At 55.5% G+C, this 230,686-nt stretch carries 216 protein-coding genes, 12 tRNA genes and 1 pseudogene (2 of these 229 only partly in view); 65 read left to right on the plus strand and 164 right to left on the minus strand.

Annotation, left to right across the window (positions count from 1 at the left end; all coding sequences use genetic code 11):
* Together CKX93_RS01145 and aceE are read right to left on the minus strand one after the other, a co-directional pair.
* Positions 1-1,004, minus strand: the 5' portion of a protein-coding gene (locus CKX93_RS01145) for a dihydrolipoyllysine-residue acetyltransferase (protein WP_076754492.1). 388 nt of this gene lie to the left of the window's left edge; the window shows 1,004 of its 1,392 coding nt (coding positions 1-1,004); it begins with the start codon at positions 1,002-1,004; its stop codon lies off the left edge, out of view.
* Between the two features lie 30 nt (positions 1,005-1,034).
* Entirely contained in the window at positions 1,035-3,698 is a 2,664-nt protein-coding gene (gene aceE, locus CKX93_RS01150) for a pyruvate dehydrogenase (acetyl-transferring), homodimeric type (RefSeq protein WP_076754493.1), read from the minus strand.
* Between the two features lie 191 nt (positions 3,699-3,889).
* Between aceE and pyrC the strand changes: the two genes are divergently transcribed.
* Together pyrC and rnt are read left to right on the plus strand one after the other, a co-directional pair.
* Positions 3,890-4,927 carry a dihydroorotase gene (gene pyrC, locus CKX93_RS01155; RefSeq protein WP_076755196.1) on the plus strand — a complete coding sequence of 346 codons (1,038 nt, stop codon included), beginning with the start codon at positions 3,890-3,892 and terminating at the stop codon, positions 4,925-4,927.
* Entirely contained in the window at positions 4,920-5,561 is a 642-nt protein-coding gene (gene rnt, locus CKX93_RS01160; RefSeq protein WP_076754495.1) for a ribonuclease T, read from the plus strand. Before pyrC ends, rnt begins: the two co-directional genes overlap by 8 nt.
* Before the next feature lie 3 nt (positions 5,562-5,564).
* On the opposite strand, the gene grxD is transcribed toward rnt, so the two are convergent.
* On the minus strand, positions 5,565-5,882 hold the full coding sequence (grxD, locus tag CKX93_RS01165; RefSeq protein ID WP_076754496.1) for a Grx4 family monothiol glutaredoxin: 318 nt from the start codon (positions 5,880-5,882) through the stop codon (positions 5,565-5,567).
* Positions 5,883-5,998: 116 nt separating this feature from the next.
* On the minus strand, positions 5,999-7,774 hold the full coding sequence (locus CKX93_RS01170; protein WP_076754498.1) for an N-acetylglutaminylglutamine amidotransferase: 1,776 nt from the start codon (positions 7,772-7,774) through the stop codon (positions 5,999-6,001).
* Positions 7,775-7,904: 130 nt separating this feature from the next.
* Here CKX93_RS01170 and CKX93_RS01175 point away from each other — a divergent pair, with 130 nt between their 5' ends.
* The 4 genes from CKX93_RS01175 to ppk1 all read left to right on the plus strand — a co-directional run bounded on the left by CKX93_RS01175 (position 7,905) and on the right by ppk1 (position 12,747).
* On the plus strand, positions 7,905-8,492 hold the full coding sequence (locus tag CKX93_RS01175; protein WP_076754500.1) for a superoxide dismutase: 588 nt from the start codon (positions 7,905-7,907) through the stop codon (positions 8,490-8,492).
* 95 nt (positions 8,493-8,587) lie between these two features.
* Positions 8,588-9,766: an aspartate aminotransferase family protein gene (locus CKX93_RS01180; protein WP_076754502.1), complete on the plus strand. Its 1,179-nt coding sequence runs from the start codon at positions 8,588-8,590 to the stop codon at positions 9,764-9,766.
* 12 nt (positions 9,767-9,778) lie between these two features.
* Positions 9,779-10,678: an ornithine carbamoyltransferase gene (argF, locus tag CKX93_RS01185; protein WP_076754503.1), complete on the plus strand. Its 900-nt coding sequence runs from the start codon at positions 9,779-9,781 to the stop codon at positions 10,676-10,678.
* Positions 10,678-12,747, plus strand: a complete 2,070-nt coding sequence (ppk1, locus tag CKX93_RS01190; protein WP_076754505.1) for a polyphosphate kinase 1 — start codon at positions 10,678-10,680, stop codon at positions 12,745-12,747. Before argF ends, ppk1 begins: the two co-directional genes overlap by 1 nt.
* Positions 12,748-12,792: 45 nt before the next feature.
* Here the strand turns inward: ppk1 and ppx are convergent, their stop codons facing one another.
* From ppx to CKX93_RS01210, 4 genes are read right to left on the minus strand one after another with little or no spacing between them, the layout of a single operon-like run.
* Positions 12,793-14,295, minus strand: a complete 1,503-nt coding sequence (ppx, locus tag CKX93_RS01195; RefSeq protein WP_076755198.1) for an exopolyphosphatase — start codon at positions 14,293-14,295, stop codon at positions 12,793-12,795.
* 30 nt (positions 14,296-14,325) lie between these two features.
* On the minus strand, positions 14,326-14,532 hold the full coding sequence (locus CKX93_RS01200; protein WP_076754507.1) for a hypothetical protein: 207 nt from the start codon (positions 14,530-14,532) through the stop codon (positions 14,326-14,328).
* Between the two features lie 7 nt (positions 14,533-14,539).
* A complete protein-coding gene (locus tag CKX93_RS01205; RefSeq protein ID WP_076754509.1) occupies positions 14,540-14,743 on the minus strand; it encodes a 2-hydroxymuconate tautomerase family protein in 204 nt (67 codons plus the stop codon).
* Between the two features lie 36 nt (positions 14,744-14,779).
* Positions 14,780-16,279: a D-alanyl-D-alanine carboxypeptidase/D-alanyl-D-alanine-endopeptidase gene (locus CKX93_RS01210; protein ID WP_159435510.1), complete on the minus strand. Its 1,500-nt coding sequence runs from the start codon at positions 16,277-16,279 to the stop codon at positions 14,780-14,782.
* A 197-nt stretch (positions 16,280-16,476) separates the two neighbouring features.
* On the opposite strand from CKX93_RS01210, the gene CKX93_RS01215 reads away from it, so the two are divergent.
* Together CKX93_RS01215 and CKX93_RS01220 are read left to right on the plus strand one after the other, a co-directional pair.
* Positions 16,477-17,988, plus strand: a complete 1,512-nt coding sequence (locus CKX93_RS01215) for a fumarate hydratase (protein ID WP_076754510.1) — start codon at positions 16,477-16,479, stop codon at positions 17,986-17,988.
* 48 nt (positions 17,989-18,036) lie between these two features.
* Positions 18,037-19,107 carry a lipoate--protein ligase gene (locus CKX93_RS01220; RefSeq protein WP_076754512.1) on the plus strand — a complete coding sequence of 357 codons (1,071 nt, stop codon included), beginning with the start codon at positions 18,037-18,039 and terminating at the stop codon, positions 19,105-19,107.
* 60 nt (positions 19,108-19,167) lie between these two features.
* Here CKX93_RS01220 and CKX93_RS01225 read toward each other — a convergent pair whose 3' ends face one another.
* Genes CKX93_RS01225 through CKX93_RS01255 form a run of 7 tightly spaced genes read right to left on the minus strand, consistent with a single transcriptional unit; the run spans position 19,168 to position 24,553 of the window.
* A complete protein-coding gene (locus tag CKX93_RS01225; protein ID WP_076754514.1) occupies positions 19,168-19,641 on the minus strand; it encodes a hypothetical protein in 474 nt (157 codons plus the stop codon).
* Positions 19,638-20,543, minus strand: a complete 906-nt coding sequence (locus tag CKX93_RS01230) for a TIGR01777 family oxidoreductase (RefSeq protein WP_076754517.1) — start codon at positions 20,541-20,543, stop codon at positions 19,638-19,640. Before CKX93_RS01230 ends, CKX93_RS01225 begins: the two co-directional genes overlap by 4 nt.
* Positions 20,540-20,683 (minus strand): hypothetical protein, encoded by a 144-nt coding sequence (locus CKX93_RS01235; protein WP_159435511.1) that lies wholly within the window; start codon positions 20,681-20,683, stop codon positions 20,540-20,542. The genes CKX93_RS01230 and CKX93_RS01235 overlap by 4 nt, the downstream gene beginning before the upstream one ends.
* 19 nt (positions 20,684-20,702) lie before the next feature.
* Positions 20,703-21,413 (minus strand): DUF3581 family protein, encoded by a 711-nt coding sequence (locus tag CKX93_RS01240; RefSeq protein WP_420828606.1) that lies wholly within the window; start codon positions 21,411-21,413, stop codon positions 20,703-20,705.
* Between the two features lie 47 nt (positions 21,414-21,460).
* Entirely contained in the window at positions 21,461-22,789 is a 1,329-nt protein-coding gene (locus CKX93_RS01245; RefSeq protein ID WP_076754521.1) for a M48 family metalloprotease, read from the minus strand.
* A gap of 46 nt (positions 22,790-22,835) precedes the next feature.
* Positions 22,836-23,033: a hypothetical protein gene (locus tag CKX93_RS01250; protein WP_076754523.1), complete on the minus strand. Its 198-nt coding sequence runs from the start codon at positions 23,031-23,033 to the stop codon at positions 22,836-22,838.
* Entirely contained in the window at positions 23,027-24,553 is a 1,527-nt protein-coding gene (locus CKX93_RS01255; protein WP_076754525.1) for a cryptochrome/photolyase family protein, read from the minus strand. Before CKX93_RS01255 ends, CKX93_RS01250 begins: the two co-directional genes overlap by 7 nt.
* Before the next feature lie 35 nt (positions 24,554-24,588).
* On the opposite strand from CKX93_RS01255, the gene CKX93_RS01260 reads away from it, so the two are divergent.
* Positions 24,589-24,927, plus strand: a complete 339-nt coding sequence (locus CKX93_RS01260) for a hypothetical protein (RefSeq protein WP_076754527.1) — start codon at positions 24,589-24,591, stop codon at positions 24,925-24,927.
* 7 nt (positions 24,928-24,934) lie between these two features.
* Here CKX93_RS01260 and CKX93_RS01265 read toward each other — a convergent pair whose 3' ends face one another.
* Together CKX93_RS01265 and serS are read right to left on the minus strand one after the other, a co-directional pair.
* On the minus strand, positions 24,935-25,948 hold the full coding sequence (locus CKX93_RS01265) for a thioredoxin family protein (RefSeq protein WP_076754529.1): 1,014 nt from the start codon (positions 25,946-25,948) through the stop codon (positions 24,935-24,937).
* A 3-nt stretch (positions 25,949-25,951) separates the two neighbouring features.
* Positions 25,952-27,238, minus strand: coding sequence for a serine--tRNA ligase (gene serS, locus CKX93_RS01270; protein WP_076754531.1), 1,287 nt, complete (start codon positions 27,236-27,238; stop codon positions 25,952-25,954).
* Positions 27,239-27,369: 131 nt separating this feature from the next.
* Here serS and CKX93_RS01275 point away from each other — a divergent pair, with 131 nt between their 5' ends.
* From CKX93_RS01275 to CKX93_RS01315, 9 genes are all read left to right on the plus strand, one after another.
* Positions 27,370-29,271, plus strand: a complete 1,902-nt coding sequence (locus CKX93_RS01275) for a propionyl-CoA synthetase (protein WP_076754532.1) — start codon at positions 27,370-27,372, stop codon at positions 29,269-29,271.
* A gap of 90 nt (positions 29,272-29,361) precedes the next feature.
* Positions 29,362-30,081 (plus strand): GntR family transcriptional regulator, encoded by a 720-nt coding sequence (locus CKX93_RS01280; RefSeq protein ID WP_084178592.1) that lies wholly within the window; start codon positions 29,362-29,364, stop codon positions 30,079-30,081.
* A gap of 23 nt (positions 30,082-30,104) precedes the next feature.
* Positions 30,105-31,013 carry a methylisocitrate lyase gene (prpB, locus tag CKX93_RS01285; RefSeq protein ID WP_076754534.1) on the plus strand — a complete coding sequence of 303 codons (909 nt, stop codon included), beginning with the start codon at positions 30,105-30,107 and terminating at the stop codon, positions 31,011-31,013.
* Positions 31,006-32,157 carry a bifunctional 2-methylcitrate synthase/citrate synthase gene (gene prpC, locus CKX93_RS01290; RefSeq protein ID WP_076754536.1) on the plus strand — a complete coding sequence of 384 codons (1,152 nt, stop codon included), beginning with the start codon at positions 31,006-31,008 and terminating at the stop codon, positions 32,155-32,157. The genes prpB and prpC overlap by 8 nt, the downstream gene beginning before the upstream one ends.
* 21 nt (positions 32,158-32,178) lie before the next feature.
* A complete protein-coding gene (acnD, locus tag CKX93_RS01295; RefSeq protein ID WP_076754538.1) occupies positions 32,179-34,773 on the plus strand; it encodes a Fe/S-dependent 2-methylisocitrate dehydratase AcnD in 2,595 nt (864 codons plus the stop codon).
* Entirely contained in the window at positions 34,770-35,966 is a 1,197-nt protein-coding gene (gene prpF / locus CKX93_RS01300) for a 2-methylaconitate cis-trans isomerase PrpF (protein WP_076754539.1), read from the plus strand. The genes acnD and prpF overlap by 4 nt, the downstream gene beginning before the upstream one ends.
* A gap of 30 nt (positions 35,967-35,996) precedes the next feature.
* A complete protein-coding gene (locus CKX93_RS01305; RefSeq protein ID WP_076754542.1) occupies positions 35,997-36,932 on the plus strand; it encodes an MBL fold metallo-hydrolase in 936 nt (311 codons plus the stop codon).
* 124 nt (positions 36,933-37,056) lie between these two features.
* Complete coding sequence (locus tag CKX93_RS01310; RefSeq protein ID WP_076755203.1) at positions 37,057-37,350, plus strand: type II toxin-antitoxin system Phd/YefM family antitoxin; 294 nt, start codon at positions 37,057-37,059, stop codon at positions 37,348-37,350.
* Complete coding sequence (locus CKX93_RS01315; protein ID WP_076754544.1) at positions 37,350-37,778, plus strand: putative toxin-antitoxin system toxin component, PIN family; 429 nt, start codon at positions 37,350-37,352, stop codon at positions 37,776-37,778. The genes CKX93_RS01310 and CKX93_RS01315 overlap by 1 nt, the downstream gene beginning before the upstream one ends.
* Before the next feature lie 72 nt (positions 37,779-37,850).
* Here the strand turns inward: CKX93_RS01315 and CKX93_RS01320 are convergent, their stop codons facing one another.
* The 11 genes from CKX93_RS01320 to CKX93_RS01370 form a co-directional block, all read right to left on the minus strand.
* Positions 37,851-40,016 carry a malate synthase G gene (locus CKX93_RS01320; RefSeq protein WP_076754546.1) on the minus strand — a complete coding sequence of 722 codons (2,166 nt, stop codon included), beginning with the start codon at positions 40,014-40,016 and terminating at the stop codon, positions 37,851-37,853.
* Positions 40,017-40,037: 21 nt separating this feature from the next.
* Positions 40,038-40,541, minus strand: a complete 504-nt coding sequence (locus tag CKX93_RS01325; RefSeq protein ID WP_076754548.1) for a L,D-transpeptidase — start codon at positions 40,539-40,541, stop codon at positions 40,038-40,040.
* Entirely contained in the window at positions 40,534-42,042 is a 1,509-nt protein-coding gene (gene purF, locus CKX93_RS01330; protein WP_076754550.1) for an amidophosphoribosyltransferase, read from the minus strand. Before purF ends, CKX93_RS01325 begins: the two co-directional genes overlap by 8 nt.
* A 9-nt stretch (positions 42,043-42,051) precedes the next feature.
* Positions 42,052-42,576 carry a CvpA family protein gene (locus CKX93_RS01335; RefSeq protein WP_076754552.1) on the minus strand — a complete coding sequence of 175 codons (525 nt, stop codon included), beginning with the start codon at positions 42,574-42,576 and terminating at the stop codon, positions 42,052-42,054.
* 42 nt (positions 42,577-42,618) lie between these two features.
* On the minus strand, positions 42,619-43,185 hold the full coding sequence (locus CKX93_RS01340; RefSeq protein ID WP_076754554.1) for an SPOR domain-containing protein: 567 nt from the start codon (positions 43,183-43,185) through the stop codon (positions 42,619-42,621).
* 14 nt (positions 43,186-43,199) lie between these two features.
* Positions 43,200-44,579, minus strand: a complete 1,380-nt coding sequence (folC, locus tag CKX93_RS01345) for a bifunctional tetrahydrofolate synthase/dihydrofolate synthase (RefSeq protein ID WP_076754556.1) — start codon at positions 44,577-44,579, stop codon at positions 43,200-43,202.
* 11 nt (positions 44,580-44,590) lie between these two features.
* A complete protein-coding gene (gene accD / locus CKX93_RS01350; RefSeq protein WP_076754558.1) occupies positions 44,591-45,577 on the minus strand; it encodes an acetyl-CoA carboxylase, carboxyltransferase subunit beta in 987 nt (328 codons plus the stop codon).
* Positions 45,578-45,619: 42 nt separating this feature from the next.
* Positions 45,620-46,435: a tryptophan synthase subunit alpha gene (gene trpA / locus CKX93_RS01355; RefSeq protein ID WP_076754560.1), complete on the minus strand. Its 816-nt coding sequence runs from the start codon at positions 46,433-46,435 to the stop codon at positions 45,620-45,622.
* Positions 46,432-47,661, minus strand: a complete 1,230-nt coding sequence (gene trpB / locus CKX93_RS01360; protein ID WP_234982770.1) for a tryptophan synthase subunit beta — start codon at positions 47,659-47,661, stop codon at positions 46,432-46,434. Before trpB ends, trpA begins: the two co-directional genes overlap by 4 nt.
* Positions 47,645-48,271 (minus strand): phosphoribosylanthranilate isomerase, encoded by a 627-nt coding sequence (locus CKX93_RS01365; protein ID WP_076754562.1) that lies wholly within the window; start codon positions 48,269-48,271, stop codon positions 47,645-47,647. Before CKX93_RS01365 ends, trpB begins: the two co-directional genes overlap by 17 nt.
* 62 nt (positions 48,272-48,333) lie before the next feature.
* A tRNA-Ser gene (locus CKX93_RS01370) sits at positions 48,334-48,423 on the minus strand.
* 80 nt (positions 48,424-48,503) lie between these two features.
* Here CKX93_RS01370 and mltF point away from each other — a divergent pair.
* The gene (gene mltF / locus CKX93_RS01375) at positions 48,504-49,928 is read left to right on the plus strand and encodes a membrane-bound lytic murein transglycosylase MltF (protein WP_234982771.1); all 1,425 of its coding nucleotides are present in this window, start codon (positions 48,504-48,506) and stop codon (positions 49,926-49,928) included.
* 37 nt (positions 49,929-49,965) lie between these two features.
* Entirely contained in the window at positions 49,966-50,469 is a 504-nt protein-coding gene (locus CKX93_RS01380; RefSeq protein ID WP_076754565.1) for an acyloxyacyl hydrolase, read from the plus strand.
* A 6-nt stretch (positions 50,470-50,475) separates the two neighbouring features.
* Here CKX93_RS01380 and tadA read toward each other — a convergent pair whose 3' ends face one another.
* Genes tadA through guaB form a run of 3 tightly spaced genes read right to left on the minus strand, consistent with a single transcriptional unit; the run spans position 50,476 to position 54,025 of the window.
* The gene (tadA, locus tag CKX93_RS01385) at positions 50,476-50,928 is read right to left on the minus strand and encodes a tRNA adenosine(34) deaminase TadA (RefSeq protein WP_076754567.1); all 453 of its coding nucleotides are present in this window, start codon (positions 50,926-50,928) and stop codon (positions 50,476-50,478) included.
* A gap of 48 nt (positions 50,929-50,976) precedes the next feature.
* Complete coding sequence (gene guaA / locus CKX93_RS01390; protein WP_076754568.1) at positions 50,977-52,554, minus strand: glutamine-hydrolyzing GMP synthase; 1,578 nt, start codon at positions 52,552-52,554, stop codon at positions 50,977-50,979.
* Positions 52,555-52,558: 4 nt separating this feature from the next.
* On the minus strand, positions 52,559-54,025 hold the full coding sequence (gene guaB, locus CKX93_RS01395) for an IMP dehydrogenase (protein ID WP_076754570.1): 1,467 nt from the start codon (positions 54,023-54,025) through the stop codon (positions 52,559-52,561).
* Positions 54,026-54,129: 104 nt separating this feature from the next.
* Between guaB and xseA the strand changes: the two genes are divergently transcribed.
* Positions 54,130-55,323: an exodeoxyribonuclease VII large subunit gene (xseA, locus tag CKX93_RS01400; protein WP_076754571.1), complete on the plus strand. Its 1,194-nt coding sequence runs from the start codon at positions 54,130-54,132 to the stop codon at positions 55,321-55,323.
* Here the strand turns inward: xseA and CKX93_RS01405 are convergent.
* Positions 55,320-56,108, minus strand: a complete 789-nt coding sequence (locus CKX93_RS01405) for an HAD family hydrolase (RefSeq protein ID WP_076754573.1) — start codon at positions 56,106-56,108, stop codon at positions 55,320-55,322. The genes xseA and CKX93_RS01405 overlap by 4 nt on opposite strands.
* A gap of 119 nt (positions 56,109-56,227) precedes the next feature.
* Here CKX93_RS01405 and dksA point away from each other — a divergent pair, with 119 nt between their 5' ends.
* The 10 genes from dksA (at position 56,228) to acs (ending at position 69,452) form a co-directional block, all read left to right on the plus strand.
* On the plus strand, positions 56,228-56,683 hold the full coding sequence (dksA, locus tag CKX93_RS01410; RefSeq protein ID WP_076754574.1) for an RNA polymerase-binding protein DksA: 456 nt from the start codon (positions 56,228-56,230) through the stop codon (positions 56,681-56,683).
* A gap of 11 nt (positions 56,684-56,694) precedes the next feature.
* Positions 56,695-57,582 carry a tRNA glutamyl-Q(34) synthetase GluQRS gene (gluQRS, locus tag CKX93_RS01415; protein ID WP_076754576.1) on the plus strand — a complete coding sequence of 296 codons (888 nt, stop codon included), beginning with the start codon at positions 56,695-56,697 and terminating at the stop codon, positions 57,580-57,582.
* Positions 57,583-57,622: 40 nt separating this feature from the next.
* The gene (locus tag CKX93_RS01420; RefSeq protein WP_200799801.1) at positions 57,623-57,793 is read left to right on the plus strand and encodes a hypothetical protein; all 171 of its coding nucleotides are present in this window, start codon (positions 57,623-57,625) and stop codon (positions 57,791-57,793) included.
* Positions 57,783-60,737 (plus strand): ATP-binding protein, encoded by a 2,955-nt coding sequence (locus CKX93_RS01425; RefSeq protein ID WP_076754577.1) that lies wholly within the window; start codon positions 57,783-57,785, stop codon positions 60,735-60,737. The genes CKX93_RS01420 and CKX93_RS01425 overlap by 11 nt, the downstream gene beginning before the upstream one ends.
* Positions 60,734-62,056 carry a sigma-54-dependent transcriptional regulator gene (locus CKX93_RS01430; RefSeq protein WP_076754579.1) on the plus strand — a complete coding sequence of 441 codons (1,323 nt, stop codon included), beginning with the start codon at positions 60,734-60,736 and terminating at the stop codon, positions 62,054-62,056. Before CKX93_RS01425 ends, CKX93_RS01430 begins: the two co-directional genes overlap by 4 nt.
* Positions 62,057-62,200: 144 nt before the next feature.
* On the plus strand, positions 62,201-64,102 hold the full coding sequence (locus tag CKX93_RS01435; protein ID WP_234982774.1) for a putative nucleotidyltransferase substrate binding domain-containing protein: 1,902 nt from the start codon (positions 62,201-62,203) through the stop codon (positions 64,100-64,102).
* Between the two features lie 96 nt (positions 64,103-64,198).
* Positions 64,199-64,465 (plus strand): DUF4212 domain-containing protein, encoded by a 267-nt coding sequence (locus tag CKX93_RS01440; RefSeq protein ID WP_076754581.1) that lies wholly within the window; start codon positions 64,199-64,201, stop codon positions 64,463-64,465.
* A 15-nt stretch (positions 64,466-64,480) separates the two neighbouring features.
* The gene (locus CKX93_RS01445; protein ID WP_076754583.1) at positions 64,481-66,250 is read left to right on the plus strand and encodes a sodium:solute symporter family protein; all 1,770 of its coding nucleotides are present in this window, start codon (positions 64,481-64,483) and stop codon (positions 66,248-66,250) included.
* Positions 66,251-66,372: 122 nt separating this feature from the next.
* Entirely contained in the window at positions 66,373-67,404 is a 1,032-nt protein-coding gene (locus tag CKX93_RS01450) for a DUF294 nucleotidyltransferase-like domain-containing protein (RefSeq protein WP_076754585.1), read from the plus strand.
* Between the two features lie 104 nt (positions 67,405-67,508).
* Positions 67,509-69,452, plus strand: a complete 1,944-nt coding sequence (gene acs / locus CKX93_RS01455) for an acetate--CoA ligase (RefSeq protein ID WP_076754587.1) — start codon at positions 67,509-67,511, stop codon at positions 69,450-69,452.
* Positions 69,453-69,519: 67 nt separating this feature from the next.
* On the opposite strand, the gene CKX93_RS01460 is transcribed toward acs, so the two are convergent.
* Positions 69,520-70,110 (minus strand): NUDIX domain-containing protein, encoded by a 591-nt coding sequence (locus CKX93_RS01460; RefSeq protein WP_076754589.1) that lies wholly within the window; start codon positions 70,108-70,110, stop codon positions 69,520-69,522.
* A gap of 41 nt (positions 70,111-70,151) precedes the next feature.
* Between CKX93_RS01460 and CKX93_RS01465 the strand changes: the two genes are divergently transcribed.
* Complete coding sequence (locus CKX93_RS01465) at positions 70,152-70,469, plus strand: hypothetical protein (RefSeq protein ID WP_076754591.1); 318 nt, start codon at positions 70,152-70,154, stop codon at positions 70,467-70,469.
* Here the strand turns inward: CKX93_RS01465 and CKX93_RS01470 are convergent.
* From CKX93_RS01470 to CKX93_RS01500, 7 genes are read right to left on the minus strand one after another with little or no spacing between them, the layout of a single operon-like run.
* Entirely contained in the window at positions 70,429-70,626 is a 198-nt protein-coding gene (locus tag CKX93_RS01470; protein WP_076754593.1) for a Trm112 family protein, read from the minus strand. The two genes, CKX93_RS01465 and CKX93_RS01470, sit on opposite strands and share 41 nt — an antisense overlap.
* Positions 70,619-71,611 carry a tetraacyldisaccharide 4'-kinase gene (gene lpxK / locus CKX93_RS01475; RefSeq protein WP_234982775.1) on the minus strand — a complete coding sequence of 331 codons (993 nt, stop codon included), beginning with the start codon at positions 71,609-71,611 and terminating at the stop codon, positions 70,619-70,621. The genes CKX93_RS01470 and lpxK overlap by 8 nt, the downstream gene beginning before the upstream one ends.
* Positions 71,608-72,711, minus strand: a complete 1,104-nt coding sequence (locus CKX93_RS01480; RefSeq protein WP_076755208.1) for a glycosyltransferase N-terminal domain-containing protein — start codon at positions 72,709-72,711, stop codon at positions 71,608-71,610. Before CKX93_RS01480 ends, lpxK begins: the two co-directional genes overlap by 4 nt.
* Positions 72,704-74,473 (minus strand): lipid A export permease/ATP-binding protein MsbA, encoded by a 1,770-nt coding sequence (gene msbA, locus CKX93_RS01485; protein ID WP_076754596.1) that lies wholly within the window; start codon positions 74,471-74,473, stop codon positions 72,704-72,706. The genes CKX93_RS01480 and msbA overlap by 8 nt, the downstream gene beginning before the upstream one ends.
* Positions 74,470-74,889 (minus strand): ExbD/TolR family protein, encoded by a 420-nt coding sequence (locus CKX93_RS01490; RefSeq protein ID WP_076754598.1) that lies wholly within the window; start codon positions 74,887-74,889, stop codon positions 74,470-74,472. Before CKX93_RS01490 ends, msbA begins: the two co-directional genes overlap by 4 nt.
* A complete protein-coding gene (locus CKX93_RS01495; RefSeq protein WP_076754599.1) occupies positions 74,886-75,521 on the minus strand; it encodes a MotA/TolQ/ExbB proton channel family protein in 636 nt (211 codons plus the stop codon). The genes CKX93_RS01490 and CKX93_RS01495 overlap by 4 nt, the downstream gene beginning before the upstream one ends.
* A gap of 52 nt (positions 75,522-75,573) precedes the next feature.
* Positions 75,574-77,865: a DNA internalization-related competence protein ComEC/Rec2 gene (locus CKX93_RS01500; RefSeq protein WP_076754601.1), complete on the minus strand. Its 2,292-nt coding sequence runs from the start codon at positions 77,863-77,865 to the stop codon at positions 75,574-75,576.
* A 76-nt stretch (positions 77,866-77,941) separates the two neighbouring features.
* On the opposite strand from CKX93_RS01500, the gene CKX93_RS01505 reads away from it, so the two are divergent.
* From CKX93_RS01505 to CKX93_RS01530, 6 genes are read left to right on the plus strand one after another with little or no spacing between them, the layout of a single operon-like run.
* The gene (locus CKX93_RS01505) at positions 77,942-78,481 is read left to right on the plus strand and encodes a DUF2062 domain-containing protein (protein ID WP_076754603.1); all 540 of its coding nucleotides are present in this window, start codon (positions 77,942-77,944) and stop codon (positions 78,479-78,481) included.
* A gap of 19 nt (positions 78,482-78,500) precedes the next feature.
* Complete coding sequence (locus CKX93_RS01510; RefSeq protein ID WP_076754605.1) at positions 78,501-79,748, plus strand: lipoprotein-releasing ABC transporter permease subunit; 1,248 nt, start codon at positions 78,501-78,503, stop codon at positions 79,746-79,748.
* Positions 79,741-80,448, plus strand: a complete 708-nt coding sequence (lolD, locus tag CKX93_RS01515; protein ID WP_076754607.1) for a lipoprotein-releasing ABC transporter ATP-binding protein LolD — start codon at positions 79,741-79,743, stop codon at positions 80,446-80,448. The genes CKX93_RS01510 and lolD overlap by 8 nt, the downstream gene beginning before the upstream one ends.
* Positions 80,445-81,470, plus strand: coding sequence for an agmatine deiminase family protein (locus CKX93_RS01520; RefSeq protein WP_076754609.1), 1,026 nt, complete (start codon positions 80,445-80,447; stop codon positions 81,468-81,470). The genes lolD and CKX93_RS01520 overlap by 4 nt, the downstream gene beginning before the upstream one ends.
* 14 nt (positions 81,471-81,484) lie before the next feature.
* Positions 81,485-83,047, plus strand: a complete 1,563-nt coding sequence (locus CKX93_RS01525) for a bifunctional aminoglycoside phosphotransferase/ATP-binding protein (RefSeq protein ID WP_076754611.1) — start codon at positions 81,485-81,487, stop codon at positions 83,045-83,047.
* Complete coding sequence (locus CKX93_RS01530; RefSeq protein WP_076754613.1) at positions 83,044-83,532, plus strand: DUF302 domain-containing protein; 489 nt, start codon at positions 83,044-83,046, stop codon at positions 83,530-83,532. Before CKX93_RS01525 ends, CKX93_RS01530 begins: the two co-directional genes overlap by 4 nt.
* A gap of 3 nt (positions 83,533-83,535) precedes the next feature.
* Here the strand turns inward: CKX93_RS01530 and CKX93_RS01535 are convergent, their stop codons facing one another.
* Entirely contained in the window at positions 83,536-83,979 is a 444-nt protein-coding gene (locus CKX93_RS01535) for a nuclear transport factor 2 family protein (RefSeq protein ID WP_076754615.1), read from the minus strand.
* On the minus strand, positions 83,976-84,740 hold the full coding sequence (locus tag CKX93_RS01540) for an SDR family NAD(P)-dependent oxidoreductase (protein WP_076754616.1): 765 nt from the start codon (positions 84,738-84,740) through the stop codon (positions 83,976-83,978). Before CKX93_RS01540 ends, CKX93_RS01535 begins: the two co-directional genes overlap by 4 nt.
* A 73-nt stretch (positions 84,741-84,813) precedes the next feature.
* Between CKX93_RS01540 and CKX93_RS01545 the strand changes: the two genes are divergently transcribed.
* The 4 genes from CKX93_RS01545 (at position 84,814) to CKX93_RS01560 (ending at position 88,842) form a co-directional block, all read left to right on the plus strand.
* Positions 84,814-86,280, plus strand: a complete 1,467-nt coding sequence (locus CKX93_RS01545) for a cryptochrome/photolyase family protein (protein WP_076754618.1) — start codon at positions 84,814-84,816, stop codon at positions 86,278-86,280.
* A gap of 27 nt (positions 86,281-86,307) precedes the next feature.
* Positions 86,308-87,651, plus strand: a complete 1,344-nt coding sequence (locus CKX93_RS01550) for an NAD(P)/FAD-dependent oxidoreductase (protein ID WP_076754620.1) — start codon at positions 86,308-86,310, stop codon at positions 87,649-87,651.
* Complete coding sequence (locus tag CKX93_RS01555) at positions 87,648-88,412, plus strand: DUF1365 domain-containing protein (RefSeq protein WP_268753135.1); 765 nt, start codon at positions 87,648-87,650, stop codon at positions 88,410-88,412. Before CKX93_RS01550 ends, CKX93_RS01555 begins: the two co-directional genes overlap by 4 nt.
* Before the next feature lie 118 nt (positions 88,413-88,530).
* The gene (locus tag CKX93_RS01560; protein WP_338065989.1) at positions 88,531-88,842 is read left to right on the plus strand and encodes a high-potential iron-sulfur protein; all 312 of its coding nucleotides are present in this window, start codon (positions 88,531-88,533) and stop codon (positions 88,840-88,842) included.
* A gap of 103 nt (positions 88,843-88,945) precedes the next feature.
* On the opposite strand, the gene CKX93_RS01565 is transcribed toward CKX93_RS01560, so the two are convergent.
* The 5 genes from CKX93_RS01565 to CKX93_RS01585 are packed head-to-tail and all read right to left on the minus strand — an operon-like array spanning position 88,946 to position 95,467.
* Entirely contained in the window at positions 88,946-89,845 is a 900-nt protein-coding gene (locus CKX93_RS01565) for a transglutaminase family protein (RefSeq protein ID WP_076754624.1), read from the minus strand.
* Positions 89,842-92,376: a circularly permuted type 2 ATP-grasp protein gene (locus tag CKX93_RS01570; protein ID WP_076754626.1), complete on the minus strand. Its 2,535-nt coding sequence runs from the start codon at positions 92,374-92,376 to the stop codon at positions 89,842-89,844. Before CKX93_RS01570 ends, CKX93_RS01565 begins: the two co-directional genes overlap by 4 nt.
* Before the next feature lie 22 nt (positions 92,377-92,398).
* Entirely contained in the window at positions 92,399-93,349 is a 951-nt protein-coding gene (locus tag CKX93_RS01575) for an alpha-E domain-containing protein (RefSeq protein ID WP_076754628.1), read from the minus strand.
* Positions 93,350-93,351: 2 nt separating this feature from the next.
* Positions 93,352-94,806 (minus strand): circularly permuted type 2 ATP-grasp protein, encoded by a 1,455-nt coding sequence (locus CKX93_RS01580; RefSeq protein ID WP_076754630.1) that lies wholly within the window; start codon positions 94,804-94,806, stop codon positions 93,352-93,354.
* Positions 94,796-95,467 (minus strand): class I SAM-dependent methyltransferase, encoded by a 672-nt coding sequence (locus tag CKX93_RS01585; RefSeq protein ID WP_076754632.1) that lies wholly within the window; start codon positions 95,465-95,467, stop codon positions 94,796-94,798. The genes CKX93_RS01580 and CKX93_RS01585 overlap by 11 nt, the downstream gene beginning before the upstream one ends.
* 145 nt (positions 95,468-95,612) lie before the next feature.
* Here CKX93_RS01585 and CKX93_RS01590 point away from each other — a divergent pair, with 145 nt between their 5' ends.
* Positions 95,613-96,161, plus strand: a complete 549-nt coding sequence (locus CKX93_RS01590; RefSeq protein WP_084178596.1) for a glutathione peroxidase — start codon at positions 95,613-95,615, stop codon at positions 96,159-96,161.
* 59 nt (positions 96,162-96,220) lie between these two features.
* Here the strand turns inward: CKX93_RS01590 and pnp are convergent, their stop codons facing one another.
* From pnp to hrcA, 37 genes are all read right to left on the minus strand, one after another.
* A complete protein-coding gene (gene pnp / locus CKX93_RS01595; protein ID WP_076754634.1) occupies positions 96,221-98,311 on the minus strand; it encodes a polyribonucleotide nucleotidyltransferase in 2,091 nt (696 codons plus the stop codon).
* 46 nt (positions 98,312-98,357) lie between these two features.
* A complete protein-coding gene (rpsO, locus tag CKX93_RS01600; RefSeq protein ID WP_076754636.1) occupies positions 98,358-98,627 on the minus strand; it encodes a 30S ribosomal protein S15 in 270 nt (89 codons plus the stop codon).
* A gap of 83 nt (positions 98,628-98,710) precedes the next feature.
* On the minus strand, positions 98,711-99,631 hold the full coding sequence (gene truB / locus CKX93_RS01605) for a tRNA pseudouridine(55) synthase TruB (protein ID WP_076754638.1): 921 nt from the start codon (positions 99,629-99,631) through the stop codon (positions 98,711-98,713).
* The gene (gene rbfA, locus CKX93_RS01610; protein WP_076754640.1) at positions 99,628-99,993 is read right to left on the minus strand and encodes a 30S ribosome-binding factor RbfA; all 366 of its coding nucleotides are present in this window, start codon (positions 99,991-99,993) and stop codon (positions 99,628-99,630) included. Before rbfA ends, truB begins: the two co-directional genes overlap by 4 nt.
* 12 nt (positions 99,994-100,005) lie before the next feature.
* Entirely contained in the window at positions 100,006-102,615 is a 2,610-nt protein-coding gene (infB, locus tag CKX93_RS01615; RefSeq protein WP_076754641.1) for a translation initiation factor IF-2, read from the minus strand.
* A gap of 73 nt (positions 102,616-102,688) precedes the next feature.
* Positions 102,689-104,191, minus strand: a complete 1,503-nt coding sequence (nusA, locus tag CKX93_RS01620; RefSeq protein ID WP_076754643.1) for a transcription termination factor NusA — start codon at positions 104,189-104,191, stop codon at positions 102,689-102,691.
* A gap of 13 nt (positions 104,192-104,204) precedes the next feature.
* The gene (gene rimP / locus CKX93_RS01625) at positions 104,205-104,681 is read right to left on the minus strand and encodes a ribosome maturation factor RimP (protein ID WP_076754645.1); all 477 of its coding nucleotides are present in this window, start codon (positions 104,679-104,681) and stop codon (positions 104,205-104,207) included.
* Between the two features lie 101 nt (positions 104,682-104,782).
* Positions 104,783-104,859 (minus strand) — tRNA-Met (locus tag CKX93_RS01630).
* A 58-nt stretch (positions 104,860-104,917) separates the two neighbouring features.
* The gene (gene nuoN / locus CKX93_RS01635; protein WP_076754647.1) at positions 104,918-106,360 is read right to left on the minus strand and encodes an NADH-quinone oxidoreductase subunit NuoN; all 1,443 of its coding nucleotides are present in this window, start codon (positions 106,358-106,360) and stop codon (positions 104,918-104,920) included.
* 18 nt (positions 106,361-106,378) lie between these two features.
* On the minus strand, positions 106,379-107,893 hold the full coding sequence (locus CKX93_RS01640) for an NADH-quinone oxidoreductase subunit M (protein WP_076754648.1): 1,515 nt from the start codon (positions 107,891-107,893) through the stop codon (positions 106,379-106,381).
* 23 nt (positions 107,894-107,916) lie between these two features.
* The gene (gene nuoL / locus CKX93_RS01645; RefSeq protein ID WP_076754650.1) at positions 107,917-109,911 is read right to left on the minus strand and encodes an NADH-quinone oxidoreductase subunit L; all 1,995 of its coding nucleotides are present in this window, start codon (positions 109,909-109,911) and stop codon (positions 107,917-107,919) included.
* Between the two features lie 4 nt (positions 109,912-109,915).
* Positions 109,916-110,221: an NADH-quinone oxidoreductase subunit NuoK gene (nuoK, locus tag CKX93_RS01650; protein ID WP_076754652.1), complete on the minus strand. Its 306-nt coding sequence runs from the start codon at positions 110,219-110,221 to the stop codon at positions 109,916-109,918.
* Positions 110,218-110,823: an NADH-quinone oxidoreductase subunit J gene (locus tag CKX93_RS01655; RefSeq protein ID WP_076754654.1), complete on the minus strand. Its 606-nt coding sequence runs from the start codon at positions 110,821-110,823 to the stop codon at positions 110,218-110,220. Before CKX93_RS01655 ends, nuoK begins: the two co-directional genes overlap by 4 nt.
* 20 nt (positions 110,824-110,843) lie before the next feature.
* Positions 110,844-111,335, minus strand: a complete 492-nt coding sequence (gene nuoI, locus CKX93_RS01660) for an NADH-quinone oxidoreductase subunit NuoI (protein ID WP_200799802.1) — start codon at positions 111,333-111,335, stop codon at positions 110,844-110,846.
* A 9-nt stretch (positions 111,336-111,344) separates the two neighbouring features.
* On the minus strand, positions 111,345-112,409 hold the full coding sequence (gene nuoH / locus CKX93_RS01665; protein ID WP_076754656.1) for an NADH-quinone oxidoreductase subunit NuoH: 1,065 nt from the start codon (positions 112,407-112,409) through the stop codon (positions 111,345-111,347).
* Between the two features lie 8 nt (positions 112,410-112,417).
* Positions 112,418-114,793: an NADH-quinone oxidoreductase subunit NuoG gene (gene nuoG / locus CKX93_RS01670; protein WP_076754658.1), complete on the minus strand. Its 2,376-nt coding sequence runs from the start codon at positions 114,791-114,793 to the stop codon at positions 112,418-112,420.
* 27 nt (positions 114,794-114,820) lie between these two features.
* Positions 114,821-116,101 (minus strand): NADH-quinone oxidoreductase subunit NuoF, encoded by a 1,281-nt coding sequence (nuoF, locus tag CKX93_RS01675; protein WP_076754660.1) that lies wholly within the window; start codon positions 116,099-116,101, stop codon positions 114,821-114,823.
* A gap of 5 nt (positions 116,102-116,106) precedes the next feature.
* On the minus strand, positions 116,107-116,613 hold the full coding sequence (locus tag CKX93_RS01680) for an NADH-quinone oxidoreductase subunit NuoE family protein (RefSeq protein WP_076754662.1): 507 nt from the start codon (positions 116,611-116,613) through the stop codon (positions 116,107-116,109).
* A complete protein-coding gene (locus CKX93_RS01685; protein ID WP_076754664.1) occupies positions 116,613-117,866 on the minus strand; it encodes an NADH-quinone oxidoreductase subunit D in 1,254 nt (417 codons plus the stop codon). Before CKX93_RS01685 ends, CKX93_RS01680 begins: the two co-directional genes overlap by 1 nt.
* Positions 117,859-118,599 (minus strand): NADH-quinone oxidoreductase subunit C, encoded by a 741-nt coding sequence (locus CKX93_RS01690; RefSeq protein ID WP_076754667.1) that lies wholly within the window; start codon positions 118,597-118,599, stop codon positions 117,859-117,861. Before CKX93_RS01690 ends, CKX93_RS01685 begins: the two co-directional genes overlap by 8 nt.
* A gap of 26 nt (positions 118,600-118,625) precedes the next feature.
* Entirely contained in the window at positions 118,626-119,102 is a 477-nt protein-coding gene (locus CKX93_RS01695) for a NuoB/complex I 20 kDa subunit family protein (RefSeq protein ID WP_076754669.1), read from the minus strand.
* On the minus strand, positions 119,093-119,449 hold the full coding sequence (locus tag CKX93_RS01700; RefSeq protein WP_076754671.1) for an NADH-quinone oxidoreductase subunit A: 357 nt from the start codon (positions 119,447-119,449) through the stop codon (positions 119,093-119,095). The genes CKX93_RS01695 and CKX93_RS01700 overlap by 10 nt, the downstream gene beginning before the upstream one ends.
* Positions 119,450-119,608: 159 nt before the next feature.
* A tRNA-Leu gene (locus tag CKX93_RS01705) sits at positions 119,609-119,693 on the minus strand.
* A gap of 23 nt (positions 119,694-119,716) precedes the next feature.
* Positions 119,717-120,073, minus strand: a complete 357-nt coding sequence (secG, locus tag CKX93_RS01710) for a preprotein translocase subunit SecG (RefSeq protein WP_076754673.1) — start codon at positions 120,071-120,073, stop codon at positions 119,717-119,719.
* A 2-nt stretch (positions 120,074-120,075) separates the two neighbouring features.
* Complete coding sequence (tpiA, locus tag CKX93_RS01715; RefSeq protein WP_076754675.1) at positions 120,076-120,834, minus strand: triose-phosphate isomerase; 759 nt, start codon at positions 120,832-120,834, stop codon at positions 120,076-120,078.
* Positions 120,835-120,898: 64 nt separating this feature from the next.
* A complete protein-coding gene (glmM, locus tag CKX93_RS01720) occupies positions 120,899-122,263 on the minus strand; it encodes a phosphoglucosamine mutase (protein ID WP_076754677.1) in 1,365 nt (454 codons plus the stop codon).
* On the minus strand, positions 122,260-123,084 hold the full coding sequence (folP, locus tag CKX93_RS01725; RefSeq protein WP_076754678.1) for a dihydropteroate synthase: 825 nt from the start codon (positions 123,082-123,084) through the stop codon (positions 122,260-122,262). The genes glmM and folP overlap by 4 nt, the downstream gene beginning before the upstream one ends.
* 7 nt (positions 123,085-123,091) lie before the next feature.
* Positions 123,092-125,005, minus strand: a complete 1,914-nt coding sequence (ftsH, locus tag CKX93_RS01730; RefSeq protein ID WP_076754680.1) for an ATP-dependent zinc metalloprotease FtsH — start codon at positions 125,003-125,005, stop codon at positions 123,092-123,094.
* Between the two features lie 45 nt (positions 125,006-125,050).
* Positions 125,051-125,674 (minus strand): 23S rRNA (uridine(2552)-2'-O)-methyltransferase RlmE, encoded by a 624-nt coding sequence (gene rlmE / locus CKX93_RS01735; RefSeq protein ID WP_076754682.1) that lies wholly within the window; start codon positions 125,672-125,674, stop codon positions 125,051-125,053.
* 16 nt (positions 125,675-125,690) lie between these two features.
* Positions 125,691-126,167, minus strand: a complete 477-nt coding sequence (gene greA / locus CKX93_RS01740) for a transcription elongation factor GreA (protein ID WP_076754684.1) — start codon at positions 126,165-126,167, stop codon at positions 125,691-125,693.
* Positions 126,164-129,385 carry a carbamoyl-phosphate synthase large subunit gene (gene carB, locus CKX93_RS01745; protein ID WP_076754686.1) on the minus strand — a complete coding sequence of 1,074 codons (3,222 nt, stop codon included), beginning with the start codon at positions 129,383-129,385 and terminating at the stop codon, positions 126,164-126,166. Before carB ends, greA begins: the two co-directional genes overlap by 4 nt.
* A 20-nt stretch (positions 129,386-129,405) precedes the next feature.
* The gene (gene carA, locus CKX93_RS01750) at positions 129,406-130,542 is read right to left on the minus strand and encodes a glutamine-hydrolyzing carbamoyl-phosphate synthase small subunit (protein ID WP_076754687.1); all 1,137 of its coding nucleotides are present in this window, start codon (positions 130,540-130,542) and stop codon (positions 129,406-129,408) included.
* Between the two features lie 118 nt (positions 130,543-130,660).
* Positions 130,661-131,473: a 4-hydroxy-tetrahydrodipicolinate reductase gene (gene dapB, locus CKX93_RS01755; protein ID WP_076754689.1), complete on the minus strand. Its 813-nt coding sequence runs from the start codon at positions 131,471-131,473 to the stop codon at positions 130,661-130,663.
* Entirely contained in the window at positions 131,470-132,624 is a 1,155-nt protein-coding gene (dnaJ, locus tag CKX93_RS01760; RefSeq protein WP_076754691.1) for a molecular chaperone DnaJ, read from the minus strand. Before dnaJ ends, dapB begins: the two co-directional genes overlap by 4 nt.
* 5 nt (positions 132,625-132,629) lie before the next feature.
* Positions 132,630-134,552, minus strand: a complete 1,923-nt coding sequence (gene dnaK / locus CKX93_RS01765) for a molecular chaperone DnaK (protein WP_076754692.1) — start codon at positions 134,550-134,552, stop codon at positions 132,630-132,632.
* Between the two features lie 93 nt (positions 134,553-134,645).
* Positions 134,646-135,206 carry a nucleotide exchange factor GrpE gene (gene grpE, locus CKX93_RS01770; protein ID WP_076754694.1) on the minus strand — a complete coding sequence of 187 codons (561 nt, stop codon included), beginning with the start codon at positions 135,204-135,206 and terminating at the stop codon, positions 134,646-134,648.
* Between the two features lie 91 nt (positions 135,207-135,297).
* Entirely contained in the window at positions 135,298-136,356 is a 1,059-nt protein-coding gene (gene hrcA, locus CKX93_RS01775) for a heat-inducible transcriptional repressor HrcA (RefSeq protein ID WP_076754696.1), read from the minus strand.
* 120 nt (positions 136,357-136,476) lie between these two features.
* Here hrcA and CKX93_RS01780 point away from each other — a divergent pair, with 120 nt between their 5' ends.
* Both CKX93_RS01780 and recN read left to right on the plus strand, forming a co-directional pair.
* Positions 136,477-137,367, plus strand: a complete 891-nt coding sequence (locus CKX93_RS01780; RefSeq protein WP_076754698.1) for an NAD(+) kinase — start codon at positions 136,477-136,479, stop codon at positions 137,365-137,367.
* Positions 137,361-139,031, plus strand: coding sequence for a DNA repair protein RecN (recN, locus tag CKX93_RS01785; protein ID WP_076754700.1), 1,671 nt, complete (start codon positions 137,361-137,363; stop codon positions 139,029-139,031). Before CKX93_RS01780 ends, recN begins: the two co-directional genes overlap by 7 nt.
* A gap of 6 nt (positions 139,032-139,037) precedes the next feature.
* Here recN and fur read toward each other — a convergent pair whose 3' ends face one another.
* Entirely contained in the window at positions 139,038-139,469 is a 432-nt protein-coding gene (gene fur / locus CKX93_RS01790) for a ferric iron uptake transcriptional regulator (protein ID WP_076754702.1), read from the minus strand.
* 108 nt (positions 139,470-139,577) lie between these two features.
* On the opposite strand from fur, the gene CKX93_RS01795 reads away from it, so the two are divergent.
* Positions 139,578-139,892 (plus strand): outer membrane protein assembly factor BamE, encoded by a 315-nt coding sequence (locus tag CKX93_RS01795; protein WP_076754704.1) that lies wholly within the window; start codon positions 139,578-139,580, stop codon positions 139,890-139,892.
* 1 nt (position 139,893) lies between these two features.
* Here the strand turns inward: CKX93_RS01795 and CKX93_RS01800 are convergent, their stop codons facing one another.
* Genes CKX93_RS01800 through CKX93_RS01810 form a run of 3 tightly spaced genes read right to left on the minus strand, consistent with a single transcriptional unit; the run spans position 139,894 to position 142,080 of the window.
* The gene (locus CKX93_RS01800; protein WP_076754706.1) at positions 139,894-140,256 is read right to left on the minus strand and encodes an RnfH family protein; all 363 of its coding nucleotides are present in this window, start codon (positions 140,254-140,256) and stop codon (positions 139,894-139,896) included.
* Positions 140,243-140,680 carry a type II toxin-antitoxin system RatA family toxin gene (locus CKX93_RS01805; RefSeq protein WP_076754707.1) on the minus strand — a complete coding sequence of 146 codons (438 nt, stop codon included), beginning with the start codon at positions 140,678-140,680 and terminating at the stop codon, positions 140,243-140,245. The genes CKX93_RS01800 and CKX93_RS01805 overlap by 14 nt, the downstream gene beginning before the upstream one ends.
* 8 nt (positions 140,681-140,688) lie before the next feature.
* Positions 140,689-142,080, minus strand: a complete 1,392-nt coding sequence (locus CKX93_RS01810) for a sodium-dependent transporter (RefSeq protein WP_076754709.1) — start codon at positions 142,078-142,080, stop codon at positions 140,689-140,691.
* A gap of 86 nt (positions 142,081-142,166) precedes the next feature.
* Between CKX93_RS01810 and smpB the strand changes: the two genes are divergently transcribed.
* Positions 142,167-142,643 carry an SsrA-binding protein SmpB gene (smpB, locus tag CKX93_RS01815; RefSeq protein WP_076754711.1) on the plus strand — a complete coding sequence of 159 codons (477 nt, stop codon included), beginning with the start codon at positions 142,167-142,169 and terminating at the stop codon, positions 142,641-142,643.
* A 7-nt stretch (positions 142,644-142,650) separates the two neighbouring features.
* Here the strand turns inward: smpB and dnaQ are convergent, their stop codons facing one another.
* From dnaQ to CKX93_RS01830, 3 genes are read right to left on the minus strand one after another with little or no spacing between them, the layout of a single operon-like run.
* Complete coding sequence (dnaQ, locus tag CKX93_RS01820) at positions 142,651-143,364, minus strand: DNA polymerase III subunit epsilon (RefSeq protein ID WP_076754712.1); 714 nt, start codon at positions 143,362-143,364, stop codon at positions 142,651-142,653.
* Complete coding sequence (rnhA, locus tag CKX93_RS01825) at positions 143,361-143,816, minus strand: ribonuclease HI (protein WP_076754715.1); 456 nt, start codon at positions 143,814-143,816, stop codon at positions 143,361-143,363. The genes dnaQ and rnhA overlap by 4 nt, the downstream gene beginning before the upstream one ends.
* Positions 143,809-144,579, minus strand: a complete 771-nt coding sequence (locus CKX93_RS01830) for a methyltransferase domain-containing protein (protein WP_084178597.1) — start codon at positions 144,577-144,579, stop codon at positions 143,809-143,811. The genes rnhA and CKX93_RS01830 overlap by 8 nt, the downstream gene beginning before the upstream one ends.
* Before the next feature lie 58 nt (positions 144,580-144,637).
* On the opposite strand from CKX93_RS01830, the gene CKX93_RS01835 reads away from it, so the two are divergent.
* A complete protein-coding gene (locus tag CKX93_RS01835; protein ID WP_159435512.1) occupies positions 144,638-146,026 on the plus strand; it encodes a LysM peptidoglycan-binding domain-containing protein in 1,389 nt (462 codons plus the stop codon).
* Here CKX93_RS01835 and CKX93_RS01840 read toward each other — a convergent pair.
* Genes CKX93_RS01840 through CKX93_RS01855 form a run of 4 tightly spaced genes read right to left on the minus strand, consistent with a single transcriptional unit; the run spans position 146,023 to position 151,938 of the window.
* The gene (locus tag CKX93_RS01840; protein WP_076754719.1) at positions 146,023-147,672 is read right to left on the minus strand and encodes an ABC transporter ATP-binding protein; all 1,650 of its coding nucleotides are present in this window, start codon (positions 147,670-147,672) and stop codon (positions 146,023-146,025) included. The two genes, CKX93_RS01835 and CKX93_RS01840, sit on opposite strands and share 4 nt — an antisense overlap.
* The gene (locus CKX93_RS01845) at positions 147,669-148,832 is read right to left on the minus strand and encodes an ABC transporter permease (RefSeq protein ID WP_076754721.1); all 1,164 of its coding nucleotides are present in this window, start codon (positions 148,830-148,832) and stop codon (positions 147,669-147,671) included. The genes CKX93_RS01840 and CKX93_RS01845 overlap by 4 nt, the downstream gene beginning before the upstream one ends.
* Entirely contained in the window at positions 148,825-150,054 is a 1,230-nt protein-coding gene (locus CKX93_RS01850; protein ID WP_076754723.1) for an ABC transporter permease, read from the minus strand. The genes CKX93_RS01845 and CKX93_RS01850 overlap by 8 nt, the downstream gene beginning before the upstream one ends.
* Before the next feature lie 15 nt (positions 150,055-150,069).
* Complete coding sequence (locus tag CKX93_RS01855; protein ID WP_076754725.1) at positions 150,070-151,938, minus strand: peptide-binding protein; 1,869 nt, start codon at positions 151,936-151,938, stop codon at positions 150,070-150,072.
* A 109-nt stretch (positions 151,939-152,047) separates the two neighbouring features.
* On the opposite strand from CKX93_RS01855, the gene CKX93_RS01860 reads away from it, so the two are divergent.
* Complete coding sequence (locus CKX93_RS01860; protein ID WP_076754727.1) at positions 152,048-152,836, plus strand: enoyl-ACP reductase FabI; 789 nt, start codon at positions 152,048-152,050, stop codon at positions 152,834-152,836.
* A gap of 2 nt (positions 152,837-152,838) precedes the next feature.
* Here the strand turns inward: CKX93_RS01860 and CKX93_RS01865 are convergent, their stop codons facing one another.
* The 20 genes from CKX93_RS01865 to CKX93_RS01960 form a co-directional block, all read right to left on the minus strand.
* Positions 152,839-154,740: a SurA N-terminal domain-containing protein gene (locus CKX93_RS01865; protein WP_076754729.1), complete on the minus strand. Its 1,902-nt coding sequence runs from the start codon at positions 154,738-154,740 to the stop codon at positions 152,839-152,841.
* Between the two features lie 45 nt (positions 154,741-154,785).
* Positions 154,786-154,862, minus strand: a tRNA-Asp gene (locus CKX93_RS01870).
* A gap of 15 nt (positions 154,863-154,877) precedes the next feature.
* Positions 154,878-154,953, minus strand: a tRNA-Val gene (locus tag CKX93_RS01875).
* A gap of 10 nt (positions 154,954-154,963) precedes the next feature.
* Positions 154,964-155,236: an HU family DNA-binding protein gene (locus CKX93_RS01880; RefSeq protein WP_076754730.1), complete on the minus strand. Its 273-nt coding sequence runs from the start codon at positions 155,234-155,236 to the stop codon at positions 154,964-154,966.
* A gap of 202 nt (positions 155,237-155,438) precedes the next feature.
* Positions 155,439-157,877 carry an endopeptidase La gene (gene lon / locus CKX93_RS01885; protein WP_076754732.1) on the minus strand — a complete coding sequence of 813 codons (2,439 nt, stop codon included), beginning with the start codon at positions 157,875-157,877 and terminating at the stop codon, positions 155,439-155,441.
* Between the two features lie 92 nt (positions 157,878-157,969).
* Positions 157,970-159,244 (minus strand): ATP-dependent Clp protease ATP-binding subunit ClpX, encoded by a 1,275-nt coding sequence (gene clpX / locus CKX93_RS01890; protein WP_076754734.1) that lies wholly within the window; start codon positions 159,242-159,244, stop codon positions 157,970-157,972.
* 102 nt (positions 159,245-159,346) lie between these two features.
* Positions 159,347-159,988 carry an ATP-dependent Clp endopeptidase proteolytic subunit ClpP gene (gene clpP / locus CKX93_RS01895; protein WP_076754736.1) on the minus strand — a complete coding sequence of 214 codons (642 nt, stop codon included), beginning with the start codon at positions 159,986-159,988 and terminating at the stop codon, positions 159,347-159,349.
* Entirely contained in the window at positions 159,988-161,295 is a 1,308-nt protein-coding gene (tig, locus tag CKX93_RS01900) for a trigger factor (protein WP_076754738.1), read from the minus strand. Before tig ends, clpP begins: the two co-directional genes overlap by 1 nt.
* Positions 161,296-161,326: 31 nt before the next feature.
* A tRNA-Leu gene (locus tag CKX93_RS01905) sits at positions 161,327-161,411 on the minus strand.
* Positions 161,412-161,488: 77 nt separating this feature from the next.
* Positions 161,489-161,565: transfer RNA gene (locus CKX93_RS01910), tRNA-Val, on the minus strand.
* Positions 161,566-161,606: 41 nt separating this feature from the next.
* Positions 161,607-161,978 (minus strand): DUF2237 family protein, encoded by a 372-nt coding sequence (locus CKX93_RS01915; protein WP_420828611.1) that lies wholly within the window; start codon positions 161,976-161,978, stop codon positions 161,607-161,609.
* Positions 161,979-162,009: 31 nt separating this feature from the next.
* A tRNA-Lys gene (locus CKX93_RS01920) sits at positions 162,010-162,085 on the minus strand.
* A 24-nt stretch (positions 162,086-162,109) separates the two neighbouring features.
* Positions 162,110-162,185, minus strand: a tRNA-His gene (locus CKX93_RS01925).
* A gap of 22 nt (positions 162,186-162,207) precedes the next feature.
* Positions 162,208-162,284, minus strand: a tRNA-Arg gene (locus CKX93_RS01930).
* Positions 162,285-162,296: 12 nt separating this feature from the next.
* Positions 162,297-162,373 (minus strand) — tRNA-Pro (locus tag CKX93_RS01935).
* Between the two features lie 42 nt (positions 162,374-162,415).
* Positions 162,416-163,144: a CDP-diacylglycerol--serine O-phosphatidyltransferase gene (pssA, locus tag CKX93_RS01940; protein ID WP_076754741.1), complete on the minus strand. Its 729-nt coding sequence runs from the start codon at positions 163,142-163,144 to the stop codon at positions 162,416-162,418.
* Positions 163,144-164,160 (minus strand): ketol-acid reductoisomerase, encoded by a 1,017-nt coding sequence (ilvC, locus tag CKX93_RS01945; protein WP_076754743.1) that lies wholly within the window; start codon positions 164,158-164,160, stop codon positions 163,144-163,146. The genes pssA and ilvC overlap by 1 nt, the downstream gene beginning before the upstream one ends.
* A 38-nt stretch (positions 164,161-164,198) precedes the next feature.
* Positions 164,199-164,693, minus strand: a complete 495-nt coding sequence (gene ilvN, locus CKX93_RS01950; protein ID WP_076754745.1) for an acetolactate synthase small subunit — start codon at positions 164,691-164,693, stop codon at positions 164,199-164,201.
* 5 nt (positions 164,694-164,698) lie between these two features.
* The gene (locus tag CKX93_RS01955) at positions 164,699-166,393 is read right to left on the minus strand and encodes an acetolactate synthase 3 large subunit (RefSeq protein WP_076754746.1); all 1,695 of its coding nucleotides are present in this window, start codon (positions 166,391-166,393) and stop codon (positions 164,699-164,701) included.
* 148 nt (positions 166,394-166,541) lie between these two features.
* Positions 166,542-167,714 (minus strand): aldo/keto reductase, encoded by a 1,173-nt coding sequence (locus CKX93_RS01960; protein ID WP_076754748.1) that lies wholly within the window; start codon positions 167,712-167,714, stop codon positions 166,542-166,544.
* Positions 167,715-167,798: 84 nt separating this feature from the next.
* On the opposite strand from CKX93_RS01960, the gene CKX93_RS01965 reads away from it, so the two are divergent.
* Positions 167,799-168,116: a hypothetical protein gene (locus tag CKX93_RS01965; protein ID WP_076754750.1), complete on the plus strand. Its 318-nt coding sequence runs from the start codon at positions 167,799-167,801 to the stop codon at positions 168,114-168,116.
* Positions 168,117-168,133: 17 nt separating this feature from the next.
* Here the strand turns inward: CKX93_RS01965 and CKX93_RS01970 are convergent, their stop codons facing one another.
* The 4 genes from CKX93_RS01970 to CKX93_RS01985 form a co-directional block, all read right to left on the minus strand.
* The gene (locus CKX93_RS01970) at positions 168,134-168,523 is read right to left on the minus strand and encodes a hypothetical protein (RefSeq protein WP_076754751.1); all 390 of its coding nucleotides are present in this window, start codon (positions 168,521-168,523) and stop codon (positions 168,134-168,136) included.
* An 11-nt stretch (positions 168,524-168,534) separates the two neighbouring features.
* Complete coding sequence (locus CKX93_RS01975; RefSeq protein WP_076754753.1) at positions 168,535-168,903, minus strand: hypothetical protein; 369 nt, start codon at positions 168,901-168,903, stop codon at positions 168,535-168,537.
* 175 nt (positions 168,904-169,078) lie between these two features.
* Positions 169,079-169,621 (minus strand): LysM peptidoglycan-binding domain-containing protein, encoded by a 543-nt coding sequence (locus CKX93_RS01980; protein WP_234982776.1) that lies wholly within the window; start codon positions 169,619-169,621, stop codon positions 169,079-169,081.
* Positions 169,622-169,729: 108 nt separating this feature from the next.
* Positions 169,730-169,954 carry a DUF4398 domain-containing protein gene (locus tag CKX93_RS01985; protein WP_234982777.1) on the minus strand — a complete coding sequence of 75 codons (225 nt, stop codon included), beginning with the start codon at positions 169,952-169,954 and terminating at the stop codon, positions 169,730-169,732.
* Positions 169,955-170,134: 180 nt separating this feature from the next.
* On the opposite strand from CKX93_RS01985, the gene wrbA reads away from it, so the two are divergent.
* Together wrbA and CKX93_RS01995 are read left to right on the plus strand one after the other, a co-directional pair.
* Complete coding sequence (wrbA, locus tag CKX93_RS01990) at positions 170,135-170,743, plus strand: NAD(P)H:quinone oxidoreductase (RefSeq protein ID WP_076754756.1); 609 nt, start codon at positions 170,135-170,137, stop codon at positions 170,741-170,743.
* Complete coding sequence (locus CKX93_RS01995) at positions 170,740-171,114, plus strand: DUF2069 domain-containing protein (protein WP_076754758.1); 375 nt, start codon at positions 170,740-170,742, stop codon at positions 171,112-171,114. Before wrbA ends, CKX93_RS01995 begins: the two co-directional genes overlap by 4 nt.
* Here CKX93_RS01995 and hda read toward each other — a convergent pair.
* The 3 genes from hda to CKX93_RS02010 are packed head-to-tail and all read right to left on the minus strand — an operon-like array spanning position 171,077 to position 173,373.
* Entirely contained in the window at positions 171,077-171,766 is a 690-nt protein-coding gene (gene hda / locus CKX93_RS02000) for a DnaA regulatory inactivator Hda (RefSeq protein ID WP_076754760.1), read from the minus strand. The genes CKX93_RS01995 and hda overlap by 38 nt on opposite strands.
* 9 nt (positions 171,767-171,775) lie before the next feature.
* Positions 171,776-172,336: a CDP-alcohol phosphatidyltransferase family protein gene (locus CKX93_RS02005; RefSeq protein WP_076754761.1), complete on the minus strand. Its 561-nt coding sequence runs from the start codon at positions 172,334-172,336 to the stop codon at positions 171,776-171,778.
* A complete protein-coding gene (locus CKX93_RS02010; RefSeq protein WP_143339905.1) occupies positions 172,333-173,373 on the minus strand; it encodes a DUF2066 domain-containing protein in 1,041 nt (346 codons plus the stop codon). The genes CKX93_RS02005 and CKX93_RS02010 overlap by 4 nt, the downstream gene beginning before the upstream one ends.
* Before the next feature lie 91 nt (positions 173,374-173,464).
* Between CKX93_RS02010 and purM the strand changes: the two genes are divergently transcribed.
* From purM to CKX93_RS02030, 4 genes are read left to right on the plus strand one after another with little or no spacing between them, the layout of a single operon-like run.
* A complete protein-coding gene (gene purM / locus CKX93_RS02015) occupies positions 173,465-174,520 on the plus strand; it encodes a phosphoribosylformylglycinamidine cyclo-ligase (RefSeq protein WP_076754765.1) in 1,056 nt (351 codons plus the stop codon).
* Entirely contained in the window at positions 174,517-175,200 is a 684-nt protein-coding gene (purN, locus tag CKX93_RS02020) for a phosphoribosylglycinamide formyltransferase (protein ID WP_076754767.1), read from the plus strand. Before purM ends, purN begins: the two co-directional genes overlap by 4 nt.
* On the plus strand, positions 175,124-175,882 hold the full coding sequence (locus CKX93_RS02025) for a DUF3108 domain-containing protein (RefSeq protein ID WP_084178599.1): 759 nt from the start codon (positions 175,124-175,126) through the stop codon (positions 175,880-175,882). The genes purN and CKX93_RS02025 overlap by 77 nt, the downstream gene beginning before the upstream one ends.
* A gap of 17 nt (positions 175,883-175,899) precedes the next feature.
* The gene (locus CKX93_RS02030) at positions 175,900-177,309 is read left to right on the plus strand and encodes a dihydrolipoyl dehydrogenase family protein (RefSeq protein ID WP_076755218.1); all 1,410 of its coding nucleotides are present in this window, start codon (positions 175,900-175,902) and stop codon (positions 177,307-177,309) included.
* A gap of 14 nt (positions 177,310-177,323) precedes the next feature.
* Here CKX93_RS02030 and pmbA read toward each other — a convergent pair whose 3' ends face one another.
* The 20 genes from pmbA to ssb form a co-directional block, all read right to left on the minus strand.
* On the minus strand, positions 177,324-178,667 hold the full coding sequence (gene pmbA / locus CKX93_RS02035) for a metalloprotease PmbA (RefSeq protein ID WP_084178600.1): 1,344 nt from the start codon (positions 178,665-178,667) through the stop codon (positions 177,324-177,326).
* Positions 178,668-178,677: 10 nt separating this feature from the next.
* A complete protein-coding gene (gene tldD / locus CKX93_RS02040) occupies positions 178,678-180,123 on the minus strand; it encodes a metalloprotease TldD (RefSeq protein ID WP_076754770.1) in 1,446 nt (481 codons plus the stop codon).
* A gap of 9 nt (positions 180,124-180,132) precedes the next feature.
* A complete protein-coding gene (locus tag CKX93_RS02045; protein ID WP_076754772.1) occupies positions 180,133-180,969 on the minus strand; it encodes a carbon-nitrogen hydrolase family protein in 837 nt (278 codons plus the stop codon).
* The gene (locus CKX93_RS02050; RefSeq protein ID WP_076754774.1) at positions 180,966-181,337 is read right to left on the minus strand and encodes a hypothetical protein; all 372 of its coding nucleotides are present in this window, start codon (positions 181,335-181,337) and stop codon (positions 180,966-180,968) included. The genes CKX93_RS02045 and CKX93_RS02050 overlap by 4 nt, the downstream gene beginning before the upstream one ends.
* Before the next feature lie 27 nt (positions 181,338-181,364).
* Positions 181,365-184,967 (minus strand): YhdP family phospholipid transporter, encoded by a 3,603-nt coding sequence (locus tag CKX93_RS02055; RefSeq protein WP_159435513.1) that lies wholly within the window; start codon positions 184,965-184,967, stop codon positions 181,365-181,367.
* Positions 184,968-184,975: 8 nt separating this feature from the next.
* Entirely contained in the window at positions 184,976-186,454 is a 1,479-nt protein-coding gene (gene rng / locus CKX93_RS02060) for a ribonuclease G (RefSeq protein WP_076754777.1), read from the minus strand.
* A 16-nt stretch (positions 186,455-186,470) separates the two neighbouring features.
* On the minus strand, positions 186,471-187,052 hold the full coding sequence (locus CKX93_RS02065; protein WP_076754778.1) for a Maf family protein: 582 nt from the start codon (positions 187,050-187,052) through the stop codon (positions 186,471-186,473).
* A 2-nt stretch (positions 187,053-187,054) separates the two neighbouring features.
* Positions 187,055-187,528, minus strand: a complete 474-nt coding sequence (gene rlmH / locus CKX93_RS02070) for a 23S rRNA (pseudouridine(1915)-N(3))-methyltransferase RlmH (protein WP_076754780.1) — start codon at positions 187,526-187,528, stop codon at positions 187,055-187,057.
* A 7-nt stretch (positions 187,529-187,535) separates the two neighbouring features.
* Complete coding sequence (gene rsfS, locus CKX93_RS02075; RefSeq protein ID WP_076754782.1) at positions 187,536-187,931, minus strand: ribosome silencing factor; 396 nt, start codon at positions 187,929-187,931, stop codon at positions 187,536-187,538.
* Positions 187,932-187,939: 8 nt separating this feature from the next.
* A complete protein-coding gene (nadD, locus tag CKX93_RS02080; protein WP_076754784.1) occupies positions 187,940-188,593 on the minus strand; it encodes a nicotinate-nucleotide adenylyltransferase in 654 nt (217 codons plus the stop codon).
* Positions 188,594-188,611: 18 nt separating this feature from the next.
* Entirely contained in the window at positions 188,612-189,877 is a 1,266-nt protein-coding gene (locus tag CKX93_RS02085) for a glutamate-5-semialdehyde dehydrogenase (RefSeq protein WP_084178601.1), read from the minus strand.
* A 35-nt stretch (positions 189,878-189,912) separates the two neighbouring features.
* Complete coding sequence (holA, locus tag CKX93_RS02090) at positions 189,913-190,935, minus strand: DNA polymerase III subunit delta (protein WP_076754787.1); 1,023 nt, start codon at positions 190,933-190,935, stop codon at positions 189,913-189,915.
* A 9-nt stretch (positions 190,936-190,944) separates the two neighbouring features.
* Positions 190,945-191,436, minus strand: a complete 492-nt coding sequence (locus tag CKX93_RS02095; RefSeq protein WP_076754789.1) for an LPS-assembly lipoprotein LptE — start codon at positions 191,434-191,436, stop codon at positions 190,945-190,947.
* Complete coding sequence (gene leuS, locus CKX93_RS02100) at positions 191,433-193,886, minus strand: leucine--tRNA ligase (RefSeq protein WP_076754791.1); 2,454 nt, start codon at positions 193,884-193,886, stop codon at positions 191,433-191,435. The genes CKX93_RS02095 and leuS overlap by 4 nt, the downstream gene beginning before the upstream one ends.
* Positions 193,887-193,969: 83 nt before the next feature.
* The gene (gene lnt, locus CKX93_RS02105; protein WP_076754793.1) at positions 193,970-195,514 is read right to left on the minus strand and encodes an apolipoprotein N-acyltransferase; all 1,545 of its coding nucleotides are present in this window, start codon (positions 195,512-195,514) and stop codon (positions 193,970-193,972) included.
* Complete coding sequence (locus CKX93_RS02110; RefSeq protein ID WP_076754795.1) at positions 195,511-196,389, minus strand: HlyC/CorC family transporter; 879 nt, start codon at positions 196,387-196,389, stop codon at positions 195,511-195,513. Before CKX93_RS02110 ends, lnt begins: the two co-directional genes overlap by 4 nt.
* Positions 196,379-196,846 carry an rRNA maturation RNase YbeY gene (gene ybeY, locus CKX93_RS02115; protein ID WP_076754797.1) on the minus strand — a complete coding sequence of 156 codons (468 nt, stop codon included), beginning with the start codon at positions 196,844-196,846 and terminating at the stop codon, positions 196,379-196,381. Before ybeY ends, CKX93_RS02110 begins: the two co-directional genes overlap by 11 nt.
* Entirely contained in the window at positions 196,836-197,861 is a 1,026-nt protein-coding gene (locus tag CKX93_RS02120) for a PhoH family protein (protein WP_076754798.1), read from the minus strand. The genes ybeY and CKX93_RS02120 overlap by 11 nt, the downstream gene beginning before the upstream one ends.
* Before the next feature lie 9 nt (positions 197,862-197,870).
* Positions 197,871-199,205, minus strand: a complete 1,335-nt coding sequence (gene miaB / locus CKX93_RS02125) for a tRNA (N6-isopentenyl adenosine(37)-C2)-methylthiotransferase MiaB (RefSeq protein WP_076754800.1) — start codon at positions 199,203-199,205, stop codon at positions 197,871-197,873.
* On the minus strand, positions 199,206-199,697 hold the full coding sequence (gene ssb, locus CKX93_RS02130) for a single-stranded DNA-binding protein (RefSeq protein ID WP_076754802.1): 492 nt from the start codon (positions 199,695-199,697) through the stop codon (positions 199,206-199,208). It abuts the gene before it with no gap.
* A 166-nt stretch (positions 199,698-199,863) separates the two neighbouring features.
* Between ssb and uvrA the strand changes: the two genes are divergently transcribed.
* A complete protein-coding gene (gene uvrA / locus CKX93_RS02135) occupies positions 199,864-202,692 on the plus strand; it encodes an excinuclease ABC subunit UvrA (protein ID WP_076754805.1) in 2,829 nt (942 codons plus the stop codon).
* Positions 202,693-202,724: 32 nt separating this feature from the next.
* Here uvrA and gcvH read toward each other — a convergent pair whose 3' ends face one another.
* The 11 genes and pseudogenes from gcvH to CKX93_RS02185 all read right to left on the minus strand — a co-directional run bounded on the left by gcvH (position 202,725) and on the right by CKX93_RS02185 (position 210,304).
* Positions 202,725-203,165, minus strand: a complete 441-nt coding sequence (gcvH, locus tag CKX93_RS02140; RefSeq protein WP_076754807.1) for a glycine cleavage system protein GcvH — start codon at positions 203,163-203,165, stop codon at positions 202,725-202,727.
* Between the two features lie 60 nt (positions 203,166-203,225).
* Positions 203,226-203,624 (minus strand): DsrE family protein, encoded by a 399-nt coding sequence (locus CKX93_RS02145; RefSeq protein ID WP_076755221.1) that lies wholly within the window; start codon positions 203,622-203,624, stop codon positions 203,226-203,228.
* A 16-nt stretch (positions 203,625-203,640) separates the two neighbouring features.
* Positions 203,641-204,078 (minus strand): biotin/lipoyl attachment domain-containing protein, encoded by a 438-nt coding sequence (locus tag CKX93_RS02150; protein WP_076754809.1) that lies wholly within the window; start codon positions 204,076-204,078, stop codon positions 203,641-203,643.
* Between the two features lie 10 nt (positions 204,079-204,088).
* A complete protein-coding gene (locus tag CKX93_RS02155; RefSeq protein ID WP_076754811.1) occupies positions 204,089-205,000 on the minus strand; it encodes a CoB--CoM heterodisulfide reductase iron-sulfur subunit B family protein in 912 nt (303 codons plus the stop codon).
* Entirely contained in the window at positions 204,993-205,709 is a 717-nt protein-coding gene (locus CKX93_RS02160) for a 4Fe-4S dicluster domain-containing protein (protein ID WP_076754813.1), read from the minus strand. Before CKX93_RS02160 ends, CKX93_RS02155 begins: the two co-directional genes overlap by 8 nt.
* 34 nt (positions 205,710-205,743) lie before the next feature.
* A complete protein-coding gene (locus CKX93_RS02165; protein ID WP_076754814.1) occupies positions 205,744-206,550 on the minus strand; it encodes a hypothetical protein in 807 nt (268 codons plus the stop codon).
* A gap of 8 nt (positions 206,551-206,558) precedes the next feature.
* Positions 206,559-207,611, minus strand: a complete 1,053-nt coding sequence (locus CKX93_RS02170) for a CoB--CoM heterodisulfide reductase iron-sulfur subunit A family protein (protein ID WP_076754816.1) — start codon at positions 207,609-207,611, stop codon at positions 206,559-206,561.
* 3 nt (positions 207,612-207,614) lie between these two features.
* Positions 207,615-209,021, minus strand: a complete 1,407-nt coding sequence (locus tag CKX93_RS02175) for a heterodisulfide reductase-related iron-sulfur binding cluster (protein WP_076754818.1) — start codon at positions 209,019-209,021, stop codon at positions 207,615-207,617.
* 48 nt (positions 209,022-209,069) lie between these two features.
* Positions 209,070-209,735: a 4Fe-4S dicluster domain-containing protein gene (locus CKX93_RS02180; RefSeq protein ID WP_076754820.1), complete on the minus strand. Its 666-nt coding sequence runs from the start codon at positions 209,733-209,735 to the stop codon at positions 209,070-209,072.
* 154 nt (positions 209,736-209,889) lie between these two features.
* Positions 209,890-210,021 (minus strand): annotated as a pseudogene (locus tag CKX93_RS09560) (peroxiredoxin family protein); the annotation flags it as partial.
* Positions 210,022-210,073: 52 nt separating this feature from the next.
* Complete coding sequence (locus CKX93_RS02185; protein WP_076754822.1) at positions 210,074-210,304, minus strand: sulfurtransferase TusA family protein; 231 nt, start codon at positions 210,302-210,304, stop codon at positions 210,074-210,076.
* Positions 210,305-210,673: 369 nt separating this feature from the next.
* On the opposite strand from CKX93_RS02185, the gene CKX93_RS02190 reads away from it, so the two are divergent.
* The 5 genes from CKX93_RS02190 (at position 210,674) to soxB (ending at position 215,273) form a co-directional block, all read left to right on the plus strand.
* Positions 210,674-210,985, plus strand: a complete 312-nt coding sequence (locus tag CKX93_RS02190; RefSeq protein WP_076754825.1) for a hypothetical protein — start codon at positions 210,674-210,676, stop codon at positions 210,983-210,985.
* Positions 210,928-212,409, plus strand: coding sequence for a beta-barrel assembly-enhancing protease (locus CKX93_RS02195; protein WP_076754827.1), 1,482 nt, complete (start codon positions 210,928-210,930; stop codon positions 212,407-212,409). The genes CKX93_RS02190 and CKX93_RS02195 overlap by 58 nt, the downstream gene beginning before the upstream one ends.
* Positions 212,410-212,549: 140 nt before the next feature.
* A complete protein-coding gene (gene soxY / locus CKX93_RS02200) occupies positions 212,550-213,014 on the plus strand; it encodes a thiosulfate oxidation carrier protein SoxY (RefSeq protein WP_076754829.1) in 465 nt (154 codons plus the stop codon).
* A gap of 24 nt (positions 213,015-213,038) precedes the next feature.
* Entirely contained in the window at positions 213,039-213,347 is a 309-nt protein-coding gene (soxZ, locus tag CKX93_RS02205; protein ID WP_076754831.1) for a thiosulfate oxidation carrier complex protein SoxZ, read from the plus strand.
* A gap of 150 nt (positions 213,348-213,497) precedes the next feature.
* The gene (gene soxB, locus CKX93_RS02210; RefSeq protein ID WP_076754833.1) at positions 213,498-215,273 is read left to right on the plus strand and encodes a thiosulfohydrolase SoxB; all 1,776 of its coding nucleotides are present in this window, start codon (positions 213,498-213,500) and stop codon (positions 215,271-215,273) included.
* Between the two features lie 69 nt (positions 215,274-215,342).
* On the opposite strand, the gene CKX93_RS02215 is transcribed toward soxB, so the two are convergent.
* Entirely contained in the window at positions 215,343-216,275 is a 933-nt protein-coding gene (locus tag CKX93_RS02215; protein ID WP_084178602.1) for a calcium/sodium antiporter, read from the minus strand.
* 248 nt (positions 216,276-216,523) lie between these two features.
* Here CKX93_RS02215 and CKX93_RS02220 point away from each other — a divergent pair, with 248 nt between their 5' ends.
* Positions 216,524-217,825 (plus strand): DUF3422 family protein, encoded by a 1,302-nt coding sequence (locus CKX93_RS02220; RefSeq protein WP_076754837.1) that lies wholly within the window; start codon positions 216,524-216,526, stop codon positions 217,823-217,825.
* A 3-nt stretch (positions 217,826-217,828) separates the two neighbouring features.
* Positions 217,829-218,674: a carboxylating nicotinate-nucleotide diphosphorylase gene (gene nadC / locus CKX93_RS02225; RefSeq protein ID WP_076754839.1), complete on the plus strand. Its 846-nt coding sequence runs from the start codon at positions 217,829-217,831 to the stop codon at positions 218,672-218,674.
* Between the two features lie 5 nt (positions 218,675-218,679).
* Here the strand turns inward: nadC and ilvA are convergent, their stop codons facing one another.
* The 10 genes from ilvA to CKX93_RS02275 form a co-directional block, all read right to left on the minus strand.
* Positions 218,680-220,200: a threonine ammonia-lyase, biosynthetic gene (ilvA, locus tag CKX93_RS02230; RefSeq protein ID WP_076754841.1), complete on the minus strand. Its 1,521-nt coding sequence runs from the start codon at positions 220,198-220,200 to the stop codon at positions 218,680-218,682.
* Positions 220,200-220,859 (minus strand): ribose-5-phosphate isomerase RpiA, encoded by a 660-nt coding sequence (gene rpiA / locus CKX93_RS02235; protein WP_076754843.1) that lies wholly within the window; start codon positions 220,857-220,859, stop codon positions 220,200-220,202. The genes ilvA and rpiA overlap by 1 nt, the downstream gene beginning before the upstream one ends.
* Before the next feature lie 63 nt (positions 220,860-220,922).
* Positions 220,923-221,798, minus strand: coding sequence for an undecaprenyl-diphosphate phosphatase (locus CKX93_RS02240; RefSeq protein ID WP_076754846.1), 876 nt, complete (start codon positions 221,796-221,798; stop codon positions 220,923-220,925).
* The gene (locus tag CKX93_RS02245; RefSeq protein ID WP_076755223.1) at positions 221,799-225,647 is read right to left on the minus strand and encodes a DUF3683 domain-containing protein; all 3,849 of its coding nucleotides are present in this window, start codon (positions 225,645-225,647) and stop codon (positions 221,799-221,801) included.
* Positions 225,648-225,705: 58 nt separating this feature from the next.
* Positions 225,706-227,013: a sigma-54 interaction domain-containing protein gene (locus CKX93_RS02250; protein ID WP_084178603.1), complete on the minus strand. Its 1,308-nt coding sequence runs from the start codon at positions 227,011-227,013 to the stop codon at positions 225,706-225,708.
* An 87-nt stretch (positions 227,014-227,100) separates the two neighbouring features.
* Positions 227,101-227,174 (minus strand) — tRNA-Gln (locus CKX93_RS02255).
* Between the two features lie 15 nt (positions 227,175-227,189).
* On the minus strand, positions 227,190-227,582 hold the full coding sequence (gene rpsI, locus CKX93_RS02260) for a 30S ribosomal protein S9 (RefSeq protein WP_076754849.1): 393 nt from the start codon (positions 227,580-227,582) through the stop codon (positions 227,190-227,192).
* 19 nt (positions 227,583-227,601) lie between these two features.
* The gene (gene rplM, locus CKX93_RS02265; protein WP_076754851.1) at positions 227,602-228,030 is read right to left on the minus strand and encodes a 50S ribosomal protein L13; all 429 of its coding nucleotides are present in this window, start codon (positions 228,028-228,030) and stop codon (positions 227,602-227,604) included.
* 98 nt (positions 228,031-228,128) lie between these two features.
* Complete coding sequence (coq7, locus tag CKX93_RS02270; RefSeq protein WP_076754853.1) at positions 228,129-228,770, minus strand: 2-polyprenyl-3-methyl-6-methoxy-1,4-benzoquinone monooxygenase; 642 nt, start codon at positions 228,768-228,770, stop codon at positions 228,129-228,131.
* A 32-nt stretch (positions 228,771-228,802) separates the two neighbouring features.
* On the minus strand, positions 228,803-229,966 hold the full coding sequence (locus CKX93_RS02275; protein WP_076754855.1) for a (Fe-S)-binding protein: 1,164 nt from the start codon (positions 229,964-229,966) through the stop codon (positions 228,803-228,805).
* Between the two features lie 102 nt (positions 229,967-230,068).
* Here CKX93_RS02275 and CKX93_RS02280 point away from each other — a divergent pair, with 102 nt between their 5' ends.
* Positions 230,069-230,686, plus strand: partial view of a DUF481 domain-containing protein gene (locus tag CKX93_RS02280; protein WP_159435515.1) — the 5' portion only. It continues 54 nt past the right edge of the window; only the first 618 of its 672 coding nucleotides appear in the window; it begins with the start codon at positions 230,069-230,071; its stop codon lies off the right edge, out of view.

The following is a 230,686-nucleotide window of genomic DNA, read 5'->3' on the forward strand; positions in this document are numbered from 1 at the left end:
GTGTCCACAGCAATGCCCATGTTGTAGTACTGCTTGATGATTAGCTGCTCGCCGGTGGGATCCAACGAGGCGTTAAAACGCGGGTATTCTTTTAAAGCCGAGACCAGGGCCTTCATCAAAAACGCTAGGAAGGTGATTTTCACGCCCTTGTCTTTGTATTCGGCGGCCAGCTGTTTGCGGAAAGCGTCGAGCTCGGTGATATCGGCTTCATCGAACTGCGTGACATGCGGGATGGTGACCCAGTTGCGGTGCAGGTTCTGCCCCGTGAGTCGGTTGATCTTGGTCAGCGGTTGATAGTCGACGGCGCCAAAGCGAGTGAAATCAATCTCGGGCACGGGCAAGAGGCTCAAACCGCCTGTGGCCGGGCCTTGCGCGGCCAAGCGCTTCACAAAGTCTTGGATGTCTTCTTTGAGAATCCGGCCCTTGGGTCCGGTGCCACTAAGATGACCCAAATCTACGCCCAACTCGCGGGCAAAGCGGCGCACCGAAGGCGAGGCATGGGCTTTGCGGAAAGCTTCTTCGTCGATGGGGGTCGTGATCGGCGGTGGACGCAGCCCTGCCGGGGAAGCAGCGGCGGCTTGTGCGGCGGGTGCAGCGGCTGGCGCTGGCGCTTTGGCTTGTGCTGCTGCGGAAGCCGGTGCGGCGCTGCTGGGTTCGGGCGCGTCAGCGGGCGGCGGGCTGCTGGCTGGTGCGGCGCTGGAGTCTGACTCGGTGGCAGCGGCGCTATCGCTGGCACCATCGCCGGCACTCTCGCTGGCGCCATCGCTGGCCTCGAGATCAAGAATCGGCGTGCCCTCGGAGACGCGATCGCCGGCTTTAAGTTTCAGGCCCTTAATCACCCCGCCCTGTGGCGAGGGAATATCCATGGAGGCCTTATCCGACTCCAGGGTGATCAGCGAGTCCTCAGGCTGGACGGTATCGCCCTCCTTGACCAAAACCTCGATCACCTCGATGTCTTTGAAGTCGCCGATATCGGGGACTTTGATTTCTACGACACTGCTCATAGGCGCTTCTCCCGTCGCTTTTTATCAGCCTTAGGCATGCAGAGGGTCGATCTTGTCGGCATCAATCTCATAGCGCTTAATGGCATCGACCACCTTGGCGGTGGGCAGCTTGCCCTCATCGGCTAAGGCTTTTAACGCTGCTAGTGCGACATAGTGGCGGTCCACCTCGAAATGCCGCCGCAGATTCTTGCGCAAGTCACTGCGGCCAAAGCCATCGGTGCCTAAAACGGTGTAATTATCGGGCACCCAAGCACGGATTTGATCGGCAAAGGCTTTGACATGATCGGTTGAGGCCACCACCGGTCCCTCGGCCTTGGCCAGGCACTGCTCTAACCAGCTTTGTTTGGGCGTCTTATCGGGGTGCAGCATGTTAAAGCGGGTGGCGGCGCGGCCATCGCGGGCCAGCTCGTTAAAGCTAGTAGCGCTCCAAATATCGGCCTCCACACCGTAGTCTTTCTTCAGCAAGTCAGCGGCAGCGATGACCTCACGCAGAATGGTGCCCGAACCCATGAGCTGCACGCGCAACTTACCTTTGCCGCCTTTCTTGAACAGGTACAAGCCTTTGACAATCCCCTCTTCCGCGCCTTTGGGCATGGCGGGCTGATGGTAGTTCTCATTCATCGCCGTGATGTAATAAAACACGTTCTCCTGACGCACATACATGCGCTTCATGCCCTCGTTCAGAATCACCGCCATCTCATAAGCGAAGGTAGGATCGTAGCTGATGCAGTTGGGCACGTTGGCGGCCATCATGTGGCTGTGGCCGTCTTGATGCTGCAACCCCTCGCCCGAGAGTGTCGTGCGCCCGGCGGTGGCGCCAATCAAAAAGCCCCGCGACTGCATATCGCCGGCCGCCCAAATCAAATCACCGACGCGCTGGAAACCAAACATCGAGTAGAAGATGTAAAACGGAATCATCGACACGCCATGCACGCTATAGGAGGTCGCAGCCGCCATCCACGAGGACATAGCGCCAGCCTCATTAATGCCCTCTTCAAGAATCTGGCCCTTCTTCGCCTCTTTGTAAAACATCACCTCATCTTTGTCCTGCGGCTCGTACAGCTGACCCACCGAGGAATAAATCCCCAGCTGGCGGAACAGACCCTCCATACCAAACGTACGCGCCTCATCCGGGACGATGGGGACAATGTGGCTGCCGATTTTCTTATCGCGCGTGAGCTGGGTGAGCATGCGCACAAAAGCCATGGTGGTGGACATCTCGCGCTCGCCAGAGTCTTCCAGAAACCCTGAGAACAGCGATAAATCGGGGACTTCCAAAGGCGCCACTGACGATTTACGCACCGGCAGGAAGCCGCCCAGCGCCTCGCGCCGCGCCAGCATGTACTTAAGCTCAGCGGAATCCTCGGCGGGCTTCACATATTCCATCGTTTCGGCCTGGGCATCGGAGATAGGAACACTGAAACGAGTGCGGAAGGCTTTGAGGTCTTCGACGGCCATTTTCTTTTGTTGGTGGGCACGCATCTGGCCTTCGCCGGCCGCGCCCATGCCATAGCCTTTCACCGTCTGCGCGAGGATCACGGTGGGCTGACCGACGTGATTGACCGCCGCATGATAGGCAGCATAGACCTTGTAAGGGTCATGACCGCCGCGGTTGAGACGCCAGATGGCCTCGTCGGTCATCCCAGCGACCATGGCCTTGAGCTCGGGGTATTTACCAAAGAAATGCTCGCGCACATAGCCGCCATCTTTGGACTTGTAGTTTTGGTAATCGCCGTCTACCGCTTCCATCATGCGCTGTTTCAACAGGCCTTTGATGTCTCTGGCCAACAGCGGATCCCAGTAGCTGCCCCAGAGAACTTTCAACACATTCCAGCCTGCGCCGCGGAAGTTGGCTTCGAGTTCTTGAACGATTTTGCCATTGCCGCGCACCGGACCGTCGAGGCGCTGTAAGTTACAGTTCACCACAAAGATCAGGTTATCCAGCTTCTCGCGGGCCGCCAGGCTGATCGCCCCTAAGCTTTCCGGCTCATCGGTCTCGCCATCGCCCAAGAAACACCAGACCTTGCGGTCTTGGCCAGCAGCCAGGCCGCGGTCGTTCATGTATTTCATGAAGCGCGCTTGCATGATGCTGGTGATCGGCCCCAGCCCCATGCTCACGGTGGGGAACTGCCAGTATTCGGGCATCAACCAAGGGTGGGGATAAGACGATAAGCCCCTGCCGTCGACTTCTTGGCGAAACCCATCCAGCTGGGCTTCGGTAAGGCGGCCCTCGAGGTAGGAGCGCGCATACACCCCAGGGGCGGAATGGCCCTGAATGAAGATCAAATCGCCACCATGTTCATGAGTAGGGGCGCGCCAGAAATGGTTGAAACCGACGTCATAAAGCGTTGCCGCCGAGGCGAAACTGGCGATATGGCCGCCCAGCTCCGAGCTGTTTTGGTTGGCGCGCACCACCATCATCAGCGCGTTCCAGCGAATCAGCGAACGAATACGGTGCTCTAGCTCGGCATCGCCGGGATACTCGCCTTGGAGGTGCGGCGGGATGGTGTTCACATAGGCCGTATTGGCGGAATACGGCAGAAAGGTCCCGGAGCGGCGCGCCTGATCCACCAGCTGCTCGAGCAGGTAATGCGCCCGTTCCGGTCCCTCGGCTTGGATCACGGCTTCCAGCGCGTCCAACCATTCCTGCGTTTCCTGAGCGTCAATATCGTGCGGCAGGCTTTGGGCGTTCATTCATGCTCTCCATCAACACCACCGGTTGCGCGACTAGAATTCCAGCCACTGGCGGTGGTTCAATCACCTTGGATTCACGGTTATGTTCAGCGCTTTGGGCAGATGCGTCAAGAAATTACGGCTTTCATGTTATGCTTCACTGCAACAAAAATATTCATTAAATTTCAGGCCTCTAGAGCAGATTGATGACAATTTCAGAACTCGTTATTCGCCGTCCCGATGACTGGCACCTGCATGTCCGCGATGGCAAGGCCATGGCCCATGCCGTCGCACATTCGGCGCGCCAGTTTGCCCGCGCCGTGATCATGCCCAACCTGGTGCCACCGGTAGTGAATGCCGAGCAAGCCGCAGCCTATCGCCAGCGCATTCTTGAGGTGACCCCCAAGGACAGTGGCTTTACCCCATTGATGACAATCTACCTGACGAAAAATACCTCGCCCGAGGATATCGAGGCGGCGGTAGCGACGGGTTTTGTGCATGGCGTCAAGCTGTATCCGGCCGGTGCGACCACCCATTCGGATGCCGGCGTGCGCGATATTCGCGATGCCTATCCGGCGCTGCAGGCAATGCAAGACTTGGGGCTGCCGCTGATGGTGCATGGTGAGGTCACGGACCCAGAGGTCGATATTTTCGATCGCGAGAAGGTGTTTATTGAACGCATCTTGGCGCCTTTGATTGAACGCTTTGATCGGCTTAAGGTGGTCATGGAACACATTACCACCGCGCATGCCGTGGACTTTGTGTGCTCCGCCCCAGAGCGCGTTGGCGCCACGGTGACGCCGCAACACATCCTGATGAACCGCAATGCGCTATTTCAAGGTGGCTTGCGGCCGCATCATTACTGTTTGCCGGTGTTAAAACGCGAACAGCACCGCGCCGCCATTATGGAGATTTTAGCCAGCGGCCATCCGCGCTTTTTCTTGGGCACCGATAGCGCCCCGCACCCCAAAGGCGGCAAAGAGAGTGCTTGCGGATGCGCGGGGATTTTCAGTGCCCCGGCAGCCATTGAGTTTTATGCAGAGGCCTTCGAGGCGGCGGGTGCGTTGCATCAACTAGAAAGCTTCGCCAGTCTCAATGGACCGGCGTTCTACGGCTATCCAGTCAACGAGGATTTCATTCGCCTGGAACGCCAAGATTGGACCATGACCGAGTCTTTTCCTTTTGGCGATGACACAGTGATTCCCTTGCGTGCCGGTGAAACCGTGCATTGGCGGTGTGTGCATGACTGAATTTGTGCCTATGGGGCAACGTTTTCGCGGGTTTTTGCCGGTGGTGATTGATCTTGAGACCGGCGGCTTTAACGCGCAAACGGACGCCTTACTTCAGATCGCGGCGGTGATCCTGAGGATGGACAGCCGGGGGCATTTGTACCGCGACCGCACCCTCAGCCACCACGTGCGGCCTTTTGAAGGCGCTAATATGGACCCCAAATCCTTAGAGGTGACGGGTATTAATCCTTATCACCCGCTGCGCATCGATGTGCCTGAGGATGAGGCACTCGCTCAAGTGTTTGCCGAGATTCGCAGCGAAGTGAAACTCAATCACTGCACACGCGCGGTATTGGTCGGGCACAACGCCAGTTTTGATTTAGGCTTTTTGAATGCCACGGTGGAGCGTGCTGGGGTAAAGCGCAATCCGTTTCACCCATTTAGCAATCTAGACACGGTGACGCTGTGCGCTATGGCCTATGGCCAAACGGTGCTGGCGCGGGCAGCTCAAGAGGCCGGGATGGATTGGGATAATGAAGAGGCCCACAGCGCCGTTTACGACGCGGAAAAGACCGCTGATCTGTTTTGCCGGGTGATGAACCGCTGGCAGGATTTGAATGGGGGCGACGCACCTGGCCGCCCCGCTTCATCTTAGAGACTAAGCGCCGGTGGCTTCTTTGAGCAGGGGCTCAAGCTCACCACTTTCGTGCATCTCGATGGTGATGTCACAGCCGCCAATCAACTCACCTTTGACGTAGACCTGCGGGAACGTTGGCCAATTGGCGAACTGCGGCAGAGCCTGCATCACGTCCATATCGGCCATCACATTGACGTACGCAAAAGGCACGCCACAGCTTTTCAAGGCTTGCGATGCGCGACTGGAGAAACCGCACATCGGGAACTGCGGGGTACCCTTCATAAAAATGATGACGGGGTTTTCTTCTACCTGCTGACGAATACGTTCCAATGCGTCCAAATCACACCTCATGCAATCGGTTTTGTTTTTAGGGCTGAATGGCCTATTTCACGCGTTAGGATAACGAAACCCTTAGCAATGCGCTATTTCGCGGACAAACAGCATGGGATTGGTTTTTATAGGCCTTGTTGCTGACACCAAAACTCCAGCAGCGCCAGATGCCAAAGCTTACTGCCTTGGATGCGGGTGAGATGCTGTTCAGGGGCATCCAATAGCTTGTCGACATAGCTGCGGCGGTAAAGCCCGCGGTTGTGACAGGCTTGCGAATTTAAAATATCGCGCATGAAGTCCAAGAATGGGCCACGCACGTATTTTAGGGCCGGCAGCGGGAAATAACCCTTGGGACGGTCGATGACGCTATCGGGCAGCAGCCCACGAGCGATGTCCTTGAGCACGCCTTTGCCGCCCTGAGCCAGCTTCAGCTCTGGCGGCATACGCGCCGCCAGCTCCACCAGGTTCTGGTCGAGAAATGGCACGCGGGCCTCCAAACCAAAGGCCATGGTCATATTATCGACGCGCTTGACCGGATCATCGACGATCAGGGTCGTCACATCCAAACGCAGCACCGCATCGATGAAAGTATCGGCGCCGGGCTCTTCCAAGAGCTCGCTGATCAGGGCGCGGGTGTGATCTTCACCCACCCAGTCGGGACCCAGCATTTCTGAAAACTCTTCATGGTCACGGTCGAAATAATGCTGGGCAAAGCGCTCAACATAGCTGCCTTGGGTTTCGGCGTGCATACGCGGATACCAAAAATAGCCGCCAAAGACCTCGTCCGCGCCCTGCCCTGATTGCACCACTTTGACGTGTTGTGAGACTTGCTCGGCGAGCAGATAAAAGGCGACCGCGTCTTGACCCACCATGGGCTCGGCCATTTGTGACACGGCTTCGGGCAGGCGCGTGAGTACCTGATCATTGGGGATATGAAAGCGGTGATGGCGGGTGGCATAGCGCTCGGCCACGGGATCGGAAAACTCAAACTCGCTGCCCTTCTCCTCGGGCTGATCTTCAAAACCCACGGTGAAGGTTTGTAAATCGCGCACACCGGCCTCAGCCAGGAGCGCCACCAAAAGACTAGAGTCCAAGCCGCCGGAGAGCAGCACGCCGACCGGCACATCAGCAACCGTGAGGCGTTTTTCCACAGCTTGGCGCAGCGCCTGATGAATGGCTTCGGTCCATGCACCGGGGCTGAGCGTTTTTTTAGGGCGGCGAGCTTCGAGCGTCCAATAGCGACTTAATTGGGTGGCGCCATCGGCATCGATACGCAGGTGATGGCCCGGGGGCAGCTTGCGTACTTGGCGCAAGATGGTGCGCGGCGCGGGCACGACGGCATGCAAGCTAAAGTGATGGTGCAGCGCTACGGGGTCCAGTTCCGAGGGGATATCGCCGCCACTGAGCAGTGCTGGCAAGCTGGAGGCAAAGCGAATGCGCTGGTCATTGAGGCTGTAATATAGCGGCTTGATGCCCATGCGATCGCGCACCAAATGCAAGCGCTTCTCGCGTAAATCCCAGAGCGCGAAGGCGAACATGCCCTGGAAGCGCTCAACACAGGCCTCACCCCAGGCATGCCAGGCTTTGAGAATGACTTCGGTGTCGCCGCTGGAGAAAAAGCGATAGGACTGTTGTTCGAGTTCGCGGCGCAATTCGGGAAAGTTATAAATCGTGCCGTTGAACACCACGGCCAAACCCAGTTCGGGATCGAGCATGGGCTGATTGCCGCGCTCGGATAAATCCAGAATCGACAGACGACGGTGACCCATGACCAAAGGTCCATCGGAGTAGGTGCCCTCGTGATCCGGGCCACGACGCTCGAGACGATCGAGCATGCGCCGCTGCACAGACAGATCAGGCATCTGTCCTTTGAAATTCAATTCACCGCAAATTCCGCACATAAGCCATGGTTGAAAAATGGAAGGCAGCTACAAGATACAGCATCTCAGGCAGCGATTGCGTTTTGCGTTTATGCCACTTGCTGCTCTAACCTATGGTCTGTTAACCCATCGTCCTGCTAGGAGATTATCTATGAGTATCGAACTGCCCCCGCTGCCGTATGCGAAAAACGCTTTGGAGCCGCACATCTCGGCTGAGACCTTGGAATACCATCACGATAAGCACCACGCCACCTATGTGGCCAACTTGAACAAGATGATCGCCGGCACCGAGTTCGAAAACATGGGCTTGGACGACATCGTCAAGAAAGCTCCGGCAGGCGGCATGTTCAACAACGCCGCGCAGATCTGGAACCACACCTTCTACTTTGAGGGTCTGACCCCCAATGGTGGCGGTGAGCCCAGCGGCGCCCTGGCCGATGCCATCGATAAGGCGTTTGGCTCTTTCGAGGGTTTCAAAGAAAAGTTTACTGCCGCTGGCGCCGGCAACTTTGGCTCGGGCTGGACTTGGCTGGTGAAAAAGGCTGATGGCAGTGTTGAGATCGTGAACACCGATGATGCTGAAACCCCAATCACCATGGATGGCGTGACCCCGCTATTGACCATGGATGTTTGGGAGCATGCCTACTATGTGGATTACCGCAACGCGCGCCCCAAATACATTGAAAACTTCTTCAATGTGGTGAATTGGGATTTTGTCGCTAAGAACTACGGCGCCTGAGCATTTGCCCCGACCGGGGCGGCGCAGTATGATCCATTAGGTAAGCAGCCGGCAGCCGATGTGCTGCCGGTTTTTGTTTTCCTGGGAGGCTGCCCGTGTCGGATGCACTGGTACAAAATTACAAACGCCTGCCCGTGGCCTTTGCCCGCGGCGAGGGCGCGTGGCTGTGGGATACCGATGGTAAGCGTTATTTAGACGCCCTGTCGGGGATTGCGGTGTGCGGTTTGGGGCATGCGCATCCGGCGGTGGCCAAGGCCTTGTGCGATCAATCTGGCATCCTGATTCACACCTCGAATTTATATGAGATCCCACTGCAAACAACGCTGGCTGAGCGGCTAACGGCTTTATCAGGCATGCGCCGGGCTTTCTTCTGTAATTCCGGGGCTGAGGGGAATGAGGCGGCGATTAAGCTGGCGCGCTTGCATGGCCATCATAAGGGCATTGCTGAGCCGACGATTGTGGTGATGGAAGGCAGCTTTCATGGCCGCACCATGGCGACACTGACGGCCACCGGCAATGCGCGCATTCAGCAAGGCTTTGCGCCCTTGGTGCCGGGCTTTATACGCGTGCCTTATGGCGATCTGGCGGCGGTTGCAGCGCTCAAAGACCAGGCCAATATCGTCGCGGTGCTGGTCGAACCGGTGACCGGGGAAGGTGGCATTCAAGTGCCACAAAAGGAGTATTTACAGGGCCTGCGCGCACTCTGTGATGAGGCCGATTGGCTGTTGATGCTCGATGAGGTGCAGGCGGGGATTGGTCGCACCGGGACGCTGTTTGCGTTTCAGCACACCGGCATTGTCCCCGATGTCTTGAGTCTGGCTAAGGGCCTGGGTAACGGCGTGCCGATTGGCGCTTCCCTAGTGGCCGGCAAAGCCACGGATTTGTTCACGGCGGGCACCCATGGCACGACCTTTGGTGGCAATCCGCTGGTGTGCGCTGCGGCGCTGGCGGTTTTAGATACTTTGGAGCAGGAACAGCTGCCGGCGCATGCCGCGGCTATGGGTCGACGCATCTTGGCGGGATTTTGTGAGCGCATTGGAGCGCATCCGGCGGTGCGTGATATCCGCGGTCAGGGGTTGATGATTGGGGTTGAGCTTGATCGCGCCTGCGCCGAGCTGGTGCCCATGGCTTTAGCCGCCGGACTATTAATTAATGTTACCGCCGAGCGAGTGATCCGGCTATTACCGCCGCTGATTATCGATGCGCAGCAGGCAGATGAGATTGTTGCTATCGTTAGCGACTTGGTGACGCAATTTGCCGCTGAAGCGGCCTGAGGAATCGTCGGTTTGACTCGTCATTTTTTGTCTTTATTGGATGTCTCCAGCGATGAGCTGAAACAGCTGATCCAGCGGGCCATCGCCTTAAAAGCCCTGCACTACGCCAGTGAGTTGCATCAACCGCTGCGCGGCAAGACCTTGGCGATGATTTTTGAGAAGTCCTCAACGCGCACTCGTGTGTCTTTCGAGGTCGGCATGCAACAGCTGGGCGGTCAGGCACTGTTTTTGTCGCCGCGTGATACCCAGTTGGGTCGCGGTGAGCCGATTGAGGATTCGGCACGGGTGTTGTCGCGCATGGTTGATGCGGTGATGATTCGTACCTTTGAACACGAGAAGGTGCAGCGCTTTGCGGCGCACTCTCGGGTACCGGTGATCAATGGACTGACGGATTTAGAACATCCCTGCCAGCTACTGGCTGACCTACAGACTTGGGTGGAACAGCGCGGCGATATCGCCGGGCGGCGCGTGGTTTGGGTAGGCGATGGCAATAATATGTGCCACAGCTATATCCATGCTGCGCAGCGCCTGGATTTCGAATTGGTGATTGCCTGTCCCGAGGGCTATGACCCGGATCCTTTGATCTTGAATGCCGCCGGTGATCGGGCACGCATTGTCCGCGATCCCTTGCAGGCGGCGGTGGACGCCGATTTGGTGGTGACAGATGTTTGGGCGAGCATGGGCCAAGAACAGGAACAAGTCGCGCGGCGACGGGCGTTCTCTGCGTACATGGTAGACCGCGAGTTGATGTCGCGCGCCCATGCCGATGCCTTGTTTATGCATTGTTTGCCGGCGCATCGTGAAGAAGAAGTGAGCACCGAGGTCCTTGAAGGACCGCAAAGTGTGGTCTGGGATGAGGCCGAGAACCGCTTACATGCGCAAAAGGCGCTTTTGGAGTTTTTACTCGCGTAATGAATGATATCGATTTAGCCAGCCCCGAGCTTTACATCAACCGCGAGACCAGCTTGCTGGCGTTTAATCGCCGCGTTTTGGAGCTGGCCAAGCAAGAGAATATCCCGCTGTTGGAGCGGCTACGTTATCTGTGTATTTCCTCGACCAACCTCGATGAGTTTTTTGAGGTGCGCGTGGCGGGCCTGAAACAACAGGTCGTACTGGGCGTGAATACGCCGGGGCCGGATGGTTTAAGTGCGCAGGAACAGCTCAAGCGTATCAATGAACAGGCGCATGACCTGGTCGATGATCAGTACGCGACCTTGAATGAGATTTTGATCCCGGCGCTGGCCGAACAGAATATCCGCTTTGTCCGTCGCACCAAATGGTCGCAACAGCAAGCCGAGTGGGTGAAAGAGTTTTTCCTTAAGGAGTTGCTGCCGGTGTTATCGCCCTTAGGCTTGGATCCGGCACATCCCTTTCCGCGGATTCTCAATAAGAGCTTGAACTTCATTGTCACCTTGGAAGGCAAAGATGCCTTTGGCCGTGACAGCCGTATGGCGGTGGTGCAAGCGCCGCGTTCGCTGCCGCGAGTGGCGCGCCTGCCGGCAGAGATCTCCCAGGGTGAGAATGACTTTGTGTTTTTGTCGTCCATTTTGCATGCGCATGTGGGCGAGCTGTTTCAGGGCATGAAGGTCAGCGGTTGTTATCAGTTTCGTCTGACGCGTAACTCGGACTTGTTTGTTCATGAAGAGGAAATCGACGACTTGCTCATGGCCTTAGAGGGTGAGCTGCCGCAGCGTAATTATGGCCAAGCGGTGCGTTTGGAGGTGGCGGACAATTGCCCCGGGCCGGTCGCGGATTTTCTTTTGCGCCAGTTCAATCTGGCCCGCGAGGATTTGTATCAGGTCAACGGCTTGGTGAATCTCAACCGCTTAATGGCGGTGCATGAGTTGGTGGAGCGACCAGATCTGAAGTTTTGCTCGTTTGTGCCCTCGCTGCCGCCGAGTTTAAGCAGTGCGGCGGATATTTTTCATACCGTGCGCCGCGGCGATGTGCTCTTGCATCATCCCTACCAATCCTTTGTGCCGGTGATTGAGCTTTTGCGTCAGGCGGCGCGCGATCCCGATGTGCTGGCGATCAAGCAAACCGTGTATCGCACTGGCGTGCGCTCTCAGCTAGTGGATATTTTGGTGGAAGCGGCGCAGGCGGGTAAGGAAGTCACGGTGATTATCGAGCTGCGCGCGCGTTTTGATGAGGAGGCCAATATTCAGCTGGCCAACCGTTTGCAGGATGCTGGGGCGCATGTGACCTATGGCGTAGTGGGCTATAAAACCCATGCCAAGCTGTTGATGGTGGTGCGCCGCGAGAAAGGCAAGATTCGCCGCTATGTGCACCTAGGTACGGGTAACTATCATGCCGGGACAGCGCGAGCCTATACTGATCTGGGTTTCATGACCGCTGATCAGGTGATCGGCGAGGATGTGCATAAGATCTTTCAGCAGCTCACGGGGCTTGGCAAGGTCTCCAAGCTGAAAAAGCTCTTGCAGGCGCCTTTCACCTTGCATGCTTCAATGTTGGATTACATCGATCGCGAGATCGAGCATGCCCAAGCGGGGCGTCCAGCGAAGATTATGGCGCGCATGAATTCCTTGATCGAGCCTAAGCTGATTCAGGCACTTTATCGCGCCTCGCAGGCGGGGGTTCGCGTGCAACTCATTGTCCGCGGCATCTGTTGTTTGCGCCCCGGCATCCCGGGCGTTTCCGACAATATCCAGGTGCGCTCGGTGATGGGCCGGTTCTTGGAACACTCGCGCGTCTTCTACTTCCAAAATGGCAAAGAGCCGCAGGTCTTTTGTTCGAGCGCTGATTGGATGCCGCGCAATTTCTTCCGCCGCGTCGAGGTGGCCTTTCCTGTGGAGAAGCCGGCGCTGCGCAAGCGCGTCATTGACGAGTCATTGCGCGCCTACCTCAAAGACAATATGCAGACCTGGGTGCTTGATGCCAATGGCCACTACCGCCGCGTGCGCCGCCGCAGCCGCGCCCTCGCCCACAACGCCCAGCAAGCCCTCCTCGAGCACCTCACCTAAAACTGGGGTCAGACCCCATTTTTGCCAAAATGGGGTCTGACCCCTTTATTCGAATTTGAGTTTGAGGTGGGCGGCGCTGAGGTAGGCAGCTTCGCCTTCGAGGTCGGCACGGGTCAGCGGGTGTGCGTCCAGCCAGCCGGCGGCAAAGCGGATTTTCAGGCCATGCTTTTTGGGGGTGACTGCCTCGATGGGGATGGCATCGGCCGAACGGCCGCGGTTTAAGACGATTGAGAGGCGTAACAGGATCGCCAAGCGGGTCAAAAGCGTGGCCTCGCTGGGGCCGCGGGCCTCGAAGAGATCTAAGGGGAATTTACGGCGATGGCCGCGCACCAGCAACGCCAAGCGCCGCTGTTCTTCGACGGTAAAGCCCGCCAAATCGGCATTTTCCAAGATATAAGCGCCATGCTTATGGTACTGCGCATGCGCGATGTTCAGCCCCAGCTCATGCAAACGGGCTGCCCAGCTGAGAAGGTCAGCATGATCTTGATTCAGTTCCCACTCCTCGGCAACCTCGTCGATGAGCTCAGCGCAGCGCGCCTCCACCTGCCGAGCATGGGTATCATCAATTTGAAAGCGACTGACCAAGCCCTCGATACTGCGCGTGCGCACATCTTCGTGTTCAATGCGCCCCAGTAACTCGTAAATTAAGCCTTCACGCAGAGCGCCATCGGCCACTTGCATGTGCTGAATACCCAAGGATTCAAAGATACTCAGCAATACCACTGCGCCGCCCGCCAAAATCGGCCGCCGATCTTCGCTCAGACCCTTGAGTGATACGGCCTCAACATGACCGGCTCCCAGCAAATGATCGCGCAAATGCAGCAAGCCCTCGTGAGTCACACCACCATCCGCCCAGCCCTGCTCACGCAGGATCCGCTCAATGGCCAACAGCGTCCCAGAGGCGCCCAAAGCGCGCTCCCAACCCAGGCGTCGATAACGCGCACTAATGGGTTGAAGTTCTAACTGCGCAGCAATTTCAGCATGGCGCCAGGCGCGTTCGGTGATGCGGCTATCCGAAAAATACCGCCGACCCATGTTGATGCAGCCCATATATAGGCTTTCCATCGCCTGTGGTTCAAATCGCTCACCGATGATCAGCTCGGTACTGCCGCCACCGATATCCACGACTAAGCGCCGCCCGCCATCATCAGCCAAACTGTGCGCCACACCGAGATAAATCAATCGCGCCTCTTCCAGGCCGGCGATAATCTCAATCGGATGCCCTAAAGCCTTGCGCGCCCGGTCTTGGAAACCTCGGACTTTGCGCGCCTGACGCAGTGTATTGGTGCCCACTGCCCGGACACTGCCCTGAGGCAAGGATCGCACCCGCTGACCGAAACGCTCCAGACAGGCCAACGCCCGCTCTAAGGCCTCTTCACTGATACGCCCGGTTTCCTCATCCAAGCCATTAGCCAGACGCACGGTCTCGCGCAGGCGATCCACCACATGCACATGGTGATCTTTCACCCGCGCCACAATCATATGGAAACTGTTTGAGCCCAGATCCACCGCAGCGATGGTGTCAAATGGCTTACGACGACGCAGCATCATGCCCCCTTTATTGTTGTCTTTGGCTGCCTACTTGCGGGCTTCTTTGAGGAAGAATAGGCCCAGGGCGATGAAAATACCGCCAATCACCATGGCCGGCGTTCCGCCAATACCCTGACCCTCGCCGACGGTCAGCCGGCTAATCCAGATCTCACCCCCGAACAACGAGAAGCTGCCCACACCGATCAGCAGAGCCGCGATCAGCACCAAGCCCCCATCCCAACGTTTGGCGCGCATCCGTGCCTCAGTCGCCGCGCGCCCGGCGCACCGTAACGCTCTCGCCCCCGATGCCCCAATTGTCGGTGGAGACTTCGTCGATGGTGACCACCGTGGTCGCTGGGTTCTTGTTCAGCACATTCTTCAGCAAATCGGTGACGCCCTGAATCAGCTCAGCTTTTTGTTCGGCAGTAGCCCCTTCGCGGGTAATCTTAATGTTTACATAAGGCATAGAAAGTCTCCCTAACATATTGTTTAAAAATAGTTTTCAAAATCGCTCTTCATAGATCGCTTCAAGAATAGCGTCTTGGATATCGACCCCGCGACTATGATCAATGCCGGGGTGATTGATCATCAACACCACAGTATAAGCGCTTCCGGAGGCGGCATTCACATAGCCCGCCACACCAGAGACATCGCGCAAGTAACCAGTCTTTAGTCGCATGCGACCGGCGGCAGGATGCTCGACAAAACGCTCACGCAGCGTTCCATCCACCCCCGACAAAGCCAGAGAAGAGAGAAACTCCGGCGCATAGAGACTGCTTTGTGCCGAGCTCAGCACACCCGCGAGCTGCCGGGCGGTAATGCGGTTCGTGCGTGACAAACCGGCGGCATTGTCCAGCATGATCTCGCCATGGCCAGGTAGGCGCTCTGCAAAGAATTCCCGAAGTGTTTGATTGCCCTTCTCTACGGTCGCCGGCGGTCCATACTTCTCCAGCCCAATGGCCAGTTTCATCTGCCGGGTCATGACGTTATTGCTGCGCTTATTCACGCCGCCCAAAAGCTCGGCCAGCGTTGGCGAACGATGCAGCACCAGCGGCTCATAGGCTTCTTGCGCATCGCTTGTTTCGCTGTCACTGCGTCGATCTTGACGCAAGGAAGCCAAAACCTCAGGCGGCAAAGCGCCTAAACGCCACTGCCCATTGAGACTGCCGCCCCACTGCTGCCACATCTCGCGAAACAGCCCATAGGCAAAGGCCTCGGGGGATACCGCCGTGCGCAATAAGCCGTATTCGCGACAGGTGCTGGGAAAGCTCCCATCCAAACGCACGCGCTCCTCGTCTACCACCTGGAAATTCACGCCGCGCTGAAAGCCGCTGCAGGAGCGAGGCTGCAAACGCAGCTGATTGTCGACCTGCACCACCGAATTGGGCGGATCGGTGGTGACACGAACCGAGCGCCCATCGGCATCGGGGCGAAACTCAAAGCGCAGCGCATTGAAATTCATCAATAAGGCGTGCGGCGGCTGGTTGTAGGCGCGAAAGCGCTGACCGTCGAAAGCGCCGGGATCTTCGGGTTCAAGATCAAACAGGCTCAGGTCGAACACCAAATCGCCTTGAATCTCTCGAATCCCTTGGCGCCGCAGCGCGCCGGTAAGCTTCCAGACTTCTTCGCTAACCAGCCAAGGGTCGCCGCCGCCGCGGATGTACAAATCCCCCTGCAGCACATCGCCAACAATCGGTGCAAAGGTATAAACGCCCGTCTCCCAACGATACCCCGGGCCCAAAGTCTCCAGCGCGGTCCATGCCGTATGAAGTTTGATCAGCGAGGCGGGGTTGCGCGGCACATCGACATTGTGGGCGATGCGCGGGTTGCCCTGGGCATCGCTCACCCAGAGGCTGACGTTTTGCACTGAGATACGCTGACTTTCCAGCATGCGGACCATGGAGTCCGGCAAGCCCACAGGCACGACCTCTGATGCGCTTGAGGCCGATGCGCTGGCAGACAAAGGCAGCATGACTATCTGCAGGGCCAGCACTGCTGCCACTATGCGGATTCCCCAAGCTTGGCGGCAAACAAAGGACATAAGTTTGAGCATGGCGCCATTTAACCTGATTGCGCGCGCAAGGGCGAGAGGCAAACACGCGATCCACGCGCCTAGCTTGAGCGGCAAACCCATGACGAAGGCCGCCAAGGCGGGTAAACTTCGAGGCTTTGCCGTAAGTACCCGTGAGGAGCCAGCACATGGCCGTAATTCGTCAGGAAGATCTGATTCAAAGCATCGCCGATGCCTTTCAGTTCATTAGCTACTACCACCCCAAGGACTATATCCAAGCGCTGACGGCTGCCTGGGAAAAAGAACAATCACCGGCCGCCAAGGATGCCATGGCGCAAATCCTGGTGAATTCGCGCATGTGTGCCACCGGGCACCGGCCTATTTGTCAGGACACCGGCATTGCCGTGGTGTTTTTGAAGATTGGCATGAACCTGCGCTGGGATGCCGAGTTGTCCCTGCAGGAGATGGTGGATGAAGGCGTGCGCCGCGCCTACCTGCACCCAGACAATAAGCTGCGCGCCTCGGTGCTTCTCGATCCAGCAGGCGAGCGCCGCAACTCGCGCGACAACACACCGGCTGTGGTGCACGTCGAAATGGTGCCTGGCGATGAGCTGGAAGTGATTTGTGCCGCCAAAGGTGGCGGCTCAGAAAACAAGTCCAAGCTGGTGATGCTCAATCCGTCCGATTCAATTGTGGATTGGGTGGTTCGGACAATTCCTACAATGGGCGCGGGTTGGTGCCCCCCGGGGATTTTGGGTATTGGCGTCGGCGGCACGCCCGAAAAAGCCATGCTGATGGCCAAAGAATCCTTGATGCAGCCAGTTGATATGCATGAGCTGCAGACACGCGGCCCACAAAACCGCATCGAGGAGTTGCGCCTGGAGATCTTTGATAAGGTAAACGCTTTGGGCATTGGTGCCCAAGGCTTGGGCGGGCTGACGACAGTGCTGGACGTCAAGATCATGGATTATCCAACACATGCGGCTTCGTTGCCGGTAGCGATGATTCCCAACTGCGCGGCCACGCGTCACGTGCATTTTCATCTCGATGGCAGCGGCCCGGCACATTTGCAGCCGCCCAGCCTCGAGGATTGGCCAGACCTAAAATATGACGCCAGCGGTGGCAAGCGCGTGAATCTCGATACAGTGACGCCCGAAGAAGTGGCCAGCTGGCAGCCAGGGGATGTGTTGCTGCTCAACGGTAAGCTGCTCACCGGTCGTGATGCCGCGCACAAACGCCTGACGCAGATGCTCGATGCCGGTGAGCCCATGCCGGTGGACTTCACCAATCGCTTTATTTACTACGTGGGTCCTGTGGATCCGGTTGATGATGAAGCCGTCGGTCCGGCCGGCCCCACCACCGCGACGCGCATGGACAAGTTCACGCGCCAGCTGCTCGAACAAACCGGTCTTTTGGGCATGGTGGGTAAGGCTGAGCGCGGCCCTGTGGCGATTGAAGCCATTCGCGACAATAAGGCCGTATATCTCACCGCCGTGGGCGGCGCTGCTTATCTCGTGTCTAAGGCGATCAAGGCCTCGAAAGTGCTGGCCTTCGAGGATCTGGGCATGGAGGCGATTTACGAATTTGAGGTCAAAGACATGCCGGTGACCGTGGCGGTGGACAGTCAAGGTGAATCCGTCCACCAGACCGGGCCGGCCGAATGGAAAATCAAAATCGAGCAGATCAAACAATCTGCCTAATCAAAACCTAAGGCTTTCTGCCGTTCCACAGTCAAGGAGGAGTACCCCATGGAACTTCGTGTGATTGATTTTGGCCAACAGCCGGCGCTGCGCTCGCAGGCGGTGTATCACGGTATCGCCAAGACGATTAAGGCCGACGATACGCCGGTATTAACCTTGGTCAATCCCTCCTCACCCTATGTTTGCGTCGGCTTACATCAAGATGTCGGCTTAGAAGTCGATGAGGAATATTGCCGTGAAAATGATTTACCGATCACGCGGCGGCATGTGGGCGGTGGCGCTGTCTTTCTCGATCAGAATCAGATGTTTTTCCATTTTATTTATCCGCAGGCCAAGGCGCCGCGCCGGGTCACGGAGATCTACAGCTTTTTTATCGAGCCCGTAATTCAGACCTATCACGCCCTCGGCGTTGAAGCCACATTCCGACCGGTGAATGATATTCATGTGAATGGCCGCAAGATTGGCGGTACCGGTGCTGCCAGCGTTGGCGATGCCACCATCATGGTGGGCAGTTTCATGTTTGATTTTGATGTAGCGACCATGGCGCGCTGTTTGAAAGTTCCTTCGGAGAAATTCCGCGACAAGCTGCGCCAAGGAATGGCGGATTACATCACCACACTAACGCGCGAACTGGGCACGCCGCCGCAGCGTGATGTCGTCAAGCAAGCGTTTATGGAACAGATCACCAAGCACTTGGGCGTCACCCCGGTGATGAGCCAAGCCACGGCCGCTGAGCTGGAGTCTATTGATGCCTATGAGGCGACTTTGAAAGATCCCGAGTGGACCTATCAAAAGGGCCGGCGCATGGTGGAGGGCGGCGTGAAGATCGCCGAATCCACGCATCTCACCCAAGGCGCATACAAGGCGCCGGGCGGTTTGATTCGCGTACAGTTGCTGGCCAAGGATGGGGGGATTGTCGATTTGGAAATCAGCGGAGACTTCACCGTGTTTCCTGATGATGGCATGGATCGGCTGGCCGACTCGCTTAAGGGCTGTGCGCTGGACCCAGATGCATTAAACGCGGCGGCCGAAGAGGCCATTGAGCGGCTGGGCATTGATGCCCCGGGGATTTCCTCAGCGGATATCTCAGCAGCGGTGATGAGCGCGCATACCGGTTAATCGCGTGTATTCAGGCTAAGGGTTGCGCTTCGACTGGGCAGACTGTCGAACTGATGACTGTTAGCGTTTTCCCGTGATGCCGTAAAAACGCGAGACCTTGACCGCAAAGTCATAAATGGGCTCTGAGGCCAAGGCATCAGGCATGCCGTCGATAATTCGCCGGCCATCTGCCAAATGCAGGCAGACCACATGCCGGTGGCCGCGGTTAAAGGGGTACTGCTCGATGCTGATGCGCTCGACTTGGCGCAGGTTGTGCTCGATCCAAGGATTGCCACGAATCAAGCGCTTACGCTCGATGCGCACCTTCGCCGGTGAGCGCTCAAAGCGATATTCCATATACGGCGAGAGCCGCGTCACGGCGAAAAACAGCATGATCGCCAGCCCCAATAACACGCCCAGGTTAATCCAGTGCGGCGGCTGACCATCCAAGTAAAGGCGCGAAAACAAGACGGTATAGGCAACCAGGCCCAGAACTGGCATCACCTGCAAGGCGATGGCCAGCGGATCGTAGTGACGCAAAACCAGGGTATTCAAGCCGATACCACCTCAGCCAAAGCGCTGCGCATATCAGGATACTGAAATTGATATCCGGCCTCGTCACGCACTTTCGTCGCGCTGATGCTTTGCGCATCCAGGACTACATCGGCCATCTCACCCATGGCTAAGCGCAGTGCAAAGGCTGGCGCGGGAAAAAAAGCAGGACGCTTAAGGGCTTGGCCAAGCTGCTTTGAGAATTCGCGGTTGGTGACCGGCTGGGGGGCGACGGCGTTATAAATCCCGCTCATCTCCTCATGGCTGAGCGCATGCATGATGATGCCCACGAGGTCATCGACATGAATCCAGCTCATCATTTGCTGGCCATTACCCACCGGCCCACCGGCCCCAAGGCGAAATACCGGCAAGAGCTTTTGCATCATGCCGCCTTGGCGCCCCACCACCACGCCGATGCGGAGGATCACCTTGCGCACGCCTTCCGCCAGGGCATCCGTCTCGGCTTCCCAGCGTTGGCAGATCTCGGGCATAAAGCCCTCACCCGGCGCCGAGCTCTCGTCTAAGGCCTCGGGCCGATTCACCGGATAAAAGCCAATCGCCGATGCCGAAATTAGGATCGTACCCCGTTTTTTGAGGCCGGCGACCAGAGCGCGGGTGGCGTTAATACGAGAATCGATGATGCGTTGTTTTTGGGCTGGGCTCCAACGCTTGGCGGCGATGCTCTCGCCCACCAGATTGACCGCGGCATCGATGTTTTCAAACACAGCTTCAGGCAGCGGCGAGCACGCATCCCAGGCGACAAAGCGGTCCTTGCCCTGCCCCAGCTTTTTCTCAGCAGCAGCAACATCGCGGGTGAGGATGACGCACTCGTGGCCTTCGCGGCGCAGGCGGGCGACCAGTTGTGAACCGACAAAACCGGTGGCTCCGGTGATCAGGACTCTCATGATTCCTCCCGTTGTTTTTGGCGCTCGGCGCGGCGGCGTTCCAGCTCGGCGCGGTCGCGACGTATGCTGCGGAATTGCCAGATGGCGAACACAATGAAGGCGCCGAGTATCAGCAGCCCTTCGATGACTTTAAAATTCATGCCTTCCATCGCAACCTCGCTAGGATGGGGTATATGCTGCCTTCCAGCTATCATATTGCGCAATCAAATCATCTACCACCGCCTGTTCATAGGGGCGCAGCCCGGAGATGATCAGTTGTTTCTCACCGCGACCGATGATTTGGCCTTGATCGAGGAAGTCGAATTTGAGGCGCACATCGCCACGCTTACCGTCGATACTCAGCTGTGCATCGCTAAACTGCAGTTGCGGTGGCTGGGTCGGCCAACGTGAGAATTCAAAGGCCATACCCGCGTACATGACTAAGGGACGCTGCGGATTGACCATCACATTTTCCGCCTGCAACAGCGGTACCAAGATATGCGGGAAATTCTGACCCGAGAAAGCCGCATAATCACGAGTCAGCTGGTCCAAAAATGCGTTGTCTTGGGACACATCGCCTTGACGCTCCGCTTCTAAATAAATCCGTCCCGCATTATCCGATAAATAAATCTGTCCCCGTTTTGGGAAGATCAGGCCGATGTTGGCGCCGACCATGTTGGTGAAGCGAAACTGCATTTGCTGACTGATGCCGTAGTGCTGGAGTATCAGGCAAAACAGGAGGTCGCCGGGCACGCAGAAGCGGCGGTTGTCGGGGTCGTGCAGGGGGTTGAAGTCGCCGGCCACGGACTTGGCGAAATCGCTGGCCTGCTGCGGGGTGATGTGCACTAGGTCATCGCGGCGTTCGTAAAAAGCATCCAGATAGCTTGGCACCCTGCCCATCTCCCTTAAAAAGCGAGGATTGTGCGCCAGAACGGCGGCTATCGCCAGCTTTGCAGGCGCTGTGCGGCGTAGCGGCCTTGGTCGGTTTGGGTGCCCACCATCTGCAAATAGCGCTCATAGTGCTGAGCGGCAGCGCGGTGATTTTGCATGGCTTCGCTGGAGATGCCTTTGAGAAACACTGTGTTGGGATTGCCGGGCAGGACCCGCTCATAGTGCTCGAACTGCGCTAAGGCCCGATCAGGCTGATTCAGCGCAAGGGCGTTGATACCGGAGAGATGCAAAGCCTGAGCTTCGTTGGGATAAGTGCGCTTGGCCTGATCCAGATAGGCTCGGGCTTCGCTGTGGCGACCCTGAGCGGATTTGGCGCGAGCCATTAACAGCAGACCTGGGTAATCATCGGGTGCCAAATCCAACGAGCGCGCAAAATGCCCCTCGGCCTCGGCAAAACGCTCCCGGCGCATGGCGGCCTCACCCGCCTGCTGCTCCTTAATCGCCGGTTTAATGCGGCGCAGATTGGCGGTGTTGTCCATGTAGCGCTCACGCCCCTTGTCGCGGCCACGGGCATCGGCATAGCGGGTCTGGGTTTCACGCTTTGCTGTATCGTAGCGCTCCTGACTCATGGGATGGGTGGCGAACATGACTTCGATGGCATTGGGTTGACGATCGGACATACCCACCAACATATCCATGAGATCGACCATGCCTTCGGGGTTTTGGCCGGCCTCAGTCGCGTATTGCAGGCCCAGATCATCGGCTTCGCGCTCATTCTCGCGGCTGTAATGCGCCAGTAAGGCCGTAGCGCCCAGCGCCGACAACCCGTAGATCAGGCCGCTATAACCCGAGAGCTGCTCGGATTGGGCCGCTGCAATCCCTACGCCGCCGAGCACCACCGCCGCCAGAATACCGCTGGTCTGACGCCGTGCGGCATGTCGCGCATTGACATGCCCAAGCTCATGCCCCAACAGCGCCGCCAGCGTGGCTTCGTCTTCCATCTCGACCATGATGCCGCGGGTGCAAGCCATGGCCCCAGCCGGAAAGGTATAGGCATTGACGTAATTGGCGTTCACCACATTAAAGTCGTAGGGCATATGCGGGCGATGGCTGATGGCCGCCAGCGAGGAGCCCACTTCGGTGACATAGGTATTGAGCATGCGATCTTGGGTGACACCAAAATCATTGGAGAACTGATGCGGGGCATGGCGCTGATCGATGGCCTTTTCTTCGGCCTCCGACATGAGAATCAGGCGCTGTTGGCCGGTGACCGGATCCACCGCACAGCCCGTGAGCTGTGGTAGAACCACGGCCGCTGAGGATGCGGACATCAGCCACACGAATTGGCGGCGGGACAGATGCAGTTTCGCGTTCATATCGCTATGACCTCGAGGGGCATGCCATTGTTCAAATTACAAATGTTCAAATGACAAACAAATGCCACAACAAAAAGCCGCCGTAAACCGCCAACAGCACTAAAGCCAAAACACTGATGGCACGCAGGCCTTTTTCTTCGGGCACGGGTAGGCCTTGGGCGCGCAGCCGGCGCACCTGCCACCAGCGCGAGAGCCGCCACCAGGCAAAGACTCCGATCAGAATCAGCGTGAGAAACTTCAGCATGGGCCCAGTGTAGCAAGGAAGGCAGCAGCCTGATCTTGAATGGCCTGTTTTTGCGCGGAATCCATGCGCTTTAAATTGCGATATGGCATAGCCATGCGCGGATTGCCGGCCAAGCGTTTTTCATGACGCATGATGAAATCCCAATAAAGATAATTGAGCGGGCAGGCCTGATCGCCGAGTTTTTGTTTGGGGCTGTAACGGCAGTGGCGGCAATAATCCGACATGCGGTCGATGTAGGCGCCCGAAGCAGCATAGGGCTTGGAAGCCATGATACCGCCATCGGCATGCAGCACCATGCCATGGGTGTTGGGCAGCTCCACCCACTCAAAGGCATCGGCGTAGACCGCCAGATACCAGGCTTCGACCTCGCTGGGGCAAAGGCCAGCCAGCAAAGCGAAATTGCCGGTCACCATGAGGCGCTGGATGTGATGCGCATAGGCATGTTCGCGGGTATTGCGGATGGCCTCAGCCAAACAGTGCATGTCGGTTTCACCGCTCCAGTACCACTGTGGCAAGGGTCGCTGCGCATCGAGAAAATTGCTGTGGGCGTAGTCCGGCATGTGATGCCAGTAAATACCGCGCACGTACTCGCGCCAGCCCAGAATCTGGCGAATAAAACCCTCTATCGCCGCAAGCGGCACGCCACCCTGTGCATAGCGCTCAAGCGCTGCCTCGCAGACTTCGCGGGGATCCAGCAACCCGATATTCAAACACGGCGAGAGCAGCGCGTGAAACACGAAATCTTCACCATGGCGCATGGCGTCTTGATAATCGCCGAACTGGGTCAGGCCCTGCTCCAAAAAGTCATTGAGCGCCGCTTTTGCCTCACTGTGGGTCACAGGCCAGGTGAACTGCTCTGCCTCACCGATATTCTTGGCAAAACGCTGTTTTACCAAGGTGATGACTTCCTGGGTGATCGCATCCGGGGCGAAGCGGCGGCGCTGGGGTAGATCTAAATCCTTGGGCAATGCCTTGCGGTTTTCGGCATCGTAATTCCATTGCCCGCCCAGAGGCTGATCGCCCTGCATCAGCCAGCCGGTGAGGCGGCGCATCTCGCGATAAAAAAACTCCATGCGCAGCTGTTTTTTGCCGACGGCCCAGCGGCTGAAAAATCCCGGGGGCGTCAAAAAGCGCGTGTCGTCGCGAATTTCGACGGGAATATTCAGGCTTTGATGCCACGCTTTGAGCTTTTCTTGTACCCGCCATTCGCCGGCCTCGGTGACAATCAGCGCTTGGGGCTTGAGTCGTTTGATGGCGCGCATCACTTCACTATCAAAGCTGCCGGTATTCTCAGAATCATCGAGGCGCACGTAATCCACCGTAATGCCCCGGGCGCGCAGCCCCTCGGCGAAATGCCGCATGGCCGATAGGATTAAGGTGATTTTCTGCTGATGGTGCGGCACATAACTCGTCTCTTCGGCCACTTCCAGCATCAAGACCCGGTCATGCTGCGGATCGATATCGTTAAGCGTCGGCAGTGAGAAACTTAACTGGTCGCCAAGGATGAGCCTGAGTATCATGCTAAGTCCCACCCGCTGGCCCCTGCGAGGCGCCCATGTTCGACACCCTGATGGCCTATTTGCTGGCCCCCTGGCATTTGCGGCAAATGCCCTCGGCAACGCCCGAGGATAAGATCGCTCGCGCCGCTTGGTGTCGGGATCACTGCACCAGTTTCGCGGGTCGTTGGATGATCATCGCTGTGGTGATGCTGTTCGTGCAGCTCTCGCCCCTGGGGTTTTTGTTTGTTTGGGGCGGCTGGCCTATTCTTGCTTTGGGTTTTTTGAGTAGCTTTAGCATGGGGATCGCGCATCTGGTGGCGCAAATCATCAGTCAGAAGAAAGCCGGGCCGCCGCGCATTGATGAACCCGTGGAGTTCCCGCGCGACGAGGAGTGATGGGTTTTCAGCCATCCTGCTCGGCCCGCCAGCGCTGAAAGGTCGGGTGGCTGCGGTAGCCTTCGGTGAGCAGATACTCCATCACGGCATGCAGACGATGCTGACGCACAACGCTGTCGATACGAATCACCTCTTCGCCCGACGCGTCGAAGAACACTAGGGTGGGCGCATAATACAAACCCAGCTCGGACGCCCACGCTTCAGCACTTAGCGTTCGTCCATCGGGCAGCACCACGGATTCGTCTGACCACATATCCAGCTGCACCACATCGAATTGGCTGAGCAGCTGCTGCACGGCGGGATCGTTGAGTGGCTCGGTATGCAAGATATCGCAGGCGTGACACTCGCCCTGCTCAAAAAACACAATCAGTGGGCGAATGGGGTCTGACCCCCGCTGATTTAAGCGATGCGGTCCTGACTGGAAAAAAGCCTGATCATTGAGGCCCGCCACATCAAAGCGCGGCGGCGGGTCAGCGCGGGCGAGATAATCGCGAAAGCTCTCGTTTTCATAATGACCATCGGCGACGAACTCCAGCGCGGCGCGAAAGCGGTAAGGCGGATGGTAACCGCGCAGCCGGAACACAGCCTCGCCTTCCCGGTCGTAAAACAGCAGCGCTGGAGTGAAATTCAGGCCTTTTTCAATCGCGTATTGCCGTTCCGTTTTGACACGACCATCCAGATCGGTGAGCTCACGGCTGCCACGAATATCCAAACCCACGACATTAAAATGCTCGCGGGTGTAGGCGAGAATATCCGCCGCTGCAAAGTTGACGGTGAATAAGGCCTCGCAGTAGGGACAGTGATCCATGCCGACATATATCATAAGGCCGCGTTTGTCCTGCGCGCGTACGTTCGCGAGATCTTCGCGCAGATCCAACAACGAGCGTTCAAACCAGTCGGGGTGTTGCAGGCCGATATGCCGCGGGCTGTCATCAATGGGCGGCTGTTCGCGCGCAGCCGTTGGACCCACCAAAAATATCAGCAGGCTCAGGCAAACCAAGCTGATCAGCGACTGACGCATCAGTTATGGCGTATCCGGATCTAAAAGCGTCAGCCCGCCCATATAGGGCTGCAGCGCTTTGGGCAGGTGGATGCGGCCGGCTTCATCCTGGCCATTTTCCACCAAGGCCACCAAGGTGCGGCCGACCGCCAAACCCGAGCCGTTCAAGGTATGCAAATACTCGGGCTTACCGGTCTCGGGATTGCGCCAACGCGCCAGCATGCGGCGGGCCTGGAAATCCTCGAAGTTGGAGCAGGAAGAGATCTCCCGATAGCAGTTTTGGCCGGGTAACCAGACTTCGATGTCATAGGTCTTGGCCGCGGAAAAACCCATGTCGCCAGCGCACAAAGCCATGACTCGGTAGGGCAGCTCTAGGCGCTGCAAAATCGTCTCAGCATGGGCGGTCAGCGCCTCCAAGGCTTGCCAAGACTGATCCGGCGGCACCAGCTGCACCAGCTCGACTTTTTCGAACTGATGCTGGCGAATCAGACCGCGCGTGTCTTTGCCATAGGCCCCTGCCTCGGAACGAAAACACGGCGTGTGACAGACAAAGCGCGCCGGCAGCGCTTCGGCCTCAAAGATCTGCCGCTGCGCCAAATTGGTGACCGGCACTTCGGCGGTAGGAATCAAATAATAAGCGGGATCGCTGTGGGTTTTGAACAAGTCTTCCTCGAACTTGGGCAGCTGCCCTGTGCCTTTGAGGCTCTCGGCGTTCACCAAGTAAGGCACGTAGAGTTCTTGATAGCCATGCTCTTGGGTATGGATATCGAGCATGAATTGGATGAGCGCCCGATGCAGCCGCGCCATGGCACCGCGCAACACCACAAAGCGTGCCCCGCTAATGCGCGCCCCGCTCTCGAAATCCATCCACTGCTGCGGCGCGCCCAGATCAACGTGATCCTTGGCGGTGAAATCCAAAGTACGCGGCTCGCCCCAGCGGCGCACCTCTTGGTTGTCTTCCTCGCAGCGGCCGGCAGGCACGCTTTCATGCGGCAGATTGGGAATACCCAGTAACAACTCATCTAGGTCTTGTTGCAGCGCCGCCAAGCGAGTTTCGGCGGCATCCAGCTCTTCGCCCACGCGGCCCACTGCGGCCTTCAACGGCTCGATGTCTTCACCGCGGGCTTTGGCTTGACCAATGGCTTTGGCACTGGTGTTGCGCTCGTTTTGTAGCGCTTGCGTACGCATTTGTAGCTCTTTGCGCTCTGCCTCTAGCGCCGCAAAGCGCTCGGTGTCCAGCGCATAGCCGCGCGCCGCCAGCCGTTCGGCCACCGCCGGCAAATCAGCACGCAGTAACTTCGGATCCAGCATAAATGACGTATCCCATCAAAGCCGCGAAAGCCCCCAATTCTAACACGAGCCCGAGCGGTGGTATTGACCCTGATGAGTGTGCGGTAGAAACTGCGGGGTCCAAATTAAAACGATAAGTTCAGGAGGAGAGCATGGGTTACGCTGAGGTCTACCGTCAGTCTGTCGAGGATCCGCAGGGCTTTTGGGCGGAGGCTGCCAAAGCCATTGATTGGGATAAACCGTTTGACAAGGTGCTGGATGATTCTCAAGCGCCCAGCTATGCCTGGTTCCCCGGCGGCATGCTCAATACCTGTTATAACGCGGTAGATCGCCATGTGGCTGCAGGTCGCGGTGAGCAGACTGCGATTATCTATGACAGCCCGGTCACGGATAGCAAGCGGCGCATTTCATACGCTGAACTGCAGGATTTGACCGCGCGCTTTGCCGGTGCGCTCGCCAAACTGGGCGTGGTCAAAGGCGACCGGGTAATTATTTACATGCCGATGGTGCCTGAGGCATTGATTGCGATGTTGGCCTGCGCTCGCCTGGGCGCCATCCACTCGGTGGTGTTTGGCGGCTTTTCCTCTAATGAGCTGGCCACGCGTATCAACGATGCTACGCCCAAAGTCATCGTCGCCGGTTCCTGCGGCATCGAACCCGGCAGGGTCGTACCCTACAAGCCGTTGTTAGACAAGGCCGTTGAGATCGCGGAACATAAACCGGATCACTGCGTGATTCTGCAGCGGCCGCAGGCGCCGGGCGAGATGACCCCGGGGCGGGATGTGGAATGGGAGGCGGCGCAGGCTGGCATTGAACCGCATCCCTGCGTATCCGTAGCGGCCACCGATCCTTTGTATATTCTCTATACCTCTGGGACTACTGGTAAGCCTAAGGGCGTGGTGCGCCACAATGGCGGTCATGCCGTGGCCATGCAGTGGAGCATGAAGCACATCTATGGCATGGAGCCCGGCGAAGTATTTTGGGCGGCATCGGATGTTGGCTGGGTGGTAGGCCACTCTTATATCGTGTATGCGCCATTGATCTATGGCTGCACCACCGTGGTTTATGAAGGCAAACCAGTTGGCACGCCTGACCCGGGTGCTTTCTGGCGCATGATCGAGGAATACGGTATCTCGGTGATGTTCACTGCGCCCACGGCGTTTCGCGCCATTAAAAAGGAAGACCCCAAGGCCGAGCATCTCAAGCGCTATTCGATGAAAAGCCTGCGGGCCTTATTCTTGGCCGGTGAGCGCTGTGATCCCGATACCTTGAACTGGGCGCAGGAGATTTTGCAGCGCCCGGCGATTGACCATTGGTGGCAAACTGAGACTGGCTGGGCCATTGCCGGTAACTTCTTGGGTATTGAACAGCTGCCGATTAAGGCGGGTACAGCAGGTAAGCCCGTGCCCGGTTATAACGTGCAAATTCTGGATGATCAGGGTAACTTGGCGCCCGCCGGTGAGATGGGTCGCATCATGATCAAGCTGCCCCTGCCCCCGGCCTGTTTGCCCACGCTTTGGCAAAATGAGGCGCGCTATCGTGAGTCGTATTTGAGCGCGGAGCCTGGGTATTACCTGACCGGCGACTCGGGTTACATGGACGAAGAGGGTTTTCTTTATGTCATGGGCCGCATCGACGATACCATCAACGTCGCTGGCCACCGCTTATCTACGGGTGCCATGGAAGAAGTGTTGGCTTCACATCCGGATGTGGCCGAGTGCGCGGTGATTGGTGTGCAAGACCAGCTCAAGGGCGCCCTGCCCATGGGCTTGGTCGTTATCAAATCAGGGGTGAGCAAGGACGAAGACACCCTACGCAAAGAGCTGGTGGGTTTGGTGCGCGAGCAGATTGGGCCCGTGGCGGCTTTTAAGTTGGTGGCTGTGGTTGGCCGTCTGCCGAAGACGCGCTCAGGTAAGATTCTGCGAGCAGTGATGCGCAAAATCGCCGATAACGAGGCCTACCAGGCTCCGGCAACCATTGACGACCCCGCTATCCTCGAGGAAATCCGCGAAAACCTGTCACGCCTCGGCTATGCGGATCGGCGTTCGGGCTGATTCGCGTCAAGATTGGTGACAAAATTGAGGGTTTACGGCGGTATTCGACCCTGTTAGGCTTGGATTGTTAACAATCTGAGTGCACACGCCATGTCCATGGTCGAAATACTGGAACCCTCTGTCACCCTCTCGGATCGCGTATTCCTGCGCTTAAGACAGGCGATCGTCGAAGGCAAAATCGCTGCTGGCAGCAAAATCAGCGAACCGGAATTGGCGGCGGAGTTTGGCATCAGCCGCGGCCCTTTGCGTGATGCGATCGGGCGACTCGAGGCCTGTCATCTGGTGGAGCGCCGCGCTAACGTCGGTGCCCGTATCGTCTCTCTAAGCCAAGCCGATTTGTTGGAGCTATACACCCTGCGCGAAGCCTTGGAGGGCATGGCGGCGCGTCTTGCGGCTGAGTGCATGAGCGATGCAGAGATCTCTGAGTTGCGCCAGTTAGTCGCCGAGCATCAAGAGCGCGCCGAGGCCCATGACGGTATTTCCTACTTCCAAAAAGAAGGTGATCTGGATTTCCACTACCGGATTATTAAGGCCAGCGGCAATGCGCGGCTGATCAAACTACTGTGCAATGACCTCTACCATCTCATGCGCATGTATCGCTTTCAGTTTGGCATGGTCGGTGAGCGGGCTCGGCTGGCATTTCGTGAGCACGGACACATCATCGAAGCCATTGCCGATCGCGATGCCGAGATGGCAGAACTCATCATGCGTCGCCATATTCGCAGCTCCCGCGTTAATGTGGAGATGCTCTTTGAAGCCAAGTCCTCGCTGGCCCGCACGGTCAGAATTGGACTGGAACCCATGGCCTAGGGCCTGAGATTAAGGAGTTTTTTATGACCAATACCCTGCACCCCGGCACGCGGCTGCGCCGCGCTGTTGAAGAAGAACAACCGCTGCAGGTCATGGGCACCATCAACGCCTATCACGCCACCTTGGCCAGCCAAGTGGGCTATAAAGCGCTATATCTCTCCGGGGGTGGCGTAGCCGCCGGCTCTTTATCGCTGCCGGATTTGGGCATTAGCACCTTACATGACGTTTTAGAAGATGTGCGCCGCATAACCTATATCACCGATGTGCCGTTGCTGGTGGACGCCGATACCGGCTTTGGCTCTAGCGCCTTTAACATCGCACGCACCGTCAAGGAGCTGATCCGTGCTGACGCTGCCGGCTGTCACATCGAAGATCAAGTGCAGTCCAAGCGCTGCGGTCATCGCCCCGGCAAGGCCATTGTCGGCAAGCAAGAGATGGTGGATCGCATCAAGGCCGCGGCCGATGCTCGCGATCGGGATTTTGTGATCATGGCGCGCACCGATGCACTTGCCGTTGAGGGTTTTGATTCGGCGATTGAGCGGGCCGTGGCTTGCGTTGAGGCGGGTGCCGACATGATTTTCCCCGAAGCCATGACCGAGTTGGGTCAATATCAGCGCTTTGTGGAGGCGGTCAAGGTGCCGGTGCTGGCAAATATCACCGAGTTTGGCAGCACCCCGCTGTTCACCACCGACGAGCTGAAGAGCGTGGGTGTAGGCTTGGTGCTGTATCCGCTGTCGGCCTTCCGCGCCATGAACCAAGCCGCTTTGACGGTGTATGAAGCCATCCGCCGCGACGGCACGCAGAAAAACGTACTGGATTTGATGCAGAGCCGCATGGATCTGTATGAGCACCTGGGCTATCACGCCTTTGAACAAAAACTCGACGAACTCTACCGCGAACGCGGTGCATCTGGGGAGAACAGCCATGACTGATACCGAACAAAAGCCCAAGGGCAAAAAATCTGTCGCCTTGTCAGGTACCGCCGCCGGTAATACCGCGGTCTGTACCGTGGGCCGCACGGGTAATGATCTGCACTATCGCGGCTATGACATTCTGGATTTTGCCGACATTGCTGAGTTCGAGGAAATCGCCTATTTGCTGATTCATGGCAGCCTGCCGAATGCGGCTGAGCTGGCCGGCTACAAGGCTCGTCTTCAGGCTTTGCGCGGCCTGCCGGCGGCACTACAAACCGTGTTGGAACAGATTCCGCCCTCGGCGCACCCCATGGACGTGATGCGCACCGCGGTTTCCGTTATGGGTTCGTTAGAGCCGGAAAAAGAAGACATGAATGCGGCTGGGGCGCGGCATATCGCCGATCGCTTGGTAGCCTGCTTAGGCTCTGCCCTGCTCTATTGGTATCACTTTGCCCACAATGGCCGCTGCATTGATGTCGAGACCGATGATGATTCCGTGGGGGGACATTTTCTGCATCTGTTACACCGTCGCACGCCCAGTGATGAGTGGGTGCGTGCTATGCATACCTCACTCAATCTTTATGCCGAGCATGAGTTCAATGCCTCGACATTTACAGCACGCGTGGTGGCTGGCACCAATTCAGATATGTACTCCGCGATCACCGGTGCTATCGGCGCGCTGCGCGGGCCCAAACATGGCGGTGCTAATGAAGTCGCCTGTGATATTCAGCAGCGTTATCAAACTGCTGATGAGGCCGAGGCGGACATTCGCGAGCGCGTCGCCCGCAAGGAGATCGTCATTGGCTTTGGCCATCCGGTGTACACCATTTCCGATCCGCGCAATAAGGTGATCAAGGCCGTGGCGCATCGCTTATCGGAGTCGGCCGGCTCCATGCGCATGTACTCGGTGGCGGATCGTTTAGAAACCGTGATGTGGGACCTGAAAAAGATGTTCCCCAACCTCGATTGGTTTTCGGCCGTGTCCTACAACATGATGGGCATCCCTACCGCGCTGTTCACGCCGATTTTTGTGATTGCGCGTGTGACTGGCTGGGCGGCGCATGTGATTGAACAGCGTGAGGACGGCAAGATTATTCGTCCCAGCGCCAATTATGTCGGCCCGGAAAATCAATCTTGGGTTCCCCTGAACAAGCGCGGCTAAAGGCCGCAAGGCAGAAATGGCATGAATACCCGTTACCGTAAATCCCTGCCCGGCACCCAGCTGGATTATTTTGATGCCCGCGAGGCGGTCAATGAAATTCAGCCGGGCGCTTGGGATGGACTGCCCTATACCAGCCGCGTACATGCTGAGAATCTGGTGCGCCGCTGTGATCCGGAGATGCTCACCGAGAGCCTTAAGCAGCTCATCGAGCGACGCCGCGATCAGGACTTTCCTTGGTTTCCGGCGCGGGTGGTCTGTCATGACATTTTGGGCCAAACGGCATTGGTGGACTTGGCGGGCCTGCGCGATGCGATCGCGGAAAAAGGCGGCGATCCGGCCAAGGTGAATCCCGTCGTGCCCACCCAGCTAATTGTCGATCACTCGTTAGCGGTGGAACATGCTGGCTTTGAAAAAGATGCCTTTGCGGCGAATCGGGCGGTGGAAGAGCGGCGCAATGAAGATCGCTTTCATTTCATCAACTGGACCAAGAAGGCGTTCCACAACGTGGATGTGATTCCGCCGGGTAATGGCATCATGCACCAGATCAATCTGGAGCGGATGTCACCGGTGGTGCATGCCCGCGACGGGGTGGCTTTTCCCGACACTTTGGTGGGCACCGACAGCCATACCCCGCATGTGGATGCTTTGGGTGTGATTGCCATTGGCGTGGGCGGCCTGGAAGCCGAATCGGTGATGTTGGGCCGTGCCTCATGGATGCGCCTGCCGGATATTATCGGTGTGGAGCTCACCGGCAAGCCCCAGCCAGGCATTACCGCCACCGATATCGTGCTGGCGCTGACTGAATTTTTACGGCAGCAGAAAGTCGTCTCCGCGTATCTGGAGTTTTATGGCGAAGGCGCTGCCGCATTGACCGTGGGCGATCGGGCGACGATCTCGAACATGACCCCCGAATATGGCGCTTCAGCGGCGATGTTTTATATCGACCAGCAGACGCTGGATTACCTTAAGCTCACCGGCCGTGAGGATGAGCAAATCCGCTTGGTCGAGACTTATGCCAAGACCGCAGGCTTTTGGGCCGATGATTTGCGCAGCGCCGAGTATGAGCGGGTGCTGCGCTTTGATTTATCCAGCGTGGTACGCAACATCGCTGGCCCCTCGAATCCGCATAAGCGTGTGGCCACCGCCGATCTGGGCGCGGCCGGCATCAGCGGCAAGGTGGAAAACGAGCCGGGCTTGATGTCCGACGGCGCCTGCATCATCGCCGCCATCACCAGCTGTACCAATACCAGCAACCCGCGCAATGTGATTGCCGCCGGTCTCGTGGCGCGCAATGCCAATGCCCGCGGTCTGACGCGCAAACCTTGGGTAAAAACCTCGCTAGCGCCTGGCTCGAAAGCCGTGCAGCTGTACCTTGAAGAATCGGGGCTGCTGAGCGAACTGGAGAAGCTGGGTTTTGGCATTGTCGGCTTTGCCTGCACGACCTGTAATGGCATGAGCGGGGCTTTGGATCCGAAAATCCAGCAAGAAGTCATCGATCGCGACCTCTATGCCACGGCCGTGCTCTCGGGTAACCGCAATTTCGACGGGCGCATCCACCCCTACGCCAAGCAGGCCTTTTTGGCCTCGCCGCCCCTGGTGGTCGCCTATGCCATCGCCGGCACCGTGCGCTTTGATATCGAAAAAGACCCATTGGGGTACGACCCCAATGGCGAGCCGGTGACTTTGAAGGATCTTTGGCCCAGCGATGAAGAAATTGATGCCATCGTCCGCGATAGCGTCAAGCCGGAGTTTTTCCGCCAGGTTTATGAGCCGATGTTTGCTATTCAAAGCGATAACGGCGAGCGCGTCAGTCCCTTGTATGACTGGCGGCCAATGAGCACCTATATCCGTCGCCCGCCCTATTGGGAAGGGGCTTTGGCGGGTGAGCGTTCGCTGTCGGGCATGCGCGCCTTGGCGGTGTTGGGCGATAACATCACCACCGATCATCTGTCGCCGTCGAATGCGATTTTGGCCAGCAGTGCCGCCGGCGAGTATTTGGCGAAAATGGGCCTGCCTGAGGAAGACTTCAACTCCTATGCCACGCACCGCGGTGATCATCTCACGGCGCAGCGCGCGACTTTTGCCAATCCCAAGCTCATCAATGAGATGGCCGTGGTTGATGGTGCGGTCAAACAAGGCTCGCTGACCCGGCTTGAGCCGGAAGGTCAGGTCATGCGCATGTGGGAGGCGATTGAAACCTATATGCAGCGTAAGCAACCGCTGATCATCATCGCCGGTGCCGATTACGGTCAGGGTTCATCGCGCGATTGGGCTGCCAAAGGTGTGCGCTTGGCTGGTGTTGAGGCCATTGTCGCTGAAGGCTTTGAGCGCATTCACCGCACGAATCTGATTGGTATGGGCGTGCTGCCTTTGGAGTTTGAGCCGGGTACCACGCGCAAAACCCTGGGCATCGATGGCACGGAGACCTTTGATGTGCGCGGTGAGCGTAGCCCTCGGGGTCGCTTAACCCTGGTGATTCAGCGCCGCGATGACGAAACGCTGGAAGTGCCGGTCGTGTGCCGTTTGGATACCGCCGAAGAGGTCTCGATTTATGAGGCTGGCGGTGTGCTGCAGCGCTTTGCCCAAGACTTTTTGGCCTCGGAAAACGCCGCATGAGTGCCCTGCCGCAAATGCGTGTGCCAGCCGTGTATATGCGCGGCGGCACCAGCAAAGGCGTGTTTTTCGCCTTGGAGGATCTGCCGCCGGCAGCGCAGGTGCCTGGACCGGCCCGCGATCGTTTCTTGATGCGCGTGATTGGTAGTCCGGATCCGTATGGCAAGCACACTGATGGCATGGGCGGCGCCACCTCCAGTACCAGCAAGACGGTGATCTTGTCCAAGAGCCAGCAGCCCGATCATGATGTGGATTATCTGTTTGGTCAGGTATCGATTGATCAGGCGTTTGTCGACTGGAGCGGCAACTGCGGCAACTTATCCGCCGCCGTGGGGCCTTTTGCGATTCGCCGTGGGCTAATCGATCCGGCTCGCCTTCCCCAAGATGGGCTGGCGACGGTGCGTATTTGGCAGGCCAATATCGGCAAAACCATTATCGCCCAGGTGCCCATGGTCGATGGGCAGGTGCAGGAAATCGGTGATTTTGAGCTCGATGGCGTGACCTTCCCGGCCGCTGAGATTGAAGTGGCGTTTGTCGATCCGGCCGATGATGATGAGGGCGGTGCGATGTTCCCCACCGGCAATCTCGTCGATGAACTCGAGGTGCCGGGTTTTGGGCGCTTGCAGGCGACCTTAATTAATGCCGGGATTCCGACGATTTTTGTTAATGCGGCAGACATTGGGCGCAGTGGTACTGAGCTGCAAGAGGCCATTAATGGCGATCCGGCTGCTTTAGCGCAGTTTGAAACTTTACGCGCTCATGGCGCGCTGAAAATGGGGCTGATTCAGTCACTCGATGAGGCGGCGGCGCGGCAACACACGCCCAAAGTGGCCTTTGTGGCGCCCCCAGCGGCCTATACCGCTTCCAGCGGTAAGGCCATTGGCGTAGCCGATATCGATTTGTTGGTGCGGGCTTTGTCTATGGGCAAGCTGCACCATGCGATGATGGGTACAGCGGCGGTGGCGATTGCGGCGGCGGCAGTGGTGCCCGGAACCCTGGTGAACTTGGCGGCCGGCGGCGGTGAGCGGCAGAGCGTGCGCTTTGGCCATCCCTCGGGTACGCTCAGGGTGGGCGCTGAAGCGCTGCAAGTGGATGGCCAGTGGCGGGTCACTAAGGCGATCATGAGCCGCAGCGCCCGCGTGCTGATGGCCGGCGAGGTTTATGTGCCGGCGGACTGCATGGGCGACGGCTACTAAGCGGACACCATCAATAGGAAGGAGATTGGCATGATGCAAGTGCCCACTCAGGCGCTAGGACATGGTATTACCCTGATCGATGTGCAGATCGGGCGACCGAATGTGGTGGCGGCGTATTTGCTGCAACAAGGGGATCGCGCGGTGTTTATTGATACCGGGGCGACGCGCTCGGTGCCGGCGCTGCTGCAGGTCTTGGAAAACCAGGGTGTGGATCGCGGCTGCGTGGATTATGTGATTCCGACGCATGTGCATTTAGATCATGGCGGTGGTGCTGGTGCGCTGCTTGAATACTTACCGGAGGCGCAGCTCATTATTCATCCGCTGGGCGCGCGGCACATGATCGATCCGACCAAGCTCAATGCCGGGGCTACCGCGGTTTATGGCGAAGAAGTAATGCAGCGAGTCTTTGGTGACCTAGTGCCGGTGCCTGAAGAGCGCATGATCATTGCCGAGGATGGGTTCGAAGTCGACTGGAATGGGCGCCTTTTAAAGTTTTTGGATACGCCGGGCCATGCCCGTCACCATTTTAGTGTGGTTGATGCCGCCAGTGACGGCGTCTTCACCGGCGATGCGTTTGGGCTGTCGTATCGGGAGTTTGACACCGATGAGACTGGGAATTTTGGTTTACCTACCAGCTCGCCCGTGCAGTTCGATCCTGAGGCCATGCACGCTTCGGTCGATAAGATCGTTCATGCCGGGCAGCGCTATTGTTACGTCACCCACTTTGGCCGAGTGCATGACGTCAAGCGCATACAAGGCAATTTGCATGAGCTTATCGATATCTATGTAGAAACCGCTGCGGCTTATGCCGAGCAGTCGGCCGAGGGTCATCAGGCCCTGAGCGCTGCGCTGATGGACATCATCCTTGATCGCGCCGTGCAGCATGGCTGTGACATGCCACGCGACATCATGGCCGACCTCCTGCAGATGGACATGGACCTCAACGCCATGGGCCTCATTAAATAAGCAAAAAATGGGGACAGACCCCTTTTTTCATTTTGAAAAAAGGGGTCTGTCCCCATTTTTTGATTTTGCATCTTTTCACCACCATGACCATAATGGTCATAACAATCGAGTGGGAGGTGAGGTCATGATTTCTGAGACGAGCGCAGTGAATTTCCGCCATAAGCTTGGCGAAATGCTCAATCAAGTGCAGTACCGCCACGATAGCGTTGTCATCAATAAGGACGGAAAGCCCGTAGCCGTCTTGATTGATGCCCAACTATTTGAGCGCATCAGACGCATGCAAAATCGCTTCGACAGTCTGTGTCAGCGGCTGGAATCCGGGTTCGCTCATATCCCAGAGAATGAAGGACTGGCTGCGATTGACGCCGCCATTGCTGATGATCGCCGTGAGCGGGGTGAACCCTCGGGTCGTGACTAATGAGCGCCGCACTGCGTGTGGTGTTGGACACCAACATTCTGCTCTCTGGCGTGGCTTATCCGCATAGCCTACCCGGCAAAATCGTCTCTGCCTGGCGTCATGGCTCACTTGAAGTGATTCTATCGACATTCATTCTTGATGAACTGAGGCGTGTGTTACCACGATTGCATGCCCAACATGGTCTCTCAGCCGCCGAAATCGATGATCTGGTGGACATCCTCTCGATTCAAGCTGAGGTTTTGCAGCCATTGCCTGTCGATGACCCAAACCTACGTGACAAAAATGACGGCCCCATCTTGGGAACCCTTCTAGCGGCGGTGGAGCAGCAGAGCATCGATTACTTGATCACCGGCGACAAAGATTTACTGGTCTTATCCGACCAATATCCAGTGATCACCCCAGCCGCTTTCTGGGAACGGCATGGTTAGCAAAAAATGGGGACAGACCCCTTTTTTCATTTTGAAAAAAGGGGTCTGTCCCCATTTTTTATACCCCGTTTTTTAGGCTTTGTACTCGAGGCGGCGGCGGTGCAGGACCGGCTCGGTGTAGCCGTTGGGCTGCACCCGGCCCTCGAAGACGAGCTCGCATGAGGCGGCGAAAGCCACAGAGGCGTCGAAGTTATCAGCCATGGGCTTGTAAGCCGGGTCGCCAGCGTTTTGGCCATCCACCACTTTGGCCATGCGCTTCATGGTCTCCATGACCTGCTCGCGGGTGCAAATCCCATGATGCAGCCAGTTGGCAATATGCTGACTGGAGATACGCAACGTGGCGCGGTCTTCCATCAAACCGACATTATTGATGTCCGGCACCTTGGAGCAACCGATACCCTGGTCCACCCAGCGCACCACATAGCCCAGAATGCCCTGAGCATTATTATCGAGCTCCTGCTGAATCTCCTCCGCACTCCAAGCGGCATCGGGATCCACGGGAATGGCCAAAAGGTCATCGAGCTTGGCGCGGCGCTTACCGGCCAAACCGGCCTGAACCTCTGCCACGCTGACTTTGTGGTAGTGCATGGCATGCAAAGTCGCTGCTGTCGGCGACGGCACCCAGGCGGTGTTCGCGCCAGCCTTGGGATGGGCGATTTTCTGCTCCAGCATACCGGCCATCAGATCCGGCATGGCCCACATGCCCTTACCAATCTGCGCATGGCCTTTGAGGCCGCAAGCCAGACCGACATCCACGTTCCAGTCTTCATAGGCAGTCAGCCAGCGAGATGTCTTCATCGCCGCTTTGCGCATCATCGGACCCGCTTCCATGGAGGTGTGCATCTCATCACCGGTACGATCTAAGAAGCCGGTATTGATGAAGACAATGCGTTCCTTGACGGCGCGAATACAGGACTTGAGGTTGACGGTGGTGCGACGCTCTTCGTCCATCACACCCACTTTCAGTGTGTGGCGCTGCATGCCCAACACATCCTCGATGCGACCGAACAAGGTATTGGTGAAGGCGACTTCCTCGGGACCATGCATCTTCGGTTTAACGATATACATGGAGCCGGTGCGCGAGTTCTTCTTCGCGTTGTTGCCCTTGAGATCATGCAAGGCGATCAACGCGGTGCACAGACCATCGAGAATGCCCTCAGGGATTTCATTGCCCTGATCATTGAGCACGGCATTGATGGTCATCAGATGCCCCACATTACGAATAAACATCAGTGAGCGACCGGGGATGGTCAGGCTGCCGCCATTGGGCGCTTGATATTCTCGGTCTTCGTGCATGGCACGATCTAGGGTCTGACCCCCTTTCTGGAAACGCGCGGTGAGCGTGCCTTTCATCAGGCCCAACCAGTTGCGGTACACCAGTACTTTGTCGTCGGCGTCAACTGCAGCGACCGAGTCTTCGCAGTCCATAATGGTGGTCAAAGCCGCTTCCATGAGAACGTCTTTGATGCCAGCGCTGTCGGTTTTGCCGATGGCTGAAGTCGAGTCGAACTGCAGCTCCAAGCGCATACCGTTTTTCTCCAGCAGCACAGCGCTGGGATTTTGTGCATCGCCTTGATAGCCGAGGAACTGCGCGGGATTCGCCAAAGCCACGGCTTGACCATCGGCTGTGGTCACGTGCAAAGCGCCATTGACTACTGCGTAGCTAGTACTGCCCACATGGCTACCGGTGGCCAGCGGCGCAGACTCATCGAGGAACTGACGCGCATATTCCACCACCTTGGCGGCGCGCTTGGCATTGAAGCCGCTGCCACGCTCGCAACCATCGCTATCGGCAATCGCATCCGTGCCATACAAAGCATCATAAAGGCTGCCCCAACGTGCATTGACGGCGTTCAGCGCGTAACGCGCATTCATCACCGGCACCACCAACTGCGGACCGGCCTGCACGGCGATTTCGTCATCGACATTGGCGGTGCTCACAGAAAAATCATCGCCTTCAGGCTGCAGATAGCCGATGTCCTGCAAAAATGCTTTATAAGGCTCTAACTCGGTGACCGGACCGGGATTCTGGCGGTGCCAGTCATCAATTTTGGCTTGCAGGGCGTCACGCTTTTCCAGCAGCGCGCGGTTCACCGGCGCCAACTCCAGGACAATGCTTTCCATGCCCGCCCAGAAATCTTGCGGGCTAACCCCGGTGCCGGGAATGGCTTCTTCATTAATAAAGCGATACAACGCCTCGGCCACCTTCAAGCGGCCCTGCTCAACATATTGGGTCATTAATCCGTCCTTTTTGCCGTTTCATTCAATCAGAATGACGGCATTCTCGGGCAGCGCAGCATAGAGTTCAATCACTGCCGTGTTCGCAATGCGAATGCAGCCAATGGAGGCCGGTTGGCCCAATAGGTCCTCGCGGTGGGTGCCGTGAATGTAGATATATCGCTCGCGGGAGTCGATTCCCGGACCCCGATTCACGCCCTCTTCTAAGCCCTCAAGCCAAAGAATGCGCGTGGTGATGTAGTCGGCATCACCCCCCTCCTGTTCTAAGACCCGCGTCACTGGCTCAACACACTCATCGGTGGGCTTGCGAGCGCGAAACACTCGACCGATGGGTTCGCCATCGCCAAATCGAGCACATATTCGGTGCAGCCCCAATGGGGTCTGTTGGCTGCCATCTCGGTTACCGGTGCCATAGCGGGAGGTGGATACCGGAAAGCTTCGCTGCACACTGCCGTCAGCCGCAAGCAGATCCAGGCGTTGTTCAGCAATGTTAATACGCGCCGCTAGATCCGGCTGTTCAGGCATTATTGAACAAGTCGAGGTTGGCGTAGGCGCGTTCCGGCCGGTTCTTGGCCAAGTCGTTACGCCGTTGTTCCAGATGCGAGAGATAATCCGGAGTTACCTGTGAGATGTACTCGCCAGTGAACACCGAACAATCAAATTGCTCCAAGCGCGGGTTACCTTTGCGCACGGCGCCGACCAAATCCTCCAAGTCCTGATAAATCAGCCGGTCAGCGGCGATGGCCTGACAGACTTCTTCAGCGCTGCGACCATGCGCGATGAGCTCACTGGCAGCCGGCATATCGATGCCGTAGACATTGGGATAGCGCACCGGCGGCGCAGCGGAAGCAAAATACACCTTCTTCGCGCCGGACTCGCGCGCCATCATGACGATCTCACGTGAGGTAGTGCCGCGAACAATGGAATCGTCCACCAGCATGACATTCTTGCCTTTGAATTCCAGACCGATGGCATTGAGTTTCTGACGCACGGAGCGCCGCCGCTGCGTCTGGCCAGGCATAATAAAGGTGCGGCCAATGTAGCGGTTTTTAATAAAACCTTCGCGGTACTTAAGGTTCATCTCATGGGCCATCTCAATGGCCACGGTCCGACCGGTATCCGGGATGGGAATAATGACGTCGATGTCATGGTCGGGCCATTCGCGCAAAATCTTTTTCCCCAGACGCGTTCCCATGCGCATGCGGGCCCGATGCACGAATACATCATCAATTACTGAGTCGGGACGGGAGAAATAGACGTATTCAAAGATACAGGGCGAGAGCACGGGATTTTCAGCACACTGGCGGGTGTGCACGCGCCCGCTGGCCTCGATATAAATGGCTTCTCCTGGCGCCAGATCGCGCACCAACTCAAAGCCCAAGGTATCCAAAGCCACACTCTCCGAGGCCACCATAGTTTCCGTGCCTTCCGGGGTTTCGCGCTGACCGAAAATTACCGGACGAATCCCCAGCGGATCGCGGAAACCCAAAACGCCATGGCCGGTGATCATGGCGACCACGGCATACGCGCCCTGACAGCGGTGATGCACGCCACTCACCGCATTAAACACGTCCTCAGGCGTCAGATACAGACCATCTTGCGGCGACATTTCCTGCGCCAGGATGTTGAGCAGGATTTCAGAATCGGATTCGGTATTAATATGGCGGCGATCTTGTAAGAACAACTCGCGCTTGAGATCCGTAGCGTTGGTTAAATTGCCGTTGTGGCCCAGAGTGATGCCATAAGGGGAGTTGACATAAAACGGCTGGGCTTCGGCTGAGGATGAACTGCCGGCAGTCGGATAGCGCACATGGCCAATGCCCATGTGCCCGGTGAGATTACGCATGTGCTGTTCATGGAACACATCGCGCACCAGACCATTGTCTTTGCGCAAATGCAGATGGCCATCCATATCACAGGTAACAATACCTGCGGCGTCCTGACCACGATGTTGAAGCATCAACAGTGCATCATAAAGCGCCTGATTGACGGGGGTGCAACCTACAATGCCTACAATGCCACACATAGGGGCCTATTACTCCTCCGGTTGAATCACGGGTGACCCAGTGTCCCCGAATTGCACATTGGCTGCCAGTTCTTCGGGGAGGAATTCCTTGATCCAAAGCGCGGCAACGACAAAATGTGGCAATAAACGACTTTCTTGCCATGCCGATTGTTGGGGCAGTACCGTGACTCCGGCCAAAAGCACCAGCAAAGCGACCAGTACGTAGCCGCGCACCAATCCAAATACCACGCCAATGGAGCGATCGGTTCCAGAGATTCCTGTGCGTTTGATGAGCATGCCGAGAAGCATATTGATCAGCATGCCAGCAATGAGCACACCAACAAAAGTAGCCACATACGCGATCCCTAGTCCAATCTCCGGGTTCCCGACATCCCAAGGGATAAAGGTACTAACCAGTTCGCCGTAGCGAAAAGCCACCACGAAGGCGATGACCCACGTCGCCAAGGAGACCGCTTCTTTGACGAATCCGCGGAACAGGCTGATGAGTGCCGAGAGGGCAATCACCACGAGGATGACTATGTCAATCCAAAGCATGTCTGTGCCATCAAAAAAAGTGGGGGTTTAGTTTAACAAATCTCAGGGGTGAGCGACGATAATCCCGGATACACCGGCTCGTGACTGCAGCCGGGCCTGCACCCGCTCGGCGCCGCGGCGCTCGGCCTCGGGACCGACCTTGACCCGATAAACTGCATTACCATCGGCTTGGCTGCGCTCCACAAAGGCATTAAAACCGGCTTGTATTAGGCGCTCCGCCTCACTGCGGGCATTGTCCTCACGTGAAAAACTGCCGACTTGAACCACAAAGCCCTCCCCTACAGGCGCATCCAGAGGCACGGCGCGCAATTCCGCCCGCGGCGCTGGGCGAGCGGCCTCAACTGACGCGGTGGCGGCTGATTCGCTAGTGGCCGTGGAGCTGGATGCTGCGCTATCAGTTGGGGCGGGTGTTGCGGGAGTGCTCGCCGTGGCTGGCGGGTTGCTGGGCCGCACTTCTGGTCGCTCAAACACCGGTTCGGCGGGCAACATGCGCTGCATGTCTAAATGCGCCTCGCGGCCGGCGCCATCCAAAAGCACAGGCAGAAAAATCACCGCCAGCGCCACCAAAACGGCCGCTCCCAATAATCGCTGTTTTAAGGATTCATCCACGACGAAATGATCCGCTAGTTTTCGCTTGGGGTGCAAGCCCCAAGGTCACTAAAACGTTCCTGAGAGAGAATATCGGCAACGGTATGAAAGGATCCAAAAGCAACAATCAGATCCTCGGGCCTAGCCACAACACAGGCCTGGTCCATGGCCTGTGCTAACGAAGCGGCGGCATGCACCTGCTTCGCGCCCGATTGCTTGAGTTGCTCGGCCAAACTTTGGGCATCTAGAGCACGCGGCAAATCTGACTGACTGACAAACCACTGATCCATGCAAGGAAGCAGCGGCGTGACGATACCGGCTAAATCCTTATCGGCCATCACACCGAAAACCCCTAAACACCGCCCTTGAGGCGGATGCGACTGCACATAGCCCGCCAGTGCTCGGGCGGCATGGGGGTTATGGCCAACGTCGAGCAGAATCGGACACGGGCCACCAGACAACACCTGCATACGGCCCGAAACCCGAGCGCTGATCAACCCCTTTGCAAAATGCTCAGCCGTCACCGGGCGCGGCAAACGAGCCTTGAGCAGGGCCGTAATGGCCAAGCTGGCATTGTCTTTTTGGTAGGCGCCCAACAGCGCGGGAGGCGGTAGGTTCGGGATAGTCAGACCCTCACACCCGAGGTAATCCCAAGCCTCGGTGCCACTTTGGGCATCATCAGGGGTATTGGCTTGAGGATGAACCGAGGCATTGGCTGCGACATTGGACGCGGACGATCGCCAGTCAAAGTCTTGACCCAGACAAAGCCACTGACTGCCGATGGCTTGGGCATGATCTTGCAAACGCTTTGGCGGCTGGCGATCGCCACAAAGAGCCGGACGATCGGAGCGATAGATGCCGGCTTTTTCATGGGCAATGCTCTCGCGATCAGGACCCAGCCATTCCTGATGATCCAAATCCACTGAGACGACTACGGACACATTCGCATCCAGGATATTCACGGCATCCAAGCGCCCGCCCAAGCCCACTTCCAGTAAGATTAAATCCACCTCCTCACGGCGAAACAACCACAAAGCCGCCAGCGTAGCGAATTCAAAATAGCTCAGACTGGTCTCAGCACGCGCCTCATCAATCGCTGCGAAGGCAGCGATGATTGCAGCGTCGTCTATGGACTCGCCTTGGATGCGGATGCGCTCATTAAAGTGCAGCAAATGCGGCGAGGTATAGGCGCCCATACGATAGCCCGCGGCAATCGCCATGGCCTCTAGAAATGCCACCGTAGAGCCTTTGCCGTTGGTGCCACCCACGGTGATGACCGGCGCGACGGCAGGAATCAAGGACAAACGCTGCGCGACCACGGCGACGCGCTCCAGGCCCAGATCAATAGGTTTGCGGTGCGCCTGCTCTAGCCACTCCAGCCATTGTTGCAGCGTCTTGGCACGTCCTTGAGACATGGCAGAAAGCTCTATTGGCGAGTGCCTTGCTCATTCGTATCATGGGCATCGGGCGGTAGAACTTCGACCTCCAAGGTCTCAGGTTCCCTGTCCTGATCGTCATCCATCTCGGCCGGCGACATCGAATACGACGGGAGCACTGAAGCCTCTCGCCGCATCAATAGCGATAACAAACCGGCGATGCGATCGCGCAGTTCTTGACGAGGAATAATCATGTCAATCGCGCCGTGCTCCAGCAAAAACTCAGCGCGCTGAAAGCCCTCGGGCAAGGTCTCACGCACGGTTTGCTGAATCACCCGCGGACCGGCAAAACCAATCAGCGCGCCAGGCTCGGCAATATTCACATCCCCGAGCATGGCCAAACTGGCCGATACGCCCCCCATGGTCGGGTCAGTCAGCACCGAGATAAAGGGCAACCGCGCTTCGCGCAAACGCCCAAGAGCAGCACCGGTTTTGGCCATTTGCATGAGTGAGAACAAGGCCTCTTGCATGCGCGCACCACCAGAGGCAGAAAAACATACCAGCGCGCGGCGCTCAGCAATGGCTGCTTCGACGGCCAGCACAAAACGTTGGCCGACCACTGACCCCATGGAACCGCCCATGAAGTTGAAATTAAACGCACACACCACCACCGGGATATCATGCAATGTGCCGCGCATGGCGACTAAGGCATCTTTCTCACCGGTGGTTTTTTGCGCCGCGCTAAGGCGGTCTTTGTAACGCTTACTATCGCGGAATTTGAGAATGTCGACCGGCTCGACCTGAGCGCCGATTTCCTCACGCCCCGCCTCGTCTAAAAAGGTTTCTAAACGACGGCGCGCAGATAAGCGGGTATGAAATCCACATTTCGGACAAACATCCAAGCTGCGCTCCATCTCCGGCCGATACAGGGTGGCCGAGCAGCTGTCACAACGCATCCAGAGACCCTCGGGGACCGCTCTTTTGCGGGCGGCGTCTGTGCGAATGCGAGAGGGAACCAGTTTTTCAAACCAACTCATGGGCGATCATCCACAGCCATTATCCAATCCAGCAGTACCGACTCAGGCGGCTTGCAAAGCATCCATGGCACTGCGCATCTCGCGCAGGATACCACTAACGGCAGCTCTACCCTGCTCCGGGTTTTCGCTGTGCGCCGCGATTTGTTTGACCAGCGCACTTCCGACCACCACGGCATCCGCCACCGCGGCCACCGCAGCTGCGGCATCGGCATCGCCGATACCAAAGCCCACACCTAAGGGCAGGCTGGTGTGTTGGCGAATCTGTTGGAGTTTTGTGGCCACCGACTCCACGTCCAAGCTAGCAGCCCCGGTCACGCCCTTAAGCGAGACGTAATAGATAAATCCAGAAGCACGTGCCGAGATGCGCTGCATACGACCAGCATCACTTGTCGGCGCCAACAAGAAGATCATATCGATACCCTGAGGCTTGAGCAGCTCACTGAGCTCATCGCTCTCCTCTGGGGGCAGATCCACGGTCAGCAGACCATCGACACCCGCCGCACTGGCTTTTTTGGCGAATTCACCATAGCCCATGATCTCGACAGGATTGAGGTAACCCATGAGGACCACCGGCGTATGCTGATTGCTTTGGCGAAACTCTGCCACCATGTCGATCACCTGACGCAGGCTGACGTGGTGCTTCAAAGCACGTTCACAGGCTTGTTGAATCACCGGACCATCAGCCATGGGATCAGAAAATGGTATCCCCAGTTCAATGATGTCAGCGCCAGCCTCCACCATCGCATGCATCAAAGGCACGGTGTTTTCCGGCATAGGATCGCCGGCAGTAACATAAGGAATCAGAGCCTTGCGGCCTTCTTGTTTTAGGCGGGTAAAACATTGAGCAATGCGACTCACAGCGTAATCCCCTCGATACGGGCCACGGTATTGATGTCTTTGTCACCGCGTCCGGAGAGATTGATGATGATGCCCTGATCCGGGCGCATCTCGGCGGCCAGCTTCATGGCATAGGCCACGGCATGACTGGTTTCTAGGGCAGGAATAATGCCTTCGGTACGGGTCAGGTGATGGAAAGCCTTCATAGCCTCGTCATCCGTCACCGAGACATAGTGGGCTCGCCCCATATCTTTCAGCCAAGCATGCTCTGGACCGACCCCCGGGTAGTCTAAACCGGCGGACACCGAGTGGGTCTCGATGATCTGGCCATCAGCATCTTCCATTAAATACGTACGGTTGCCATGCAACACCCCGGGCTTGCCCGCGTTCAGTGGCGCGGAATGGCGGCCGGTATCGATGCCGTCGCCTGCGGCCTCGACGCCATACAAAGCCACGCTCTCATCATCGAGGAAGGGGTGAAACAGACCGATAGCATTGGAGCCACCGCCCACGCAGGCAACCAGAGCATCGGGGAGACAACCGTGGTCATCCAAATACTGCTGGCGCGCTTCACGTCCGATCACGGCCTGAAAATCGCGCACCATGGCGGGGTATGGATGGGGACCAGCCACCGTACCGATAATATAGAAGGTATTATCCACAAAGCTCACCCAGTCACGCATGGCCTCATTCAGCGCATCCTTCAGCGTTTGCGAGCCGGATTTCACGGCAACCACTTCCGCGCCCAGCAAGCGCATGCGAAACACATTCGGCGCTTGACGCTGAATATCCTCAGCGCCCATGAATACGACGCATTCCAAGCCTAAGCGCGCCGCCACCGTGGCTGTGGCCACGCCATGTTGACCGGCACCGGTTTCGGCGATGATGCGCGTCTTGCCCATGCGTTTGGCGAGCAGCGCCTGGCCAATGGTGTTGTTCACCTTGTGGGCGCCGGTGTGGTTTAGGTCTTCGCGCTTGAGATAAATCTGCGCACCGCCGATCTCGCGACTCATGCGCTCGGCATGATAAAGCGGGCTGGGACGTCCGACGTAACGGGCCAGATCCAGATCCAGTTCGCGCAGGAACTCGGGATCCTTCATGTATTTATGATAGGCCTCTTCCAGTTCGACCAAAGGCTCCATCAGCGTTTCCGAGACGAAACGCCCGCCATAGGGTCCGAAGTGCCCCCGAGTATCGGGGAAAGCACTCCAGTCGGTGACCTGTTCAGACTTAATGACTGTCGACACGGCTGACCTCGTTGAGAAATTCCTGAATACGTTTGGGATCCTTAATACCCGGCGAAGTTTCAACGCCACTACTGACATCTACCGCATAGGGCCGGGTTTGCTTGATTGCTTGTGCCACATTCGTAGCGTCAAGTCCACCCGCCAGCAGCAAAGTGCGGTCTTTAAGACCGGGCCAGCGCGACCAGTCAAAGGTCTTGCCGCTGCCGCCGGCGGCGCCGCTGGCATGGCTGTCCAATAAAAAGCCCTTGGCTTTGCCGTGCTTTTGCATTTGCTGCTCGGGACTTTGGGCATCACCCATGGCAATCGCCTTGATGTAGTCATGCTGAAAGCGGGCACAAAACTCAGCCGACTCGCGGCCATGAAACTGTAATAAGTCGATGGGCAATGCCGCCAATGCCGCCTCTACCTCAGCTTCGCTGGGATCCACGAATAACGCAACCCGCGTCACCATGGGCGGCAAGGCAGCGATAATGGCCTCAGCTTGTTGTAGGCTAACACAGCGCTGACTGCCGCCCCAGAACACTAGGCCGATGGCATCGCAGCCCGCCTCAGCAGCCACCACCCCATCGTTCGGTCGAGTGATACCACAGATTTTGACTCGGGTTCGCATATCACCAACACACCAATGGGGTCGTACCCCATCCAGAGATGGGGTACGACCCCATTTGTATTTGGCGGAGAGGGAGGGATTCGAACCCTCGAAGGAGTTGCCCCCTTAACGGTTTTCGAGACCGTCCCGTTCAACCGCTCCGGCACCTCTCCAGTTTTTTCTTGCAAGCGGTCGGGTAGTATAGACGAGTGTTCTTTCTGGTGACAGCGCTATGCGGATACCACATCCCCACTTGACGCGATTACAAAGAGCCGAGGTAATTGCCTTGGTGTTGTTGGTGGTGGTCACCCTGCTGTTTGTCACCGCCAATCCGGGCAATACCCTGCAGCAGGCTCAAAACCGCGGTGAATTAGTCGTGGCCATGCGAATCGGCAACACGACCTATTTGCCGTCGCCGGAAGGGGCCACTGGGTTTGAATATGAGATGGCCAAGGCCTTTGCTGACTGGTTGGATGTCGATCTTAAAATCGTGGTGCCAGGTCGCTTTGATGCCATCTTGAACCGCACGGCGCGCGGCAAGGTTCACCTCGCCGCTGCCGGCATCACCATCACGCCCGAGCGTGAAGCGTATCTGCGTTTTGGCCCCAGCTATCTGCAAATCACCGAACAGTTAATCCATCGCCCCAGCGAAACCGGGCGCATTAGGACCATTGAGGATCTCGCCGATCGACAGATTGTGGTGGTCTCCGGTACAGCCCATATTGAAACCTTACGCTTGCTTCAAGAGATGCATCCCTTTATCACCTGGGAAGAGATTCCTCGCGCTGATCCGGAAGAGCTTTTGCGCCGCGTCTGGGAAGGCAATATCGAAGCCACGATTGTTGATTCGATTGAACTGAGTGCGACGCAGCGCTTTTACCCCGGCCTGCGCGCAGCTTTGGATCTCACTGAGCCGAAATCATTGGCTTGGGCATTCCCCAAAACCACCGATTTGAGCCTGTTCAACGAAGCTGAGGCCTTTTTTGTGTACTTAAAATCCACCGGCTTATTGGAGCAGATGTTAGAACGCTATTTCGGTCATTTAGATGTGATCGATCAGGCGGGTATGATCCGATTTTTACGGGAGGCACGTGAGAGTTTGCCCACGTTTGAGCCTTTGTTTCGCGAAGCGGCCCGTCAATATGACTTGGATTGGCGCCTACTGGCTGCCATCAGCTATCAAGAATCTCATTGGAACCCCAATGCTGTCTCGCGCACCGGCGTTCGAGGCTTGATGATGCTGACTCTGGCAACCGCCGGTGAATTGGGGGTTGAGGATCGCCTCGATCCACGCGCCTCGGTGTTTGGTGGCACCCAATATCTCATCAACTTGCGAGACCGCCTCCCCGAGCGCATTCAGGAACCAGATCGCACTTGGATGGCTTTGGCCGCTTACAACATCGGCATGGGTCACCTGCACGATGCTCGAGCCATTACCCAAAGGCAGGGAAAAGATCCGGATCGTTGGCTGGACGTTATGGAATATCTGCCCCTTTTGTCTCGGCCGGAGTGGCACAGTCAAACCCGCTTTGGCTACGCGCGCGGCTGGGAGCCTGTGCAATATGTGCAGAACATCCGCGCTTTCTATGATGTGCTGAATTGGCTGGCAGCTGGTGGCGAGCTGGGACGAATGCCCTCCAGTCTGCAAATCATGGACATCTTCCCTCGTGGCCTATAAGAGTTTATAAAGTATCCGACAAAACAAGGGAAAACTCGTGAAAAATAAATTTCTAAGGATAGCCCTAAGCGGTCTTCTGTTCTCTTTCGTCATTTTTCCAGCCACATCATTTGCGGACATTTCTCGACTGAGTTTCGGCGTCGGCCAATATGACGTGATCAATACAGTGGATAGCGCGGCTGATTTTCGTGTGGAGTATAGACTCAGCGAGCCTATGCTATTTGACCTACTGACCCCCTGGGTGGGTCTGGAAGTGACCAGCGACGAGACGGTCTGGGGCGGTGGTGGATTATTGTTCGATTACCCCATCGGTAATCGTTGGTATTTAGTACCCAGCCTCGGAGTCGGCCTTTATGATCGGGGCCGCAGTGCACTTCGTCTCGGGCATGTTATCGAGTTTCGCTCGCAGCTTGAGCTGGCTTATCAATTTGATAACCTCAGCCGCGTGGCTTTTGCCATCAGCCACCTATCCAATGCCAGCCTGAGCAGCGACAACCCCGGCGTCGAAGTGCTCACTTTGTATTGGCAGATACCCTACTGAGGTTGCTCAGCGACGTTCGCGAAAAAAGCGGCGCAACATCTCACTGCAGTCATCGGCCACAATGCCGGATGTCACGGCTATTTTGTGGTTGTAGACCGAAAGATTCAGTAGGTCCGCCGCACCGCCTACAGCCCCTGTTTTTGGGTCGCTTGCGCCAAAAACCAAACGCGCAATCCGCGCATGCACCATGGCTGCAATACACATGGGGCATGGCTCTAGGGTGACATATAGGGCGCAGTCATTGAGGCGATAATTGCCCAGCACCTGACCAGCCGCCCGCATGGCCACGATCTCGGCATGGGCACTGGGGTCATGACAACCAATCGGCTGATTATACCCCTGAGCGATCAACTCGCCATCCCGCACGATCACCGCACCCACCGGTACTTCACCGGCCTTGGCAGCCAAATCTGCCTGCGCCAGTGCCAAGCGCATCCAATCCGTATCTCGCTCAGTCATACCGCCTCATCCAAGGGCTATACCCCACCCTATCCACCACGATTAGGGTTACTCCCACTCAATAGTGGCGGGGGGTTTTCCGGAGATGTCGTAGGTGACGCGGGAGATGCCGCGCACTTCGTTGATGATGCGCCGTGATACGTGGTCGAGAAAATCATAAGGCAGATGCGCCCAGCGCGCGGTCATAAAGTCGATGGTTTCCACCGCCCGTAAGGCCACCACATAGTCATAGCGACGACCATCGCCCATCACGCCCACTGACTTGACCGGCAAGAACACCGCAAAGGCCTGACTGGTCTTATCATAGAGATCATGCTTTCTGAGCTCTTCGATGAAGATGTGGTCAGCTTTACGCAATAAATCGGCGTACTCTTTTTTCACCTCACCGAGAATGCGCACCCCCAGACCGGGGCCCGGGAAGGGATGGCGATAAACCATTTCTCGCGGCAGACCTAGCTCAACGCCAATACGCCGAACTTCATCTTTGAACAATTCGCGCAGCGGCTCGACCAGGCCGAGCTTCATGGTTTCGGGCAGGCCGCCGACATTATGGTGCGATTTAATCACATGCGCCTTGCCGGTCTTTGAGCCGGCAGACTCAATCACGTCGGGATAAATCGTCCCTTGGGCCAACCAACGTGCGTTACTGAGTTTGCTGGCCTCCTCATCGAACACATCGATGAACAAACCGCCGATGATTTTGCGTTTTTGTTCGGGGTCATCGATCCCTTTTAGCGCCTCGAGAAAGCGCTGCTCGGCATCAATACGAATCACTCTAACGCCCATATGGCGAGCAAAAGTCGCCATCACCTGATCGCCTTCTTGATGCCGCAGCAATCCGGTATCCACAAACACACAGGTCAGTTGATCGCCAATCGCACGGTGCAGCAATGCCCCAACAACCGAGGAGTCCACACCACCTGAGAGTCCCAAAACCACATGGTCCGAGCCCACCTGCCGGCGCACGCTATCGATGAGTTCATCGATGATGTTGCCCGGCGTCCAGAGGTCGCCGCAGCCACAAATGCCATGCACAAAGCGCTCAAGAACACGCTGGCCTTGAACGGTGTGGGTCACTTCGGGATGAAACTGAACCCCATAAAAACGTCGATCCTCATCGGCCATACCGGCAATCGGCGCTGATTCGGTGGAAGCCATGAGCTTAAACCCTGATGGGAGTTCGCTGACGCGGTCCCCATGCGACATCCAAACATCCAACATGCCGTAACCCTCTGGCGTGGTGCGATCTTCGATGTCTTTGAGCAGTTGGGTATGACCGCGGGCGCGTACCTCGGCATAGCCGAATTCCTGATGGTCCGAGGTTTCGACCTGACCACCGAGCTGCGCCGCCATGGTCTGCATGCCATAACAAATCCCCAGAACCGGAACGCCCAATTGAAACACCCGATCATCGATACGCGGCGGTGTTCCGGTGGTGACGGATTCAGGACCGCCGGAGAGGATCACTCCAGACGGAGCAAACGCCTGCATGTCTGCGCCACTGATGTCCCAGGGATGGATTTCGCAAAAAACGCCGGCTTCACGCACGCGGCGGGCTATCAGCTGGGTGTATTGCGACCCAAAATCAATAATCAGGATGCGGTCAGCATGAATATCAGCAGACATAGGCTTAATCCATGCGGTAGTTGGGCGCTTCCTTGGTAATGGCCACATCATGCACATGACTCTCGCGCATGCCTGCTGCCGTTACCCGAACAAAGCCCGGTTTGGTGCGCATCTCTTCGATGGTGCGACAACCCACATAACCCATGGAAGAGCGCAGCCCACCCACGAGCTGATGAATGATAGCGACGATGGAGCCTTTATACGGCACACGCCCCTCAATGCCCTCAGGCACGAGCTTATCGACCGCACCGCTGGTCTCGATGTCTTGGAAGTAGCGGTCCGAAGAACCCTGTTGCATGGCGCCCAAAGAACCCATACCCCGGTAGGTCTTGTAGGACCGACCCTGATACAGCTCGACCTCGCCAGGGGCCTCTTCGGTACCGGCAAATAGGCTGCCGAGCATGACGCAGTGAGCTCCAGCTGCCAGCGCCTTTGCAAAGTCACCCGAGAAACGCACGCCGCCATCGGCAATCACGGGCACATCCGTTCCTTTCAAGGCCTGCGCTACATCATAAATCGCGGTTACCTGGGGGACACCCACGCCGGCAACAATCCGTGTGGTGCAAATGGAACCGGGACCAATACCTACCTTCACGGCATCGGCGCCCACTTTCACTAGGGCTTTGGCAGCTTCCGCTGTGGCGATATTACCGCCGACCACTTGCAACTCTGGAAAATGTTTTTTCACCCAGGCGACGCGATCCAATACGCCTTGAGAATGACCGTGAGCCGTATCGACGATCACCACATCCACGCCCGCTTCTACCAACGCCGCACAGCGCTCTTCAGTCCCCTCACCAACGCCAAGCGCAGCGCCAACACGCAGACGCTCACGGGAGTCTTTACAAGCATGGGGGAAGTCGGAAGACTTTTGGATGTCTTTTACAGTAATCATGCCGCGCAGATGGAATTGATCATTCACCACCAACACTTTCTCAATGCGGTGTTGATGCAATAATTGTTGCACTTCGTCGGCGCTGGCTCCCTCGCGCACAGTGACCAAGCGTTCTTTGGGCGTCATGATCTGCGATACCGGAGCCTCCATGCGGGTTTCGAAACGCAGATCGCGACTGGTGACAATGCCCACGAGATCCGCGCCCTGCACGACCGGCACGCCGGAGATATTGTTGGCGCGGGTGATGGCCAAGACTTCACGAATACTGGTCTCTGGGGGCACGGTGATGGGGTCCACAATCACCCCACTTTCGTACTTTTTCACCAATCGCACTTGTTGCGCTTGGTCTTCGATGCTCATGTTTTTGTGAATGATGCCGATGCCGCCTTCTTGAGCGATAGCAATCGCCAGAGGTGCTTCGGTGACCGTATCCATGGCAGCGGATAACAAGGGGATGTTCAGCTCAATGCCGCGCGTTAGGCGTGTGGTCAGGGCGACTTCCTTAGGCAGTACCGCGGAGTGCGCGGGAATGAGCAGGACGTCGTCGAAGGTAAGGGCTTCCTGGACGATACGCATGGCAAACTCGGAAAATAGCGGGTTAATCGATCAATTATACGGGTTCGAGGGGATAGCGGTAAACCGCTTGTCAGTTCCGGGTGAATGCGGGAGACTGCGAACCCATGCCCAAACCCGAAGAAGTATTCAGCGTCTCCGGACTGAACCAAAGCGTGCAGCGCATGATCGAGGGCGCTTTTCCGCGCATTTGGGTCGAAGGCGAGATATCCAATCTGGCGCGCCCGGCCTCGGGCCACCTGTATTTCTCATTAAAAGACGCTCAGGCGCAGGTTCGCTGTGCGTTATTTCGCAGCGCAGCGCAGCGCTTGGGTTTTCGTCCTCAAGATGGCATGCAAGTTCTGGCCCGCGCCAAGGTCAGCCTGTATTCCGCGCGCGGCGACTACCAACTCATCGTCGACCATGTGGAAGAAGCGGGCGATGGCGCATTGCGCCGGGCTTTTGATGCTCTGCGCAAACGCTTGGAGGGTGAGGGGCTTTTTGACCCAGCGCTTAAACGCCCCATCCCCCGCCTGCCGCGACGCATTGGTGTCATCACTTCACCCTCCGGGGCAGTGATTCGCGATATTGTTTCGGTGCTCAAGCGCCGCTTTCCTGCGCTGCCCATTTTGCTGTTCCCGGTGCCGGTTCAAGGCGCCGAGGCGGCACCGGCCATTGTCCGGGCGCTGGATCAGGCAGGTCGTCAAGGTGGCTGTGATGTGGTGATCGTCGCCCGCGGTGGCGGATCCTTAGAGGATTTGTGGGCTTTTAACGAAGAAAGCGTGGCCCGAGCGATTCGCGCCTGCGCGCTACCGGTCATCAGCGCTGTGGGTCATGAGACCGACGTGACCATCGCGGATTTTGCGGCAGATCTGCGCGCCCCGACCCCTTCGGCAGCCGCTGAGTTGGTCAGTCCGGATGCGGTCTCTCTTCAGGTCGTGCTAACACGTCAGAAAGGCTTGCTGTTGGAGCGCATGCGCACCCAACTCAATCAACGTCAGCAAATGCTGGATTCCCTGAACCGCCAGCTGCGCCAACAGCACCCGCAGCGGCAATTGGCTGAGCGCAGTCAGCGCTTGGATGACTGGGATCAGCGCTTGCAGCTGGCATGGCAGCGGCGTTTTGAAAAGAATCAGGATCGGGTTGCTCACCTCGCGCAGCAGCTGCAGATGGTCAGCCCACTGGCCACTCTAAGTCGTGGTTATAGCATCGTGCAAAATGCTCAAGGCGAGGCCATTCGCAGCCCATCGCAAGTGCAAACGGGTGAGATGCTCACCGCGCGCTTGGCTGAGGGCGAGATTCGCTGTGAGGTGAAATCCTAGGCTTGGGCCGATTTGGCCGATCCGATGAGACTGTGCAACCAGGCCAAATCCACACAGCCGTCGGCTGGCGCGGCGACTGGAACTTGGCTTTGCAAAATACGACACGGCGCCGCTGTCTCGCCAAACTGATCCAAAACCACCAGAGCATCGGCAAAGTCATCCCCCCGAGTGTATTGGCTCACGGTCACAACTGTCGGCAGATTCGCCCCGCGCGCCGCGCGCACACCCTGAGCCGAGTCTTCCAGGGCCAAGCATGAAGAGGCGGGCAACGCCAATTGCGCCAGAGCATAGTGATAGATATCGGGCGCCGGCTTTTTAGCAGGCACGATATCACCCGCCGCAATCACCTCGAACCAAGCCAAAGACTCAGCGCCCAAAGTCGCCTTAAGCAGCGCCTCGACATTGGCAGGCGTTGTGGTGGTGGCAATGGCTAGGCGCACGCCTTCCTGCCTTGCCTGAGCCAAAATGCGCTCTACTCCGGGGCGCAAGCCAATCTCGCCATCTTCTAAGCGGCGTACGAAATGCTCGGTTTTACGGGCATGCAGGCGCGGGATGAGTTCATTAAGCTCGGCATCGGGCTTGTTGATTGCGTGCTGGCCCACATAATGGCGCATGCGCTCTTTGCCACCGGTTACTGCCAGCAATTCGCCATACAGTTCTACCGACCAATGCCAATCCAAGCCAAACTCTTCAAAGGCGGCATTAAACGCCACGCGATGGCCATCGCGCTCGGTGTCCGCAAGCGTTCCATCGACATCCCAAATCAAGGCTTTTAACGCCGTCATCACGCGCACTCATCGAGAAAATAGGCGCATTTGACGTGAGTGCTGCAGCTGCGTCAACTTGCACCACCACCGATTCTCTGGTATCAAACGCAGCTTGTTTCATCAGGGAGTGCTCAGCAATGGCTGCAGCCAAAAAAACGTCAGGAAAATCCACTCAGTCAGTCGATGCCAAGGGAGGCATTGCGCCCTATGAGGCGGCCGCTGGCGAGGAATACATGAACAACGACCAGAAAGCCCATTTTCGCGCTATCTTGCAGGCCTGGAAACAAGAGCTGATGGAAGAAGTGGATCGCACGGTCGGTCACATGAAAGAAGATGCGGCGAATTTCGCTGACCCCGCCGATCGCGCCACTCAGGAAGAAGAGTTCAGCCTAGAGCTTCGCACTCGGGACCGCGAACGTAAGTTGATCCGCAAGATTGATGAGGCACTCTCCGATATCGACAATGGCGACTATGGCTATTGTGAAGCTTGCGGCGTGGAAATCGGCATTCGTCGCTTGGAAGCACGGCCCACAGCAACCTTGTGCATCGATTGCAAAACACTGCAGGAAATCAAAGAAAAACAGATGGCCTAGGCCAGGCCACTGTGCTTAAGCAGGGGCGTTATCGAGGTCGATTCGCCCCCTCCCCGACTGGGCCCCTGCACTTGGGTTCGCTGATCTCAGCGCTAGCCTCTTTTTTAGATGCCCGCGCCCACAAGGGCGCTTGGCTGGTACGCATCGAAGACCTCGATCCGCCGCGCGAACAAGCCGGAGCTGTTGAGGCTATTTTAGATTCACTGCACGCGCATGGTTTGCAGTGGGATGAAGGGCCACTTTATCAAAGCAGCCGCCAAGTGGCCTACCAAGAGGCCTTGCAGCAGCTGAAACAGCAAAATACTCTCTTTGCCTGCGGCTGTAGCCGCGCCGACATCGCCTCTGCCGCCAGCCGCCATGGGCCTGAAGGGCCCATCTACCCGGGCACCTGCCGCCAAGGACTAAACGGCGATGACGGGGGTCGTACCCTTCGTCTCAAGGTGGGCGATGCCTGCATCAGCTTTATCGATCGTCAGCAGGGCTTGTGTCAGCAGTCTCTGGCCGATGAGGTGGGCGATTTTGTGCTGCGCCGCGCCGATGGATTAATGGCCTACCAACTCGCGGTGGTGGTGGATGATGCTTGGCAGGGCATTACCCATGTAGTTCGCGGGCATGATCTGTTGTTGTCGACACCGCGGCAGATTTATCTGCAGCAATGCCTGGGTCTACCGACACCGCATTATCTGCACCACGCTTTGATCCGTGGGGCCGATGGCGACAAACTGTCCAAACAAACCGGGGCATCTGCCTTAGACAACAAGCAAGCCATGGACAATTTGCGCTTGGCAATGGCGTTTCTGGGCTTGAAAGAAAGCGCCGACGGTATCACACCCAACCTGACGCAAAGCTTGGAATGGGCGACTGATGAGTGGCGCCGAGTCACTCTACAGCCGTGCTAAAGTGCGCTCAACGCAAATGAAAGGCACCTAGATGTCGGGGATGGATAAAACCTTATTGGTTTTTGTGCTGGGGATAGTGCTGTTTGTCTCACCCTTGGTGAGCTGGTGGCCCGAACTCCCCTTCCCCTGGTATGCCCCCTATGTGATGTGGGCGATGATTATCGCTTTGGCCTTTTTGACGCAGCGGTCGCGGCGCCATCATGAACGCTGAAATTGGCGTTCTTTACGCTGCTGGCGTGGCCTATCTGGGCCTGCTGTTTTTTATTGCCCATGCCTCAGAGCGCGGCTGGCTGCCGGAGCGTTGGGTACGCCATCCAATGGTGTATGTGCTGTCTCTGGGTGTGTATGCCACCACCTGGACCTACTACGGCAGTGTCGGCTTTGCTGCGGAACAGGGGTATCACTTTCTCACGATTTATCTGGGCGTGACTTTGGCGTTTGTGCTCACGCCAGTGCTACTCATGCCCACACTGCGTCTGGTGCGCGAGCAGCAAATGACCTCACTGGCAGATTTATTTGCTTGGCGCTACCGCAGTCCATGGACCGGACTAATTGTCACGCTGTTCATGCTGGTGGGTGTCTTGCCCTACATCGCCTTGCAGATTCGCGCCGTCACCGAATCGGTGGCTGTGCTCACCGATCAAACCACGCCGCATTTCTTGGCATTAGGCTTTTGCGTCACCTTAGCCTTGTTCGCGGTGCTGTTTGGCGCCCGCCACATCACGCCACGCGAAAAACATGATGGCCTGGTGGTGGCCATTGCCTTTGAGTCGCTGGTCAAGCTATTGGCGCTTTTGTTGGTCGGCGCGGTCGCTTTATTCAGTGTTTTTTCCGGCCCCGCGGGACTTAGCCAGTGGTTGAGTGATCACCCAGAAGCTTTGGATGCTTTATATGCGCCGGTGACCCAAAGTTCTTGGTATAGCTTGATGCTGCTGGCTTTTGCCGCTGCTTTTTTGTTGCCACGACAGTTTCATATGCTGTTTGTTGAGAACATGGATCCCAAGGCCCTGCAAACCGCCAGCTGGGCATTCCCCTTATTTTTATTATTGCTGAACCTGCCCATCCCCCTGATTCTGTGGGGCGGCCAAGCCAGCGGCTTGACCATGGCCACCGATTATTTTTCCTTGGGGCTGGCGGCGCAACACAGCAGCAGCCTGGCCTTGCTCACCTTTATCGGCGGCGTTTCAGCCGCCAGCGCCATGATGATTGTGACTACTTTGGCGCTGGCTTCTATGTGCTTGAATCACCTCATCCTGCCGGCGCGCATCCGCAATCAAACCTTGGCACAGGGCAATCTCTATCGCTGGCTCTTATGGGGGCGGCGACTGCTTATTTTGTCGGTCATCGCTTTGGGTTATGGCTTTTATTGGTTGCTGGAATTTCGCGAGGGTTTGGTGCAGCTTGGGTTGATTTCATTTGTTGCCGTGGCACAGTTTTTGCCCGGTTATCTGGCCCTACTATTCTGGCCGCGTGCCACTCGGGCGGGATTTATTAGTGGGCTTTTGGGCGGTATTGGCATTTGGGTGATCACCTTGATCATGCCCTTACTCCAAGAATCGGGGCTGGCCATTCCGGCGATTGATTTGCCCTTATTGCTGGGCTGGGCAGGCACTGATCGCTGGACTTTTTCTACCTTCTGGACGCTGTTTGTCAACGTCAGTCTCTTTGTCACAGTCTCGCTGCTGACCCGCCCAGACTCTGAGGCCTTAGCGCGGCGGCGCGGTGGCGCTGATGAGACGCTTTATGCCTTGCAGAGCTTTAGCGATATTCGTGATTTGGATGATTTACAACGCCGCTTAGCCGAGGTTTTGGGTCCGGAAACTGCCGCCCAAGAACTCAAGCAGGCCCTGAGTGACCTGAACATGCGCGCCGATGCTCTAAAGCCCGGGGACGCACAAAAGTTGCGTGGGCGACTACAGCGCAATTTAACGGGGCTACTAGGGCCTATGCTGGCCAACATCATCATCGAAAGTCAGCTCAAACTCACACCCCAAACCCGCGTGGCCTTGGCTCACAGCCTGCGCTTTGTCGAAGAGCGATTAGAACATTCCGATGTGCGCTTGCGTGGTTTGGCAGCAGAGCTCGACACCCTGCGTCGCTATCATCGCCAAGTCCTGCATGAACTGCCTTTGGGGGTGGTGTCGCTCTCCCCTGAAGAAGACATTTTGATTTGGAACTACGCCATGGGCACGATTTCCGGGATCAATGGCCGAGACATGGTGGGCCAGTCCTTAAAAACGCTAAAGGGTCCTTGGGTGGGCGTATTGCGTGCTTTTTTACGCAGCGAGGACCGACATCTGTATAAAACCCAAATGAACATCGCTGGCCGTCAACGCTGGTTTAACTTACACAAATCCGCAGTCGATACGCCGGCCGCGGGCATTCAAAATGCCAATGAACTGCGAGGTACGGTGATCCTCATCGAAGATTTGACCGAACTGCATGACTTGGAAAATGAGGTCACGCATCGTGATCGCTTAGCCTCTATCGGTCGCCTCGCTGCGGGCGTGGCTCACGAAATTGGCAATCCGCTGACCGGCATCGCCTCGCTGGCACAAAATCTTAAAGACGAGCATCGGCCCGAGGAAATTGACAAATCCATTACCCAAATCCTGCAACAAACCCGCCGTATCAATAACATTGTTCAATCCCTGATCACCTTCAGCCATGCTGGCGAAGCGCCGCCAACCGCCCCCACAGCCGTGAATGTTCATAACTGTGTCGCCGAGGCCATACAGCTTTTGCAGCTTGGCCAATCCAGCAAGGGCTTACAGTGCCAGAACCGCAGCAGCCCTGAGTTACATGTGTTGTGCGATGCACAGCAGTTGCTACAAGTGTTTATTAATCTCATTAATAATGCCTTACAAGCTTCCACATCCGGGGATCGCGTACTGATCAATGCCGCAGTGATGGGCGATAAGATCGAAGTACGGATCGAAGATGAGGGCCCGGGTATTGCGGAAGAATTACTGGATCGAATTTTTGATCCGTTCTTCACCACCAAAGCGGCGGGAAGCGGCACAGGGCTCGGCTTGTCCGTGGTCTACAGCATCCTGCAGGACCACGGTGGTACCATCCATGCGGAAAACCGTCCGCAAGGCGGAGCCTGTTTCACGGTTCGCCTGCCGGCTGCACAGGAGCTTAACCCGGCGTGACTCATATCCTGCTTGTTGAAGATGAAGACGTCATCCGCGAAGCGCTGACTAAGTTATTAAGCAAAGCCAGCTATCAGGTCAGCAGCGCCGCCGATTTGGCTAGCGCACAGGGCCTTTTGGGGCTAGAGATGTTCGATTTGGTGATTAGCGACCTGCGCCTTCCCGATGGTGAGGGTATTGAGCTCATCAAGGTTCTCAGCGACACGCCCTTGTTAATCATGACCAGCTTCGCCAGCGTGCGCTCAGCGGTGAATGCGATGAAACAAGGCGCCGCTGACTATATCGCCAAACCCTTTGATCATGACGAGATGCTGTTGTGCGTAGCGCGTCTGCTGCGTCAGCGTCAACTCGAGCGCGAAAATCAACAACTGCATCAGGAACTGGATCAGCGCTATCCGATCGAGGGCATGGTCGGTGAATCGCCGCTCATGCATCAGATCTGCCGTACCGTTGAACGGGTAGCGGCCACCGACACCATCGTGTTAATTCGCGGCGAATCAGGCACCGGCAAGGAATTGGTGGCACGTGCCATTCACAAAAAAAGCGGCCGCGCACAAGCTCCTTTGGTCGTGGTGAACTGCGCCGCCATTCCCGAAGGTCTCTTGGAGAGTGAGTTATTCGGCCATGAAAAAGGCGCTTTCACCGGCGCGCTAACACGGCGTCAAGGCTTGGTCGAAGCCGCTCATGGTGGCACCCTGTTTTTGGATGAAATTGGTGAATTAACCCCAGCCGCGCAATCGCGGCTATTGCGCGTCTTACAGGATGGTGAAATCCGCCGGGTCGGCGCCAACGAATCTCAGCGTATCGATGTCCGTCTCTTGGCCGCGACCCATCGTGACCTCGAGGCGATGGTGGCTCAGGGTGAGTTTCGCGAGGACTTGTATTACCGGTTGCGGGTGGTGGAGATCGCCATGCCGGCGCTGCGCCAGCGCCGTGAGGATATTACGCCGCTGGCTGAATTTCTTTTGGACAAAGCCAGCCGCCGCCTGAAATCTCCCGCCCGACGGCTAGATGAGAGCGCGGTCAAGGCCTTATTGGCGCATCACTGGCCCGGGAATGTACGCGAATTGGAAAATGCGCTAGAGCGCTCTGTAATTCTCGCTGATGGTGAGGTTATCCTGCCTGAGCACCTCGCGCTGCCCAGCAGCGAGGCGCCGGATACGGCACAGAAAACCGAAAGTCTGGATGATTATTTCCGCCGCTTTGTGCAGGAAAATCAGCTCAGCATGACCGAAACTGAATTAGCGCAGCGCCTTGGCATTAGCCGCAAAGCTCTATGGGAGCGCCGCCAGCGCATGGGGATGCCACGCCCCGGATAAGTGTTACCAATGGTAACGATCGTTACCTTTAGTAACACCCATGGAACCACAAGGTTTCGTTAAGTGCTTGTTTTCACATAATCATAAGTTGGGCACGAAACTTGCTAACTAATAAGCATGTCTGTCAGCCCAGAGCTAAAATCCGTGCCTTCCTCACGTGGCGTGCTCGCCCCGGTGCTGGATTTTCTATCTCGTCATGAGCCTTTTAAGCGCATGGCAGGTGCCCATTTGGAATTTGCCGCGAAACGCATGAGCCTGATTTTTTATGCGGCGGAAGAAACTCTGTTAGAACCCTCCATGGGTCCGGTCCAAGCCCTCTACCTGGTTAAGCAAGGCCGCATCGCGCAGGAGCCCTTGGATCGTCAGGGACACGTCATGGGTGCAGCGCGCGAGCTTGATGCAGGCGCTCTTTTCTCGATAGGTGCGCTGGCATCACGTCGATCCGTTCGCTCGCGCTACCGAGCCACCGAAGACTCTTTCTGCTTGGTGTTGGGCGCACAAGATTTCAACGAACTGTCCAATCTCTCGGGCGTATTTCGTGATTTTTGTTCCCGCCGCCTCGCGGGGTTGGTGGATCAACTACTGACCGAAGCGCAGTCACGTGCTGCCATAGGGATGCCCGCAGAAACCACGCTTGGGTTGACCATCGCTGAGCGCATGCGCGAACAACCGCTTACCTGCCAGCCCGAAGCGGCTTTGCATGCCGTCCTTAGCGACATGTACGAACACAAATCCGATGCGGTGGTAGTCATTGACGGCGAGCAGCGTCCTGTGGGGATTTTCACCCTGCATGACCTCCTGTCTCGCGTCACCTTGGTGGGCAAATCCTTGCAAGAGCCGATTCGTAGCGTGATGACCACCGAGCCACTGAGTCTGCCCAGCGGCGCTTTGGCCTTGGAAGCAGCGACACTGATGGCTCGCCATGGCATGCATCATATCTGTGTTATCGAACGCGGGCGCTTGAAAGGCTTGCTGGCTGAGCAAGATCTCTTTTCTTCCAAACAATTAGATCTAGTCAAGCTGTCTTTGGCGATCGAGCAATGCCGCAGCATCGACGATCTGGCCGAGTTATCACGCTCCGTACAGCAGCTCATGGGGCAACTGCTCCTGCAGAGTTTGCGCACGGACCAAGTCATGCCCATGCTCAGCACTCTCAATGATCATATCAGCCGCCGCGCTATTGGCCTTCTGACTGAGATCCATGATGGCGATTTGCCGCAGTTCGATTGGCTGTCTTTCGGCAGCGAAGGTCGGCGTGAACAAACTCTGCTGACCGATCAGGACAATGGCATTATCTTCACCCCAGGACGCGGCAGCCTCGAGACCAGTCGACAAAGACTGGTGCGGCTGGCAACGCGTATCAATGAGGCGCTGCGGCGCTGCGGTTTTGCTTTGTGTCGCGGCCAAGTGATGGCCAGCAACCCCGAATACTGCTTGACGGCCGAGGAGTGGCGACAGAAGTTTGCGCGCTACATGGATGGCGGCAGCCCCGCGCATCTGCTTAAAGCCAACACCTTTTTTGATCTGCGTGTCCTGCATGGTCGCGAGGGTGCTACCGAGGATTTGCGTCAGTGGTTTTTGCAGAAAACCTCGATGAACAGCCGTTTTCGTCGGCAAATGGCAGAAAACGCCTTACGCCTTCGCCCGCCGCTGAACTGGCTGGGTGATTTTAAACTGGCGCAGCGCGACAGCGAACACGGCGGTGTTCTGGATTTGAAAGTCAATGGCGTCACGCCGGTGACCGATGCGGCACGCATTTATGCTTTGGCGATTAAATGTCCAGCCACGCATACCGAAGCACGACTCGAAGCTTGTGTCGCCGAGGGCATCATGAATGAGCAAGAAGTCTTGGCCTGGACTAAGGCTTATCGTTACATGCAAAGATTGCGTCTGCACCGCCAACTGCGGCGGCAGCAAGCCGGTCAACCCATGGACAATTACGTCGACCCGGCGGAGCTGGACCAGCTGCAAAAACACACGTTAAAAGAGGCCTTTCGCCAGGTGCGGCGACTGCAGTCGCGGGTGGCCTTGGATTATCAGTTGTAAGCGTTGTTTCTTGTGTTTCACATGGAGAAAGGAGGAGTTGTAAAACATGCATTACCCCATCACTAACAACAAAGATGTACTTTGGAGGAGTCTGTCATGAGTGCCAATCTACAGGAACAGAGAACAGCCTATTGGAATGCCAACTTGCGCATTCTTGGGGTCTGTCTCGCGATCTGGTTTATCGCAGGATTTCTCCTGCCGATCTTCCTGGTCGATGCATTGAACACCATATCCCTGGGCGGTTATCCCTTGGGATTCTGGGTGGCCCAGCAAGGTTCGATTTATACGTTCTTGGCGTTGATCTTTTTCTACGCCTGGCGCATGAACAAGCTGGATCGCGAATTTGACGTCGACGAAGACTAACAGGGGATCAAAATAATGGAACTTAAGACCATGATTTACCTGGTGGTCGGTGCCTCGTTCTTGCTTTATATCGGCATCGCCATCTGGGCCCGGGCTAGTACCACCGGGGAATTTTACGTTGCAGGCAAAGGGGTTAACCCGATCGCCAATGGTATGGCGACGGCGGCTGACTGGATGTCTGCAGCATCCTTCATCTCCATGGCAGGTCTGATCGCCTTCTTGGGTTACAGCGGTTCGGTGTACCTGATGGGTTGGACCGGTGGCTACGTGCTGATGGCTTTGTTGCTTGCCCCTTACTTGCGTAAGTTCGGTAAGTTCACTGTGCCTGAGTTCGTCGGTGACCGCTTCTATTCCACTGGAGCTCGCGTGGTGGCCGTTATCTGCTTGCTCATCATCTCCATCACTTACGTGGTGGGCCAGATGCGTGGTGTGGGTATCGTGTTCTCCCGCTTCCTCGAAGTGGACATTCTCATCGGCCTGATCGCCGGCATGAGTATCGTGTTCATCTACGCGGTGCTGGGCGGCATGAAAGGCATTACCTACACGCAGATTGCGCAGTATGTGGTGCTGATCTTCGCTTACACTGTGCCTGCAGTGTTCATCTCCATCCAGCTTACTGGCTGGTTCCTGCCCCAGTTCGGGTTGGGCGGCACGCTCAGCGGCAGCGACGGAGTTTACCTGCTCAATGCACTGGACAGCATGATGGTCGATCTCGGCTTCAACGAGTATTCCACCAATAGTAGCTTCAGTACGCTGAACATGTTCCTGTTGACCATGTCACTGATGATCGGTACTGCCGGTCTGCCGCACGTAATCATCCGTTTCTTCACGGTGCCGCGTGTGCGTGATGCTCGTAAGTCTGCAGGTTGGGCTTTGGTGTTCATCGCCCTGCTGTACACCACTGCTCCGGCTGTGGGTGCCATGGCTATGTACAACCTGGTCAACACCCTCTACCCCGGCGGTGTGGGTAATGTCAGTGAAGCAATGGTTTACGACGAGCGTCCAAGTTGGATGCGGACTTGGGAAAGAACCGGTCTGCTGAACTTTGACGATAAGAATGACGATGGTCGTATTCAGTACTACAACCAAAACAATCCGCCTGCTTGGGTGGCCGAAAACAATTTGCAAGGTAACGAGCTGGCACGTTTGGACCGTGACATCATGGTGCTCGCCAACCCGGAAATTGCGGCACTACCCAATTGGGTGATTGCTTTGGTGGCAGCCGGTGGTATCGCTGCTGCGTTGTCTACTGCGGCCGGTCTGCTGTTGGCGATTTCTTCCGCCATCTCGCATGACTTGCTCAAGGGGGTATGGATGCCCAACATCTCAGAGAAAAACGAGCTATTAGCGGGCCGTCTATCGATGGTCGCGGCGATTTTGCTCGCTGGTTATCTGGGACTGAATCCGCCGGGCTTTGCGGCGGAAGTGGTGGCCTTGGCCTTTGGTCTGGCAGCTGCTTCGCTGTTCCCCGTGCTGATGATGGGTATTTTCTATAAGCGGATGAACAAGGAAGGTGCGATCGCCGGTATGTTGGCCGGTCTGCTGAGCACCATGCTTTATATCTTCTTGTTCAAGGGCTGGTTCTTCTTCCCGGGTACCAATTTGCTGGTCGATAATGCCGACAATTGGATCTTCGGGATCTCGCCGCAGAGCTTTGGTACGGTCGGCGCGGTCATTAACGTGATCGTCGCAGTGACAGTAGCCAAACTCACGGCACCCCCGCCGCAGGAGATTCAGGACTTGGTGGAAAGCGTGCGCGTGCCGCGTGCTGACGCCACTTCCTAATCCCCTTTTTGTAAGGAAGTAAGAGAAGGGCCCGCACTGCGGGCCCTTCTTTTTTTGGACATCTAAGCTGCGATGGGATATCCATGGCATGATGTCTTCTCTGCCCCACTGGATCATGACTCATGGCTGCTAATGCCGCTTTGCAACGGATTCGGCAAAGTAGGAACCGAGAGACTTTATTCACGTTTGCCTCGCGACTGCCTGGCTTGCAGTCAGAGTGGTGGCAAAGCGGCCTGAACGCCTATGAGCTGGGCGTGCAATTCACCCGCATCAGTGATGCCATCACCCAACGATTGATTCAGCTGGCCATCGAAGATCTGGGGACGCCTCCTATCGCCTTTGCCTGGCTAGCCTGTGGCTCTCAAGGCAGATGTGAGCAACTGGCTCACACCGATCAAGACAATGCCTTAATCCTCAGCCAACCGCCCAACAGCATGCAAGGCGATTATTTTCAGACCCTGGCCGCTCGCGTCACCGAGGATTTACATACCTGCGGATTTACCCTGTGCCAGGGTGGCATCATGGCCAGCAATGCAGAATGGTGCCAGCCTGTCGAGGTTTGGCGGAATTACTTCAATCAGTGGATTGCCCACCCCGACAAACGCGCCCTGATGTTGGCCAATAATTTCTGTGATCTGCGCACCATTACAGGTTCAACCGGCTTATTGCAGAGCGTATTAAAACCTAGCTTCGCTAGCGCTCAAGCGCATCGACGCTTTATCACTGCCTTGGCCGCTGAAGCCCTGCGCTCTCGCCCCCCTCATCGCTTGCCATTTTGGTTAACCCTGCGTCGCGGACGACGCATCGATCTCAAACAGTCCGGATTGATGCCCATCATCGCTCTGGCGCGTGTCTTGGCCTTGGAGTGTGGGTGCCGACACACGCATACACGACATCGACTGCAAGCAGTCATCGGTGCGGGCCTCTTGAGTCGCTCGAACGGCACGGAGTTAATCCATGCCTGGGATACCCTCGCGCGCTTAAGATTGGCGCACTTTGACCAGCAGTACCAAAGACTGGGGAGGTTTAGCAACCAAGTGCGAGTGGCCCAACTGCCGCGTCAAGATCAAAAAGCATTACAAACGGCCTTTGCCAGTATTCGCCTAATGCAGCAATGGCTTGCGCATCGTTTTTCGGCGGAAATAGTGCAATGATTGACCGAGTTCGGCACACTAGGGATTGGCAAATGAGAAAATAAAACGCCATACCGAAAATAACGGTTCAGGACTCACAAAAAAGACTCAGGAGGGAAACACCGATGTCGGAGGTTAAGCTTCACGCAGTACCCCAAGATTTCGCGGCCAAAGCGCATGTCAATGCAGCCGACTATGAAGCCATGTATCAGCGGTCCATTAAAGACCCCGATGGCTTTTGGGCAGAGCAGGCAGAGGCCTATCTCAGCTGGTTTAAAAAATGGGACAGTGTCCGCAGTGGTGATTTCACCGGCGAAGCCAAAATCACCTGGTTTCAGGGCGGAAAAATTAACGTCGCGCACAATTGCTTGGATCGCCACTTAGAGACGCGCGGCGATCAAGTCGCCCTGATCTGGGAAGGCGACGATCCCAGCGAAGACCGTAAAATCACCTACCGTCAGCTGCATACCGAAGTATGCCAATTTTCCAATGTCCTCAAAGAACAAGGCGTGGGCAAAGGCGATCGGGTTTCCATTTATCTGCCGATGATTCCTGAGGCGGCGGTGGCCATGTTGGCCTGCGCTCGCATCGGCGCGGTGCACTCCATCGTCTTCGGCGGCTTTTCGCCAGACGCCTTGCGCGACCGCATTCAAGATGCTGAGGCCAAGGTCTTGATCACTTCCGATCAAAGCCTGCGCGGCGGTCGTAAGGTGCCACTGAAAACCAATGCCGATAAAGCCGTGGCACAGTGCCCCAGCATCAAAGCCTGTTTCATCGTCAAGCGCGGCGGCGAGCCCGTCGAGTGGGACGATAAACGCGATATCTGGTACCACGAAGCCATCGCTAAGGCCAGCACCGACTGCCCGGCAGAACCCATGGATGCGGAAGACCCACTGTTCATTCTCTACACCTCTGGTTCCACCGGGAAGCCCAAAGGCGTGATGCACACCACCGGCGGCTATTTGCTGCAGACAGCAATGACCCACAAGTTAGTATTCGATTATAAGGAAGGCGAAGTTTATTGGTGTACCGCAGATGTGGGCTGGGTCACGGGCCACAGCTACATCATCTATGGCCCGCTGGCCAATGGGGCCATCTCACTGATGTTTGAGGGCGTTCCCAATTATCCCGACAATGGCCGCTTCTGGCAGGTCTGTGACAAACATAACGTCTCGACCTTCTACACCGCACCCACCGCGATTCGCATGTTGATGGGCGCCGGGGATGAGTTTGTAACCAAACACAAGCGCTCCAGCCTGCGCCTTTTAGGTACGGTGGGTGAGCCCATCAATCCTGAAGCCTGGGAGTGGTATCACCGCGTCGTGGGGGATGGTCGCTGCCCCATCGTCGACACATGGTGGCAAACGGAGACCGGTGCGCACATGATCGTGAACCTGCCGGGCGCCGTCGATATGAAGCCCGGATCCGCCACCAAGCCCTTCTTCGGTGTCGAGCCTATACTGGTCAATGATAAGGGCGAAGAGCTCACCGAGACTGAAGCCGAAGGTAATTTGTGTATCCGCAACCCCTGGCCCAGCATCATGCGCAGCCTCTGGGGTGACCATAAACGCTTTGTCGAGACCTATTTCTCGATGTACCCCGGCCTGTACTTCACGGGTGATGGCGCACGTCGTGACAAAGATGGCTACTACTGGATTACCGGTCGCGTCGATGATGTGTTGAACGTCTCGGGTCATCGTTTGGGGACAGCGGAAATCGAATCCGCTCTCGTTTTGCATCCCAAAGTGGCTGAGGCCGCCGTTGTGGGTTACCCACACGACCTTACCGGCCAGGGCATTTATGCCTATGTCACTTTAATGGCCGGTGAAAAAGGCGATGATGAACTGGCTAAGGAATTGGTCACATTGGTGCGCAAAGAGATCGGGCCGATTGCGAAGATCAATCTACTGCAGTTTGCACCGAACCTGCCTAAGACCCGCTCAGGCAAGATCATGCGTCGTATTTTGCGCAAGATTGCTGCTAATGAGCTGGACAGCCTCGGCGACACTTCAACCTTGGCTGATCCCGAGGTGGTTAATGTACTGATTGACCATCGCTTAAATAAGTAACATCAGCTTGGCCTAGAGTGAGACGGCCGCCACCCCAAAAAGGTGGCGGCCGTTTTTTATGGGGCGCTCAGGTCCACTGAGCTTGGATTTGTTCTCTGTGCAGCATCAACCACTGTAAGGCAATGACGCCCATGGCATTGTCGATGCGCTGCTGTCTAAGCAATTCAAAGGCCTCTTCGGCATCCAGCACATGCGTGCGGATATCTTCACCTTCATATTCCAGCCCATGGATGCCGCCAGCATTGGTAAGATCGGCATTGGCGACATAAATCGTAATGCGCTCCGAGGTGCCGCCGGGTGATGAGTAATAATCATGCACATGAACGAGTTCTTGTAGCGGGCAGTTGGCTTCCTCCAAGGCTTCGCGGCGCACGACCTCCTGAGGGTTTTCGCCCGGGCCAATCATGCCGGCGATAATTTCTATCAGCCAAGGGCTATGCGGCGATTCCAGTGCGCCTACGCGGAACTGTTCAATCAGCAAGACTCGGTCCGCTATTGGATCATAGGGCAGAACGCCAGCAGCATGACCACGATCGAGTAGTTCTCGCTGCACCTCAATCGGCTCACCACCGGCAAAGCGGCTATGGCTAAGCTGCAAGCGTCGCAGCTTGAAGAATCCATCGTAGAGCATTTCTTGATTGAGCAACTTCCAGTTCATTGTGATGCCTCTATCCGCCTGAGCAGGCTATAATTGCGACCATGCAACCGCTACACGCTCTATTAGGCCAATTGATGGGTCGTCATGCGACGATTGACGGTATTCATTGCGAAGTCATCGATATCCTCAAAACCGATACGGTGGCTAGGGTGGTTTTGGCAGAAGTGCATGGCCAACCGATGATTCAACCCGACCAACACGGCGAACCGCATCGCCGCGTAGGACGAACTTTTACCCTGTCGGTCTTGAATGAAGAGGGTCGAGACCTGCATCCAGTCATTAGCCACATCGCTGGCGATGCTCTGGCTGGGGATCTATTCAGGACGCTTTTTTCCAACGAGCCAACTCTTCATCGCTGAGACTGCGCGCCTCATCTTCTAACATCACCGGAATATCCTCCTTGATGGGGTAGGCCAGACCTGCGCTGCAGGAAATGAGTTCCTGATTTTCTTTATCCCAAATCAGCGGCCCCTTGGTCACCGGGCAAACCAGAATTTCCAGCAGATGCTTATCCATGTTTCTTCTCCTCGACCGCAGCAATCCGCTGCGCCAGTTCAGTGAAAAATGTTGGGTCACACTCCGCCGTCACCGGCACAACCCAATGATGGGCTTGCGCCCATGTCCGACATTTTACGGCATCTTTCTCAGTCATCAGAATGGGCCACTCAGGACTGAGCGCCAAATCACCCTCGGTGTAGGCGTGATGGTCCGCAAAAGCATGTTCACGCACCTCAAGCCCGGCCTTGCGAAGCAGCGCAAAAAATCGCGGCGGATGACCGATCCCTGCCACCGCATGCACCGCCTGCCCAGAAAACTCATTAAGGGGACGGATTTGTTTTTTATCCCCCAGCGCGTACACAGGCCCGGCGGATAAAGACATCGCATAGGTCTGAGGTTCGGACATCGGCTCACCCCCATGCACCACGCGCATATCCACGGTCTTCCAGCGGGATACGGGCTCGCGCAATGGGCCCGCAGGCAAACAAAAACCATTACCCCAACGGCGATCACCATCCATGAGAGCAATCTCGATATCTCGAGATAGTGCATGATGCTGCAGTCCGTCATCGCTGACGATGATGTCGCAGTCGCTTTGTTCCAATAAACGCTGTGCGGCGCGATAACGATCAGCATCGATCATCACTGGGCATTGCGTTGCAGCAGCGATCAATACCGGCTCATCACCGCCCAATTGCGGCGACAACTCTGGGGTCACCAGCAATGGGCGCTGCCCGAGCTTAGCGCCATAACCGCGACTGATCACTCCGGGACGAAAACCTTGGGTTTTAAGCCATTGGCAAACAGCGATCACCAAAGGGGTCTTGCCGGTGCCACCGACCGTCAGATTACCCACCACGATCACAGCGCGCACTGCTAGGCGCGGCCTCGAGGCAGCCAATGCTTGCGCGCGTTGGCGCCGCCATGCGGCCAAGAGCCGGTAAAGCAGGGAGAGCGGCCATAACACCAGCGCCACGGGCCCACGTTGTTGCCAGAACCTCACCAGTCAAATACCTGTTGCAGCACGACATCAACCACTTCGCGAGCATGGCGGCGCTCCTCCCAGAAGCGGCGTCGGTTGGCATCGGCTCTTTGCTGACGTTGCATCGGCGCCTGCACGCTTTCCTGCCAGTCGGCAAGTACGGCCTCTGGTGTAGATTCATCACTCAATGCCAAAGAACCCGCCAAGGCCTGCCACATCAGCGCCTGACCAGGGTGTATCAGATGCGCAGCCCAGGCAGCACTGACGACCGCTGGCAACCAGCGAGCATGATCCATATGAATGATTTGCCCTTTGGCAAAGCTGTGCCGGTCCCAGCGCTGCAAACCATGCTCAAAGCTCTGCGCCACGGTTTCATCCAATGCCCACTCTCCCCTGCCCGATAAGGACACAAACAGTACGCTGTCATCCGAAAGGGAGGATGCTTGCCACGAACGATGAAACATCGGCCAATGCGATTGTGGCCCGTGCCACCAGAACACCGCGGTATGCGCCGGCAACATCGAGCGCAGGGTCGCTTGGGTGTGTGACTCTACCCACAGCGTCGTGGGGTCAGCTGCTGATAACAGCTGTTGGGCTTGGCCAGATTCTTGCCAGCTTGCATGTTGTGCTGCATCGCGCGGGCAAGCTGTTGTCACCTCGAAGCCCAAAGGCGGCGTATTGTAGGCAATCACGGGGATGCCGCCTAAAGCGGATTGGCGCAGCAGCTCAGGACCCTGCACAGTGTCGACCAAAATCACACCCAAGGGCTTAAGTCGATCCAAGACCCGCTGCACCACAGCCGGCTGATCGCAGGGGCCATAACCCAAGCCAAACCGCCGCAGGCCCTGAACTCGAGGCGCGATCTCCCTAGCGTACTCCTGCTCAAAGGTCATCACCAATTGAATATCCAAGCGTTTCTCACGCAAGGCGCCGGTGAGTTCCGCTGCCAGCCGCACCGAGGTCGGTGTCGCCCCGGCCTTCAGCCAGACAACACGACCTTTTTGCCCCGGTGCAGATATCCGTCCCATACGCGCTCGGGCGCGATGCGATTGCCCCTGAAGCCGATCCAAGAGGTTGGCTTTTAGCACCGGCCAGACTGCCTGGCCGTAAGCATCAGGCATTTTCTGACTCACCAAACTGAAGTTGATGGAGGTGGGCATAGATGCCGTTATGCGCCAAAAGCTCCTGATGTCGCCCAGCCTCAGCAATCACGCCGTTTTGCATGACGACGATGCGATCCGCACCCTCAACGGTGGAGAGCCGGTGCGCAATTACCAGGGTGGTGCGATCACGCATCAGATTATTCAATGCCTTCTGAATATAGCGCTCAGATTCCGTATCCAATGCCGAAGTCGCCTCATCCAAGATCAATATGGGCGCATCCTTGAGTAAAGCGCGTGCAATCGCCAAGCGCTGACGCTGACCACCTGACAACAACACGCCGTTATCGCCCACCTCGGTTTGCAGACCGTCTGGCAACTCGCGGATAAAGTCCATGGCATAGGCTGCCTCGGCGGCGGCGATGACATCCTGTTCCTGCACCACATCTGAATCTGCGCCATAAGCGATATTGTTGTAGATCGTGTCATTAAATAGCGTCACATGCTGGCTGACATAAGCGATCTGCCGCCGCAAATCTGCCAATCGATAATCAAGGATGTTTTCGCCATCCAAGAAAATCTCGCCATGACTGGGATCGTAGAAGCGCGGCAAAAGACTGGCCAGGGTAGTTTTACCGCTGCCAGAACGTCCTACTAGTGCCACGCTCTCGCCCGGCTGAATGTCGAGATCGATGTTACTCAGCACTGGCTTACCGCTCGTTTCATACGCAAAACCAATACCCACAAAGCGTAAAGCGCCTTTGGCTCGGTCTAAGTGACGCTGGCCGGTATCCATTTCTGGCTGCTCATCCAAAAGCGCAAAAATGTTCTGACCTGCGGCAATGCCACGCTGCAGCGTCGCATTCACATCCACCAATCTTTTTACCGGTGTAAGCAGAAGCAGCATGGCGGTAAAAAAAGACACGAATGTCCCGACTGAAATTTCTTCAACCACACCGGGATTAGAGGCCATCCAGACAATAACCGCCAGCGCGATTGCGACAAAGAACTGAATAATCGGCGTGTTAATCGCTTGAGTAGCAATCAGCTTCATATGCAAACGCCGATTGTTCTCGTTGATCGCCTCGAAACGCTCCCGCTCGCGCTGCTCCCCCCCGAAAATCTTCACTTCACGATGGCCATCCATGACCTCACCCGTCACATGCGTGACATCCCCCATCGAGCCCTGTAGGCGACGACTGATTTTGCGAAAACGCCGGGTGATGCGATCCACCAAAAAACCAATGACGGGGGCGACAATAAATACGGTCAGGGTCAATTTCCAATTCAGGTAAAACATCCACGCCAATAGACCAATTACCGTCAAGGTGTCGCGTACCAAGATGGTAATACTATCGGTGGCCGCTCCAGCGACCTGTTCAACATTGTAGGTAAAACGCGAAATGAGCTGTCCCGCTGAATTGCGATCATGGAAGCTGACGGGCATTTGCAACAGATGACGAAACATAGTGCCGCGCATTTCACTGATGACTTTGCGGCCCACCCAGCTCAGGGTGTAACGCGATCCGAATTCAGCAATACCACGCACTAGAAATAAGCCCAGTATGGCCAGGGGCATCCAGCGAATCACGTCGGGATCTCGCTCAACAAAACTGCCATCCATCAACGGCCGCATCAGCGCTGCAAACCCCACCTCGGTCAAAGCCACCAAAAGCATCGCCAGCACGGCCAGCACCAGCAAAGGCCAATAATTCAGCGAGTGGCTCAATAGCCGCCGGTAAACCACCCAGCCGGATAGCTCAGGAGTAACCTGGTGGTTCATGACCCCGCTCCGGGAAGCGTCGCAATGGTGACGCGCTCTAAACCTAGCTGCGCGGCGATATCCATGACAGTGACCACAGCTTGATGCGCTGTGCGGGCATCGGCGCGGATGATCACGGGCATGCTCGCTTGCCCGGTTAATGCTTCGGTCATCGCCGTTTTCAGTGCCTCAGGAGTTTGTTGTTGTAACAACAATCCTTGCACCTGATAGCTGCCATCAGCACTCACAATCACCTCTATGCGTTCTGGAAGCGCATCTTCCAGGGGGGAGTCGGCCTTGGGCAGTTCCAATTGTAGCAATCGATCTTGATCAAAAGTCGTAGAGACCATGAAGAAAATCAGCAACAAAAACACCACATCAATGAGCGGCGTGAGATTGACACCGGGGTCTTCAGCTTGCTCAGAACGAAACCTCATGAGTCGCCCGACACCTCTGGATCTTCGAGGCGCTCGCCCTTAATGACTTCGATGAGCATAATCGCCTGCTGTTCCATTTCCAGAACCAGTTCATCCACCCGGCCGCGGAAGTAGCGATGAAAGATCAACGTCGGAATCGCTACGGACAAGCCGGCAGCCGTGGTAATCAGTGCGACAGAAATACCGCCAGCTAACTCTCCCGGGCTACCCACACCCACACTGGTGATGACGGCAAACACCTCGATCATGCCAACCACCGTTCCCAAGAGGCCAAGCAAAGGGGTGATCGCCGCGATCGTGCCCAATGTATTGAGAAAGCGTTCCAAGCGATGCGCCACTTGACGCCCCACTTCTTCGATGGACTCTTTCATCACCTCACGGGAACTGCGCCGGTTAACCAGACCTGCAGCGAGAATACGCCCCAAAGGCGAGCCCTGACGTAGGGAGCTCAAATACTGCTCATCAAGACGATCCTGCTGGACCCGCTCCAGACTCGCAGCGACCAGCCCTGGGGGGACGACTTCGGTGCGCCGCAAAGTCCAAAATCGTTCGATGACAATGGCCAAGGCAATCACAGAACAGGCCATAATGGGCAGCATCAAAATGCCACCTGCTTGCATCAATTCAAACACGCGCTACCTACTTGGCTGCTGATATTTAAGGCTTTCGCATCATACTCCAGGCTCAGGGTGCCCGCCAATCAATGGGACTGGTGCGCGTCCATTGACGTCGCGATTGATGTCTAAAGCCTCCTTGGATAAGCACGCCCTGCTCGGCATCAAATTCAATTTCGATCGCCCCCATCGCTGCGGTATCCAACAGGGGGATGTGTGCGCTACGCAAGCGCTGGCGAATCTCAGGATGGGGATGCCGATGGCTGTTTTCAAATCCTCGGCTGACCAACGCCACCTGCGGCGATACTGCCTCTAGAAACGACGGGCGCAAAGTGCCTCGGGCACCATGGTGTGGCAAAAGCAGCACATCAGCGGATAATTGATCGCGAGCGTGGCGCAGCAATACCACTTCGCCCAAATCTTCGACATCACCGGCCAGTAACAAACTACCGCCCTGCCCCTGAACATGCAGCACACAAGAAGAACGATTGTCATCTCCCCAAAAAGGCGGCGGATGCAACACCTGAAAATGCACGCCATCCCAAAACCATTGCTGACCTTTCTCGCACCAGTCTTTAGCGCTGAGCGTAAAACGCTCGGGATTTCGCGATAACACTGTGTGTATCGGCCACTGACGGATGATGGCGGCAGCACCACCGATATGATCATTATCACCGTGACTGATCATTAAGACATCAATACTGGGTGCGCGGCTTTGACGAAGATAGGGCAGTACCGCCGCATCCCCCATATTAAAGCGTGGGCTGAGTTGCGCTCCGGTGTCATACACCAGTAGATGATGGCGCGTGCGCACCACCGCGGCCAATCCTTGGCCGACATCCAGCAGGCGCAAATGAAATGATCCCTCTTCTAAACGAGATTGCCCAGCGGTAAACAAGGGTATTAACAGTATCAAGCCCAGCCAGCGTCCCGGTAGGCCAGCGGGCGCCATCCACCAGATCAAACCCAACAAAGCGGGCCACAGAGTCCACAGGGGCGGACCCATCTGCCAGTAGGCACCCGGCAAGTCAGCAAACCATTGCAGCACCGGCCATAGAATGGCGGTTAGCCCATGAGCCAGCCACCACAAAAATCCCGCTATATCAGGAGCAATAGGCAGGAGAGCCGCCCCCATCAGAGTCAGCGGCACCACCAAGAAACTCACCCAGGGCACGGCGATGAGGTTGGCCAATGGCGAGATGATCGATCCATGTTGAAACATCACCCAGGTAATGGGCAGCAGGCCGACGCCAGCCACCCATTGCACGCGCCAGATCGAGACCCATTTGGGCGGCAGACTCAAACGCCCCGCCAAACTATAAATAATGACGATAACCGCGGCGAAGGACAGCCAAAAACCGGCGTCCAATGGTGCGCGAGGATCGATCAGCAAGACCAAAAATAGGGCCAGACCAATGGTGCGTGTAGGCCTGACCGCACGTTGTAGCCAAAGCGCGCCTAAAGCCACACTGAGCATGGCCAAAGCCCGTTGCGTGGGAATGGAAAATCCCGCTAAGGCGGCATAAGCGCAGGCCGCACACCAAGCGCCCATCACCGCTGCGCGCTGTGCCGGCAACCGCAAAACCAATGGCGGAATCCACTGCCAGATGTAACGAATCAAGGCAAAAACCAAGCCCGCCACCAGCCCGACATGCAAACCCGAGATCGCCATCAAATGGTTGGTTCCGGTGTGCAGTAACGCATCCCATTGCGTGCGCGTGATACCGCCCCTATCGCCAATGGCTAAAGCTCTTAGAACCCCGGTATGAGCGCCTTCGGGTAGTCTTTGTTCTATGGCTTTGGAGATTTTTGCGCGCTGGCGATCCAATGCCCGCAGCGGCTGAGTGCTCTGCCCCAAGTAACGCGCTGTTTGTGGATCTCGAACACTGGCCGTCGCCGCATAACCCCGCAAAAACAGCCAACGCTCATAGTCAAACCCCCCGGGATTACGCAGGCCATTGGGCGACCGCAAACGCAAGTTTAACTCCCAGCGATCACCCGGCATCAAATCCACCGACGGTTGATGCCAGGAAACGCGCACCCGTTTTACGGGACCGTCATCCAAGGCAAAAGAAAAACGCAGGCTTTGGCCAGCGCGCTCCGGAAGATTGTCGATGGTGCCGCTTAGCCGCAGTTCTGTGCCCGATTGCTCTGGGGGCAAAACCGCTCCCGAGACGAGATAGGCATGGAATAGCGCCCACAGGAAACCAGCGATGATAATGGCGGTCAAACGCGCCAAAGTGGAACCCGTCAGTAAGCTGGGCAGTAAAAAAGCCGCAGCTAGAAAAAAAACAGAGGGACGATCACCGAGACTTTGGAAAATCAAAATGCCAAAAAGAAAGCACAGCGCCACCCAATGCATCTTCCACTCCCTGTAGAAGCGTTCATAATGAGCGCTTCATGATTCACTGGTGCGTTCCCGCCTACTTTAATTGCCCATGGCACGCAGGCTGATCAAACGTTTGTTTCCCAACTATCACGCGGTGCGTGACTATGAATCTTTGCGCCTATTTGGCGCGGTTCTCCATGACCCCAATCTGTGGCATTTAAACCGCCGCTCGGTGGCGGGCGCTTTCGCGGTGGGTTTGTTCATCGCATTTTTACCCATCCCGGCACAAATGATCGCCGCCGCCGCCATCGCTATTATGGTGCGCGTCAATCTTCCCATTTCAGCCTTACTAGTTTGGGTCACCAACCCCCTGACCATGGCGCCTATTTATCTGACGGCCTATACCGTTGGTCGGATCATTTTGGATGAACCCAAACGCGGGTTTTCTTTTGAGCTGAGCATTGCTTGGTTTACTGGCGAGTTATTGACCATTTGGAAGCCGCTACTGTTGGGCAGTTTGATCCTGTCCTTGGTGGCCAGTCTCTTCGGGTACCTGCTGATTCGTCTGTTATGGCGACTACATATCCTGCGCCGCATTCAGGAAAAGCGTCAGCGTTTTAAGGAAAAACGGCTTAGCCGTCGAGGCTGAGCTGTGATTTAATCAGCTTATGTTTCGCCCTACGGCCCTTTTCATCGGCTTGCGCTATACCCGCGCCAAACGCCGCAATCATTTCATCTCCTTCATCTCCCTGATTTCTATGTTGGGGATTGCTTTGGGCGTGACCGCTCTCATTACCGTGTTATCGGTGATGAATGGTTTTGAGCGCGAATTACGTGAACGGATTTTGGGCATGACCTCACATGCCACCATCAGCGCCTTCGGCGGTGGCTTGGAGAATTGGCCTGCGGTGCGTGATCAGGCTAAAGACGCGCCACGCGTGCTGGCCATCGCTCCATTCGTCGAAGGCGAGGGCATGTTTATTCAAGGCCGCCAGGTCAGTGGTGCTCTGGTGCGCGGCGTTGATCCTGATCTTGAGCAGCAGGTTGCTCAGGTTCACGAACATATGCTGTTTGGCAGTCTAGATGCCCTACAGCCGCGCAGTTTTGGCGTGGTCTTAGGTCGTGAACTGGCGGTGGCCCTAGGGGTAACCATGGGCGATACCGTCAATTTCATTACGCCTCAAGCTACGGTCACGCCCATTGGCGTCATGCCGCGCATGCGGCGCCTCACCGTGGTCGGCATTTTTGAGGTCGGCATGTTTGAATATGACCGCAGCACAGCCTTTGTGAATCTGCAGGATGCGCAGCTGCTTTACCAACTCGAGGACCGGGTCACCGGCCTGCGCTTAAAACTGGATGACATGATGCAGGCGCCGTTGATCGCCCGCCAGATTGCGGCGCAGCTGGATGGACGCTTTTGGGTCAACGACTGGACCCGCCAGCATGCCAACTTCTTCCGTGCGGTGCAGATGGAAAAAACCGTGATGTTTATTATTTTGTCCCTGATTGTTGCCGTGGCGGCTTTTAATATCGTCTCGACGCTGGTGATGGTGGTGATTGATAAGCAAGCTGATATCGCTATTTTACGCACCTTAGGCTTACCCCCCTTGGCGGTCATGGCTGTGTTTATGGTTCAAGGAACACTCATCGGCTTGGTGGGTACCTTTTTGGGCGTTATCGGCGGTGTGAGTTTGGCATTGAATGTCGAGACCATCGTGCCGGCGATTGAATCTTTGCTGGGGCTACAATTTTTGGCGGCGGATGTTTACTACATCTCAGATCTGCCCTCGGACCTCAAAACCAGTGATGTCGTACGTGTTGGCTCGCTGGCGTTCTTGTTAACGGTGGTGGCCACCCTCTACCCCGCTTGGCGTGCCAGCCGCACCCAGCCGGCCGAGGCCTTGCGTTATGAATAAGTCCAGCGGCACTGACATGATTATTCAATGTCGTGATCTTGAGCGGCAGTTCGACGAGGGGCGACTCAAAGTCAGCGTTCTCAGTGGGGTGAACCTTAGCGTGCACGCCGGAGAAACTTTGGCCATTGTGGGCACTTCTGGCAGCGGCAAAAGCACTTTACTGCAATTACTGGGAGGCCTGGATATCCCCACTCGCGGCGAGGTCTGGGTGTGCGGGCAATCGATGGCCAAGCTCTCGGATGCTGCACGTGGCCGGCTGCGCAATCAGCATTTGGGCTTTGTTTATCAGTTCCATCATTTACTGCCCGAGTTCACCGCTTTGGAAAATGTCGCCATGCCGCTTTTGATCCGTGGCACCTCGCCACAACAAGCCAGCACCGCTGCCACCGAGCTACTGAGCGCCGTGGGTTTGGGCGAACGCTTGGACCATAAACCCGGTGAATTATCCGGTGGTGAGCGTCAAAGAGCCGCGATTGCACGAGCGCTGATCACACGCCCTAGCGCGGTATTGGCCGATGAACCCACAGGCAATCTCGATCAAACCCGCGCTCAAGAGGTGTTGAATCTCATGTTGGATCTCAATCAACAACGCGGCACGGCACTGATTATCGTCACACACGATCTGCGCCTGGCAGCGCGTATGGATCGGATACTGACCCTCGAGCAAGGGATCTTGCAGGAAAAGGCTTTGGCCTCATGAACACCCGTTTTTTCCCTGCAGAATGGGCGCCGCAAGAGGCGGTCATGCTAACTTGGCCGCACAGCGGCAACGACTGGTCAGCGCAGCTGGGTGAAGTCGAGCCCGTGTTTGTGGCGATCGCCACGGAAGTGTTGAAGCGTCAAGGGTTGCTGGTGACCTGCCGGGATGCAACACATGCCCAGCACATCCGCGCTCTGCTGCAGACTGTTGGTGCCAACGTAAGCCAACTGCGCCTGGGTCTAGCCGATTCCAATGATGTCTGGGCCAGAGACCATGGTCCGATTAGTGTGGTCGGCAACGGCCAGCCGACTTTGTTGGATTTTCAATTCAATGGCTGGGGCAATAAATATCGTCATGATCGAGATAATCGGATCACTGAGCAGCTGCATGCTCAGGGATTGCTTGCTCCCCGTGAGCGCATTTCCGTGCCGCTGGTGCTGGAGGGCGGCGGTATTGAAACCGACGGGCAAGGCACATTATTAACCACGCGCTCGTGTCTATTAGCCCGTAGCCGCAATCCCGATCTGAGTCAGGCGCAACTCGAAGCGCAGCTGGCTGAAACCTTGGGAATCGATCGCCTGTTGTGGTTAAGCCATGGGCATTTGGCAGGGGATGACACCGATGGCCACATCGACACACTGGCGCGTTTTTGCGATCCACAAACGATTGCCTACGTGCACTGTGATGATCCCAGCGATGCCCATTATCCCGAGCTGTTGGCGATGCAGGCCGAACTAGGGAGCTTTTGTCAAAAAAACGGCCAGCCCTATCATTTAATCCCACTGCCGTTGCCTCAGCCCCAACATGACGCCAGCGGCAAACGCTTGCCGGCAACCCATGCCAATTTTTTGATTATCAATGACGCGGTGTTAGTCCCAACCTATGCCGATGCGGCCGATGCCATTGCCCTAGATCGCTTGGCAGAAGCATTCCCAAACCGTGAAATTGTGGGCATCGACTGCCGTGCTTTGATTCAGCAATATGGCAGCCTGCATTGCGTTACCATGCAAATACCCCTTTAAGCTCAGAGATTATCGTGCACGCTCATCAAACCCTGATTACCGCTTTACATAACCCCGATTGTTATCCGCATCCCGTCGCATCGGTGGAAAAAGTTGAGACCCATATCTCCACCGTACTTTTGGCGGGTGATTTCGCCTACAAAATCAAAAAACCTTTGAATCTGGGATTTTTGGACTTCACCACTTTAGAACAGCGCAAAACCTGTTGTGACGAAGAGCTGCGCTTAAATAGCCGACTGGCACCAGATATCTATTTAGACGTCATCGCCATCACCGGCAGTCCCAATGCACCACAATTTAATGGTTCGGGCGAGGCCTTTGAATATGCCGTGCGCATGCGCCGCTTTGATACCCAACAGACCTTGGATCGATTGCAGGCGGCGAGCGGCATAGATTTAGCTCTGATGGATGCCATTGCCGATGGCATGGCAGCGTTTCATGAGACCGCCGCCAAAAGCCACCCTGAGCTACCCCATGGCCACCCGACACAAGTGATGCAGCCGATGCGGGATAACTTCACGCAAACTGCGCCTCTACTCAGAGATCCGCAACGTCTCGAGCAGCTAGAGCGTCTGCGTGTTTGGACTGAAGCCACGTACGCTGAACTTGAACCCGTGCTGGCAGCGCGGCAGGCGGCGGGTTTTGTGCGGGAATGTCATGGGGATTTGCATTTAGGCAATATCGCCCTAATTGCTGGCCAGCCCGTGCCTTTTGACGGTATCGAGTTCAATGCCGATATGCGCTGGATTGATGTCATCAGCGAGATGGGCTTTTTGACCATGGATTTGCAGGCACGCGGCATGCCACAGCATGCCTGGCGTGTATTAAATGCTTGGTTGAGTCGCAGCGGCGACTATCAAGGCTTAGTCTTGTTGAATTTTTATCAAGTCTACCGTGCCATGGTGCGAGCCAAGGTCACCGGCATCCGCCTGTCTCAAGATGATCTTGACCCGCAAACCCGTGCGACCTTAGAAGGCCAGGTGTACGCCTATCTGGATCTAGCCGAGCGGTTTACTGAGCCCCGCCAGCCCGCCCTGCTGATCATGCACGGCCTCTCTGGCAGCGGCAAAACCCACATCAGCCAACAATTACTGCAAGAGCTGGGGCTGATTCGCCTGCGTTCCGATACAGAACGCAAACGCCTAGCAGGGGTCCCAGCGGAACAATCCGCCGCCAGCGAACCGGGCACTGGGCTTTATTCAGAGTCGCAAAATGCGCGCACCTACGCTCAGCTAGAGCAGCTCACTGACTCGGTGCTGGATGCTGGCTTTGATGTGATTGTGGATGCCACCTTCTCGCGCTTTGCCGATCGGCAGCGCTTTTTTCAGCTGGCCCAAGGCAAAGCCTATGGCTTTGGGATCTTGGAGTGTCAGGCCAGTGTCGAGACTTTGCGCGCGCGCATTGAGAAGCGCCAGGCTGAGGGTCATGATGCCTCTGATGCCGATCTTCGCGTGCTGGAAAAACAGCTACAAAACGCTACGCCGTTTCAGGCCGATGAACCCATTTTAATAATCGATTCGCAGCAGCCTTTGGACCTAGAGGCGATTACGCAACTGATGGGAGGAAAGCAGCGATGAAATGCCTAGGATACGCCTTACTGGCCTTGCTGATGGCTTTCACCATGCCCTTAGCGGGTGCCGTTTCGCCGCATACCGACAATGAACACATGCGGGTTTATAGCGTTGAGGGAGATTTTGCGCTCTACCGCGAAACCTTGGAGATGGCGATTATTGATCGCGGCATCGTCATTAATAACGTCGCCTATATCGCGCCTATGCTGGAGCGGACGGCAGCAGATGTTGGGGGTGAGCCGCTTTATCTGCATGGGGAAGCCTTGGAGTTTTGTAGTGCGCAATTATCTCGGGACATGATGCAAGCAGCGATACACCACATCGTCTTTTGTCCCTATGTGGTGGCCGTGTATGAAACGCATGCCGAGCCGGGCGTGATTCACATCGGCTATCGTCGCCCGCCGCTGCTGGGTAGCACGGAGGCGCAACAAGCCTTGGCCGCGGTGGATGCCTTGCTGGATGAGATAGTACGCGAGGCCCTGAGTTTCTAGAGACTAAGCGGCGCTGATGCGCGCTCGAATGCGCGCCAATAGCCAACTGATCACCGGCAGGCGTGCATACAAATGCTCAGCCGCATCCCAATAATCGATGTGCTCTGTGACCTTGCCCTTGGCATCAAATAGAACGCGGCTCACCCCATCGACATTAAGGCCAAGACCCCCGCGATCACCGGGCCCTCGATCCACAAATTGCCAATGAAAATAGGCCGTGCGCCCCTGAACGATGATCTCATGCACCGTGAAGCGCGGCGCCGGACAATGCGCGAACATGTGCTCAAAGACTTGGCGAACAGCGGTGATGCCGCGAACGTCATTAAACGGATCTTTAAAACGCGCATCCTCGGCAAAAAAATCCGCTAACTGATGCAAATCTTCAGGCTTTAGACCTGCGAAAAAAACGCCGTAGCGCTCGGCTGCGTTGACAACATCTTTGGTCATCGACCCAGCATCCGAGCCGTAAGGCGAAAAAATAGCCAGTCGGGCAGCACGCGCAAGGTTTTCATTATCCAAGCAAACGATTTGGGAAAAGCGATTTCAAAATGGCTGCCATCCAGCTCTTTCATAATGGCTTTTACCGCTGCATCCGTCTCAATCAAAAAAGGCATTTCGAAGGTGTTTTTGGCGGTCATGGGGGTTTTAACAAAGCCGGGATTGATCACTCTTAAAGCAATACCTTCAGCCTGCAACTCAGGGCGCAATGACTCCAGCATATTAATCACGGCCGCCTTGGAGGCGCCGTAAGGCGCGGCATTGGGCAAGCCGCGGTATCCCGCCAAGCTGGCCGTGACGAAAATCCGCCCGCGCCGACGTTCACGCATGCGCGGCAGCACCGCCGCCAAACCATGAACCACGCCCATGTAATTGATCTCCATAATGCGCCGAAACAAAGCCACATCGAAGGCATCCACACCCATCGGCTCGTAATCGCCTTGATTGAAAATTGCCATCTCGATAGGCCCTAGGCCTGTCTCAATTTGTTCGGCTAAGGCTTGCATACCCTGGACGTCAGTGACATCACCCGGGAAAGCATGGATACCCGACTGCTCAGCGACCAGCTCCTGCAGCGTCTCAGCACGCCGGGAGCTCACCGCCACTTGCCAGCCTTGACGCGCCAGCTCAATCGCCAATGCGCGGCCAATGCCGGTACTGGCACCGACCAGCCAAACCAGCCCTGGGGTCTTGCCTGCATGTGCCTGCATCACAAAATGAACCTCTGCCTAGGTCAATGAGTCGGACTATACAGAAAACTCAGCCAATCGATACAATCGCTCCATGTCCTCTTCCTCGACTGCCCTTGTTTGGCTGCGCCGCGATTTGCGCTTGGCCGATAACCCCGCTTTGCAGCATGCTTTAAGCGTCGCTGAAACGGTTATTCCGGTGTACATCCATGCCCCACATGAAGAAGCACCCTGGGAACCCGGGGCGGCCAGCTTATGGTGGCTACATCATAGTTTAGGCGCTCTATCAAACGATCTACAGCGCTTAGGCAGCCGCCTTATCATCCGTTCGGGCAGCACCCCAGAATGCCTAGAAAGCTTGTTGGCTGAAACCGGGGCAACTCAGCTGTATTGGAATCGGCTATATGAACCCGCAGTCATCAAGCGGGACCAACAGATCAAGCAGCAGCTGCGGGATCAAAGCATAGAGGTACAAAGTTTTAATAGCGCCCTACTGTTTGAACCCTGGGAGATTACCAATAAAGCCGGACAGCCCTGCAAAGTATTCACACCGTTTTGGAAAACCTGCTGCGCTCAGGGTGTGCACCGCTTACCCCTGCCTACACCAGAGACACTACCCGCGGTAGATCCTGAGCTGACCAGCATACCGCTAGCGGCTTTGGGGCTGCTGCCCACGCTTGACTGGGACACCGGTTTGGCGAGTTCTTGGCAGGTTGGTGAACAGGGCGCGCATGAGGCTTTGGAAAGCTTCATCGACGGCGCCATGCATGCCTATAAGGAAGATCGCAATCGCCCTGATTTGGCTGGCACCTCCAAGCTATCGCCGCATCTGCATTTTGGGGAGATCAGCCCCCTGCAGGTCCATAGCGCCTGTATGCGCGCGGTCGCGGAGGGACGCTATCCGGGTGAAGATAGGCATTTGCTGCATTTTCTCAGTGAGATTGGCTGGCGCGAATTTTCTTATCACCTGCTGTATCACTTCCCGCAGACACCCGAGAGTCCCTTAGATACGCGGTTTGAGCGATTCCCTTGGCCCAAGACCGATCCCGAACAGCTGCGCGCTTGGCAAAAAGGACAAACGGGGATACCGATCGTCGATGCGGCCATGCGCGAGTTGTGGCACACGGGCTGGATGCATAATCGCGTGCGTATGGTGGTCGCTTCGCTGTTGAGCAAAAACCTGCAAATTCATTGGTTGGAGGGCGCGCGCTGGTTTTGGGATACCTTGGTGGATGCCGATCTGGCGAACAACACGCAGGGATGGCAATGGACCGCTGGCTGCGGTGCTGACGCGGCGCCCTACTTCCGTATTTTTAATCCCGTTTTGCAGGGTGAGCGTTTCGATCCCCAAGGCAAATATGTGCGCCAATGGGTGCCGGAAATTGCCGGCCTGCCTGATAATTATCTCCAAAAACCCTGGGAAGCTCCGGCTGAGGTATTGGCCGCAGCCAAAATTAATTTAGGACGAACCTATCCGCATCCGATACTGGATCTTGGAGAAACTCGCCAATCAGCGCTGCAAGCCTTTTCAGCGATTAAACAGCCGCCTGTGGCATCATGAAACTTGTGTCCTTATTGAGAGCTATCCATGTCGTCTAAGCGTATTGCCGTGATTGGTGGGGGAATTTCGGGTCTGGCCAGTGCGTGGCTGCTGGCCCAGAAATACGATGTCACCTTATTTGAAAAAAATGACTATATCGGCGGACATACCAACACCGTTGAGGTGGATGGTGATCAGGGCCCCATCGGCGTGGATACCGGCTTCATGGTGTTTAATCACCGCAACTATCCCAATCTTAAGGCCTTGTTTGCACATTTGGGTGTGGCTTCACAGCCCACTGATATGTCCTTCTCGGCGTCGATTAATCAAGGGCAACTTGAATACGCTGGCTCTGACTTAAATACCTTATTTGGACAGCGGCGGAACCTATTAAGACCGCGCTTTCTGCGGATGCTGCGCGATATTTTGCGCTTTAACCGCGAAGGCAAACGCTTGGTGGGTTTGGATATTGTGCCCAGCATCACCTTGGGCGGGCATTTGCTCAAAGAAGGTTATGGCGCTGGGTTTCGCGATGATTATTTGTTGCCGATGGCGGCGGCTATTTGGTCCTGCCCCACGCATCGCATGTTGGATTTTCCCTTGGGGTCGTTCTTGCGGTTCTTCACCAACCATGGACTCTTGGATCTAACTGGAAGACCACAGTGGCATACCGTCAAAGGCGGCAGTCGTGAATATGTCCGGCAAATGCTCAAAGCGCTTCCTGAGCGCGCGCACATCAACAGCCCCGTGGTACAAGTGCGCCGCGAGAATGAAGGGGTGGTAGTGCGCACCGAGTCAGGTGATGAGGCGCATTTTGATCAAGCCGTCTTGGGCTGCCATGCCGATCAATCTTTGCAGATGCTCGAGGCGCCTTCAGACCTGGAGCGCAGTATATTGGGCGCGGTGAGTTTTCAGCCCAACCGTGCCATTTTGCACACCGATGCGACGTTAATGCCTAAGCTTCGCCGCGTCTGGGCTTCATGGAATTACCTGGCGAGTCAAAGTCAGGAGAGTCAACCCGCATCGGCTGTATCCGTGACCTACTGGATGAACAGTTTGCAATCCTTAGCGCAAAGCAAAGACTACTTTGTCAGCCTAAATCCGCTTCAAGATCCAAGGGCAGAGACCGTTATTCGCGAAATCAGTTATCGCCATCCGGTGTTTGATCAACGGGCGATGGATGCACAGCAGAAATTGTCTCTGATTCAAGGCAAAAATCGCCTTTGGTTTTGTGGTGCTTGGACCGGCTATGGCTTTCATGAGGATGGCCTTAAATCCGCATTGGCGGTAGCCCGCGGCCTAGAGGTAAGCCCGCCCTGGTCACAAGAAGCCAGCCCTGTGATGGCACCACCGGTCGAACTGGGCGTATTAAAAGGAGCCCAGGCGACGTGAGCATTCTGGATATCAATGACGGTTGGCTGTATCAAAGCCAAGTCATGCACCGCCGCGTCTTCCCGGTGCAGTACCAGTTTGTCTATCGCGTGTTCAGCCTGCTGGTGGATATCGACCGAATTCCGGAGTTGACTCAACGCCTGAAGCTACTCTCGTTCAATCGCTTTAATTTGCTGAGTCTTTATACCAAGGACCATGGACCGCGCGATGGCACGCCGTGGCGGACCTGGATCGATGCCTATCTCGGTGAGCAAGGCATCGACCTTGAGGGCGGTCGCGTGTTTTTGCTGTGCTTTCCCCGCGTGCTGGGCTACACATTCAACCCCTTAAGTCTTTGGTATTGCCATCATCAGGACGGCAGCTTGCGCGCCATTATTTGTGAGGTTCGCAACACATTAGGAGATTGCCATCACTATACCCTGCACAATGACGGTAAACCCCTGCACTGGCCGGTGGTGGCCGGCGAGGACAAACGCTTTTATGTGTCACCTTTTATCGATATGGACGCCCATTATGACTTCCGTTTGGCGGAACCTTCGGAGCGCCTGAGTGTCTTAATTCGTGAATCCCAAAAGGATGAGATTATGCTGGTCGCTAGCCAAACTGGGAATCAACGCCCCTTGTGCGATAGCCAACTGGCACGTTTAAGCTTTCGCCTACCCTTGCTCGGCTTTAAGATCATCGGTGGCATTCACTGGTGGGCCCTGAAGATCTGGCTGATGGGCGGTAAGTACCACAAAAAACGGGGTACGACCCCGTGAGGGGTCGTACCCCGTTTTTTTAGACCACAAACACTAGCCGAGCAGGCTCGGATTGTGGATACTAAGCGTAGGGTCTTTGGTGTGGACTCGTTCTAAGTTCAACTAGGAGAGGATGACAATGAAAGAACAAGATGTAAGCCGCAGAAAATTTCTGAAAGCTGGCGCTGCTGGTCTGGTAGCTGTGCCGGTCGCTGGTCTGGGCTGGACCACCACTGCTGCCGCCGGCGGTCATGGTGATCGTCTGGATGAAAGCGATCCTGCCGCTCAGGCGCTGCAGTATGTGCACAACACAGCCAATCCGGCTCAGAACTGCGCCAACTGCCTGCTGTACAACGATCCCAGTCAGACCGAATGGGGTCCCTGTGCTGTATTCCCCGGCAAGCTGGTATCTGCCAATGGCTGGTGCACCGCTTGGGTTGCTCGCGGCTAAGCATCAGTTAGGATAGTGATATCCGAAGGCCCGCTTTAGCGGGCCTTTTTTATGAGGGTTGACGCACGTTAGGGCCTTAGTACCATACCGGGGGATATGCTGATCAAACCGTTTCTGGACTGTCCATAGGCAGCACATCAACAGCCACTTCCAACTCATGACAATCGCCGCCGCCAAATAACACCCCTTTGACCGGCGTGACATCGCCATAATCTCGACCCCAAGCCAGCGTGACATGGCGATACATGGGTATCAGATTATTAGTGGGATCAAAATCCACCCATCCCGTTCCCGGAAAATACACGGCAAACCACGCATGCGATGCATCTACACCTTGCAGTTTCAGCTGCCCGGGCGGTGGTTCCGTCTCCACATAACCACTCACGTAGCGCGCAAGTAAACCCTGACTACGCACACAAGCAATCGCTAAATGCGCAAAGTCTTGGCAAACGCCAACGCGCTTGTGCAGTACCTCACTCAGACTACTGTGTATATGGGTTTCTCCCGGCGCATAGCGAAAATCTTCATGAATACGCCGCGTCAAATCCACGCAAGCGTCGTACAAAGATCGACCCGGAATAAAGCTGGGGCCGGCATATTCAGCCACAACCGGCAGCAAAGGCACATGCATTGACTCCAATACAAATTGTCGATCAGTCACCACTAAACCTGACACGCCAGCAGCGATCGCATCACGCTCCTGCTCCCAACCCGGACCCGCCAAGTCCGCTGCCGTCAAGCGCGGCTGCTGAGCCAATTCAATAATGCTTTCCGCCGTGATTTGCAGGGCATCATGGGGTTTATCCAAGCTAAAGTTGATCAGCCGATTACCAAAAAAGTCATTGCGTTCATAGCGGCGCGGCGGCGCTGGATCGACAATGACCTGAGTATCCAGAACGTACTGATCCGGGGTCGAGCGGGGCAACAGCACGAGCTCATTATGAGACAGGCTGACACTGCCACTGTAAGCGTAGCGGGTCATGTGCCTAACGCGATATTTCATGAGCCCCACTCCGGGCTATCTTCCATGAGCAGGTGTCGGGTGCGTGGGAAAGCAAAATAGACCTCTGAGAGCTGGATCGCCATACGATCTAATTCTTGGCTCTGGGTCATGAGCCAATCATCCAAAACAGAGGGGTCCTGGAAGCGCTTCTGCCACACCCCACTAGGCTCTGCCGTACTGTCCTGAATGACCTTCAGGCGCTGTAAAAGACTGGCCTGTGATTCCGCAAAATCGGCCGGTAAAGCCATTACTGCGACTTGTAATGCCCGCAATTGAAAAGGCAGACCACGTGGATTGGACTCATCGCGCAATAACAGCTGCAGCGCCCGACTGGCGTCAGAACCATTGGCCTGAGCGGTACGAAACAGTGGCAGACTTTCCGCAAATGCCAGGACCGGTTCCACCCCCCGCTCGGCCAAATGACTCGGCGCTGCGCGACCAAAAGCATGACGCAACAAAGTCATCAGTAAGACCGCTCGTTCAACACGACGACCCGCCTCTAAAAATGCCCAGCCCAAATTGCGCGCAATGCTTTCTTGGGCGATACCGGATAAGGCCAGCAAATGGGTGATCACCTCATCCAACAGCGGAGCCAGCGCCTCGGGATCGGAAGACTGAATACGCTGCAGCTCCCGAGCACGCTCGCGCAGCGCCGAAACAACCCGCCAGCTATCCCCTGAGACTCGGTCGCGCAAAGCATAGCCAGCCTTGAGCAAAGCATTGAGATTAAAGCTGATACTACCGGTGCGCTCTGGATTGGCAATCACATCAACCAGCTCCGCAGAAACATCATGCGGAGGCTGGTTGGCATCCGCAAATCCAGGGAACGTGGCCGTTAATTGCGTCATCAAAGGCAGCAGTGATACCAGCAATAAAGCCTCATCAGCATCGCCGGATTCCTGGGCCAGCCGACGCCGACGCAAGACTAGCCGCATCATGCGAATCCCACCCTCAGTACGCTCAGCATAGCGCCCCATCCAAAACAGGCTTTCTGCCACCCGCGCCGGTAACGAGTGTGGCATCCCTAGGCCCGCAGGCAAGGGCAAACCCGGCGCAGCGGCTTCGGGAGGTTCCGGCTCACTGGACAATACCCAGGTATCTTTACTCACACCACCGAGCTGGTTTGAGACCATATAGGCATCCGGTGCATGCGCAACGCGGGTTAGGCCTCCGGGCATCACTTGGTAACTTCCGTCACGCGCACAGACAAAGCTGCGCAAGCTCATGCGCCGCGGCTCAAGCTGACCAGATTGGCTCACGGCTGGAATCACCGACAAATCCACCGCCTGCTGTGCCACATAGTCGCCCGGTCGCGCTCGCATCCGGCGCACCAAGTCATCGCGCTCATCTGCGGACAATCGCGCCGGAAACAATGGGGTACGACCCCGTTGCGGGTGTAGGCTGCGAATCACCCAGGCTGATAGATCCGCCAGCACTTCAGTCAGCGCTTGTGGATCACCGCACCAGCGCGTAGGCACGGTCGGCAGACGCAGCGGTCTACCCAGCAAATATTCACTCAACTGCGGCATATAAGCGCGAATACCAGGGCATTCCAGCACACCTGTCCCCAGCGGATTGGCGATGGCCACCCGTCCCTGACGCGCTGCTTCCAGCAACCCAGCCACACCCAGCCACGAGTCCTGGCGTAAAGCCAGAGGATCACAAAAAGCATCATCCACACGCCGCAAAATGACATCGACCGGCTCAGGGCCACTGAGGGATTTCAGCCATACCCGCCCCTGAGAGACCACCAGATCTTGACCTTGAACCACCGTCAGCCCCAAATATCGGGCCAAAAAGACATGCTCAAACCAAGCCTCGTTCAGCGGTCCTGGACTGAGTAATACCATGCGCGGTACGCGCTCTTCCTGTTCGGGTGCCAATGACATCAGTGCTTGGCGCATTGCTTGAAAATATCGAGTCAGCCGATGCGCCTGCGCATCACGAAACAAACTGGGCACGGCGCGCGATAACTGCAGACGATTTTCTAAGGCATAGCCGGCGCCCGAGGGCGCTTGCGTGCGATCTGCCAGCACCTGCAGCTTGCCGTCTGCACCGCGCACTAAATCAGCAGCATAGAGAGTCAGTACCTGAGGCATAACGGGCAGGCTGCCCATACATGGCCGCAAAAAACCGGAATAACCAAAGACCAACTCAGCCGGCAAAATCCCGTCATGCAAGGTCCTTTGTGGGCCATACAAATCGATCAGTAGGGCGTTGAATAACTCGGCGCGCTGTGTCAATCCGAGCTCAATATTCGCCCACTCATGGCTGTCCAGGAGCATCGGCACGGTATCCAATGGCCATGCCCGCTCTGTTCCGCGTGGATCTGAATAAACGTTATAGGTGACCCCACCCTCATGCAGCAGGTCCTGTAATACCTGATGCCGCGCTCGCAAGCCTTCGACGCCAAGTCCTTGCAGGCTAGCGATCAGGTTTTGCCAATGCGGATGTCCGCCCACGGCCAAACCGATTTCATCGAAATGACCTGGAGGCGGCGTATAGGGTGCAAAAAGGAGAGGATTGGCCATAAACAAATACCGCAGGGGCGGCTCAGGCGGCCCGATCGAGACTAAACCAGGTCTCTGAAATCAGCGAATGCAGCTCCGCCATCTCCTGCTGCATCTCATCGATAAAAGCATGCAAGGTCTTGGGCTCTAATAAGCGTTCGATATCAGACTGCAGCGCATGACGCTTGATCTCGATAGCCATGCGCAGCGGCACATCATTACGCGGCAATTGCGCCAGACTGGATTCCACCTCACCCAAGGCATGCGCCATAGCGCGTGGGAACGCCTTATCATGGAATAAAAAATGCAGTACGTCCGAGGCGTTTACCCCGCGTCGGACATGTTGACGATACATTTGTGAAGCGCTTAGGGACTTAAGAATATTCACCCACAACAAGCCTTCAAAGCCAGCGCCGTCGGCGTCTTTGTCTTCGTCCTCCTGCAGCAAGCTGACCGCGGCGACATCCAACAAACGCGAAGTCATATCAGCGCGCTCCAAGTTACGGCCTAAGCGGATAAAATGATAAGCATGGTCATGACTCATGGTGCCTGCCAGCATACCCGTTATCTGCTGACAGCGGCTGCGTATTTGTGAGAGGTAGTGATAGCGCCCCCGCTTGGTCCACCCCGAGTCCAAGTTAGAACGCGCAAAAAGATGCAACTCATTTACCGCCTCCCACACTTCACTGGGCAATAGATCTCGAGTGGTGCGGACGTTTTCTCGGGCATGAGACAAAGAATTCATAATCGAGCCAGGATTGTCTTTGTCACCCAGTAAGAACTTAATCACTTTGGCTTCGGTATATCCCGAAAAGCGCGCTTCGAACAAATCCTCACTGCCGGTAATCGATACCAAACCGGCCCAAGCCAGGCGATCGGCCACCGGCATATCCAAGGCCAAATGGTTATAAGCCGTCACCATGCGCGCCGTACCCTCAGCACGCTCTAGATAGCGCGCCAACCAGTATAGCCTCTCAGCAACCCGTGACAGCATGCTCAGCCCCCACTACCCAGATCAACGATCCAGGTGTCCTTACTGCCACCACCTTGACTGGAATTAACCACCAGCGAGCCCTTATTCAAGGCCACACGGGTCAAACCACCCGCGGTCACATTGGTGCGCACGCCTTGCAGCACAAAAGGCCGCAAATCCAGATGTCTGGGCTCAACATGACCATCACATAAGGTCGGTGCCGTGGAAATCTTCAAAGTGGGCTGGGCGATATAGTTTCGCGGATCGCGACGAATGAGCTCTGCAAATTCGCGACGCTGCGCCTTGGTGGCATGTGGTCCCACAATCATTCCATAACCACCAGACTCGTTGGCTGGCTTGACCACCAGCTGATCAAGATTGGCCAGCACATACTCGCATTGCTTGGGATCCATACACAAATACGTCGGCACATTGTCAATAATGGGTTCTTCATCCAAGTAGTAACGAATCATCTCCGGCACATAGGCATAAACGACCTTGTCATCGGCCACGCCCGCACCCGGCGCGTTCACCAATGCCACATTGCCCGCACGCCAAGCACGCATCAGCCCGGGAACGCCCAATAATGAATCGGGATCGAAGGCTTCGGGATCCATAAACCAATCATCAATGCGTCGATAAATCACATCGACACGCTCTAGCCCCTCAATGGTGCGCATATACACGCAGTCATCATCAGCCACCAATAAATCAGACCCCTCCACCAACTCCGCACCCATGCCTTGCGCTAGATAGGCATGTTCGAAATAAGCTGAGTTGTAGATTCCAGGGGTAAGCACCACGACTTCAGGATAATCCAAGGGCCGCGGGGATAGGCTCGCCAGCATGTCAAACAGTTGGGCTGGATACTCATCGACCGGTTGAATACGGTAGTTTTCAAATAGCTCTGGGAAGACTCGCTTTGTCACTTGGCGATTTTCCAGCATGTAAGACACGCCCGAGGGAACGCGCAGATTATCTTCTAACACGTAGATACGCCCATCCGCGTCACGCACCAAATCCGACCCGCAAATATGCGCCCAGACGCCGTGGACGGGATGAAAATCGCGGCATTGTTCACGGAAATTTTTCGATTGCGCCAGAACTTCGGCAGGAAAGACTTTGTCGCGCACAATGCGCTGCTCATTGTAGATATCATCAATGAACAGATTTAACGCAGTGAGGCGCTGGCGCAGACCGCGATCGACTGGGTCCCATTCCGATCGAGCGATGATTCGCGGGATAATGTCAAAAGGCCAAGCGCGGTCGATATTACCGCCCTCGGTATAGACCGTGAAACTGATACCCATCTCTATGATGGCGTGTTCGGCGGCCAACTTGCGTTCGTTAATTTCTTGGTCGGATAGCGATCCCAGATATTTCGCCAAGACAGACCCGGCAGGCCGGGGCTTTCCCCGCGCCGTAATCAGCTCATCATAGAAACCATTGGCATCGTAGCTTTTCCAGTCAATGCTCATCAGCGGTGACCCATCGCTCGAATTCGGCACCTTCTTGTGGCACCGCACCATTACGATAATGCACCAATTTCCAATAACCGAAAAGGTTTGCCTTGCAGACTTCCACCCGCTCGAGCCCCGGCAGTTTAGGTAGGTCATCCAAAGCCATGTCAGGACGAAAGCCCAGATAACGCGACAACGGGCGCAAAGCTTGCTCAAGACGCTGCAGCAGCCAATGCTGGGAAGCGAAATGATTGATGATGATGATCGTACCACCGGGGCGGCACACTCGTTGCATCTCCCGCATCAAACGCTCTGGCTCGGGCACCACAGAGGCCACATACATAGCCACCACACTATCAAAGCTACTATCGGCGAACGCTAGACGCTGAGCGTCCATCTCCAATAGCGCCCGCGGAGAATGCGCATCGGCCTGCTGTATTCGTTGCCGGGCGATCGCCAGCATGTCGCGGCTGATATCCACACCCACCACAAATGTCCCCTCACGGTATTCTGGTAAGGATAGGCCCGTGCCCACACCCACCTCGAGAACCCTTTGTCCCCGTTCATGGTTCGCTCGCTGCACAGCCATCCGCCGGCCACTCGAAAAAATCGGGCCAAACAGACGATCGTAATAGCGCGCGTAGCGCCGGTAGGCGTGTTTTATTGATTCTAAATCCATGAAGGTCAACGGCTGGGCAACAAGCCCCTTGTTTTACTGGTTGATGCGGCACAGTTCAAGCGGCTGGAGAACATTCTTGCCATAGGGAACTGAATACGGGAAGCTGTATCCAAGTATTCAAATCAGTCATTTCCCGGAGCATGCCATGCCCAAGCCCTACATCATTTATCCGTTGCTGGCCGCATTCTGGTCGAGTAGCGTTGTTGCTGCCCCCAATTTAGAGGCCCTATTCGCCCATGAGATGCGACGGCTGCATTCGCCCGAGGTGGTGAATCTCCAAGAGCGTTATGCAGGACAGCCTTTGTTGATCGTCAACACCGCGAGTCACTGCGGCTTTACCGGCCAATTCAATGGCCTGGAAGCCGTGCATCAGGCATACAAAGATCAAGGCCTAAAGGTGGTGGGTTTTCCCTCCCATGACTTCCGCCAGGAATCCGGCAGTGAGGAAGAAACCGCCCGTGTTTGTTTTGAGAATTTCGGGGTGAGCTTTGACATGTTTGCTCCGATACCCGTGCGCGGCAACGGTGCCCATCCCATCTTTCAAGAATTGGCGCGACAGTCGCATGCACCGCGCTGGAACTTCTATAAGTACTTAGTGGATCGCGAGGGTCGGGTTGTGGGTGCTTATTCCAGCATGACCTCGCCAGAATCAGCACGCTTTAAACAGGCAGTGGAGACGCTCTTACAACCCTAGCCTTAAGCCCATAGAAAAAGGCGGCCATGGCCGCCTTTTTTGTCTTTCGATGAGGCGAGTTACTCGGCCTCGGCCACCGCCTTAATACTCAAGCGGATACGGCCCTGCTTATCCACTTCCAGGACCTTGACGCGCACGGTCTCACCTTCGCTGAGCTTGTCTGACACGCTCTCAACACGCTCTTCGGAAATCTGCGAGATGTGTACCAAACCATCGCGGCCCGGGAGAATCGTCACGAACGCACCAAAATCCATGATTTTGGCAACGCGGCCATCATAGATCCGTCCGACTTCCACATCAGCAGTGATTTCCTCGATGCGGCGCCGCGCTTCTTCCCCAGCTTCTTTATCCACAGAGGCAATTTTGATGGTGCCACTGTCATCAATATCAATGGTCGCACCGGTTTCTTCGGTCAGCGCGCGGATCGTTGCCCCACCCTTGCCAATCACATCGCGGATCTTCTCCGGATTGATGCGGATGGTGATGAAACGCGGTGCATAGGCTGACATCTCGCTGCGCGGCGTTGTGATGGCTTTGGCCATCTCACCGAGAATATGCAAACGGCCGTCACGTGCTTGAGACAGGGCCTGCTGCATGATTTCCTGGGTGATGCCGTCGATTTTGATGTCCATCTGCAGGGCGGTGATTCCGGTTTCAGTACCGGCCACTTTAAAGTCCATATCACCCAAGTGATCTTCATCGCCAAGAATATCAGTCAGTACCGCGAACTGATCACCATCCTTAATCAAACCCATGGCGATACCCGCCACTGGGGATTTCAACGGCACACCTGCATCCATCAGGGCCATACTCGTGCCACACACAGAGGCCATGGAGCTAGAACCGTTGGATTCGGTGATCTCAGACACCACACGTAGCACATAGGGAAAATCGCCTTCATCAGGCATCACACCCTGAACACCACGCTTGGCTAACCGGCCATGGCCGATTTCACGACGCTTGGGTGAACCCACCATGCCGGTCTCACCGGTGCAATAAGGCGGGAAGTTGTAGTGCAGCATGAAACGCTCGCGACGCTCACCTTCGATGGCATCGATAATCTGCGAATCGCGATCCGTCCCCAAAGTCGCCACCACAATGGCCTGAGTCTCACCACGCGTGAATAAGGCAGAGCCATGGGTGCGCGGCAATATACCCACACTGGCGGCAATCGGACGCACGGTGCGGGTATCACGACCATCGATACGACGCTCACCCGACAGCACACGCTCGCGAACCACGCGTTTCTCAATACTGTGGAAAATTTCTTTGACGGTTTCAGCGTCCGGCGCGCCTTCATCACCAGTGGCGATCTGCGCCTTGATCTGGTCGCGCAAGGCATTGATTTGCGCAGTACGCTCTTGTTTTTCAACGACTTGATAGGCCTTAACCAAATCGGCTTTGCAAGCGGCTTCGATGCGCTCACGCAGCGCCAAGTCCTGCTCAGGAGCCTGCCAATTCCAAGCGGGTTTACCGGCTTCGGCCACCAATTCATTAATGGCATTAATGGCAACCTGCATCTGCTCATGACCATACATCACAGCGCCCAGCATCACTTCTTCGCTCAGCATCGCGGCCTCGGACTCGACCATGATCACGGCATTAGAGGTGCCGGCGACGACCAAGTCCAATTCAGAATCCTTGAGTACAGAAAGATCGGGGTTCAGCAGATAGCCCCCATCAAGGTAACCAACTCGGGCCGCACCAATAGGGCCACTAAACGGCAGTCCAGAGAGAGCGACAGCGGCAGAGGCACCCAATAAAGCAGGAATGTCCGGATCAACTTCGGGGTTCAATGACATCACCGTGGCCACCACCTGGACTTCGTTGGTGAAGCCTTTGGGGAAAAGCGGACGCAACGGACGATCAATCAAACGCGAGGTCAGCGTTTCTTTTTCGGTAGGACGTCCTTCACGCCTAAAAAAACCGCCGGGAATTCGACCGGCGGCATAAGTACGTTCTTGATAATTAACGGTCAGTGGGAAGAAGTCCCGACCGGGTACCGCTTCTTTGCGGCCCGTGGCGGTAACCAGAACCACGGTTCCAGCCACATCGACCATGACAGCAGCGCTGGCTTGGCGGGCGACTTCCCCGGTTTCTAAGCTGACAGTGTGTTGCCCATATTGAAAGGTTTTACTGAATTTAGGCACGATTAATCCTGTTGTGACATGAACGGTAAGACGATTTTCCCGAGGCTTAGCGGCGCAGACCTAAGCTGGCAACCAGATCCTGGTAGCGCTGTTGATCTTTGCGCTTGAGGTAATCCAGCAGCTTGCGGCGCTGGTTAACCATCTTCAGAAGACCACGACGCGAATGGTGGTCTTTTTTGTGTTCGGAAAAATGCCCCATCAAGTGTTGAATACGGGCAGACAACAGGGCTACCTGCACCTCGGGGGAACCGGTATCAGAACCGTCACGGCGATACTTTTCGACGATTTCTGCTTTGACTTCACTGTTGAGGGACATGCGTTTGAACTCCGAATTCCAAGCAATCTTTAAATGGCCCGCGATTCTAGCATGCGAAACGCGGTGTTAATAGTCTGAATAGGCTAATGCATCACCCGCATCAGCCGTTTAGGAGCCAGCCGACCATCATCTAACTGATGGCCCACACCAAGGAACTCCTCTTTAGGTCCATAGAGGCGGATGAGACCGCTTTGTAACAGGCCTGGCACAAAAACCGCCTGCCCCTGGGTAAGGTAATGTGTACTGTCCGCATCCAGGTGCACTTCTGGCAAGTCCTGCAAGGCTAAATCCATGGGTTGTAAATACACATCGAGGGCTGCCTCACCCGCTTCCGCACACCGTTCCAACTCGGTCATGGTGCACATCAATGGCTGCTCAAAAGGCCCCAGCCCGAGCCGCCGCAGGGCGCTCACATGAGCACCGCAGCCCAAAGCCTTGCCAATATCTTCCACCAAAGTGCGAATATAGGTGCCCTTACTGCAGCGCACTTCCAGACTCAGGCTTTGATCATCAAAGCCCGTTAGTGTGAGTTCGTGAATAGTGACCTGACGCGGCTGACGTTCCACCTCCGTCCCCTGACGCGCCAGCCGATACAGTCTCTGCCCCTCATGTTTGAGCGCTGAGTACATGGGTGGCACCTGATCAATCGGTCCCCGAAACTGCGCCAATACGCGCTCAATCAACGCCTCATCTAAAGTCGGAATGGGATGACGCTCAATCACTTCACCCTCGGCATCTGCGGTGCGCGTGATCTCGCCCAAGCGACAGGTGGTTTGGTAATGTTTGTTCGCCTCCAGCAGCAGACCGCTGACCTTGGTGGCCTCGCCAAAACACAGCGGTAACAGTCCGGTGGCCAAGGGATCCAAACTGCCGGTGTGGCCGGCTTTGCGGGCGCGCAACAAATATTTCACCCGTTGCAGAGCTTGGTTGGAACTGAGGCCCCGCGGCTTATCGAGCAGAATCAGGCCGTGCACATCACGACGCTGAATTTTGGGTTTACTCATTGCGATTTCTTGTCTTCTGCCAGTGCCTGATCGATCAAAGCAGATAGACGCGCACCGCGCTCTTGGGTGTCGTCGTAGTGGAAATGTAGTTCTGGCACCATACGCAGCCGCATGCGCCGACCCAGCTCGCGCCGCAAAAAACCAGCGGCGCGGCGCAGACCCTCGACACTGGAGTCAATCACGCTTTGATCCCCCAGCACTGTGAAATATACACGTGCATGCGCCAAATCACGGCTCACATCGACGCCCGCCAGCGTCACCATGCCAACGCGCGGATCTTTGAGCTGCTCGCGTATTAACTCAGCCAATTCACGCTGAATTTGATCACCAACTCGTTGGGCTCGGGAGAATTCTCTGGCCATCCGCTCAGCCCCTTAAAGGGAACGTGCCACCTCAATGCGGTGATAAACCTCAATTTGGTCGCCGGGCTTGACGTCATTGTAGTTCTTAACCGCGATACCGCACTCGGTACCGGGTTTCACTTCATTGACGTCATCCTTAAAGCGCCGCAGTGACTCCAGCTCGCCCTCGTAGATCACCACATTGTCGCGCAATACACGAATCGGGTTGCCACGTTTGACGCTACCTTCAATCACCAAACAGCCAGCCACCGCACCGAATTGCGAGGACTTAAACACATCGCGCACTTGCGCCAGACCGATGATTTCCTCGCGCATCTCCGGTGACAACAAGCCAGAAAGCGCTTGTTTCACATCGTCAATGGCCTCGTAAATGACACTGTAGTAGCGCAGGTCGACCTCTTGATCGGCAGCTGCTTTGCGGGCACCGCTGTCGGCACGTACGTTAAAGCCAATGATGATGGCTGTGGAGGCCAATGCCAGATTGACATCTGACTCGGTGATTCCGCCCACCCCGGTAGAAATGATCTTCACCTTCACTTCATCGGTAGACAGTTTTTCCAGGGCGTCACGCAAGGCTTCTGCCGAGCCCTGCACATCGGTCTTCAACAAGATATTGACGGTGGAAGCCGCACCATCCTGCATCTGAGTGAACAGGTTTTCCAACTTAGCGGCTTGTTGCGTGGCCAGCTTGGTCTCGCGGAACTTGCCCTGCCGGAACAATGCCACTTCACGTGCCTTGCGCTCATCAGCCAGTACCATCACATCATCGCCGGCATTGGGCACACCGGACAAACCCAGCACTTCCACGGGCATAGAGGGTCCTGCAGATTTCACCGACTTGCCGGTTTCATCAAACATCGCGCGCACGCGCCCAAATTCCTGTCCACTGAGCAGCACGTCACCCCGATTCAAGGTGCCGCTTTGGACCAACACGGTCGCAACCGGACCACGGCCTTTATCCAGCTTGGATTCGATCACCACACCGCGTGCATTGCCTTCGCTTGCCGCTTTCAGTTCCATCAGCTCAGCTTGTAACTGCACAGATTCCAACAACGTTTCGATGCCTTCACCGGACATCGCTGAGACATGCACAAACTGAGTATCACCACCCCAATCTTCGGGAATGACATTGTGCTGAGACAACTCGTTTTTGACGCGATCGGCATCGGCTTCGGGCTTATCGATCTTATTGACCGCCACCACCATGGGTACTTCACCTGCTTGAGCGTGCTGCACGGCCTCAAGGGTTTGCGGCATCACGCCGTCATCGGCTGCTACCACCAGAATCACGATATCGGTCACTTTTGCACCACGCGCACGCATTGCGGTAAACGCCGCATGCCCGGGGGTATCTAGGAAAGTGATGCCGCTGTGGCCTTTGAAGGGCACGTGGTAAGCACCGATATGCTGGGTAATTCCACCGGCCTCGCCAGAGGCCACTCGGGCGCGACGGATACGATCCAACAGCGAGGTTTTGCCATGGTCAACATGACCCATCACAGTCACCACCGGGGGTCTGGACAGGAGTTCACCCTGCTCCTCTTGTTCGATGATTAGCTCTTCTTCCACCTCGGTGGCTTCCATCGGTAGAGCCACATGCCCCATCTCTTCCACCACCAGCGTGGCTGTGTCCTGATCGATGGATTGGTTAATGGTGGCCATCACGCCCAAACCCATTAATACCTTAATCACCTCAGGAGCTTTGATGGCCATTTTCTGAGCCAGCTCACCAACCGTCAGCGTCTCAGGGATTTTCACCTCGCGAACCACCGGTGCTGTGGGCCGCTCAAACCCATGTTTACTGGGCATGCTTGGGCTAGCAAAGCGCGCCATCTTACCCTTGCCACGACGGCCGCGCTTGTCACTGGCCACGTGCAACTCTTCACGACGCGAGCGTCCTGAATCCTCTTTACTGTCTTTCCCTTTTCGCCGCTTACCACGTCCCGGCTCAGCCGGGGCTGGCGGCGGAGTAAGCGCCTCAGGAACCGCTGGCGCCACCTGTTTTTGCGCGGCCTCTGCCGCCAAACGCGCGGCTTCTTCCTCAGCTTCCTGCGACTGCCGGTCTGCCTCACGACGCGCCTCTTCCTCAGCCTGCGCGATCATCATGGAGTGCACTTCAGCTTCAGCAGCTTTTTGTGCTGCTTCCAGATCCAAGCCCTCTGACTCGGCGCTAGGTTGTTCTTCCGGCGCGGCCGGTTCCACAGCCTCGGGCTGCGATGCCTCAACGGCTGGCACTTCGGGGCTGGGCTCTGGCTTCACAGGAGCGCTTGGTATTGCCTCAGCCTCCACAGCCGGCTCTTGCGCCTCACTGGCCTCTTCCGACTTCACATAAGTGCGTCGCTTTCGCACTTCAACGCTGACGGTTTTAGCGCGACCCTGAGCCCCCGAGACCTTGAGTTCGGTAGTGCTGCGGCGTTTCAACGTAATACGGCGTCCTGATGAACCCGCATTATTAGCCCCCTGCGACTTGCGCAGATGATCGAGCAATTGCAGCTTTTGCTCTTCGGTGACCATTTGATCGGCATCAGCAACAGGAATGCCTGCCTCAGCGAGTTGCTCCAGCAATCGCTCCACAGGGGTTCCTACTGTTTCTGACAACTGTCTGACTGTGACTTCTGTCATAGCTTCTTACCTCCGATCTTTTGACGCTACACGCCGCTTATGGGCCTGATCCAATGGACTGCAGGATCCTGCCCTAGCTTTCCTTGGTCTCTTCTGCAAACCATGGCGCACGCGCCTCCATAATCAAACTCGCGGCTCGCTCGGGATCCAAGGAAACCTGTTCCACCAGATCATCCACAGCCTGCTCAGCCAGATCCTCCATCGTGCAGATACCACAGGTGGCCAACTGATTGGCCAGTGCTTCATCCATACCCTGCATCGACAATAAGTCTGCGGCGGGCTTACCATCACCACCCTCTCCGGTGGCAATCGCGCGGGCCAACAGCGCGTCGCGCGCGCGGGCGCGCAGCTCTTCAACGATGTCCTCATCGAATTCCTCGATGTTCACAATCTCGGCGGCGGGCACATAAGCCACTTCATCGATACTCGAGAAACCTTCCTGAACCAAGATGACGGCGACTTCCTCATCCACATCCAGGCTATCCATGAACATTTGCTGAAGTTCCGCAGCTTCCTGCTCACTTTTCTCAACAGCCTGCTCTTGACTCATCACGTTCAGCTCCCAACCCGTGAGCTGCGAAGCTAAGCGCACATTTTGACCACCACGGCCGATGGCTTGAGAGAGTTTCTCTTCGCTTACGGCGATATCCATGCTGCGACTTTCTTCGTCGACAACGATGGAGAGCACCTCCGCGGGCGACATCGCATTAATCACGAATTGTGCCGGGTTGTCATCCCAAAGAATAATATCGATGCGCTCACCAGCCAATTCGTTAGACACCGACTGTACCCGCGAGCCCCGCATACCGACGCAAGCACCAACGGGGTCCAGACGCGGATCGTTGGAGCGCACCGCAATTTTCGCGCGCATGCCCGGATCGCGAGCCGCGGCCAAAATATCAATCAGCCCCTGCCCCACTTCCGGAACCTCAAGCTTGAATAGCTCAATCAAGAACTCAGGAGCGGTACGCGTCACAAATAACTGAGGCCCACGAGCTTCGGGCCGCACCTCACGCAGGTAGCCTCGTAAGCGGTCATTGGGGCGAACGGATTCGCGGGCAACCATTTCTTCACGGGGGATAAAAGCTTCGGCGTTATTACCCAGGTCCAGATAAACGCCACTGCGTTCAGCGCGTTTCACGGTACCCATCAACAACTGACCAATGCGCCCTTCGTATTCTTCAACCACCTTGGCACGCTCGGCTTCGCGCACTTTCTGGACAATCACTTGCTTGGCTGTTTGCGCAGCAATACGTCCAAAACCCTCGGCTTCAATGGGCTCTTCGATATAGTCGCCAATTTGAATATCGGGGTGATTCTGAATGGCGTAGCTATAGAGGATTTGTCGTTCAGGGGTCTCAAACTCGGGATCTTCATCGTCCATCACCAGCCAGCGGCGAAACGCTTCATACTCACCAGTCTCGCGGTGAATACTGACGCGCACATCCATATCGCCGCCATGTTTACGGCGCGTGGCAGAAGCCAATGCAGATTCAATGGCTTCGAAAATGACGTCTTTGGTCACGCCTTTTTCGTTGGACACCACATCCACAACCATGAGGATTTCTTTACTCATTCCACTGTCTCCATCAGGACCGCGATTTGCGGACCTCCAATTCGCCCAATAAACGTGCTCTAGCCACCGCTTGCAACGGTACCTGAATCAGCTCATCGTCCACCAATAATTCCACGACATCGGGGTCGGCTTTTTGGATGACGCCGGAAAAATTCCGTCGCCCCTCAACCGGCCACTGGGTGCGCAATTTGATTTTTTCTCCCTGATAGCGAGCATAGTGGCCCGCTTCAAACAATGGCCGATTGACACCCGGCGAAGAAACCTCCAAGCGATAAGCCACGGGTATCGGATCTTCGACATCCAAAACACCGCTCACCTGGTCGCTCACCGCCGCGCAGTCATCCAGGGTGACGCCGGCATCGGCATCAATGAACACGCGCAGCAGGGCACTGTTGCCGTGCAACTGGTATTCAAGCCCCCAAAGATCAAAGCCCATGGCTTGAATCACTGGAGCAATCAACCCTTGAATTTTTGCAGAATCTTGACGCACCTGTTATTCCAAAAAAAACCAACAAAAAAGGGCCCCCAGGGCCCTGTAAACATCCAACCGGCTAACAAAAAGGCCCCAACGGGGCCTTTTTGCAAGGTACCTGGTAGCGGGGGCAGGATTCGAACCTGCGACCTTCGGGTTATGAGCCCGACGAGCTGCCAGACTGCTCCACCCCGCAACTGAGAAGCGCGACTATACGGGGTCTGATCGCTTTTTTCAAGTCAACTTTGGGCCGATTATCGAACGGCTACCGCCAGCGACATCAAAATACCCGGGAAAATACCCAAAGCCAGCATAGCCAAGCCATTGATGGACAATACAGCACCCATATCTGCTTCGCGAACAATGGGCGCATCATCGCTTGGCTTATCAAAATACAAATATTTCACCACCCGCAGATAATAGAAAGCGCCAATCACCGACATCAGCACAGCGAATACAGCCAACCAAACCAGACCGACATCAACAACCGCTTGAAGTACGGCTAACTTGGCGTAAAAGCCCACCGTTGGTGGAATACCGGCCATGGAGAACATCAACAGCAACATGATGAATGCGAACCAAGGACTGCGCTCACCCAAGCCTTTGAAGTCCTCGATGTTATCGGCCTCAAATCCCTGACGCGACAACAATAGGATCATACCGAAGCCGCCCGCTGCCATCATGGCATAGACAATCACATAGAAAATCGCCGCAGCATACCCCGGCTCGGTACCGGCCATAATCGCCATGACGATGAAGCCCACATGAGCGATGGTCGAATAGGCGAACATCCGCTTGATATTGGTTTGCGCAATGGCCACGACGTTACCCAAGGCCAGTGACAACACCGCCAGGATGAGCAGCATCCCCTGCCAATCCGCATGCAAGGGGCCCAGCCCATCGACCAAGAGGCGCATGACAATGGCGAAGCCGGCAATTTTTGGAGCGGCGCTAATAAATAAGGTCACGGGCGTGGCGGCGCCGTGATACACGTCCGGCAACCACATGTGAAAGGGCACGGCGCCCATCTTGAAGCCCAAACCCACCACCACAAAGGCCAGCGCAAAAACCAGCGCGATATCCAACTCGCCGCCCAAAATGGCGGTACTTACCCCCAGTGCGACTTCTTGGATATCCAAACTACCGGTCACCCCGTAAACCAACGACATGCCATAGAGCAACATGCCCGAGGCGATTGAGCCGAGAACGAAATACTTCATTGCCGATTCCGACGAGACCGAAGAATCGCGGTTAAATGCGACCAGGGCATAAAGACTGAGGGATAACAGCTCCAGACCCAAATACAGGGTCAACATGCTGTGTGCGGAGATCATAATCATCATCCCCAAAATACCCAGCAAGCCGAGTACAAAGAATTCGCCTTTATAAAGATCACGCACCGACAAATAGCTGCGTGAGTAACTGAACACGGCGACCGAGATAATCAGTACTGCGCCCTTAAGCAAATCCGCCATGGGATCAGCGACAAAACTATTGGAAAAACTCAGCCTGACTTGATCCGATGCCAGCACTACCACCAATAACAAAGTACCCAGCAAGGCAAACTGCGATAGGGCATAAGTCACGCCGCGGCGTGATTGCGGTAAAAATAAATCCAACACCAAAATGCCCAGCGCCATCGCCAGCAGGAACATCTCCGGAATGATGGGGACGAAATTGGGTATCTCAAAATTCATCATGAGGTCCGCTTAGTCTCACAGCTTAGATTGGGCAATATGCTGCACCAGATTATCGACGCTGGCATCCAGGACTTCCAAAAGCGGCGCCGGGTAGACACCCAACAGCAGCACAGCAAAAGCCAGCACGCCCAGTAACCAGAACTCGCGACGATTCAAATCTTGCAGCTTGGCGACATTGTCATTCGCCACTTCTCCATAAATGACCCGTTTCACCAGCCATAAAGTGTACGCCGCCGCCAGTATCAAGGTGGTGGCCGCGAGCAGCGCGATCCAGAAATTAGCGTGGAAGCTGGCGATAATCACCATGAACTCGCCAACAAAGCCCGAAGTGCCCGGTAGCCCGGTATTGGCCATAGCAAACAATACAAAAAACGCGGCAAACCAAGGCATGGTATTCGCCACCCCGCCATAATCGGCAATCTCACGGCTGTGCATGCGGTCATACAAAACGCCCACGCACAGGAACATGGCGGCTGAAATCAAACCATGCGAGATCATTTGCACCATGCCTCCGCTGATCCCTAGCGCTGCGCCCTGCCATTGCCCGGTGTTGGTGAATACCATAAAGGCAATGAAAAAGCCTAAGGTGACAAAACCCATATGGGCGATAGATGAATAGGCAATCAGCTTTTTCATATCTTTTTGCATCAACGCCACCAGCCCCACATACACCACAGCGATCAGTGACAGGGTGATCATCATCCAGTCCAGCGCCTGAGCCGCATCGGGCGCAATCGGCAGTGAAAAGCGCAAAAAGCCATAGCCGCCAATCTTCAGCATGATCGCCGCCAGAATCACCGATCCTCCGGTGGGCGCCTCGACATGCGCATCCGGCAACCACGTATGGACGGGGAACATGGGGATTTTTACTGCGAAAGCCATGAACATCGCCAAGAAAATCAATATCTGCGCCGTCATGCCAATGGGCAGGGTATGGAAGTCGAGGATGGCGAAGCTGCCCGTTTGCAGGAACAGATAAATCAGTGCGATCAGCAGGAACACCGAACCAAAAAAGGTGTAGAGAAAAAACTTCAGCGTTGCATAAACCCGGTTAGGCCCGCCCCAGATACCAATTACCAAGAACATGGGAATGAGCATCGCCTCGAAAAAAACGTAAAACAAAATGGCATCCAGCGCGGCGAACACCCCGTTCATCAGCCCCTCAAGAATCAAGAAGGCCGCCATATATTGGGCAACACGATGCTGAATCACTTCCCAGGCGGCGATGATCACCAACACCGAGGTGAATGTCGTCAACAAAATCAAGGGCATAGAGATGCCATCCACCCCGAGGTGGTAATTGATATTCAAGGCGCTAATCCACGGCAGAAACTCTTGGAACTGCATGGCCGCCGTGCCACGCTCAAAACCGGTGAACAAAGGAATACTGAACAGGAAGGTGAGCACGGCTGCGCCCAAAGCCAAGCGCCGGGCGATTTCCGGCATGCGGTCCCCGATAAACAGCACCAGCAGACCACCAACAATGGGGGTCCAAACTACCAGGGACAGCAATGGCCAATCAGAAAACATCAGTGATTCCTGTTACCCGTTCACTAACGAACAAAATAAACAATCAATACCAGCAGCCCCACAATCATGGTGAAGGCATAGTGGTAGAGATAACCGGTTTGAGAAAAACGCAGGCGACTGGAAATCCAGCCCACACTGCGGGCAGTGCCGTTCACTAAGATCCGATCAATGATCAGAGTATCGCCAAACCGCCATAACCAATTGCCAAGACGGCGACTACCGGCGGCGAACACGCGGTCATTGAACTCATCAAAGCCGTAGCTGCGCAGCATCGCTTGATACACGCGCGGGAACTTGTTGCGCACTTGGTCTGCCAGTTCCGGGCGTTGCATAAACACGTACCAAGCCGTAGCAACACCGGCAAGCGCCAACCAGAATGGCGGCATCATCATGCCATGCACAATAAAGCCCCAAATGCCGTCATAACTGGCGCCCAAACGAGCCAGCACATCACGGCTTTCGTCGACGTACAAAACGCCATCAAAGAAATCACCAAACAGCAGCGGACCAACAAAATAACCAGCCAGAACAGAGGGGATAGCCAACAGAATCAGTGGCACCGTGACCACCCACGGTGACTCTTTAGGATCACCACCAGCCTCATGATGCGATTCATCTTCATGGCCATGACCATGGCCGTGGTGTTCTACATGTCGGAAGTTCTCGGGACCGTGAAACACCATAAAGAACATGCGAAAGCTATACAGCGCGGTCACAAACACCCCGGCGAGAATCAGGATATAGGCCATACCGGCTCCAGGCGTCGTGGAGTAAGCGACCGCTTCGATAATGCCGTCTTTGGAAAAGAAACCGGAAAAACCGGGAATACCAATCAGCGCGAGCGAACCGATTAATGCCGTGGCATAGGTAATGGGCATGTACTTACGCAGCCCGCCCATCTGACGAATATCTTGATTGTGGTGCATAGCCATGATCACCGAACCCGCGGCCAAGAACAGTAAGGCTTTGAAGAACGCGTGCGTCATCAGATGGAACAGCCCCGCGGCATATGCCGAGGCACCCAACGCCACCGTCATATAACCCAACTGTGACAAAGTGGAGTAGGCGACCACGCGCTTGATATCGTTTTGCACCAAGCCCAAGAGCCCCATGAAAAAGGCGGTGATTGCGCCGATCACCAGAATAAAGCTCAGCGCCACCGTCGAGAACTCATACAACGGCGACATGCGTGCCACCATAAAAATCCCAGCTGTCACCATGGTCGCGGCATGGATTAATGCCGAAATTGGGGTCGGACCCTCCATAGAATCGGGCAACCAAACGTGCAAAGGCACTTGCGCGGACTTGGCCATGGCGCCGATGAACAAGAGGATGCAGGCTACGGTTAGCAGTGACCACTCCATACCCGGCAAGATGCTAATGGTTGCGCTCGACATGGTTTCGGCGCTGGCGAATACGTCCATGTAGTCGAGGCTGGCGGCATGGAAGACGATGGCGCCAATCCCCAAAACAAAGGCAAAGTCACCGATGCGGTTGACGATAAAGGCCTTCATATTGGCGTAAATCGCCGTGGGCCGTTTGTACCAAAAGCCGATCAGGAGGTAGGACACCAGACCCACCGCTTCCCAGCCGAAGAACAATTGCAGGAAGTTATTGGCCATCACCAAGGTGAGCATGGCGAAGGTGAACAGTGAGATCAGCGCAAAGAAGCGCTGATAACCGGGATCATCGCGCATATAGCCAATGGTGTAGATGTGCACCATCAGGGACACAAAGGTCACCACCAGCATCATCATCGCCGTGAGGTTATCCACCAAAAAGCCGATCTCAAAGCGAATCCCGTCGCTGACCAACCAGGTGTAAACGGTTTCGTTATAGACCTCAGCGCCGCGTATCGCGTGCTCCCAGAAAACAATCACCGATAAGAGAAAGGAGATCGTCACCCCGGTAATGGTGACGATATGAGCGCCCTCGCGACCCACCGCTTTACCGAACAAGCCAGCAACAATCGCACCCAACAGCGGCGCCAGGACAATCACGATGTAAAAGCCGTCCATATCCCTAGCCCCTCATCTCATCCAGATCACGGACGTTGATGGTTTGTCGGTTACGGAATACCAGCACCAAAATCGCCAAGCCGATCGCAGCCTCCGCCGCCGCCACCGTGAGGATAAAGAACACAAATATTTGCCCGGTGAGATCACCGAGGAAATAAGAGAAGGCAATGAAGTTGAGGTTGACGGACAGCAGCATCAACTCAATACACATCAACAGGATGATGAGATTTTTCCGATTGAGAAAAATCCCGGTCACACTCAGGGCAAACAAGATGGCACTGAGTACCAGATAATGGGCCAAGGTAATCATGAGCGATCCTGCTTTTTCTCAGCCTGCATTTTTACCAGACGCACTCGGTCCTCTCGCCGCACCTTGACCTGCTCACTAGGATCCACATATTTCGTGTCAGGCCGACGCCGCAGAGTCAGCACAATGGCGGCGATAATAGCCACCAGCAGAATCACGGCAGCTACCTCAAAGGCCAACACATATTCGGTGTACAACAGCTCACCCAAGGCTCTGGTGTTGCTGTAATCCGCTGCCGCCCGCTCGGGAGATGCGACTTGGAAAGCCGAGGAGCCGACAACTTTGGCCATAACCAGCATCATCCCCACCGCCACCACCAATCCGATGGGCAGCAAGGTGACAAATCCCTCGCGCAAACGCGAGATATTGATGTCCAGCATCATCACCACAAACAAAAACAACACCATCACCGCGCCGACATAGACCAGCACCAGCAAAATACCTAAAAATTCGGCCTCCAGCATGATCCAGTGCGCTGCCATCGCGACAAAAGCCACCACCAGGAATAGGGCAGCATGCACGGGATTGCGCAGCGTGATCACAGCCACCGCCGCGGTCACCAGCACCGCCGAAAAGAAATAAAACAAAACCCCCTCAAAGCCCATTTTTATTCTTGCCTCACCTTCTAGCGGTAGGGTGCATCGGCAGCACGATCTGCGGCGATTTGCGCTTCGTACTCATCACCGATGGCCAGCAGTTTTTGTTTGGTCATTATCTGCTCACCCCGATTTTCAAAATGATAATGCTGGATATGGGTCTCAACGATAGAGTCCACAGGACAGGCTTCCTCACAAAAGCCACAAAAAATACACTTAAACAGGTCAATGTCATAACGCGTGGTGCGCCGCGTACCATCAGCACGCTGTTCCGATTCGATGGTAATGGCCAGCGCTGGACACACCGCTTCGCACAGCTTACAAGCGATACAGCGTTCCTCCCCATTGGGGTAACGGCGCAGGGCATGCAAGCCACGAAAACGCGGCGAGATGGGCGTGTTTTCATCGGGATACTGAATAGTAATCTTGCGCGCGAAGAAATACTTGCCCGTCAACCTCATGCCCAGCAATAGCTCATAGAGCAAAAAGGTCTTAAAAAATTGGCGAAACATCTGAGTCATAAGCGTCCCCTATGCAAACCAGGGCCCAATATTGAAGGCAACCATCACACCCTCAACAAACAGCCAGACAATGGTGATAGGGATCAGCACCTTCCAACCCAGTCGCATGATGTGGTCATAGCGATAACGTGGGAATGTGGCGCGAAACCAAAGGAAACAGAATAAGAAGAACACGGTCTTGATCAAAAACCAGTGGATACCACTGTCGAGGAAAGCACCCAACAGAGGGATATCAAACATGGCCTGCGGCAAAATACCTTGGAAAGGGGACAACCAACCGCCCAGGAACAGCAACGCCGTCAAAGCCGAGATCAAAATCATGTTGGCGTATTCCGCCAAGAAAAACACGGCGAAGGCCATACCCGAGTATTCAACATGGAAGCCAGCAACAATTTCCGACTCGCCTTCGGCCACGTCAAAGGGTGCGCGATTGGTCTCAGCCAGCCCAGAGATGAAATACACCAAGAACAAGGGGAACAGCGGCAACAAGAACCAGTGATACACACTGCCTTCTTGGGCGGCGACAATTTGCCCCAGATTAAGGCTGCCTGAAGCCATAATCACGCCCACCAAGGCAAAGCCCATAGCGATTTCATACGAAATGATTTGCGCAGCGGAACGCATCGAACCCAGCAAAGCATAGCGGCTATTGGAGGCCCAACCGGCAATGATAATGCCGTAGACGCCCATGGAGGTGACAGCCAGCAGATACAGAAGACCAGCGTTGATATCCGCCAGCACCATGCCGTCATCAAATGGCACCACAGCCCAAGCAGCCAAGGCTGGAGCGATCGCCAAAACCGGAGCAATCAAGAATAAGTAGCGATTGGCATTGGTGGGGATGGTAACTTCTTTGAGTAACAGCTTCAGACCATCAGCAATCGGCTGCAATAAACCGCGGGGACCGACTCGATTCGGGCCGATGCGCACCTGCATATAGCCAATGACCTTTCGCTCAGCCAAGGTCGTATAAGCCACGGCCAACATCAAAGGACCGACGATCAGGGTTATCTTGGTCATGATTTGCATGATCAAGGGCAGGCCGTCCCAAAATGCCAGAAGACTTTCTTGCATGTCGCCCCCTAGACCTTGCTCACCGTCAGCGGACCACACAGCCCACCCAACGCAGCAGTTTGTCTGATACCCACCGGTACCCAAATACAGCCAAGCGCCATCCCGGGGTCAAGACTCACCGGTAGTTGCACGCTCTGACCGTCACGTTCCAGCTGAACCGTCTGCCCTGCTTCTAGGCCCAAGGGTTTAGCATCATCCGGGTGCATTCGCAGCGACCGATTGCCGACCGTCTCTTCGGTATGCTGCAAAGGTCCAGCGCGGCGCAGCAAGCCATCCACGGCATACATACCCACCGCCGACACCTGCTGAAGACCCGCATGGGAATCAATCTCGCGCGGCTGCACCGCATCAAAATTCAACGCATTATCGAAGCCATCAATGCCAGCAGCAGCCAACTCTGCTTTGATTGTATCGCGCACTTGTTCGACCGAGACCTGCTCAAAGTCCTTAAGGCCGCTCATATTGCCCAGTACGCGGAACACCTTCCAGCCTGGACGCGCTTCACCGGGTGGCGGCACAGCGCCTTTCACCGACTGCCAACGCCCCTCTAAATTCACATAAGTGCCACCGGTTTCCGCGAAACTGGCGATGGGCAGCAACACATCGGCCACAGCTTTGAGCTCATCATCAGCAAAGGTACTCGCAGCAACCACGAATGCGTCTTTAAGAGCAGCGACAGCCGCAGGTGCATTGGCATAATCCAGATGCGGCTCCACGTTGAACAGAAAACAGGCTTGCAGCCCCGGTCGCAGCCATTGATCGGGTGTGCTGCCTGGCTTTTTGTTCTCGACTCCCGCAGCAAAGCGATGCGGGATGGCGCCAGCCAACCAAGCACCCGCTGCATTGCCGCCTTCGGGCAAATACCCCAGCTGTGCCCCGGTGAGTTCCGCCAGCAGCGCTGCCAAAGCCCGCAATTCCGCAAAATGCGCTTGGGTATGGGCCTGTACGCCCAAGAAAATATGCGCAGGAGTCTGTTTCTTGAGATGCGCCACCCAGGCTTTGGCTTCGGCGTCCGCCTTGGCGTCTGTCAACAGACCGGCAAGCTGCTCTGGGGCTTTTTTGCGACCCAAAGCAGCCTTCACCAATGACGCCAGACGCTGCAGCATGCCCTGAGGCGTATTCAAACTCTGGCCCGCCAGCGGGAAATGGAAGTCATAATCGCGCACATCCAAACTCATCACCACCGCGCCTGCCAATGCGGCTTTGCGCAACCGGTGTGCCAGCATAGGCTGATCCTTACGGATATTCGAACCGATCAACAGACAGCTGCCGGCGCGCTCCACCGATTCAATACTGGCACCCAGCCAAGGGAACAGCGGTGCCAGATGTTGATCCGAAAAATCCGTTTGCCGCAGGCGATGATCGATTTGCTGGATGCCCAAACCACGCAGCCAAGACTGTGCCAGATAAAACTCCTCCAGTGTCGAACTGGGTGAGAGCAGCGCGCCCACCTGCTCGGGCGCACAGCCGCGAAGGCGTTCCACCACACGCGTCAAGGCGGTTTGCCAATCAGTCTCCAGCCACTGACCATTGTCGCGAATCATGGGTCGAGTCAGACGGTCCGCCGCGCCCAAAGCGGTGTAACTGAAACGATCTCGGTCGGCAATCCAAGTCTCATTAACGGCTTCATTGTGGCGCGGCACGACACGCATAATGTTCTTGTTATAACTGTGCAGGAAGATATTGGCACCCACACCATCGTGCGGTGCCACGGTGGCATGCTGCATCAACTCCCAAGAGCGGTAGGTGAAACGCGACGGCTTAGCGGTTAGAGCGCCCACCGGGCACAAGTCGATGACATTACCCGATAGCTCTGATACCACGGATTTGGCAATAAAAGTACCAATTTCCATATTCTCGCCGCGGCCGGTGGCGCCCAGCTCGCGCATACCGGCAACCTCCTCGCCAAAGCGCACACAACGCGTGCAGTGGATGCAACGGGTCATCTCAGTGGAGATTAAAGGACCAATGTCTTTATCCTTGACCACCCGCTTGGCTTCGCTATAGCGCGAGACATCCTCGCCATAGCCCATGGCAACATCCTGCAGTTCACATTCCCCGCCCTGATCACAAATCGGGCAATCCAGCGGGTGGTTAATGAGCAGAAATTCCATGGTTGCTTTCTGCCCAGATACAGCTTTGGGCGATTGCGTATAGACTTTCATGCCCTCAGCCACCGGCAAAGCACAAGCCGGCATAGGCTTAGGCGCATTCTCGACTTCCACCAAACACATGCGGCAATTCGCCGCCACACTCAGCTTGTCGTGATAACAAAAGCGCGGGATACGAATGCCGGCCGCGTCAGTGGCACGGATCAACATGCTACCCCGCGGCGCTTGCAGCGGAATTCCATTGACCTCGAAGCTGACCAGATCTTCACTCATTGCATCATTCCCAGCCCATCACCCGACTCATGCCGCAGCCGCCACGGCGCTGCGACCATGCTCAATGTAATATTGAAACTCATGCCGAAAATGCTTCACGAAACTGCGCACGGGCATCGCCGCTGCATCACCTAAAGCGCAAATAGTACGGCCCTCGATTTTGGCAGCCACTTCGTCGAGTCGCTCCAAATCCTCGGGACGACCGCGACCTTCGACAATACGGGTTAACACCCGATACAACCAACCCGTACCTTCCCGACAAGGCGTGCATTGGCCACAAGACTCGGCGAAATAAAAACGCGAAATGCGCTGCAAAGCTTTCACCATATCCGTGGTCTCGTCCATGACGATGACCGCGCCGGAGCCCAGCATCGAACCGCCTTTGGAGATGCTGTCGTAGTCCATATTCAGGCCCAACATGACATCACCAGGCACGACCGGGACGGATGACCCACCGGGAATGACGGCTTTGAGTTCACGCCCTTGCCAGACGCCGCCAGCCATGGCCAGCAAATCTTTAAATGGGGTACCCAAAGGCACCTCAAAATTGCCGGGCCGCTCGACATGACCAGAGACCGAGAACAATTTTTCGCCGCCTGAGCCCTGTACCCCAAGATCAGCAAACCACTGACCGCCCTGACGCAAAATCACTGGCACAGAAGCGAGGGTCTCGGTGTTATTGATGGTTGTTGGCCGACCGTAAAGCCCAAAACTCGCAGGAAACGGCGGCTTGAAACGCGGCTGCCCTTTCTTGCCTTCCAAGGACTCCAGCAGCGCCGTCTCTTCACCGCAAATGTAAGCACCGGCCCCCAAAGTGGGATGCAAGTCAAAATCCACCCCAGAACCGAGAATGTCTTTGCCCAGCCAACCCTTGTCGTAGGCCTCACACACTGCCTGACAAAAGCGCTGATAGGGCTCGTCCATGAACTCGCCGCGCATATAGTTGTAGCCCACAGTGGCGCCCATAGAATAGGCGGCAATGGCCATTCCCTCCACCAATGCGTGGGGGTTAAAGCGAAGAATATCGCGGTCCTTGCAGGTCCCAGGCTCGGATTCATCCGAATTGCACACTAGGTATTTTTGCCCTGGGGCATTGCGCGGCATAAAACTCCATTTCACTCCGGCCGGGAAACCTGCACCGCCGCGGCCACGCAGATTCGCGGTTTTCACCTCTTGAATCACGTCCTCAGGCGCCACCTTGTCTTTCAGAATGCGCTCCCATGCCTGATAGCCACCCACTTTCAGATAGCTCTCAAGAGTCCAGGGCTGATCGAATTCACGCGTGAGGAAACAGATCTGGTTGCTCATCTCAGCTACTCCAGTTCATCGAGAATCTCGTCCACCTTTTCGGGCGTGAGATGCTCATAGTAAACGTGATTGACCTGCATCATCGGCGCACCACAACAGGCCGCGAGACACTCCTCTTCCTTTTTTAAGTAGAACTTGCCGTCGGCCGTGGATTCGCCAACGCTGATGCCAAGCTTCTTCTCCACATACTCAAGAATGCTGTCACCACCGCGCAACATGCATGAGATGTTATCGCACACAGCAATCGTATGCCGCCCCACTGGCTTGAGCTCGAACATCGAATAAAAGCTACCCACTTCATAAACCGCAATCTCCGGCATGCCGATGTAGTCAGCCACGGCATCCATCATTTCGGTACTCAGATAACCCTCTTCATGCTGCACCGCGCTGAGTGCACCGAGTACAGCGGACTGGCGCTGATCATCGGGATAACGTGACAGCCAGTCATCAATCTCAGCACGCACGTGAGCGCTGAGCCGATCTGCTTTACGTTGGCCGGTTTGCTGCACCATCAGCGATCAATCTCCCCGAAAACAATATCTAGGCTACCGATGAGGGTGACAACATCGGCGAGCATGTGGCCGCGTGACATTTCATCCAACGCCGACAAATGCACGTAGCCCGGCGGACGAACCTTGACCCGGTAGGGCTTATTCGCGCCATCGGAAATCAAATACACCCCGAACTCACCCTTGGGATGCTCAACCGCGGCATAGGCCTCGCCCTCAGGCACACAATAGCCTTCGGTAAACAGTTTGAAATGATGAATCAAAGCTTCCATGTCGGCCTTCATCTCTTCACGCAAAGGGGGCATCACTTTGTAATCGCTAACGTGCACCGGACCAGGATTGGCACGCAACCACTCGATACACTGGCGAATGATGCGGTTGGACTGACGCATCTCCTCGATACGCACCAAATACCGATCATAGCTATCACCGTTGGTACCCACCGGAATATCAAAATCCAACCGATCATAGACTTCGTAGGGCTGCTTCTTGCGCAAATCCCACGCGATGCCCGAGCCGCGCAGCATGGGGCCGGTAAAGCCCAGTTGCATCGCCCGCTCCGGACCAACTACGCCGATACCCACGGTGCGTTGCCGCCAGATTCGGTTCTCGGTCAGCAAAGTTTCATATTCATCAACACGACCGGGGAAGCGATCCGTGAAGGCTTCGATGAAGTCTAGCAGCGAACCCTGACGATCTTCATTGAGGCGCGCTACTTCGGCCTCATTCTTCCACCGAGAGGGCTGGTACTGGGGCATTTTCTCCGGCAGATCACGATGCACGCCGCCGGGGCGATAGTAACTGGCATGCATGCGCGCGCCACTGACCGCCTCATAGCAATCGACCAAATCCTCACGCTCACGGAAGCAGTAGAGGAACATGGTCATCGCGCCGACATCTAAAGCGTGCGTACCCAGCCACAGCAAATGATTCAAAATGCGCGTGATTTCGTCATACATCACGCGGATGTACTGCGCCCGCAGCGGCACTTCCAGCTGCAACAAGCGTTCGATTGCCATCACATAACCGTGCTCATTACACATCATTGACATGTAATCGAGGCGGTCCATGTAACCAATGCTTTGGTTATATGGCTTACTCTCGGCGAGCTTTTCTGTGGCGCGGTGCAACAGGCCAATATGCGGATCGGCGCGTTCCACGGTCTCACCGTCTAGCTCCAAGACCAAGCGCAAAACCCCATGCGCTGCGGGATGTTGCGGACCGAAATTCAGCGTGTAATTACGGATCTCAGGCACGATCTGACGCTCCCTTGGTCAGCGCCTCGGCCGGCACATCACCCAAATAGCGATGATCCTCGCGAATAACTCGGGGCACGAGAACGCGCGGCTCTATGGTCACCGGCTGATAGATGACGCGCTGCTGCTCATCGTCGTAGCGCATTTCCACATGACCGATCAGCGGGAAATCTTTGCGAAAGGGATGGCCAACAAAACCGTAATCCGTGAGAATGCGGCGCAAATCCGGGTGGCCCTCAAAAATAATGCCGTACAGGTCGAAAGCCTCGCGTTCAAACCAGCTGGCCGAACTCCAAATATCGACTAGGGATGGCATGCTCGGCATGTCGTCGTCCACACAGAAACTGCGCAGCCGCAAGCGTTGATTGTGCGCGATCGATAGCAAGTGGCAGACCATGGCAAAGCGAGATCCCTCCCAGCTTTTTGCCGCGTCCATATCGTCATAACTGAAGCGTCCGAAAGTACTAGGCTCAACACCGCGGCCAAAGCCTTCACCGGTGGTCGACTCCGTAGCCCACTCATCTGCCCCATAGGCCATGTAGTCGACGCCGCACAAATCGATGAGCATTTCAAAGCCCAACTCGGGGTCATCGCGTAGCTGGGTGGCCACAGCCAACAAATCATCGGCAGCGACCTCGATCGTCAGCTCTCCCACAGAGCGCTTCAGGCTTTTTAACTGTTCCCCCAGCTTGGTTTGCAAGCAGGCAGCCAAATTGTCGAGAGCGTCACTCATGCTGTCTATCCAGAACCTTTTTGGAGTTAGCGGGCGATGGTGTTGGTACGACGAATTTTATTCTGTAACTGCAAAATCCCATACAGCAAAGCTTCTGCGGTTGGCGGACAGCCCGGCACATAAATATCCACGGGCACGATGCGATCACAGCCACGCACCACCGCGTAGGAATAGTGGTAATACCCGCCACCATTAGCGCAGGAGCCCATAGAAATCACCCAGCGCGGCTCGGGCATCTGGTCATAGACCTTGCGTAATGCGGGTGCCATCTTGTTCACCAAGGTACCCGCCACAATCATCACATCGGATTGTCGCGGGCTGGGGCGGAACATCACCCCCAAGCGATCCTGATCGTAGCGAGAGGCGCCCACATGCATCATCTCAATGGCACAGCAGGCCAGACCAAAGGTCATTGGCCACAATGACCCTGTGCGCGCCCAATTAATGAGCTTATCCGCTGAGGTGGTAACAAAGCCTTTTTCCAGAACGCCTTCTATTCCCATTCCAGAGCACCTTTCTTCCATTCATAGATGAAGCCAATGACAAGAATGCCGAGAAACAGCGCCATGGACAACAGGCCAAAAAGACCAATGCTGTCTAAAGCGACCGCCCAGGGAAACAGGAAAGCAATTTCCAGGTCGAAAATAATGAACAGGATGGCGACTAGATAAAAGCGTATATCGAACTTGATGCGTGAATCTTCAAAGGCCTCGAAGCCGCACTCATAAGCGGAGCCTTTTTCGGCATTTGGCTTATGTGGAGCCACCAACATGCCCAAAGCGAGTGGGATCGCCCCGACCAAGGCGCCGACCACCAGGAAAACCAGCACAGGCAAATAGCCTTCAAGCATCACTACTCCTCCTAAGCTAGCCTTTTCCGGCAGAGAATGATGATCCTGCATGCAGCGGGTCGGCCCCGCTGGGATTCTTATTATTGTTCGTCTATAAGCAAATTTTAATGCAGATCAGACGAGTCCGAGTCTAGGTCAGGGCCTTTCAGACTGTCAAGTTGGTGCAGATGGTCGGACTCGAACCGACACGGCTTGCGCCACCGCCCCCTCAAGACGGCGTGTCTACCAATTCCACCACATCTGCTACGCGGTCAAACAATCGCCCCCTTAGTTGGGAACGTCGCCGGCTCCTTGCGAGCCGGGGGGCACATCACTTTCAGGCACTTCAAACACTTCTTCAATCATCACCGGCGCCGTATCAATTAGATCCACGACGCTGGGCGCTTCCGGTCGGTTGGCCACCAAAAAAGCCAAAGCCAAGCTATTCAAGAAAAATCCAGTCGCAGTTAGCGCGGTTGCCCGACTCAAGGCGTTGCCAGAGCCCCTTGCCCCAAACACGGTGGCTGAGGCGCCACTGCCAAAGGCAGCACCCGCATCCGCACCTTTGCCATGCTGCAATAAAATCAGGGTGACCAGACCGATGGCCAACAGCACCTGTACACCCAATAAAATACTGTAGAGCATGTTTAACCTGCTTGCTGCGCCGCACGGCAAATCGCAAGAAAATCAGCGGCCTTAAGAGAAGCACCACCAATCAACCCACCATCAATATCGGCCTGCTGAAAGAGTTCGGCGGCATTATCAGGCTTGACGCTGCCGCCGTAAAGAATTTGTATCTGTGCGGCAATCTTGGCGTCATGCTTTGCCAGACGCTGACGAATATGGGCGTGCACCGCTTGGGCTTGCTCGGGACTCGCCGTACGGCCGGTACCAATGGCCCAAACCGGTTCGTACGCAATCACTGCTTGCGCAAAAGCACTGATGTCACTGCGCTCTAAAACCGCATCGAGTTGTTGGCTAATCACCGCTTCGGTGACCCCGCTCTCGCGCTGCTCCAAGGATTCGCCGACACACAGAATCGGCTTGAGTCCGGCATCCAGCGCACGCGCAAACTTCACCGCAACGCAATCATCATCTTCACCATACAACGTGCGGCGCTCAGAGTGACCGACAATCACATAAGCACAACCCAATTCCTTGAGCATCTCACCAGAGACTTCCCCGGTGAAGGCGCCGCTGACTTCAGTGGCCAGATTTTGCGCACCCAAGGCGATCTTATCACCCGAACATTGGCTTACCTGTGGCACATAAACAAAGGGCGGGCACACAGATACGTCCACCCGGTCTAGCGCAGCAACGCCATCCACCAGTTCTTGCATCAAGACGGCATTCGCCTTGAGACCGCCGTGCATTTTCCAGTTTCCCGCCACCAACGCCTGGCGCATTAGATCGCTCCACCAAAACAAGCTAAGACAAAGCGCGCCATCCTACCTGCCACGCGCGGGTAAATCAATTCACCAGCGCCTCTGCTGCGCTGCGCACAGCATCGGCCAGGTCATCCACCACCTCATTAACCAAGGCCTCATTTTGCCCCTCCACCATCACCCGTACTAAGGGTTCGGTACCGGAAGGCCGCAGGAGAACGCGACCTTTGTCTGCCAGCCTAGCGTGTGCGGTATTCAGCGCTCTAGCCACAGGCTCACTGGTGAGAATTTTGCTGGCAGGTGTGCTCGCTTCGATGGGCACGTTCACCATGCGCTGCGGATACTTCTCCATGCATCCCGACAAATCGGCCAGCGAGCGTCCGGTCGTGAAGATAATTTCCAAGACCTGCAAGGCAGCGATGATGCCATCACCCGTGCTGCTGCGATCCAAACACAATAAATGTCCCGAGGACTCACCCCCGACAGACCAGCCCCGCGCCTGCAGTGCCTCAAGAACGTAACGATCGCCAACAGCGGCGCGCTCAAAGGCAATTCCAGCCGACTGCAGCGCCTGCTCCAGACCCAGGTTACTCATTTGCGTACCCACCACCCCGCCTTGCAGCATTCCCGTGCGGTGGCGTTCTAAAGCGATGATGCCAAGGATTTGGTCACCATCCACGATGTTGCCACGGTGATCGACCATAATCAGTCGATCCCCATCGCCGTCAAGGGCAATACCCAGGTCGGCTTTTTCGGCGCGCACAATGGCTCCCAACTGGTCCGGGTGCAAAGCACCACAGCCTTCGTTGATATTGAAGCCATCCGGCTCAACCCCCACCGCAATGACCTCGGCGCCCAACTCTTCGAATACCGGCGGAGCCACAGCATACGTGGCGCCATGGGCGCAATCGACGACGATACGCATGCCATGCAGGTCAATGCCGGTAGATATCGTACTTTTACAAAATTCGATATAGCGTCCGGCAGCATCCACCACGCGTTCGACTTTACCTAATGCGCTCGAGTCTACGGTGCGCAGAGGCTTTTGCAGTTGTGCCTCGATCGCCTGTTCAACCGCGTCCGGAAGCTTATTCCCCGAGGTCGAGAAAAACTTAAAGCCATTGTCGGCAAAAGGATTGTGTGAGGCGCTGATAACAATACCCGCAGCAGCGCGAAAGGTACGCGTCAAATAGGCAATCGCAGGTGTCGGCATGGGTCCCAAAAGACGGATATCTACCCCCGCCGCAGATAGACCTGCTTCCAGCGCCGATTCAAACATATAACCCGAGACGCGCGTGTCTTTACCGATCAGCACCATAGCATCGCCTTGCGGCGCCAAGACGCGACCGGCTGCCCAGCCCAGGTGTAAAGCGAAATCGGGCGTCATTGGCGCGCGACCCACACGACCACGAATACCATCGGTACCGAAATATTGACGTTGCTGACTCATGCCTTTACCGCCTTTAGTATTTGTAACGCATCGCGGGTTTCTTGTACATCATGAACCCGCACGACTTGCGCTCCCTGTTGCACCGCCCATAACGCCGCCGCGACACTCCCCATGATGCGGCGCGCGGGTGATCGCTCATCGCCCAGTAGTTTAGCAATCATGGATTTACGAGACACACCAATCAGCAGTGGCCTGCCCTCGATCAGCAAATCTGCCAGATGCCGCAATAAGGCCAAATTGTGCTCTAGCGTCTTACCAAAACCAAAACCGGGGTCCAACATCACCCGCTCACGCGCAATGCCAGCGGCTTCACAAGCCTGCAGCCGCTCGTATAGGAAATCCCGAACTTCACTCACCACATCGGTATAACAGGGGTTTTCCTGCATCTGTCGTGGCTCTCCCTGCATGTGCATCAAACACACAGCAACCTCTCCAGAGGCCGCGACTTGCAGTGCACCGGGCGCCCGCAAAGCCCGCACATCATTAATCAGGGCCACCCCCAAATCACAGGCAGCGCGCATGACTTCGGGTTTACTGGTATCAATCGAGACAGGCACCGGCAGAGCCGGTACTAGCGACTTGAGCAGCGGCACTACCCGGCGCAGCTCCTCCTCCAAGGCCACATCAGCTGCGCCTGGGCGAGTGGATTCACCACCGATGTCGATAAAGTCTGCGCCCTGCTCGACCATCTCCCAAGCACGATCTAGCGCAAGCTCAGGGTCAAGGTATTGGCCACCATCAGAAAAAGAATCCGGCGTTACATTAAGCACCCCCATGATTCTGGGGGTGCTTAAATCCAGATCGAAACGTCCAAACCGCATGCGAGCCCTAGGTCTGGCTAGCCGGACCTCCGATCACGCCCTTGGTATCGTCGCCCTTGGGCGATGAGGGACGCGGCGCCGGCGGCTCACCACCACTGCCCCAACCCTCAGGATCGCGCGGCTCGCGACCTTCCATGATGTCATTGATTTGATCGACATCGATGGTTTCATATTTCAGCAAGGCATCGGACATAACGTGCAACTTGTCCATATTGGCTTCGAGAATTTCCTTGGCACGATCATAACTTGTATCGATGACGCGACGGATCTCTTCATCGATGGCGTGCGCCGTTTCATCCGACATCTGCTTATGCTGGGTCACTGAACGGCCGAGGAACACCTCCCCCTCGTCTTCGCCATAAGCCAGTGGCCCGAGCCGATCGGAGAGGCCCCATTTGGTGACCATGTTACGGGCAATCGTTGTAGCCCTCTCGATATCGCTAGAGGCCCCGGTGGTGACTTTGTCGGCGCCAAAGATAATTTCCTCAGCAATGCGGCCGCCAAACAACGAGCAGATCTGACTTTCCAAACGAGTTTTGCTGTGGCTGTAGCGATCTTCATCAGGCAAGAACATGGTGACGCCCAGAGCCCGGCCTCGGGGAATAATGCTGACTTTGTAGACCGGATCGTGCTCAGGCACCAAGCGCCCGACGATGGCATGTCCGGCTTCATGATAAGCGGTGAGCTTTTTCTCATCATCGCTCATCACCATCGATTTGCGCTCTGCACCCATCATGATCTTGTCTTTGGCGCGCTCAAAGTCCGACATACCCACCAGCTTTTTATCCGAGCGGGCAGCAAACAGGGCGGCCTCATTGACCAAGTTGGCCAAGTCGGCGCCAGAAAAACCCGGCGTACCGCGTGCGATCAAATCCGGGCGCACATTTTCATGCACCGGCACTTTGCGCATATGCACCTTAAGAATCTGCTCCCGACCGCGCACATCCGGCAACGGCACGACTACCTGGCGGTCAAAACGACCTGGACGCAGCAGCGCCGGATCTAAAACATCTGGGCGGTTAGTAGCGGCGATGACGATAATGCCTTCACTGCCTTCAAAGCCATCCATTTCCACCAACAGCTGATTGAGCGTTTGTTCACGCTCATCATGGCCACCGCCCATGCCGGCGCCACGCTGACGCCCCACCGCATCGATTTCGTCGATAAAGATAATGCAGGGGGCGTGTTTCTTGGCGGTTTCAAACATATCGCGTACCCGTGAGGCGCCCACACCGACAAACATTTCCACGAAATCCGAGCCAGAGATGCTAAAGAATGGCACTTTGGCTTCGCCCGCAATGGCTTTGGCCAATAAGGTTTTACCCGTACCCGGGGAGCCAACCATCAGCACACCGCGCGGAATGGTCCCGCCGAGCTTTTGAAATTTACTGGGATCACGCAAAAAATCCACCAGCTCAGAGACTTCTTCTTTGGCCTCGTCACAACCGGCGACATCATTAAAGGTCACCTTGACCTGATCTTCGCTCATCATGCGCGCACGGCTCTTACCAAACGACATGGCACCACGGCCGCCCGCACCACCCTGCATCTGACGCATGAAGTAAATCCACACACCAATCAGCAGCAGGAAGGGGAACCAGCTGATCAAGATCTCGGTAATTAAGGAACGCTGCGCCGGCTGATCGACACGGATTTCGACGTTACTGGCCAACAAGTCGCCGATCAGACCGGGATCATTGGGCGCTTGAGTGCTGAAGAACTCTCCATTAATGGTGCGCCCTTGAATGGTGCGATCTTCAATTTGCACGCTGTCAATGCGGCCACCTTTAACTTCCGAAATAAATTCAGAATAGGACCAAGATTGCGGTTGAGGCTGGGTAGGCGTGAAATTATTGAACACCGACATCAAGACGATGGCGATCACAGCCCAGATAATCAGATTTTTAACCAATTCGTTCAATGTCTTTCCCCAGATTGTCTCTTGTCCTAACGCCTTGCTTGGACATTACACCAGTTTAAAGCCTCGAGCCAATGCATAGACCTCACGCGAACGCGCTCGGGAGGCATCGGGCTTACGGATCACTACCTTGTCGTAGGACTGCCGTAATTTCCGGATAAATTCATCAAAGCCGACTCCATGAAACAGTTTGACCAGAAAATCGCCGCCGGGTTTCAAACAGCGGCCGGCCAGATCCTGCGCCAACTCCGCCAAATCCATGGCCCGTGCTTGATCAACCGCCTCCACTCCAGAGAAGTTGGGGGCCATATCTGAAATCACAAGATCCGCTCCCTCATCTCCTAAGGCCGCAAGGATGGCTGCTAACACCGCATCCTCACGAAAATCACCCTGAATAAAATCCACACCCTCAATGGCGGGCATCTCTAAGATATCCGAAGCGATAACCCGACCTTTTCGCCCAACTTGTTGCAGCGCATACTCACTCCAGCCACCGGGTGCTGCGCCCAAATCTACAACCCGCATGCCGGGTTTTAAAAGCCGATCACGCTCCTGAATTTGCGCCAGCTTAAAGACGGCCCGGGAGCGCCAACCCTCTCGCTGGGCGCGCTGCACAAAGCTATCGTTAAAGTGTTCCTTGAGCCAGCGACTGCTGCTCTTACTACGCGCCATAACCTAGCCAGACATGCTAGACATAACGCACAGCCAGCACTTCATATTGTTTCTCGCCAGCAGGTGCGGAAAAGCGTGCTTCATCACCTTCGATTTTGCCAATCAGGGCACGCGCGATGGGAGAATTCACAGAAATACGTCCGGCTTTGATATCCGCCTCATCATCACCAACGATTTGATAGGTGACTTCGACATCGGTATCCAGGTCCAGCAAATCGACCGTGGCGCCAAACACCACCTTGCCCCCGGCATTTAAGGTCGTCACATCAATAATCTGGGCGTTCGACAGCTTGGCCTCAATTTCTTTTATCCGGCCCTCGATAAAACCTTGCTGTTCGCGAGCGGCGTGGTATTCAGCATTTTCTTTGAGGTCTCCATGAGCACGCGCCTCAGAGATGGCGGCGATCACCCGTGGACGATCCTCACCTTTCAGGCGCTGCAACTCGGCCTTGAGAAGGTTAGCACCCCGTTGAGTGAGTGGCGTTTTACTCATGCCTGATTCTCCCGATGCAATTCCTGTAGGCAATAAACCGACTCACTATCAATATAGTCGAGCGCCTGAACCGTTGCTTGTGCGCCCGCCAGCGTCGTCGTGTAGGTAATTTTCTGCTGCAGGGCTTCTCGGCGGATAGTAAAGGAATCAGCAATCGCTTGTCTGCCTTCTGTGGTGTTGATGATAAAGCTGATCTCACCGTTTTTAATCATATCGACGATATGCGGACGACCTTCGGTGACCTTATTAATGCGCTGGCAGGCTATGCCATCGGCTTCCAGCGCCTTGGCCGTACCATCGGTAGCAATCAAACCAAAGCCGCGTCGCTGTAAGTCACGGGCCAAGGCCAAGACACCTGCCTTATCGGTGTCTTTGACGCTAATGAAGGCCTTACCTGCCAAGGGCAGAGTAATACCCGCACCCAACTGGCTTTTCGCAAAAGCCTCCGCAAAGCTGCGACCCACACCCATCACTTCCCCAGTGGATTTCATTTCTGGGCCGAGAATTGGGTCCACACCCGGGAACTTGATGAATGGGAACACCGCCTCTTTGACCGAGAAATACTCGGGGCGGATCACACGGGTGACCCCTTGTTGTTTGAGCGACACGCCGGCCATACACCGGGCGGCAATCTTCGCTAGCGGCATGCCAATGGCCTTAGACACAAACGGTACGGTACGAGAGGCCCGTGGGTTCACCTCCAGCACAAAAATCTTCTCGCCCTGAATAGCAAACTGCGTATTCATCAAACCAATAACGTTCAGCCCCAAGGCCATTTTGCGCACCTGCTCGGCAATTTCATCCTGCAGGGCTGAGCTAATGCTGTACGGCGGCAACGAGCAAGCAGAGTCCCCCGAGTGCACTCCGGCTTGTTCGATATGCTGCATGATGCCGCCGATAATCACCTCCTGACCGTCACAAATGGCGTCAACATCGACCTCCACTGCATCATCCAAGAAGCGATCTAAAAGCACCGGCGCGTCATTAGAGACTTTCACCGCATCACGCATATAGCGGCGCAGGTCAGTCTCGTTATAGACAATCTCCATGGCTCGGCCACCCAAGACATAGGACGGACGTACCACCACGGGGTAACCGATGGCCTCAGCATGGCCCACGGCTTCTTCAGCACTGCGCGCCGTCCGGTTGGGGGGCTGCACCAAGCCCAGCTGATCAATCAGCTGCTGGAAGCGCTCGCGATCCTCGGCCAGGTCAATACAGTCTGGCGTCGTGCCGATCACCGGCGCACCAGCAGCCTCAAGATCGCGAGCTAGCTTCAAGGGCGTCTGACCGCCAAACTGAATAATTAACCCCGCGGGTTGTTCTTTGTGCACGATCTCCAGCACATCTTCCAAGGTCAATGGCTCAAAATATAGGCGATCGGAAGTATCGTAATCTGTGGAGACAGTCTCTGGATTACAGTTGACCATGATGGTCTCATGACCATCTTCGCGCATCGCTAAGGCGGCATGGACACAACAATAATCAAATTCAATGCCCTGACCGATGCGATTAGGACCTCCGCCCAGGACCATAATTTTATTGCGCTGGCTGGGCTCGGCTTCACATTCCTCCTCATAGGTGGAATACATATAGGCCGTAGTCGAGGCAAACTCAGCCGCACAGGAATCCACGCGCTTATAAACAGGATGCACATTCAGACTGTGACGGTACTCACGAACGCTGCGCTCGGTTTCATCCAAAAGACGCGCCAAGCGCCGATCAGAAAAGCCGGACTGTTTTAAGACAAACAAGTGCTCAGCGTCCAAGTCACGAAGATTTTTGCCACGCAGGTCCCGCTCAATTTCGATCAGCTCGCCGATTTGATCCAAAAACCAAGGATCGATCGCGGTTAGCTCAAACAGTTTCTCGACACTGTAACCGCGGCGAAAAGCATCACCCACATACCAAACCCTTTCTGGACCGGGGTCGACCAGCCGACTACGTAGCGTGCTGTCGGCATCCTCATCACTCAGATCCAAAATCTCATCGAGGCCATCAGAACCGGTTTCCAAACTGCGCAGAGCTTTTTGGAAAGATTCTTGGAAGCTGCGGCCAATGGCCATAGCCTCACCCACCGATTTCATCTGGGTGGTAAGCCGTGCCTGCGCACTGGGAAACTTCTCGAAAGTGAAGCGTGGAATCTTGGTAACCACGTAATCAATAGACGGCTCGAAAGACGCAGGGGTCACCCCACCGGTGATCTCATTGCGCAGTTCATCCAGGGTATATCCCACCGCCAACTTGGCGGCCACTTTGGCGATAGGAAAGCCGGTGGCCTTTGAGGCCAACGCCGAGGAACGCGACACCCGGGGATTCATTTCGATCACCACCAAGCGCCCATCGTCGGGATTCACTGCGAACTGCACGTTGGAGCCACCGGTATCCACACCAATCTTGCGCAACACCGCGATCGAGGCATTGCGCATGATTTGATATTCCTTATCCGTCAGGGTCTGTGCAGGGGCGACGGTGATGGAATCACCCGTGTGCACTCCCATGGGATCCAGGTTTTCGATCGAGCAAATAATGATGCAGTTATCCGCGCGATCACGCACCACTTCCATCTCATATTCCTTCCAGCCCAGCACCGACTCTTCAACCTGCACCTCATTCACTGGCGAAAGATCCAAGCCGCGCTTAACAATCTCTTCATATTCCTCACGGTTGTAAGCGATGCCACCACCACTGCCGCCCATCGTGAATGAGGGACGAACGATGATCGGGTAGCCAATTTCTGGCTGCACCCGCTGAGCTTCTTCCCAGGCATTGACCATAAAGGCCTTGGGCGATGCCAAACCGATCTCATCCATAGCCTGACGGAAGCGTTCTCGATCCTCGGCCATGTCAATCGCGTCTTCGCTGGCACCAATCAGTTCGACCCCATGCTCGGTCAAAACCCCATGACGAGCTAAATCCAGCGCGCAATTCAAAGCTGTTTGCCCACCCATAGTGGGCAGCACGGCATCCGGTTTTTCACGGGCGATGATCCGCGCTATGGTCTTCCATTCCACCGGCTCGATATACACCGCATCGGCCATCTCTGGGTCGGTCATAATGGTCGCTGGATTAGAGTTCACCAAGATGACGCGGTAGCCTTCCTCGCGCAGCGCCTTGCACGCCTGAGCCCCCGAATAATCAAATTCGCAGGCCTGACCGATCACAATCGGCCCGGCGCCCAGGATGAGGATGCTCTTTAAATCAGTTCTTTTGGGCATAAAAACAAACCAGTGGTGATTTAAGCAGACTGCCGGGCGCGCATCATCTCGATGAAGCGATCGAATTGAGGACTGACATCATGTGGCCCTGGGCTGGCTTCCGGATGGCCTTGAAAGCTGATGGCAGGGTGATCGCTGAGCGAAATACCCTGCAGCGTGCCATCAAACAGGGAGCGATGAGAGGCCGTCACGTTCTTGGGCAAAGTAGAGTCATCAATAGCAAAACCGTGATTCTGGCTGGAGATCATGACTTGACCGGTGACCAAATCTTGCACCGGATGATTGGCGCCATGATGCCCAAACTTCATTTTCATGGTCTTGGCTCCCGCGGCCAAACCCAGCAGCTGATTCCCCAAGCAAATACCAAACACCGGAATATTTTTACTCAAGATCTTACGCGTGGCCTCAATGGCATAATCGCAGGGCTCTGGATCTCCAGGACCATTGGATAAGAGCACTCCATCTGGGCCAAGTTTGAGCACTTCTTCGGCCGTTGTCTGGGCCGGCACAACCGTGATCTGACAACCCCGGTCCACCAACATACGCAGCATGTTGCGCTTCACCCCGAAGTCGAATGCCACCACATGAAATGCTGGATTGGCAGGACCAGGCTGATGGCCTTGACCCAGCTCCCAAGTGCCTTCCGACCAAGGATATGCGGTTTGGGTAGTCACGGTTTGCGCTAAGTCCATGCCCTTAATCCCTGGGAAGGCTCGCGCTGCAGCCAGAGCTGCGTCGACATCGACATCACCTACCATGATGCAGCCATTGAGAGCACCCTGGGTGCGCAGCAAGCGCGTCAAGCGACGGGTATCGATGCCCGCAATGGCGATGACACCATGGTGTTTTAAATAATCCGAAAGGCTTTGCTGGGAACGCCATGAGGACAAACGGCGCGGCACATGGCGCACAATTAAACCCGCAGCTTGTGGTCCGGTGGACTCTTCATCTTCGGGGTTTACACCGGTGTTGCCGATGTGTGGATAAGTCAGAGTGACCAACTGACGCGCATAGGAAGGGTCGGTAAGGATCTCCTGATAGCCAGTCATAGCGGTATTGAAAACCACCTCACCGACGGCTTGACCTGAGGCCCCAACACCATGCCCGTAAAACAAACTGCCATCTTCCAAAGCCAGAACGGCTGGTGTGTGACTCACTGGACCTCCGGCACGCAAACTTACGTAAGTTTAGCCGATCGTGCCTTCGTCTGTCCAATGATGCGGTGCACCAAAATGACGCGAGCCAAGGCTTAAAAATGGGGCGTTGCAAACACTTCTAGCGGCCCAAACCCAGTACATCCTGCATGTCATAAACTCCGGCAGGCTGGCTTTCTAGCCAGGCAGCTGCGCGCACAGCACCCCGAGCAAATGTCATTCGACTTGAGGCTTTGTGGGTAATTTCAACACGCTCGCCATCCGCTGCAAACAACACCGTATGGTCACCGACGATATCCCCGGCACGAATGGTTTCAAAACCGATAGTTTGCCGCGAGCGTTCACCGGTGATGCCCTGGCGACCATAGACCGCGCATTCCTGCAAATCACGCCCCAAAGCCTTAGCAATAACCTCACCCATCGCCAAGGCCGTTCCTGAGGGAGCGTCGACCTTGTGGCGATGATGGGCCTCGATCACTTCAATATCGACTTCATCACCCAATACCTCTGCCGCTGTAGCCAACAGCTGCAGACACAAATTCACTCCGACACTCATATTGGGGGCAAAAACTAGGGCGATTGACTCACCGGCCTGAGCAATCTGTTGTTTTTGCAACGTATCAAAACCCGTTGTACCGATCACCACCGCTTTACCTGCAGCGCGGCAGATTTCCAGGTGTTGTAGCGAGGATTCGGGGCGAGTGAAGTCAATTAGCACATCAAAGGCCTCGATCTGCGGTATCAGCGATTCTTGAATCACCACGTCCAGGCGTCCTACTCCCGCGATTTCACCGGCATCGGCGCCCAGCAGCGAACTGCCGGAGACCTCTGTGGCCGCACTCAACTGCAAGTTCGGATGGGCAGTGATCGCCTCGATTAGGGTCCGGCCCATGCGACCGCCGGCGCCGGCTACCGCCACCCGCTGGGTATTCATGATTTTCTCCAGAACTTTAGGTCATCAAAAAAGCCACGCACCCCATCCAACCAGCCGTGATGCTGGGGGCTGTGTTTCTTACCGTCGTCTTGCATGCTCGCTTCAAACTGCGACAACAGCTGTTTCTGTTCGCGAGTGAGCTTCACCGGCGTTTCAATCTGCACTGTGCAGATCAAATCACCCTCTCCGCCCCCATGCACCGAGCGCACCCCTTTGCCGCGTAAGCGAAACGGCTGACCCGTTTGGGTTTCCGCGGGAACCTTTAAAGAAACTCGGCCTTTGAGCGTGGGGATTTCTAACTCACCGCCGAGAGCAGCGGTAGCGAAACTCACTGGAACTTCGCAATACAAATCCACGCCCTTGCGGGTGAAGATTCGATGCGGTTTAACCTGCACCTGCACATACAAATCTCCGGACGGGCCGCCATTGATACCGGCCTCCCCTTCTCCGGCTAAGCGGATTCGATCACCCGAATCTACCCCGGCAGGCACCCGTACATTCAATGTTCGCCGATCCTGCACCCGACCTTGACCACGACACTTGGGACAGGGCTTGGGAATGACTTTTCCCGTCCCGCGGCAACGTGGACAGGTTTGTTGTACTGAGAAAAAGCCCTGTTGCATGCGCACCCGTCCGGCACCGCCGCAAGTACCACAGGTCTCGACACTGGTTCCCGGGGCTGCGCCGCTGCCCTCGCAGCTGTCACAGGTGACCAAGGTGGGCACGCGGATTTTCATCTCCGAGCCAAATACCGCCTCTTCCAGGGTCATCTCGAGGTTGTATTGCAGGTCAGAACCCCGATAAACGGCGCTGCCGCCACCGCGGCCGCCGCCACCGCCGCCCCCACCAAAGATATCGCCGAAAATATCTTCGAAAATATCTTGGAAGCTGCCACCACCCGGGCCGCCCGAACCGCCGGGGCCACCATCCACCCCGGCATGACCGAACTGATCATAGGCCGATCGCTTGCGCGCATCGGAGAGCACTTCATAGGCTTCGCGAGCTTCTTTAAAACGCTCTTCGGCCGATTCATCATCCGGATTGCGGTCCGGATGATACTTCATTGCCAAACGCCGAAAGGCTTTTTTCAGTTCATCGTCGCTGGCGTTTTTCGCAACCCCGAGTACGTCGTAATAATCACGCTTGGCCATTCAAATCATTTCTTTTTGTCGTCGACTTCCTCGAACTCAGCATCGACCACATCGTCTGCCGAACCCGACCCTTGCGCCTGCGCCTCGGCATCCCCTTGGGCCGCCTCTGCTTGTTGCGCGTACATCCGCTCCGCAAGCTTACCTGAGACCTCGCCTAACTGCTGCGTCTTGGTCTCGATCTTTTCCTTATCATCGCCATTCATCGCCTCGCGCAGCTCAGCAATAGCCGTCTCAATCGAAGATTTCTCCTCAGCAGAGACCTGTTCACCCATGTCTTTTAGAGTTTTTTCACTGGCATGAATCAGGTTGTCGGCTTGGTTACGCACGCTGACCAATTCTTGGAAGCGCTTATCTTCCTCGGCATGAGCTTCGGCATCTTTCACCATACGCTCAATTTCGTCATCCGCCAGACCCGAGGAGGCCTTGATGATGATGGACTGTTCCTTGCCGGTTGCTTTGTCTTTAGCGGACACGTTGAGAATGCCGTTGGCATCGATATCAAACGTCACCTCAATTTGCGGCATGCCACGCGGTGCCGGCGGGATATCACTGAGATCAAAACGACCCAGCGACTTGTTGGCTGCGGCTTGATCGCGCTCGCCCTGCAGCACATGTACCGTCACCGCTGTCTGATTATCGTCCGCCGTTGAAAACACCTGATTGGCCTTGGTCGGGATGGTGGTGTTCTTCTCGATGAGCTTGGTCATCACGCCACCTAAAGTCTCTATTCCCAGAGACAAAGGGGTTACGTCCAACAACAACACATCTTTGACATCGCCACCCAAAACACCACCTTGGATGGAGGCGCCTACGGCAACCGCCTCATCTGGATTCACATCACGGCGCGGCTCCTTGCCAAAATAGTCTTTCACCGCGTCCCCTACCTTAGGCATCCGCGTCTGGCCACCCACCAAGATCACATCGTCGATCTGCGAAACCGATAATCCAGCATCCTTGAGTGCAGTCTTGCAGGGCTCAATGGTGCGCTTGATCAAATCTTCCACCAAGGATTCCAATTTGGCACGCGACACCTTGAGATTGAGATGCTTGGGACCACTGGCATCGGCAGTGATATAGGGCAGATTGACATCGGTTTGCTGACTGGAAGACAACTCGATCTTGGCTTTTTCTGCGGCCTCTTTGAGACGCTGCATGGCCAAGGGGTCACCCTTCAGATCAATACCCTGCTCTTTCTTGAATTCAGAGGCCAAATAATCAATCAAACGCAGGTCGAAGTCCTCTCCACCCAGGAAAGTATCGCCGTTAGTGGCCAACACTTCGAACTGATGTTCGCCGTCGACTTCAGCGATCTCAATAATAGAAATATCAAAAGTGCCACCACCCAGGTCATAGACCGCAACTTTGCTGTCCCCGGGCTTTTTGTCCAAACCATAGGCCAAAGCTGCTGCGGTGGGCTCATTGATAATGCGCTTCACTTCCAAGCCAGCAATGCGGCCGGCATCTTTGGTGGCCTGACGCTGGGAATCATTGAAGTAAGCGGGCACGGTGATCACTGCATCGGTAATCGTTTCACCGAGATAGTCTTCAGCCGTCTTCTTCATTTTTTGTAGGACCCGCGCAGAAATCTCAGGCGGCGCCATTTTCTTGCCCTGCGCTTCTACCCAGGCATCGCCATTGTCCGCCTTGACGATTTTATAGGGCACCATCTTGATGTCTTTTTGCACTTCCGGCTCTTCGAAGCGTCGACCAATCAGCCGCTTCACCGCAAACAAGGTATTAGCGGGGTTAGTGACAGCCTGACGCTTGGCGGATTGACCCACCAACACCTCACCATCATCTGCAAACGCGATAATCGAGGGCGTGGTACGCCCTCCTTCTGAGTTTTCAATCACCTTGGCCTTACCACCCTCCATGATCGCTACGCAGGAGTTGGTGGTGCCTAAGTCAATACCAATTGTTTTGCCCATGATTTGCTCCGTATTCAATGAATTTTGTGTGCGGCGTTAAGCCCAAAGTGGGGCTAAAGCCGGTGTTTTCAAGTCTTGGGGGTTGCTGGGCACTTAAGCACCGCTGGGAGCCTTGGCGACCATCACCATAGCTGGCCGCAATAAACGCTCATTCAATAGATAGCCTTTTTGCATCACCGCCATCACGGTATTGGGCTCGTATTCGCCGCTTTCTTGCATACTCATGGCCTGATGACGATCCGGGTCGAAACGCTCACCCATGGGATCTAGGGCCTCGACTCCATACTGACTCATAGTTTGGCTGAGCATCTTCAGGGTGAGCTCCGTGCCTTCGCGAATCGACTCCACATCGGTTGCCTCGCGCGCGGCCTGCACGCCCATCTCTAAGCTGTCGCGCACCGCCAATAAGTCAGCGGCAAATTTTTCCAAGGCGAACTTGTGGGCATTTTCTACATCACGTTGCATGCGCCGATGCAGGTTTTCCATTTCGGCTCGAGCCCGCAGTAGCTGATCTAGTCGCTGGGCTGATTCTTCTTCCAACTCGGCAATCCGAACCAAAAGCTCGCCGTGCGCATCTTCTACCGCTGCCTCTTCTGATTCCGCAGCAAGGCCCTCAATTTCTGCATCCGCCGGATGTTGTTTGTCATTGTGCATGAATCATCAATCCCCAAAATGAATTCTCCCACTAGCATGGGAGCAAATCCCCAAACTTCAAGAGGGCTTATTCAGAAAAAATAGGAATGGCTTAGTCGCGGGCGCTAAGCGCCGCGCCCAAAAGCTTAGCCGTGATATCCACCACCGGAATAATTCGCTCATAGGCCATGCGGGTGGGGCCAATGACACCCAACACGCCGACCACCTCACCAGCCATGCTGTAAGGTGCGGTAACGACACTGCAGTCATCCAGCACCTCATGCCCGGACTCCTGGCCAATAAAAATCTGTACGCCTTCGGCGCTAATGCAGTTATCCAACAGCAATAAGATGTCGCGTTTTTGGTTAAACGCGTCAAACAGGGCGCGCAACTTATCCACGCTGGAGAGCTCCACATAGTCCATCAAGTGGGTTTGTCCGGCCAGCACCAACTGTTCGGTCTTTTGTTCGCTGGCAAAAGCTTGTTCCCCCAGCTTGATGGCCGCCAACATCAGAGTGTTGACGTGCTCGCGCACGGCTTTCATCTCCTGCAGGATTTGCTCGCGCGCCTGACTCAGGTCTAAGCCCACCAAGTGTTCATTCAGATAATTGGCCATTTGCTGCAGTTCAGCGTGACTGTATTCGCGATCCAGCTGCAAAATGCGATTTTGCACCTCATTTTTATTCATCACCAAAATCGCTAGCACTTGATGCCCGGAGAGTTTAAGGAACTCAATCTGGCTAAGCACCGTGTGCCCATGACGGGGAACGCGCACCATACCTGCCATCTGCGTCACGGCAGAGAGTAGATCTGATGCCGATTCCACCAGGGTTTTGGTATCCATCTCCGGGCTGAGGCGAGCTTTGAGCTGCTGCACCTCTTCACTGTCTAGCGGCTTAATCTCCAACAGCGAATCGACAAACAGTCGATAGCCTTGGGCAGTCGGAATGCGGCCTGCCGAGGTATGCGGCGCACTGATCAAGCCCAAATCCTCCAGATCAGCCATCACATTGCGAATCGAGGCCGGACTCAAATCCAAACCAGCGGTGCGCGCTAACGTCCGCGAACCCACCGGCTGGCCATCGCGCACATAGCTCTCCACCAAAGCGCGCAGAAGCCTCTTGGCACGATCATTCAGGGGTTGTTTGGGTTCGTTTCGCACGCTTTTCATGGTTCCTGTTGGCAGTCCATGATGGGGTCTGCCAAAGCATGTTACTCCCTGCCCTTTGGGTGTCAAGAAAGCCCGCATACCCCCTTCGCTTTTAGAACCGCTTTAAACCATAATCGCCCTATGCAGCCAAAATTCAATCAAATCGGTGTCATTGCCAAAACGGCCGAGCCCCGCCTGCGCGAGATTCTGTCTGGATTGCTGGCGCATCTGCAGCAACAAGGCTGTCAGCTACTGCTGGATGAGTCTGTTCAACCCGCTTTGGATAAAGCCTTGGTCACTGAAGTCGTCACACGCAAAGAGATAGCAAAATCAGCAGACCTGGCTATTGTGGTCGGGGGAGATGGCACGTTTTTGAGTGCGGCGCGCAGTATGGTGGATGCCGGTGTGCCGCTGCTGGGCGTCAATGCGGGGCGGCTCGGATTTTTGGTCGACGTCTCTCCGGACACCATGCTGGAGCAACTCGATGCCATTCTCGCTGGCGCCTATGTGGTTGATGAACGTAGCCTACTGCAAGCTGAAGTTTACCGTGAAGGCGAGCAACTGGCTGCCGGTGACGCGCTCAATGATGTCGTTCTGCATATCCGCGATGTGGTGCGCATGCTGGAATTTGATACCTGGGTCGACGGGCTTTTCATTAATACGCAACGCGCCGATGGTCTGGTGGTGGCCACCCCAACTGGATCGACAGCTTATGCACTTTCCTGTAGCGGACCGATTCTCGCACCCTGTCTAGATGCCATGGTTTTGGTGCCGATTTGTCCGCATGGCCTAAACAATCGACCGTTGGTCGTCCCGGGTAATAGTCGCATCGAATTGGCGGTGAATGAACATAGCCGCTCGCGCGCTCAAATCGCTTTAGACGGACAAAATAACTTGGATCTCGAGCCGCAAGACCGGGTCGTGATCACCCAAAAGCAAGGCAAGCTGCGCCTGATTCATCCGCAGGGCTATGATTATTTACAGATCTTAAGAGCCAAACTGGGCTGGGGCGAACAACCGGCAGCATGCTAACGCACATCCATATTCGCGATTTCGCCATTATCGATGAGCTGTCATTGGATCTACATGACGGCATGACGGCGCTGACCGGTGAAACCGGTGCGGGAAAATCGATTTTGGTGGATGCATTAGGCCTGGTATTGGGAGATCGCGCGGACAGCAGCGTGGTGCGCCATGGCGCTGAGCGAGCCGAGATCAGCGTCCGACTAGAGCTCTCCGGCGAGCCTGAGGCGCGCGATTGGCTGACTGAACAGGGTTTGGATCATGAAGAATGCTTACTCAGGCGCGTCATTCAAGCCGACGGCAAAAGTCGCGCCTGGATTAATGGTAGCTCGGCGACATTACAAAATCTCAAAGCCCTGGGTGAGAGACTGGTCGATATCCATGGCCAAAATGCGCATCAGTCATTGATGCATCGCAGCGTGCAGCGCAGCCTGTTAGACCAATCCGGGGAGCATGCCCCACTGCTGGAGACGGTTGCTCGCTGCTTTGCGCAGTGGCAGGAAAAAAAAGCACGCTTAGATACTCTGGTGGCTGACCACCAAGCCTTGAGCGCACGCCGGGAACTCTTGCAATTTCAGGCCAACGAACTGGCGCGACTGCAGCCTAATGTCGATGAATGGCCACAACTGGAGCAGGAACAGGGACGCTTGGCCCATGCTGAGCGCCTGCTGGCAACAGCGCGCGCCGCTCTTGAAGGACTTTATGAACAAGACCTCAGCGTCGACAGTGTATTGGCTCGGTTCATCGCTGAGCTGGAACAAGTAATCGATTTGGACTCAAGCCTGGGCGAGCCGATGGAGTTGCTCGGCGCGGCACACATCCAGATTCGCGAAGCCGCCACCCTTTTACGACGCTATGGCGAGACGCTCGATTTAGATCCCGAGCGCTTAAAACAAGTAGATTCCCGCATGGCCGAATGGCTGAGCCTGGCGAAAAAACATCAGGTATCAGCGGAGCAATTGCCCATCCTGCATCAACAGCTTGAACAAGAACTGCAGGGCTTAGAAAAAGATATGGATGATTTGGATGGCTTGCGTGTCAGCGTCGACAGTGCGCTTGAGGCATACATGCAGGCTGCTCAAAAGCTATCAAACATTCGCCAAAAAACCTCGTCCAGCCTGAGTCTAGCCATTACCGAGGCGATGCAACAACTGGGCATGGGCGGTGGCCGTTTTGCCTGTGCAGTTCACTGGGATGATCAAGCCAAACCCAGTGCCCAGGGGATGGATCGGATCGAATTTCAGGTCAGCGCCAACCCGGGACAACCCTTGCAGCCACTGAGCAAAGTGGCCTCAGGTGGTGAACTATCCAGGATCAGTTTGGCCATTCAAATGATCGCTGCCCATGCCCTGCCGATCGCCAGCCTAATTTTCGACGAAGTGGACGTGGGCATTGGTGGCGCCGTAGCCGAAGTGGTTGGCCAACAACTGCGTCAGCTAGCGCAACATCGACAAGTTTTGTGCGTCACCCATCTGCCGCAGGTGGCGGCGCAAGCGCATCATCATCTTTGCGTGCACAAACAAAAAGCCAGCGACAGCACCCGCACCAACATCGCGAAGCTGGCGAGTGAACAACGAATTCAGGAATTGGCCCGCATGCTAGGAGGTGTAGAGATCACCCCGCAAAGTTTGGCCCATGCTGAGGATATGCTGAAGCGAGCATCCAGCGGGTAATGAAACTTACTTATTCTGCTCGTCGTGCGGGCAAGATTCCTGACTGCAATCACCATAGATGGTCAGTGCCCGCTGCTTGATATCAAAACCCATTTGGCCGGCGATGTCACGCTGGCGCTGCTCGATCATCGGATCGGCAAACTCTTCGACATGACCGCATTTCACGCACACAATATGATCGTGATGGCCACCACGCTCCAACTCAAATACTGCCTGCGTGCCCTCAAAATGCCGACGATTGACCAGACCCACCTGTTCAAACTGGGTGAGCACTCGGTATACCGTTGCCAAGCCAATCTCTTCATCCGCTTCGAGCAAACGCCGGTAGATGGTTTCCGCACTCAGGTGATGATCTTCGGCTTGCTCAAGGATCTCCATCACCTTAAGCCTTGGCGCCGTGACTTTGAGCCCCGCTTTTTTCAGGGTTTTCGCGTCCATATCCAACTACTCCGTGCAGGTTTTGCACCTCAATTGATGTAATATCCCGGCTTGTGGGATGGTTGTCAAAGCAAACACCCCTAGCCATTGATCTAAGTGGACAACTTCATGCCAAGATACTTCGTTTATTTTACCTTGATCGCACTGCTTCTGCAGGGCTGTGGATCCGGCTTGCTGTCGGTGCATAAAGTCGATGTTCAGCAAGGCAATAAGATAGACAATGCCCAGGTTGAGCAGCTGCGCGAAGGTATGACCCGCCGTCAAGTGCGGTTCCTACTGGGTGAGCCGGTGCATCGCGATCCTTTCCAGGGTGAGCGCCGCTGGGATTACGTCTACTACATAAAAGCGGGTGACCAAGCGGCCACTCAGCAGCGGCTGACAGTGTATTTTGAGGGCGACATCCTCACGCACATAGACCGGTGAATCACTCTGTCGGGGCTTCGGCCTCGCTGGAACCTTCAGTCGCTTCACCTTGAGCATCTGCTTCCGCCTGTTTTTTGGCGGCGCGTTGTTTGCGCGCCGCTTTGGGATCCGCAATCAAGCCGCGGTAGATTTCCACTCGATCACGAGTCCGCAAAGCGGTATCTGGCGAGACTAGCTTGCCGAAAATCCCAATTTTCTGTTGACTGAGATCGATTTCGGGACAGCGCTCCAGTATCCCCGATAATTCAATGGCCTGGGCCGCTGTGGTTCCAACAGAAACGGTCAAAGGAAGAACAAGCTGCACATCAGGTCGTGCGTACGCCACTTCCACATTCAAAAGCTCGCTGGCCTCAGCGCGGTCCATAAACCTGCCGCGCCCGCTTCACGAAAGAGTCCACCAGCGAATTGGCCACCTGATTAAAGATCGGCCCAATCACCGTGCCCATCAAGCGGTTAGAAAACTCAAACTCTAGGTCCAAAGAGACACGCGTGGCTTTATCTCCCATGGCATCAAAACGCCAAAAGCCCTCCAAATGTCGGAAAGGGCCATCCACCAGACGCATTTCAATCATCTTATTCGTTTGTAGTCGATTACGGGTTGTGAACGACTTATGTACCGCTCCCTTGGCCAGCTCAATCGAGGCCGTCACTTCATCCTCGTTTTCTGCAAGCACCGCCGAGGAGCGACAACCGGGCAGGAACTGAGGGTAAGCACGCACATCATTGACCAGCGCGTACATCTCTTGCGGGGAATACGGCACGAATGCCTGACGATTGACGGTCGGCATGGGGAGTCCTAGATCAGATTCACTGCCTTGAGAAACACCAGAAAAATACCCACTGGTGCGGCAAAACGCAGCACATGGTACCACGCCTTAAAGATCCAAACCGACTTCAATCCCAGCTCATCTTGAACCGACTGAAGGCTCATGCGCCAGCCCACAAATAAGGCGATAAACAGCCCGCCAAGCGGCAGCATGATATTGGATGTCAGGTAATCCAGCATGTCAAAAATAGTGCCGCCAATAAACACCGACCCACCGGGCAAGGACAGCGTCAAGCCGATTGGCGAAGACCAGAGGTTAAAGGACAGTACTGTACCCACCCCCAACAACCAACCAACCCCCCCGACGGCAAAAGCTGCCATGGGTCTGCTGAGTTTGCGATTCTCCACCAGGTAGGCAGTGGCCGGCTCCATCAGGGAAATAGAAGAGGTCCAAGCGGCCATCCCCAAGAGAATAAAAAATAATGTGCCAAACAAGACACCAGCCGGCATTTGCGCAAAAGCCAAAGGCAGGGTCACAAAAATCAGCCCCGGACCCTGACCCGCTGCCAAACCGCTGGCAAAAACGATCGGAAAAATAGCCAGGCCTGCCAAAATCGCAACCAGAGTATCTGCGGTCACCACCATTGCCGAGGTCTTAGCGATCGAGGCCTGACGATTCAAGTAAGAGCCATAAATCATGATGGCGCCCATACCGAGGCTCAAGGTGAAAAATGACTGCCCCATCGCCATCAATATGGTGTCGCCCGTCACTTGGCTAAAATCGGGACGGAATAGAAATCGGAAGCCATCACCAAAATGGCCAGAACTGATGGCGTAAGCCACCAAAACCAGCAACAACAACAGCAAACCGGGCATCAAAAAACGCACAGCCTGTTCCAAGCCGGAACGCACGCCCCGCGACACCACCCAAATATTGAGAGCCATAAATAGGGTGTGCCAGAACAGCAATCGATACGGATCAGCGAGAAGGTCACTGAACAACCGTTGCACCCCGCCAGCATCTAACCCTGAAAAACTATTGGTGCCGGCGTGGAGTATGTAAGCCAAAGCCCAGCCAGCAATTACGCTATAAAAGGACAGGATGAGAAAACCCGCCAACATGCCCAGCCACCCCAACAAACCCCAATAACGGCTCAGTCCTTCGGCGCGCGCGAGCACTAGCATCGTATTGATGGGACTGCGTCGACCGCGTCGACCCAGCATCACCTCGGCCATCATAATCGGAAGGCCAATCAAGAGGATGCAGGCAAGATAAATGAGGACGAAGGCGCCGCCGCCATTTTCACCAGCGATGTAAGGAAAGCGCCAGATATTCCCCAAGCCAACAGCCGAACCCGTTGCGGCCAGAATAAAAACCAGCTTTGAAGACCATTCGCCGTGTATCAAGTTTTGGCTGCTCATCCCCTCCTCCTTTTGGGACACCATTGTGCGGTATTTTACGGCGATCGCTCAACGCCCAAGCGCCAGCCAGTTTATAATCGCGACCCATGAGCAAAAAATCTTCCAAAAGCGCGTCCAGCAGCACCATTGCCCTGAATAAAAAGGCGCGCCACGAATACTTTATTGAAGATCGCTTCGAGGCGGGGCTGGTGCTTGAAGGCTGGGAAGTGAAAAGTCTGCGCGCGGGGCGTGTGCAGCTCACGGAAAGCTATGTGCTCATTAGAAATGCCGAAGCTTTTTTATTCGGTGCTCATATCAGCCCCTTACCCACGGCCTCAACCCATATCCACCCGGATCCGGTGCGCACCCGCAAACTATTGCTGCATAGTGCCGAGTTGGCCAAACTCATCGGCCAAGTAGAAAGACGGGGTTATACCCTGGTGCCTTTGGCCATGTACTGGAAACGCGGCCGTGCCAAACTCGAGATCGGTCTGGCTAAAGGCAAAAAAGCCCATGACAAACGCGCTACAGAAAAAGAAAGAGACTGGCAGCGCGAGAAGGAACGTGTGCTCAAAAGCCATTGAGTAGCAATCACCACGCGCTCTTCACCCCCAAGCGCTCCAGCATTTGGCTATGCGCCGCCTGCTCATCCTCACAGGCCCTAATCACCCGCAAGCGCGGCCTATCGGCAGGCAGTCTGAGTGTGGCCTCGTTGGCGACAGGACTCGCCGCAGTCACCTCAGCCTCCAAGGTCAGACTTTTTTGACCGCCTGTCATCGCTAGATAGACATCGGCCAAAATACGCGCATCGAGCAAGGCGCCATGCAGATCCCGCCCAGAATTATCCACTTGATAGCGCTTACATAGGGCATCCAAGCTATTACGCTGCCCCGGGTGCAATTTTCTGGCCATCACCAAAGAATCAGTGATGACGCAGTAGTCCCCCAGCAGTCCCGCAGGCTGGCTGAGCAGAGTCAGCTCGTGATTGATAAAACCGACATCGAACGGCGCATTGTGAATAATCAGCTCCGCATCCCGCACAAATTCAAGAAAGTCCCCGCAGACCTCGCTGAATCGCGGCTTGTCGGCCAAGAAAGCATTACTGATGCCATGCACCTCTTCCGCACCCGGATCGATCAGGCGATCCGGCTGTAGGTACTGATGATAATGTCGACCAGTGGGACGCCGCCGCACCAATTCGACACAGCCAATTTCGATGATGCGATGCCCATCTGCGGGATCCAGCCCCGTCGTTTCCGTGTCCAAAATGACCTGTCTTTGCGGACTATCTAAATCCAAACTCATGCGGTTTGCCCCTGGGCAGTCAGTGCATCCATAGCGGCATTGGCCAACTCATCGGCACGTTCATTCTCTGGATGGCCGGCATGGCCCTTGACCCAATGCCAGTGGACCTCATGGCGCTGCGCTGCCTCATCAAGACGTTGCCAGAGATCCTGATTTTTAACCGGCTTGCCTGCAGCATTACGCCAGTCACGTCTTTTCCACTGTGGCAACCATTCCGTAATGCCCTTTTTGACGTACTGAGAGTCTGTGGTGAGTTGCACGACACAAGACCGGGTCAAGGCATCCAGTGCGGCAATCGCCGCCAGCAGCTCCATACGATTATTGGTGGTTTCGGCCTCGGCACCCTGCAATTCTTTTTCCTTGCCCCGATAGCGCAGCACCGCGCCCCAACCACCAACGCCGGGATTACCGCGACATCCCCCATCGGTGAATATCTCTACTGCCTCAGTCATGCTCGCCGCGCCGACAAATCGGTCTGGCGACACCGCGACCGAGACGAGGGGAACGCAAACGCCAAGTGCGCTGCCCATGCACTGGGGTCAGGGTAGAGACGCGTTTTTTCGCCAAAAGTGCATAGGCGCCGCCCAACAAAGGCAGATGCCGTCCACTTAAGCCCTGCAATCGTGGCGTCACACTCCGCCAACCCGATCCAGGTGCCCAGCCCGCCTGAGCTTTATGTATGACCTCAAACCCCAACGGCATCAGCGCCTGCTGCAGCTTGTGGCTGCCCAAACCAGGCAGGATTTCTGGCAAACGGTTTTTCAATCCGGGGGCGACTGCGCGCAAACCCAGCAGGCTCAGCGGGTTGAAGCCGATGACGAGCAAATGACCTTCGACGCGCAGCACGCGCTCTGCCTCGCGCAGCACTTGGTGCGGATCTTCAGATTCATCAAGGCTGTGCGCCAGTAGCAGCAAGTCGAGGCTGTCGGCCTGCACCGGTAAGGCACTGCAATGCCCTTGAAGGTCACCTGATGTGCCGAGGATAAAACGATGCTGGATACGACTTTCACGCAGCCAGTCGTCTTGGGTTGGGACAAAGCCAGCCTGTAAGGCACAGCAGCCAAACAAATCTGGTACCAAGCGATCCACTTGGGCCTGCAATGCCTGACGTAAGGCCTGACCCTCTGGGCTGGCATACCAGGCGGGTAAATCCGGCTGCGCGCGCAGCGCTGGCTTAGGCATGGGGCCGGAAAACTGGAAATGGGGTGGCAGCATGTCTCTCCCGTGACTTGAGTGCCAGAGCGTTGATCGCTATCCTACCGTGCCCATGGGCATGAAGAAAATGATTGGCAGTATCATCCTTGCAATAATCGCCAGTCAATGGCTGATGGGATGCTCGACAACTGCGCAAAAAGCCGCCTACCCCGATCAACACTTAGCGCCTGCCGCGCCCGATCACCGGGCTGAGACCCGCCGCACAAGCACCCGAGAAATACCACCCGCCACGGCGGTGCACAGCGAACCCGTCGATCTTTGGGATCGCTTGCGCCGCGGCATGGATTTGCCGGCGGCAGCAGACAATGCGCTGGTGCAACAATACGTGCAGTGGCATCGGGAAAACCCAAGCTATCTGCATCGCGTCACTGAGCGTGGTGAACCCTTCTTGTATTTCATCCTTGATGCGCTGGAACAGCGCAACATGCCCAGCGAACTGCTTCTCTTGCCCATCGTTGAAAGTGCTTATCAGCCATTTGCTTATTCCCACGGCCGTGCCGCCGGGCTTTGGCAATTCATCCCCTCCACAGGCCGACATTTCGGACTGCATCAAACCTGGTGGTACGACGGCCGGCGCGATGTTTATGCCTCCACTCAAGCCGCTTTAGACTACCTGCAGCAATTGCATGCGCGTTTTGATAACGACTGGCTGCTGGCACTGGCAGCCTACAATGCCGGACAAGGAACAGTTCATCGGGCCATCACCCGCAATGCTGAGCGCGGCCTAACGACTGACTACTGGCACCTCGACCTACCCCGAGAAACTCGCCACTACGTGCCCAAGCTGCTGGCGCTCAAAATTGTTATGACCCAGCCAGAGTACTATGGCATCGAATTGGCACCGGTCAGCAACAGCCCCCAAATCACCGTTGTAGAGCTAGATTTTCAGCTGGAATTGGCAGTCGCTGCTGAATTAGCGGGATTGGAAATGGATCAGCTGCATCAGCTCAATCCGGGCTTCAACCGCTGGGCCACGCCACCGGATGGACCGCATCGCCTGTTGCTGCCGATTGAGCATGCCAATCAATTCTCACAGGCACTCACAGAACTGGATCCCAACGCGCGGGTTTCCTGGCAACGCCATCACATCCAACAGGGCGATACTCTGGGCGGCATTTCCCGGCAATACCAAATCAGTGTGGCGGATTTGCGGCGCATCAATGGGCTATCGGGAGACCGCATTCGTGCCGGAAGATATTTATTGATCCCCTCCCAGTCAGACCCCGCTATGGCAGCTCGGGTGGCGAGCGCTAATCGGCCGCTGAATATCCCCGCCAATCGCATTACGCACGTAGTGCGTACGGGAGATAACCTCTGGAATCTTGCACGCCGGCATGGTGTGACCGTGGCTGATTTGACGCGGTGGAATAATCTGCGCAGCGATAGCATCCTGCGTCCCGGGCAACGTCTGGTGCTTTACGTCGACGTAGTAGCTCAGGGGCGCTAACTTCCGGTGATACGCGGGATGGCCGCCAGCAGCTTCTGCGTATAAGCGTCCTGGGGATTGCGACAGACCTCGCGTGCAGCGCCCATCTCCACCACCCGCCCCTGATACATCACCACCAGCGTATCAGCCAAATACTCCACCACGCCCATATTGTGGGTAATAAATAATAGGGTCAGACCCCTTTTTTGGGCGAGGTCGGCGAGAATTTGTAGCACTTGGGCTTGAACCGATACATCTAGGGCGCTGGTGACCTCGTCACAGACAATAAACTCAGGATCCAAGACCAAAGCTCGGGCGATACCGATGCGTTGGCGTTGACCACCAGAGAATTCATGGGGATAACGCCACAAAGCATCCTCAGGCATTTGCACTTGCTGCAAGACCCGCGCTGCCATTGCCAGGCGCTCCGCCTTATCGCTGCCAATGCCATGCACGGCCATGGGTTCCGTCAACGTCGCTGCCACCGTCAGTCTCGGGTTCAGTGAGGACATCGGGTCTTGGAAGATGACCTGCATGCGTCGGCGATAGGCCTGCATTTTGGCCCGAGGTAAGCGAGTAATATCCTCCCCATCAAAACGAATCTCGCCGGCTGTGGGCTCAATCAGACGAATCATGGCACGTCCCAGCGTGGTCTTACCGCAACCCGACTCACCGACCACTGCCAAAACTTGTCCGCGGGGAATGGCAAAACTCACCCCATCGACCGCGCGCACATGATCGACGACTCGCCGCATCAGGCCTTTACGGATCGGGAAGTGCACCTGCAGGTCTTTGACCTCAACCAAGCTGGGGGCGCTGCTGGGTGCCTGGCGAACCGCCATGCGCGGCAAATTCTCGGGTAAGGCGGCAATCAATTGCCGCGTGTACTCATGCTGCGGTCGATCCAGAACATCGCGCACCGTGCCGCTTTCCACGAGCTGCCCCTGACGCATCACGCCGAGGCGATGCCCCATCTGCGCCACCACACCAAAATCATGGGTGATGAATAAAATCGCCATGCCATTTTTGGCTTGCAGCTCACGCATCAAGCGCAGAATTTCGGCCTGAATGGTGACATCCAAAGCGGTAGTCGGCTCATCAGCAATCAACAAATCAGGCTCACAGACCATAGCCATAGCGATCATCACGCGTTGGCGCTGCCCGCCCGACAGGCGATGGGGAAATTCCCCGGCGATGTCTCGCGGTCTGGGCATTTGTACTTGAGTCAGCACTTCAATAGCGCGCTCGCGGGCTGCCGACTCCCCCAGGTCAGGGCGATGTAGCCTCAGCGCCTCAGTAATCTGCTCACCGACGCTGAGTACAGGATTCAGCGAGGTCATGGGCTCCTGAAAAATCATACTGATGCGCATGCCGCGTATCTGGCGACGCACAGACTCGGCAGCACTGAGCATATCCAGCGTCTCAATGCGTTGATCTCGATGACGATACTGAAACAACACCTGACCACTGGGGTGGGAACTGATGTCCTTGGGCAAAAGCTGGATAATGGACAAAGCGGTGACAGACTTGCCACTGCCGGATTCACCGACCAAGCAAAAAGTCTCGCCGCGATCGATACTGAAACTCACCTGATCAACGGCGCGGATTTGGTGCTGCCCCGCACGCAGCTCGGTGGATAATTTTTGCACCTCAAGCAGCGCGCTCATGCTTTTTTCTTCAAATAAGGATCAAGGGCATCGCGCAGCGATTCGCCCACCAAGTTATAGGCAAATACGGTCAAGAAAATGGCCCCACCGGGGAATGCCGCCATCCACCAATTAAAGGAAGACGATTGCACGGCTTGATTCAGCATCTGCCCCCAGGAGGGATCATCAATCAAGCCCAGACCCAAGAAGCTCAAGGTTGCCTCTGCCAAAATCGCTGAGGCAACACCAAAGCTAGCCGCCACCAGTATCGGCGCCACCCCATTGGGCAACATGTGGCGAAACAGCACTGAGCGCAGCGGCAGACCACAGGCAATAGCCGCCTGCACATATTCCTGCTCGCGCAGCTTCAAAAACTCAGCGCGCACGTAACGCGCATACCCCGACCAGGAGGTGATGCCGATGATAATCATCATCATGTAAAGACTGCGCCCGAAAAAGGCAACGAAGGTTAACAATAAAAATAAGGTGGGTATGGCTTCAAAGATTTCGACAATACGCATGCCAATCATGTCGACGATGCCGGAGAAATACCCCATCAGACCGCCGATGACGATACCGATGCCCAGAGCAATACCCGTGGCAATAAAGCCGATCCCCAAAGCGATGCGCGAGGCGTGAATCATACGCGAGAGCACATCAGCGCCATTTTCCTCCGTCCCCAGCCAATGCCGACGGCTGTCCCCAGCCAAAGGCGCTTGCAGACCAGTGTCACCAAAATCCCGCAAATAATCCTTGGGTGAATAGGGTATGGGGGCGTGTATCACCCAGTCATATTGACCCTGGGCTTGAGCTTCACGGTATTGCTCATAAATGACCAGCTGTGGCGGCTTAACCGTTGCCCAGCTAATCGTTCCACCTACCGCCGCAATCAGCAATAACAAAAGAAATTTCTGCCAAAAGGCGCGCTGCAAGCGCCACAGCAACAATGCCGCAAAGAACGTCAGCATCAGCGTCACATCGGCGGCGCTCAGATAACGTAATACCGGACTGGACCACTGCCCCCCTTCACTCACTAATAAGGGATAACTGCTGGCCAAAAACGGCGCGAAGACGGCAACGAACACCAACACCAAAATCCATGCCAAACCAATGCGCGCTCCCCAGCGCAGCAAGACTTCGCGCACTACCTGTGCGGTATAACTGCGCTGCGCCTCAGTCATAGCTCACTCGCGGATCGGCGATGGCATAACAAAGATCTGCCAGTAAATAACCGGCCAAGGTCAATAGCCCACTGATCAAAGTAATCGACAACACCAGTTCGCGATCTCGGGTTTGTACCGATTCAACCGCGAGCTTGCCCATACCATCAATCGAAAAAATCGTCTCAACAATCACGGAACCGGCCAAAAGGCTGGGCAACAAAGTCGCCGATACCGTAATCAAAGGCAGCAGAGAATTGCGAAATACATGTCGCCACAAGACATCACGCTCAGCCACCCCCTTGGCCCTAGCGGTGCGTGCATAATCGGACAAGAGATTTTCCAACACCGCTGAGCGCGTCAATTTGGCGAGAAAGGCAAAGCCCCCATAGGCCAAACAAATCACGGGCAATACCAAGTGCCAAAGTCGATCCAATAAGAACCCCCGCACAAAATCACCGCTCATTAAAGACATCGCCAGTCCAATCCCGATGGCGGCGCCCAGCAACCCCATAGTCGCTATCCACAAGATCGACCCGCTACGCCGCACTAACCAGACCAACAAAATCGTGCCCAGACCGGTGAGCAGAAACAACAAACCCAAGTCTCCCAACGAACTCCAATGCGGCAAAAACGGCATATCCAAAGCCTCGCGACGACTGATGCCGCCGGTTGGAAACCAACGCCAAAACTGCTCAGAGGCAAAAAAACCAATCAGCAGCACGCCCGCCAACATGGTGGGCACCGACCATAGGCCCAGCAGCAGCACCCCAGAGCCCGTATCAAAACGGCTGCCGCGATGGGTCGCGGCGCGCACACCCACAGCAATGGCGATCACATAGATGATGGGAATGGAAAGAATATTCAACAGCAGGGTGATGGGCAGGCGTTCCGCAATGAGATCGCCCACCGGTCGTCCATAGCGAAAACTGGTGCCCAGCTCAGAACCTTTAAACAAGGAAAACCCCGCCAAGGCGCCCTCTTCATCAAAGACAAAACCGACAGGCGAGATATTATTCAACCAGCGCAGATATTGGACCGGCGGCGGCTGATCCAAACCATACATGCGGTTGTAATAGTCCTCCATGGCCTGTTTGGCCTGAGGCTCTAAATTCATGCCATCCACTAATGATTGCGCGCTGATGCCTCCGGGGGCAGCCGCCATCACCACGAAAACCACTAACGTGATGCCCAGCAAAGTGGGAATCATCAATAACAAGCGACGCAGAATGTAAGTCGTCACGGGCGCTTAATGGATCTAGCGCGAGTAGCGCTGCTGCTCGGCAGGAACATAAACCTCCAGAGGAATGGCTGAGAGGTTCAGTCCCAATCGGGTTTGTTGGAGATTACTCAGGCGCTGATCCACAAAAGCCAGGGTCATGCGTCGCATGAGAAACGTATAAGGCTGCTCTTCATGCAAAATCCGCTCTACCTGATGCCAGATCGGCATACGCTCTTCATCATCAACCGTGGAGCGTGCCAACTCGATCAAAGCATCCAGTTCAGGATTGCCATAGTGAATAAAATTATCCCCGCCAGCGACCCGCTGACTGGAATGAAACATCTGATAGACATCCGTTTCCACACCGCTGGTCCAGCCCAGAGTGATCGCATCAAAATCCTTGCGGTTGAGTAAATCCAACATCACCGACCATTCCGTCGGCCGGGGGCGCATGACAATACCGGCGCGGGCATACAAATCGCGCAGAAATAGCACCATGCGACGGGTGTCTTCATTGTCTTGGAAAAACACCAAATCAAACTCGAATTGCTGACCGTCGGGACCCTGCAAAATCCCGTCGCCATTGCGATCGGCAAAGCCAGCCTCAGCCAATAGCGCCTGAGCTTTGGCTACATCAAACGGATAGGGCGTGATGCTGGCGTCGTGCTGGGGACTACGCGGATTAAACGGGCTAACCGCCGGCTCGGCATAACCCAACATAATTTCATCAATGATGCGATCGGTATCCGTCAAATAAGCCATGGCTCGGCGCACCTTGGGATCAGCAAAGAGGGTGGGCTGATCATTGCGCTGTTGGTTCCAACCGATATAGCTATACCCCGCAGTGGGACTCATATACTCAAAGCGTTGGGTACGCGCAGCCAGTCGTTCATCATCACGCAACTGCTGATATTCTCTGGGGCGGGCCGCATAAATATCCAACTCCCCATTGCGAAAAGTCGTCAAACGCGCACTGTCGTTTTCAATGACCCGCCACAACAGCCGATCAAAGGGCGGATCGACCGGGCCCCAATAACGAGGATTGCGCTGCAATTCAACCATCCCCAAATCCGGTGTCCAACCGCGAGGATCAGCCAGGCGATAGGGGCCTGTGCCCATGAGTAGACCGCGGCTTTGATTAAAACTGCGCGGATCTTCTAAAAAAGGCTCATAAAAATGGCGTGCTAGGACCTGCAGGCCACCAGCCAATGACAGGCTATTGAAATAGGGCTCAGAGAACACAAAATCCACGGTGCGCTGATCAATAGCAATCACCGACTCCAGCTTTTCCAGGTAGGCGCGCGCTCGCGGGGCGGCGATGGCCTCGTTCATGATGAATTCATAGGTGAAGACCACATCATCACTGGTCAAAGGCTCACCGTCTGAGAACTCGACACCCTCGCGCAGGGTGAAGCGGATAGTCATACCGTCTTCACTGAATGACCAATCCTGCGCCAAAAGACCCTGCCACTCTAACGTATCCGGGTCGCGAATCAGCAAAGGCTCGAGCACATAAGACTGAACCTCACTAGAATAGGCATCAGAGGACACCAGCGGCGTCAGGGTCGCCAGGCCCGTGGGAAAGGCTCTGACTAACCAATCCCCCGAGGCATAATCGGCCTGCTCAGCGGCGGCAAAGGCTCGCTGAAAAGCTGACGGGATCGCGTCTCGCTCCTGACTTCCCTGCCCGTCCAAGACCACGCCAGCGCGCAAACGCGAATCTAAACCCTGCACCGCCGAGCGCATCCGCCGCATATCCTCGGCCTGTTCTTGCATGGCTCTTTGCATCTCGCTCATGCGCTGCCACTGACGATCAACCTGATACATGAGCAGCAACAAGCCCAGCCCCAAGGCCAGCAACAGGCCCAGGATGACAAAATCCTTACTGTGGTAACGCTTGTCCATTGTGATTTCTCAAAGCATGGGCTTTAGCCGCAAAGATACAAGATTCGCGTTAGAATGTACGCATAACATCAATATCAGGTCCACAGGACCTTGGACAGGAGTAAGTGCAATGGGTTTTATGAGTGGCAAGCGAGTTTTGATTGTCGGTGTGGCCAGCAATCGTTCCATCGCCTACGGCATCGCCCAGGCGATGGCCCGTGAGGGTGCTGAACTGGCTTTTACCTATCAAAACGAGCGCCTGCGTGAGCGCGTTGAAAAAATGGCTGCTGAGTTCAACTCCAATATCGTTTTGCCCTGTGATGTCAGCAGTGATGCCGAAATTCAAAGCGTGTTCGATGCGCTATCCCAGCAATGGGACGGGCTTGAGGGCCTGGTACATTCCGTGGCCTTTGCGCCCAAAGAAGCCTTAGAGGGTGATTTTCTCGACGGTATATCCCGCGAGGCCTTTAATACCGCGCATGAGATCAGCAGTTATAGCCTGACGGCTCTGGCCAAAGCGGCTCGACCCATGATGACCGGACGTGATGCAGCGATTCTCACCCTGTCCTACCTGGGCGCGGTGCGTTCAATGCCAAGCTACAACCTCATGGGTTTGGCCAAAGCCAGTCTCGAGGCCAACGTGCGCTACTTGGCTTATGCTTTGGGTCCAGAAGGTATTCGCGTCAATGGCATCTCAGCCGGGCCGATACGCACTCTAGCGGCCGCCGGCATTGGAGATTTCCGCAAGATTCTCGATCATGTGGAAAAGAACGCGCCTTTGCGTCGCAATGTGACCATCGAACAAGTGGGCAACGCGGCGGCTTTCCTATGCTCAGACTTAGCTTCCGGGATCACCGCTGAGATCAGCTACGTCGATTCTGGATACAGCACTCTGGGCTTGGGACCAGCTGAGGTCTAAGCTCAAAGGTTGTCCCGGAAGATTCGGACTTTGGCGGCGTCCTGCAGCGATTGCAGCGCCGCCTCGAACTCCAACATACGCCGGACACTGATCAACTGCTCGCGCGCTGCTTGCAACGAAGCCGCATCAGCTTCAGCGTCGATCACTTCATGCAATACAACCAGCGCATAGTCGCCGTTATCCAGGCTAAGACCGCGCATACTGGGTTGCTCAGCCATAGGCGCTGGCAGGGCAAAAGCTGCCTGCAGTAACTCTGCTGGCAAGCGTTCATCATCGCGGCGTAATTGGATATCGCTCCAAGAATCCCCGGGAAGGCCGCGAACAGTAGCCGCAAAAGTCTGCCCTGCCTGCAGCTGGCTGAGCGCTTGAGCGCCGGCTTCACGTGCCAAGCTCGACGCTTCTTCTGCGCGCAGAAGCGCCTCAGCTTCAGCAGCGACTTCGGCTAAGGGACGAGCCCGCGCTTCTTCCACTTCGGCCACGCGCACCACCAATGCCCGACCGTCATTCAGTTCTAATAAATCGCTATTGCGTCCTTCACGTAACAAGCGATCGGAAAATGCGGCGCGGCGCACGACATTGACGGCCCCAATACCGCTTCCAGTATCAGCCGTTATCCAATCCGAGCGCTGTAATGCCAAACCAGTAGCGGCGGCGGCGGGTTGCAGGCTGCCGGGATTTTCAAAGCTGGCGTTAATCAATTGTTCGGTTAATTGAATCTGACGGGTTTCCACCTGACGATCTAACAATTCCTGACGCACTTCATCACGCACCTCATCAAGAGGCTGAGAAATGGCGGCCTGGATCGCTGTCAGTTTGAGCACATGGAAGCCTTCACGGGTACGCACCGGGTTGCTGACTTCTGCCGCACTCATCGTGAATAAAACCCCATCCAAAGCGGCACCTAGGTCGCCCCGTTGCAGCAGGCCCAAATCGCCACCATCCGCAGCGGTAAATTGGTCCTCTGAAACATCAGCAGCGACGGCTGCAAAGCTCTCCCCTGCCAACACGCGACTGCGCGCTGCTTGGGCACGCTCACGGGCCGCTGCGGCCTCAGAGTCGCTGGCATTGATGTCGACACGAATCAAAATCTGTGCGCCGCGACGCTCCTCAGGCGAGGTATAACGATCCAGACTCTGTCGGTAGAAACGCTCGATTTCTGCATCGGAAATATTAATGGTCTCAGCCAATGTCTGGAAATCCAACATCACGTATTCCAGCTGGAGACGCAGCGGTGTTTGAAAACGCTCCAGATTATCCTGATAAAACGCCTCAACCCGAGCAGGATCGATGCGGATATCACGAGCATAGTCCTCAGCGGAGATACGCAAAGCACTGAGGCGGCGCTCTTCGGACAACAAACGCAGGTAATCCAGCGCCTCGGTCTCCATCACCAAACTCGTGTCACGCAGGCCCGACTCAAACTGGCCCATGCGCAGGCTTAAAGCAATATCGGCTTCAAACTCCCCCCTGCCAATACGCTGCGCTTCTAGCAGGCGCACATAGCGCTCTCGATCAAAACGCCCATTGGTTTGAAAGGCGGGGATAGCCCCTAATTCGCGCGCCACAAGGCTATCGCTGACTCGGTAACCGCGCTCCTGACTGGTTTGACGCACCAATTCACGACGGATCAGTACCTCGATGGCCTGCTCGCGCAAGGACTCTTCGTCGACTAAGCTGCTGGGAATTTGTCCACCGAAGAACTCGGCCAGTTGCTGGCGTTGTTGTTGAATCTCACGCTGCACGGCTCGACTGGTAATTTCCGTATCATTGACCTCAATGGCCACCAGGCGGGCGCCCCCACCGAAATACTCGGCCACACCCCAAAGCGCGAACGGGATGGAAATCATGATGATGACGGCATATGCCAGCCATCCTGAGGCTTTATCACGTATCGATTGCAGCATGGGCGTTGATCACAAAAAAGGGTGCCCTAAGACACCCTTGAAAATTGGCGGAGCGGACGGGACTCGAACCCGCGACCCCCGGCGTGACAGGCCGGTATTCTAACCAACTGAACTACCGCTCCAAAACTGCATGGGCTTGGTGGGTGCTGACGGGTTCGAACCGCCGACATTCGCCTTGTAAGGGCGACGCTCTACCAACTGAGCTAAGCACCCGCAAAGCCGATTATTTTACGGCATCCTTAAGTGCTTTGCCAGCCTTAAAGCTGGGTACTTTGGATGCGGCGATATTGATGGTGGCGCCGGTACGGGGATTACGGCCGGAACGGGCTTCGCGCTTGCGGACCAAGAAGGTACCAAAGCCAACCACGGTTACTTGGTCGCCTTTGGCCAGCGCTCCAGAGATGCTGGAAATAACCGCGTCGACTGCACGGCCAGCGGCAGCTTTGGACAGGTCAGCGGATTGTGCAACAGCATCTACCAGTTCAGATTTATTCATTTTGTCTACCTTTTTTCAAGTTAATTGGTGGGTACGCGACAACAAAGCCAGGTATCACGATTTGGCGAATTCACTAAATCATGTTTCCCCAATGCGGCCAAGTGAGGTCGCAGAATTATTATCTTCGGCCTTCCCGACCGGAAAAGCAAAACCGTTATACCAAGCGCTTTTCCCGGGTGTCAACGAACTTTTTTGCGACTACTTAATGATGAGGAATACGCCGAGAACTGGCACGCCGAGTGGTTTTGCTCGATACCGGCTTAGCAACTTCTTCGCTTTCAGTATGTTGCGGTTGTTCCTTGAGAGCAATCGCCAGGACTTCATCGATCCAGCGCACGGGACGAATATCCAACTGACTTTTAATGTTTTTCGGAATATCCACCAAATCTTTTTCATTTTCTTGGGGAATGATGACGGTCGTAATCCCGCCCCGATGCGCTGCCAAAAGCTTTTCCTTTAATCCACCGATCGGCAAAACCTCTCCACGCAGCGTGATCTCACCGGTCATGGCAACATCAGAACGCACGGGAATCTCTGCTAAAGCCGAGACAATCGCGGTGCACATGCCGATGCCGGCACTTGGGCCATCCTTGGGTGTAGCGCCCTCAGGCACATGCACATGGATGTCTTTTTTCTCGTGGAAGTCCTCAGCAATACCCAGTGTACTGGCGCGACTGCGCACCACGGTGAGAGCCGCTTGAATGGATTCCTGCATAACATCACCCAGCTTACCGGTATGGGTAAATTTACCTTTGCCCGGAACCACAGCAGACTCAATGGTCAAAAGCTCACCACCCACTTCCGTCCACGCTAGACCGGTGACCTGGCCAATCTGGTCACGCTCCTCAGCAATACCATAGCGAAACCGGCGCACTCCCAAATACTTATCAAGATTACGTGGCGTCACGGAGGTTTTGTGTTCTGTGCCTTTGAGCAAATGCCCCTTGACCACTTTGCGACAGATCTTAGAAATCTCGCGCTCTAAATTACGCACACCCGCCTCCCGGGTGTAATAACGCACCACATCCCGAATCGCGGCCTCGCTCATCGAGAGCTCATTGGCTTTCAGCCCATTGGCCTGAATCTGTTTGGGAATTAGATAGTTGACAGCAATACTGGCTTTCTCATCCTCGGTGTAGCCGGGAATGCGAATAACTTCCATACGATCGAGCAACGGACCGGGAATGTTCATGCTATTGGCCGTCGCCACGAACATCGTATCGGAAAGGTCATAGTCCACTTCGAGGTAATGATCGGCGAAGCTGCTGTTTTGCTCCGGATCCAAAACCTCGAGCAGTGCCGATGCGGGATCACCGCGAAAATCCATCGCCATCTTGTCAATTTCATCAAGCAAGAACAGAGGGTTACGCGTACCCACTCGCGACATATTTTGGATGATCTTGCCCGGCAAAGCGCCGATGTAGGTGCGCCGATGCCCCCGAATCTCAGCCTCATCACGCACACCACCTAGGGACATACGTGTGAATTTTCGGTTGGTAGCACGGGCAATCGAACGCCCCAGGGAGGTTTTACCCACACCCGGCGGACCCACCAAGCACAGAATCGGACCTTTCAACTTACGCACTCGCTGTTGCACCGCAAGATATTCAAGGATGCGTTCTTTAACTTTCTCCAGACCATAATGGTCCTGATCAAGTACATCCTGCGCCTCGGCAATATCAATGCGCACTTTGCTGCGTTTTTTCCAGGGGACATTGGCCAACCATTCCACATAATTGCGCACCACCGTGGCTTCTGCGGACATGGGTGACATCATTTTCAGCTTGTTGAGCTCATTTTGAGCTTTCTGCAAAGCTTCCTTAGGCATGCCCGCGGTATCAATACGCCGCTGCAGCTCTTCTATTTCGTTGGGGACATCATCCATGTCTCCCAATTCTTTTTGGATGGCCTTCATCTGCTCATTGAGATAGTACTCGCGCTGACTTTTCTCCATTTGTTGCTTCACGCGGCCACGAATGCGCTTTTCGATTTGCAACAAATCAATCTCACCCTCAATTAGGGACATGATGTGTTCCAAGCGCGCCTGAACGTCATCAATCTCAAGAATCTTTTGTTTTTCCTCAAGTTTGAGCGCCATATGAGCAGCGATGGTATCGGCCAATCGAGCCGCATCGTCGATACCCGCCAGCGAGGTCAGAATCTCAGGAGGAATTTTCTTGTTGAGTTTGACGTACTGCTCAAACAGACTCATGACGGAGCGACACAGAACTTCCATTTCCCGTTCATCACCGGCCGGTGGCTGAGGGCTCACCATCACCTGAGCCGAGAAATGCACATCCGCATCAGTCAATTCCACCACCCGGGCGCGCTCTACACCCTCCACCAATACCTTAATAGTGCCATCTGGCAACTTCAGCAACTGAAGGACAGTCGAGAGTGTACCGGTGCGATAAATCGCATCAATCGAAGGCTCATCCTCATCGGCGCTCTTTTGCGCCACCAAGAGAATTTGTTTGTTGCCGGTCATCGCCGCGTCCAGCGCCCGAATCGATTTCTCGCGCCCTACGAATAACGGAATCACCATGTGTGGATAGACAACCACATCGCGCAGCGGCAGTACTGGGACGTGGCGCATCGGCTCTTGGGCGGCTGATGCGGGAAGCTGGGGCTTATCTGGCATGCTCGAACTCTCGATGGAAGGCTTACCCAAGTTTATTGGGCGCGATTCGGAATAATTCAAGGCTGTGAGACCCAGCCCACTGAAGAACGGGACTAATCCGACGCTGCTTTCTGGTAGTCAGAGTTCTCGTAGATCAGATAGGGCTTAGCATCACCCAGGATCACTGCCTCATCGATCACGACTTTCGAGACGTTTTCCATGGACGGGATCTCATACATACTATCCAGCAATACCTGCTCCAGGATCGTGCGCAGACCCCGAGCTCCGGTCTTACGCTCCATGGCTTTGCGGGCTACCGCACGCAGCGCATCCTCACGAAACTCTATTTCCACACCTTCCATGTCAAACAGTTTCCGATACTGTTTGGTCAGGGCATTGCGCGGCTCGGTAAGAATACGAATGAGTGCGTCTGCGTCCAATTCTTCGAGGGTAGCGATCAATGGCAAACGACCCACAAATTCAGGAATCAGGCCAAACTTCACCAAATCTTCGGGCTCGACAATAAACAACAAGTTAGGATCGATTTTTGAGTCGTCTTTAGCCTTCACTTCAGCTGAGAAGCCAATCCCACCCTTCTCCGTTCGGTCTCGAATGACACGCTCAAGTCCGGCAAAAGCGCCGCCCACAATAAACAAAATGTTGCGTGTATCGACTTGTAGGAACTCTTGCTGAGGGTGTTTGCGTCCCCCTTGTGGCGGTACCGAGGCAACCGTGCCCTCGATGAGCTTCAACAAGGCCTGCTGCACACCCTCCCCAGAGACATCTCGAGTGATTGAGGGATTGTCGGATTTGCGCGAGATCTTATCGATCTCATCAATGTAGACGATGCCCGTTTGCGCCTTCTCCACATCGTAATCGCATTTTTGTAACAGCTTTTGAATGATGTTTTCGACATCCTCACCGACATAGCCGGCTTCGGTTAGCGTCGTCGCATCGGCAATGGTGAACGGGACATTGAGTAGCCGCGCCAGAGTCTCTGCGAGTAACGTTTTTCCTGAACCGGTAGGACCGATCAGCAAGATATTACTCTTGGCCAACTCCACATCGTCTTTACCGGTGCGGGCTTCGAGGCGCTTATAGTGGTTGTACACGGCGACGGAGAGCACTTTTTTAGCGCGTTCCTGACCAATCACATACTCATCGAGAATCTGATTAATCTCCCGCGGGCTAGGCAGCTTCTTACCATCAGTGGCGGCCTGTTCCTGCATCTCTTCGCGAATAATGTCATTACATAGCTCGACACATTCGTCACAGATGAACACCGAGGGCCCAGCGATGAGCTTACGCACCTCGTGCTGACTCTTGCCGCAGAAGGAACAATAGAGCAGCTTACCGCTCTCGGGATCCTTATCCTGTTCGTCGCTCATTAACGCTTCTCAATAAAGTGCCTAAACCACACCTTGCCGCTTTTCCGAATAAGATGCAAGCACTCAGGCTTAATCACGCAAAGACCTGAAAAATAAGAAGGTTTATTTCTTTGCCAGGGCGGTACGACTCTCTAATACCTGGTCAATGAGGCCATACTCACGCGCCTCTTGGGCACCCAAAAAACGATCGCGATCGGTATCTTCGGCGATGCGCTCAATGGGCTGACCTGTATGGTGCGATAAAATACCGTTGAGCTGGTCGCGAATTTTGAGGATTTCGCGGGCATGAATATCGATATCCGTGGCCTGGCCTTGGAAGCCGCCCAGAGGCTGATGAATCATGACGCGTGAGTGCGGCAGACAGTAACGCTTGCCCTTGGCCCCACCAGCCAAAAGTACAGCGCCCATGCTGGCCGCCTGACCAATACATAGGGTGCTGACATCCGGTTTGATGAACTGCATGGTGTCATATATCGCCATGCCCGCCGTCACCACACCGCCAGGTGAGTTAATGTAGAGGCTGATGTCTTTGTCGGGATTCTCGGACTCAAGAAACAACAACTGCGCCACAATCACATTGGCCATGTAATCCTCAACTGGACCCACAGCAAAAATGACACGCTCTTTGAGCAGACGCGAATAGATGTCATAGGCTCGTTCGCCACGTGAGGTTTGCTCAACCACCATGGGAACGAGGTTAAGTGCCTGGGCATCCAATGCACCCTTGCTGTCCATCACATTCATTAGGCTTGCTCCTGCTCAGAGGGGTTCATCAGGGCTTCAAAACTCATGGTTTCTTCAGTAAGTTTGCACTGATCCACCACCCAGTCTACCACCTGCTGCTCTAAAACGACGGATTCAAGCCCGCTCATGGCTTCTTGATTGCCTCGGTAGTAAGCAATGACTTGCTCCGGGTGCTCATAGCCGGCCGCCATAGCCTGCAGCTCGGCATCAATACGCTTGGTGTCCGGCTTGATCTTGGCACTGCGAATGATCTCACGAATCACCAAACCTAGAACCACACGCCGCTGCGCTTCTTTCTCAAAATGTTCACCCGGCAGCTGAGCACTGCCCTGCCCGCCCCCAAAACGCGCTTCCACCTGCTCACGCAGGCGATTGATTTCCTCTTTGACGACGCTTTGAGGCACGTCTAAGGAATGCGTATCGTACAGCGCATCCATCACCTGATCTTTGACCCGCGTTTTGATGGTCTGCCCAAGCTCGCGTTCCATATTGGCTTTGACTTCCTCACGCAATTTTTTCACGCCGCCTTTTTCAACACCAAAAGCCTTGGCAAAGGCAGCATTCACCTCGGGCAGACTGGGCTCTTGTACTTTTTTTACCGTAATATCGAACTCCGCAGCTTTGCCAGCTAAGTGCTTCGCGGGATATTCCTCTGGGAAGTCCACCTTGATGGTTTTCTCAGCGCCCGCCGCCAGACCCTTGAGCTGCTCCTCAAAGCCAGGAATCATGCGACCCGCACCTAATTCAATCGCAGCATCTTCGGCGCTACCGCCTTCAAATACTTCGCCATCCACGCGACCCACGAAATCGACGACAATTTGATCGCCATCAGCGGCCTTGCGCTCAACGTCGGCCCACTCACGGCGCTGTTTGCGCAGTGACTCAATCACCTTATCAACGTCTTCGGCAGCAATGCTGACTTTGGGTTTCTTGACCTTGATATCGCCCATCTTGCCCAACTTGACTTCCGGGAAGACTTCAAAGGTGGCTACATACTCCAAAGGCTGACCGGACTCCACGCTCTTGGTGTCAATTTCTGGCGCGCCAGCAGGGACGATTTTTTCTTTGATCAACGCTTCCTGATAGGAAGATTGCAACACATCACCCAAGACCTCTTGATAGACGCCTTCACCGTAGCGCTTCTCAACAACCTTGAAGGGCACTTTGCCCGGGCGAAAGCCATCAATGCGCACACGCTTAACCAATGAGCGCAGTCGTTTGTCCACTTCAGTCTGGATGCGCTCGGCAGGAACCTGCACGGTCATTTTGCGCTGCAGGTTGCCAACAGATTCAACAGATACTTGCATGAATGAAAAACCCTTTGCTCATAAAATAGTTTGGTGCGAAAGGAGAGACTCGAACTCTCACGGGTTGCCCCACTGGGATCTAAACCCAGCGCGTCTACCAATTCCGCCACTTCCGCCGGGTCGTGCATGCTGCTACCCGAGTCGCGCAGTATACAGGCACAAAAAAGCCCGCGAAAGCGGGCTCTGATGATTTTGGTAGGCGCGATTGGACTCGAACCAACGACCCCCACCATGTCAAGGTGGTGCTCTAACCAGCTGAGCTACGCGCCTAAGATACCGAAGAGCGAATTGTACGCGCTTAGGCCTCCGTGTCAATCCAGGTCAACCGCATGGGTCTTCAACACGTCCAGAGGCACGATCTCCAGGGCTTTTTGATGGGTAGAGCCTAACTGTACTTTCGGCGCTACCCCTTCGTCATGGGCCTGGAGAAAACGCATGGCACACAAACACCACCAGTCACCGGGCTTTAAACCGGGAAACCCAAATTCCGGCCGGGGCGTAGAAAGATCATTGCCGACATACAAAGAAAACGCCAAAAACTCTTCCGTCATCTGTGAACACACAGTATGACTGCCGGCATCTTCGGCACAGGTATCGCAAGCACCATTACGCAAAAAACCAGTGAGAGGATCCAGAGAACAGGGTTTGAGTTCCGTGCCAAGAACATTTACCGAGGCATCAATCTTCACACAAGCATCCTCCGTCAGTGGCGAATGGTGGGCCGTGTAGGAATCGAACCTACAACCAATGGATTAAGAGTCCACTGCTCTACCAATTGAGCTAACGGCCCAAACTCATCAGATTTTCCAACAAATGGGGTGGCCGACGGGACTCGAACCCGCGACAACCGGAATCACAATCCGGGACTCTACCATCTGAGCTACGGCCACCACTGACACAACAACCACTTAATGGCGCGCCCGGCAGGACTCGAACCTGCAACCCTCGGCTTAGAAGGCCGATGCTCTATCCAGTTGAGCTACGGGCGCAGCAGTTCAAGCTGGTCGGGGTAGAGGGATTCGAACCCCCGACATCCTGCTCCCAAAGCAGGCGCGCTACCAGACTGCGCTATACCCCGCAACGCACAGGCCGGCAAGTGTATCTGTACCGGCCTTTGCCGTCAACGCAGCTGACGCTTGCGGTACCAACGCACAGCCGCCCAAGCTGGGCCCGACAAAGCATAAAGCAAAAAGCCCGCCCACAAGATTTTGGGCGGATCTAGGGCCATCACCATCAACAATGCCACCAGCGCCACCATGACAAAAAATGGCACGCGATGCTTAAAATCCATGTCTTTGAAGCTGAAGTAGGTGAAATGGCTGACCATTGCCGCCCCGGCAAGCACGGTAATGACGAGAGCCAGATAAACTAGGTTTTCCGCAGGCAGCCCCAGATCCTGGAACACCCAAACCATCCCCACCATCAGCGCCGCAGATGATGGACTGGGCAGTCCTTGAAAAAAGCGCTTATCGCTCACGCCCACCTTGGTATTAAACCGCGCCAGCCGCAGTGCGGCTGCAGCGGTATAGAAAAACGCCGCGACCCAACCCACCTGGCCGGTATCCGTCAGCGCCCAAAGGTAAACCACCATAGCGGGCGCCACCCCGAAGGAGACCATATCGGCCATGGAGTCGTATTCGGCGCCAAAAGCAGTTTGGGTGTTGGTAAGACGTGCCAGTCGACCATCAATGCCATCAAGCACCATGGCCACAAAAACAGCCACCGCAGCGGCGGTAAACTGTTCATTTACCGCCGCCATGATGGCGTAAAACCCCGCTAACAACGCCGCCGTGGTAAACAAATTAGGCAGTAGATAAATGCCCCGGCGGGTGTTAGGCGAATGGTCCATCAGTTTTTGGACTTATCCACCATCTTATTGGCTTTGATCCAAGGCATCATATCGCGAAGCTTGCTACCGACCACCTCAATGTCATGCTCGCGAGCAAGGCGTCGGCTGGCCTTAAGGGTTGCCGCTCCCGCTTTGTTTTCGAGAATGAACTCTTTGGCGAACTGACCTGTTTGGATTTCACGAAGAATCTTCTTCATCTCAACCTTGGTCTGCTCGGTGACGACCCGCGGACCTCGGGTGATATCGCCATACTCGGCGGTATTGGAGATGGAGTAGCGCATATCAGCGATGCCACCTTCATACATAAGGTCGACGATCAGCTTTAGTTCATGCAGACATTCAAAGTAGGCCATCTCCGGCGGGTAACCTGCTTCGACCAAGGTTTCAAATCCGGCCTGCACCAGAGCCGTCGCACCACCACAAAGCACTGCCTGCTCACCGAATAAATCGGTCTCAGTTTCATCTTTAAAGGTGGTTTCAATAATACCCGCACGACCTCCGCCGTTGGCCGAGGCATAAGACAGGGCCACTGCGCGGGCGCGACCCGAGGCGTCTTGGTAAATAGCGATCAAGCTAGGCACACCACCACCCTGCTTGTAGGTGGAACGCACCAAATGACCCGGGCCTTTGGGGGCCACCATGATGACATCCACATCATCACGCGGCTGGATTTGTTCGAAATGGATATTAAAGCCGTGCGCAAATGCCAACGTGCCACCCTTTTTCAGGTTGGGCTCAATCTGCTGAGCATAGAGATCGGCTTGGTGTTCATCGGGCGCCAGCACCATCACCAAATCAGCCCCTTTGACTGCATCCTCAATACCAGCGACCTTCAGCCCTGCTTCTTCAGCTTTCTTGGCAGAAGATGACCCCGCGCGCAGTCCCACGGTGACATCAACACCAGAATCTTTCAGATTATTGGCGTGGGCGTGCCCCTGAGAACCATAACCAATGATGGCGACTTTCAACCCCTTGATGATCGAAAGATCAGCATCTTTATCGTAATAAACCTGCATGTATCACTCCCCGAGTTTGTCGGTTTTCTAATAAAAAATTAAAGCTTTAGAGCCACATCGCCGCGGGCGATACCCATCACCCCGGAGCGCACCACTTCTACCACTTCATAACCACTCATGGTGTCCACAAAGGCATCCAATTTTGGGCTGTCACCCGTCATTTCCACCACGTAGACATCACCACTGACATCAATAATTTTGCCGCGGAAAATATCTACTAGCCGCATCACGTCGGCTCGCTGCTCGCCGCTGGGCACTTGCACCTTGAGCATCATAATCTCTCGCTCAATGTGTCGATACTCTGTCAGATCAAGCAGTTTGACCACATCAATGAGCTTGTTGAGCTGTTTCGTAATTTGCTCAACAACCTGGTCTGAACCCGAAGTGACTAAGGTCAGACGTGACAAAGTGGGATCATCGGTCGGCGCCACGGTCAGCGATTCAATATTATAGCCCCGAGCCGAGAACAGGCCGGCTACCCGAGATAGGGCGCCGGATTCGTTTTCCATCAAGATTGAGATGATATGTCGCATAGGAATTACAGAAGAATCATTTCGTTTTGGCCGGCACCGGCAGGAATCATGGGGTAAACGTTTTCGTTCTGGTCGGTGATGAAGTCCATAAACACCAGACGATCTTTCATAGCCAGGGCTTCTTTAATGGCTCCTTCAACGTCACCCGGTTTTTCAATGCGCATGCCAACATGGCCATAGGCCTCTGCGATTTGCACAAAGTCGGGCAACGCATCCATGTAAGACATGGCATAGCGGCCCTGATAAAAGAACTCCTGCCATTGACGCACCATACCCATGTAGCGGTTATTCAACGCTACCACCTTAATCGGCGTGAGATATTGCTTGGCAGTGGATAACTCCTGAATACACATTTGGATACTGGCCTCGCCAGTGACACACACCACAGTCTCATCAGGATGCGCCAACTGCACCCCAATTGCTGATGGCAAGCCGAAACCCATGGTGCCAAGACCGCCCGAATTAATCCAACGCAGCGGCTTATCAAAACCATAGAACTGAGCAGCCCACATCTGATGCTGCCCCACATCCGAGGTTACATAAGCATCACCCTTAGTCAGCCGATGCAGTGTCTCAATGACATATTGCGGCTTGATGATCTCGCTGCCGCGGTCAAATTTAAGGCAATCCATACCGCGCCACTCATCGATTTGCTTCCACCACTTGGTGAGTGCCTCGGCATCGGGTTTCTCCTCCCGACTCTTGAGCTCCTTGATCAAGGCTTTAAGTACCTGATCTACTTCACCAACGATAGGCACGTCGACTTTGACGTTTTTAGAGATGGACGCCGGGTCCACATCCACATGCACGATGCGTGCATAGGGACAGAATTTCTCGATATTACCCGTAACGCGATCATCAAAACGCGCGCCAATAGCGATCAGTACATCCGCATGATGCATCGACATATTGGCTTCATAAGTGCCATGCATACCCAGCATGCCGATGAATTGCTTATCGGACGAGGGATAGGCACCCAAACCCATGAGTGTATTGGTGATGGGATACCCCAACATCCGCGTCAGTTCAGTCAGCGACTTGGAGCCATTACCCAAGATCACACCGCCACCGGTGTAAAGCACGGGCTGCTTGGCTTCCAAAATCAGATCCACTGCGCGACGGATTTGACCTGAGTGACCCTTAATCGTGGGGTTATAAGAGCGCATCTTCACGCTCTTGGGATAGTGAAACTCGCACTTGGCAGCGGTGATATCCTTGGGAATATCCACCAGCACCGGCCCCGGGCGCCCCGTAGTCGCGACATAGAAGGCCTTCTTGACGGTCTCCGCCAAGTCTTTCACATCTTTGACCAAGAAATTGTGTTTCACACAGGGACGGGTAATACCCACGGTATCCACTTCCTGGAAAGCGTCGTTGCCAATCAAAGGCGTGGGCACCTGACCAGAGAACACCACCAGCGGCACTGAGTCCATGTAGGCATCAGCGATGCCGGTCACGGCATTGGTCGCACCGGGACCCGAGGTTACCAGCACGACACCAGGCCTATTGGTGGACTTGGCATAGCCTTCTGCAGCATGCACCGCGGCCTGTTCATGGCGTACAAGAATATGCGCCACTTTGTCTTGTTTGAACATGGCGTCATAAATGTGCAATACCGCACCGCCCGGGTAGCCGAATACCAGCTCCACGCCCTCTTCTTGGAGACAACGGACAAAAATTTCGGCGCCGGTGATTTCCACGGGTGTGCTCTCCTAATTCTAGGTTTGGGTGTTCAGCGCGCGCGAAAGGACGAAGCGATTCAGCACGCTACTGGGTAAACTTTTGATCATATCTTGTTGCGCTGCAAATTTCATCATGACTTTGGATTCACATCGTGCAATAACCTCATCATTCTTCGGCTTTTTGAAACAAAGCGAGATAAGCTTGCCGAGCCATGGGGGAGCGCTTGGCTACCACCAAAACATCCTCAAGATGGTTCGGTGTGCTCATGCCCACTAAAGCCGTCCCCACTCCCGGGGCGCTGCGGTTGAATTGCAAAGAACGCTGTGCCGGGTTACTTAAATTAGGCAAGGCGCGTTCGACACTGTCTACCGACTGCTTGGCCAAATGACCTTTGAGCATGCCATGTGATGCCAGCATATAAACTTGCAACTGATAAGCTGCCTGCAGAGCCGAGGCCACATTGCCTTTGCCTGTTGCAGTATTGAATCGGGTAAAGCCCTCGAGCATCACCTGATTAAACGGCAAACTGGCAAGACGAAAATGATGCCGCGCATTAGGCTCGCCGGTCACCGACTGAGCGGCCCGTTCCGCTAAGCCAATCATTGAGGTCAAAGATTGAAATTGTTCCGCATCGGTCTCAACACGAAAGCCTTCGAAGGTGCTAATCCCATAAAACCGCAAGCGGTTTTCCTGCACCGCACGTTCCAGAACCTCAAAAACCGGCTCTAGCATTCGGTTGGTGGCTTCTTTACCGCGCTCAGCGATTTGCACTTCAGGCTGATCAATCAAAAACCCATCCAAAGTCTCGACACCCATCAAGTGGCGGGACAGCTCCAGCTGGAAATGGATGTATTCAGGGCTGAGCAGATGCACACCGCCGGCCAATTGTTCCTGAGTGCCCAGACCCTGACTGATAATCTCAGCATCAAACCAGCGCGTCATGTCCTCGGGCGGACCACCACGCAACGTTAAAAAACCCCCTTTGGATATCAGGAACATAGCCTCACGTGGGACTCCCGCCTGAATGGCCGTGCGCACGCCCGCACCTACCGCCGCGAGCGATCGGCCATAGCGGTAATGAGCCCCGGTATCAATCACATTGATACCGGCTTGCAGGGCTTGGGCAACGATGGCGCTGATACAGGCATCTACGGCGCCACTGGCTTCTCCGCCGAAACTACCCGCACCGATACTGGAGAGCTTCAAATGCTCCCGCGGAAATTCCGAGAAATGCCCGCCACCAACAAGCCCCTTTTCTTCAAGCGCTTGCGCATAATGCTCCGTGCCCTGACGGGTGGCAAAACCGGGGATGAGAAGTGGGTCTGTTTGTTTTAACAAATCTGCTACACTCGCTTTTTAACCAATGGTTATATCCGTATATTCAAAGTGAAAACAAGCCGACGGGCCGTGAGGAATTAGAGGATGGCGCTGGTAAGACTGGTCAAATTGAATAACCTGCAATACAACGCAAACCGTGATCCAGACGTTTATCGGCGCAGCGTTGGCAAATCTTTTCGTATCCAGGCGTTTCTGGTGGGCACTGGCCCTGCCAAAGCGCGCTTTACCGTCAATGGCGAGGTCCGAGGCGAAACAACGGTGACTCTGCCCGGCCGTTTTGACTGCGAAGTATCATTCGACACCGCCGGCAGCCGGGTGGGAATCCTATCGATCGAAGGTAACGGCGAGCAATTCACACAGGAACTGCGCCTAGATACCGTCGAGCACGACTGGGTGGGTTAAGCCCAAGGTCAGCTGACCTATTCGCCCCAGGCGTAACGCTCACAAAACTCAGGCAACATGCGCAACATCTCGCGTCGGCTGAAAAATCGGTCGGCGCGCGCTAAGCGCATATCGTTTTGTAGCTCTTCATCACCCCCAAAGCAAAACACCGGCACGTTAATCTGATACTCCATACGCAGTGTGCGCATGATTTCCAATGGGTCAAATGCCGCTTCCTCATCCAGATCCATGAGAATGAAGCGATACAGCAGTACGTCGTTCCATTCTCCCAGCTCGTCTAGATCCGTAACCGCCTGACCAACCCAAGGTTGCGGAGCAACGTCAGCCAGCTCAGCAACAAAACCCGAGTCCGAAGTGAAGACCACAAAGCGGCGCTGCAAGCGGGTGCCAATGGTTGGTTCAGCCATGCCCAATTGCCTCAGGAAAAGTAGCGAAAATAAAAATCACTGCGCGACAAATCTTCATAGAGCTTGGCGCGCTCCTCCATCCCCATGCGCATAATCTTGATCAGCGCCTCGCTTTGTTCAGCATCGACGATATGCATCTGTCCAATCACCTCTTCATCGGTATCGAGAATATCCGTAGCCAAGGCATCCGGATAGTCGGCATAGACCAAAAATGACCGGCAAGTCTCATCCTCTGGATCTAAGGGCTGCATCACCAGTTTGCCCAACCAAGCCAAACGCGCGGCCTGATTGAACTGGCGAATGTCGAATTTTTTGCCTTTACGGTAGCGATTCAGCTGATTGCGAATGTCACTGATATTGGTAATGTCAATTTTTTTCATAGCCAATGGTCATAACCTAGTAATTAAGTCGGAAAAGCATAGCCCAGTGTAGCTGACCCAAGACTAATCGGCCACTTGAAGGCCGGTGTCATGCCGTATCGACCTCTTTGACTCGACAGTCGGGCAAAAAAAGGCCCGCTTTCAGCGGGCCTTTTCATTTCTTGAAACGCTTCGCTTACCGCTTGGGCGTCAAGTTGTACTGGCGCAGATACTCCAAGTCGGTCGCTTCGACCGGACCCAGCGACCAAGCACCACGGGTGCGCGCATGACGCACCGCCGCATCGACATCAGCCGCAGAAGGACGCAACTCAATACGTAGACGCTGACCGGGATAGATCAGATCGGCATCACGGATTTGGTCCGCATTGGCCCGATAGATCAACGGCCAGTGGTAAGGATTACCATACACTGAGCTCTTTGCGGAAATATTCCAGAGACTATCGCCACGCTGTACTTCGTACATCATGCTGGCCTCCGAGGCCGGCTGAGCGGGAGCGGGAGCGGTAGCGAACAAATCTGGGTCACACACCTCGTTGGCGCGGTCACGACTCCAATAACCTGTACGCACGCAGTCACCCGCCGCATCACGGACATACTCATTGCTGGAATCAACCACGTAAGCGGTTCCAACGGGGGTGCCGGAGACAGAGGCACAACCCGAAAGCAGTGCTGCTGAAGCAAGACCGGTCAACCACAGGGAATTTTTCTTCGTTATCACGTCAGAACTCCAGAAAGTTTGAGAGCTTAAGCCCATTATCACTAAGCCAAATTGTAAAGAAAATCCTTTGAGCTCGCAAGCGCATCGACGTGCGCCCAAGGCCACACGCTATCGAACCTCAGCGTCCTGACGAGCACGAATCGCCCAATCCCGGGATTCTGCAGCCAGCCTTCTCGCTTCTGAGTAATCACCCGCCTCAAGTTGTTCTTCGGCTTGACGCAACAATCGCTCCGCGCGCTCATACACGGCGCGCGCATAGCTCGGTGCTTGAACCTGCTCCGCTGCCTGTAAGGCCTGACGTGCATCGCTCATCTCCTGTGCTGGCGCAGTCATCGCACAGCCAGTCCCAACCACCACGACAAGCGCGAGCGACACCCCGTATAATAATCGCCTTATAACCCTGCTTCGGTGCCCTATGTTTTCAGCCTGGCTCATGGAGTGAAAGTATTTATCATAAAAATCACAAATGCAACAGCAACCTAGCGCACAAACCTAACCAATAATGGAATTAAAATGACCCAAGACACTGTCCTACGCGTTCTGGTCCTATTCTACAGCCGACACGGAGCCACTGCGCGCTTGGCACAACAAGTGGCCCGCGGCGTCGAGGAAATCCCTGGTTGCCAAGCAAGCCTACGCACAGTGCCCCCGGTTTCCACCGTCAACGAAGCCACCGCATCCGAGATTCCCGAAGATGGGCCACCCTATGCTTCACTAGAAGACCTGGCGCAATGCCATGCACTGGCCCTCGGCAGCCCAACACGATTTGGGAATATGGCAGCACCCCTGAAATATTTTCTCGATCAAACCAGCGGCCTTTGGCTTTCCGGGCAATTGATTGGCAAACCCGCGGGGGTGTTCACTTCCACCGCCAGCTTGCATGGTGGTCAGGAATCCACCCTGCTGAGCATGATGTTGCCCCTGATGCATCATGGCATGGTGATTTTGGGTCTGCCCTACAGTGAATCTGCGCTCTCTGCGACCCGCTCAGGGGGCACGCCCTATGGCGCCAGTCATGTTGCTGGCAACCAAGGCGAGCAAGCCCTCAGCGAAGAAGAAAAAGTCTTGGCCAGAGCTCTGGGGCGGCGGCTTGGGGAAACTGCTCGGAAATTGCACTCATGAGCCTGCAGCACTGGAGGGTCTTATGTCTGGTAGGCCTGTTCGGCTTATTTTCGGCGCTCTTTGTAAGCACCCTATGGTGGGCGCCACCGGCTGAGTTCCCCAGAGCGGTTATCTTACTCATCTTGGCATTACCCCTGATGTTGCCGATGCGCGGCGTCCTGCATGGGCGCGTGCGTGCCCATGTCTGGGCCAGCCTGGTGGCCCTGCCTTATGTTTTATTAGGCATTGCCTTCATGGCAGATGGCTCAGATGTGTGGCGCGGACTGCTAGTCACCCTGTTAAGCTTGATGCTGTTCACCGGGGCTTTGGGCTTTGCGCGCGGCAAACAACTGGCTAACGCTGCAACCAATCCCGAACAAAAGGCAAACTAACGCGGCGTTTATCCTCAAGCGATGCCGCATCCAAGCCATCCAGCACCTGCATCAAAGAGCGTAGGTCGCGTCGACAATGGTTCAAAAGGTATTGCGCTGCCGGCTGGGGAAGATCAAAACCGCGGTTTTTTGCCTCGCGGACCAAGACTGTAAGGCACTCCTCATCGGCCAGCGGCTGAAGTTGTATCACCAATCCCCAAGCCAGTCGCGACTCTAGGTCAGCCAAACCCACCCCCAGCGCTTTGGGTCCTTGCCTGGCTGCCAACAACACATAGGCATCCCGCGCCCGAAGTTCATTCATCAGGTGAAAAAGCGCCTGTTCCATTTCCCGATGACCAACCAGCACGTCTAGCGCATCGATGGCCAGCAGTCGGTGATCCTGCCATCCCGTCAAGATCGCGGGTCCCTCGCTCGCAATCAGATCCAGGGGCAAATAGGCTACGGGCTCACCGGTCTCAGCCATGGCATGACAAGCGGCTTGCAGCAAATGGGTTTTGCCCGTAGCACTTTCGCCATAGATATAAATCGGCGACTCGCCTTGGCCGCTGATCAGGGTTTGGATGGCATTCAACGCTAGGCCATTATTGCCGACTTCAAAGCTGTCAAAGCGGGCGCTGCTGCGAAGGCCCAGATCCAGAGTGAGCTGCTGCATGCGCTTGAATTAAGAAGCCACGCGGCCATGCTGCCAGGCCTTACGGCCCCAGGCAATCATGTACGCCAGTCCACTGCCGATAGTCGTCCCCGCTACCACCAGGAACAAAGCCTCTAAGTAGGCCACAGGGATCACTATAATCGCGCCGGCATCGATGATCACCGACAACACCAAAACAATCTGCGCGAATGTATTGACCTTACTGATGAACAGTGGCTGCATCTCCAGACTGCGCGTCAATAAGCGAAACAATAGGGCGCCACCGACGATGACCACCTCGCGCCCCATGACCAACAGCACCAACCACCACGGGATTAAGCCGATGTAGGCAACAGTGAGATAAGTGCTCAGCACCAAGATCTTGTCGGCCAAGGGATCTAGATAGCCACCCAATCGGGTATACCAGCCATATCGCCTAACCAGCCACCCATCCAGCCCATCGGACAATCCAGCCAGCAGCAGCAGCAACAAAACTAGTGCATACTCTTCGCCCAACAATGACAGCACGATCGGCACGCTAAGCGCGATTCTCGCTAGGGTAATGGTGTTGGGAATCTGTCTGAAGTTCACGGCAGCAAACGAAACGTCAGTTCAGATTCAGCGCTGGGCGTCAACACATTGCCCAACCGGGTGGCTCGGGCCAACTCGCGACTGTCGCCGCGCAGCTGCACCCAAAAAATCACCGAATCGGATCCCAGAATGTGGGTTTGAACCCGTTGCACGGGTGCCAATTCGGAGAGATAGTTACGAACTCGGTGGTAGTCTGACAAAGAATGGATATCGGTAATATTGATCTCCACAGAATTCTGCGCATGAGCTAACCCCGCCGTCGCCATCACTCGGCCGATGCCATCCACCATCGACTCAAATGCCTGTTGCAGCGCCTGCTTGGCTTCTTCGGCCTCAGCTTCCCATACGCCACTGTGTACAGAACCATGCAACTGCCAACGGGCAGAAAAACCTCCTGAGCGCTGCTGCACGCGAACCAGGGCCACCGCATCCGGTTCGTAGCGTGCCGAGGCATTCAGCACCCCCTCTTCAAAACCCAAGAGGATATCGGCTGCACTGATGCGCGATTGATCCTCAAGATCCCACAAGGGTTCGATTAACAGTATGCCGCGGGCATTGGCCCAAGATTCAATCGCACGCCACCACTCTAGATCATCCACCGTGTGCGCCATGCGCCGCTCGTTGTCCTGCTGTATCGCCAGCCAAATCAACAAATTCGGACGATCGCGCTGCCACAGTGGCAACCCAAGATCCACCAGGTTGCGCTCAATGGCAGCAGCATCAAATCTCACCCACAGCTCTGAAGTGCCTTCGGCGGATTCTTGATAGCGATACTGACGCACCCATTGAGGCGCCTGACGCAGTAACTCTTCGAGTCTTGGATCGCTTCGCCATGCTCGGTCGCCGGTCATTTTGACGACGACTTCCTGTAGAGCCTCTGAAAACGCCCGTTGGCGCGTCCCACGATCACGATCAGGCACGGCGACCATGGCCTCTCCGAGCCGCTCCAGACTGATACTGGCAGCCGCCGCCGGTGTTGCCAGCAGGGCTAACATCACCAGAATGAGCATCAACAAACGGGCGCTAAGCAATCTCATAATTTGACAATTAGGCTTGGGAAGCAACAAACGTTAAAATATCATATTTGCGCAGTCACCCTGTGCGCTCAACCTAGGAAAAATCACCAGCATGGCCCAAGACACTTCTCACCCGCCCTCCGGCCTGCGTTATGCCGATGCTGGAGTCAGTATTGATGCGGGCAATACTTTGGTTGAGCGTATCAAGCCGCATGCCAAACGCACCCTGCGCCCTGGGGTTCTTCAAGGTTTGGGCGGTTTCGGTGCTTTGTTTGAGTTGCCCTGGGATCAATATCAACAGCCCGTACTGGTTTCGGGCACCGATGGCGTCGGGACTAAACTCAAATTAGCCCAAGAATTGGGGCGCCACGACACCATTGGCATCGACTTAGTTGGCATGTGTGTCAACGATATTGTTGTGCAAGGCGCCGAGCCGTTGTTTTTTCTCGATTATTTTGCCACCGGCCACCTCGATGTGGAAACAGCCACCTCTGTCGTAAAAGGGATTGCCGATGGCTGTCTCGAAGCCGGCTGCGCCTTGGTGGGCGGCGAGACTGCGGAAATGCCGGGCATGTACGCCACGGGCGAATATGATCTAGCTGGCTTTGCGGTCGGGCTGGTCGAGAAAAGCGCGATTATTGATGGCTTGCGCGTCCGCCCAGGCGATGCGCTATTAGGTCTAGCCTCCACGGGCCCGCATTCCAATGGCTACTCATTGATCCGCCACGTTCTAGCAGCCCACCCTACCGATCTTAATAGCGCCTGTGGCGACCAAAGCCTTGCGGATGCCTTGATGGCGCCTACCCGCCTCTACATCAAACCTCTGCTGACATTACTCAAACAAACACAGATTCATGCCCTGGCGCACATTACCGGGGGCGGCATTACCGAAAACCTCCCCCGTGTTTTGCCTCAAGACATGATTGCCGAAGTGCAACGGAACAGCTGGCAGCAACCTGAGGTATTTGCCTGGTTACAAAAAGCAGGCGATATCGCGACCGATGAAATGTTGCGCACCTTCAATTGTGGTATCGGCATGATCATCGTGCTGCCGCAAACAGAACTGGCTGCCAGCCAAAAATGCCTTGAGAAATATGGGATCTCGAGCTGGCATATCGGCGAGGTCAAGGCGCAAACTGGCGCACCCAAAGTCGTGTATCGCGGATGAGCCAGAAGACCGGCATTGTCGTCCTCATCTCCGGTTCAGGCTCCAATCTGCAAGCCATCATTGATGCGGTGCAAAGTCGTGCGATCGAGGCTGATATTCGTGCGGTGATTAGCAACCGACCCGGGGTGCAAGGACTGCAGCGCGCAGCGCAGGCGGGCATTACCCACTGCGTCATCGATCACAAAGACTTTACTGAACGCGCCGCTTTTGATCAGGCCCTGATGCAGGAAATCGATTCTCATCAGCCGGCCCTGGTGGTGTTGGCTGGATTTATGCGCGTTTTGACCCCGGCGTTTGTGCGTCACTACGAAGGGCGATTATTGAACGTTCATCCGTCGTTGCTGCCTGACTATCGAGGCTTACACACACACGCTCGCGCACTCGAGGATGGCGCTGACTGGCATGGCTGCAGCATCCACTTTGTGACTGCTGAATTGGATGGAGGACCCGTCATCATTCAGGCGCGCGTGAATATCAAGGCCAATGACACAGAAGAATCCCTAGCTGCGCGGGTACAGATCCAAGAGCACATTGTTTATCCTCTGGTTATCCAATGGTTTTGTCAGGGTAGACTCAGTGTTCACGAGGGTAAGATAAAAATTGATGATCAAGTTCTGGAAACGCCTATGCTGCTGGAGAACCTACGCCCTAGTCATCGTGACACTGGGGATATTGCCTAACACCCAAGCTGAGTTATTGGATCCTGCGCTACTGCCCCCACCCTATGTGGCACAATATCAAGCGCACCGCATGGGCCTATCGATCCAGGCCGATGTACGCTTTGAAACCACCGCTCAAGGCGCCACTTACCTAACCCAGTTACGACCCCGGGGACTGCTCTCCCTGTTGCGTGATGACCGCATTGAGGAGCGCAGCGAATTAAGCCTGAGTGCGCAGGGCCTGAGGGTTGAGCACTTTGCCCACCAGCGCACCAGTAGCGACGAGAGCGAGTCCAGTTCCGCGCAACTGGACTGGGATACGGCCATCATCCGCGGCGAGCACCGTGGTCAAGCCTTTGAAATGACGCTACCTGAGCAATTGGTGGACCGTTCCGCATTGCAGCTGGCACTGAGTCAACGCGCCAGAGGCGGAAAAGCAGAGTTCTCCCTAAACGTAATCGATCTGAATCGAATCGTGGAATATCACTTCTCAGTGGGTGAAGTGGAATCCATTCGCACACCCCTGGGGGTTCTTCGAGCCGTTCCTGTCACCCGCTATGACAGTGATCGCGAGCGTACCATCAGCACATGGTTTGCTATCGACAAATACTACGTCCCGGTACGTCTTGAGGAAATCCGAAACGGCCAACGCATCAGCCTGAATATTCAGGAGCTTCGCTGGCTGGATCCCAGCATGAATTGAGCAAAAAGGAGTTTCAGGTGGCAGAACACACAGACCTAGCGGTGATTGGATCGGGCCCGGGTGGTTACCGCGCAGCAGTCCTGGGGGCCCTGCGCGGCCTGAAAGTCAGTATCATCGAAAAAGACGCCTGGGGTGGTTGCTGCCTCAATCATGGCTGCGTGCCCAAAAAAGACTGGCACCATACCGCGCGATTACTGGCAGCACAGCCGTCGTTTTCTGAACGCGGAATCCAGGGGGCACTGCGGCCTGATATAGAGGCCGCTTGGCAGCATCAACGACAGGTTGTGGCCACCGTACAGGACAGCTACGCCGGATACCTCGCGCATTTAAAAGTCGATTCCGTGCAGGGCTGCGCGCGATTTTTAGATGCCCAGACGCTAGAAGTACGAAACGATCAGAACAGCAGCCGTGAGATCCATGCACAACACATCATCATTGCCACCGGAGCCAGCGCCCACATTCCCTCACCGTTTCCCGAGAATGCTGCCCGCGTGCTTACCACTGACCGGCTATTTACCCAGGCTCTGCCTTCTGGGCGACGTGTGGCGTTGATTGGCAGTGGCGTGGTAGCCACAGAAATGGCTTTTATCCTGACGCAATTGGGCTGTGAGGTGCACTGGTTAGCGCGATCCCCCATGCTCAATCGACTGAATTTCAGTCGTCCGGCGCGAGATACTCTAATCAAAGAACTCACCCGCCAGGGAATCGAACTACAACGCACTAAGGGCTTTGTCGCTGTTAAAGAAACCCAAAATCATGTGCATATCAGGCTAGAAGAAGGCCGCGAACTGGAAGTCGACTGGGTATGCTTAGGCACTGGACGTAAACCCCATACCCAAGCTCTGAACCTTACTGCCGCCGGCATTAACACCGATACACAAGGGTTTATTCAGCGCGACGCGAGTCTGCGCACGGCTAACCGCAACTGTTTCGCCATTGGCGATGTCGCCAACTCTTTAATGACCGCCAACCATGCACTGGCGGAGGCCACTTTAGCTGTGGACAACATTATCCATGAGGCAGATAAATCTCTGGATTGGCAGCAAATCCCCATGGTCGTCTACAGCGCCTTGGAATTGGCCCGCTTAGGTCATGATGAAGACAGCGCAGAAGATGCTGGTCTTGAGCCGGCGGTTGGCTTTGCAGCATTCCAAACCTCACCATGCGCCCTCGGCCAGGACGATATATCGGGTTTTGTACGCTTGCTGGCTGATATGGATAGTGGCGCCATGCTGGGTGGCGAAATTGTCGGCGGCTCCGCCGGTGAGCTAATCCATTTGCTGTCGCTGGCGCCGGATACGCAATCCGCTTTACGCTGGTTGGCCAAGGGTATCTATAACCATCCTGCTCGGGCTGAAGAGGTACTCAATGCGACCGAAACCCTAGCCAACAAATGGGGCCTGCAGGAACCGATTTTCGGTGGCTAGTTCGATCACCACGCTTAATCGCCGGCCACGGTCAGTCCATCGACCAACCAAGAACCGGTGTGTATACCACCGCGGCGATCAACATCCTTCCCCACCGCCACCAATTCAGCAAAGATCTGCTTAAGATTACCGGCCACTGTGATCTCTTCGACGGGATACAAGATCTCACCATTCTCCACCCAAAATCCCGCAGCGCCTCGAGAATAGTCGCCGGTCACCATATTCGTGCCATGACCGATAAGTTCAGTGAGCATCAAACCGGTGCCCATCTCGCGCAGCAAGGCCGGCAAATCCAGGTCGCCGGGCACCATTTCCAAATTACGTACCCCGCCCGCATTGCCGGTTGTCACCATACCTAGGCGCCGCGCCGCATAGCTGCTGAGCACGTAAGACTCAAGCACACCCTGATTCACAAAATCCCGATCGGCGGTGGCCACTCCCTCAGCATCAAAAGGCGCGCTTCCCAGCCCTCTGAGTAAGTGCGGACGCTCGTGAATGCGTACAAACTCGGGAAACACCCTTTGCCCCAAATGATCAACCAGAAACGACGCGCGGCGATACAGGCTGCCGCCACTGATCGCTCCCATAAACTGCCCCAACAGCGAGCGCGCTGTCTCAGGAACAAACAACACCGGGCAGCGACGCGTGCTCAGGCGACGACCACCTAGGCGCTTCAAAGCTCGCTCGGCTGCTTGACGCCCTATCTCTTCAGCCGCTAACAAATCATCAGCGCAGCGTGCAGCACTGTACCAATAGTCACGCTGCATGCCTTGTGCATCCCCCGCCACTACAGAGCAACTCAGGCTATGCCGGCTGGTGGCATAACCACCGATAAACCCATGCGAGTTACCGTAGGCCATTTGTCCCGTAAAGCTGCCCACCTCAGCCCCTTCAGAATTCACGATGCGCTTATCCATCCCCAAAGCCACCGACTCGCAATCACGGGCTAAGGCAATCGCTGAATCGGCATCAATTTGCCAAGGGTGATATAAATCCAGATCTGGAATATCGGTCGCCATCAATGCGGCATCAGCGAGTCCAGCGCAGGGGTCAGGCTCGCTGACTTTGGCGATACGACAAGCTGCGGCTGCAGCCTCACGAATCGATGCATCACGCAAATCAGCGGTGCTGGCTGAGCCTTTGCACTCACCGACAAATACCGTGATGGCAATGCCCTGATCCTTGTGATGTTCCAAAGTCTCGACTTCGCCCCTACGCACATTGACTGACAGGCCGGCATCTTGACTGGCACTGGCCTGCGCCGCAGTAGCGCCCTCGGCATCGGCCGCCTCCAGAGCCAAAGCAACTTTATCGGTCAGCGTCTGGCTGAGCCCTGCCTCTTTTAGGTTTGCATTCATCTCAAATCCCTTAGTGCTGCGTGCCGCCAACGGTCAACCCGTCGATACGCAAGGTTGGCTGGCCCACACAAACCGGCACACTCTGACCCTCTTTACCGCACGTTCCCACGCCGGAATCCAGATCCAGATCATTGCCCACCATCGAGACCCGCGTCAGAGCATCGGGGCCATTGCCAATCAAGGTCGCACCCTTCACCGGGCGGGTGATTTTACCGTTCTCAATCAAATAGGCCTCAGAAGCTGAGAAGACAAATTTACCGGAGGTAATATCCACTTGACCGCCGCCGAAATTAACGGCGTAAAGGCCTTTATCCACGGAAGCAATAATATCCTCCGGGGCATGCTGCCCGGCCAACATGTAGGTATTGGTCATGCGCGGCATCGGCAGGTGCGCATAAGACTCACGTCGGCCATTGCCAGTAGGAGCACCCTTCATCAAGCGCGCATTCAATCGATCCTGCATATAAGCTTTCAAAATCCCGTCTTCGATCAACACATTACAGGCCGTGGGCACGCCCTCATCATCCACATTGAGAGAGCCACGGCGTCCAGCCAACGTGCCGTCATCGACCACGGTCACCCCGGGGGCTGCTACGCGTTCACCGATGCGGCCACTGAATGCGGATGTCCCCTTGCGATTAAAATCACCCTCAAGGCCATGCCCCACAGCTTCATGCAGCATCACCCCTGGCCAACCCGAACCCAAGACCACCGTCATATTGCCAGCGGGTGCCTCGTCGGCCTCGAGTTTCAATAAGGCCTGGCGCACAGCTTCATGGGCATACTGCAGAGCGCGGCGCTGCTCGAGGAAAAACTCATAACCATGCCGGCCTCCGCCTCCACTACCGGCCTGCTCCCGCCGACCTTGCGCATCCTCAACGATGACATGCACATTCAGCCGCACCAATGGCCGCACGTCCGCTGCCAACTCGCCGTTCGTGGTGGCCACCAGAATGATTTCATGCACACCCGACAGACTCACCATCACTTGGGTCACACGCGGGTCAAGGCCTCTAGCCTCAACATCAATACTGCGCAATAAATCTAACTTGGCCTCCGTACTCAAGCTGCCCAAAGGATCATCGACTGAGTAAAGCTGATGCCCCGCAGTTTGCTGAGCAATAGCCACCCGACCGGACTGCTGCCCTTGACTGATGGCGCGCGCGGTATGGGCTGCCTCGATGATCGCCGGTAAGGCGATCTCATTACTGTAAGCCAAACCCACACGTTCACCACTGATGGCGCGCACACCGACGCCACGCTCAATATTAAATCCACCCTCGCGAATCCGCCCATCCTCCAAAACCCAGGACTCGTGACGCGTATCTTGGAAATAGATATCACCGCCATCGACGCGGCTGCTACAGAGCTGACTAAGTGCTTTATCCAGGGCAGACTCATCCAATCCACCGGGTTCGAGCAGCTGCTGGCGAGCCAGCGCGAATACATCCTGCATAGTGATCACTTACCTTTTGTCGTGAACCAGTTGACACCCGAGGCGGCGGTGCGAGATTGCTGGAAAACTGCGGCGCACGGCCTGCTGCCGCTCTCGATCCAGCGATGCCAGAACGACGCCAGAACCGCGCGGCAGACGATCCAGAATATTTCCCCAAGGATCGACAATCATGCTGTCACCATGCGTCTCCCGACCATTCACATGGTAGCCGCCTTGCGCCGCAGCAATGAGATACACCTGATTTTCGATGGCCCGGGCGCGCAACAAAGCCTCCCAATGAGCGCGACCAGTGACCGCGGTGAATGCGGCCGGCAACACAATTAACTCAACATCTTCATCCAGAAGACTGCGAAACAACTCAGGGAAGCGCAAATCGTAACAAACCGCCAGCCCGAGCCGGCCAAAAGGCGTATCCATCACCACGACGGAATCGCCGGGGCGCGTCGATTCTGATTCGACATAATATTCATCATGATCGGGGAGACGCACGTCAAACAGATGAATCTTGTCGTATCGCGTGAGACACCGACCTTGATCATCATAGACCAAACAACTGGCGGTAACCCGCTGTTCATCACCGCAATCCAGCGGCACCGTGCCACCCACAATCCAAAGACCTAAACGGCGGGATTGCTCACTGAGAAAATCCTGAATCATGCCAGCGCCCGGCTGCTCACGGATCGCCAATTTATCCTCTTCCCGCATCCCCATCAAAGCGAAGTTCTCCGGCAGCACCGCCAGCTGAGCACCGGCCTTGGCAGCCTCACCCAATAAACGTGCGGCCTCATGCAGATTCGCCGGCGGATGCGTCCCAGACGCCATTTGAATGGCAGCTACTAAAGTCATTGCGATGGCCCTCTCAAGCGCAAAATCAGCTGCCCATCAAGACTGGAATCCAGCTCGGCCTCCAGCCGATCGGACCTCAGCCCTAACGCAGCCAACGCCTGCTGAAGAGACATGAAAACCTGCTGGGCTTCTTCGCCTGGAGGATGATGCACCACCACCGCCGCGCCTTGACCTTGCTCGAAACGCGACATCATGGTGCGTAGAGGTGCCGAGTTCAGCCAATCTTGTAATTGGGTTTTGGCCTGCAACTGATCCAGCGCCAGCACCCACTGGTCTTCAGCATGACTCGGGGCTGCCAAAGCCAAAAGCATCAGCAGCACGCCCGCGGTTGATCGATAACGTCGCATCTGTTCACTATAGCAAGGCATGGTTGAACTTGACGACTCCACTGGGTATTAAGGCGAAGGTGTGGTAGCAATTTCGCGCACCTGCGCTTCCACTTCAGGGGCATTCCATGGACCCGTGACGTGATATTCCAGTCGCATACTGTCATCCAAACGATCACCCAAACCCGCGATACGCTCGAACAAAAATACCGCGATTCCGGCGACGGGGCCGCCCAAAAATGCGCCTGCCAGGGGCAGAGTCGAACGCACATTCGGTGAAACCAGAATCATCTGATCGTAATCCTGCGCCAGCAATCCAGTGCGGCCGCGAATCTGAATTCGGGCAGCAGGCCCATGCAGCAACAAATCCGGGGTGTACAACTGACCTTGTTGTAAATCAAAGGCTCCCTTGAATTCATCAAACACCAGCCCTCGCTGAAACACATCGCGAAAATCCAAAGCCAAGCGACGCGGCAACATATTCAAACTGAACAATCCCAACCATCGTCCGGCACCCGGCTCCACCTCAAGTAATCGCCCCTCTTCGATGTTCAGCTCACCCTGCGCCTCTGCTATCTCAAGTGCGAAGTGGGTGGCTGCATCTGGCCAGTGCACGCGTGCTGTGGCCAGCACTCGTCCACCACTAATGTTATGGTTGATATTCAACGCACTCAGCCCCTGTCCCAGATCATCACCGAAGAAACGAATATGGGCTTCGGTGCGGTGTTCCGCATCTTCCCCAATACGCCACTCTCCCTGCGCTTCAGCCTGCAAATACTGATCGCGGCTGGCGACTGAGGCCGACAGCAGACGCAAGCCCTGATCAAAAGGCACACTCTGCCAGCGCAAGTCATGCAATATGCGTTCATTCAAGTGCAGCGCATCAATCGATACATCCAGAGCCGGCAAAACGTGCGGGTCGATGCGGGCGCGCTCCGATCGGTCCTCAGGAAAACCCAACTCCGCCCAGCGCACATAACGCAGCTCAGCGCGCAAACCTTGCTCAGCACTGGGCTCAAAAGGCCAGCGCAACTCACCACTGACGGCTGGTGAATCCATCTGCCATAGCCAGTGTGGTGCCTCCTGCCGACCGCGTAAAAACAGCCTCTCCCCACCCGACTCACCCAAACTAAGCCGCACCCCGGCCGGCCCATCAGCCAAGAGATCCATGCGCAGGTCCAGCAGCCAAGCCTCATCGGCTGTCTTCGCCAAAAGTGATGGCAAGCGAGAAACCACGCCGCGAGTATCGCTGCGTAGGCGCAAATGGGGGGGATCTTGTGGCGCAAATTGCAGTTGTGCCCGCCAGAGGGCAGAGCCGCTTAGGTGATCCCTAACCATTTCGGGGAGTTCCTGCAGCAAAGTCTCGATCGGCTGGAGTCCCAGGGCCTCGATATACACATGTGCATCAGGCTCCCGTCGCACATCTAAACGAATCGCTTCACTATTTAATTTGGCGGTTAAGTTCCGCGAGCTTAGACTGCTCAAATCAAAGCGCAGATCTCCTTGTATATCTTCCAGCGGCCAGGGCAAGCCGGGTGCCATCAAGCGAGTCCCAAGCAACGAAAACCGCCCCTGCAGCTGATCTGGGTTAGCGTGTTTGTGTCGGTCTCTCAGTTCCATTTGCAGACCCAACTCCAATTGCCCCACACCTTGCAATTGCAACGGCTCTAACCAAGCTTGATTGAGCGCAGCTAAGGGCGTGGCCAGCAGGTAGGATTGAAACCCAGGCAAATCTCCGCGGGCGATGCCGCTAAGATCCAATACAGGCCTGCCAAAATCCTCGATACGCACGCTCAAATCCACCACAGGCGTATCCCGCAAGCGGCCACTGGCCTCACGTACCTCCATGCCGGCATTCTTAAAGATCAATTCTGCTTGCACTTGCTCAGCTGAAGGCCATTCGGGGTGGAACTGCAGGCCCACATCACGAACATCGGCACGCACTTCAAAAACACCCTGATCCTGTGGAAACGGAAAATCTTTAAAACGTCCGCGAAATTGCACCTCGCCGCCAGCAATCTCACCCTGCAGCAATGCATTCTCCAGCCAAGTGACCACAATGGGCGGCATAATGCCGCGTGGTAGGTAATGAGAAACCCGGCGGATATCTGCTGAACCGAATTGGCCCTCAAGGATCATCCCTGCATCAGCCTGCAGGTCAAACTCGCCCCGCAATTGCAGAGCGACATCCTGATTACTCAAAGCGATTGAATCGCTGACCAGACTTACACCCTGATCATGCTGAGTGATGTCAAACGACGCCGCTAAACTTTGGATTGCCAGCGCGTCCGTGAACAGCCTTGGGGCAGTGATTGCGGCGGAATCGCTGTAAATCTGCAACTCACCTTGCCCATCGTAAAAGACCACATCACCGTGAATCCCCTGAAATCCCGGTATACCGCGCGCTGGAAGCGTCTGCCCATCGCGCAAACTGGCCTGCAACTGGAGACTTGGCTGGTCTTCTTTAGAGAGCTGGATATGCGCGGATAAGGATTGCACAACTCCGCCAGGCTGCAACTCTTGCAGCCAGTCCGCACCTGGCACAGACCAAGATTGCTGCGCCAAGATAAAAGGCCAAATATCTTCTAAGCGCGCATGATCAAGAGAGATTCGCCAGTCTTGGCGATCCGCTTCTTGGGTGACCTGCAGGTCAAAACCACTCTCAGGCCAGAAACGCGTGCCTCTTTGCACGCGCAGATCATGGCCCCGCATCTGCCAACCCGATGCCTGCTGCTCCCAGAGAAAATGGCCCGCTAGATGATCAAACTTGACCGCCTCGATTGAGGGCTGTGCAACAAAAGGCAGCAGCAATAAATCCTCAATACTCACCAAAGCTTGTGCCCGACGCACTTCACCGCGCATCCAATTCAACCAAACACTGGTCTGAATCTCCGCCTTATCCAGCCCCAATTGTTGTCGCAGCGATTCGGGCAAGCCGGAACCATGCAAAGATTGCCCCCGCAAATAGGCCAAGCCGGACCAGTCACGTGCAGACGCTTCCAAGTGCATATCCATCGCCACATGTAGTGAGTCCCCCAGATACTCGGGCAAAAAAACCTGCCCCGCCAATTGCACACGCTTTGGCTCGGTGACGACAGCCAGCTGCAAATCATGAAACTGATAATCGATGCCCAAACGTCGGTCTTCCCATCGCAACCGGCTGCGCTCCAACAACAAATGCTGACCGGCGATCAAGCCCAGGACATCGCGATCTGCATCGGGGGTTCCGATATCCATGCCCACTGGAGCACCATAAACGCGCACAACCCCAGCTTCATCGCGCAGCACATGCACGTCAGCACGGCGAATCGTCAGGTCGGAAAATACCGGTTGTTGCTGCCACCAACTGCGCCAGACATGGAGATCGACCTGCACCTCACCCACACCGAACAAGACGTCCTGGGCGTGCTGATCCAGCACGGTGACATCGCCCAAGGTGACGCGAGCGCTGACGACTCGCCATTGCACGCGCAGGTCACCGATCTCAACGGTCTCTCCGACCCAAGCAGTGAGCTCCTGCTCTAAGTGGGGGATCAGGTTATCAGCCCACAGCAGGCCAACGCGCAACACGCTGATGGACACGGCCAAAACAATAACCAGCACTGCGCCCCAGGACCACAGCCTGCGCAAGACCCGCGGAACGCGCTGTCTAGACTGCTCAGAACCGGTCACATGACCGCCTAGACGGGCACCACATCAAATTGCTCCTGGGTGTATAGGGTTTCTACTTGGAAGCGGATCGGGATGCCAATAAATTCCTGCAACTGAGCGACGCTAGCTGATTCCTCGTCAAGCAATAAATCCACCACACTTTGTGACGCCAAAACCAGTAATTCCTGGGCATCAAACTGTCTGGCTTCGCGCAAAATCTCGCGGAACATCTCGAAGCAGACGGTCTCGGCCGACTTTAAATAACCGCGGCCGCCACAGGTAGGACAGGGCTCACACAATTGATGCGCCAAACTGTCACGCGTGCGCTTGCGAGTCATTTCTACCAGTCCCAACGGCGAGACCTCACAGATCTGGCTACGCGCGTAATCCTTTTCCATCCCCTTCTCTAGAGCGCGCAAGACCTGGCGTTTGTGCTCTTCCTGCGTCATGTCGATGAAATCGACAATGATAATACCGCCAAGATTTCGCAGGCGCAGTTGCCGAGCAATGGCTTGCGCTGCCTCTAGGTTGGTTTTAAAGGTGGTTTCCTCCAAGTTGCGATGACCAACAAACCCTCCCGTATTGATATCAATCGTCGTCATGGCTTCGGTTTGATCAAAGATCAAATAACCACCAGACTTTAATTCGACTTTGCGATCCAAGGCTTTCTCAATCTCGTCCTCGATATTGTAGAGATCGAATATGGGCCGCTCGCCAGGATAGTGTTCAATATGCGGTAGCAACTCCACCATGTAGCGATTGGCAAATTCAGTGACCTTTTGCAGGGTCTCCCGAGAATCAATACGCACGCGTTCTAATGTGACTCCCGCCATGTCCCGGAGAATGCGTAGACTCAAGGGCAGATCAGCATAAACCTCGGAACCGGCTTTAGCCTGTTTGGCGCGCTCATCAATGCTTTGCCAAAGCTTTTCCAAAAACTCGACATCCTGCTTTAGGGCGTCATGCGTGGCACCATCGGCAGCTGTTCGCGCAATCAAGCCCGGCTTTGCCGTAGTTTCACTTTGCAATTGGCCGAGTAATGTTTTCAAACGCTCGCGTTCTGTCTCTGCTTCAATCCGTGTGGATACCCCGACCACCGAATTATCAGGTAGCAGTACCAGATAGCGGGAAGGGATAGTGATATGGGTGGTCAGTCTCGCACCCTTAGTGCCCATAGGATCTTTGATCACCTGCACGAGTATCTCTTGGCCTTCATGCAGCAATCTCTGAATGGGTTCTCGAGCCACCTCCTCGCCTTCAGGCAGGGCTTCATGATGTGCCGGAGCGACATCCGAGGCATGTAAAAAAGCGGCTCGTTCCAAGCCGATATCCACGAATGCTGCGTCCATGCCAGGCAACACGCGATTCACCTTGCCCTTGTAGATGTTGCCCACGAGACCAAAGCCACGGGCTCGCTCCAAATTAAGCTCTACCAACACGCCATTTTCCACGAGTGCCACCCGCGTTTCCTGCGGCGTGACGTTCATGAGAATTTCCATACCCATCATGCTTGAGTGTCCCTCGCTAAGCGTCCAGTATTCCACAGGCGGCAAGCAGCTGCCCCGTTTCAAAAATGGGCAAACCCATCACCCCTGTGTAGCTACCGTCGATACGCTCCACAAACAGTCCACCCAAGCCCTGTATACCATAGGCCCCTGCCTTATCTTTTGGTTCCCCTGTTTCCCAATAGACGTTAATAGCCCGGGGACTCAAGGCCTTAAACCACACTTGTGTGGCACAGAGTTTTTCATGCAAACCCGCACGACTCTGCAATGCCAGTGCTGAATACACCCAATGGCTGCGCCCCGAAAGACTCTGCAGCATCTCGATGGCGTCGGCGCGACCTCGGGGCTTACCCAAAATCTGCTGATCTATGCCAACCACGGTATCAGCCGCCAGAATGGGTAATGCCGCAGGGCTACACTGATAGGCTGCCTGCGCCTTTTCCCTAGCCATACGCTGCGCAAATGCTGCGGCTAACTCACCCCGGTGGGGCGTTTCGTCAATCTCGGCGGGCTGCACACGAAATACCACACCCAATTGCGCGAGTAATTCTCGGCGGCGCGGTGAAGCAGAGGCCAAAATCAGCTGAGCAGCATCCGCCATTATTAATCCCCTCGATGATAGGGATGACCGCGCAATAAAGACCAAGCGCGGTACAATTGTTCTGCCACCACCACACGCACCAGAGGATGCGGAAAAGTCAGCGGCGATAATGACCAACTCCAGTCTGCACGTTGGCGCACCTGGGCATCGAGGCCGTCAGGCCCACCCACCAGCAGGCTGACATCGCGGCCGGATTGCATCCATTTGTCCAACTGCTCGGCTAAGGCTTCGGTGGTTAATGATTTACCCTGACCGTCCAGAGCAATCACCCAGTTGGCTTTGGGCACAGCATCCAGTAAATCCTCGGCTTCACGGGTTTTTAAAGCCTCTACTTTTGAGCTGCGATGCCGCTTAGGCATGGCGATTTCGCGCAACTCCAAACGACACTCAGCCGGCAGGCGGTCCGCATAATCACGATACGCCTCATTTACCCATGATGGCATGCGCGTCCCGATAGCCAGCAACTGCAAACGCATCAATACCTCAGCGTTTCAGTCGACGAAAGGCAGACTCGGGCAGATCATCCTCTTGTGCCTCATCCTCCTCAGACACCACCCCGGCAGCCAGCCATAGCTTTTCGAGATTATAAAAATCCCGAACCTGCGGCAGCATGACGTGCACCACGACGTCGTTGAGATCCACTAACACCCATTCGGCATCGCGTTCACCCTCCATCCCCAAAGGCTGGACACCGGCGTCCTTTGCTTTTTTCATCACATTGTCGGCCAGGGATTTCACATGGCGATTAGAGCTCCCGGTAGCGATGATCATATGATCGGTAATACTGGTTTTACCACGTACATCGATCACCCGAATATCCTTAGCCTTGATATCTTCTAGGGCCTCGGTGACGAGTTGGCTGAGCTGTTCAGTCTGCATGCATACCTCTATGTCCCTAGCGATGGGTGCTGTGTTTCATGATGGCGGTAAAGCCGTTGTTGTTCAATGTACGAGAGCACGCTGTCGGGTAATAAAAATCGGGGACTATGCCCATCTTGCAACAGCCTACGAATCCGGCTGGCCGAGATATCCAGCTGGGTCACGCTCACATAAAGAATGTGACCAGATGGCGACTCATCCAGTTTTTGCCGCGAATCCACCTGCGCGTCTTTCCAAATGAATGGCGGATCTACCTTACTCGAGCCCGGTCGGTGGGTGACCACCACATGCGCCAAGCCCAGCAAGGCTTGCCAGTCATGCCATTGTTCTATAGCGGCAAAAGCATCCATACCAACGATCAGGCTCATCGCTTGGTTCGGCCCATATTCCGCCCGCAGTTCAGCCAAGGTATCCATCATATAGGAGGGCCCAGGGCGCTGAATCTCGCGTTCATCTAACTGCAAGCTTTGCTGGTCAGCCAGTGCCAAGCGCAGCATGCTCAGTCGCTGTTCCACACTGGCCACAGGAGGACCGCGATGTGCCGGTCGAGCACAGGGAATGATCAAAAGACGCCCCAGCTTCAGTTGCTCCTGCAACTCCCAAGCCGGACGAAGGTGGCCATAGTGAACCGGATCGAAGGTACCCCCGAGAACGCCAATCATGCCAATCCTGGCAAAGTGTTATTCACGAATTTGCCCATCACCCAAAACCACAAACTTCAGGGTGGTCAGACCCTCAAGTCCGACCGGACCACGGGCGTGTAACTTATCGGTACTGATGCCAATTTCGGCACCCAGCCCATACTCGAAACCATCAGCAAATCGCGTTGAGGCATTGACCATCACTGAGCTGGAATCGACCTCGCGCAAAAATCGCCGGGCACGCGTGTAATCCTCAGTGAGGATGGCATCGGTATGGTGTGACCCATAGTGGTTAATGTGCTCTATGGCTTCATCCAAGCCATTGACGACGCGAATGCTCAATATGGGAGCCAGGTACTCCGTCTCCCAATCCTCCTCAGTAGCCGCCGGCATTTGCGGCTCATAACCGCGGCAACGCTCACAACCCCGCAGCTCCACGCCTTTTTCAGCAAACAGCGGCACCAAGGCGCTCAACGCCCGGGCAGCAATAGACTCAGCCAGCAACAAGGTCTCTGTGGTGTTACAGGTTCCATAGCGCTGGGTTTTGGCGTTAACGGTCACGCGCACGGCTTTTTCCAAATCGGCATGATCATCGATATAGACGTGACAAATACCATCCAGATGCTTGATCACCGGTATTTGTGATTCCTCACTAACCCGCGCAATCAAGCCTTTACCGCCACGCGGCACGATGACATCCACCCACTCTTTGAGACGCAATAACTCACCCACGGCGGCGCGGTCGGTGGTGCCCACCACCTGCACGGCATCTGCGGGCAACCCAGAGGCTTCTAATGCCTCGCGAATGCACTCAGCCAAGGCTCGATTAGAGTGAAAGGCTTCAGAACCACCACGCAGGATGGCGGCATTACCCGACTTCAAACATAGACCTGCCGCGTCCACCGTCACATTGGGTCGCGATTCATAGATAATCCCAATGACACCCAAGGGCACGCGCATGCGCCCCACCTGGATTCCGCTGGGCCGATAATTCAAATCTGTAATCGCCCCCACGGGGTCTGGAAGCGCTGCAATCTGCCTCAAACCATCGGCCATCGCCGCCAGGCGCTCGGGGTTGAAGGCCAGGCGATCTAGCATAGCCGCATCCAGACCCGCAGCCCGCCCGGCCTCCAGGTCCTTGCGATTCTCTGCCATCAAGGCGACTTCTCGCGCCTCCACGGTATCAGCAATGGTAAGTAAGGCATGGTTACGCGCAGCAGTATCAGCGCGCAGCAATGCTCGGGCAGCCTGGCGAGCCTGCTGCCCCATGTGCAGCATATAATCTTGAATGTCTTTAGGTGTCATAGACCGATTGTCGCAAATTTCCGCCCCAAAGGGGATTAGACCGACAGCTCAGGTCGCCCTGACCCGGCCAAACACTGGCACAAATCAGCCAAAGCCTCCCACGGCTGCCGCATAGCCTGGCCCTTGATGGCACGATCCACCTGCGCGCAGCGGCGTAATAATGTCCCGATCTGGCGGCGCGGATGGCGGCGCAACGCCTGTCGCACAATGCCTTGGCGCTTAGCCGGTCGCACTGTGGATAACACCTGCTGCGCGGGCGTTCCCGCCGCAGCTTGCTCGGCCAACGCCAATAACTGCCGAATTTCTCGACTCAGCCCCCACAACACCAGGACGGGCTCAGCACCCTCCTGCCTCAAACCCTCAAGAATGCGCAGACTGCGTCCGCACTCGCCCGCGAGTGCCGCATCAACAAGATCAAAAACATTGAATCGCGCGCTATCCCCCACAGCCGCCATCAGCTGCTGACTGTCGATGGCACCGGCACCGAAACACAGACGCAGTTTCTCGATTTCCTGCACAGCGGCGAGCAAATTACCTTCGACTTTCTCAGCCAACAAGGACACCGATTCCGTATCTGCCTGCAGCCCCAATGAGCGCATACGCTCGGCGATAAACTGTTGCGTTTGGCGCAGATCCAAAGGCCACATAGGTACCATCACGCCAGACTGATCCAAAGTCTTCACCCAAGCCGCTTGTCGCTCACGGGCTTCTAAACGGCTGGCCTGAATGAGTAATAATACGTCCTCTGGAGGAGCTGCACAAAAGGCCCTTAATGCCTCACTGCCCGCTTTACCTGGACGCGCTGAGCCCATGCGCAATTCCAAAATGCGTCGACTGCCGAATAAGGACAAGTGATTTTGCTGCATGACCAATTGCTGCCAGTCAAAGCTCTTATCGACAAAGTAGGTCTCACGCTCGGTGAAGCCCGCCTGTTTGGCGGCGGCGCGAACGGTGTCGGCCGCCTCTAACATTTGCCAAGGCTCATCACCGGTCAATAAATAAATCTTTGCCAACGACTTTTGCAGTTGGCCGGCGAGTTGCTCAAACTTCAGCTGCATAACATCTAACTAGAATTGCGCCGTGCGCAGACGCAGCATAATTAACTGCACGGCGTCGCGGCGCATCGCCTCCTGCAGTGTTGATTCCTGTACATCTCGGCTTAATATCTGCTCAGCATCAAACTGATAATCGCGGCTGAGGTTTAAAGAGACGGGCTCAAGCTCAAACTCATCATTGATACCCGCAACCTCATAGGTAAAACGCAGAAACAGCTCATATTCGTTGACTCGGCCATCACGCCCTACCGAGACCACGCGGCGGCCCGATTCGAAATCACGAAACCTCAGCACAGCGCTGGCCTGCGTGCCAGGAACCACAGTAGCCCCTTGCGCATTGAGACCTCGCTCCAATTCTCGATACAGCGGATCTCCCGAACTCAAACCGGTAATTTGCAGCTGCTGCAGCGGAGCCGGCAACACCCCCACGCCCCGCAGCTGAAAACCACAGCCTGCAAGCAGCAACACCACTAACACCGTTAACAGCGCAGTCAATCGCCTCATTTCACCACCACATTCACTAGTTTCCCAGGAACCACGATGACTTTAGCCACCGCTTTTCCTTGCGTATGTCGCTGCACATTCTCATCAGCCAACGCCGCCTCTTGAATTTGTTCTGAGCTGGCCTTCGCCGAGACTTCAATATTGGCGCGCAACTTACCATTGACTTGCACCACCAGACTCAACGTATCACTAAGCAAAGCAGCCTCATCAACATGCGGCCATGGCGCGTCAATGACCGCCTGATGATGTCCCAATGCCTGCCAAAGTGCATGCGTGATATGCGGCACAATCGGCGCCAGCATCAGAGTGATGCCCTCTAAGACTTCCTGACTCAGCGCGCGCCCCGAGTCGCTGCTATCGTCAAAGCGCCCCAGATCATTGAGTAATTCCATACACGCGGCGATCGCTGTATTGAAGGTTTGCCGACGTCCGATGTCATCACTGACTTTGGCGATGGTCTGATGCAGCTTGCGCCTGAGTTCCGCCTGAGCCGAGCTTAGGCGAGTCGTATCCAATGGCCCAGCAGGCCCACTGGCGAGATGATCATGGGCTTGCTTCCACAATCTCTTGAGAAACCGAAAGGATCCTTCGACGGCCGAGTCCGACCATTCCAATGACAGCTCCGGCGGCGCTGCAAACATCGTGAATAAACGCACGGTATCGGCGCCATAACGCTGAATCAGTGCCTCAGGGTCTACCGTATTGCCCTTGGACTTAGACATTTTGGCGCCGTCTTTGAGCACCATGCCCTGGGTGAGCAAGCGCTGAAAAGGCTCATCGCATGTCACCAAGCCTTCGTCACGCATCAGCTTGTGGAAGAACCGCGCATACAACAGATGCAACACAGCATGTTCAACGCCGCCCACATACTGATCCACTGGCAGCCAATATCGTGCACGCTCATCCAGCATCGCGGTATCAGTATTGGGTACCGTGTAGCGGGCGTAATACCAAGACGACTCAAAAAAGGTGTCGAACGTATCCGTCTCCCGCTGCGCTGCGCCGCCGCACTGAGGGCATGTCGTCTGCATGAATTCGGACATTTTTTTCAGTGGCGAGCCGACGCCGTCAAAAGCCACATCCTCGGGCAATACCACCGGAAGTTGTTCCTCAGGAACCGGCACATCACCACAATCCGGACAATGGATCATGGGAATCGGGCAACCCCAATAGCGTTGCCGTGAGACACCCCAATCGCGCAGCCGGTAGTTCACCTGGCGGGCACCTTTGCCCGCTCCCTCAAGATGCTCGGCAATCGCCGCAAAAGCCTGATCAAAATCCAGACCATCAAAGGCGCTTGAGGCCACCAAGCGGCCCTTCTCAGTCCACGCCTGTTGCTCCAAATTCACCTCAGACTCCGCTTCCATGGGCGCAATGACCTGCTTAATGGGTAAGCCATAAGCGCGTGCGAACTCCCAATCACGCTGATCATGGGCCGGCACCGACATCACCGCCCCCGTGCCGTAGTCCATCAGCACAAAATTGGCTGCCCACACCGGAATGCGCTCGCCACTGATGGGATGAATCGCATGGATACCCGTATCCACACCGCGTTTTTCCATGGTGGCCATATCAGCCTCGGTGACGCCGGCATGACGGCATGCTTCGATAAATGCCGCCAACTCGGGCCGCTGCTTGGCAGCCTCAGCCGCCAACGGGTGCTCAGCGGCCACTGCCAAATAAGTGACCCCCATCAGCGTGTCGGGGCGCGTGGTGTAGACCTTCAAAGCATCCCGGTCGGGGACGTCAAAGCAGACCTCTACGCCCTCCGAGCGACCAATCCAGTGGCGCTGCATGGTGCGCACCTGCTCAGGCCAGCCCTCTAGTTGATCTAAACCATTAAGCAACTCCTCCGCATAATGCGTAATCCGCAAAAACCATTGAGGAATCTCGCGCCGCTCCACTTTGGCACCAGAGCGCCAACCCCGACCATCAATCACCTGCTCATTAGCCAAAACAGTCTGGTCGACAGGATCCCAATTCACCACCGCAGTTTTTTTGTAAACCAGGCCTTTTTTAAACAGGCGGGTGAATAACCACTGTTCCCAGCGGTAATAGTCGGGCTGACAGGTGGCCAGCTCGCGCGACCAGTCATAAGCAAACCCCAGCCGCTTGAGTTGGCGCCGCATGTAATCGATGTTTTCATAGGTCCAACGCGCCGGTGGCACCTGATTGGCAATGGCGGCATTCTCAGCAGGCAGGCCAAAAGCATCCCAACCCATGGGCTGCAGCACGTTTTTACCCAACATGCGCTGATGCCTGGCGATCACATCACCGATGGTGTAGTTGCGCACATGCCCCATATGCAATCTGCCGCTGGGATAGGGGAACATCGACAGACAGTAAAATTTCTCCTTCGCGCTGTCCTCATGGGCGCGAAAACACTGGCCGTCATCCCAGTAAGACTGAGCCTGAGTTTCAATCAAATCGGGATCGTATTGTTCTTGCATATCAGACTCAAAAAAGGGGTAAAGCCAAGGTTAAGCTGCCAAGAATACCAGCGCCCGATTCCGACGAACAACCAAAGCCGGCGTTAAGCTTTCGCGCGAGGCCCTCGTCGCGCCGACAGCAAGGCCAGACCCACCATCAAACCCAACAATGAGATCAATGGCGCATCCCCCCATCGCACGTATGGGGTCGTACCCTGGCGGGGTTGCGCGCTGGTGCGCAGAACATGGGGCTCGAATTGCGGGGAGACGGCGCTGAGGCGACCGCGATAGTCAATCACCGCAGAGATGCCAGTGTTGGTGGCACGCAGCATATCCCGGCCGCTTTCAACACTGCGCATGCGAGCGATCTGCAGATGTTGATGAGGCGCTATCGAGTCACCAAACCACGCATCATTGCTCACATTGACCAATAAATGCGCCTGCGGCAGGGCCAGACGCACCAAACCCGCGTAAGCGCCTTCGTAACACACCGAAGGCCCCAAAACCCAGTCGCCCACTTGCAGCACACGATCACCGGTTCCAGGGGATAAATCCGCCATCGGCAAATCCATCCAGCGGTCCAGCCAATGCAAAGCCTTGCGCAGCGGCAAATATTCGCCAAATGGAACGAGGCGGCGTTTGTGATAAAAACTCGATTGCTGCCGATCCACATGCACGATGCTGTTGTGTAGCTTGGCCGTAGCATCATCATAAGTAAACACGCCCGCAATCAGTGCACCGCCGGCGGCGTGTACTTGATCGGCCAGCGGCCACAGCAGTTCATCGCGAATCTCACGATAAAACGTTGGCACGGCAGTCTCTGGCCATATCACCAGCTCTGCCCCCAAAGCCTGCTGTGTTAAGTCGTAATAGACCTGTATGGATTGCGGCAATTGCCAGGGTTGTAGTTTCTCGGCTTGGGCCACATTACCCTGCAGCAAAGCCACGGTGACTGGCGCCCCCATCGGTTGAGTCCAATTAACCTGCTGTAAGCCAGCGCCCAAAACCCAAATAAACAGCAGCAGGGCGGCAGCCTGCCAACCTCGGCGACGTTGTGACAAGAGCCCCCAAGCCAATACCCCCGCCATCAAAGCCACCATCAGCGATACGCCAAACACCCCGACCACCGGGGCATAGCCGGCCAAAGCCGTGTCGACATGAGCACTGCCCAATAGTAACCAAGGAAAGCCCGTCAAAAAAACCGAGCGAAAAGCCTCAAAAGCCACCCAACTGGCCGGCATCAATAAAAGCAATTGGCTGGTTAAAGCCAAACGCCGACCCAATAGCGCCAAGAGATAACCCAATAGTGCGGGGAATAAGGCTAGAAACAAGACAAAGCCAGCGGTGATCAAGGCGGCCAGCGGCGCTATGGCCTCACCAAATAAGTACAAACTGTAATAAATCCAATAGACACCCGCGCCAAAAAAACCGACACCAAAGGCATACCCGCGCCAGGCTGCAGCCCGCGGTTCAGCGCGAACCCAAAGGATAAAAAGCGTCGCGGGGGCGACAATACTCAGAGTGCGCCAGGCGAACGGGGCAAATGCCAGAACCAGCGATAGGCCAGCGACTAGGGCAAGCAGTAGAGCGGCTCGAGGATGCCGCCCCAGCCACTCGGGCAAGCCAGCCACCTGATTCGCCGTATTCATTCCGCCTCTGGCGTTTTCGTGACCGTCTCAGGCAAAGTCTGGCGCGTCAACTCAAACAAGTGTACCCGCCGATTGTCGGCCCGCAGAATACGCACTTGAAAACCATCAAAGCTGATCTCTTCGCCGCGCTTGGGTAAGTGTCCGAATAAATGCACCACATAACCGCCGATGGTGTCGAATTCCTCGTCACTGTACTGCGTATTGAAGTAAGCGTTGAATTCCTCAATCGGGGTTAATGCCTTGACCGTATAGCGTCCATGCGCATGACGCAGAATATGGGTCAGAAAGTCTTCGATATCATGCTCATCATCGATATCACCAACGATTTGTTCCAACACATCCTCGATGGTGATGAGGCCCGCGACGCCACCGTATTCATCGACAACAATCGCCATGTGATTGCGGCTATTACGAAACTCGGTGAGCAGGACGTTCAGACGCTTACTTTCCGGCACAAAAACAGCAGGGCGCAGAATCTCCTGCATAGAGAAGCGATCGCGTGATGCCTCGACAAAATAACGCAGCATATCTTTAGCCAATAAAATCCCCACCACTTCGTCGCGGTCATCACCGATCACCGGAAAACGTGAATGCGCAGACTCGGTCAAGACTGGGATGATTTCATCAATGCGTGCATCGCGTTGCACGACGTCCATTTGTGCGCGCGGGATCATGATATCTCGCACCTGCATTTCTGTGACCTGCAATACACCTTCAAGCATCGCCAGTGCATCGAGGTCCAGCAACTGGCGTTGATGCGCGCTGCGCAGAGTCTCCAATAATTGGTTGCGATCCCGGGGCTCGGCTAACAGGGCCAGACCAATGCGTTCTGCCCAACTGCGCGCCCCCGGTTGACTAGGTCGATCAGATGCCATGGGGTTTTTCGTTCACCTCGTAAGGGTTGGCTAATCCTAGCTGCGACAGAAGATCAATTTCCAGTCGTTCCATGACTGTGGCTTGCGCCGCATCTTGATGATCATAGCCGCGCAAATGCAATACGCCATGAATCACCAGATGTGCCCAATGATTTTTGACCGGCTTGTGCTGTTGTTCCGCTTGTTTTAACACCACAGGAGCACAAATCACCAGATCGCCTAGATGCGTACACGGCACCTCAGGAGGCGCCTCAAACGGAAAAGACAGCACATTGGTCGGTCCGGATTTCTGACGATAAGTTTGGTTTAACTGGGCACTTTCCTCGGTATCCACCACCCGAATCAATACCGTGCCAGGGGTCTTTTGCCGCGCCAAGTTAGCCCATTCATGCAATTTTTTCGGACTGGGCAAGCCGCGGCGTGACAGCGCGTATTGCACCTGCACATCAGTGGCCATCGGAAGAATCCATGGGCCGTTCTGACGCGTCATACGCTTCGACAATACGCTGCACCAGCGGGTGTCGCACCACATCTCGGGAGTTGAAAAAGGTGAAACTCACCCCTTGGACGCCCTGAAGAATTTCCAACACTTGGCGCAAACCCGAGCGTTGTGAACGCGGCAAATCGGTTTGCGTGACATCGCCATTCACCACAGCGGTTGAGCCAAAGCCAATGCGCGTCAAAAACATCTTCATCTGCTCAGGCGTGGTGTTTTGCGCCTCATCTAAAATCACAAAGGCATCATTCAAGGTTCGCCCACGCATATAAGCCAAGGGCGCGACTTCAATCACATTGCGTTCCTGCAGGCGGGCGACTTTTTCAAACCCCAGCATCTCATAAAGGGCGTCATACATTGGCCGCAGATAGGGATCGATTTTCTGTGCCAAATCGCCCGGCAAAAAGCCCAAACGCTCACCGGCTTCCACCGCCGGACGCACCAGCACCAAGCGTCGCACGCGATCAGCCTCGAGTGCTTCACAGGCGGCAGCGACCGCCAAATAGGTCTTACCGGTGCCCGCTGGACCTACACCAAAATTCAGATCATGGGTGCGGACATTCTGCAAGTATTGAATCTGGTGTGCGCCCCGACCACGGATGACACCACGTCTGAGTTTCAGCGCCTCAAATTCGCGCTCCGCATCACTGCCGCCGCTCTCCAGCAGACGCTCGATGCCGGACTCCTGCAAAAACAAATGCACGGTTTGCGGATTCAGGCTCGTATGCTCACAGTGGCGGTAAAGATCACGCAAGAGCTCCGCTGTGGCCTGCACCGCACGAGCATCACCCAAGAGATTGAAATCCGCACCGCGGTTATTGATTTCCACACCCAGGCGCCGCTCGATCAGCCGTAGATGTTCATCAAACTGGCCACACAAATTCGCCAAGCGCTCGTTATCAACGGGTTTTAGTGTCAGCGCGATACTGCTGGCTGCGGCAGGCGTCACAACACGCTCCGGTTTGGGATTACTCATGGCTTGGCATCAAGCGGCGTTATCCTGCAACTCACCGCGCAAAGAGTGGCTGAGTGCTTGGGTGATGCGCACATCGACAAACTGACCCACCAAGGATGCATCACCCACGAAATTCACCATCCGATTATTTTGTGTACGGCCAGCCCATTCCCCCGCATCACGCCGCGATGGCCCTTCGACCAAAATGCGCTCAACATTTCCCACCATAGCCTCACTGATGCCTCGAGCATGAGCCTCGATATGCGCCTGCAGCTGTTTCAGCCTTTGTTTCTTGACCGCCATGGGCGTAGGGTCTTCTAAGCTGGCCGCCGGCGTCCCGGGTCTGGGGCTGTAGATAAAGCTGAACGAAAAATCAAAACCAATATCCTCAATCAACTTCATGGTCGCAGCAAAATCCGCATCGGTTTCACCGGGGAAACCGACAATGAAATCCGAGGAGATGCTGATATCTGGACGTACTTCGCGCAGGCGGCGGATCTTAGACTTGTATTCAAGGGCAGCATGTCCCCGCTTCATGGCAGTCAGAATTCGATCGGAACCGCTTTGCACCGGCAAATGCAAATAGCTGGCTAATTCGGGCACCGTGGCATAGGCCTGAATCAGGCTGTCCGAGAACTCCACCGGATGCGAGGTGGTAAAACGGATACGCTCAATACCCTCAATGGCCGCCACGTAATGAATCAGCAGTGCGAGGTCTGCCGTTTCATTATCATGCATGCGGCCGCGATAAGCGTTGACGTTCTGCCCCAACAGATTCACCTCACGCACGCCTTGCTCGGCCAATTTAGCCACTTCCGCCAGCACATCATCAAAGGGCCGACTAATCTCCTCACCGCGGGTATAGGGAACGACACAAAAACTGCAGTACTTGCTGCAGCCTTCCATGATAGAGACAAAGGCCGTGGGACCTTCTGCTCGCGGCTCGGGCAAGCGGTCGAATTTCTCGATCTCGGGGAAGGAGACGTCAACCACGCTGCGCCCCTCGCGCTGAGACTTTTCTAGCAGATCAGGCAAGCGATGCAGCGTCTGCGGGCCAAAAACCAAATCCACAAAGGGGGCGCGCTGTCGCAACAGATCACCTTCTTGACTGGCTACGCAGCCTCCTACGCCGATGACTACCCCGGGCTTGGTCTCTTTAAGTTGACGCCAGCGGCCCAGCTGCGAAAAGACTTTCTCTTGCGCTTTTTCGCGGATCGAACAGGTATTCAGCAGCAAAATATCTGCTTGGCTGGGATCATCCGTGGCTTCCGCGCCATGCGACTCTTTGAGCACATCAAGCATCTTGCTCGAGTCGTACTCATTCATTTGGCATCCCTGCGTTTGGATAAAGACTTTGGTGCTCATTTAGAACGGAATATCATCATCGAACTGGCTACCGCCACCCGCCGATGCGGCAGACGAAGCAGGAGTTTTGCTCTGCGAGGCGCCACCGGCGCTAGCGGGTGCACTGCGAGGTTCACTGGGCTGATCCCAATTATCGGCTGAACCACCCCCGGCTCCGCGGCCACCGAGCATTTGCATGTCGTTGACGATAATTTCTGTGGTATAGCGATCCTGGCCATCCTGACCCTGCCATTTGCGCGTCTGGATACGACCCTCCACATAAACCTGAGAGCCTTTGCGCAGATATTCTCCAGCAACTTCAGCGGTTCGCCCATAGAATGTTAGACGATGCCACTCAGTGCGCTCTTGCTGCTCACCCGTTTGGCGATCCTTCCAACGCTCAGTGGTGGCCAAATTCACATTGGCAACTGCTCCACCGCTGGGCATATATTTCACTTCTGGGTCAGCCCCCAAATGGCCGATCAAAATCGCTTTATTAACCCCTCTGGACATACCTTACTCCTGAATCTGTGTGAACCCAGTATAGGCTAGCGGATGTTACTGGATGGACAAATACCGCCCATCCGAAAAATACCTGCACTAAGCCGCATCCGTCAGCGCTTTTCTCTCTGCTGCGCATGTTAACCTATTTGTTTGTCCGAAGACTGCTAGCCATCCTATGCAACATATTATCGTCCGCGGCGCGCGAACCCACAATCTTCGCAATATCGACCTGGTTCTGCCTCGCGACAAACTGATTGTCATCACCGGCGTATCGGGCTCTGGCAAGTCATCTCTGGCCTTTGACACCCTATTTGCCGAAGGACAGCGGCGTTATGTGGAGTCTCTGTCTGCGTATGCGCGGCAATTTCTATCGATGATGGAAAAACCCGATGTTGACCATATCGAGGGGCTATCACCCGCTATATCTATCGAACAAAAAACCACCTCGCACAACCCCCGCTCAACCGTCGGCACAATCACCGAGATCTACGATTATCTGCGCCTGTTATTTGCGCGTGCGGGCACACCTCGCTGCCCAACCCATGGCAACAGCCTAGAGGCGCAAACGGTCAGTCAAATGGTGGATCAGATCCTGGACTTACCCGAAGGCGACAAACTCATGCTGCTGGCGCCGGTGATCAAAGAGCGCAAAGGCGAGCACCTGAATCTCTTGGATGGGCTGCGCGCTCAAGGATTTCTTCGCGCCCGTATCGACGGCGAGGTGGTCGATTTAGATGCCACACCGGATCTGGATCCCAAACGCAAACACAGTATCGAGGTGGTGGTGGATCGCTTCCGTGTTCGCGAGGACCTGCGTCTGCGCCTAGCCGAATCACTAGAAACCGCTCTGCAGCTGGCTGATGGCATTGCCTTGGTCGCCTGGATGGACGAACCGCATCGTTCACCTTTGGTGTTTTCTGCCAGCTTTGCCTGTCCTGAGTGCGGATATGCGCTACAGGAATTAGAGCCGCGGCTGTTTTCCTTTAACAACCCCGTAGGCGCCTGCCCCAGCTGCGATGGCTTGGGCATCCACCAATATTTTGATCCAGCCCGTGTCGTGGGCCATCCTGAACTCAGCCTAGCCGGCGGAGCGATACGTGGCTGGGATCGACGCAATGCCTACTATTTCCAGCTGCTACAAGCGCTGGCGGCGCACTATGATTTTGACATTGAAGCGCCCTTTGAGGGCCTACCGCAGCGCGTGCGTGATGTGGTGCTCTACGGCAGTGGCAGTGAGGCCATTAACTTGGCGTATCACAATGCACGTGGTCGTGTATCGCGCACGCAACTGCCTTTTGAAGGCATTATCCCTAATTTGCAACGCCGCTATCATGAAACCGATTCCAACATGGTGCGCGAGGAGTTAGCCCGCTATCGCGCGACCCAAGCTTGCCCCGATTGCCAGGGAACACGACTCAATACCGCAGCACGCAATGTCTTTGTGGGTGAACGCACCTTGCCAGAAATCACCGCTTGGCCCATTGGTCAAGCCCGGGCATTTTTTGGTGAGCTGAGTTTACCCGGCAAACAGGGAAAGATTGCGGAAAAAATCGTCAACGAGATCAGTGCGCGCCTAGATTTTCTCGTCAATGTGGGTTTGGATTATCTCACCTTGGATCGTTCCGCTGACACGCTCTCAGGCGGTGAAGCCCAGCGCATTCGCTTGGCCTCACAAATCGGCGCGGGCCTTGTCGGCGTCATGTATATTCTCGACGAACCCTCGATCGGCCTACATCAACGGGATAATGAGCGACTGCTCAATACGCTCACCTATTTGCGTGATTTAGGGAATACCGTGCTGGTGGTCGAGCATGATGAAGATGCCATTCGGCGCGCTGATCATGTGGTGGATATGGGGCCAGGCGCGGGTCGTCATGGTGGGCAAGTAGTGGCTCAAGGAACCCCAGAGGAAATCACGCAAACCCCGGAATCACTCACCGGACAATATCTCAGTGGCCAAAAATGTATCGCCATACCCAGCAAACGCCATCCCCCCAAGAAGACCAAACAATTGGTGATTCATGGTGCCAGTGGCAACAACCTCAAAAGTGTGGATGCATCCATACCCATTGGCCTATTTACCTGCGTCACAGGAGTCTCGGGCTCAGGAAAATCCACGCTCATCAACGACACCTTGTACCGCCTAGTTGCCCAGCGCCTAAACAATGCCTCTGAAGCACCCGCGGCTTTTGCATCGGTCAGCGGCCTCGAGCACATCGATAAGGTCGTCGATATCGATCAAAGCCCGATTGGCCGCACGCCGCGCTCCAATCCGGCCACCTACACAGGCCTGTTCACGCCGATACGGGAACTGTTTGCTGGCACTCAGGAAGCCCGCTCCCGCGGTTATGCGCCGGGGCGCTTCTCATTTAATGTGCGTGGCGGCCGCTGCGAGGCATGCCAGGGTGATGGCGTCATCAGAGTAGAGATGCATTTTTTACCGGATGTCTATGTGCCCTGCGATGTCTGCAAGGGCAAGCGCTACAACCGCGAGACGCTCGATGTGCATTACAAAGGCAAGAATATTCATGAAGTCTTAGAAATGACCGTGGAAGATGCCTTGGTCTTTTTTGATGCGGTACCCGTGGTCAAGCGCAAGCTAGAGACGCTGATGGATGTCGGCTTGTCTTATCTGACCTTAGGGCAAAACGCTACCACCCTGTCCGGCGGCGAAGCACAACGAGTGAAATTAGCGCGAGAGCTGTCCAAGCGTGACACTGGCCGAACCCTCTATATTCTCGACGAACCGACCACCGGCTTACATTTTGAGGATGTGGATCAACTGCTCAAAGTGCTGCATCGTCTCAGGGATCACGGCAACACTGTGGTGGTCATCGAACACAATCTGGATGTCATTAAAACCGCCGACTGGCTGATGGATTTAGGGCCAGAAGGGGGATCGGGCGGTGGCGTAATTATTGCTGAGGGAACCCCAGAGCAACTTACAACCAACCCGCACTCGCATACAGGACGCTTCCTAGCCCCACTGCTGAAAAAGAGCTAACCCCCTGATAGCAGGGGGTTAGCAGTCAACACTTAGGAGCAGCCCGCAAAGCCGTCTGCGTCCATCTTCGCCTGTAAGGCGGACTGAGCGTCAGCGCCGGTTTTCAGATCTCCGGATTCGCCATCCCAATCAGCCGGGGTAATTTTCACCAACCAGCCATTGCCATAAGGATCTTCATTGATCAAGCCAGGGTTGGCTGCTACGGCACTGTTGATGGCAGCAACATCGCCACTGATCGGAGTTTTCGCTGGACCGACCCATTTACCCGACTCGATGGTGGCACAGGACTTATCCTTTTTAACGCCCTTGCCTTCCTTCTTGGGTGTATAGGACACCACCTGACCGGCCAAAGCACACGCGTAAGCCGTCAAACCCACTGTCACCGTGCCATCGCCCTCTTTACGAACCCAAACATTATTCTCGATGCTGTACATCAGATCATCGGGCATATCACAGCCTTTGACTGCACCCATAGTAACCTCCGCAATGTTTAATAAAAACTTCGAAACAACCCTACAATTATCACAGTTTCCCTAAAACGATACCACCTTATCGGCGCGAAGCATGAGATCGGCCAAGTCACTAGCACGAGCCACGCTGTCTACCTCCTCGATCAAGTCCGTGTCTGGATCAATTTCATAGCCAGGAAGCGCCGGCCGACATACATGCAATTGCACGCCAGCGCGCTTGGCATCGCGAATGAAATCAATCACCCGCTTACCCCCTTCCATGGCCGTTAGCGGCTCTGCAATCCCTTTTTGCATGAGCTTTACGCCTTCCATGGTAAAAAAGATGTGCACTTCGCAATCCATGGCCGCCAAAACCGCCCCCAGATAAAAAGGCGTGGCACAACGATGCGGGGTGCTGGGGCCACTGGTCATCACCATCACCACTGTTTGCTCTTCGGCGTCTAGAAAATCATCAGTGGCCATGGGCATAAAGCCTCAGTTAGCGATTACAGTGAATATTGTCTCGTTTGGCGCGTTGACAATAACCCTCATGAGCAAGCTTGCCGGTCACAAAGGCATCCAAAACGGCTTGCCCGCCACCTTCGGCTTCGACGCGCGCAATCCAAGTGCCGTAGGGATCCGAGTTCAGCAGATCCGGCTGCTCCATGACATGCTCATTGGCTTCAATGATGGTGCAATTGAAAAAATTGGGAATGGGGCCCGCCCACTTGCCGCTCTCAATCGTTGCCACTGGCTTGCCAGTCGGGCGCGCCGTACCAGGCCGCCGCACGCGAACATGAAGAATGTGACCGGCGATCGCCTGAGACAGGTCGGTCATACCAACACTGAGGCTGTCATCATCCTCTAGGCGCAACCAGATCTGGTACTCGTCGTCATAAAAGAGTTCAGGGCGAAACTCGCAACCATTGCACTCCATCACACCGCCTTCAGATAACGCCACGTTCCCGCAGGAAACCGATGGAATCGCTGACGTTTTCATGGATCCCCAGCTTCCGCGGTGACAAGCCCATGGCCAAGCCTAAGAGTTGGGTAAAATAAAGCACCTTCACCCCAGTTTTGATACCAAACTCAGTCTCGGCGCGCACTTGGTGCATTTCCAATCCAGAATGACAGGTCGGACATTCGGTGGCGATTACCTCAGCCCCGGAGTCTTCCGCCGCCTGCAGCAAGTTCAGCACCAACTGCGTCGAGGTATCAGAGTCACTCAAGGTGTGCGCTCCCCCACAGCAAGAAGTCTTTAATGGGAAGTCCACATTTACTGCGCCAGCCGCCTCCAATAAATCATCCATGAAATGCGGCTTATAACTCGATTCCGACCCTGGACCCTGGTCTTTTTCTGGAAAGATTTGCCGCGGCCGGGTGTACATGCAACCGTAGTAGTTGGCGATTTTGATGCCATTGAGGCTTTTGGTGAATTGTTGCTTCATCCCTTCTGGCCCCAACTCTTCCATCAACCACTCCAAGAGATGGAGCGTGCGGACATCGCCGTTATACACCGGATCATCGGATTTGCGCGCCAGATCCTGAACGGTTTGCATCACTTGCTCTGAAGTGGCGGTTTCGTATTCGGCTTTTTTGAGGTTGTGGTAACAACCATTACAGGGCGCCATGACGGTATCGATACCCATTTGTTCGGCTGCGATGGCTAAATTACGCGCGGAAAGATAGGTTTGCAGCATGGGGTGAACATTTTTCACCTCCATGGCGCCGCAGCAATTCCAGTCGCGCAGGTTTTCCATCTCCAAACCCAGCGCCTTCACCAACACGCGGGTGGACTTATCGTAGGGACCACCGGAGCCTTCCAACGCACATCCCGGATAGTAGGCAACCTTAGCCATGAGCGGCCTCCTTCTGTTCACGAACATACTGCTTCAACACATCGCCCGTCTTGCCCCATGAGCTGGTCTTGGGCTTCATCACCTGATTACGCGCCATACGCATACCGAGATGCACCGGCAGGTACTTCATCAGGCGCACGACAAAGACCTTCAACCATTCCTGGAACAGGGGCTGGCCAGTGCGCTTGTAAAAAGCCATCAGCACGTGTCCATCTTCAATACGGCCACGCTTGTAAATCAGATCGGTGAATTCTTCGTCGAAAATCGTCGATGGCGTTTTTTCGGTAATGCCTTCCTCTTCCATCCAGTGCGCCAAGGCCTTCATCACACCTTCAGGGCGCACATCCTTAGGACAAATGTTGGTGCACTTGTTACAGGACACGCACTGCCAAATAATGTCTTTGTCTTTGATCAGCTCTTCTTTCAATCCCAGTCGCACCGCATAAATCCAATAGCGCGGATTAAATTGCACATTTTGTGCGTACATGGTGCAGGAGTTGGTACAAGAACCACACTGCCAGCAGCGATGCACGTTCTCTGCGCCGGGGTATTGCTGCAGCATTTTCTCAAAACCGTCGTCATAGTCGGTAATCGTGCGCGGCGTGATCATGGTGTTCCAGTGACCGGAAACATCCACACCATCGACCACCAGCTGTTCCGACTCCAGTAAGCGCTCGGGTTCAATTAGTGACTTTTCATGAATCGCCATGTCGTTCTCCGCACTTCGTGCTTAACAATTCGGCTCAGTGCAAGGGCAAGGAGGGTGCATTGCGGGCAGGCCGCGTATTGCGCCGCTCATCAATACCCAGCAGCTTTACCACCATATCCATCGGGTCTTGTTGACCGCCAAATTCGCTTTTAAAGATACCCAGGCTGCCGGATATGGAATCCATATAGTCGGCATAACCCCGGGCGAGAATTAAATCAGTAATAAACGGCAGATCGCGGTAGAAGCCGCTGGCCTCCAGGTGCTCAACAAACCAGGCACGAACACCTTCAAGACCCTCCGGCGACACCTCTAACGGCAGCGATTGCACCGTGTCCGCACCCGCCACAAACTCACGCACCGCACCACTCATGGTCTGACTGTCCCAAACCCAGCGTGTCATCAACGGCAAGAGCTCCGGAAAGCGGAAATGCAGGATCTCTGCTGCCAAGTCCCAGGCCGCACCTTCCTGCTTGCGACCGCTGACCGGTAACTTGTCACAAAAATCACGCATGCGTTCCAAGATGCTTCCCTTGCTATAAACCAACTCTAGGATGGCATCGGCGAAATGCACCTGCTCCAGGCCTTTGAGTGGCTCGGCCAATTTTCGCCGCGCTGGAAACACGCATTCGAGCAATACCTGAGTCACCTCACCGGGAAGGCTATCGGGTCGGCGTTCCGGGAGCGCCGCCGCGAACACTTGATGTTTGTTGCGCAGCGCATCCACATAGCTTTCCACACCGCCCCGCTCGCGAACATCATCCAGCAGACTGGCCAACTTACTGGCAGCGATCTGCGGCTCTAGACGAAAATCGAGCGCGGCGGGTTGAATCTGCGCGAGCATCGGCTTCTTCAGCTGGCCTGACGCATCAATGCCACGAGGTCACCCACCGCGCGACTGGCCGCTGCCGCACCCTGAGAAATCGAGTCATCGATGGTCTCGGGGCCGTAAGCCGCACCACAGGAGTAAACACCGGGACGGCTGGTGCCGCAGGGATTGGTGTAATGCTCAGCGCGCTTAATGAATCCATGATGCTCCAACTCAATCCCGAACACTTGCGAGATTTCCGGGTTGTCCTGGTTGGGATCCATACCAATGGCATGCACCACGATATCAAAGGGAATAACGATGGGACGCTTGACCAGGGTGTCTTCACCCTTCACCAAGAGGCGTCCATCGGGTGCCGCCGTAACCTCGGCAATACGCGCTTTGACGAACTTGGTTTTGAATTCTTCCTGAGACTTCCAGTAGAACTTGTCCTCATACAAGCCGAAGGTGCGGATATCCATATAGTAGATAAACACCTCGGTCTTGGGTGACATCTCTTTAATCTCGATCGCCATATTGGCTGAGACTGTGCAGCAAATTTTCGAACACCATTCACGACCAATCTGGCGATCACGTGAGCCCACACACAAGAGAATGGCAACGCGTTCTGGGACTCGGCCATCAGACGGGCATTTCAACTCGCCACGGCCAATCATCTGTTCCATCTGGGTGGTGGTCAGCACATCTGGAAAAGTACCAAACCCCCACTCGGGCTTATTGACTGAATCAAAGTGGGTGAAGCCGGTGGCCAAAACCACCGCCCCGGCATTCACCGTTTCATTATTGGACAGCGTGGCCGTGAAGTTACCAGCCTCTCCGTCCAACTTGGTCACCTTCGCGCCTTTGTGAATGCTCACGTTGGCATCATCCTCGACCCGTTTGACCATGCGGCCGATGGCATCCTTGGCCCATTCGCCTGAAGGGACCAACTTGGCGTATCCCGACAGAATCGGTGCGCCACCCAGGGTGTCTTCCTTTTCCACCATCACGGCTTTGTAACCCGAGGCAGCGACCTGCGCTGCCGCGGAAAGACCGGACGGACCGGAGCCGACGATCAAAACGGTATCTTGGGACATTTCTTAGCCTCCGTATGCCAATTCTGGCTTGTAAAGGTACTCAATATTGCCGGCTTCCACTTCCTTCAAATAGGCTTGGAAGTTTTTCTTCGCCTGATCCCAGGAGATACCCATCTTCTCGACGAGATCTTCACAAGGTGAGGCATGCCATTGCAGCTGCACGATCTTTAATGGATCTGCGCCACAAGCCAAAGCGGCAAACTGAATTTCCGCCATGATAGGAACCTGATAGTTCTGCTCATGGGCTTTACCGATCCACTGATTCTTGTCCATGGTCGTGACACAACCGGTGTCGTTGGCCAGCATCACATCTGCATTGGCTTCTTCACGCACCACTCGAATTTTCCGATTCATGGTGAAGGAACGCGTGAATTCACGCTCAGAGATAATGTGGCGGAATCCAAAGCCACAGCAGTCATACCAGGTGGAATAGTCAATCACCTGTGCACCCAAAGCTTGGGCCATAGAGGTGATGATCGCGGTGCGGTTACCACCCAAAACTTCCGGATCATAAACCGCATCCTCGTGGATCATTTTGTAGTAATGACAAGCCACGTGAGCGGTCGCACGAATGTGTGACACGTCGATCTTCTGCAGATCGCTGGCAATGCGATTACGCATCACATGCACCCACTCGGAGTAGTGAATCACCTCTTCTGGGATCACTAACTTGCCATCAACCAAGCGGCCCAGCTTGCCGAGAATCTTAGTGACTTTTTCACGCAGCTCCGCCGACTCAATCAGATATTTGCGGATCTCTTTGTAGTTACCAAAAGAGGTGCCGCAATGCACTAACGGGTAGAAATGACCCAGTTCGTGGCCATGCTGCTTACCAGAGACATAGGCTTGGTGGAAGTTTCGTAGGAACACCGCCGCCAAGGACTCGACGTTGCCAATGCCCGAACCATGATAGTTCCAAGCCGTGCAAGAGGTCTGATCAGTCTCATCCAGATAATCCTTACCCGGCACGAAACCCAGTTCATTCATCACCCATAACAAAGAAGTAGGGTAGCCGGGAATATTGCCGCACTGACCGCAGGACTTGTGGTGCCAAAGCTGTTTAGTGGGAATCTTTTTGTCCCAGCCAAACAGAGTTTTAACGCCAATAGGTTCGTGCTGATCACCCACACGGTGGATGATGATCTCGCCTTCTTTTTCCAGTTCGTACATGTGCTCACGCACATCGTCCATACGATCACCCAGATCGATGGTGCGACGATCGACGTGTTTGCGCACCCAATCTGTGGCCTGAACCGCTTCCTCGCGGGACAGATCGGTGGACTGAAAAAAGGATCCGTGGCCGGCGATGCCTTGACCATCGGTATTGTGGAATCCGGGCTTCATGGCACCAGGGCCAGCGCCCTCTGCCGTTGCATTGTGACCGCCAGGGGTATGTTCATTCGATGACATGTTCGGGTACTCCTCTCGTTAAATTCAGGTCAAAAGAATAGTCGGGAATCAGTCTTCTTCCTGCTCCTCAAGCCACTCTTCGTATTCCTCCCGTTTTTCGTCGATGAAATCCTCAATAACGTCAAAGAGGTTTTCATCCATGAGTTCCAATGATTTCAGAACCCCCGTCATCTCCCAGATCGTGTACATCTCTACGGATGTCTTTAAAGAAACTTCCCAGGCGGTGTCCGTGGTCTGCATGGTCTGCATCGGAATCGCCTTACGCAGCAACTTCAAATCGCCTTCCACTTTCTGAATATTCGGACCCCAGTCCGGGAAGTGGTCAGGCTGAATCATATCGGGTGAAAGCTGGTTACCGGTGGTGATCAATTTGAGCATCACGCGTCCAAACGGACGCAGCACATCCTTGGCCGACTGCATTTCATGTTTGATCGCGACCTCGCGCATGATGGCGACAAGCCCGCCCGGAGAATTCTTGAAAGGACAGCGGGCGGCACAGGTCATGCACTGCGCACACGCCCAGATCTTTTCCTGCATGGCGTCATAAATTTGTTCGACGTTTTCGGTCCACAACAGCTGCACGATCTCGCGGGGACTGTAGTCATAGAATTGAGCGGACGGGCACGTGGCCGTACAGATCCCACAATTCAAACAGCCATTGAGCTCATGGTCGTAGCGAAAGTCACTACGAATATCGTCAAAAATTTCCTGCATTTCTGCGTAAGTTGCCATGAAACACCTCGTCAGAGTCCTCGTGAGGACAACTCGCTGGCCTTTCTCCCAGCGATTAAGTCAAGTATTACCGCTAACCGAGTGTAGACCATAAAAATCGGACCCGCGATAAACCCTAAATTGTTGCAGGTTGCTCTTAAATGAACAGACAGATGTCTGATTCACCAGCAAACTCAAAGAAAGTCGCCGCAGCGTCGCACTCGAACCCATCGATGAGTTCATCGGTGGGCGTAGCGAAGAAATTGACCCACATCCGTCCATTCATCATCAGAAGGTTAAAAACACTTGGGTTTGGTGACCCAGGGGCAAGCCCCGAAGCTTTAGCCTTTGCGGATGAGGAAGTAGAATTTCCCGCCTTCCTCGCGGTGCTCGAGCACTTCATTGCCCGTCTGCTTGGAGAAGGCTTCGAAGTCTTTTACCGCGCCTGGATCGGTCGCAATAATATGCAGCACTTGGCCACTGGACATGGTCGCTAAAGATTTCTTGGCACGCAGAATGGGTAGGGGACAGTTCAAACCCGATGCGTCCAACTCCTGATCAAATTCAGCCATCTCAACTCTCCTTTTCGCTCTTCTTGTCGCTAGGCCAAACAGCCGGCCGCAGCATTTTTGATCATTATCAAAGCTTGCCAGATCATCGCATGAACCACTACAACCATCGCAAGCTTTTTTGCTTCAAGCTTTTTTATACCAGAACCAAGTTTGCTTATGCTGCACCTGATTCAACTCAATTTTGCGCCATCGCAAGTTTCTTGATGCTAGTATTATCACAAAGTGAATAACAATATAACCATTTTCTTCTATACCGCCAAACCTGCCCTGAACCAAAATGAGGCCCAACAGTCTCAATTTAAGAAGCTGGCAGGCGGAGGGGCAGCGGCTAGAATAAGATGCAATGCCAACAGTTGAGGAGATTAGGCCGTGGACAAAGAGGCTTTTCAGGTCGACCAGCAATACGCCATCACTCTGCAGGATGCCGTCGGCAAACTGCGACCCGCAAATATTTATGTGCATCATCTGTTCGACAACGACATGATCGTGCGCCGAACCGATGGAGCCGATACAGGGATGCTGTTCAAAATCGCTTACAGTCGGGTGACGAAAATTGTGCGCACCATCCCGGTTTTAGACGTCAAGCGTTTCATGCTTCCCAAGGCCATGCTCAGCCCCAAGCTGTGGGAAAGCCGCGACTCGATGTCGGCCTACTCTTCTTCACCCAATCTCGGCAAATAATTCACGCCCTAGTCATTTTTCTGCTTCTGCTGCTGGCAGCAACGCCCGCAGCTGCGCAGGTGCAGTTACCAGAGATCGGCGACCCTGCGTCGGCGCTGCTATCTCCTGCACAGGAACAACAACTGGGGCGCAATTTGCTGCGTGAAGTTCGGCGCAACCTGCCGATTAGCAGTGATCCGCAACTTCTGGCCTATATCGAAGCCATCGGTCAACGCTTGGTGTCCAGCAGCCAAGACGGCCATGATGAATTCACCTTTTTGGTCATCGACGACCCCCGCATCAACGCCTTTGCCATGCCGGGTGGCATCATTGGTATGAATACCGGGCTGATTATTGCGGCACGCAATGAAGCGGAAATGGCGGCAGTCCTTGCCCATGAAATCGCCCATGTCACCCAACGCCACATCGCCCGTGCTTATGCTGGCAGCACGCGCACTGACTTGGCGGCAGGGTTAGCCATATTGGCTGGCATCATCGCCAGTGCGTATTCACCAGAGCTGGGCCAAGCAGCCATGATCTCTGGCATGGCGGGGGGCGTGCAGGCCCGCCTAAATTTCACCCGCGCCAACGAACAGGAGGCCGATCGCATTGGCATCAGCTTGCTCGCCGAATCGGGATTTGATCCAGAGGCGATGCCCAGCTTTTTCGAGCGCATGATGCAATTGGCCGGTCCCACGGGGGATAGCGTCCCGGAGTATCTTCGCACCCACCCAGTCACTGCCAATCGTATCAGCGACAGTCGCGCTCGAGCGGCCCAATTCGCGCATGGCGACTATCGTCAGGACGGCATGGAATTTCGCCTGATGCGCATGCGCGCTGAGGCGCTAGAGCAACCCGCTGAGATCATTCAACGCTACGCGCGCAATCAATTGCATTCAGAAGCAGCAGTGGCCGAATATGGCTACGCCATCGCCTTAATACAGCGAGGCCAAGCCGATGACGCGCTGAGCGTCTTGCAGGCACTCGACACACGATCATCAGAAAGTCTCAAACTCAAAGTGGACCTGGCAACTGCCGAGGCGCTACTGAGGGTCTCCCCGAGCCGAGCCGATGAGGCAACGACGCTAATGCTGCGCCTCAATGATATCTATCCCGGACAGCTACCCGTCGTACAATTGTTGGCTGAAGCACAGATCCGTCAAGGTGAGTATAGCGGCGCGATACGCAACCTCGATCGGATCATGAATCGCCGCCCCATGGCGCCGGATTTGCTACGCTTGAAGGCTGAAGCGGCCGCTAAAGGTGACCTGCCTGCACTCAGTCACGAGACCATGGCGGAATATTATTTCCACCATGCACGATTTCATGACTCAGTGAGACAGCTCGATCGCGCTTTAAGCATGCCTGGCTTGAGCAGCCTACAAGCCGAGCGCATCCGCAGCAAAAGGGAGATTGCCGCGAGCTTTGCGGAGAGCAACCCATAGCTTAGAACATCACTATATTCAGCTTTGCTTATATAACCAAAAAATACTTGTAAAAAAGATTTAGTTAGGTAGTCTACGATTTTGACGGATCCCAAAAATGGGCATCCCGCCCTAAAGACGATTGAACCGGAGGAGAACGCATGAATTGCAAGCGTCGAGTGTTTTTGAAAGGCACGTTGGCGGCAGGCACCGTGGGTGTCGCTGTCGGTGCCGGCTTGTTGACCCCGAGCACAGTGCTCGCATCTGCACGTGATGCCTTCCAGGCAGAGTCGGTATCGGATGCTCTGCGTGTCGCCATGGGCAGCGCCAATCACAGCAGTGGCAATCTAGTGGTTCGCGCCCCTGAACTGGCTGAAAACGGAGCCGTTGTGCCGATTAGCGTCGAGTCTGATCTGGCCGGCGTCAGCGACGTGGCTATTCTGGCTGCCGCTGCCAATCATCCACTGACCTCCAGCTACAAGCTAAGCCCAGGCACCAAGGCCAATATCAGCACCCGCATCAAAATGGGTCAAACTTCTGAAATCGTAGCCGTGGCCAAGGTTGATGGGCAACTGTATAGCGCCTCTCAGGAAGTTCGCGTGACCGTTGGCGGTTGCGGCGGTTAATGACAGCATTCGAGGAGAATTAATATGTCGAGCATTCGTGTACGTGCCCAGCTGAGAGACGGTGTAACCAACGTCCGCGCCCTGATCAGCCATCCGATGGAAACCGGTCAGCGCCGAGACAACAGCGGCAATGTCGTCGAAGCCCATTACATCACCGAGGTGGTGGCCGAAATGGGTAGTCGCCACATCATGACCGCTAACTGGGGTCCCGCTATTTCCCGCAATCCCTACCTGTCCTTCGAGTTTGAAGGCGCCAATACCGGCGAGACCCTGAAGCTTTCATGGGTGGACAACAAAGGGGAACAAGACAGCACTGAAGTTCGGATCGGTTAATCTGAACCCCGGCTGTACCTGTAGTACTTTGCAAGTCGCGCCAAAGCTCCGCCAGAGAGCGGCCACCAGAGGATGAGGGGAAGCCCGGCTTGGCCGGGCTTTCTTTTAACCGCTATCCTGAGGCAATAACACCAAAACGGAGTTGTCAGCATGAATCTGACCCGTCGTGAATTCCTGCAAGTCATGGCTGCCGCCGGCTTCGCGGGCATCGTTCTTCCCGGCTGTGGCAATGGCCAGCAAGCCGCTTCCACCCGTCCCTTGAATGATCTCTATGACTTCCCCCCTGCCGGCAATGTATCGCTGCTGCACATCACTGATCATCACGGCCAGCTGCTACCCATTTATTTCCGCGAGCCGTCCATCAATCTCGGCGTTGCTGAAATGAACGGTCGCGTGCCGCACATTGTGGGCGCGCGCATGCTCGAACATTTTGGCGTCAGCCACCCCTCACCGGCCTCCCATGCCTACAGCTATTTAGACTTCACTGCGCTGTCGCAGGAATACGGCCCTGTAGGGGGTTATGCACAGCTGGCTACATTGGTCAAGCGCATGCGTGATCAGCGACCGGGGGCTTTACTGCTTGATGGTGGCGATAGCTGGGGTGGCGGTTCTGGCACTGGACTCTGGACCAACGCCCAAGACATGGTCGATGCGCAATTACGGTTGGGCGTCGATATTTGTACGGGCCATTGGGAATTCACCTTTGGCGCGGATCGCGTCATGCAGGTGATTGAGAACGACTATGCCGGGCGCATCGATTTTCTCGGACAAAACGTGCGTGATCGTGACTGGGAAGAACCTGTTTTCAAACCCTACACCATCCGTGAAATCAATGGCGTCAATGTCGCTGTTATTGGCCAAGCCTTCCCCTACACGCCGATTGCCAATCCCCAGTGGATGTTTCCGGACTGGTCATTTGGCATCCGTCACGATGACATGCAGCGCACCGTCAACGAAGCCCGCGCCGAAGGCGCCGAGATTGTCGTGGTGCTCTCGCACAATGGCATGGACGTCGATATCAAGTTGGCACAGATCACCCGCGGCATCGATGTGATTCTTGGCGGCCATACCCATGATGCTGTGCCGGCACCCATGGAGGTGCGCGACCCCGATGGCAATGTCTGCTTGGTGGCCAATGGCGGCTCTAATGGCAAATTCCTGGGGGTCATGGACCTCGATTTCCGCAATGGGCGCATTCAGGGGTATCAGTATCGCCTGCTACCGATCTTTGCCAACCTCATTGATGCAGACCCGGAGATGGCCAGCTATATCGACAACATGCGCAACCAAACAGTCACCTATGACGGCCAGACCTTCAACATGGCTGAGCGCTTGTCCGAAGAGCTCGCGGTCACTGAGGACTTGCTCTATCGACGCGGCAACTTCAACGGCACTTTCGACCAGCTGATCTGTGATGCTCTGATGGAACAAATCGATGCCGAGATTGCTTTCTCGCCAGGGTTCCGCTGGGGGACTTCAGTACTGCCCGGCTCGCCCATCACCTTTGAGCATGTCATGGATCAAACCGGATTGACCTATCCCGCCGTCACCCGTAATGGTATGACCGGCGAGATGATTAAGTTCATTCTCGAGGATATTGGCGATAATTTGTTCAATGCCGACCCCTTCTACCAGCAGGGCGGGGACATGGTGCGCATCGGCGGTCTAACCTACAGCATGGATCCCACCCAGACCATCGGCAACCGCATCTCCGATTTAGCCCTGAATGGTGAGCCCTTGCAGGCCGATAAGGAATATATAGTGGCTGGTTGGGCTAGCATTGCTGAGGAGCCGCCTGGAGATACCGGACGCAAGATTTGGGATGTCGTCAGTGATTACTTACAAGACCACCAAACCATCTCAATTCGCGAAGTGAATACACCTCGCTTACGGGGTGTCGACGGTAACGCCGGATTGAGCCTCTAACTCGAGCCTAACGTCGGACGAGGATCAGTCCACACGCTGCACAGCCAATGTCGGTTGTGCAGCGTTTTTTTAGGCGAAAAGAAACACCAGATAAGCCACGTAGATCGCGAGCAGACCCAAGCCTAGGCCGCGCCCAATCGCGCCGCGCCAGAAGAAGATGGCCAGCACCAATACCGAGAAACCCAACATTACGCTTAAATCGACTGGCCCGATATCAGCGATACTTAATGGAATAAAACTGGCTGTGATACCCAGGACCGCGAAAATATTGAAGATATTCGAGCCAATAATATTACCCAAGATCATATCCACCTGACGTTTCCAAGCACCCACCACGGTAGCGGCCAACTCGGGCAAGCTGGTCCCCACCGAGACCAAGGTCAGACCAATCACTGCCTCACTCAGCCCCCAAGATCGCCCAATATCCACCGCCCCATGCAAAAAGGCCTCGGAGCCCAGATAAAGCCCCACTGTGCCCAATGCCACATACAGCCAGGCGCGCCCGATACCGGTGCCTGAGAATGCCAATACTTCACTAGCAGCCGGCGACGACTGCCGCTGTTCTGCCGCCAGGCGCCATTGCCAAAGCACGAAACCCACCAGCAGAAACAACAAAAAAACACCTTCCAGCCGACTCAGGCTGCCGTTCCACAGCAGCACAAACAGCAAACCCACGGCCGCGACCATCAAGGGCATCTCACGCCGCACCACCCTGTGATCACCGGGTACGCGAGTGATGATGGCTGCCATCGCAAGAACCAGGCCGATATTGGCGATGTTGGATCCCACGACATTGCCCACTGCAATCTCAGGTTTACCTTGCCAAGCCGCCAACAGCGAGACGAAAAGCTCCGGGCTGCTGGTAGCAAAGGCCACAATGGTCAAGCCAATCAATAAAGGTGAAATCCCAGTACGCAAAGCCAAAGCGGCACTGCCCGCCACCAAGCGATCAGCAGCCACCGCCAGAAGGGCGGCGCCGGCTAATAACCAAACCCAAGCCATCAAGAGGCCTTGCTCAAATAGCGGCCGAGCCGTGATTTCATCAAAATAGGCATGAGTGGCAACGTTCCTTTCATAAAGGCAAAGTTTACTGCAGCCATGGGTCGTATGTGCGCATTTCCACTCAAACACGAGTATGGCGCGAGAAGAGGCTGATGCGTTATAAAGAGACGCGCATGCACTAATCCCGGCCGGCACGGATATTGCTGCAGGACAGCAATCCTTTAAGTAATTCGCAGGAAAGAGTTCCCATGGCTTTACCGATCAAAGAACACCCGCTTCGCCGCGCCGTCTCTAACGAGCTGCACGTGCGCAGCTTTGAGCCGGTGAAAGCACCAGCGCGCGTCTCGCATTTGGCTTTCCTGTGTGGCGAACGGGGTTCCGGCATCAATGTGGATCACCTCAAGGCCTTGCTGGACTATTTTGGTGCACCTGTACCAGAAAGCGTAGGCCAATACCTGATGGCCGATTTAGGGGGCATTCGTCTCAATTGGGAGAGACACACCGAGTTTGTCACATATACCTTCACCCAGTTGGGCGATTTTGATGACCCCTTCGAGCAGGCCGTGATTGATGAATTGCCCAAGCAATGGCTGGAACAATGCCCCGGGGAACTGGTTTCCGCCATCACTTTGGCGATGGAACCAGCGTCATACCCCGAGCGCAGTGTGGATGACTTGACCGAGTTATTCGGTGGTAACACGGTGATTGGCTCCGAAGTCGTTGGTGGTAAGGCCCGAGCGTTCTCCGACTTGCGCATCCACTTTGATGGTTACTCTCGGATTCTCGTGCGCAATGAAAACCTCACTGAAGCACAGGCCGGGCGCCTCATCAAGCGTCTTTTAGAAATCAATGCCTACCGCGCGATGGCCTTACTGGGCTTGCCACTAGCGCGGCAAGCGGGGCGATCCTTAAGTGACGCGGACAAGCAACTGGCCGATCTGGCTGCCAGACTGCTGGGCCACATGGGGCAAGACGCCGCAGACTCGCAAAGCCGCTTGTTGGGAGATCTCACTCAGTTGGCATCACAAATCGAAACACTATCGGCACAAACCACTTTTCGCTTCGAAGCGTCGCGCGCCTACTATCGCGTGGTCCTGCAGCGCCTCGATCAGCTGCGTCAGCAGCGCATTGAGGGCCTACAAACCTTCACCGAATTCCTAGATGTTCGCCTGGCACCTGCCATTGCCACCTGTGAATCTGTAGCCGACCGACAGCGCAGTTTGGGTGAACGCGCCGCCCGCCTCACCGGCCTGCTGCGTGCTCGTGTTGAAGTCAGTCTGCAGGCCCAAAACCGCAATTTACTAGAGTCCATGGATCGCCGAGCGAGATTACAGGCGCGCCTCCAAGAGACGGTCGAAGGTCTCTCCATCATTGCCATCAGTTACTATGGCGTGGGCTTGGTGGGCTATGTTTTGAAAGCCCTTGCAGAGCAAGGACTGCCTTTGAATCCAACGCTAGGCATGGGCATTTTAGCGCCCTTGGTGGTTGTGGGTGCTTGGCTGTTCCTCAAACGGGTCAAACGTCATATCCTCAAACAGGAAAAAGTCTAAACCGTGACCAGCCTGCCCGACCCAGAACATATTGCCGCCCAAGTGCGGGCGGCGTTGGCCGAGGACATCGGTACTGGTGATATCACCGCGGCGCTGATTGATGACCGAACACAATGCCAAGCCCAAGTCATCAGCCGCGAATCCGCCATCATCTGCGGCCAGGCCTGGTTTGACCTAGCATTTCAACAATTAGACCCGAATATTCACATTCATTGGGCCGTTGCCGAGGGCGCACGAGTAACGCCGGATCAGTCCCTGTGCCAACTCACGGGCTCCGCCCGCGCCGTCTTAACTGCCGAACGCACTGGGCTGAATTTCCTGCAAACCCTATCGGCCACCGCGACCGTAACGCGCCGCTATGTGGATGTGATTAGCGGCACCCAGGCCACGATCTTAGACACCCGTAAAACCCTGCCGGGCATGCGCCTAGCGCAGAAATACGCCGTGCGTGTTGGCGGCGGACAAAACCATCGCCTCGGTCTGTATGATGCCTTTTTAATCAAGGAGAACCACATCATGGCAGCCGGCGGCATTGCTGGAGCGATCGCCAAGGCTCGGCAACTGTCTCCGGGGAAACCCATTGAGGTGGAAACAGAAAATTTCTCCGAAGTTCAACAAGCGCTTGAGGCTGGCGCTGACGTCATCATGCTCGATGATTTCAGCCTGGAACAAATGCGCGAAGCAGTGGCATGGGTAGCGGGTCGCTGCCGACTGGAGGCCTCCGGTGGCGCCACTTTAGAAACGGTGCGTGCGTTAGCGCTGACCGGGGTGGACTACATCTCTGTGGGCGCGCTCACCAAGCATATTCAGGCCATTGATCTGTCTCTGCGCCTAGAAAAGCCGGTTTGACTGGATCAGGCCGGCCCTAAAAACAACTGATAAACCGGGTTGTCGGTCTCTTCCCAGTGGGCATAACCCAATTCTTTAAGAAATTGTTTTAGTCGCGGTTTCTCGCCTTTGGGGACTTGCATTCCCACCAAGACGCGGCCATAGGCGGCGCCATGATTGCGGTAATGGAATAAACTGATATTCCAATTCTGACCCATATGTGTCAAAAATCGAATCAAAGCACCGGGACGCTCGGGAAATTCAAAGCGAAAGACGATTTCCTCACCCACTTCACTGGCGTGACCGCCAACCATATGGCGCAGATGCACTTTGGCCATTTCATTATCCGATAAGTCGACGATGGGGTAACCCTTGGCCTGTAAATCATCCAGCAGTGAATCCGCTTCTTCACGCCCACCGGAAAGCTGAACACCGACAAATACATGGGCATCGCGACTATCGGCATAGCGGTAATTAAACTCGGTAATACCCCGCTTACCAATCGCATCACAAAACTTTCGAAAGCTTCCTGGCCGCTCAGGAATCGTCGCAGCAAACAGCGCTTCACGATGCTCGCCCAATTCAGCGCGCTCAGTAACATGACGCAGCCGATCAAAATTGATATTCGCGCCGCTGAGCACGGCAGCATAACGCCCGCCCTGAATATCATGCTGCTCCAGATACTTTTTCAGACCTGCCACGCCTAAAGCACCCGCTGGCTCGGCCATCACCCGAGTATCGTCAAAAATATCTTTGATAGCCGCGCAGATTTCGTCGGTCGAGACCAACAACATCTCATCCACATATTGACGCGCCAAACGATAAGTCTCTTTGCCCGCCTGACGCACAGCAGCGCCATCAGCAAAAATTCCCACCTGAGCCAGTTTCACCCGACGATTTTTCTCCAAGGCTTGCTGCATAGAGGGCGCATCATCAGGCTCAACGCCAATCACCTTAATCTCCGGGCGCAAAGCCTTAATGTAGGTCGCCATGCCAGCCAGCAAACCACCACCCCCACAACAAATAAAGACCGCATCCAAGGGGTCTGGGTGTTGGCGCAGCAATTCCATGGCCACTGTGCCTTGGCCGGCAATGACATCCGGATCATCAAAGGGATGGATAAATGTATAGCCATGCTTTTGCATGAGCTGCTCGCTGTGCTCACAGGCGTCATCATAAGAGTCACCATGCAAAATGGCCTTAGCCCCCAAGGCACGTACGGCTTCGACTTTAATGCGCGGCGTCGTTTGCGGCATGACAATGACCGCCCGAATGCCAAGCTGCGCCGCAGCTAAGGCCACACCCTGAGCGTGATTGCCTGCCGAAGCAGCGATCACACCACGCTCGCGTTGCGCCGCCGACAGATTGACAATCTTGTTATAAGCGCCACGCAGCTTAAAAGAAAAGACCGGCTGCAAATCTTCACGCTTCAGTAGGATCTGCGCACCCAAACGCCGCGACAAGTTCGGCATGGCATCCAGTGGCGTTTCGCGCGCGACGTCATACACGCGCGCCGTCAGCGTTTTCTGTAAGTAGGGGTAAGACATCAGCTCAGCACACGCACCCCTTTCGGGCCTCCCAGAATCAGCACATCGGCGGGACGCTGGGCAAAGATACCCACGGTCACGACTCCGGCGATTTGATTGATTTGCTTTTCCATTTCTACCGGATTGAGAATCTCGAGATTAAAAACATCGAGAATGAGGTTGCCATTATCGGTGGTGAACCCAGGGCGCAGCTCAGGCTGCCCACCCAATTTCAGCATTTGGCGCCCAACATGACTGCGTGCCATGGGAATAACTTCAACAGGCAAAGGAAATGCCCCCAATTGACCCACCAACTTGGTTTCATCTGCGATACAGACGAATTGCTCACTGGCAGCGGCGACAATTTTTTCGCGGGTCAAAGCCCCGCCACCCCCTTTGATGAGATGCAGATGTTCGGTAGCCTCATCAGCTCCATCCACATAAAGCGGTAAGGGGCCCACCGCATTCAAATCCAATACCGGAATGCCATGGCCGCGCAGACGCTCAGCACTGACCTCGGAAGAGGCCACCGCCCCCTCGATACGGCCTTTCATAGCGGCCAACAAATCGATGAAATGATTGGCCGTTGAGCCGGTACCAATGCCCACCACCATATCGTCTTTAACGTATTCTAAGGCTGCCTCGGCAGCGGCTTTTTTATAAGTATCTGAGTCGCTCATTTTCCCCTCCCTTCTATCAAGCCCCTAGTGTAACGAAAAACCCCCGGGATTAATTGACCCGGCCTAGGCCAAATGGGGACCCCCCAAATCAATCCAGCCCAGCATAATCGCCAGTGCGAGCAACCAAACATAAAACGCAAAGACTTTCAGCTGAGCTCGATAAAGGAAATACACCACCAGCTTGAGCGAAACAATCCCAACCATCGCCGCCACCACAAAGCCAACGGTCAAGGCCATCATGCTGACGTCATTGGCGACATCGAGGCGATAGACTTTGATGGCCTGTACCAAGGTGGCAGCCAAAATCGTCGGAATGGCCAGAAAGAAACTGTATTCCGCTGCCCAGCGACGTTTTAGGCCGGTAAACAGCGAGAACATAATGGTCATGGCACTGCGAGACAAGCCCGGCATCAGCGCAAAGCCCTGCGCCAAACCAATCACCCCGGCCACCTTCCAGTTGATTTTCTTTAGCCCGCGTTTGCGCGGCGACAAACGGTCTGTCCACCAGAGCAAAATACCGGTGAGGGTGAGGGTGATGGCGATAATCCAAGGAGCACCAAAAATCTGCTCAAAACTGGTTTTAAAAGCGATACCCAGTAAGCCGGTACACAATACTGAGAACAGGCCCAGTAGAAACAAACGAAAATACAGCGGCAAGCCCCCGCGGCCACCACGCCCCGCCCAGCTTAAAGCGCCCTCTGTGGCGTTACGGGTAAATCGCCACAGACTCGACCAAAAGACCACAATAATCGAGATCAGGGTGCCCACATGGACCACTAGGGCAAATAAAATCATCTCCGCACTATCCGGCGCCGGCAAACTATAGCCCTTGGCGATCAGCCAATGTTCTGCAAGCACCATGTGCGCTGTAGAACTGACCGGCAAGAACATAAAAATGCCCTGAATCACACCCAGCAGGGCCGCAATCCACAAAGCCATTTACAACAAGACCTTTTCGATACCGCCGGCACGTGCCTGGTCGATGAACTGAGTTTGCCAATTTTGGCCCAGTAGATGATTGGCCATTTCCACAACGATGTAATCGGTATCAGCCCCTGTTTCTGCGCGGTAACGCGATAGCCCTTGCTGACAGGCTGGGCAGGAGGTGAGAATTTTCACCTGACCGGGAGCAGCCACTGGCGAGCCGATCAGCTCCTGGATGCCTTTTTGAATTTCTTCCTGCTTACGAAAACGTACTTGTGTAGCGATGTCGGGGCGATTCACCGCGAATAAACCGGCCTCGCCACAGCAGCGATCGGACTTCACCACCTTCTGCCCCATCAATTCTGAGGTGACGCTCACTGGCTGATAGGTTTTCATCGGGCTGTGACAGGGATCGTGGTAGAGATACTGCACGCCCGTGGGTTGGTTGAGACGCACGCCTTTTTCCAGCAAATATTCATGAATATCCAACAACCGACAGCCCGGGAAAATCCGATCAAACTCATACTTCAAGAGCTGATCCATGCACGTGCCGCAGGAGACAATCACGGTCTTAATGTCCAGGTAATTCAAGGTGTTGGCTACACGATGGAATAACACGCGATTCTCTGTGGTGATGGCCCGACCCTTGTCGCGATCGCCACTGGATTCCTGAGGATAGCCACAGCACAGATAACCGGGCGGCAGCACAGCCTGCGCACCGGTGCCATACAGCATGGCCAACGTGGCTAGGCCCACCTGACTGAATAAGCGCTCAGAGCCACATCCAGGGAAATAAAACACGGCCTCGCCATTTTCTTCGAGTTTGGCGGGATCGCGAATAATGGCGATATGACTAGACTCCTCCAGTCCCAACATGGCGCGCGTGGTTTTACTTGGCAAGCCTGCCGGCAAGGGTTTCTTCACAAAATGCAGCACCTGCGCAGCCACTGGGGTTTTACCCGTGGTCGCCGCCGGTCTTGCTTTGGAGGTGTTGAGTTTCAGGCGCTTGAATAATTCAAAGCCAAAGCGTTGCGCCGCAAAGCCCCATTCGGCCAGCCCTTTGCGCATCAATTTAATGGTCTGCGGATCACGGATATTCAAAAACGCCATAGACACGGTGGCGGCGATACTGGTTTTGCGCTGGCCGCGGTCTTTGAGGATCGTGCGCATGCGCGCCGTTACATCACCAAAATCGATATCCACAGGACAAGGGTTAAAACAGCGATGGCATACCGTGCAGTGATCGGCAATGTCATTCATCTCATCGAAATGCCGCAAAGACAAACCCCGCCGGGTCTGCTCTTCATACAAGAACGCCTCAATAATCAGGCCGGTGGCGAGGATTTTATTGCGCGGTGAATACAGCAAATTGGCGCGCGGCACATGCGTGGTACACACCGGTTTACACTTACCACAACGCAGGCAGTCCTTAATGTCATCATTGAGCGCGCCCAGCTCACTTTGCTCCAGAATCAACGCCTCTTCCTGCACCAAGCGCAGCGACGGCGTATAGGCCATGGCCAACCCCGAACCCACCTGTAACTTGCCGCGATTAAAGCAGTCTTGGGGATCAGCAGTTTGCTTGTACTGCGCGAAGGCCTCGACTTCCTCGGGCTGTAAGTACTGCATCTTGGTCAAGCCGATGCCGTGCTCCCCAGAAATCACGCCATCCAGACGCCGCGCTAAAGCCATGACTTCATCGACGATACGCTCGGCCTCGAGCATCATGCCGTAATCATTGGAATTCACCGGGATATTGGTATGCACATTGCCGTCCCCGGCATGCATGTGCAGCGCCACGAACAAACGACTGGTCAGCACCCGATCATGAATCGTCTCGATGTGCTGACGAATCGGCTCCAGATCACGGCCGGCAAAGCACTCGAACAGCGGCGTCTCTAGCTCATGCCGATAGGAGATCACCAAATCTCGGCGCAAAATCAGATGCACTAGCTGATCGCCATCGCGGCGCGCAGCCTGAGCAGACTCATCCAGAAGATACGCGACATCAGCAGCTGGCGTATGCAGCTGATCCAAAATTTGTTGCCAACGCTGACGCACCCGAGTGGCGATGGCGACCGCCTGCTGCTGGCGCTCAGCAAACCAGCTTTGCCCTTCTTCGTTATTCAGGTTCAACTCAGACATCAGTGCCGCTGGCATATCACTCAGCCAAGCATGAATCTCATCCGCCATGCGCAGCTTGTTGCTGATGGACTGGCGAATATTGATGATCTCAATGCCTTCGCTGTAGTCCGCCAGTCGATCCAGTGGAATCACGACATCCTCGTTAATTTTAAACGCATTGGTATGCGCCGCAATCGCCGCGGTGCGCGAGCGATCCGCCCAGAACCTTTGACGTGCCTCGGGACTAACCGCCACAAAACCATCGCCATGGCGGGCATTGGCCAGACGCACCATGAGCGATGCCGCCTCACCGACGGCTTCCTCATCATCCGATGCTAAATCGGCCAGCAACACCATTTTTGGGTTTTCCCGGCGCGCGCCTTTGGGGGTGTAGCGCACCGCCCGAATATAACGCTCATCGAGATGTTCAAGACCCGCCAGGGCGACTTTTTCATTAGCGTCCAAAGCATTCTTGATCTCGACAATGGCGGGCACCGCCTCATGCAAGTCATTACCGAAAAACTCTAGACAAACCGTGCGCTTATGCTCAGGCAGGCGGTGCACCACAAACACCGCCGAGGTAATCAGGCCATCACAGCCTTCTTTTTGCACCCCGGGAAGATTACTCAGGCGCTTGTCGGTGACATCCTTACCCAAGCCCGCTTTGCGCGTACTGGCGCCCGGGAAACTGATGGTTTCCGGCTCGCCAATGAGACTCACCCCATCGGCACGATAGCGACTGATGCGAAAGCGCACCGTCTCCTGATCATGAATACGACCGAGATTATGGTCCAGGCGCTCTACCTCCAACCACTCACCTTGGGGCGTCACCATACGCCAAGAAGCCAGATTATCGAGGGTCGTACCCCAGAGGACGGCTTTTTTACCACCAGCATTCATGGCGATATTACCGCCAATGGTGCAGGCATCTTGAGAGGTCGGATCAACGGCAAATACATGGCCACCGCGAGTCGCTGCCTCGGCAACGCGCTTGGTCACCACACCCGCTTCGGCACGGATTGTTGGTACCTTAGCCGTCACACCCGGTAAGTCACGCCACTCCAGTTCGCTCACTGCTTCCAATTTTTCGGTATTGATTACCGCCGCATTATCGGTAAGTGGCACCACCGACCCGGTATAACCGGTGCCACCGCCACGCGGAATCAAGGTCAAGCCCAATTCGATGCACGCCGCCACCACGCCAGCCATTTCCGCCTCGGTATCGGGCGTTATCACCACAAAAGGCAATTCCACGCGCCAGTCTGTGGCATCAGTGACATGGGAGACGCGGGCTAGACCATCAAAACCGATATTGTCGCTACGGGTAATTCGGGCTAAGCGCTTGCGCACTTTTTGCCGTAAGGCTTTTTGCGCCGGAAACCAATCGGCAAAGTGTTGAACCGCCGCTTGGGCGCGATCTGCCAAATGGATGGCTTGTTCGTTGCCGCCGGCGCGCTGGCGAATTTGGTCTATGCGGTGTTGCATAGCCCCCACCAAGGCCTTGAGACGCCGTTCGTTGGCCAATAAATCATCTTGGATATAGGGGTTGCGGGTGACCACCCACATATCCCCCAAAACCTCGAACAACATGCGTGCAGAGACGCCGGTACGACGCTGCTCGCGCAGGGTATTCAATACCGTCCACATCTCTTCACCCAGAAACCGTATAACGATTTCACGATCTGAGTAAGAGGTATAGTTGTAGGGGATTTCGCGGATACGTTGGGCTGCAGCACTCATCGGCTTATTGTAGCACTGCAGCATCCGCTGCCCAGCCCTTTCGGCTTAACTCTTGAGTTCAGTACTCAGGTATTTTTTGCAGATGACGGTACAGCGTGCGCTCGCTGATGCCCAGTTGTCTGGCAGCCTCAGACCGATGTCCATCACAAGCCTGTAAAACAGCCAAGATCCGCTCGGTGCTGAGCCGGTTACGGCTTCGCGGTATTCGCCCAGCAGATATATCAATATCACCGCGCCGCACCGCTTGAAAAGCAATATGCTCGGGTCGTAGCGGCCCATTATCAGCGAGAATCGCCGCGCGACTGATGATGTTCTTCAGTTCACGAACATTACCAGGGAACTGATAGCCCAAGAGCATCTCACAAACCTCAGGCCCCAACGGCAATGCCGCATCACCGGCTTCACTGTGCTGCAAGAAGTGCTCAGCCAAAGCCAAGATATCATCAGGTCGTTCCCGCAAGGGGGGGATCTGAATGGGAAAGGCAGACAGCCGATAAAACAAGTCCTCACGAAACTGTCCTTGTTGCACCATAGCCGCCAAATCCCGATGTGTGGCCGCAATGACGCGAGCGTCCACTGCAATATAGTCTGTGCCGCCCAGACGACGAATGCGGGAGGTTTCCAGGGCCCGCAGCAACTTACTTTGCATCGCCAGAGGCATTTCACCGACCTCATCAATGAACAAAGTGCCGCCCTCGGCTGCTTCAAACAGGCCAATCTTGCGCCGATCAGCTCCAGTAAACGCGCCCTTCTCATAACCAAATAGCTCAGCCTCGATGAGATTTTCACCAAGGGTTGAGCAATCCACCACCACCAGCGGGCCCGATACTCTGCGTGAATGACGATGCAGATGATCAGCGGCGCGCTCCTTACCGACGCCGCTCTCGCCCAATAACAAGACCGTTGCCTGAGTGGGCGCCACGCGCTCAATCATCGTCATCAGGTTTTGCATCGCCTCTGAGCGACCCACTAACTGGCTCTCAGCTGCGGGCATGCTGTTGCCGGCCTCCAGCAACACCCCTAAGTAGCCTGCCTGGTTTTGTATCACGCGCAAATGCAGCGATAGCGGACCGCCCAGCCTGTCATTCTGAATATTCTCTATCAATCGGCTGCCATGGATCAGAGCGCGATGTAAGGAACAGGATTCGGGACCATCGCAAGCTCCCGCTAGGCCCGTAAAAAAATGCTTGCAAGGCATGCCTGCCAGGTCTTCAAGTGCATGCCCCAATAAATCGGCGGCAAGCTGATTAGCCGCCAATAAACGATGCTCCGCATCAAAGAGGGCAAATGGCCGAGGGACTAGGGCGACAAGCGAATCAAGATCCGGAGTGGAAGACATAGACCGCATGAATTCTAGGGATGCCATCTTGCAACAATATCACAGCGTTGGATGCCGAAAATACTGGCAACGCCTTAAAAAACAAAAGCCTCCAAAGGAGGCTTTTGTGCAGAATGGCTGGGGGACTAGGATTCGAACCTAGGTTGACGGAGTCAGAGTCCGTAGTCCTACCACTAGACGATCCCCCAATGGGCGGGCGAGTCTTAGCGCTTGCTGTACTGTGTTGCACGGCGTGCTTTACGCAGGCCGACTTTCTTACGTTCCACTTCACGTGCATCACGAGTCAAGTAACCATGCTGGCGCATGGTGCCGCGCAGCGCCTCGTCATACTCAACCAATGCGCGAGCAATGCCCAGTCGAATAGCACCGGCTTGACCATTAGCTCCGCCACCAGTGACAGAGGCAAACACATCAAAACGCCCCACATTGTCACTAGCTTCCAGCGGCTGGCGCACGACCATGCGCGAGGTTTCGCGGCCGAAGAACTGGTCCAAAGGACGCTCATTCACCGTGATATCGCCTTTACCGGGACGCAAAAAAACGCGGGCTGTGGCCTGTTTACGACGACCGGTTCCGTAGTTCTGGGTAGCTGCCATGAATACTTACTCGCTTAAATCAGATTTCCAGAGCCTGAGGCTGCTGGGCTGTGTGTCGGTGTTCGCTGCCGGCGTAGACCTTGAGCTTTTTGAACATAGCGCGGCCCAAAGGATTCTTGGGCAGCATACCTTTCACCGCGGTTTCAATGAGGCGCTCCGGATGAGAGGCGCGAATCTGTCCGGCAGTCGCTGACTTCATATTGCCGATATAACCGGTGTGATGATAATAGACCTTGTCCGTCTCTTTATTGCCGCTGAGGCGAACTTTCTCTGCGTTGATCACAACGATGTAATCGCCGGTGTCGACATGCGGGGTATATTCCGGTTTGTGCTTGCCACGCAGGCGGCGAGCCAATTCCGTGGACAAACGTCCCAGAGACTTGCCGGTGGCGTCGACCACGAACCAATCGCGGTTGACTTCAGCGGGCTTGGCGCTAAAGGTCTTCATCTAGCCAACTCCAAAGGTTATGCAGGCTGCTTTCAAAGAGCGCGACAGGGTAGCGGTAAACGCAGGTTTTTTCAAGTAGTGTTTGTGTTTTCGCCTGACTAGACCCAATAAGCCGTGCGGGTCATCGTCTTGGACACCATAGGCATCACCAAACGCCGCACTGGCCAGGGCAAATCCACCCCGCCCAAGGACATGGCCATTTCTCCATGATGGGCTTCATCAATCTTCATTTGCTCCAACACTGCGCGACTGGGCTGATCTTCGGGAACCATGCGCTCTAAATGCTCATCTAGATGGCGCACGACCTGTTGTTCAGTTTCGTTCACAAAACCCAGACTCCATTTATCTCCCGCCCAGCCCGCTAGCGCACCAATGGCAAACGAACCGGTATACCAAACGGGGTTCAGCCAGCTGGTATGGCTGCCCAGCGCTTCCAGGCGATCCTGGCACCACACCAGATGATCATTTTCCTCACGCGCAGAGTGCTCCATACTGCGTCGCACTTCATCACTGCGCGCGGTAATCGCCTGCCCTTGATAAAGTCCTTGAGCAGCAACTTCTCCGGCATGATTGATACGCATCAAGGCAGCCGATAAGCGCCGAGCGTTGTCATCTAATTCGGGCTCAGCTAAGCCAGCAGCAGGATGCGGTCTTTCGGTCGCGCGCGGGCGCCCAAAAAGAGTACACAGTGCCTCATCACAGGCGGTCAGGAGTCGGTCAGTCGTTGAATAGCGTCGCATGGACTGAACATACCCGAGCGCAGCACCTGGGTTCAAGCCTCAGGTAACCGAGAACCAATAAAACTGGCGATGTGCACCACGGGCAACTCCTGACGGCGCTTGGCCAATCCCTGTTGAAAATGCAGCGCACAGCCAATATTGGCGGTTACCAAGATATCAACCTTGGCGTCTTCAAGCGCATCTAGCTTGGGCGATAGCAATGCCTCGGCTTGCTGCTTGTGGGTCAACATATGCGTGCCCGCTGCCCCACAACAACGATCATTCTCTGCCAAGGGCACGATGCCGACCCCGGGCAGCTGTGCCAATAAGGCCAAAGTTGCGGCATGCGATTTAAGAACATTGCGCTGAGTACAGGGCGTATGCACAGCAACCCGCACAGGATCCGCCCGCCATGCCAAGGCGCTCAGCTTCTGTTTGAGTAAAAGTGTCGGCAAATCCACCACACGATCGGCCCAAGGACTGGTTACTCGAGAATATTCCGTCAGCGTCGCGCCACAACCGCTATTGAGCGCCAACACAGCCCCCTCAAACCCCTGCAATGAGGCCTGAACTTCGGCTTGTTGTTGCACTGCTTGAGCCGCGCGACCGGCATGCTGATGCAAAGCCCCGCAGCACAGATCATGCTTGGGAATAGACAACTTTAAGCCCAGAGCCTCCAAGATGCGCTTGGTCGCTTGCAAGGCTTCACCGTCAAACACACTGGCGGTGCATCCCGTGAATAAAAAAACATCGGCATCCGACTCAGCTTGGGCTTTCGGAGGGGCAATACCCATGAGCCTGAGCGGAGCCAAACTGGGCCAGTGTGACAAGGGACGCTGCAAACCCAAAGCGCGCACTCCTTGACCACCCAATGCCACGCCAGCTTTGAGCATGGGCCGCTGCAACAGCTGCTCTGCTAAACGAGGCGCACCTTGGGGCGGAATCAGCTCCGCCCGAGTGATATCCATCAAGTGACCAAAGGGCACTTTGGATGGGCAAACTGCCTCGCAGGCGCGGCACTGCAAACAAGATTCCAAGTGGCTGCGGGCCGTTGCGCTCTCATGCATGATGCCTTGCATTAGCCCTTGCATCAGATTGATCCGCCCGCGCGGCGAATCCGCCTCATTCTGGGAAAGCCCATAAGTGGGGCAATGCGGCAAGCATAAGCCGCATTTTACGCATAAGTCGGTAGCTTGGAGTTGCTCTGAAAATTTCATCTGTTAGGGTAAATTTGAATTCCATCAAACAAAGGACAAGTGTGCATGTCTCGGTCGCAACAGTGCAAAGTGTATTTAATGGGGCTTTTGCTGCTCATACCTATGAGCGTAATGGCCGAATGGGAGGATGCCATGGGCTGGCGCGGCAGTGTGGAGTTTGGCGCCGCTCTCTCCACAGGCAACACCGATTCCAGCAACCTTAATGCTAAGGGGCGCGTGCAGTTTCAAAATGAGCAATGGCGCAATCGTGCGAGCCTGGATGTGGTGCAAAGCTCTGAAGACAAGAGCACAACCCAGGAACGTTACTTACTACAACTGCAAGCCGACCGACGCTTAAGCGCCAATGATTACCTCTTCTCTGCCTTTCGTAATGACAAAGATCGCTTCAGCGGTTATGACTATCAACGTTCGTTGTCTGCCGGTTATGGCCGTCGCCTCATCAACACTGACCGCACCTCTCTAGAAGTAGAGGCAGGCCCTGGTGTGCGCCAGAATAAAAAACCCAACGAAAGCAGCCAAAATGAGGCGGTGGTCCGCGGCGCCGCACAATTCCGCCATCAAATCAGTGATTCGGCAAGATTTGGCGAGGAGTTGGTCATCATCAGCGGGTCAGACAATACTGAAATCGACTCCACCACCAGCCTGCGCTTGGCCATTACCGATGTTCTCGCAGCGCGTTTTGCCGTGAATATCAAGTACAATTCAAGGGTTTCGGAGGGC

The organism is Ectothiorhodosinus mongolicus, from assembly GCF_022406875.1.
GTDB lineage: Bacteria > Pseudomonadota > Gammaproteobacteria > Ectothiorhodospirales > Ectothiorhodospiraceae > Ectothiorhodospira > Ectothiorhodospira mongolica.

Excerpts from the sequence above, each read along its gene's own strand:
- aceE (WP_076754493.1), bottom strand. The coding sequence starts at position 3,698 with ATGAACGCCCAAAGCCTGCCGCACGATATTGACGCTCAGGAAACGCAG.
- rnt (WP_076754495.1), top strand. The coding sequence starts at position 4,920 with ATGACTGAATTTGTGCCTATGGGGCAACGTTTTCGCGGGTTTTTGCCG.
- CKX93_RS01170 (WP_076754498.1), bottom strand. The coding sequence starts at position 7,774 with ATGTGCGGAATTTGCGGTGAATTGAATTTCAAAGGACAGATGCCTGAT.
- CKX93_RS01175 (WP_076754500.1), top strand. The coding sequence starts at position 7,905 with ATGAGTATCGAACTGCCCCCGCTGCCGTATGCGAAAAACGCTTTGGAG.
- ppk1 (WP_076754505.1), top strand. The coding sequence starts at position 10,678 with ATGAATGATATCGATTTAGCCAGCCCCGAGCTTTACATCAACCGCGAG.
- ppx (WP_076755198.1), bottom strand. The coding sequence starts at position 14,295 with ATGCTGCGTCGTCGTAAGCCATTTGACACCATCGCTGCGGTGGATCTG.
- CKX93_RS01200 (WP_076754507.1), bottom strand. The coding sequence starts at position 14,532 with ATGCGCGCCAAACGTTGGGATGGGGGCTTGGTGCTGATCGCGGCTCTG.
- CKX93_RS01205 (WP_076754509.1), bottom strand. The coding sequence starts at position 14,743 with ATGCCTTATGTAAACATTAAGATTACCCGCGAAGGGGCTACTGCCGAA.
- CKX93_RS01215 (WP_076754510.1), top strand. The coding sequence starts at position 16,477 with ATGGCCGTAATTCGTCAGGAAGATCTGATTCAAAGCATCGCCGATGCC.
- CKX93_RS01220 (WP_076754512.1), top strand. The coding sequence starts at position 18,037 with ATGGAACTTCGTGTGATTGATTTTGGCCAACAGCCGGCGCTGCGCTCG.
- CKX93_RS01230 (WP_076754517.1), bottom strand. The coding sequence starts at position 20,543 with ATGAGAGTCCTGATCACCGGAGCCACCGGTTTTGTCGGTTCACAACTG.
- CKX93_RS01235 (WP_159435511.1), bottom strand. The coding sequence starts at position 20,683 with ATGAATTTTAAAGTCATCGAAGGGCTGCTGATACTCGGCGCCTTCATT.
- CKX93_RS01245 (WP_076754521.1), bottom strand. The coding sequence starts at position 22,789 with ATGAACGCGAAACTGCATCTGTCCCGCCGCCAATTCGTGTGGCTGATG.
- CKX93_RS01250 (WP_076754523.1), bottom strand. The coding sequence starts at position 23,033 with ATGCTGAAGTTTCTCACGCTGATTCTGATCGGAGTCTTTGCCTGGTGG.
- CKX93_RS01255 (WP_076754525.1), bottom strand. The coding sequence starts at position 24,553 with ATGATACTCAGGCTCATCCTTGGCGACCAGTTAAGTTTCTCACTGCCG.
- CKX93_RS01260 (WP_076754527.1), top strand. The coding sequence starts at position 24,589 with ATGTTCGACACCCTGATGGCCTATTTGCTGGCCCCCTGGCATTTGCGG.
- CKX93_RS01265 (WP_076754529.1), bottom strand. The coding sequence starts at position 25,948 with ATGCGTCAGTCGCTGATCAGCTTGGTTTGCCTGAGCCTGCTGATATTT.
- serS (WP_076754531.1), bottom strand. The coding sequence starts at position 27,238 with ATGCTGGATCCGAAGTTACTGCGTGCTGATTTGCCGGCGGTGGCCGAA.
- CKX93_RS01275 (WP_076754532.1), top strand. The coding sequence starts at position 27,370 with ATGGGTTACGCTGAGGTCTACCGTCAGTCTGTCGAGGATCCGCAGGGC.
- CKX93_RS01280 (WP_084178592.1), top strand. The coding sequence starts at position 29,362 with ATGTCCATGGTCGAAATACTGGAACCCTCTGTCACCCTCTCGGATCGC.
- prpB (WP_076754534.1), top strand. The coding sequence starts at position 30,105 with ATGACCAATACCCTGCACCCCGGCACGCGGCTGCGCCGCGCTGTTGAA.
- prpC (WP_076754536.1), top strand. The coding sequence starts at position 31,006 with ATGACTGATACCGAACAAAAGCCCAAGGGCAAAAAATCTGTCGCCTTG.
- acnD (WP_076754538.1), top strand. The coding sequence starts at position 32,179 with ATGAATACCCGTTACCGTAAATCCCTGCCCGGCACCCAGCTGGATTAT.
- prpF (WP_076754539.1), top strand. The coding sequence starts at position 34,770 with ATGAGTGCCCTGCCGCAAATGCGTGTGCCAGCCGTGTATATGCGCGGC.
- CKX93_RS01305 (WP_076754542.1), top strand. The coding sequence starts at position 35,997 with ATGATGCAAGTGCCCACTCAGGCGCTAGGACATGGTATTACCCTGATC.
- CKX93_RS01310 (WP_076755203.1), top strand. The coding sequence starts at position 37,057 with ATGATTTCTGAGACGAGCGCAGTGAATTTCCGCCATAAGCTTGGCGAA.
- CKX93_RS01315 (WP_076754544.1), top strand. The coding sequence starts at position 37,350 with ATGAGCGCCGCACTGCGTGTGGTGTTGGACACCAACATTCTGCTCTCT.
- CKX93_RS01320 (WP_076754546.1), bottom strand. The coding sequence starts at position 40,016 with ATGACCCAATATGTTGAGCAGGGCCGCTTGAAGGTGGCCGAGGCGTTG.
- CKX93_RS01325 (WP_076754548.1), bottom strand. The coding sequence starts at position 40,541 with ATGCCTGAACAGCCGGATCTAGCGGCGCGTATTAACATTGCTGAACAA.
- purF (WP_076754550.1), bottom strand. The coding sequence starts at position 42,042 with ATGTGTGGCATTGTAGGCATTGTAGGTTGCACCCCCGTCAATCAGGCG.
- CKX93_RS01335 (WP_076754552.1), bottom strand. The coding sequence starts at position 42,576 with ATGCTTTGGATTGACATAGTCATCCTCGTGGTGATTGCCCTCTCGGCA.
- folC (WP_076754556.1), bottom strand. The coding sequence starts at position 44,579 with ATGTCTCAAGGACGTGCCAAGACGCTGCAACAATGGCTGGAGTGGCTA.
- accD (WP_076754558.1), bottom strand. The coding sequence starts at position 45,577 with ATGAGTTGGTTTGAAAAACTGGTTCCCTCTCGCATTCGCACAGACGCC.
- CKX93_RS01365 (WP_076754562.1), bottom strand. The coding sequence starts at position 48,271 with ATGCGAACCCGAGTCAAAATCTGTGGTATCACTCGACCGAACGATGGG.
- tadA (WP_076754567.1), bottom strand. The coding sequence starts at position 50,928 with ATGACTGAGCGAGATACGGATTGGATGCGCTTGGCACTGGCGCAGGCA.
- guaA (WP_076754568.1), bottom strand. The coding sequence starts at position 52,554 with ATGTCTGCTGATATTCATGCTGACCGCATCCTGATTATTGATTTTGGG.
- guaB (WP_076754570.1), bottom strand. The coding sequence starts at position 54,025 with ATGCGTATCGTCCAGGAAGCCCTTACCTTCGACGACGTCCTGCTCATT.
- xseA (WP_076754571.1), top strand. The coding sequence starts at position 54,130 with ATGCCCAAACCCGAAGAAGTATTCAGCGTCTCCGGACTGAACCAAAGC.
- CKX93_RS01405 (WP_076754573.1), bottom strand. The coding sequence starts at position 56,108 with ATGACGGCGTTAAAAGCCTTGATTTGGGATGTCGATGGAACGCTTGCG.
- dksA (WP_076754574.1), top strand. The coding sequence starts at position 56,228 with ATGGCTGCAGCCAAAAAAACGTCAGGAAAATCCACTCAGTCAGTCGAT.
- CKX93_RS01420 (WP_200799801.1), top strand. The coding sequence starts at position 57,623 with ATGGATAAAACCTTATTGGTTTTTGTGCTGGGGATAGTGCTGTTTGTC.
- CKX93_RS01425 (WP_076754577.1), top strand. The coding sequence starts at position 57,783 with ATGAACGCTGAAATTGGCGTTCTTTACGCTGCTGGCGTGGCCTATCTG.
- CKX93_RS01440 (WP_076754581.1), top strand. The coding sequence starts at position 64,199 with ATGAGTGCCAATCTACAGGAACAGAGAACAGCCTATTGGAATGCCAAC.
- CKX93_RS01445 (WP_076754583.1), top strand. The coding sequence starts at position 64,481 with ATGGAACTTAAGACCATGATTTACCTGGTGGTCGGTGCCTCGTTCTTG.
- CKX93_RS01450 (WP_076754585.1), top strand. The coding sequence starts at position 66,373 with ATGGCTGCTAATGCCGCTTTGCAACGGATTCGGCAAAGTAGGAACCGA.
- acs (WP_076754587.1), top strand. The coding sequence starts at position 67,509 with ATGTCGGAGGTTAAGCTTCACGCAGTACCCCAAGATTTCGCGGCCAAA.
- CKX93_RS01460 (WP_076754589.1), bottom strand. The coding sequence starts at position 70,110 with ATGAACTGGAAGTTGCTCAATCAAGAAATGCTCTACGATGGATTCTTC.
- CKX93_RS01465 (WP_076754591.1), top strand. The coding sequence starts at position 70,152 with ATGCAACCGCTACACGCTCTATTAGGCCAATTGATGGGTCGTCATGCG.
- CKX93_RS01470 (WP_076754593.1), bottom strand. The coding sequence starts at position 70,626 with ATGGATAAGCATCTGCTGGAAATTCTGGTTTGCCCGGTGACCAAGGGG.
- CKX93_RS01480 (WP_076755208.1), bottom strand. The coding sequence starts at position 72,711 with ATGCCTGATGCTTACGGCCAGGCAGTCTGGCCGGTGCTAAAAGCCAAC.
- msbA (WP_076754596.1), bottom strand. The coding sequence starts at position 74,473 with ATGAACCACCAGGTTACTCCTGAGCTATCCGGCTGGGTGGTTTACCGG.
- CKX93_RS01490 (WP_076754598.1), bottom strand. The coding sequence starts at position 74,889 with ATGAGGTTTCGTTCTGAGCAAGCTGAAGACCCCGGTGTCAATCTCACG.
- CKX93_RS01500 (WP_076754601.1), bottom strand. The coding sequence starts at position 77,865 with ATGCATTGGGTGGCGCTGTGCTTTCTTTTTGGCATTTTGATTTTCCAA.
- CKX93_RS01505 (WP_076754603.1), top strand. The coding sequence starts at position 77,942 with ATGGCACGCAGGCTGATCAAACGTTTGTTTCCCAACTATCACGCGGTG.
- CKX93_RS01510 (WP_076754605.1), top strand. The coding sequence starts at position 78,501 with ATGTTTCGCCCTACGGCCCTTTTCATCGGCTTGCGCTATACCCGCGCC.
- lolD (WP_076754607.1), top strand. The coding sequence starts at position 79,741 with ATGAATAAGTCCAGCGGCACTGACATGATTATTCAATGTCGTGATCTT.
- CKX93_RS01520 (WP_076754609.1), top strand. The coding sequence starts at position 80,445 with ATGAACACCCGTTTTTTCCCTGCAGAATGGGCGCCGCAAGAGGCGGTC.
- CKX93_RS01530 (WP_076754613.1), top strand. The coding sequence starts at position 83,044 with ATGAAATGCCTAGGATACGCCTTACTGGCCTTGCTGATGGCTTTCACC.
- CKX93_RS01535 (WP_076754615.1), bottom strand. The coding sequence starts at position 83,979 with ATGACCAAAGATGTTGTCAACGCAGCCGAGCGCTACGGCGTTTTTTTC.
- CKX93_RS01540 (WP_076754616.1), bottom strand. The coding sequence starts at position 84,740 with ATGCAGGCACATGCAGGCAAGACCCCAGGGCTGGTTTGGCTGGTCGGT.
- CKX93_RS01545 (WP_076754618.1), top strand. The coding sequence starts at position 84,814 with ATGTCCTCTTCCTCGACTGCCCTTGTTTGGCTGCGCCGCGATTTGCGC.
- CKX93_RS01550 (WP_076754620.1), top strand. The coding sequence starts at position 86,308 with ATGTCGTCTAAGCGTATTGCCGTGATTGGTGGGGGAATTTCGGGTCTG.
- CKX93_RS01560 (WP_338065989.1), top strand. The coding sequence starts at position 88,531 with ATGAAAGAACAAGATGTAAGCCGCAGAAAATTTCTGAAAGCTGGCGCT.
- CKX93_RS01565 (WP_076754624.1), bottom strand. The coding sequence starts at position 89,845 with ATGAAATATCGCGTTAGGCACATGACCCGCTACGCTTACAGTGGCAGT.
- CKX93_RS01570 (WP_076754626.1), bottom strand. The coding sequence starts at position 92,376 with ATGGCCAATCCTCTCCTTTTTGCACCCTATACGCCGCCTCCAGGTCAT.
- CKX93_RS01575 (WP_076754628.1), bottom strand. The coding sequence starts at position 93,349 with ATGCTGTCACGGGTTGCTGAGAGGCTATACTGGTTGGCGCGCTATCTA.
- CKX93_RS01580 (WP_076754630.1), bottom strand. The coding sequence starts at position 94,806 with ATGAGCATTGACTGGAAAAGCTACGATGCCAATGGTTTCTATGATGAG.
- CKX93_RS01585 (WP_076754632.1), bottom strand. The coding sequence starts at position 95,467 with ATGGATTTAGAATCAATAAAACACGCCTACCGGCGCTACGCGCGCTAT.
- CKX93_RS01590 (WP_084178596.1), top strand. The coding sequence starts at position 95,613 with ATGCCCAAGCCCTACATCATTTATCCGTTGCTGGCCGCATTCTGGTCG.
- rpsO (WP_076754636.1), bottom strand. The coding sequence starts at position 98,627 with ATGTCCCTCAACAGTGAAGTCAAAGCAGAAATCGTCGAAAAGTATCGC.
- truB (WP_076754638.1), bottom strand. The coding sequence starts at position 99,631 with ATGAGTAAACCCAAAATTCAGCGTCGTGATGTGCACGGCCTGATTCTG.
- rbfA (WP_076754640.1), bottom strand. The coding sequence starts at position 99,993 with ATGGCCAGAGAATTCTCCCGAGCCCAACGAGTTGGTGATCAAATTCAG.
- infB (WP_076754641.1), bottom strand. The coding sequence starts at position 102,615 with ATGACAGAAGTCACAGTCAGACAGTTGTCAGAAACAGTAGGAACCCCT.
- nusA (WP_076754643.1), bottom strand. The coding sequence starts at position 104,191 with ATGAGTAAAGAAATCCTCATGGTTGTGGATGTGGTGTCCAACGAAAAA.
- nuoN (WP_076754647.1), bottom strand. The coding sequence starts at position 106,360 with ATGAATTTTGAGATACCCAATTTCGTCCCCATCATTCCGGAGATGTTC.
- CKX93_RS01640 (WP_076754648.1), bottom strand. The coding sequence starts at position 107,893 with ATGTTTTCTGATTGGCCATTGCTGTCCCTGGTAGTTTGGACCCCCATT.
- nuoL (WP_076754650.1), bottom strand. The coding sequence starts at position 109,911 with ATGGACGGCTTTTACATCGTGATTGTCCTGGCGCCGCTGTTGGGTGCG.
- nuoK (WP_076754652.1), bottom strand. The coding sequence starts at position 110,221 with ATGATTACCTTGGCCCATTATCTGGTACTCAGTGCCATCTTGTTTGCC.
- CKX93_RS01655 (WP_076754654.1), bottom strand. The coding sequence starts at position 110,823 with ATGGGCTTTGAGGGGGTTTTGTTTTATTTCTTTTCGGCGGTGCTGGTG.
- nuoI (WP_200799802.1), bottom strand. The coding sequence starts at position 111,335 with ATGACTCAGATGTTTCGCCAATTTTTTAAGACCTTTTTGCTCTATGAG.
- nuoH (WP_076754656.1), bottom strand. The coding sequence starts at position 112,409 with ATGCAAGAAAGTCTTCTGGCATTTTGGGACGGCCTGCCCTTGATCATG.
- nuoG (WP_076754658.1), bottom strand. The coding sequence starts at position 114,793 with ATGAGTGAAGATCTGGTCAGCTTCGAGGTCAATGGAATTCCGCTGCAA.
- nuoF (WP_076754660.1), bottom strand. The coding sequence starts at position 116,101 with ATGAGCAACCAGATCTGTTTCCTCACGCGTGAATTCGATCAGCCCTGG.
- CKX93_RS01680 (WP_076754662.1), bottom strand. The coding sequence starts at position 116,613 with ATGGTGCAGCAAACCGGCCAACGTAAAGCAGATCGGCTCAGCGCTCAC.
- CKX93_RS01690 (WP_076754667.1), bottom strand. The coding sequence starts at position 118,599 with ATGAGTGACGCTCTCGACAATTTGGCTGCCTGCTTGCAAACCAAGCTG.
- CKX93_RS01695 (WP_076754669.1), bottom strand. The coding sequence starts at position 119,102 with ATGGGAATAGAAGGCGTTCTGGAAAAAGGCTTTGTTACCACCTCAGCG.
- CKX93_RS01700 (WP_076754671.1), bottom strand. The coding sequence starts at position 119,449 with ATGCTTGAAGGCTATTTGCCTGTGCTGGTTTTCCTGGTGGTCGGCGCC.
- secG (WP_076754673.1), bottom strand. The coding sequence starts at position 120,073 with ATGCTCTACAGTATTTTATTGGGTGTACAGGTGCTGTTGGCCATCGGT.
- tpiA (WP_076754675.1), bottom strand. The coding sequence starts at position 120,834 with ATGCGCCAGGCGTTGGTGGCGGGAAACTGGAAAATGCACGGCGGTCTC.
- glmM (WP_076754677.1), bottom strand. The coding sequence starts at position 122,263 with ATGAGTCAGCAACGTCAATATTTCGGTACCGATGGTATTCGTGGTCGT.
- folP (WP_076754678.1), bottom strand. The coding sequence starts at position 123,084 with ATGCGGTTTGGACGTTTCGATCTGGATTTAAGCACCCCCAGAATCATG.
- rlmE (WP_076754682.1), bottom strand. The coding sequence starts at position 125,674 with ATGGCGCGTAGTAAGAGCAGCAGTCGCTGGCTCAAGGAACACTTTAAC.
- greA (WP_076754684.1), bottom strand. The coding sequence starts at position 126,167 with ATGAGTAAAACGCCACTCACTCAACGGGGTGCTAACCTTCTCAAGGCC.
- carB (WP_076754686.1), bottom strand. The coding sequence starts at position 129,385 with ATGCCCAAAAGAACTGATTTAAAGAGCATCCTCATCCTGGGCGCCGGG.
- dapB (WP_076754689.1), bottom strand. The coding sequence starts at position 131,473 with ATGAATACCCAGCGGGTGGCGGTAGCCGGCGCCGGCGGTCGCATGGGC.
- dnaJ (WP_076754691.1), bottom strand. The coding sequence starts at position 132,624 with ATGGCCAAGCGTGATTATTACGACGTACTCGGGGTTGCGAAAAACGCC.
- dnaK (WP_076754692.1), bottom strand. The coding sequence starts at position 134,552 with ATGGGCAAAACAATTGGTATTGACTTAGGCACCACCAACTCCTGCGTA.
- grpE (WP_076754694.1), bottom strand. The coding sequence starts at position 135,206 with ATGCACAATGACAAACAACATCCGGCGGATGCAGAAATTGAGGGCCTT.
- hrcA (WP_076754696.1), bottom strand. The coding sequence starts at position 136,356 with ATGAAAAGCGTGCGAAACGAACCCAAACAACCCCTGAATGATCGTGCC.
- CKX93_RS01780 (WP_076754698.1), top strand. The coding sequence starts at position 136,477 with ATGCAGCCAAAATTCAATCAAATCGGTGTCATTGCCAAAACGGCCGAG.
- recN (WP_076754700.1), top strand. The coding sequence starts at position 137,361 with ATGCTAACGCACATCCATATTCGCGATTTCGCCATTATCGATGAGCTG.
- fur (WP_076754702.1), bottom strand. The coding sequence starts at position 139,469 with ATGGACGCGAAAACCCTGAAAAAAGCGGGGCTCAAAGTCACGGCGCCA.
- CKX93_RS01795 (WP_076754704.1), top strand. The coding sequence starts at position 139,578 with ATGCCAAGATACTTCGTTTATTTTACCTTGATCGCACTGCTTCTGCAG.
- CKX93_RS01800 (WP_076754706.1), bottom strand. The coding sequence starts at position 140,256 with ATGGACCGCGCTGAGGCCAGCGAGCTTTTGAATGTGGAAGTGGCGTAC.
- CKX93_RS01805 (WP_076754707.1), bottom strand. The coding sequence starts at position 140,680 with ATGCCGACCGTCAATCGTCAGGCATTCGTGCCGTATTCCCCGCAAGAG.
- CKX93_RS01810 (WP_076754709.1), bottom strand. The coding sequence starts at position 142,080 with ATGAGCAGCCAAAACTTGATACACGGCGAATGGTCTTCAAAGCTGGTT.
- smpB (WP_076754711.1), top strand. The coding sequence starts at position 142,167 with ATGAGCAAAAAATCTTCCAAAAGCGCGTCCAGCAGCACCATTGCCCTG.
- dnaQ (WP_076754712.1), bottom strand. The coding sequence starts at position 143,364 with ATGAGTTTGGATTTAGATAGTCCGCAAAGACAGGTCATTTTGGACACG.
- rnhA (WP_076754715.1), bottom strand. The coding sequence starts at position 143,816 with ATGACTGAGGCAGTAGAGATATTCACCGATGGGGGATGTCGCGGTAAT.
- CKX93_RS01830 (WP_084178597.1), bottom strand. The coding sequence starts at position 144,579 with ATGCTGCCACCCCATTTCCAGTTTTCCGGCCCCATGCCTAAGCCAGCG.
- CKX93_RS01835 (WP_159435512.1), top strand. The coding sequence starts at position 144,638 with ATGAAGAAAATGATTGGCAGTATCATCCTTGCAATAATCGCCAGTCAA.
- CKX93_RS01840 (WP_076754719.1), bottom strand. The coding sequence starts at position 147,672 with ATGAGCGCGCTGCTTGAGGTGCAAAAATTATCCACCGAGCTGCGTGCG.
- CKX93_RS01845 (WP_076754721.1), bottom strand. The coding sequence starts at position 148,832 with ATGACTGAGGCGCAGCGCAGTTATACCGCACAGGTAGTGCGCGAAGTC.
- CKX93_RS01855 (WP_076754725.1), bottom strand. The coding sequence starts at position 151,938 with ATGGACAAGCGTTACCACAGTAAGGATTTTGTCATCCTGGGCCTGTTG.
- CKX93_RS01860 (WP_076754727.1), top strand. The coding sequence starts at position 152,048 with ATGGGTTTTATGAGTGGCAAGCGAGTTTTGATTGTCGGTGTGGCCAGC.
- CKX93_RS01865 (WP_076754729.1), bottom strand. The coding sequence starts at position 154,740 with ATGCTGCAATCGATACGTGATAAAGCCTCAGGATGGCTGGCATATGCC.
- CKX93_RS01880 (WP_076754730.1), bottom strand. The coding sequence starts at position 155,236 with ATGAATAAATCTGAACTGGTAGATGCTGTTGCACAATCCGCTGACCTG.
- lon (WP_076754732.1), bottom strand. The coding sequence starts at position 157,877 with ATGCCAGATAAGCCCCAGCTTCCCGCATCAGCCGCCCAAGAGCCGATG.
- clpX (WP_076754734.1), bottom strand. The coding sequence starts at position 159,244 with ATGAGCGACGAACAGGATAAGGATCCCGAGAGCGGTAAGCTGCTCTAT.
- clpP (WP_076754736.1), bottom strand. The coding sequence starts at position 159,988 with ATGAATGTGATGGACAGCAAGGGTGCATTGGATGCCCAGGCACTTAAC.
- tig (WP_076754738.1), bottom strand. The coding sequence starts at position 161,295 with ATGCAAGTATCTGTTGAATCTGTTGGCAACCTGCAGCGCAAAATGACC.
- pssA (WP_076754741.1), bottom strand. The coding sequence starts at position 163,144 with ATGGACCATTCGCCTAACACCCGCCGGGGCATTTATCTACTGCCTAAT.
- ilvC (WP_076754743.1), bottom strand. The coding sequence starts at position 164,160 with ATGCAGGTTTATTACGATAAAGATGCTGATCTTTCGATCATCAAGGGG.
- ilvN (WP_076754745.1), bottom strand. The coding sequence starts at position 164,693 with ATGCGACATATCATCTCAATCTTGATGGAAAACGAATCCGGCGCCCTA.
- CKX93_RS01965 (WP_076754750.1), top strand. The coding sequence starts at position 167,799 with ATGGCGCTGGTAAGACTGGTCAAATTGAATAACCTGCAATACAACGCA.
- CKX93_RS01970 (WP_076754751.1), bottom strand. The coding sequence starts at position 168,523 with ATGGCTGAACCAACCATTGGCACCCGCTTGCAGCGCCGCTTTGTGGTC.
- CKX93_RS01975 (WP_076754753.1), bottom strand. The coding sequence starts at position 168,903 with ATGAAAAAAATTGACATTACCAATATCAGTGACATTCGCAATCAGCTG.
- CKX93_RS01985 (WP_234982777.1), bottom strand. The coding sequence starts at position 169,954 with ATGACTGCGCCAGCACAGGAGATGAGCGATGCACGTCAGGCCTTACAG.
- wrbA (WP_076754756.1), top strand. The coding sequence starts at position 170,135 with ATGACCCAAGACACTGTCCTACGCGTTCTGGTCCTATTCTACAGCCGA.
- CKX93_RS01995 (WP_076754758.1), top strand. The coding sequence starts at position 170,740 with ATGAGCCTGCAGCACTGGAGGGTCTTATGTCTGGTAGGCCTGTTCGGC.
- hda (WP_076754760.1), bottom strand. The coding sequence starts at position 171,766 with ATGCAGCAGCTCACTCTGGATCTGGGCCTTCGCAGCAGCGCCCGCTTT.
- CKX93_RS02010 (WP_143339905.1), bottom strand. The coding sequence starts at position 173,373 with ATGAGATTGCTTAGCGCCCGTTTGTTGATGCTCATTCTGGTGATGTTA.
- purM (WP_076754765.1), top strand. The coding sequence starts at position 173,465 with ATGGCCCAAGACACTTCTCACCCGCCCTCCGGCCTGCGTTATGCCGAT.
- purN (WP_076754767.1), top strand. The coding sequence starts at position 174,517 with ATGAGCCAGAAGACCGGCATTGTCGTCCTCATCTCCGGTTCAGGCTCC.
- CKX93_RS02025 (WP_084178599.1), top strand. The coding sequence starts at position 175,124 with ATGATCAAGTTCTGGAAACGCCTATGCTGCTGGAGAACCTACGCCCTA.
- pmbA (WP_084178600.1), bottom strand. The coding sequence starts at position 178,667 with ATGAATGCAAACCTAAAAGAGGCAGGGCTCAGCCAGACGCTGACCGAT.
- tldD (WP_076754770.1), bottom strand. The coding sequence starts at position 180,123 with ATGCAGGATGTATTCGCGCTGGCTCGCCAGCAGCTGCTCGAACCCGGT.
- CKX93_RS02045 (WP_076754772.1), bottom strand. The coding sequence starts at position 180,969 with ATGACTTTAGTAGCTGCCATTCAAATGGCGTCTGGGACGCATCCGCCG.
- CKX93_RS02050 (WP_076754774.1), bottom strand. The coding sequence starts at position 181,337 with ATGCCTTGCTATAGTGAACAGATGCGACGTTATCGATCAACCGCGGGC.
- rng (WP_076754777.1), bottom strand. The coding sequence starts at position 186,454 with ATGATGGGTATGGAAATTCTCATGAACGTCACGCCGCAGGAAACGCGG.
- CKX93_RS02065 (WP_076754778.1), bottom strand. The coding sequence starts at position 187,052 with ATGGCGGATGCTGCTCAGCTGATTTTGGCCTCTGCTTCACCGCGCCGC.
- rlmH (WP_076754780.1), bottom strand. The coding sequence starts at position 187,528 with ATGCGTTTGCAGTTGCTGGCTATCGGGACGCGCATGCCATCATGGGTA.
- rsfS (WP_076754782.1), bottom strand. The coding sequence starts at position 187,931 with ATGCAGACTGAACAGCTCAGCCAACTCGTCACCGAGGCCCTAGAAGAT.
- nadD (WP_076754784.1), bottom strand. The coding sequence starts at position 188,593 with ATGATTGGCGTTCTCGGGGGTACCTTCGATCCGGTTCACTATGGCCAC.
- CKX93_RS02085 (WP_084178601.1), bottom strand. The coding sequence starts at position 189,877 with ATGACACCTAAAGACATTCAAGATTATATGCTGCACATGGGGCAGCAG.
- holA (WP_076754787.1), bottom strand. The coding sequence starts at position 190,935 with ATGCAGCTGAAGTTTGAGCAACTCGCCGGCCAACTGCAAAAGTCGTTG.
- CKX93_RS02095 (WP_076754789.1), bottom strand. The coding sequence starts at position 191,436 with ATGAGGCGATTGACTGCGCTGTTAACGGTGTTAGTGGTGTTGCTGCTT.
- leuS (WP_076754791.1), bottom strand. The coding sequence starts at position 193,886 with ATGCAAGAACAATACGATCCCGATTTGATTGAAACTCAGGCTCAGTCT.
- lnt (WP_076754793.1), bottom strand. The coding sequence starts at position 195,514 with ATGAATACGGCGAATCAGGTGGCTGGCTTGCCCGAGTGGCTGGGGCGG.
- CKX93_RS02110 (WP_076754795.1), bottom strand. The coding sequence starts at position 196,389 with ATGGCATCTGATCGACCTAGTCAACCGGGGGCGCGCAGTTGGGCAGAA.
- ybeY (WP_076754797.1), bottom strand. The coding sequence starts at position 196,846 with ATGGCCACTGATGTGCAGGTGCAATACGCGCTGTCACGCCGCGGCTTG.
- CKX93_RS02120 (WP_076754798.1), bottom strand. The coding sequence starts at position 197,861 with ATGAGTAATCCCAAACCGGAGCGTGTTGTGACGCCTGCCGCAGCCAGC.
- miaB (WP_076754800.1), bottom strand. The coding sequence starts at position 199,205 with ATGAGCACCAAAGTCTTTATCCAAACGCAGGGATGCCAAATGAATGAG.
- ssb (WP_076754802.1), bottom strand. The coding sequence starts at position 199,697 with ATGTCCAGAGGGGTTAATAAAGCGATTTTGATCGGCCATTTGGGGGCT.
- uvrA (WP_076754805.1), top strand. The coding sequence starts at position 199,864 with ATGCAACATATTATCGTCCGCGGCGCGCGAACCCACAATCTTCGCAAT.
- gcvH (WP_076754807.1), bottom strand. The coding sequence starts at position 203,165 with ATGGGTGCAGTCAAAGGCTGTGATATGCCCGATGATCTGATGTACAGC.
- CKX93_RS02145 (WP_076755221.1), bottom strand. The coding sequence starts at position 203,624 with ATGGCCACTGATGATTTTCTAGACGCCGAAGAGCAAACAGTGGTGATG.
- CKX93_RS02150 (WP_076754809.1), bottom strand. The coding sequence starts at position 204,078 with ATGGAGTGCAATGGTTGCGAGTTTCGCCCTGAACTCTTTTATGACGAC.
- CKX93_RS02155 (WP_076754811.1), bottom strand. The coding sequence starts at position 205,000 with ATGGCTAAGGTTGCCTACTATCCGGGATGTGCGTTGGAAGGCTCCGGT.
- CKX93_RS02160 (WP_076754813.1), bottom strand. The coding sequence starts at position 205,709 with ATGGCGATTCATGAAAAGTCACTAATTGAACCCGAGCGCTTACTGGAG.
- CKX93_RS02165 (WP_076754814.1), bottom strand. The coding sequence starts at position 206,550 with ATGCTCGCGCAGATTCAACCCGCCGCGCTCGATTTTCGTCTAGAGCCG.
- CKX93_RS02170 (WP_076754816.1), bottom strand. The coding sequence starts at position 207,611 with ATGTCCCAAGATACCGTTTTGATCGTCGGCTCCGGTCCGTCCGGTCTT.
- CKX93_RS02175 (WP_076754818.1), bottom strand. The coding sequence starts at position 209,021 with ATGTCATCGAATGAACATACCCCTGGCGGTCACAATGCAACGGCAGAG.
- CKX93_RS02180 (WP_076754820.1), bottom strand. The coding sequence starts at position 209,735 with ATGCAGGAAATTTTTGACGATATTCGTAGTGACTTTCGCTACGACCAT.
- CKX93_RS02185 (WP_076754822.1), bottom strand. The coding sequence starts at position 210,304 with ATGGCTGAATTTGATCAGGAGTTGGACGCATCGGGTTTGAACTGTCCC.
- soxY (WP_076754829.1), top strand. The coding sequence starts at position 212,550 with ATGAATTGCAAGCGTCGAGTGTTTTTGAAAGGCACGTTGGCGGCAGGC.
- soxZ (WP_076754831.1), top strand. The coding sequence starts at position 213,039 with ATGTCGAGCATTCGTGTACGTGCCCAGCTGAGAGACGGTGTAACCAAC.
- soxB (WP_076754833.1), top strand. The coding sequence starts at position 213,498 with ATGAATCTGACCCGTCGTGAATTCCTGCAAGTCATGGCTGCCGCCGGC.
- CKX93_RS02215 (WP_084178602.1), bottom strand. The coding sequence starts at position 216,275 with ATGGCTTGGGTTTGGTTATTAGCCGGCGCCGCCCTTCTGGCGGTGGCT.
- CKX93_RS02220 (WP_076754837.1), top strand. The coding sequence starts at position 216,524 with ATGGCTTTACCGATCAAAGAACACCCGCTTCGCCGCGCCGTCTCTAAC.
- ilvA (WP_076754841.1), bottom strand. The coding sequence starts at position 220,200 with ATGTCTTACCCCTACTTACAGAAAACGCTGACGGCGCGCGTGTATGAC.
- rpiA (WP_076754843.1), bottom strand. The coding sequence starts at position 220,859 with ATGAGCGACTCAGATACTTATAAAAAAGCCGCTGCCGAGGCAGCCTTA.
- CKX93_RS02240 (WP_076754846.1), bottom strand. The coding sequence starts at position 221,798 with ATGGCTTTGTGGATTGCGGCCCTGCTGGGTGTGATTCAGGGCATTTTT.
- CKX93_RS02245 (WP_076755223.1), bottom strand. The coding sequence starts at position 225,647 with ATGAGTGCTGCAGCCCAACGTATCCGCGAAATCCCCTACAACTATACC.
- CKX93_RS02250 (WP_084178603.1), bottom strand. The coding sequence starts at position 227,013 with ATGGCATCCCTAGAATTCATGCGGTCTATGTCTTCCACTCCGGATCTT.
- rpsI (WP_076754849.1), bottom strand. The coding sequence starts at position 227,582 with ATGGCAGCTACCCAGAACTACGGAACCGGTCGTCGTAAACAGGCCACA.
- rplM (WP_076754851.1), bottom strand. The coding sequence starts at position 228,030 with ATGAAGACCTTTAGCGCCAAGCCCGCTGAAGTCAACCGCGATTGGTTC.
- coq7 (WP_076754853.1), bottom strand. The coding sequence starts at position 228,770 with ATGCGACGCTATTCAACGACTGACCGACTCCTGACCGCCTGTGATGAG.
- CKX93_RS02275 (WP_076754855.1), bottom strand. The coding sequence starts at position 229,966 with ATGAAATTTTCAGAGCAACTCCAAGCTACCGACTTATGCGTAAAATGC.